The 230,686-nt window shown below is 45.0% G+C and carries 191 protein-coding genes and 1 tRNA gene (2 of these 192 running past the window's edge); 65 read left to right on the forward strand and 127 right to left on the reverse strand.

Annotated features, from left to right (window positions below; all coding sequences use genetic code 11):
* The 24 genes from HRU80_15440 to HRU80_15555 all read right to left on the reverse strand — a co-directional run.
* Positions 1-138 carry the beginning of a hypothetical protein gene (locus HRU80_15440; protein ID QOJ30191.1) on the reverse strand. The gene continues 972 nt to the left of window position 1, outside the view, so only the first 138 of its 1,110 coding nucleotides appear in the window; the start codon lies at positions 136-138; the stop codon falls past the left edge of the window.
* A gap of 59 nt (positions 139-197) precedes the next feature.
* Positions 198-1,436, reverse strand: coding sequence for a glycosyltransferase (locus HRU80_15445; protein QOJ30192.1), 1,239 nt, complete (start codon positions 1,434-1,436; stop codon positions 198-200).
* Entirely contained in the window at positions 1,433-2,701 is a 1,269-nt protein-coding gene (locus tag HRU80_15450) for a glycosyltransferase (GenBank protein QOJ30193.1), read from the reverse strand. The genes HRU80_15445 and HRU80_15450 overlap by 4 nt, the downstream gene beginning before the upstream one ends.
* A complete protein-coding gene (locus HRU80_15455; protein ID QOJ30194.1) occupies positions 2,698-3,978 on the reverse strand; it encodes a hypothetical protein in 1,281 nt (426 codons plus the stop codon). The genes HRU80_15450 and HRU80_15455 overlap by 4 nt, the downstream gene beginning before the upstream one ends.
* A 1,103-nt stretch (positions 3,979-5,081) precedes the next feature.
* Positions 5,082-6,386: a hypothetical protein gene (locus tag HRU80_15460; protein QOJ30195.1), complete on the reverse strand. Its 1,305-nt coding sequence runs from the start codon at positions 6,384-6,386 to the stop codon at positions 5,082-5,084.
* A 76-nt stretch (positions 6,387-6,462) separates the two neighbouring features.
* Complete coding sequence (locus HRU80_15465; GenBank protein ID QOJ30196.1) at positions 6,463-7,443, reverse strand: glycosyltransferase family 2 protein; 981 nt, start codon at positions 7,441-7,443, stop codon at positions 6,463-6,465.
* Complete coding sequence (locus HRU80_15470) at positions 7,413-8,444, reverse strand: GDP-mannose 4,6-dehydratase (protein ID QOJ30197.1); 1,032 nt, start codon at positions 8,442-8,444, stop codon at positions 7,413-7,415. The genes HRU80_15465 and HRU80_15470 overlap by 31 nt, the downstream gene beginning before the upstream one ends.
* Before the next feature lies 1 nt (position 8,445).
* On the reverse strand, positions 8,446-9,297 hold the full coding sequence (locus HRU80_15475; protein ID QOJ30198.1) for an NAD-dependent epimerase/dehydratase family protein: 852 nt from the start codon (positions 9,295-9,297) through the stop codon (positions 8,446-8,448).
* A gap of 24 nt (positions 9,298-9,321) precedes the next feature.
* Entirely contained in the window at positions 9,322-9,819 is a 498-nt protein-coding gene (locus HRU80_15480) for an FAD-dependent oxidoreductase (protein QOJ30199.1), read from the reverse strand.
* Positions 9,820-9,998: 179 nt separating this feature from the next.
* The gene (gene rfbH, locus HRU80_15485; GenBank protein QOJ30200.1) at positions 9,999-11,315 is read right to left on the reverse strand and encodes a lipopolysaccharide biosynthesis protein RfbH; all 1,317 of its coding nucleotides are present in this window, start codon (positions 11,313-11,315) and stop codon (positions 9,999-10,001) included.
* A 17-nt stretch (positions 11,316-11,332) separates the two neighbouring features.
* Positions 11,333-12,412, reverse strand: coding sequence for a CDP-glucose 4,6-dehydratase (gene rfbG / locus HRU80_15490; GenBank protein ID QOJ30576.1), 1,080 nt, complete (start codon positions 12,410-12,412; stop codon positions 11,333-11,335).
* A complete protein-coding gene (gene rfbF / locus HRU80_15495) occupies positions 12,409-13,185 on the reverse strand; it encodes a glucose-1-phosphate cytidylyltransferase (protein ID QOJ30201.1) in 777 nt (258 codons plus the stop codon). The genes rfbG and rfbF overlap by 4 nt, the downstream gene beginning before the upstream one ends.
* A gap of 42 nt (positions 13,186-13,227) precedes the next feature.
* Positions 13,228-14,139 carry a hypothetical protein gene (locus HRU80_15500; GenBank protein ID QOJ30202.1) on the reverse strand — a complete coding sequence of 304 codons (912 nt, stop codon included), beginning with the start codon at positions 14,137-14,139 and terminating at the stop codon, positions 13,228-13,230.
* Positions 14,140-14,141: 2 nt separating this feature from the next.
* A complete protein-coding gene (locus tag HRU80_15505) occupies positions 14,142-15,554 on the reverse strand; it encodes an MBOAT family protein (GenBank protein ID QOJ30203.1) in 1,413 nt (470 codons plus the stop codon).
* Between the two features lie 48 nt (positions 15,555-15,602).
* Entirely contained in the window at positions 15,603-16,742 is a 1,140-nt protein-coding gene (wecB, locus tag HRU80_15510) for a UDP-N-acetylglucosamine 2-epimerase (non-hydrolyzing) (GenBank protein ID QOJ30204.1), read from the reverse strand.
* A gap of 106 nt (positions 16,743-16,848) precedes the next feature.
* Positions 16,849-17,979 carry an SDR family oxidoreductase gene (locus tag HRU80_15515; protein QOJ30205.1) on the reverse strand — a complete coding sequence of 377 codons (1,131 nt, stop codon included), beginning with the start codon at positions 17,977-17,979 and terminating at the stop codon, positions 16,849-16,851.
* Positions 17,980-18,005: 26 nt separating this feature from the next.
* Positions 18,006-19,049 carry a polysaccharide biosynthesis protein gene (locus tag HRU80_15520; protein QOJ30206.1) on the reverse strand — a complete coding sequence of 348 codons (1,044 nt, stop codon included), beginning with the start codon at positions 19,047-19,049 and terminating at the stop codon, positions 18,006-18,008.
* 35 nt (positions 19,050-19,084) lie between these two features.
* On the reverse strand, positions 19,085-20,068 hold the full coding sequence (locus HRU80_15525; GenBank protein QOJ30207.1) for an O-antigen ligase family protein: 984 nt from the start codon (positions 20,066-20,068) through the stop codon (positions 19,085-19,087).
* 381 nt (positions 20,069-20,449) lie between these two features.
* Entirely contained in the window at positions 20,450-21,481 is a 1,032-nt protein-coding gene (locus HRU80_15530; GenBank protein ID QOJ30208.1) for an SDR family oxidoreductase, read from the reverse strand.
* 74 nt (positions 21,482-21,555) lie between these two features.
* Complete coding sequence (locus HRU80_15535; GenBank protein QOJ30577.1) at positions 21,556-22,824, reverse strand: nucleotide sugar dehydrogenase; 1,269 nt, start codon at positions 22,822-22,824, stop codon at positions 21,556-21,558.
* A 107-nt stretch (positions 22,825-22,931) separates the two neighbouring features.
* Positions 22,932-23,297, reverse strand: a complete 366-nt coding sequence (locus HRU80_15540; protein QOJ30578.1) for a four helix bundle protein — start codon at positions 23,295-23,297, stop codon at positions 22,932-22,934.
* 101 nt (positions 23,298-23,398) lie between these two features.
* Positions 23,399-23,839: a phosphatidylglycerophosphatase A gene (locus HRU80_15545; protein QOJ30579.1), complete on the reverse strand. Its 441-nt coding sequence runs from the start codon at positions 23,837-23,839 to the stop codon at positions 23,399-23,401.
* 7 nt (positions 23,840-23,846) lie between these two features.
* Positions 23,847-24,728, reverse strand: a complete 882-nt coding sequence (locus HRU80_15550; GenBank protein QOJ30580.1) for a decaprenyl-phosphate phosphoribosyltransferase — start codon at positions 24,726-24,728, stop codon at positions 23,847-23,849.
* A 109-nt stretch (positions 24,729-24,837) separates the two neighbouring features.
* Complete coding sequence (locus HRU80_15555) at positions 24,838-25,887, reverse strand: NAD-dependent epimerase/dehydratase family protein (GenBank protein QOJ30209.1); 1,050 nt, start codon at positions 25,885-25,887, stop codon at positions 24,838-24,840.
* Between the two features lie 521 nt (positions 25,888-26,408).
* Here HRU80_15555 and HRU80_15560 point away from each other — a divergent pair.
* A complete protein-coding gene (locus HRU80_15560) occupies positions 26,409-27,173 on the forward strand; it encodes a hypothetical protein (GenBank protein ID QOJ30210.1) in 765 nt (254 codons plus the stop codon).
* Positions 27,174-27,259: 86 nt separating this feature from the next.
* Here the strand turns inward: HRU80_15560 and efp are convergent, their stop codons facing one another.
* Positions 27,260-27,823 carry an elongation factor P gene (efp, locus tag HRU80_15565; GenBank protein ID QOJ30211.1) on the reverse strand — a complete coding sequence of 188 codons (564 nt, stop codon included), beginning with the start codon at positions 27,821-27,823 and terminating at the stop codon, positions 27,260-27,262.
* A gap of 182 nt (positions 27,824-28,005) precedes the next feature.
* Positions 28,006-30,681, reverse strand: coding sequence for a response regulator (locus HRU80_15570; protein ID QOJ30212.1), 2,676 nt, complete (start codon positions 30,679-30,681; stop codon positions 28,006-28,008).
* A gap of 124 nt (positions 30,682-30,805) precedes the next feature.
* Here HRU80_15570 and HRU80_15575 point away from each other — a divergent pair, with 124 nt between their 5' ends.
* Positions 30,806-31,354 (forward strand): phosphatase PAP2 family protein, encoded by a 549-nt coding sequence (locus tag HRU80_15575; GenBank protein ID QOJ30213.1) that lies wholly within the window; start codon positions 30,806-30,808, stop codon positions 31,352-31,354.
* 182 nt (positions 31,355-31,536) lie between these two features.
* On the opposite strand, the gene ccsA (HRU80_15580) is transcribed toward HRU80_15575, so the two are convergent.
* The 17 genes from ccsA (HRU80_15580) to HRU80_15660 form a co-directional block, all read right to left on the reverse strand.
* Positions 31,537-33,960 (reverse strand): cytochrome c biogenesis protein CcsA, encoded by a 2,424-nt coding sequence (gene ccsA / locus HRU80_15580; GenBank protein QOJ30214.1) that lies wholly within the window; start codon positions 33,958-33,960, stop codon positions 31,537-31,539.
* Complete coding sequence (locus tag HRU80_15585) at positions 33,957-34,370, reverse strand: cytochrome c maturation protein CcmE (GenBank protein QOJ30215.1); 414 nt, start codon at positions 34,368-34,370, stop codon at positions 33,957-33,959. Before HRU80_15585 ends, ccsA (HRU80_15580) begins: the two co-directional genes overlap by 4 nt.
* An 18-nt stretch (positions 34,371-34,388) precedes the next feature.
* Positions 34,389-34,520: a CcmD family protein gene (locus HRU80_15590; protein QOJ30216.1), complete on the reverse strand. Its 132-nt coding sequence runs from the start codon at positions 34,518-34,520 to the stop codon at positions 34,389-34,391.
* Positions 34,521-34,527: 7 nt separating this feature from the next.
* Positions 34,528-35,235 (reverse strand): cytochrome c biogenesis protein CcsA, encoded by a 708-nt coding sequence (ccsA, locus tag HRU80_15595; protein ID QOJ30217.1) that lies wholly within the window; start codon positions 35,233-35,235, stop codon positions 34,528-34,530.
* A gap of 28 nt (positions 35,236-35,263) precedes the next feature.
* Complete coding sequence (locus tag HRU80_15600) at positions 35,264-35,926, reverse strand: heme exporter protein CcmB (protein ID QOJ30218.1); 663 nt, start codon at positions 35,924-35,926, stop codon at positions 35,264-35,266.
* Positions 35,923-36,576, reverse strand: a complete 654-nt coding sequence (locus HRU80_15605) for an ABC transporter ATP-binding protein (GenBank protein QOJ30219.1) — start codon at positions 36,574-36,576, stop codon at positions 35,923-35,925. Before HRU80_15605 ends, HRU80_15600 begins: the two co-directional genes overlap by 4 nt.
* Complete coding sequence (locus tag HRU80_15610) at positions 36,569-38,209, reverse strand: hypothetical protein (protein ID QOJ30220.1); 1,641 nt, start codon at positions 38,207-38,209, stop codon at positions 36,569-36,571. The genes HRU80_15605 and HRU80_15610 overlap by 8 nt, the downstream gene beginning before the upstream one ends.
* Entirely contained in the window at positions 38,206-40,332 is a 2,127-nt protein-coding gene (locus tag HRU80_15615) for a VCBS repeat-containing protein (GenBank protein ID QOJ30221.1), read from the reverse strand. Before HRU80_15615 ends, HRU80_15610 begins: the two co-directional genes overlap by 4 nt.
* Positions 40,277-40,750 (reverse strand): acyl-CoA thioesterase, encoded by a 474-nt coding sequence (locus tag HRU80_15620; protein ID QOJ30222.1) that lies wholly within the window; start codon positions 40,748-40,750, stop codon positions 40,277-40,279. The genes HRU80_15615 and HRU80_15620 overlap by 56 nt, the downstream gene beginning before the upstream one ends.
* Entirely contained in the window at positions 40,751-41,515 is a 765-nt protein-coding gene (gene bamD / locus HRU80_15625; GenBank protein QOJ30223.1) for an outer membrane protein assembly factor BamD, read from the reverse strand.
* 173 nt (positions 41,516-41,688) lie between these two features.
* Entirely contained in the window at positions 41,689-42,141 is a 453-nt protein-coding gene (locus HRU80_15630; GenBank protein QOJ30224.1) for an RES domain-containing protein, read from the reverse strand.
* Positions 42,142-42,153: 12 nt separating this feature from the next.
* A complete protein-coding gene (locus HRU80_15635; protein ID QOJ30225.1) occupies positions 42,154-42,540 on the reverse strand; it encodes a DUF2384 domain-containing protein in 387 nt (128 codons plus the stop codon).
* A 263-nt stretch (positions 42,541-42,803) separates the two neighbouring features.
* Positions 42,804-43,928 (reverse strand): carotenoid 1,2-hydratase, encoded by a 1,125-nt coding sequence (locus HRU80_15640; GenBank protein ID QOJ30226.1) that lies wholly within the window; start codon positions 43,926-43,928, stop codon positions 42,804-42,806.
* The gene (locus HRU80_15645) at positions 43,928-46,462 is read right to left on the reverse strand and encodes an FtsX-like permease family protein (GenBank protein ID QOJ30227.1); all 2,535 of its coding nucleotides are present in this window, start codon (positions 46,460-46,462) and stop codon (positions 43,928-43,930) included. Before HRU80_15645 ends, HRU80_15640 begins: the two co-directional genes overlap by 1 nt.
* Complete coding sequence (locus HRU80_15650) at positions 46,446-47,135, reverse strand: ABC transporter ATP-binding protein (GenBank protein QOJ30228.1); 690 nt, start codon at positions 47,133-47,135, stop codon at positions 46,446-46,448. Before HRU80_15650 ends, HRU80_15645 begins: the two co-directional genes overlap by 17 nt.
* Positions 47,136-47,313: 178 nt before the next feature.
* A complete protein-coding gene (amrS, locus tag HRU80_15655) occupies positions 47,314-48,339 on the reverse strand; it encodes an AmmeMemoRadiSam system radical SAM enzyme (protein ID QOJ30229.1) in 1,026 nt (341 codons plus the stop codon).
* A gap of 5 nt (positions 48,340-48,344) precedes the next feature.
* Entirely contained in the window at positions 48,345-50,225 is a 1,881-nt protein-coding gene (locus HRU80_15660; protein ID QOJ30230.1) for a redoxin domain-containing protein, read from the reverse strand.
* A gap of 76 nt (positions 50,226-50,301) precedes the next feature.
* Between HRU80_15660 and HRU80_15665 the strand changes: the two genes are divergently transcribed.
* Together HRU80_15665 and tnpA are read left to right on the forward strand one after the other, a co-directional pair.
* Positions 50,302-51,096, forward strand: a complete 795-nt coding sequence (locus HRU80_15665) for an alpha/beta fold hydrolase (GenBank protein ID QOJ30231.1) — start codon at positions 50,302-50,304, stop codon at positions 51,094-51,096.
* A 296-nt stretch (positions 51,097-51,392) separates the two neighbouring features.
* Positions 51,393-51,869 carry an IS200/IS605 family transposase gene (gene tnpA / locus HRU80_15670; protein QOJ30232.1) on the forward strand — a complete coding sequence of 159 codons (477 nt, stop codon included), beginning with the start codon at positions 51,393-51,395 and terminating at the stop codon, positions 51,867-51,869.
* Between the two features lie 277 nt (positions 51,870-52,146).
* Here tnpA and HRU80_15675 read toward each other — a convergent pair whose 3' ends face one another.
* Together HRU80_15675 and HRU80_15680 are read right to left on the reverse strand one after the other, a co-directional pair.
* The gene (locus tag HRU80_15675) at positions 52,147-52,725 is read right to left on the reverse strand and encodes a hypothetical protein (GenBank protein QOJ30233.1); all 579 of its coding nucleotides are present in this window, start codon (positions 52,723-52,725) and stop codon (positions 52,147-52,149) included.
* A 156-nt stretch (positions 52,726-52,881) separates the two neighbouring features.
* Positions 52,882-53,526 (reverse strand): hypothetical protein, encoded by a 645-nt coding sequence (locus HRU80_15680; GenBank protein QOJ30234.1) that lies wholly within the window; start codon positions 53,524-53,526, stop codon positions 52,882-52,884.
* Positions 53,527-54,084: 558 nt separating this feature from the next.
* On the opposite strand from HRU80_15680, the gene HRU80_15685 reads away from it, so the two are divergent.
* Positions 54,085-55,950 carry a PAS domain S-box protein gene (locus HRU80_15685; protein QOJ30235.1) on the forward strand — a complete coding sequence of 622 codons (1,866 nt, stop codon included), beginning with the start codon at positions 54,085-54,087 and terminating at the stop codon, positions 55,948-55,950.
* Between the two features lie 54 nt (positions 55,951-56,004).
* Here HRU80_15685 and HRU80_15690 read toward each other — a convergent pair.
* Positions 56,005-56,080 (reverse strand) — tRNA-Lys (locus tag HRU80_15690).
* Between the two features lie 349 nt (positions 56,081-56,429).
* On the opposite strand from HRU80_15690, the gene HRU80_15695 reads away from it, so the two are divergent.
* Positions 56,430-57,974 carry a hypothetical protein gene (locus HRU80_15695; GenBank protein ID QOJ30236.1) on the forward strand — a complete coding sequence of 515 codons (1,545 nt, stop codon included), beginning with the start codon at positions 56,430-56,432 and terminating at the stop codon, positions 57,972-57,974.
* A 366-nt stretch (positions 57,975-58,340) separates the two neighbouring features.
* Here HRU80_15695 and HRU80_15700 read toward each other — a convergent pair whose 3' ends face one another.
* The 4 genes from HRU80_15700 to crtI form a co-directional block, all read right to left on the reverse strand.
* A complete protein-coding gene (locus HRU80_15700; protein QOJ30237.1) occupies positions 58,341-61,658 on the reverse strand; it encodes a trypsin-like peptidase domain-containing protein in 3,318 nt (1,105 codons plus the stop codon).
* A gap of 33 nt (positions 61,659-61,691) precedes the next feature.
* Positions 61,692-62,381 carry a M15 family metallopeptidase gene (locus tag HRU80_15705; GenBank protein ID QOJ30581.1) on the reverse strand — a complete coding sequence of 230 codons (690 nt, stop codon included), beginning with the start codon at positions 62,379-62,381 and terminating at the stop codon, positions 61,692-61,694.
* A gap of 321 nt (positions 62,382-62,702) precedes the next feature.
* On the reverse strand, positions 62,703-63,542 hold the full coding sequence (locus HRU80_15710; GenBank protein ID QOJ30238.1) for a phytoene/squalene synthase family protein: 840 nt from the start codon (positions 63,540-63,542) through the stop codon (positions 62,703-62,705).
* The gene (crtI, locus tag HRU80_15715; GenBank protein ID QOJ30239.1) at positions 63,526-65,004 is read right to left on the reverse strand and encodes a phytoene desaturase; all 1,479 of its coding nucleotides are present in this window, start codon (positions 65,002-65,004) and stop codon (positions 63,526-63,528) included. Before crtI ends, HRU80_15710 begins: the two co-directional genes overlap by 17 nt.
* 724 nt (positions 65,005-65,728) lie before the next feature.
* Here crtI and HRU80_15720 point away from each other — a divergent pair.
* Positions 65,729-67,081, forward strand: coding sequence for a hypothetical protein (locus HRU80_15720; GenBank protein QOJ30240.1), 1,353 nt, complete (start codon positions 65,729-65,731; stop codon positions 67,079-67,081).
* A gap of 39 nt (positions 67,082-67,120) precedes the next feature.
* Positions 67,121-68,116, forward strand: a complete 996-nt coding sequence (locus HRU80_15725) for a rhodanese-like domain-containing protein (GenBank protein QOJ30241.1) — start codon at positions 67,121-67,123, stop codon at positions 68,114-68,116.
* A gap of 232 nt (positions 68,117-68,348) precedes the next feature.
* On the opposite strand, the gene HRU80_15730 is transcribed toward HRU80_15725, so the two are convergent.
* Complete coding sequence (locus HRU80_15730) at positions 68,349-68,828, reverse strand: hypothetical protein (protein QOJ30242.1); 480 nt, start codon at positions 68,826-68,828, stop codon at positions 68,349-68,351.
* A gap of 78 nt (positions 68,829-68,906) precedes the next feature.
* Here HRU80_15730 and HRU80_15735 point away from each other — a divergent pair, with 78 nt between their 5' ends.
* Together HRU80_15735 and HRU80_15740 are read left to right on the forward strand one after the other, a co-directional pair.
* Positions 68,907-70,178 carry a GAF domain-containing sensor histidine kinase gene (locus HRU80_15735; protein ID QOJ30243.1) on the forward strand — a complete coding sequence of 424 codons (1,272 nt, stop codon included), beginning with the start codon at positions 68,907-68,909 and terminating at the stop codon, positions 70,176-70,178.
* 169 nt (positions 70,179-70,347) lie between these two features.
* Complete coding sequence (locus tag HRU80_15740) at positions 70,348-71,007, forward strand: hypothetical protein (GenBank protein QOJ30244.1); 660 nt, start codon at positions 70,348-70,350, stop codon at positions 71,005-71,007.
* A gap of 231 nt (positions 71,008-71,238) precedes the next feature.
* On the opposite strand, the gene HRU80_15745 is transcribed toward HRU80_15740, so the two are convergent.
* From HRU80_15745 to HRU80_15805, 13 genes are all read right to left on the reverse strand, one after another.
* Positions 71,239-71,415 (reverse strand): hypothetical protein, encoded by a 177-nt coding sequence (locus HRU80_15745; GenBank protein ID QOJ30245.1) that lies wholly within the window; start codon positions 71,413-71,415, stop codon positions 71,239-71,241.
* 41 nt (positions 71,416-71,456) lie between these two features.
* Positions 71,457-72,464, reverse strand: coding sequence for a class I SAM-dependent methyltransferase (locus tag HRU80_15750; protein QOJ30246.1), 1,008 nt, complete (start codon positions 72,462-72,464; stop codon positions 71,457-71,459).
* A gap of 240 nt (positions 72,465-72,704) precedes the next feature.
* Positions 72,705-74,147, reverse strand: a complete 1,443-nt coding sequence (locus HRU80_15755; protein ID QOJ30247.1) for a sodium/solute symporter — start codon at positions 74,145-74,147, stop codon at positions 72,705-72,707.
* Positions 74,144-74,494, reverse strand: coding sequence for an STAS domain-containing protein (locus HRU80_15760; GenBank protein ID QOJ30248.1), 351 nt, complete (start codon positions 74,492-74,494; stop codon positions 74,144-74,146). Before HRU80_15760 ends, HRU80_15755 begins: the two co-directional genes overlap by 4 nt.
* Before the next feature lies 1 nt (position 74,495).
* Entirely contained in the window at positions 74,496-75,023 is a 528-nt protein-coding gene (locus HRU80_15765; GenBank protein ID QOJ30249.1) for a hypothetical protein, read from the reverse strand.
* The gene (gene ligA, locus HRU80_15770; protein QOJ30250.1) at positions 75,020-77,041 is read right to left on the reverse strand and encodes an NAD-dependent DNA ligase LigA; all 2,022 of its coding nucleotides are present in this window, start codon (positions 77,039-77,041) and stop codon (positions 75,020-75,022) included. The genes HRU80_15765 and ligA overlap by 4 nt, the downstream gene beginning before the upstream one ends.
* Before the next feature lie 2 nt (positions 77,042-77,043).
* Positions 77,044-77,856, reverse strand: a complete 813-nt coding sequence (locus tag HRU80_15775) for a DUF4115 domain-containing protein (GenBank protein QOJ30251.1) — start codon at positions 77,854-77,856, stop codon at positions 77,044-77,046.
* A 15-nt stretch (positions 77,857-77,871) separates the two neighbouring features.
* Positions 77,872-79,269 (reverse strand): 16S rRNA (cytosine(967)-C(5))-methyltransferase RsmB, encoded by a 1,398-nt coding sequence (gene rsmB, locus HRU80_15780; GenBank protein ID QOJ30582.1) that lies wholly within the window; start codon positions 79,267-79,269, stop codon positions 77,872-77,874.
* A 31-nt stretch (positions 79,270-79,300) separates the two neighbouring features.
* On the reverse strand, positions 79,301-80,572 hold the full coding sequence (locus tag HRU80_15785; GenBank protein QOJ30252.1) for a GlmU family protein: 1,272 nt from the start codon (positions 80,570-80,572) through the stop codon (positions 79,301-79,303).
* Between the two features lie 87 nt (positions 80,573-80,659).
* Positions 80,660-80,911, reverse strand: a complete 252-nt coding sequence (locus HRU80_15790) for a type B 50S ribosomal protein L31 (GenBank protein ID QOJ30253.1) — start codon at positions 80,909-80,911, stop codon at positions 80,660-80,662.
* Positions 80,912-81,243: 332 nt separating this feature from the next.
* A complete protein-coding gene (locus tag HRU80_15795; GenBank protein ID QOJ30254.1) occupies positions 81,244-82,044 on the reverse strand; it encodes a T9SS type A sorting domain-containing protein in 801 nt (266 codons plus the stop codon).
* A 68-nt stretch (positions 82,045-82,112) separates the two neighbouring features.
* A complete protein-coding gene (locus tag HRU80_15800; protein QOJ30255.1) occupies positions 82,113-82,844 on the reverse strand; it encodes an esterase family protein in 732 nt (243 codons plus the stop codon).
* Positions 82,845-82,993: 149 nt separating this feature from the next.
* Positions 82,994-83,404 (reverse strand): hypothetical protein, encoded by a 411-nt coding sequence (locus tag HRU80_15805; protein QOJ30256.1) that lies wholly within the window; start codon positions 83,402-83,404, stop codon positions 82,994-82,996.
* Between the two features lie 63 nt (positions 83,405-83,467).
* Between HRU80_15805 and HRU80_15810 the strand changes: the two genes are divergently transcribed.
* Positions 83,468-84,349 carry a DMT family transporter gene (locus HRU80_15810; protein QOJ30257.1) on the forward strand — a complete coding sequence of 294 codons (882 nt, stop codon included), beginning with the start codon at positions 83,468-83,470 and terminating at the stop codon, positions 84,347-84,349.
* 445 nt (positions 84,350-84,794) lie between these two features.
* Here HRU80_15810 and HRU80_15815 read toward each other — a convergent pair whose 3' ends face one another.
* Positions 84,795-85,643: a hypothetical protein gene (locus HRU80_15815; GenBank protein QOJ30258.1), complete on the reverse strand. Its 849-nt coding sequence runs from the start codon at positions 85,641-85,643 to the stop codon at positions 84,795-84,797.
* Between the two features lie 920 nt (positions 85,644-86,563).
* Here HRU80_15815 and HRU80_15820 point away from each other — a divergent pair.
* Positions 86,564-89,173 (forward strand): valine--tRNA ligase, encoded by a 2,610-nt coding sequence (locus HRU80_15820; GenBank protein QOJ30259.1) that lies wholly within the window; start codon positions 86,564-86,566, stop codon positions 89,171-89,173.
* Between the two features lie 750 nt (positions 89,174-89,923).
* Here the strand turns inward: HRU80_15820 and holA are convergent.
* From holA to HRU80_15870, 10 genes are all read right to left on the reverse strand, one after another.
* Positions 89,924-90,955: a DNA polymerase III subunit delta gene (gene holA, locus HRU80_15825; protein ID QOJ30260.1), complete on the reverse strand. Its 1,032-nt coding sequence runs from the start codon at positions 90,953-90,955 to the stop codon at positions 89,924-89,926.
* Positions 90,956-91,070: 115 nt separating this feature from the next.
* Positions 91,071-92,537 (reverse strand): sodium-dependent transporter, encoded by a 1,467-nt coding sequence (locus tag HRU80_15830; GenBank protein QOJ30261.1) that lies wholly within the window; start codon positions 92,535-92,537, stop codon positions 91,071-91,073.
* Positions 92,538-92,638: 101 nt separating this feature from the next.
* Positions 92,639-93,271 (reverse strand): peptidylprolyl isomerase, encoded by a 633-nt coding sequence (locus HRU80_15835; protein ID QOJ30262.1) that lies wholly within the window; start codon positions 93,269-93,271, stop codon positions 92,639-92,641.
* Between the two features lie 23 nt (positions 93,272-93,294).
* Entirely contained in the window at positions 93,295-94,143 is an 849-nt protein-coding gene (gene uppP, locus HRU80_15840) for an undecaprenyl-diphosphatase UppP (protein QOJ30263.1), read from the reverse strand.
* Between the two features lie 40 nt (positions 94,144-94,183).
* Complete coding sequence (locus HRU80_15845) at positions 94,184-94,834, reverse strand: hypothetical protein (protein ID QOJ30264.1); 651 nt, start codon at positions 94,832-94,834, stop codon at positions 94,184-94,186.
* Complete coding sequence (locus tag HRU80_15850; GenBank protein QOJ30265.1) at positions 94,821-95,885, reverse strand: flippase-like domain-containing protein; 1,065 nt, start codon at positions 95,883-95,885, stop codon at positions 94,821-94,823. Before HRU80_15850 ends, HRU80_15845 begins: the two co-directional genes overlap by 14 nt.
* Entirely contained in the window at positions 95,863-96,447 is a 585-nt protein-coding gene (locus HRU80_15855; protein ID QOJ30266.1) for an outer membrane lipoprotein carrier protein LolA, read from the reverse strand. The genes HRU80_15850 and HRU80_15855 overlap by 23 nt, the downstream gene beginning before the upstream one ends.
* 19 nt (positions 96,448-96,466) lie before the next feature.
* Positions 96,467-99,082, reverse strand: coding sequence for a DNA translocase FtsK (locus tag HRU80_15860; protein ID QOJ30267.1), 2,616 nt, complete (start codon positions 99,080-99,082; stop codon positions 96,467-96,469).
* Between the two features lie 205 nt (positions 99,083-99,287).
* Entirely contained in the window at positions 99,288-99,782 is a 495-nt protein-coding gene (locus HRU80_15865; protein QOJ30268.1) for a TlpA family protein disulfide reductase, read from the reverse strand.
* A 51-nt stretch (positions 99,783-99,833) separates the two neighbouring features.
* Positions 99,834-100,067, reverse strand: a complete 234-nt coding sequence (locus tag HRU80_15870) for a hypothetical protein (GenBank protein ID QOJ30269.1) — start codon at positions 100,065-100,067, stop codon at positions 99,834-99,836.
* Positions 100,068-100,287: 220 nt separating this feature from the next.
* On the opposite strand from HRU80_15870, the gene HRU80_15875 reads away from it, so the two are divergent.
* The 4 genes from HRU80_15875 (at position 100,288) to HRU80_15890 (ending at position 102,513) form a co-directional block, all read left to right on the forward strand.
* The gene (locus HRU80_15875; GenBank protein ID QOJ30583.1) at positions 100,288-100,809 is read left to right on the forward strand and encodes a GNAT family N-acetyltransferase; all 522 of its coding nucleotides are present in this window, start codon (positions 100,288-100,290) and stop codon (positions 100,807-100,809) included.
* 155 nt (positions 100,810-100,964) lie between these two features.
* On the forward strand, positions 100,965-101,369 hold the full coding sequence (locus HRU80_15880) for a hypothetical protein (protein QOJ30270.1): 405 nt from the start codon (positions 100,965-100,967) through the stop codon (positions 101,367-101,369).
* Between the two features lie 263 nt (positions 101,370-101,632).
* Positions 101,633-101,995, forward strand: coding sequence for a four helix bundle protein (locus HRU80_15885; protein QOJ30271.1), 363 nt, complete (start codon positions 101,633-101,635; stop codon positions 101,993-101,995).
* Positions 101,996-102,045: 50 nt separating this feature from the next.
* On the forward strand, positions 102,046-102,513 hold the full coding sequence (locus HRU80_15890) for an 8-oxo-dGTP diphosphatase (protein ID QOJ30584.1): 468 nt from the start codon (positions 102,046-102,048) through the stop codon (positions 102,511-102,513).
* Between the two features lie 191 nt (positions 102,514-102,704).
* Here the strand turns inward: HRU80_15890 and HRU80_15895 are convergent, their stop codons facing one another.
* On the reverse strand, positions 102,705-102,917 hold the full coding sequence (locus HRU80_15895) for a hypothetical protein (GenBank protein ID QOJ30272.1): 213 nt from the start codon (positions 102,915-102,917) through the stop codon (positions 102,705-102,707).
* Positions 102,918-102,993: 76 nt separating this feature from the next.
* On the opposite strand from HRU80_15895, the gene HRU80_15900 reads away from it, so the two are divergent.
* The 6 genes from HRU80_15900 (at position 102,994) to HRU80_15925 (ending at position 111,848) form a co-directional block, all read left to right on the forward strand.
* Positions 102,994-104,100: a hypothetical protein gene (locus HRU80_15900; protein ID QOJ30273.1), complete on the forward strand. Its 1,107-nt coding sequence runs from the start codon at positions 102,994-102,996 to the stop codon at positions 104,098-104,100.
* A gap of 88 nt (positions 104,101-104,188) precedes the next feature.
* Positions 104,189-105,160, forward strand: a complete 972-nt coding sequence (locus HRU80_15905) for an alkane 1-monooxygenase (protein QOJ30274.1) — start codon at positions 104,189-104,191, stop codon at positions 105,158-105,160.
* Between the two features lie 355 nt (positions 105,161-105,515).
* Positions 105,516-105,932 (forward strand): hypothetical protein, encoded by a 417-nt coding sequence (locus HRU80_15910; protein ID QOJ30275.1) that lies wholly within the window; start codon positions 105,516-105,518, stop codon positions 105,930-105,932.
* Positions 105,933-105,976: 44 nt separating this feature from the next.
* On the forward strand, positions 105,977-107,203 hold the full coding sequence (locus tag HRU80_15915) for a TolC family protein (GenBank protein QOJ30276.1): 1,227 nt from the start codon (positions 105,977-105,979) through the stop codon (positions 107,201-107,203).
* A gap of 11 nt (positions 107,204-107,214) precedes the next feature.
* On the forward strand, positions 107,215-108,714 hold the full coding sequence (locus tag HRU80_15920; protein QOJ30277.1) for an efflux RND transporter periplasmic adaptor subunit: 1,500 nt from the start codon (positions 107,215-107,217) through the stop codon (positions 108,712-108,714).
* Between the two features lie 17 nt (positions 108,715-108,731).
* Entirely contained in the window at positions 108,732-111,848 is a 3,117-nt protein-coding gene (locus tag HRU80_15925) for an efflux RND transporter permease subunit (GenBank protein QOJ30278.1), read from the forward strand.
* A gap of 176 nt (positions 111,849-112,024) precedes the next feature.
* Here HRU80_15925 and clpB read toward each other — a convergent pair whose 3' ends face one another.
* From clpB to HRU80_15945, 4 genes are all read right to left on the reverse strand, one after another.
* Positions 112,025-114,640, reverse strand: coding sequence for an ATP-dependent chaperone ClpB (clpB, locus tag HRU80_15930; GenBank protein ID QOJ30279.1), 2,616 nt, complete (start codon positions 114,638-114,640; stop codon positions 112,025-112,027).
* Positions 114,641-114,884: 244 nt separating this feature from the next.
* Complete coding sequence (locus tag HRU80_15935) at positions 114,885-115,226, reverse strand: DHCW motif cupin fold protein (protein QOJ30280.1); 342 nt, start codon at positions 115,224-115,226, stop codon at positions 114,885-114,887.
* Between the two features lie 482 nt (positions 115,227-115,708).
* Positions 115,709-116,425 carry a response regulator gene (locus HRU80_15940; protein QOJ30281.1) on the reverse strand — a complete coding sequence of 239 codons (717 nt, stop codon included), beginning with the start codon at positions 116,423-116,425 and terminating at the stop codon, positions 115,709-115,711.
* The gene (locus tag HRU80_15945; protein QOJ30282.1) at positions 116,422-117,480 is read right to left on the reverse strand and encodes a histidine kinase; all 1,059 of its coding nucleotides are present in this window, start codon (positions 117,478-117,480) and stop codon (positions 116,422-116,424) included. The genes HRU80_15940 and HRU80_15945 overlap by 4 nt, the downstream gene beginning before the upstream one ends.
* A 443-nt stretch (positions 117,481-117,923) precedes the next feature.
* On the opposite strand from HRU80_15945, the gene HRU80_15950 reads away from it, so the two are divergent.
* From HRU80_15950 to HRU80_15995, 10 genes are all read left to right on the forward strand, one after another.
* Positions 117,924-118,133 (forward strand): helix-turn-helix transcriptional regulator, encoded by a 210-nt coding sequence (locus HRU80_15950; protein ID QOJ30283.1) that lies wholly within the window; start codon positions 117,924-117,926, stop codon positions 118,131-118,133.
* Positions 118,134-118,141: 8 nt separating this feature from the next.
* The gene (locus HRU80_15955; GenBank protein ID QOJ30284.1) at positions 118,142-118,474 is read left to right on the forward strand and encodes a HipA N-terminal domain-containing protein; all 333 of its coding nucleotides are present in this window, start codon (positions 118,142-118,144) and stop codon (positions 118,472-118,474) included.
* Complete coding sequence (locus tag HRU80_15960; GenBank protein QOJ30285.1) at positions 118,471-119,421, forward strand: HipA domain-containing protein; 951 nt, start codon at positions 118,471-118,473, stop codon at positions 119,419-119,421. The genes HRU80_15955 and HRU80_15960 overlap by 4 nt, the downstream gene beginning before the upstream one ends.
* A 940-nt stretch (positions 119,422-120,361) precedes the next feature.
* Entirely contained in the window at positions 120,362-121,297 is a 936-nt protein-coding gene (locus HRU80_15965; protein QOJ30585.1) for a glycosyltransferase family 2 protein, read from the forward strand.
* A 7-nt stretch (positions 121,298-121,304) separates the two neighbouring features.
* Positions 121,305-122,117, forward strand: a complete 813-nt coding sequence (locus HRU80_15970) for a class I SAM-dependent methyltransferase (protein QOJ30286.1) — start codon at positions 121,305-121,307, stop codon at positions 122,115-122,117.
* A gap of 99 nt (positions 122,118-122,216) precedes the next feature.
* A complete protein-coding gene (locus HRU80_15975; GenBank protein QOJ30287.1) occupies positions 122,217-124,742 on the forward strand; it encodes a YfhO family protein in 2,526 nt (841 codons plus the stop codon).
* Between the two features lie 6 nt (positions 124,743-124,748).
* A complete protein-coding gene (locus HRU80_15980; protein ID QOJ30288.1) occupies positions 124,749-126,230 on the forward strand; it encodes an oligosaccharide flippase family protein in 1,482 nt (493 codons plus the stop codon).
* A gap of 1 nt (position 126,231) precedes the next feature.
* Positions 126,232-127,107, forward strand: coding sequence for a glycosyltransferase (locus HRU80_15985; GenBank protein ID QOJ30289.1), 876 nt, complete (start codon positions 126,232-126,234; stop codon positions 127,105-127,107).
* A gap of 14 nt (positions 127,108-127,121) precedes the next feature.
* Positions 127,122-127,775, forward strand: a complete 654-nt coding sequence (locus tag HRU80_15990; GenBank protein QOJ30290.1) for an FkbM family methyltransferase — start codon at positions 127,122-127,124, stop codon at positions 127,773-127,775.
* Positions 127,772-128,401, forward strand: coding sequence for a hypothetical protein (locus HRU80_15995; GenBank protein ID QOJ30291.1), 630 nt, complete (start codon positions 127,772-127,774; stop codon positions 128,399-128,401). The genes HRU80_15990 and HRU80_15995 overlap by 4 nt, the downstream gene beginning before the upstream one ends.
* Before the next feature lie 19 nt (positions 128,402-128,420).
* Here HRU80_15995 and ispD read toward each other — a convergent pair whose 3' ends face one another.
* The 11 genes from ispD to HRU80_16050 all read right to left on the reverse strand — a co-directional run bounded on the left by ispD (position 128,421) and on the right by HRU80_16050 (position 145,451).
* Complete coding sequence (gene ispD / locus HRU80_16000) at positions 128,421-129,101, reverse strand: 2-C-methyl-D-erythritol 4-phosphate cytidylyltransferase (protein QOJ30292.1); 681 nt, start codon at positions 129,099-129,101, stop codon at positions 128,421-128,423.
* Positions 129,098-130,132, reverse strand: coding sequence for a tRNA preQ1(34) S-adenosylmethionine ribosyltransferase-isomerase QueA (gene queA, locus HRU80_16005; protein QOJ30293.1), 1,035 nt, complete (start codon positions 130,130-130,132; stop codon positions 129,098-129,100). The genes ispD and queA overlap by 4 nt, the downstream gene beginning before the upstream one ends.
* Before the next feature lie 194 nt (positions 130,133-130,326).
* Positions 130,327-133,113, reverse strand: a complete 2,787-nt coding sequence (locus HRU80_16010) for a pyruvate, phosphate dikinase (protein QOJ30294.1) — start codon at positions 133,111-133,113, stop codon at positions 130,327-130,329.
* Between the two features lie 51 nt (positions 133,114-133,164).
* On the reverse strand, positions 133,165-134,205 hold the full coding sequence (gene lpxK / locus HRU80_16015) for a tetraacyldisaccharide 4'-kinase (protein ID QOJ30586.1): 1,041 nt from the start codon (positions 134,203-134,205) through the stop codon (positions 133,165-133,167).
* A gap of 5 nt (positions 134,206-134,210) precedes the next feature.
* Positions 134,211-134,864 carry a lysophospholipid acyltransferase family protein gene (locus HRU80_16020; protein ID QOJ30295.1) on the reverse strand — a complete coding sequence of 218 codons (654 nt, stop codon included), beginning with the start codon at positions 134,862-134,864 and terminating at the stop codon, positions 134,211-134,213.
* On the reverse strand, positions 134,848-136,002 hold the full coding sequence (lpxB, locus tag HRU80_16025; GenBank protein QOJ30296.1) for a lipid-A-disaccharide synthase: 1,155 nt from the start codon (positions 136,000-136,002) through the stop codon (positions 134,848-134,850). The genes HRU80_16020 and lpxB overlap by 17 nt, the downstream gene beginning before the upstream one ends.
* Positions 135,995-136,585 carry an isoprenylcysteine carboxylmethyltransferase family protein gene (locus tag HRU80_16030; GenBank protein ID QOJ30297.1) on the reverse strand — a complete coding sequence of 197 codons (591 nt, stop codon included), beginning with the start codon at positions 136,583-136,585 and terminating at the stop codon, positions 135,995-135,997. The genes lpxB and HRU80_16030 overlap by 8 nt, the downstream gene beginning before the upstream one ends.
* A gap of 21 nt (positions 136,586-136,606) precedes the next feature.
* Positions 136,607-137,329 carry an MtnX-like HAD-IB family phosphatase gene (locus HRU80_16035; GenBank protein ID QOJ30298.1) on the reverse strand — a complete coding sequence of 241 codons (723 nt, stop codon included), beginning with the start codon at positions 137,327-137,329 and terminating at the stop codon, positions 136,607-136,609.
* Positions 137,326-139,140, reverse strand: coding sequence for a T9SS type A sorting domain-containing protein (locus HRU80_16040; GenBank protein ID QOJ30299.1), 1,815 nt, complete (start codon positions 139,138-139,140; stop codon positions 137,326-137,328). The genes HRU80_16035 and HRU80_16040 overlap by 4 nt, the downstream gene beginning before the upstream one ends.
* 131 nt (positions 139,141-139,271) lie before the next feature.
* Positions 139,272-142,865: a chromosome segregation protein SMC gene (gene smc / locus HRU80_16045; GenBank protein QOJ30300.1), complete on the reverse strand. Its 3,594-nt coding sequence runs from the start codon at positions 142,863-142,865 to the stop codon at positions 139,272-139,274.
* Positions 142,866-142,868: 3 nt separating this feature from the next.
* Positions 142,869-145,451, reverse strand: a complete 2,583-nt coding sequence (locus HRU80_16050; GenBank protein ID QOJ30301.1) for a hypothetical protein — start codon at positions 145,449-145,451, stop codon at positions 142,869-142,871.
* Between the two features lie 273 nt (positions 145,452-145,724).
* Here HRU80_16050 and rpsT point away from each other — a divergent pair, with 273 nt between their 5' ends.
* On the forward strand, positions 145,725-145,991 hold the full coding sequence (rpsT, locus tag HRU80_16055) for a 30S ribosomal protein S20 (GenBank protein ID QOJ30302.1): 267 nt from the start codon (positions 145,725-145,727) through the stop codon (positions 145,989-145,991).
* A 101-nt stretch (positions 145,992-146,092) separates the two neighbouring features.
* Here rpsT and HRU80_16060 read toward each other — a convergent pair whose 3' ends face one another.
* The gene (locus HRU80_16060; GenBank protein QOJ30303.1) at positions 146,093-147,592 is read right to left on the reverse strand and encodes an NTP transferase domain-containing protein; all 1,500 of its coding nucleotides are present in this window, start codon (positions 147,590-147,592) and stop codon (positions 146,093-146,095) included.
* 207 nt (positions 147,593-147,799) lie between these two features.
* On the opposite strand from HRU80_16060, the gene HRU80_16065 reads away from it, so the two are divergent.
* Positions 147,800-150,799: a xanthan lyase gene (locus HRU80_16065; protein QOJ30304.1), complete on the forward strand. Its 3,000-nt coding sequence runs from the start codon at positions 147,800-147,802 to the stop codon at positions 150,797-150,799.
* Position 150,800: 1 nt separating this feature from the next.
* Positions 150,801-152,459 (forward strand): phosphodiester glycosidase family protein, encoded by a 1,659-nt coding sequence (locus HRU80_16070; protein ID QOJ30305.1) that lies wholly within the window; start codon positions 150,801-150,803, stop codon positions 152,457-152,459.
* A 965-nt stretch (positions 152,460-153,424) separates the two neighbouring features.
* Here the strand turns inward: HRU80_16070 and HRU80_16075 are convergent.
* The 7 genes from HRU80_16075 to HRU80_16105 form a co-directional block, all read right to left on the reverse strand.
* The gene (locus tag HRU80_16075; protein QOJ30587.1) at positions 153,425-155,911 is read right to left on the reverse strand and encodes a glycoside hydrolase family 9 protein; all 2,487 of its coding nucleotides are present in this window, start codon (positions 155,909-155,911) and stop codon (positions 153,425-153,427) included.
* Between the two features lie 76 nt (positions 155,912-155,987).
* Positions 155,988-157,148 carry a sodium ion-translocating decarboxylase subunit beta gene (locus HRU80_16080; GenBank protein QOJ30306.1) on the reverse strand — a complete coding sequence of 387 codons (1,161 nt, stop codon included), beginning with the start codon at positions 157,146-157,148 and terminating at the stop codon, positions 155,988-155,990.
* Between the two features lie 7 nt (positions 157,149-157,155).
* A complete protein-coding gene (locus HRU80_16085; GenBank protein QOJ30307.1) occupies positions 157,156-157,599 on the reverse strand; it encodes a biotin/lipoyl-binding protein in 444 nt (147 codons plus the stop codon).
* A gap of 15 nt (positions 157,600-157,614) precedes the next feature.
* The gene (locus tag HRU80_16090) at positions 157,615-157,998 is read right to left on the reverse strand and encodes an OadG family protein (protein ID QOJ30308.1); all 384 of its coding nucleotides are present in this window, start codon (positions 157,996-157,998) and stop codon (positions 157,615-157,617) included.
* A gap of 7 nt (positions 157,999-158,005) precedes the next feature.
* Positions 158,006-159,568, reverse strand: coding sequence for an acyl-CoA carboxylase subunit beta (locus tag HRU80_16095; GenBank protein ID QOJ30309.1), 1,563 nt, complete (start codon positions 159,566-159,568; stop codon positions 158,006-158,008).
* Between the two features lie 33 nt (positions 159,569-159,601).
* Positions 159,602-160,009, reverse strand: coding sequence for a methylmalonyl-CoA epimerase (gene mce, locus HRU80_16100; GenBank protein ID QOJ30310.1), 408 nt, complete (start codon positions 160,007-160,009; stop codon positions 159,602-159,604).
* Between the two features lie 18 nt (positions 160,010-160,027).
* Positions 160,028-161,707 carry a methylmalonyl-CoA mutase family protein gene (locus HRU80_16105; protein QOJ30311.1) on the reverse strand — a complete coding sequence of 560 codons (1,680 nt, stop codon included), beginning with the start codon at positions 161,705-161,707 and terminating at the stop codon, positions 160,028-160,030.
* Positions 161,708-162,003: 296 nt separating this feature from the next.
* Here HRU80_16105 and HRU80_16110 point away from each other — a divergent pair, with 296 nt between their 5' ends.
* A complete protein-coding gene (locus HRU80_16110) occupies positions 162,004-162,582 on the forward strand; it encodes an isoprenylcysteine carboxylmethyltransferase family protein (GenBank protein ID QOJ30312.1) in 579 nt (192 codons plus the stop codon).
* Positions 162,583-162,599: 17 nt separating this feature from the next.
* A complete protein-coding gene (locus tag HRU80_16115; protein QOJ30313.1) occupies positions 162,600-164,132 on the forward strand; it encodes an N-acetylmuramoyl-L-alanine amidase in 1,533 nt (510 codons plus the stop codon).
* 530 nt (positions 164,133-164,662) lie between these two features.
* Here HRU80_16115 and HRU80_16120 read toward each other — a convergent pair.
* Positions 164,663-164,800 (reverse strand): hypothetical protein, encoded by a 138-nt coding sequence (locus HRU80_16120; protein ID QOJ30314.1) that lies wholly within the window; start codon positions 164,798-164,800, stop codon positions 164,663-164,665.
* Positions 164,801-164,889: 89 nt separating this feature from the next.
* Here HRU80_16120 and HRU80_16125 point away from each other — a divergent pair, with 89 nt between their 5' ends.
* Positions 164,890-165,318: a cytochrome c gene (locus tag HRU80_16125; protein QOJ30315.1), complete on the forward strand. Its 429-nt coding sequence runs from the start codon at positions 164,890-164,892 to the stop codon at positions 165,316-165,318.
* A gap of 153 nt (positions 165,319-165,471) precedes the next feature.
* Positions 165,472-167,442 carry a cation:proton antiporter gene (locus HRU80_16130; protein ID QOJ30316.1) on the forward strand — a complete coding sequence of 657 codons (1,971 nt, stop codon included), beginning with the start codon at positions 165,472-165,474 and terminating at the stop codon, positions 167,440-167,442.
* A gap of 409 nt (positions 167,443-167,851) precedes the next feature.
* Here the strand turns inward: HRU80_16130 and HRU80_16135 are convergent, their stop codons facing one another.
* Both HRU80_16135 and HRU80_16140 read right to left on the reverse strand, forming a co-directional pair.
* On the reverse strand, positions 167,852-169,015 hold the full coding sequence (locus HRU80_16135) for an ATP-binding protein (GenBank protein QOJ30317.1): 1,164 nt from the start codon (positions 169,013-169,015) through the stop codon (positions 167,852-167,854).
* A 127-nt stretch (positions 169,016-169,142) separates the two neighbouring features.
* On the reverse strand, positions 169,143-170,033 hold the full coding sequence (locus HRU80_16140; protein ID QOJ30318.1) for a WYL domain-containing transcriptional regulator: 891 nt from the start codon (positions 170,031-170,033) through the stop codon (positions 169,143-169,145).
* Between the two features lie 178 nt (positions 170,034-170,211).
* On the opposite strand from HRU80_16140, the gene HRU80_16145 reads away from it, so the two are divergent.
* From HRU80_16145 to HRU80_16185, 9 genes are all read left to right on the forward strand, one after another.
* Complete coding sequence (locus HRU80_16145) at positions 170,212-170,622, forward strand: hypothetical protein (protein QOJ30319.1); 411 nt, start codon at positions 170,212-170,214, stop codon at positions 170,620-170,622.
* Positions 170,623-170,721: 99 nt separating this feature from the next.
* Positions 170,722-171,315, forward strand: coding sequence for a hypothetical protein (locus HRU80_16150; GenBank protein ID QOJ30320.1), 594 nt, complete (start codon positions 170,722-170,724; stop codon positions 171,313-171,315).
* Entirely contained in the window at positions 171,315-171,476 is a 162-nt protein-coding gene (locus tag HRU80_16155; protein QOJ30321.1) for a DUF2256 domain-containing protein, read from the forward strand. Before HRU80_16150 ends, HRU80_16155 begins: the two co-directional genes overlap by 1 nt.
* Positions 171,477-171,497: 21 nt before the next feature.
* Positions 171,498-172,478, forward strand: a complete 981-nt coding sequence (locus tag HRU80_16160) for a redoxin domain-containing protein (protein QOJ30322.1) — start codon at positions 171,498-171,500, stop codon at positions 172,476-172,478.
* A gap of 11 nt (positions 172,479-172,489) precedes the next feature.
* Positions 172,490-173,791, forward strand: a complete 1,302-nt coding sequence (locus HRU80_16165; GenBank protein QOJ30323.1) for a DASH family cryptochrome — start codon at positions 172,490-172,492, stop codon at positions 173,789-173,791.
* 301 nt (positions 173,792-174,092) lie between these two features.
* Complete coding sequence (locus HRU80_16170; GenBank protein QOJ30324.1) at positions 174,093-175,448, forward strand: ABC transporter permease subunit; 1,356 nt, start codon at positions 174,093-174,095, stop codon at positions 175,446-175,448.
* Positions 175,441-176,187 carry an amino acid ABC transporter ATP-binding protein gene (locus tag HRU80_16175; GenBank protein ID QOJ30325.1) on the forward strand — a complete coding sequence of 249 codons (747 nt, stop codon included), beginning with the start codon at positions 175,441-175,443 and terminating at the stop codon, positions 176,185-176,187. Before HRU80_16170 ends, HRU80_16175 begins: the two co-directional genes overlap by 8 nt.
* Positions 176,188-176,195: 8 nt before the next feature.
* Entirely contained in the window at positions 176,196-177,836 is a 1,641-nt protein-coding gene (locus HRU80_16180) for a hypothetical protein (protein QOJ30326.1), read from the forward strand.
* Between the two features lie 87 nt (positions 177,837-177,923).
* Positions 177,924-179,108 (forward strand): class I SAM-dependent RNA methyltransferase, encoded by a 1,185-nt coding sequence (locus tag HRU80_16185; GenBank protein ID QOJ30327.1) that lies wholly within the window; start codon positions 177,924-177,926, stop codon positions 179,106-179,108.
* Positions 179,109-179,322: 214 nt separating this feature from the next.
* Here HRU80_16185 and HRU80_16190 read toward each other — a convergent pair whose 3' ends face one another.
* The 9 genes from HRU80_16190 to HRU80_16230 all read right to left on the reverse strand — a co-directional run bounded on the left by HRU80_16190 (position 179,323) and on the right by HRU80_16230 (position 187,535).
* On the reverse strand, positions 179,323-179,598 hold the full coding sequence (locus HRU80_16190) for a hypothetical protein (protein QOJ30328.1): 276 nt from the start codon (positions 179,596-179,598) through the stop codon (positions 179,323-179,325).
* A gap of 7 nt (positions 179,599-179,605) precedes the next feature.
* A complete protein-coding gene (locus tag HRU80_16195; GenBank protein QOJ30329.1) occupies positions 179,606-180,169 on the reverse strand; it encodes a hypothetical protein in 564 nt (187 codons plus the stop codon).
* A 19-nt stretch (positions 180,170-180,188) separates the two neighbouring features.
* Positions 180,189-180,614: a hypothetical protein gene (locus HRU80_16200; GenBank protein ID QOJ30330.1), complete on the reverse strand. Its 426-nt coding sequence runs from the start codon at positions 180,612-180,614 to the stop codon at positions 180,189-180,191.
* 333 nt (positions 180,615-180,947) lie between these two features.
* Positions 180,948-181,880, reverse strand: a complete 933-nt coding sequence (locus tag HRU80_16205; GenBank protein ID QOJ30331.1) for a T9SS type A sorting domain-containing protein — start codon at positions 181,878-181,880, stop codon at positions 180,948-180,950.
* An 806-nt stretch (positions 181,881-182,686) separates the two neighbouring features.
* Positions 182,687-182,950 carry a hypothetical protein gene (locus tag HRU80_16210; GenBank protein ID QOJ30332.1) on the reverse strand — a complete coding sequence of 88 codons (264 nt, stop codon included), beginning with the start codon at positions 182,948-182,950 and terminating at the stop codon, positions 182,687-182,689.
* Between the two features lie 556 nt (positions 182,951-183,506).
* Positions 183,507-183,728, reverse strand: coding sequence for a T9SS type A sorting domain-containing protein (locus HRU80_16215; GenBank protein QOJ30333.1), 222 nt, complete (start codon positions 183,726-183,728; stop codon positions 183,507-183,509).
* Between the two features lie 200 nt (positions 183,729-183,928).
* The gene (locus HRU80_16220; protein QOJ30334.1) at positions 183,929-185,089 is read right to left on the reverse strand and encodes a hypothetical protein; all 1,161 of its coding nucleotides are present in this window, start codon (positions 185,087-185,089) and stop codon (positions 183,929-183,931) included.
* Positions 185,089-186,066: a hypothetical protein gene (locus HRU80_16225; GenBank protein QOJ30335.1), complete on the reverse strand. Its 978-nt coding sequence runs from the start codon at positions 186,064-186,066 to the stop codon at positions 185,089-185,091. The genes HRU80_16220 and HRU80_16225 overlap by 1 nt, the downstream gene beginning before the upstream one ends.
* 212 nt (positions 186,067-186,278) lie before the next feature.
* Positions 186,279-187,535, reverse strand: coding sequence for a glucosyl transferase (locus tag HRU80_16230; protein ID QOJ30336.1), 1,257 nt, complete (start codon positions 187,533-187,535; stop codon positions 186,279-186,281).
* Positions 187,536-188,834: 1,299 nt separating this feature from the next.
* On the opposite strand from HRU80_16230, the gene HRU80_16235 reads away from it, so the two are divergent.
* Together HRU80_16235 and HRU80_16240 are read left to right on the forward strand one after the other, a co-directional pair.
* The gene (locus HRU80_16235) at positions 188,835-189,536 is read left to right on the forward strand and encodes an SDR family oxidoreductase (GenBank protein ID QOJ30337.1); all 702 of its coding nucleotides are present in this window, start codon (positions 188,835-188,837) and stop codon (positions 189,534-189,536) included.
* A 9-nt stretch (positions 189,537-189,545) separates the two neighbouring features.
* Positions 189,546-190,172: a flavin reductase gene (locus HRU80_16240; GenBank protein ID QOJ30338.1), complete on the forward strand. Its 627-nt coding sequence runs from the start codon at positions 189,546-189,548 to the stop codon at positions 190,170-190,172.
* Between the two features lie 247 nt (positions 190,173-190,419).
* On the opposite strand, the gene HRU80_16245 is transcribed toward HRU80_16240, so the two are convergent.
* The 3 genes from HRU80_16245 to HRU80_16255 form a co-directional block, all read right to left on the reverse strand.
* Positions 190,420-192,492, reverse strand: coding sequence for a T9SS type A sorting domain-containing protein (locus HRU80_16245; GenBank protein QOJ30339.1), 2,073 nt, complete (start codon positions 192,490-192,492; stop codon positions 190,420-190,422).
* Between the two features lie 1,252 nt (positions 192,493-193,744).
* Positions 193,745-194,263, reverse strand: a complete 519-nt coding sequence (locus tag HRU80_16250) for a lipocalin family protein (GenBank protein QOJ30340.1) — start codon at positions 194,261-194,263, stop codon at positions 193,745-193,747.
* An 81-nt stretch (positions 194,264-194,344) separates the two neighbouring features.
* Positions 194,345-194,524, reverse strand: coding sequence for a hypothetical protein (locus tag HRU80_16255; protein QOJ30341.1), 180 nt, complete (start codon positions 194,522-194,524; stop codon positions 194,345-194,347).
* A gap of 63 nt (positions 194,525-194,587) precedes the next feature.
* Here HRU80_16255 and HRU80_16260 point away from each other — a divergent pair, with 63 nt between their 5' ends.
* Positions 194,588-195,370 carry a nitrilase family protein gene (locus HRU80_16260; GenBank protein QOJ30342.1) on the forward strand — a complete coding sequence of 261 codons (783 nt, stop codon included), beginning with the start codon at positions 194,588-194,590 and terminating at the stop codon, positions 195,368-195,370.
* A gap of 124 nt (positions 195,371-195,494) precedes the next feature.
* On the opposite strand, the gene HRU80_16265 is transcribed toward HRU80_16260, so the two are convergent.
* Positions 195,495-196,526 (reverse strand): hypothetical protein, encoded by a 1,032-nt coding sequence (locus HRU80_16265; GenBank protein ID QOJ30343.1) that lies wholly within the window; start codon positions 196,524-196,526, stop codon positions 195,495-195,497.
* 633 nt (positions 196,527-197,159) lie between these two features.
* Between HRU80_16265 and HRU80_16270 the strand changes: the two genes are divergently transcribed.
* Genes HRU80_16270 through HRU80_16280 form a run of 3 tightly spaced genes read left to right on the forward strand, consistent with a single transcriptional unit; the run spans position 197,160 to position 200,314 of the window.
* Positions 197,160-197,792, forward strand: a complete 633-nt coding sequence (locus HRU80_16270) for a hypothetical protein (protein ID QOJ30344.1) — start codon at positions 197,160-197,162, stop codon at positions 197,790-197,792.
* A 10-nt stretch (positions 197,793-197,802) separates the two neighbouring features.
* Positions 197,803-198,639: a universal stress protein gene (locus tag HRU80_16275; protein ID QOJ30345.1), complete on the forward strand. Its 837-nt coding sequence runs from the start codon at positions 197,803-197,805 to the stop codon at positions 198,637-198,639.
* A gap of 1 nt (position 198,640) precedes the next feature.
* Positions 198,641-200,314 (forward strand): cation:proton antiporter, encoded by a 1,674-nt coding sequence (locus HRU80_16280; protein ID QOJ30346.1) that lies wholly within the window; start codon positions 198,641-198,643, stop codon positions 200,312-200,314.
* 30 nt (positions 200,315-200,344) lie between these two features.
* Here HRU80_16280 and HRU80_16285 read toward each other — a convergent pair whose 3' ends face one another.
* On the reverse strand, positions 200,345-201,508 hold the full coding sequence (locus tag HRU80_16285; GenBank protein QOJ30347.1) for a hypothetical protein: 1,164 nt from the start codon (positions 201,506-201,508) through the stop codon (positions 200,345-200,347).
* A gap of 167 nt (positions 201,509-201,675) precedes the next feature.
* Here HRU80_16285 and HRU80_16290 point away from each other — a divergent pair, with 167 nt between their 5' ends.
* From HRU80_16290 to HRU80_16300, 3 genes are all read left to right on the forward strand, one after another.
* Positions 201,676-202,164, forward strand: coding sequence for a glutathione peroxidase (locus HRU80_16290; GenBank protein QOJ30588.1), 489 nt, complete (start codon positions 201,676-201,678; stop codon positions 202,162-202,164).
* Between the two features lie 336 nt (positions 202,165-202,500).
* On the forward strand, positions 202,501-203,214 hold the full coding sequence (locus HRU80_16295) for a hypothetical protein (protein ID QOJ30348.1): 714 nt from the start codon (positions 202,501-202,503) through the stop codon (positions 203,212-203,214).
* A 447-nt stretch (positions 203,215-203,661) separates the two neighbouring features.
* Positions 203,662-204,348 (forward strand): hypothetical protein, encoded by a 687-nt coding sequence (locus HRU80_16300; GenBank protein QOJ30349.1) that lies wholly within the window; start codon positions 203,662-203,664, stop codon positions 204,346-204,348.
* Between the two features lie 391 nt (positions 204,349-204,739).
* Here the strand turns inward: HRU80_16300 and HRU80_16305 are convergent, their stop codons facing one another.
* Positions 204,740-208,120: a S8 family serine peptidase gene (locus HRU80_16305; GenBank protein QOJ30350.1), complete on the reverse strand. Its 3,381-nt coding sequence runs from the start codon at positions 208,118-208,120 to the stop codon at positions 204,740-204,742.
* Between the two features lie 182 nt (positions 208,121-208,302).
* Here HRU80_16305 and HRU80_16310 point away from each other — a divergent pair, with 182 nt between their 5' ends.
* From HRU80_16310 to HRU80_16325, 4 genes are all read left to right on the forward strand, one after another.
* Positions 208,303-208,752: a GNAT family N-acetyltransferase gene (locus tag HRU80_16310; protein ID QOJ30351.1), complete on the forward strand. Its 450-nt coding sequence runs from the start codon at positions 208,303-208,305 to the stop codon at positions 208,750-208,752.
* A gap of 100 nt (positions 208,753-208,852) precedes the next feature.
* Positions 208,853-210,871 carry a PKD domain-containing protein gene (locus HRU80_16315; protein ID QOJ30352.1) on the forward strand — a complete coding sequence of 673 codons (2,019 nt, stop codon included), beginning with the start codon at positions 208,853-208,855 and terminating at the stop codon, positions 210,869-210,871.
* A 199-nt stretch (positions 210,872-211,070) separates the two neighbouring features.
* The gene (locus HRU80_16320) at positions 211,071-214,856 is read left to right on the forward strand and encodes a PAS domain S-box protein (GenBank protein ID QOJ30353.1); all 3,786 of its coding nucleotides are present in this window, start codon (positions 211,071-211,073) and stop codon (positions 214,854-214,856) included.
* Positions 214,857-214,878: 22 nt separating this feature from the next.
* The gene (locus HRU80_16325) at positions 214,879-215,277 is read left to right on the forward strand and encodes a response regulator (protein ID QOJ30354.1); all 399 of its coding nucleotides are present in this window, start codon (positions 214,879-214,881) and stop codon (positions 215,275-215,277) included.
* 53 nt (positions 215,278-215,330) lie between these two features.
* Here HRU80_16325 and HRU80_16330 read toward each other — a convergent pair whose 3' ends face one another.
* Complete coding sequence (locus HRU80_16330) at positions 215,331-215,726, reverse strand: hypothetical protein (protein ID QOJ30355.1); 396 nt, start codon at positions 215,724-215,726, stop codon at positions 215,331-215,333.
* A 135-nt stretch (positions 215,727-215,861) separates the two neighbouring features.
* On the opposite strand from HRU80_16330, the gene HRU80_16335 reads away from it, so the two are divergent.
* Entirely contained in the window at positions 215,862-217,634 is a 1,773-nt protein-coding gene (locus HRU80_16335; protein ID QOJ30356.1) for a carboxypeptidase, read from the forward strand.
* A 211-nt stretch (positions 217,635-217,845) separates the two neighbouring features.
* Here the strand turns inward: HRU80_16335 and HRU80_16340 are convergent, their stop codons facing one another.
* The 6 genes from HRU80_16340 to HRU80_16365 form a co-directional block, all read right to left on the reverse strand.
* Positions 217,846-218,496: an HAD-IA family hydrolase gene (locus HRU80_16340; GenBank protein ID QOJ30357.1), complete on the reverse strand. Its 651-nt coding sequence runs from the start codon at positions 218,494-218,496 to the stop codon at positions 217,846-217,848.
* Positions 218,496-218,888, reverse strand: a complete 393-nt coding sequence (locus tag HRU80_16345; GenBank protein ID QOJ30358.1) for a DUF2203 domain-containing protein — start codon at positions 218,886-218,888, stop codon at positions 218,496-218,498. Before HRU80_16345 ends, HRU80_16340 begins: the two co-directional genes overlap by 1 nt.
* 172 nt (positions 218,889-219,060) lie before the next feature.
* Positions 219,061-221,166 (reverse strand): pullulanase, encoded by a 2,106-nt coding sequence (locus HRU80_16350; protein ID QOJ30359.1) that lies wholly within the window; start codon positions 221,164-221,166, stop codon positions 219,061-219,063.
* A 166-nt stretch (positions 221,167-221,332) separates the two neighbouring features.
* Entirely contained in the window at positions 221,333-222,706 is a 1,374-nt protein-coding gene (locus HRU80_16355; protein QOJ30360.1) for a putative DNA binding domain-containing protein, read from the reverse strand.
* A 403-nt stretch (positions 222,707-223,109) separates the two neighbouring features.
* On the reverse strand, positions 223,110-223,490 hold the full coding sequence (locus HRU80_16360; GenBank protein ID QOJ30589.1) for a nucleotidyltransferase domain-containing protein: 381 nt from the start codon (positions 223,488-223,490) through the stop codon (positions 223,110-223,112).
* A complete protein-coding gene (locus HRU80_16365; protein ID QOJ30361.1) occupies positions 223,490-223,909 on the reverse strand; it encodes a nucleotidyltransferase substrate binding protein in 420 nt (139 codons plus the stop codon). Before HRU80_16365 ends, HRU80_16360 begins: the two co-directional genes overlap by 1 nt.
* A gap of 214 nt (positions 223,910-224,123) precedes the next feature.
* Here HRU80_16365 and HRU80_16370 point away from each other — a divergent pair, with 214 nt between their 5' ends.
* The 3 genes from HRU80_16370 to HRU80_16380 all read left to right on the forward strand — a co-directional run bounded on the left by HRU80_16370 (position 224,124) and on the right by HRU80_16380 (position 227,979).
* Complete coding sequence (locus HRU80_16370) at positions 224,124-225,683, forward strand: aldehyde dehydrogenase family protein (GenBank protein QOJ30362.1); 1,560 nt, start codon at positions 224,124-224,126, stop codon at positions 225,681-225,683.
* A 57-nt stretch (positions 225,684-225,740) separates the two neighbouring features.
* On the forward strand, positions 225,741-227,045 hold the full coding sequence (locus tag HRU80_16375) for a thymidine phosphorylase (GenBank protein QOJ30363.1): 1,305 nt from the start codon (positions 225,741-225,743) through the stop codon (positions 227,043-227,045).
* A 61-nt stretch (positions 227,046-227,106) separates the two neighbouring features.
* On the forward strand, positions 227,107-227,979 hold the full coding sequence (locus tag HRU80_16380) for a prohibitin family protein (protein QOJ30590.1): 873 nt from the start codon (positions 227,107-227,109) through the stop codon (positions 227,977-227,979).
* 473 nt (positions 227,980-228,452) lie between these two features.
* Here the strand turns inward: HRU80_16380 and HRU80_16385 are convergent, their stop codons facing one another.
* The 3 genes in view from HRU80_16385 to fsa are tightly spaced (at most 51 nt apart) and all read right to left on the reverse strand, a layout consistent with a single transcriptional unit that may run on beyond the window.
* Positions 228,453-229,178, reverse strand: a complete 726-nt coding sequence (locus HRU80_16385) for a 2-phosphosulfolactate phosphatase (GenBank protein ID QOJ30364.1) — start codon at positions 229,176-229,178, stop codon at positions 228,453-228,455.
* 51 nt (positions 229,179-229,229) lie between these two features.
* Positions 229,230-230,300, reverse strand: a complete 1,071-nt coding sequence (gcvT, locus tag HRU80_16390; protein QOJ30591.1) for a glycine cleavage system aminomethyltransferase GcvT — start codon at positions 230,298-230,300, stop codon at positions 229,230-229,232.
* Between the two features lie 23 nt (positions 230,301-230,323).
* A protein-coding gene (gene fsa, locus HRU80_16395; GenBank protein QOJ30365.1) for a fructose-6-phosphate aldolase crosses the window boundary here: on the reverse strand, positions 230,324-230,686 show its 3' portion. The gene runs 285 nt beyond the window's last position; 363 of the gene's 648 nt are visible here — the last part of the coding sequence; its start codon lies beyond the right edge, outside the window; the stop codon is at positions 230,324-230,326.

Here is a 230,686-nt window from a genome sequence, read left to right on the forward strand (position 1 = left end):
AATTAATTGGCTCCGAACATCAATATTTGGAACCCGCTGACTTCCCCAATCATCTGATTGGATAACAACAATTTTTCTATCACTTTTATGCCCATACATAAAAGAACGTAATAAGCTTATTTTAGTCTTAAAGCTCAATGTTTATTAAAGACATCCAAAAAAATTAAAAAAGTTAACTATATGTAGTGGATTATGCCTTAACACGTAGTACTTACACCATCGTACATTTTCTCAAAAAATTCAAGTAATAATCCACTCTGATGTGTTTTGTTGAAGTATTGCCCAGCAATTTTCCGCCCCAGGACACCCACCTTTTTAGCTTCATCATAATTATTCAAGGCGCGACTCATTGCCTCAGCAAATGAGTCTATTGAACCAGGTTCAGCAAAATAAACTGACTCTCCATTTTTTAAATAATTGGGAATCTCTCCTACACTTGTGGCGCATACAGGTTTGCCGGTTGCCAGATATTCTCCCAATTTCGTTGGGAATCCACCCCGAGCTTGTTTTGAATCAGGTCTTGGTAAAACAAGTAAATCGGCATTATCTATGATTGCCGGTATTTGATCCCTGGAGTACTCACCTGTCCAAATCACACGATTCTCAAGAGACAGCCGTTTTATTAATTCTAAATGGCCAGGGGTATCATAATGTTTTGGACCTACGAGATATAAGGTGTGCTCGGGGATAGTATGTTGAATTTTCGAAAAGGCATTAATTAGGATATCAACTCCATCCTTTGCGTTATTCATTATCCCAACGAAGGCAATATAAGGTTTTTTAAAGTATTGAAGAGGCTCGGAATTTTTCTTAAATCTATCGAGATCAACAGTCATTGGCAAATGTAACAATCTTGGCTGTGGAGGAATAAATCTTAAATAATGGTTGAATAATGCAACCGTCATTAGTGCAATTCCATCGAAGCAATAAAAAGCTTTTTTCTCAAAAAATATCTTTGTTATTCGGGCTTTCCATCTTTGAAAGAAGTTGCTGATATTATACTCATGGATATCAAGGTATTCGCTCATTTCTAAGAATAATTTAAGATTTGATATGTTTCTTTTCTTTAGCTTTACTGCAACCCGAAAGCTTACTAAACTCGAGTCAAACCATAAAATGTTTTTTCCCACATTAAAGTAGTTTGTGATTCTCCTTACTAAACAATCAACAATAAAAACATCACCCAAATATCCGATAAATCGTTTTTTCCAAAATCCTTGTATTGTCATTAAATTCAAGTAAACATAATCGATTCCCTTTACTCTACCTGAAATACCCATGGTTCTCTTTTCTTCAGATGAACTATAGCCCCCATATATACATATTTGAACTTCAAGTCCACTATCCCCCAAGGGTTCGATCAATGAACGAAGTCTATTTGCAGAAGCCGTATTCTGTAAAAATATATTTTGCCAACAGAAAACAAGAATTTTCAAATGGATTTATCTTCCAGAATTTTAGAATAAATAGCAAGATACTGATTAGTTACGGTTTGCTTATCATGCCTTTTAAGGGAGCTTTCCCTTGCTTTTATTCCATATTCTTTTGCCATTTGTGTATTTTGTATCATTTCAATGACCGCTCCGGCCATTGCCCATGGATCACCATCTTGTATAAGAATTCCTTCTTCTTGGTCTTTCAAAATTGAACTTGTACCTCCAGCAAATGTACTTATACAGGGCATTCCCAGAATCATCGCTTCTGACAAGTTATTTGGACTATTTTCAATATGAGAAGTCATTATGAATATATGTGATTCGAGAAGATTTTCAATAAGTTCCTCCTGATTCAGTGTGCCAAGCAGTTTTAATCCTTTTTGCGGATATTCAGCACCCAAGAATTTTTTTGTTATTTTATTAATTAAACTTTCATCTGTAATTCCGGCAAACCTCCATTCTACATCAAAACCTTTAGCAATAAGTAATTTTAATGCGTGAGCCCCGGTTTCGAATCCCTTATAATAACTATTACCAGTAACTGACATAATTATCAGTTTCCCCCCCCTGTACATGTTATTCCAACATTTGTTATAGAAGCTGTCCCGCAATATTTCACCACCCCTGTAATAAACACTTTCTGGAGATAATATTCTTGACACCCTTCTATCCCAATCTGTTCTGCCTATTAGATGTTTTATGAACTTCATCCGGGATTGTTCTATATCCGCCATTTTTTTATATTGATTCATGTTCTTCTTAAAGTTGCTTCTGCCAAAAAGAATTCCTCTTAAACTCAATTGCAAATCGCCCTCAGACAAGTATTTTCCATGAAATCCCGAGAGATATTTATGATAGATAACATTAATATTTCCCTGAAATGATACCACCACTGGGATTTCGGTTTTTTCGATAATTCCCAAGAATGAATTTTCGGTTCCATGAATATGAATGATATCAGGCTTAAGAAAATTAATTATGTTCAAATATTTTAAAGTATATTCCAAATCATAAACAACATTAAAAAATCTCTTTCTTAATGCTTCAATAATTATATTTCCTGTATAAATTGGAAAATAACTAGTTTTCTCCACTGCAAATTCTCTTTTTTTGTATGGGTAATGAAAAGCCACAGACAAATCAATATGATTCTGCAATTCTTTATTTAGTGAATAAATCCAACCTCCAGTTCCTTTAATCTGAAAGCCCTCATTGAGGTATTCAGAACCAAGGGCTGGCGAGTTTGAAAACCATAGTACTTTCATTTATTATTTACATTAGTTTGAAAGTATTTTGAATATAAGATGCCTAAAAAGCCCATACTTATAAGTGAGAATTCGGGTAGCAATTGAAAAGTACCTGCTAATGTTAAAACAATAGTTGTAATAATAGACATCAGTGAAAATGCTAACAGTAAAGGAGCATGCCCAGGCAAAACAAAAAAGGAACGTGTCCTGAGAACAATGGATATTAATAAATAGACGAGAATACCTCCTGCAACTATACCATAGATTCGAATAAGTTCAATAATTGTTGAATGAGAACCAAAGTCAACATTTTGCCACTGATTGGTAGAAAGAAAGGCAGTGATCTTTGGAATAGCCGGATCCGGTAATATTGGCTTAAGAAATAAGATCTGTTCTATGCCGCCAGCCCAGTAAGGCGCACGATCCCAGAAAAGTTTAAAGGAGAACCTATCAATAAATTCATTTAGATTTTTAATGCTTTCAAAACTATCTGGTATATAAGCAAATGAAACACCACCATACTTTATTACCCCGATGGCGATGACTCCGACAATTAATAAAAAAGAGTTTAATCCAAGCGATTTGATCAATAGTTCTTTCTTATTTTTATAATATAAAACTGTAAATAGAGATACCAAAAAGATAATTAATATTACCGTAAACGTTAAATTCTTAGGATCAGAAAATAGAATAAATATTCCATAGATTGCGGGTAAGATTAGAGAACCGGGAATAGACTTTCTTAAACCAAGAGAAATTAGCAAACTCGCACTTACAACACTGAAGGCAAATTGAACCCTATGGTAATCAGTATCAAAAAGGTTACCAGACAGACTCAATACAAATAGCGAAAAATAGATTGAATAAAGTACTCTGTTGTCAACAGTTTTGCTGATCAAAACTCCATAAAAAAAAGCGAAAAATGACAAATAATATCCTATATAACTTACGGCAATTGGAATATATTCACCCATCACCAATACTTTATAGATTGCCAACCAAACAAATATTGGCGATAGATATATTAAGTAATTTAACGGTTTGTTTAGTTTTTTGTGTTTAAACGCATTATAATTTATTATTGACAAACCTATTATCGACAAAGAAATAACAAGCATTATTGTGGTAGCAGAAGCAGCATGCAAAATTAACGCTGGTAAATATTTTGCATCAGTACTAAAAACCATCCAAATAACATAAGGCATTATTAAAATGATAAAAAATTCTCCGGTACTGGGATACAAGAACAAGACGGACAACAATCCAATAATGGTATGTAAAACTATTTTCCCCAATTTATATCTCGCAAAAATGACCCGCTGAATAGTTAAATGAAATTATCATTACTTATTTATAAGTTAATACTAAAATAAATCTTTAATGCCAACTGCGCACAGAAAATTATGTGTTCATAGATAGATAGGATCTTTGTAATAATCCAGTCGAAGTTAAATTCTAAATAGTAAAAGAATAAAAAAAGTTATTCCTTAGCTGCATAAACTCAATTCCATTTAATAAAAGAATTAATCTTTCATAATTGTTAGCAGACTTCATATAAAACTTTGGATTTAAAAGACCATTCCCTTCGATGTCATAGTCTCAATTGAGAAAAATATTTTGAAAGATGTCATCACCACCTTCGTTGAAGGTATTTCAAAATTGACAGACCAATAGTTTTATGGAGCACTTGATCAAGGAAATATTATGCATACACTTGAAGAATTCAGTGGGCTTAACTTCAACTGACTTGATATAAAATTTTCTAAATTCTTGGCAAATGATCAAAAAAGATTGGCAGATTTATCGAACCTAACATAAACTTAAAGAATCTAATAGAGGTTTAATTCTGGCTTAGACGACAAAAGTAAATTACAAAAAATGAGCTAATTGGAATGATGAGTAGAAGGACCTCAAAGGTGCTTTTATTGTCCAAGATTCGTTTGCTTTTTCTTCTGTTTATTACCTTCAGGACAAAGCACCAATTTAACAAAATGAAGCTCAATAATTTTTTAAACTGAAGTAATGAGCATAAGTTGAACAAACCAAAGTTATTTAGAAAGAGGTTTATTCAATATCTAACAGAACCTATCACGATATTAAGCAAAAAAATCTAAAACTGCTTTAAGTATCCATATGGCAAATTGGCAATTTCCAAGATTATAAAGTGAATGGCTAAGTTAATGCTGAAAGATTTCTGAATTGGCTGACAGTATACTATTTTTAAAATCAACTCTGAATTAAATAAAAATAAATAGATTCAGAAATTAATTAGTGCCGAAGGCAGTTAAACAAAACAAAGAAAAACTTTAGAACAGATGCTAAAAAGCCAACATTTATTTCAGATTTTTGGAAAATTTTGCACAGGTCATTATTTTAATCGTTTTTATGATACAACAATTTATCGTAAAAATATTCCAAAGGCTTTCTTATTTATTATTCTAATTACCTGTGTGCCCTGTACAGTAAGTCCAATAAGACTTGTAAAAGATAATGCCAAAGCAATGGCTAAACTACTATTCAGAGATCCAGACAAAATAAATGTAATAGCAAAAAATGTCACAATTCCAAGTATGGAAAAACTCATTGTTAGCTTCAGTTTACCAAAACCATTTATAAAAGTAGAAAATGGTGCTGTAATTACCCAGATTATGGCATATAATGCGATTCCGGCAGATAAATGAAACGGGATATTAACTGTTGAGCCAATCCATACACTATAAAGAAAGTCAGAAAAGTAAAGAATTAATAAGATCCCACAAACAAAACCTAAAGAAATCATATTAAATCTTCTAAGAGTAACTTTTAACCAAATAAAATCATTCCTGGAGTATGCATCAGTGACAGCAGACCAAATAGGTGATAAAAGGATTCCATATATCATTATCACCACACTAAACAACTTAAAGGCAATATTGTATCTTACTACTTCCTCAGAACCAAATAGCTGCAAAATTAAAAAGTTTGTAGTTGAAAAAATGGCCATCGCTGTAATCTGAACAACAAAGAACTTCAAGCCCAAGGAAAGCAGATCTTTCTTAATCTTGAAATCAACGTAATCCCCGGAGGGGGATATTTCCTTAAACCGGGATTTAAAGGAAAGAACGGATGCAAGCAAATAAATTATTACTGGAATAACAGTCACTATAGTTCCAAGAACTACAAGATTAGCGTTTTCCGTAATTTTTGTGACTAAAAAAACAAGGAGCAGAGCTAAGACGTTTCCAGCTGTTTGTACAAAATTATTAAAGGATGATTTTTGATGGGCAATATATATTGTACTTATAGGCTGCAGAAGAAACCGCAAGCAAAAAGCACCAAATACTACAACAGCCAGCCAGTAGAGTTCATGTGATGATATCTTTGTGGTGTTTAATACTTTTTGCCAATCAAGAAATGGAAAAATCAAATTAAAGATAATAAAAACAATAGAAATTATTATCGCAAGCAATGCATAAGTAGTTGAAATGTATTTTCGACCCAGTTCTTTTTCATCCTTCGCTATTGCATCCGTCAGTTTGTTCCTTAATCCATTACTCAACCCAATATCAAGAATATTAAACCAGCCAACAATCGAAATAAGAGTCAACCAGACCCCATATCGCTCTGAATCGTAATAATTCAACAACAATGGAACAAATAGAAATGAGCTAATTACATTTAAGCCTTGTGAACCAATTGTATACAGAATCTGTTGTAAAGCCAAAGTCGATCGGGTTTCACCTTGCAGAATGGATTTGATGAAACGAGGATTAAAATATCTTATCAAATCTTTCGATTAATTAAACCGTCCCAACTATTCCAATTTTTCTAAAACTGCGGAACAAAAAAGTTCTTAGAAATAATGGCAACAACATAAACACACGCAATACAAACTCTGACGAAAGTTTTGACTTCAAAAATTCCGAATAAATATTATTTGTTGATAAGATCTCTATCGCTTTCTTTTTAGGAATTATTCCCAAAAAATACCATAATGTAGCTCTTCCGTTATTCTTAGCCATATCAGATAATTCAGAGCCGTTTTCAAAGTAACCTGCAAGAACTTTGTCATAGATATAAGCGATTGAAAGCATACAATGAATGTGAGTGTTTATGTTTTTTGAATCTTGTTCCAAATGAGTTCCATACCGGAGAAGTTTTTTTTGTTCTCCAAACACAGAAAGTTCTTTAATCTTTTCATAAACCCATAACCAGTCGTTCGAAGCATGAAATGCTGTGTAATATTCTGTAAACTTGCTTTTATTAACTATAAAAGCATACGGAATACCTAACTTATATCTTATTCCATATTCAATTATCTTCATTCCATTTTCACAATATCCAAAAGGATATATATGCTTATGAGATGATACATTATTATTTGCTAAATCAAATAAGGAAAAATCAGTGAAATAGAAATCTAAATTCGGATAATTGTTAAGGGTCTTAATAAACTCTTCCACAAATGTGGCTTCCAAAATGTTATCATCTTGAAAAATCATTGAATATTTTGTTCTGGTCAAGGACATACATTTGTTCCAATTGGGAAACAGTCCGATATTCGATTCATTCCTATGATATTCTACATTATATTTTTCACATGTTTCTTTAAAGAAATTATGAGAAGAACAGTTATCAACTACAATTATATGGCATTTTACTGTCTGATGGAGGATTGATAAGAGTGCCTTTTCAAAGAAATCCTTCCTTTCATAAACAGGCATTGTAATTGTTAAAGCATCGGAAATTTTCATACTGATTTTTCCAATTTCATCATCCAATTTTTTGTTTTAATAATACCCTCTCTATAACTTACAGTAGGCTCCCAACCAAAATGACTCTTAGCTTTTTTGATATTCGCAATAAAGATTTTTTGATCACTCTGTCTCCAATCTAACTCATGATAATGCATCTTAATAGAGAGAATCTCCTCAAGCACATTAAAGAGTTCAATAAGGGAAAGACTATTCTGAAACCCGCCGCCAATGTTGTAGGCATTACCTCGAGTAGTTTCAATATTTTTAATAGCCTTAAAGTAACACTCAATCAAATCGTCCGCATGTAAGACATCCCTAACCTGTTTCCCATTTCCCGATATACTAAAGGGCTCAGTTTGGGATTTATTTGATATTTCAAGTGCGTTTTTTACAAACCAACCAACCCAACCCTGGTCAATTGTGGAGTTCTGATTGGACCCATAGATTGAAGAATGCCTAAAGACCACAGTATTTAAATCAAACATTCTTGCGTAATCTAACATATACTGATCAACTGCTCCTTTTGAACATCCATAAGGCGACTCAAAACATAATGGCAAGTTTTCATTAAATCCATCAGGATACTGATTACATATATATCTTGTTTCAGTTTCAAGAAATTCTAAGTGATTTAGATCACCGTAAACTTTATTTGTTGATGAATATAGGACAATTGTACTTGGCGCAAACTTCCTAACACACTCAAGTAGATTATGTCCTCCAATAACATTAATTTCAAAATCTTGTCTTGGATTTTCTAAGGAGGTTGTCATTGCAACCTGACCCGCTAAATGAAAGATAACGTCTGGTTTTGAATTCTTAATTACACTTTCGACATCATTATAAGATCTGATATCGGCATGAAAATATTCAAAGCTACCTTCATTTCGCAATACTTTAAGATTGTTAGCTGAACCAACCCTAAACAAATTGTCCATTATGAATAACTCTTCACCACGCCTAAGTATTTCACTGGCTAAGTTAGTACCAACAAATCCACAGCCACCGGTTATTAGATAACGCAAATTATGTCTCCTTTATCGTTGCCAGTAATCCATCGTATATTTCTACCCTTGGAGTCCATCCTAATTTATATAGTCCTTTGTTGCATTTCTTTTCATTTTTTAATTCATTCTTTCGATATTCAATCGCCCCAAATCTTAATTCCGTATTACTATTTAGATTTACTTTAATGAAAGTTAATAGCTCTTTAATACTAATTAGATTCCCTGTGCAAACCTCAAACTGTGAAAATGATTTATTAAAATCTTTAATATTATTCATAACGCTCAGAAATGCGGTTACCACATCCGAATAATAAACAAAATCTCTTTTTTGTTCACCCGTTGTCAAATCGATATGTGAAACGTTCGACTTTAATAATTTTATCATTCTTGTAATAAAATTTGTTTCGGGGCAACCAGGGCCATAAAAATGCTCCAGTTGTAGGTTAACAACCTTTATTTGTTCCGAGTAAAATTGCAACCAATCTCTAAAATGAGACTTAGTGAGTGAGTATGCACTTGTAAATTTGTCAAGTACGGTATCTGTATTGATAAATAAAGGAACTTTGTTTTTAATACCAACTTCCAACAGTGTAAGTGGTGACAGTGAGTTTGCCTTTACAAGATCAGATGTGATTTCATTATCTCTACCATAGAGTGTGGCGGTATGAATAATGACATCAATTTTAAACGCTTTAAAAATCTTTGTAATTGAATCGTGATCAGCCTCAAAAACAGAATAATTTTTACCTGCAAGCCTGAATAAGTTGTCCAGTGAGTATTCTGTGCCAACTATAGCATATTCAGTTTCCAGAACTTTTGCGAGATTACTTCCCAAAAAACCATTTATTCCTGAAATTAATACTGTTTTCATAGCATTCTTACTAATTTTATAAGATTATTCCCAGTCATCTGTAACAATATTATTTTCGGGGAGACCATATTGAATTAATTCGGTCTTAAAGTTTTTAAGCATTAAAGGCGGACCTGAGAGGTAGTACACTGTTGAACCATTTTTTTTATAAATATTATTTATGTTGAGCATCCCATCGGAATCCTCATACAGTACCTTAATTTGGACTGTAGGGTTCTGCGTATTGTTTAATTCAACATTATATAAATTATAATCTCTAGTCCGGAAACCAAGATAAACTCGTGGATTAACGAACTCCTCAAATGAACTATGAGAGAAAAGAGAGAGGAATGGCGTAATACCGGTTCCCCCCGCAATAAAAACACAATTTTCTTTTTTATGATCCCTCTGAAACAAATCACCGTAAGGTAGTTTTAGCCATACTTCTTTACCGGGGTATAACGCCTTTTCCATTCTTTTTGTAAACTTCCCCTTTACCGCATAGGTAATTTTTATCAAATCTTCATCAGGGCTGCTTTGCATTGAAAAGCATCGTGAGTCAGGCCACTGACCCGCGCCATCATAATTGTCCAGAGCCAGATGCAGAAACTGTCCGGGAAGATATCTGAATTTCTGCCTGCTTTTAAAAGTAACCGTATAAAGCCCCGCAAAAGGGTTTGAAATGTTCACTACTTCAGACAGATACTTTTTTACAATTGCCATTATTTGACAAATTTTTGCATAAATTCAGAGACTGTCTTATCGATATAATCTAACCGCTCTTCGGTATTCCCGGGGAAAGTACCTATAAAAAATGTATTATTCATAATGTAGTCAGAATTCTTCAAATGATCTGCTATCCGGTACTCCTTACCAATAAATGCAGGCTGTCTGACCATATTACCGGCAAAAAGATTTCTTGTTTCGATAAGTTTTTCATTAAGGTAGCGTGTAAACTCATCTCTGGTAAAAGGCAGATTCTCCTTTAATGACACTATGTAACTGAACCATGCAGGGTCTGATCCGGGAGTTGCCACAGGCAGAATAAAGAACTCAGGGTATTTGCCGAAGATTTTATTATACCTGCTAAAGTTTTGCTTTCTTTTTTCGCAAAACTCCGGCAGTTTGTCTACCTGTGCCGCACCTATTGCGGCCTGCATGTCGGTCATCTTTAAGTTGTAACCTATTTCCGAGTACACATATTTGTGGTCATAACCATAAGGAAGAGTTCCAAAACTCTGAGAAAACCGTTTACCGCAGGTATTATTTTCCCCTCCAGCGCAATAACAATCCCTACCCCAATCTCTGAAAGATTTAATTATTTTTGCCAATTGTTCATCATTTGTACAGACAGCCCCTCCCTCACCTGTTGTAATATGGTGAGCCGGATAAAATGAAATGGTTGAAATATGCCCAAATGTACCGGTAAATTTTCCCTGATATTTGCTTCCGAATGAGTCGCAGTTATCTTCAATGACCCAGAGATCATGTTCCCGGGCTAATTTCATTACTGCATCAAGGTTAAACGGATTGCCTAATGTGTGGGCAAGAAAAATGCATCTGGCTTTCGACGAGATAGCTTTTTTCATCATTTCAACATCAATGTTGTAGGTTGGTATATCAACATCTACAAAAACCGGTATTAAACCATACTGTATAATAGGAGTTACAGTAGCAGGAAAACCGGCCGATACTGAGATTACTTCATCTCCTGGCTTCAGTCTTTTCTCACCTAACTTCTCAGATGTAAGTGCAGAGAAAGCCAGCAAATTTGCCGAGGAACCAGAGTTGGTTAAAATTACATCCGCTACTCCGAGAAAGTCTGCTATTTTCCCTGCAAACTCTTCCGAAAACCGCCCCTCCGTCAGCCAGAAGTCCAGTGAAGAATCAACAAGATTAACTAATTCTTTCTCATCAAATACACGACCTGCATAATTAACCCTGGAGATTCCTTCAAGAAAGGGAATATCATTAAATTTTACTTCATAATATTTTTTTGTTAGTTCCAGTATTTGATTGCGTAATTGTTTATGATCCATTTTACTTTCTTGTGAAATTATAAATACGATATATTTTGATTTCTGCCAAGTTCACAATATCGCTGAATCTGGCTCTTCCTGCACTCATAAGAAGAACCGGTCGGAGTATATCCTTCAACTGTGAATTTTACTGTCTGAGCAAAATCAAGGACAGGGCTCCATTGTAAATATGTCCGCGCTTTGGAAATATCAAGCTGCAGCAACGAAGCTTCATGAAGTTTTTGCCCTTCTTCTGCCTGATATGTCCCTTTACCTGTCAACTCAATCATTTTTTGTACTATATCTTCAACAGATTTGTTTGCTGCACTTACAGGCCCAAAATTCCAACCGCCTGAATATTTCTTACCTTCAACGAATAGTTTTGAGCCAAGAAGCAAATATCCGCTTAGCGGTTCAAGTACATGCTGCCAGGGACGTGTAGCTTTTGGATAGCGGAGCAATAATTGCTGACCTGAGTTTATTGCCCTGAAAAAATCAGGAACTATTCTGTTATCAGCCCAGTCACCGCCGCCAATTACATTACCTGCACGGGCAGATGCAACATTGCAAGCTACATCCCCTGAAAAGAATGATGATATATATGAAGCAGTTATTAATTCTGAACATCCCTTGGATGCACTGTAAGGGTCTTTTCCGCCCATCGGGTCATTTTCCCTGTAACCCCAAATCCACTCACTATTATGATAACATTTATCACTAGTCACATTAATTGCAGTTTTTACAGACTTTGTTGACCGAACTGCCTCCAAAAAATTGACCGTTCCCATCAGGTTGGTCTCAAAAGTATACTTTGGATCGTTATATGAATCCAAAACAAGCGGCTGAGCAGCTAAGTGAAAAGCAATATCCGGCTCAACAGCTTCAAAGCATGTGAGAAGAGATTCGAAATCCCGAACATCACCATCCTGATGACTAATATACTTTTCAAGCCCGGTTACAACAAAATTATCTTCAGGACGCTGAGGAGGCAACGCATACCCGATTACTTCTGCACCAAGCTCTTTCAGCCATAAAGCAAGCCAGCTGCCCTTAAAGCCCGTATCTCCGGTTATAAGTACCTTTTTTCCGTTATATACACCTGAAAAGGAATTCTTTATTTCCAAAGTTTCCAAGGGGCCTTTCCGGAGTTCCAAAGTTTTTCAAGATCAATTTTGTCAGATAATTTATCCATCGGCATCCAAAATCCATTGTGGTGAAACGCCCTTAGTTCACCATTTTTTGCAAGATTTTGTAATGGCTCTTTCTCAAATACAGTGGAATCCCCCGACAAATAATCAAACACACCTTGTCTCAAGATGAAGAACCCGGCATTTACCCAAGAACCATCCCCCGAAGGCTTTTCATGAAACGACGATACCATCTGATTATCTTCAATATGCAATGCCCCAAATCTGCCGGTGGGTTGAGCAGCCGTAACGGTGGCCAGTTGATTATGAGAACCATGGAATTTTATCAGATTAGTGATATCAATGTCAGCAAGACCATCGCCGTAAGTCAGCAAAAATTCTTCTTCATGGATATAGTCTTTTACCCGCAGCAGTCTGCCTCCGGTCATAGTTCCTTCTCCGGTATCAACAAGGGTCACTTTCCATGGCTCTGCAGAATTGTTATGGATCTCCATTGAATTATTTGAAAGATCAAAGGTCACATCTGACTGATGCAGAAAATAATTCGCAAAGTATTCTTTAATAACATAGCCCTTATAACCAAGACAGATAATAAATTCGTTAAATCCAAATGAGGAATATATCTTCATAATATGCCAAAGAATTGGCCTACCGCCAATTTCAACCATTGGTTTGGGTTTTATAGATGTCTCTTCACTAAGGCGAGTACCGTAACCGCCTGCTAAAATCACGACTTTCTTCATAAACCTAAGAATTATGGGAGATTCAAGTTATTAATAATTTTTTTATTTCGAATTCCGAATAACTTTTGCTACAAGTCTTGAGTAAATCTCTGCACCTCGTCTATTCAAATGAAAAGGATCAGCAAAATATTCCGGATGGTTTAAAAACAAACTATCACTCTGAAAATCAAATACCTTGATCCCCTTTTCACGGCGCAGTTTTTCTTTTATGCCTGAATATAAATTCTTTCCCGAATCAAGCGCATAGTGAGGGGAAATAAAAACAAAAAGCTCTATACCCGCGTTTTTGCAAATGTCAACAAATTCATATAGTGAACTAACTTTTTTAAAATCAAATTCCTCTTGGAATAATCCGGCAACCGACCGTTTTTTGTTCCACACGCGATCAATCGGGAGGTGTCCCTTAATGTCATTTTCGAAGGGAAAAAAGTTGTTTCTGAGAGCAGTATATTGCAACGAATTAAAAGGATAGATCCAGGAAAGGAGTTTAATACTTTCTGAATAACCTCTTAACATCACTGTGTTTTTGGCTGATTCTGATTTATCTGCAAAAGGCAAAAGAACTCCCAATTTTTCAGTATCCCATTGAGAGGGTGTTTTCTGAAAATCGATATACATCAGTTCAAGTATGGCTACTTTTGGGGTATATCTTTCCAAAACTGTTTGCAGAAGAGCTTTATGAAAATAAATATTTTGTCCACCCGACCCCACATTATAAGTAGTTTGGCTAAGTAAATCTTCAAATATTTTTGGGTTGTAATGGTGTAGTGCTCTTGAAGATCCAAAAATGAGGATCTCTTCATTAGTATGCAGAACTGATTTAATTAAACGATCATTTGCCCTGCTGCTTTCAGAAAAGAATGAATATTCGTATATTTTCCCAATAGTGATGTCTAATAGTATCGTAAAGACTGCAAGATAGATGAGGTATTTTTTCGATTTATTTTCTCTCATGATCAGAACTGGAAATAAATGAATTGACTGCCATCAAAAACTCCAAAGGACAAAATGATCACAACCAAAACTGCTGAGAAAAAGGCTGACAATACCGGTCTTTCACTTTCAAACAACTTAATGCGATCTGCATAGTATTCTTCCCTGATTTCTTTTACGATAAGAATCACCAGTCCAAAAACACCATATAGATACGTTGTAATACTTTCCTTAAATGGCATTCCCGGCTCAGTGAATATTTTAACAATCACATTCACAGCGTCTCCCACATTATTCGCCCGAAAGAATATCCATGCCAGAAGCACCAAAAAAAAGTTCGAGATTATGAGAAAGAATGTGGTAAATTTACCCCGGTTATTTTTAGGACTGCCTATACTCAGTGCCCTCTGCAGAGCATTATAAATACCATGAAGACTACCCCAAACAACAAAAGTCCAGTTCGCACCATGCCAAATACCGCTTACGATGAATGTTGTTAGAACATTAAAATAATTCCGTTTAACCGAAACTCTGTTCCCTCCAAGTGGGATATACAGATAATCTCTGAACCAGGTTGATAAGGAGATGTGCCACCTGTGCCAGAATTCTCCTATTGAGGTCGAAAAATATGGTCGCCTGAAGTTTGTCATCAAATCAAAGCCCATCATTCTTGCTGCACCTATTGCAATATTGGTATAGCCAGCAAAATCACAATAAATCTGAAATGCGAAGAATATGGTAGCGATCAGAAGAGAAGTTCCGTTATGGGAATCTATGTTATTATAGGTTGCATTTACAAAAAGAGCTAGACGGTCTGCAATGACCACTTTCATGAAATAACCCCAAATCATTTGTCTAATCCCTGATGCAAACCGATCAGCATTAGGTTTATGAACAACATAGAACTGAGAAAGAAGATTTTTTGCCCGCTCAATAGGTCCGGCAACCAGCTGTGGAAAAAAAGAAACAAATAGCGCATAAATTCCTAAATGCCGTTCGGCTTTAAGATCACCCCTGTAAACATCAATGGTATAACCAACTGCCTGGAATGTATAAAATGATATCCCCACAGGCAACAATAAGTCCAAATTAGGTACACTCCAACGAATTCCAAAATTCTCGAGTAAACCAAAAATACTTGAGTTAATAAAGTCGAAATACTTATAGAGGAACAATATTCCAAAGTTTATTATAAGACTTACTGTTAAAAAAATTCGTTTTTGATTCAGTGATTTGGCATTCTCTAATAAAACACCGCAACCCCAGGTAATTAATGTTGAGAAGAAAATCAGAACCGCATAAATTGGCTGCCAGTTCATATAAAAATAGTAACTGGCAGCTAGCAGAAATATCCACCTGAATCTATGGCCTAAAAGAAAATATACCAGAACAACGAGTGGAAAAAAAACAAGAAACTCAAACGAATTAAATAGCATATACCGGTTGGTTACTTAGTATTAAAGCGAATAAGATATCCGGGAAAGTTATTTTTCATTATGCCAAACCACTCTCTTTACATAATCAACGTACCCCACAATAATTCTCACCACCTTATCGCTAACATTCGGCATAGAATAATCATTAACCCTTCTAAAATTACGCTGATCACCAGTCTGCTGATATTGAAGTTGCTTTAACCCTTGCATAATTCGGTCGGGATTTAAGCCAACCATCAGCACTGAAGCTTCTTCCATGGCTTCCGGGCGCTCATGTGCTTCTCTTATATTAAGAGCCCGAAAATTAAGAATAGAAGATTCCTCACTTATAGTACCACTATCAGAAAGTACAGCAAAGGAATTTATTTGCAAAGCATTATAATCACTAAAACCCAAAGGTTTCATCCACTGAACAAGATCGTTTACCTTAGCTCCCTTCTCATCAACCATCTTTCTTGTACGGGGATGAGTACTAACTATTACCGGCATCTTATATTCTTCGGCAATCATATTTAGTGAACTGATCAGGCCATCAAAATTTCTATGGCTGTTAATATTTTCTTCACGGTGTGCTGAAACTACAAAAAATTTCTCTTTTTCAAGATTAAGACGACTCAAAATATCTGATTTGTCAATTTTCTCTTTATAAAAATTAAGCACCTCAAACATCGGACTTCCGGTTTTTATTATTCTGTCCGGCGGCAATCCTTCTCTTAAAAGATACTCACGCGCTATTTCGCTGTAAGTCAGGTTAATGTCCGAAATGTGATCAACGATTTTTCTGTTGGTTTCCTCCGGCACCCGCTGGTCAAAACAACGGTTCCCGGCTTCCATATGAAATATGGGGATATGCATTTTCTTTGCAGGAATGGCACATAAGCAACTGTTTGTATCTCCCAATACCAGAAATGCATCCGGCTTTGTTTCTAGGAGTATTGGTTCGATATTTATCAGAATCTGACCTATTGTTGCCGCCGGAGTCGAAGCCGCAGCATTCAGAAAATAGTCCGGCTTTCTGATACCGAGATCTTCATAAAATATCTGATTTAATTCATAGTCATAATTTTGACCGGTATGAACCGTCACATGTTCAATTGCTTCAGACTCATCAAGCCGTGCCATCACCCTGGAAAGACGGATGATTTCAGGACGGGTACCAACAACGGTCATGACTTTAAGTTTTTTCATGTAACTGGCAACATGTTATTTGTGATGTGCATCTGATTTGTTGGAAGTGAACTCAGTAGAAAAGTGTAAGAAAAGTAACCAGTCACTAACCACCATTTACCGGATTTCAAACTTCTTCCAACCAAGTATCAGGGTCAGCGGGATCATAGGGCTCGTTAATCCAGAAAAGAGTGACCAGTTCTTCATTACCTGTATTTGTGATATTGTGTGTGTGCCAGACCGGCATGTCAACGAACGACGGGTCTGAACCATCAAGCTGATACACAATTTTATCATTTGAACCTATTCTGCGAATAGCTATTTCTGCTTTTCCTTTAATTACTGCAAAGCGTTCAATTTTCCTGGTATGAAAATGATTGCCTCTTGTAATCCCTGGTTTTGTGGTTGAGAAAGAATACTGCCCGGGCATTCCTGACCGCAATATTTCAACAAACGTTCCGCGATTGTCTGTATACAGCTTAAAATTTACAGGATAGTGCTCAGATGGCACATAACATCTGAAAGTATTAAAAAGACTTACTTCAAAACTGTTTTGCAGCGACGGGATGATTCCATTTGACAAATACTGTTCTTGATAATTTCTGAGAAGAGCAAGAATTTCAGATACTTTTATCCTCTTAGAAAAGGGAACTTCATACATCTCAACATCCGGTACACTGTTTCCTTGCGATTTCTCTGTTATCTTCTTCCAAAATTCATAAACCAGTTCATTTATATAAATGAGTTTTAACTCCCCATCAATCTCAATTTTGGGGGATTCCCCTCTTGCAAGCTGATGGCAGAATGTTGCAATCACCGAATTATAATGGGGATTTCCAAAAGGACCAAATACATTGGGAATAATCATCCCTGTAAAATTCGAACTGTTTTTCTCAGACCATTTTTCCAGCAACCTTCTTCCATCACGCTTTGACTTTCCATAAAGATTATCGCGCTCCTCCTGTGTAGAGGAAGAGAATACTATATGAGCCTTGGATGATGTCCGCTCACAAGCTGTTATAAGTGAATTTACCAGTCTGATATTCGTATCATATATCACCTTAGGGTCACCATGTCTGTTCATCGCAGCTAAGTGCACAATTACATCACACTGAGCCACAAAGCTTTCAAGATCATTCTGATGGTTAAAGTATTCATCCGAGAAGGGGATACGCTCAACACCATTTTGCAACCCCAAAAAGTTATAAAGGTGAGTCCCCATAAACCCCGCCTGACCAGTAATTCCTATTCTTATCATTTCAGAATTTTTCAAATCTTAGAATTTTAGGGGGCGTAGATTTCTGATAGTTTCTCGCTAAGCACATCCTGACGAATAAACCGAAGTTTTAACAACAGTTCTTTCGTTTCATCAAGGGTAAGTAATTTTGTATTGTGGGAAGTGTAATCTTCGGTAGTGAAAATTTTTGATTCGCCTTCCGAGAAAAACTTATTATAGTTAAGATCCCTTGTATCAGCAGGAATCCGATAATAATTGCCATAATCTTCAGCTTTCACCATTTCTTCCCTGCTAACCAATGTTTCAAAAATTTTTTCACCATGGCGAATGCCAATAATTTGTATAGGGTTCTTTGCGTTATACATTTCGAGCAATGCATCAGCAACTATTTTTACAGTAGCTGCCGGAGATTTTTGTACAAAAAGATCCCCTGAATTTCCATGTTCAAAAGCAAAAAGAACCAGATCAACCGCATCCTCCAGAGTCATCATGTAGCGGGTCATTTGCGGTTCGGTGATTGTAAGCGGTTGTCCGGTTTTAATCTGATTTACAAATAAAGGTATAACTGATCCACGGGAAGCCATAACATTACCATACCGAGTGCCGCATAGTATTGTCTTATGGCTATTTTCTCTGGAACGGGCAACCATTACTTTTTCCGCCAATGCTTTTGATATTCCCATTGCATTAACCGGATAAACTGCTTTATCTGTGCTAAGAACTATTATCTTTTCTACATTACAATCAATCGCAGAATCGATAACATTTTGTGTACCAATGATATTTGTATTTACTGCTTCTATTGGAAAAAATTCACACGATGGCACCTGTTTGAGAGCTGCTGCATGAAACACAAAATCCACCCCTCTCATTGCGTAATCAACAGACTGTTTGTTTCTTACATCTCCAATAAAATACTTAATTTTATCATTCTGATAAAACAGGCGCATATCGTCCTGCTTTTTTTCATCACGGCTGAATATCCGGATTTCTTTTATATCTGTCGCTAGAAATTTTCTCAGTACCGCATTGCCAAAGGAGCCTGTTCCCCCTGTAATTAATAAAATCTTATTCTTAAATAATTCAGTCATTTTATATTCAAAGTTTTGGTAATTGATATATGCATTTATTCAAGCAAAAGATAACTCTGGGTTTGAAAAGATGCGGATAAACATATGTATACAAATAGCAAGGGTGAATGCACCCCTGTCATCCATGCCTCGAACTGGGCGTGCGTAAAGAGAATCAAAAGAAGAAAAATTGATAGTTTTGGGTACGAGAAAAGTTCTCCTGAATTATAAAAGAAAAACCGAAAAAAAAAGAAAACAGGCAATAAAAATAAACCTAACCCAACACCCCCCACTTCCTCTACCATAGCCAAAAAGCTATTTCCCTTTTCTCTAATATATCTGCCACTTTCATCAAATCTGCTGCCGGCAGCATTGTTCTTTATATTAGGGTGACTGATCCCATAGCCAATACCAAAAAGTCCGCCAATCTGAGCTGCCTTCCAGCTATCCGCAAAGATATGCTGCCGGGTTGAATAAGGAGTATCATCACCTTTGTACCAAAACGAATACCAAGTTTTACCCCATAGTTTCGGGGGAACCTGCTCCTCCTGAATATTTGTTGCAGCTTTTTCTGAATTGCCTAAAAGACTATTCTTAACCAAAACAGGATTTACAGCCGAAACTGAAAAGAACATTAAAATCAGTAAAGCAGAACCGATCGCAAGCCTTTTAACATTTTTCCTGTAAAGCAGAAACAAGTAAAGCGACAGCATCACAAAAAGAAAAAGAATACTTGCCCGCGAGTGGGTAAGTGTTAGCAGCAGAATATTCAACACAAAACCCGCTGCAAAAAAATACTTAAAACTTCTGGGATAGGTATACCGAAAAAGAAAGGAAAATTTTCCTGAATCTTCCGATGCTTTTTTGTCCTCAATTAACAAATGGAGGTATAACCACCCCGGAAACGTAAACAGAAGTATTGCACCCAACGAGTTCTGATGTGAGAACAGCCCCATGAATCCTTTTGCATTTCCCGCTGTCCAGCCATCTGAAGGGATTTCGCTCAACAATGAAAAGAGTGAAGCAAAAATTATCAGCACATTTACCGGTAGCAGCAGTTCAAAAACGGTTATACCGTGTTTCTTAAGATGATATACCAGTGCTGTAAGACCGGTTACCAGAAACAGGTAGTACAAACCTCTGGTAAGCGAAACAACGGAGTAAAATGACCAAAATGATGTCAGTGTTGCCCATATTCCGAAGGGGAGCATGAGATACATCACTCTACGGCAATCTCCAATAATAATGCCCCGCCCTGCTGCAAAAATTCCGACCATCAGCAAAACCGGCACTGCCGGATATAACCAGCTGAATCCCCTGATAATTACCGATACAGCCGCAAGTAAAACCAGAATCCCCCATATATAAACGAAGAAACTGTTAGTAAATAGTCTCTTCACTGTTTTAAGAGGTATAAAGTTTTACCCTGTTTTCAGATTGTCAAAATACCATTCAGCCGCAAGTTCAAATCCCTTTGCGGCATCAAACTCCGGTTTGTATCCCAGCATCTTTTCAGCTTTTGCAATACTTGCCTGTGAGTGAGGAATATCCCCTTCACGGAACGGTCCATAAACCGGTTCAATGGATTTGATTGTCTGATCAAACCGCGCAAGATTATCCCTAAGAGCAGCAAACAACTGATTCAGAGTTGTATTTCCTCCAAAAGCAATATTAAAAACTTCTGAGAAAGGTTCTGCCTTGTCTTCATTTTTCGCACCCCCGTCTGCAGAATGCTCTTCATTGTTCAGGAAGTTTTCAGATGGAGCGAACAAAGCTCTTTCGTTTGACTGGATTACATTATCGATATAGGTAAAATCACGGCTGTATAAACCGTCTCCATTAATGACCGGTCTTTCATGGTTGATCAGCAGCTTTACCCATAAAGGTATCACTGCTGCATACGCTCCGTTTGGGTCCTGCCGCCTTCCGAATACATTAAAATACCGAAGCCCGACGCACCGCATGTCGTATGTTCTGGCAAAGATATCAGCATAGAGTTCATTGACATATTTGGTGATTGCATAAGGTGACAGGGGTTTCCCTATTTCATGTTCAACCTTAGGAAGCTTTTTCGAGTCACCATAGGTGCTTGAACTAGCAGCATAAACAAACCGCTTTACTCCGGCATCCCGGGCTGCAACCAGCATATTAATAAAGCCATCAATATTTACTGCATTTGTAGTAATCGGGTCTTTTATTGAACGGGGTACAGACCCCAGAGCTGCCTGATGGGAAACATAATCACACCCCTCAACCGCTCTCTGACAGTCTGAGAGATTGCGTATATCACCATTAATAAACATGAATCTAGGATTGCCAAAATTATGAGCAATATTCTTTTCGTAACCGGTGCTCAGATTATCAAAGCAGACGACCTCATATCCTTGCGCAAGGAAGTAATCTACGAGATTGCTCCCAATAAATCCGGCACCGCCGGTAACTAATATCTTCAAGTGACTAGTGATTAGTGGTTAGTGATTAGTGGTCTTGGTTCTTGGTGCTTAGTTCGTAGTGCGTCGTTCCTGGTCTAGAGGCGGTCGCTGACGATGTCTTTGGAAATAATACCTTTGACATCATATATGATTTTGCCATCTTTTTTAAGTGAGGCAAAGTCAAGTGATTTGAATTCGTTGTGGGCGACGGCAAGGATGAAACCACTATAAGTGGTTAGTGACTGGTGATTAGTGACCAGTGATTTGTCGACTAAGTCTATGCCATATTCTTCTTTGACTTCGTGGGGATCTGCCCAAGGGTCAACTACATCAACATCGCAACCAAATTGTTTTAATTCGTTGATGATATCAATAACTCTTGAGTTACGAATGTCAGGGCAATTTTCCTTAAAGGTGATGCCCATTACCAGAACTTTGGCGCCTTTAATCGGATGACCTTCATGAATCATCAGTTTAATGAATTTTGATGCAACAAATGCCCCCATGCCATCATTAATTCTGCGACCTGCTAAAATTACTTCCGGATGATACCCGAAACTCTTTGCTTTGTGGGTAAGGTAATATGGATCGACACCTATGCAGTGTCCTCCAACAAGACCGGGGCGGAAGTTCAAAAAATTCCATTTTGTACCTGCTGCTTCAAGAACATCCAGTGTGTCAATTCCCATTGCATCAAAGAGCATTGCCAGTTCGTTGACAAATGCAATATTGATATCACGCTGTGAGTTTTCTATGACCTTTGCAGCTTCTGCAACCTTTATAGTCGGAGCTAAATGTGTACCCGCAGTTATCACTGATTGATACAGATTATTCAGAACTGCTCCTATTTCCGGAGTACTTCCGCTGACAACTTTTTTTATGGTACTTACCCGATGCTCTTTATCACCCGGATTGATACGTTCAGGACTGTATCCAGCAAAAAAGTCAGCATTATATTTTAACCCGCTGAATTTCTCAACCACGGGAATACAGTCATCCTCTGTGCAGCCAGGATATACTGTTGATTCATACACAACCACTGCGCCTTTTTTTATAACTTTACCAACGGTTTCACTTGCTTTTATTAACGGGGTAAGATCAGGAATCTTATAATCATCAACAGGTGTTGGTACTGTTACAATAAAGACATCAACATCCCGAAGTTCTTCAGGATTAGTTGTATAAGAAATATATTTTGATTCTTTGAGCTCTTCACTGCTTACCTCAAGCGTGAAGTCATGAAAATTCTTTAGGTCCTCAACACGTTTTTTGTTGATGTCAAAACCAATTGTCTTAAATTTCTTGCCAAATTCAACAGCAAGCGGAAGTCCGACATAGCCGAGGCCGATGATGCCAAGTATGATGGAGTGGTCGTTTATTTTTGAGTTTAATTCTGTTTTCAAAGTTCTTAGTTCGTAGTGCTTTGTTCTTGGTTCTTAGTCAAATTAGCTTGGTTCTATGTTCGTAGTGCTTAGTTTTTGGTTTTTAGGTATTTGATGAAACCACCAATTAATTTTTTGATTTTATCCGTTCGGTTCAGGAGTTCTTTTGATTTTTCTGTGCTGATGTAACCTACATCAACCCCAACAAAAATCAAAGATTCAACCTCTGATGCAGAACGGTATGCATAGTTAAGAAAATTTATAAAACTTTTGTTGCTGCCGCTGTCAAATCCTTCAGCTATATTCGACATGATTGAGACTCCAGCCCGCCGTATTTGGTCACGATAACCAAAATCAACCTTCATTCGTCCCTCATCTGTAATGAGATATATCTCTTTTACCAGTTCACGGGCTTCTTTCCAGGATTCGATTTCGGTAAAGGAAGTTAAGGGCATGTGAGTTTTGGTTCTTGGTTCAGAGTTCGTCGTTCTTAGTTCAGAGTTGTTTGTTTCAACTAAGCACCCAGCACTACGCAGCAATCACTCTTAACGCAGCACTAAGAACTCAGCACTAAGAACATATTCATCACCCCCATCGTATATACCCCCAGCACCACATCGTCCAGCATGATGCCCCAGCCGCCGGGGAGGGTTTCGAGTTTTTTTCCGCCAAAGGGTTTGATGATGTCAAATGCCCGCCAGAGGAGAAATGCTGCAACAGACCAGATCAGCGTTTTCGGAAGAAAAAGCAGGCTGATCCACATGCCCGCCACTTCATCAATAGTGCACTCAGCCGGATCTTTACCGTAAAGCTTTTCGAACCAGGTACCAACCGGTATCCCCAGCGCAATTACCACCAGTATTGCCGGAATTATTACTTCCGGTTTTTCAAATCCGGGTATCAGCCAGTAGATGCCAAGCGCCATAAGAGAACCCCAAGTACCGGAGGCAAAGGGAATATATCCGGTCCAGAGTCCCGAACCGAACGCTTTAAGGATGTAACCGTTAAGGCAGGTAATGGTAAATGATCACTATTGCTGATAAAAACCAGAGCGCTACCGAAGCAGCAATTCCCGCATCACCGAAGAGCACTTTTGACGGATCTCCCGTCCCCCTGTTTTTGTCAATCAGCCAGATATATCTGAAGACTCCGTAAAAGACAAACAGTGATGTAAAGATCAGTTTGTCCGTATTAAACTTTGCTATCGTCTCAGCGGAAATGGTATAGAGAAGATAAGAAATCACCGTGGTGGTTGTCAGAACGGTGATGATCTGATCAAGAAATTCTTTTGAGTATTCAGTCAGCACTTTCCGGTGTGAACCGCCGTCATCTCCCAGCAGCACCAATTCATGCCGACGCTTGGCAAATCCAAGGAAAAGTGACATTGTCAATGTACAAACCAGCAGCCATTGGGAAATAGGTACATCAATGATTACTGCTCCGCTCACTACCCTCAACAAAAATCCCGATGAGATACAGAAGACATCCAGCAGAATGACTTCTTTCAATTTTATTCCATACAGGAGGTTAATCAGCAGATAGATGCCGATCACCAGTAAAAACTCAGTACTCAACCATGATGCACCCATCAGTGAAATTGCCAGAAGAACCCCCGCGAATACTGATGCTGTGCTTTTTTTCAGCGCCCCGCTGGCAATAGGACGGTTCCGCTTCAGCGGATGGATTTTATCACGCTCATAGTCGAGGATATCGTTAAAGATATATACCGCACTTGAAGCGAGGGAGAACATCAGGAATCCGGCCGCCGACTTCATCAGATACGAACCGGAGAACAAATGCTCCGAGAAGATCAATGGAGTAAACAAAAAAATGTTTTTGATCCACTGATAGGGGCGAGCGCTAATTAATAATTGAGAATGGATAATGGATAATTCTAATTAGTAATTAGGAAGTAGTAATTAGCAAAATAGAGAAAATGTGCAATTAATAATTTACAATTAACAAAGATCGAAGAACACCGAACCAAGAACTGAATCAGAAAAACTTTTTCGCAAGAGAGAGTATGCCCTGCTTCCAGGGTAGGCGGTGGGAGATGCCACTTTCTCCTTTAAACTTGTCCAGATTTTCCAGATACCACTTATAGTTTCTGATCAGCGCGTCTTTGTTGGAATACTTTGGCGCGAAGCTGAGTTTCTTTTCCGCTTTTTCTATCGAAACAAATGAGTCTTTCGACGCGGTTTCATACACCCATTTATACAAAGGGCTCAGCTTTAATGCTTCAAGCAGACGCAGCGTATATATTACCGGCTTTTCAGGGAGTCCGGTAATCTTTTTTCCGAATCCGGCCTCATCAAGCACTGCCTGATAATCTTCCTTCATTGTGGTAAATTCTTTTGCCCCGATGTTAAAGGTATCATTCACCGTTTCTGTGTCAAGCGTCATGGTTTTATATACCGCTTCACAGAGATCCTCAACATCAAGCAGCTGGTAACGGTTGTTTCCTGAGCCGATCATCGGGAATCCGTGTCCGTCTTTTGCCCAGTCATAAAACAGGGCAAACACACCAAGGCGCTCAGGACCGATAAATGATTTCGGTCTTAGGATCGGAACACAGAAGCCCTTCTTCCGGTATATAAGGCATTCCTCTTCAGCCTGAATCTTTGCCTTTCCGTAAGGGCCGACTCCGTCAAGTTTGTCATCCTCATACAGCGGATGATGGTCCGGAATACCATAGACTGCCGTGGATGAAATATGAATAAAGCGTTCCACGGGTTTGTCTCTGTTAAAGGCATGTTCCAGCAGCAGCCGGGTGCCTTCAACATCGGTAGTATATATATCGTTTTCTGAATAAAGCGGGAGGGCAGCCGCGCAGTGAACTACCATATCAGCACCGTTCATTGCCTGCTGTATATCTTTCGGATTTCTGATATCCCCTTGGACCGAAAGGATGCTATCGCGGCAGTCGGGATAGTCAAAAGGGACAAAATCCAGCGACGCTACAGAGTAGCCTTTTGCGAGTAGGTATCGGATGAGGTTGATCCCCAGGAAGCCAGCTCCACCTGTTACAAGAACCTGTTTTTTCATCTGCGTATGTTACACTGACAGCAGCGCAGCCGGCTCTTCCGAACACAGCTCCGCTTCATCACTCCCATAAGGGGTAATGAACCCGCCTTCGGTTCCTGGATCCTCCAGCGGCGGCAGAAGTAATTTTTGTGCCCTATTATTCAAAATTGAAATATCAATATACCAATCTGAAAGAATTCCGGCAATTCCAGAAATTAAGAAAATATTATGATTTTACCGATTTTGACAGAAAACACATAAAACAATTATGAATTATGAAGTATGAAGTATGAAATATGAATTGACAATCAATTTACAATACACAGTTCTGCCACTAATCCCGCGAACTAGGCACTGACTGGTGACCAGGGATCAGGGATCAGTAACTAAGCACCAGGAACCAGGAACCAGGAACCAGGAACCAAGAACTAAGCCCCAGGACCAAGAACTAATCACTACTTTTGTTTTGGTAAACAGGGGGCAATGTGATAATTTTAGGCAGTTTATTTACCCTTTTTACGCATTCATTTTCAAGGAGCTTTATGACCAAGACGTTCGATGTGAAATCCGCCGGTATTTCGGTTATTGTCGGCACTGCTTTTGTCGTTCTTCTCACCTGGTGGAGCGGCACCGACTTCCGCTCTCCCGTCTTTCCCTTTATGGGGATGTTAGCGGGCTTCATCATTTCCGGCCTTCTGGTCGGCTTTGTCTCAAAGGAGGAAACCATTGCCGAGCCGGGAGTAGCATCCCTAGCCGTCGGCGCGCTCAGTTATGTAATCCTCTCTTCCATGGAACTGAAATGTTTCAGCATGCTTCAGGGGGATGTTTTTACGACTAATATCCTTCTGGTCATTTTTAACGGTATCATCCTCACCTTCGCGGGTGCATGGGCAGGAGAAAAATTCCAGGGTACGTTCGAAAAGAAAAACTCTGAGGAACCTGGCGAATATCTTGAATGGGGATGGATTATCTCCGGTACTATACTCGGTATTACGATCAGCCTGATTGTCGCCAATCTGATTCTGAAGGTCGCAGGTCTTGTTTACACTCCTTTCTTCCTGGCTCTGGTGCTCGGCCTGTTCATCACCGGTCTGGTTATCGGCTGGAAATCCCCCGGCATTACTGTTAAGGAAGCTACCCTTGCCGGATTCATCACCACAGTTCTTAATCTTGACATCTTCAAACTTTCCCTCGACCCTGAGACCCATTACCTGACAACCACCACGGTTATCGTTGCGCTGGCAGCAGGACTGGTTTCGTCATATATCGGAGGAATAGTCGGAGAGAAGATACAGGCAGCGAACTAAACTAAACTAATTAGGAATTAGAAATTAGTAGTTAGTAATGTATTAGAATAAAAAAAGCCCCGCTATGCGGGGCTTTTTTGTTGGGGTTAAGCTTTTACACGTTCGACGTAACTGCCGTCGCGGGTGTCAACTTTTATTAAGTCTCCTTCGTTAACAAAGAGGGGGACGTTAATCACCGCACCGGTTTCAAGGGTTGCAGGCTTCTGAACATTATTCACGGTATCCCCCTTCTCACCGCGGACGGTTTCGGTTACTTTAAGATTCATGAAGATTGGCAGTTCGATCGCAATAATTACCGAACCATCAAAAAGGATGTCAATATTGGTGCTTTCCTTCATATACTTTTCACCTTCACCAATCAGGTCAATCGAGACATTGAACTGATCGTAGGTTTCATTGTCCATCACCACAAAATCATTTCCGTCACGATAGAGGAACTGGCAGACTTTCCGCTCCACCCTCACGGTGTCAATGCTTTCACCTGCACGGAAACGGTTTTCAATCACCTTGCCCGATTTCATGTTCTTCAGCTTTGCCCGCACGAAGGCACGCCAGTTGCCGGGATTCACATGCTGAAATTCCACAATCGTCCAAAGTTCGTTATTCCACCTGATAACCAGTCCCGGTTTGAAATCTGTTGTTGAGCCCATACAATCTAATCAATTAGTAGTTAGTAATTAGGAATTAGTAATCTTCAATTATGAATTATGAATTATGAAGTCTCATCCGAGGAACCAGAAGGGCGCTATAATTCACAAAATCAGAAATTCAGAGTACAAATATACGGAGCATGGATGACGGATTAAAGGGATTTGCGGAGTTCGCGGATTTTTTAGTCTATGATGTCGCGGACTTCACGGGAAAGGTGGCTGAATCCCGTGCGGATCTTCTCTCCCAGGACGGTCAGTTTACCAAGATTATTATCTCCCCTGGCATGTTCCTCAATCTCTTTTGCCAGTTCGCCAAGCTGCATTGCCCCTATGGAGAAAGCTGAACCCTTAATGGTATGGCTTTCAGAAATGATCACCGGCTGATTATGGTCCTCAATCGCCTGATGAAGATTGTCCACTCTTCTGCCGCAGTCCTGGATGAAAGTCTGCATCAGGTCTTTCTGGAATTCAGGATTGTCAAGACTGATTGCTCCAAAATGAACCCGGTCAAATATCATGGTACCATTTTTCTCCTCTTCGGGAGCTGTTACCGGTTCCGGATCTGAGGCCAGCAGGTTCGAATAATCAATCCTCAGATGACGGTCAATTGCACTGATCAGTTCATCATTGCGGATTGGTTTGGTTATATAATCATCCATTCCCGCCGAGATGCATTTTTCCCTGTCACCGGAAAGAGCATGCGCAGTCAGTGCAATTACCGGGATGCGGCTGTAAGAGTTTTCCAGCTCACGTATCATTCCGGTTGCAGTCAGGCCATCCATCACCGGCATCTGCACATCCATCAGGATCAGATGATATTTGCCCGGGGTTCCTAGTGCATTAATCGCTTCGATACCGTTCGAGACTGAATCCGCATTAAATCCGGAATCGGTTAAAACCCTCATCACCACTTTCTTATTTACCGGATTATCTTCCGCGAGCAGGATGGTGTATTTGCCCCGCTGAACCCGTAATTCTTCCGAGCGGATTTCAACCGAAGTAAGAGCCCGCTGCTGCAAAGGTTTCTCCTCAGCGCCAGGCAGAATGTGCGTTATTACTTTTTCAGCCGGCTGATTCCTCCTGCCGATCATCGCCCAAAAGGTGAACGTACTTCCCTTCCCCTTTTCACTTTCCGCACGGATTCCGCCATTCATCAGATTAAGAATCTGGCGGCAGATGGCAAGTCCAAGTCCCGTCCCGCCGAACTTCCTTGCGTAAGAGCCGTCAAGCTGAGAGAAGGGCTGAAAAAGATGCGGCAGCTTTTCAGGATCAATGCCAATACCGCTATCGGCTACCGAACTGGTCAGGCGGACGTTATCCTCATCAATTTTTTCGATGTTTACGGTGATTTTAATACCCCCTGACTGCGTAAACTTCACCGCATTGGAGAGAAGATTTACATAGACCTGACGGAGCCGCACCGCATCGCCGACCAGCTGACCAGTCGTATTCTGTTTAATCTGTGTTGCTATCTTCAGCCCCTTTTCATTTGCACGGGGGGACACCATTGAAACCGCTTCGGCCAGCACCTTCTGAATGCGAAAGGGTTTCTGTTCCAGAAACATTTTCCCCGCTTCAATCTTTGAGAAATCGAGGATATCGTTAATCAGATCAAGAAGGGTTTCCGCTGAGCTTTTAGCACTGGAAACAAATTCTTTCAGTTCCTGTTCACTCCGGTAGGATTTATTCTCCACCAGACCTAGAAAACCAAGGATACCATTGATCGGAGTACGTATTTCATGGCTCATATTTGCCAAAAACTGGCTTTTGATTTCAGCTGATTTAAGAGCTTCACGGGCCAGTTCATCTGCCCGGTTTTTTTCACGGAGGAGATTTGCTTCCGCTTCAGAACGCTGCTGTTCAAGCATTTCCTGAGCAGTTATATCCCGCAGACTTCCCTCAAAATAGTACCTCTGTTCCACCTCATCCTGCACTACCCGGTCATTCAGGAGCACGGTTATAATTTCCCCGTCCCTCCGTTTAAGTTTCAGCCGGTAGTCACGCACCTCTTTCTGCTCAAGCACCTGGCTTATAAGCGCGGCGCGTTCAAATGGGTCGGCATAAATTTCTACAATATTTTCCATCTCCATCAGTTCCTGCTCAGAGCCGTAACCAAGAATGCGGGCCAGTGCAGGATTAACAGTCAAAAACTTTCCTTCTGGTGAAGTCTGGAATATTCCCTCGGCAGACTGTTCGATAATCGAGCGGAATTTGCGCTCGGAAAGAATCACCCTGACCGATTTTTCCGCCAGTTCACCTCTCAGCCGGAAGTTAACCGCGCTGCCGATAACAGAGATGAATGCCATGAAGCCTACAAAAAGAACTGATTCAAATGTATTGGGAAGGAAATAGATACTCCGGTCATTCAGAAGAATAGCACCGGCGAACACCAGATAATAATAGAGCGCGGTGATAATCTGATTACGCACATCCCAGCTCAGGAAAAGCGCGGAGGTAAAGATCATCAGCCCGACAATCTGACTGTTCAGCACCAGCGTTGAAGGGATGAGAAGTATCATATATCCGCTCGAAAGAACGATCGTGAGCAGCAGGACGTGAACCAGAAGAACAGGCCTGGCAAGAGCCAGGCGGGAATAGAGAACAGCAAGAACAACAAAGGAGAGGAGGGTCGCTGTCAGGCGGACAATATAAACCTGAACGGAATGTTCGGCAAAATAACGCACCTCAAAAACCATTGCAAAGATACCGGAAAGGAGAATGAGCAGGGACATCACTCTGAGGGGGAGGATGAGATTTTCCTCAGCCTGCTGCTTCAGATAGAGCTGCTTTTTTTTCTCAATCGGCTCTTCCTGGTCATAGATGAACTGGATTACCGTTGCATTCGTTTTATTTTTCATCCCTCAAGTATAAACAAATTATTTCTATATTTCCCGGCAAATATAATAATTTTAGACCGCAGGGGCAGTGCAGCAGGCATCATTCCGCGGTAAAAACTTCAATCATCCATAGTATAACAAGAGCATGACCGATTTTCTTTACTCAATAGACCTGGCGGTATTTTACTTTTTTAACCATACCATATCCAATGCGGCCTTCACCAGGTTTTTCTCCCTGATCACCAATGTAAACAACTGGTATATCACCTACGCAGTGCTTCTGGGAATTCTCTTTTTTAATGATGGGAAGAAGGGAAAGCTTGCTGTTCTTTTTGTGCTTCTGCTGGTGGTCGCATCCGATCAGCTCGGCTACCGGATTCTGAAGGAATATTTTCAGCGGCCCAGGCCCTGCATGGCGCTAAGCGATGCTATCACTCCTTTAGGCTGCAACGGCACCTGGTCTTTCCCCTCAAACCATGCACTGAACAATTTTGCGGTGGCAATGTTTTTTGTCCGGCTCTATCCAAACCTGAAGTATCTGCTTTTTATTACCGCGGGACTGATAGCCTTATCAAGGGTGTATCTCGGACTGCATTACCCGTCCGACATTATCGGCGGCGCGCTTATTGGTATCGGGCTGGGATATGTGTTTGCATTGATGCATAAGACGGTGCAGAAATACACGGGAAAGTAATTATGAATTATGAAGTATGAATTGTGAATTTTTGCCGGGAATGACATGAATATATACCAATGTGCGATGTACAATGAACAAGTAAAAATGAAAAATTGAAATCTGCCACAAATAACACGAATCACCACGAATATTTAAAACAAAAAAGCCCCGCATCTGCGGGGCTTTTTTTTCAGATAGTTTTAGTTTTCGCTGCTGCCTGAGGGGACGGTTTCGTCAAGACGGCGGAACATCGAGAAGAAGAATCCCGCGGTCATAACAATTACTCCGAGCCATACCAGATTTACATAGGGCTTAATGCTCGCGGTTACACTCAGCACTTCACCCGTTGCATGGTTGTGACCGTCATGGCTGCCGCCTGATACCACAAAGTCAGCATTCTTTGTGGCAGGGTCAACTTTTTTCAGCTGTATCTTCAGATCGGAACCGGGTATCTCCAGCACGTCAAAAGTTACATTGCCGCCGGTGCTCCTCATCAGAGCATCCATTGCAAAAACCTGTCCGTCCTTTTCAACGGAAAGTTTTGCGCCCATCACAAAGTCACCGCCTCCCATCATTGCGGTCATGTCAGGCTTTACAAAATCAACATACTTGATTTTAAGTCCCTGCACCCGGGTTTCTTCGTCCACGGTAAGGGTTATTTCATTACCTTCCGCATGGTCAGCCCCGGCCTCTTCAAATCCGAGCGGTGATATATAAAGGTCCTTTGTGAGACCCATCAGGATATCCGGCTCACGCATCAGTCCCTGATTAAAGTCGCTGATATACATCACCGGGGAAACGGTATATTTTTCATCTCCCTTGAGGACATCCACATTAAACGCAAATTTCTTATTGTTTTCAATGCCGTTATAGCCGGTAAAGGTAAGCTTATGGCCAAATACTTCAACCGTCTGTCCTTTCGGCAGATCAATATCCTTTTCAATACTGTGACCGGCCGAACCAACCACACCAAGTATAAAGAATGCAATACCCATGTGGGCTATATACGCGCCTGCCATTTTCGGTTTTCCGGTAAAGATCTTGTAAGCAATCTCTCCGTTAACGATAAGTGCAAATGCAGAACTCAGCGTCATGAGTATCATCATAATGTTTGTCACACCGCCGAAAATTATCACTGCGGCTGTGATCGCAAGTGAAAGTATCGCAGGCCAGCGCAGCTTCTTAAATAATTCTGCACCTTTAGTGGCTTTCCATTTCAGCAGCAGACTCATGCCGTTCAGGAACATGATAATTATCGCAAGAGGGATGTGCATATCATCATAAAAGACAATATCCACCGACTGCCCGAATATGGGAGCCGATGTTCCGGTAAAGACGATAATCGCTGAAGCAGTCATTGCCACGGCAGCAGTAAAAAGTGAAAGTTCCCGCGAAAGGAGTTCCTCTTCGCTTCTTGCCTCAGCGTTCGCGGCACTCAGGGTTTTCCAGCGGTAGATAACCATTCCCGCCCCGAGTGCTGCAAATGAGCCGATAAGGGTAATCAGGAAGAGATACACAATCATGCCCGGATCAACAAATGAATGAACCGAAGCATCACCAAGCACACCGCTGCGGGTGAGGAATGTGCTGTAAAGAACGAGGATGTATATACTCATCGAAAGAATGAGGTTGGTCACTGCGTAGCGTCCGATGCGGTTAGGGTCTTTCCCCTGATCTTTCCGCTGCACCACCATGGTGTGAATTGCGGCAACGCTTATCAGCCAGGGAACCAGACTTGAGTTTTCAACCGGGTCCCATGCCCAGTAACCGCCCCAGCCGAGAATTCCGTAAGCCCAGTAGCCGCCGAGCATAATGCCGAGTCCGAGAACTCCTGCTCCTCCCAGAATCCAGGGGAATGACTGGCGTACCCAGTCGCGGTAATCGTTTTTAATAAGAGCCGCCATCGCAAAAGCAAAAGGGACGGTTCCCATAGCGAAACCGACAAAAAGAATCGGGGGATGAATCTGCATCCAGAAATTCTGCAGCAGAGGGTTCAGCCCTTTTCCCTGAATAATCACATCATTTACGGACATGCCAAGAGATGAAAGCACCGGCAGTATATCCGAACTGATCTTCAGGAAATTTGTTCCGTTTGAGGGATCACTGAAAAAGAATCCCTGCAGTGCCTGTATACTAAAAATGGACTGGTTCACATTTTTGATATCAACAAAAACCGGATCGGTCCAGAGATACGCAAAGGGGCTCTTCAGCATGGGGGAAACCATGGTGAGCAGGAATGAAGTTGCCAGTGCATACACCATCATCAGACGGGGTTCAAGGTCACCCATCCTCGAAGCATAGGACTGAAGGAAGATACCGATGATTGCCGTAAGCAGCAGCCACAGCATGAAGCTTCCTTCCTGACCTGCCCAGAAAGTGGCTATCAGGTAGCCAAGGGGAAGATCGCTGCTCGAGTAGCTGTAAACATATTTATACTGATACTGATGTGTCAGGATAAAATAGAGAAGAATGGTGGATGCAATAATTACCAGCATCGCCATCGCATGATAGGAGAGGCGGGCAAGAGCGAGTGTGTTTTTTGCTCCGCGGTACGTGTAGAAATACATCACCATGGAAAAAACACTCATTGCAAGAGCAAGAGTTAATACAATACTGCCGATCATATTTTCACATTCTCCGGATGTTCACCGCCTTTTTCCTCATACTGCTCCTCATATTTTGAAGGGCATTTGGTAAGGATATCCTTTGCATGGAAGTAACCGTTTTCATATTTACCGGTTACCACCACACTGGTAGCCACTTCAAAATTATTCGGTATGGTGCCGTCAAAGACCACTTTCATCTCCTGACCAGCTTCATCTTTCATGAAGAAGGTAAAGGTTTTATTCTGTTTATCAATCTGATAGTTCTTTTCCTTAACCCAGCTGCCGGTTGCTTTCACGGTGCGTCCTTTTTCCATGACGGTAGTGAAATTGCTCACATACTGGATATTACTTTGTGTGAAGAGGTAGATCATCAGACCGAGAAACACGGTCACAATGATTCCGCCGAACATGAATTTATTCTTTTTCATCGTTGTCCTTCCTGATGTTTATTTTTTCATTTCCTTTTCAATACCCTGCAGGCGCTTATCCATGACCCAAAGATAGCCAAAGATTCCTGCCCATACGATCAGGGCGATAATGAGTACGATATATATAGCATTCTGTGATAAAAATTCCATTAAATCCTCAGTTATAATTTTTCTGTACTTTTTCTTTTAAAGCGAGCGAGCGGTGTCCCACGGACCACATCCACCAGTAGAGGATGGTAAATCCGAGCAGGGAGAGGTAAAAAATCAGAAGCATATTCTGATCCATTTTAAAATTCACAACCGGGCCGGAATGGCTGTCATCGGCTGAGCCGGGGTGGAGTCCGCGCATAATTCTCGGCATAATGAAGACGAAAAAAGGGACGGTAATAAACGCGATAATTGAATAGACCGACGAGAGCCGTGCGCGTTTCTCATCATCCTCAATGGCCGAGCGGAGCGCAAAGTAGGCACCATAGATCAGCATCAGGGCAAAAATGGAAGTCTGCCGCGGATCCCAGCTCCAGAAGGCACCCCAGGCGAATTTTGCCCAGATGGCTCCGGTTACGGTTGCCAGGATGGTAAAAATCATGCCGAGCTGAGCGGCTGTATACGCTTTATAATCATCCTCAATTCTTTTTTTCCGCAGGTACATGATACTGAACACTGTGGACATAAAGAATGCGATAACAGAAACCCAGCTTGTGGGGACGTGGAAAAAGATGATTTTTGCATTCTCTTCCAGTCCGGGAATGAGAGGAAACTCATACCAATGAGCCGGTTTCTCAACTATGGGAAATGCCAGTCCTGCCACGGTTACAAACGCCAGCAGCAGGAAAAGAGACACTTTTAGAATGTTGCTTTTCATTTTCTTTGTTTTTTTGTGATTAGCCCTTTTAATCCTTCCATATAATGTCGAACAAAAGATAGGAAGCTGCTATCATGACGACATTATAACTGCCCAATACGGCAAGTTCTACTAAAGACTCATCAAAAGGTGTGCCATCCATGGACATCTTTGTTGTTTCGATGAGAGTCAGCATCAGCGGCAGGAGAATCGGGAACGCCAGTACCGGGTACAGGGTTCCTTTTGAGCCCGCTTTTGAGATAATTGCCGCGATTACGGTTGATGCTGAAGCAATTCCTATGTTTCCAAGCAGATAGGCAGCCAGAAACAGGGAGAGGTTTTTCAGCACGAACGCCTCAAAAAGCAGGCTGTATAACACCAGGATGATGATATTCATGGAGAACATCAGCACCAGGTTGAACAAAAACTTTCCGGAAAGAACCGTATCAGGGGTGGCACTCAGCTGCAGAGCCATCACTGTTCCCCGTTCTTCTTCGGAGACGAAGGTACGGGAGAGACCGGACATTGCGGTAAAAAATACGATCACCCAGAGGAGTCCGCCGGTCAGGTAATCAGATATTTTTTCCTGACCGATCGCGTAGAGTATCACACTTATCGTAACGATGATAAACATCAGCAAAGAGTTGATCGCGTAACGGGTACGGATTTCCGATGACAGGTCCTTGCGGAATAATGCTATTGCCTGTTTCATCTTCCCTCCCCGTTCCCGTTGTTTTTATAGTCGCCAAGATATATCACCCGGGAGCAGAGCGCCAGGTCACCTTCCTCATTAGAGGCAACAACCACCACGTGATCTTTTGCGTATTCGCGCACCATGTCATATATCTGGTTTTTGCCGGCAATATCCAGATTGGATACCGGTTCATCAAGAATCAATAATTGCGGCTGATGCTGCAGGGCAAAGATGAATTTCACCCTCTGTTTCATGCCGGAGGAATAGGTTTTCAGCAGATCGTCTTTCCGCTCCGTCAGTCCGAAATACTCAAACAAATTCCTCATTCTTTCGCTGCTGAAATTACCTCCGCGCACCTTAGAAAAAAAGTCAATATTTTCCTCCGCGGTGAACTCATCATAGAGCATCAGGTAAGGGGAAGCAAGACCAATGATACCGGGGAGTTCCTCATCCTCCGCTTTTTTCCCGCCGAGTTTATGCTCAACCATCCCTTTTGAGGGGGTGAGAAGTCCGGCAATAATCTTGACAAAGGTGGATTTCCCTGAACCGTTGATTCCGGATATACCGTAAATACCTGGTCCGGCTATTTCCATGTCAATCCCCCTGAAAATTAATCGTCTGCCGAATATTTTTGTCAGTCCCGAAACTGAAAGTGAATAGCTACTCATGTATAACCGTGAATTTTCCTTTCTGCACAAAATCATCCCTGCGGAGGATGTAAAGATATACCCCCGACGGGAGTTTTTCATTCCTGCTGTTCCGAACCGGATTCCATTTCACCACATTCTGCCCCTCAAAGGTAGTCCGTACCAGTTCAGACCAGACCAGATCCATCGAAGCGGTATATACCGCAAAATCCAGTTCTCCGGAAATCCGGTTCTGCTCTAGGGGAATAGTAACCCCCTGGTGCCGGCTGTAGATAAATGGGGATGGATATGCATCCTTCATGGTATAACCGCCTATGCCTCCGGAGGGGATCAAAAAATTATTCAGCACAGCGCCAAAGGACCAGAGTAAGGGCTGCAGGGTTTCCGTTCTCAGGTAATAATAATCAGTAAGCTTTATTGAACCGGTTGCGTTATAATCTGAGAGAAGCATGGAAAGTGCTGTAAGGGAGTTCATGCTGTCAATACCGAGCCGGACATCGCCGTTCACATAGATAATAAACAGCGTATCGCTCAGTCCGCCGCGTGTATTTACCGTCTGTATATAATTCAGCGAAGCGGGCTTCAGAAGGAACTGCATGGAAAGAAGGGATGAGTTCATGTTTGCCGTAACCCGGGGTTTCATGGCGGGGTATGATATCCCCTCTTCAAAATATCCTGCTTTAAAGCGGTAGTTGGTAAAATAACACCAGACAGAGAATTCATGAAGTGATTCCTTAAATGAACTTCCCCGGTCAGTCAGACTGTACTCAATCGCCTGAAGGGCGCGGAAGTCCTTAAGCAGAGTCCACTGATCGGTGAACATGGTCAGGTCATTGTGCCTGTCACGGAGATATATATTCCAGTGGGCAAGGTTATATCCGGAGTTCTGAGCGAAGGAGCGGTCGGCACCGGTAAAGAATGAATTCAGATAGCCGTAGTAGTCGTTCACCGAATCAAAAACAAACTCCTCCATCGCGGTGGAGGTCATTTCATAAAACCAGGTATCAATGATACCGCCGTTCTGCTGGCGCACGATATAGCTGCCTATCTGAATACCATGATGAATTTCATGAGCCACGGTAACGCGGGCTGCCTCGATGCCGGTGGTATAAAATCCCAGGAAGTCATTATCCATCATAATATAGCTGGTATACCGCTGGGAACCGGGGACTATTTCATCTTCAATTTCCGTAAAGCCATACACTCCGCCGAGGTTCAGGATGTAAATATCGTAGAGCGAATCACCTCCCTGTCCGTTGTCAAACGGAGGAGGGGGAAATCCGAGGTAGGCTGTTTCATATATATACGAAGAGTCTGCCGCAAGCAGCAGTTCCTCAATGCTGTATGCCGGGGCATCATTTCCGCTTTTATTGTAATGCACACGAAAGAATCCGCGCGGAGTAATTACAGAGGTATCAGTCACCGGTCGGAATAGAAGCGGAGAAAGATTCTGCTGATTTCTTTCAGAGGCAGCGGTCCCGAGGATGACCTCATTCACCAGACCAAACGCACATTTAACCGGTTCACCGTCATAGCTGTGTGAGAGAATCCGGCTGAGGGAATCCTTTTTTGCGGCAAGGGATATACCGGCACCATCACCGGCAATAACCTGAAAGGAAAGCATATATATCAAAAGAAAAAGGAGTCTGATCACAAACCTCTGAACCTGATATTGCCGTCTTCGGAGGCGGTAACCAGATAACTTCTGTTGCGGGTCAGTTTCCTCACAAGAAAATCGCTGATATCATCCGCCCTCCTGATTTTCCGTGAAGTGGATCTCCCGTCAGAGGCAGAAAAGCTGAGGTTCAGCAATTCTCTCGGATCGGCAGTGAGAAACCAGACGGAGACCTCCCTGCCGCGCCTGCGGAGGGTGATTTCCGATTCCTGTCTCAGGGCATCAAGTGCCGCGTCAGCACCTCTTTTATTGTCTATATACGATGTTACGCGCAAATTCCTTACTAAAAAAACTTCTTCATTATCTTTCCGTACCAGACCAAAAACAGCCTCATTTCCCTTTTCATCAGCCGGAATCAGGAAGAAGGATTTTGGGTCAATCTTTCCTTTTTCCGTTCTGAAGAGGGTTACGCCGGTTTCAGCAGTACCTAATTTACGGAATTCCAATGTAGTGATAAGCCCCGTATTTTTAAAGAGGTAAACACCGCCTTCCCTGTCAATCAGGGTATGCACAAGGGCACTTCCCAGTTCAATTTCAATTAGCCGTTCCGCCTTGCCTCCGCGAAAGGCAAACCTGCGGTAGCGGAAGGTACCGGCACGGCTGGTGATAACCGCGAACTCGGTTTCCTGTTCCCCCGAGACGAAGCGGACATCCTCAATTTTCCCGTCAAGGTAAAGATCGTGCCTTGCTATTTTGAAAGATTCCAGATCCGCACTCACCAATTCCAGGTAGCGGGAGCCATGCTTCCAGAGGAGTAGTGATTTCACCCGGGGGTCATCATCGCTGACAAAAATTTTATCCGGGACAGACATAACCGGACGGGTATATATCACGGCAGGCCTGCCGCTTCCGTCACGCATCAAAAAGCGGAGTGAGGAGAGATTCCGGTCATACCAGACCAGATCAGTTATACCGTTATTCCCCATATCAAAGGTACTGAGCACAGCCGGGAGTCCGCCGCTCACCATAGTCAGTTCATCTCCCGGAGAACCGGTCCTGGTGACGGTGTGTATATAGCCTGCCGAGTCAAGCAGGGCAATACCGTCAATAAAGCGGCTGAAATAGTTGGTAATATCGGTAACACCCGATCCGTTATAGAGAGTAAAAGGTTCCGAAAACTTTTCATCTTCTTTCTGAAAGAACGCGGCAGCTTTACCGGCCGGAAGGTACAGAAGCGCCAGGTCAATTCGTCCGTCACGGTTATAGTCACCAATCACCATTTTAGCAGCCCCGTGTCCTGCGGCAACATCCGCAGTACGAACAAAGGCCCCGGTTGGTTCAGCATACAGCACCGTTACCCTGTCATCAAAAAGGAGAAGTATATCATTGTATCCGTCGAGGTTAATATCATAAGCGTAAAGACCCTTTACACCGGCAGCAGTGCTCATGCTGCGTTCAAAGCGGAACGCACCGCGGCGGTTGTTCGTCAGGATATATACCGACTGGCGGAAAGGGGACCACGCAAGGATATCGGGAAGTCCGTCATGATTTACATCGGCAAAAAGAGCATACTCAAAAGACTCTCCCTTATTCAGGCGGGTTTCCTCATAACTGTTCCCTTTTGCCGTAAAAATGCTCATTCCGCTGTAATTAATACCGGCAAGAAGAAGATCGGGCAGACCGTCACCGTTAATATCTTCAGATGAGACGGTGCGGGGATACTCCGTATGCCTGAAAGAACGGCGCAGAGAATAATTTCCTCTTTCTGTAATCAGTGCCGACTCGCTTCTGAGCATCGAGGGGGAAGTGAGAAAGATAGATTCACCGCGGACCCCTTTTTCGCGGAAGTTGAGTATATATTCGGCTTTAACCGAAGGGCGCACTTTCCGTTCCTGCTTCAGCTTATTGCCACGGAATCCGGCTACCAGATCCATATCCTTTCCGGCACCGCCGTAAAGAAGGAAATCGGTATAAGCATCATCATTGTAATTAAGCGTAACAAAGGAAGTATATCCGGCAGGAACCGCGTGCCGGTCATAACGGACGAATCCCCCGACCGGAATCTGTGAAAGCAGAAGTTCCGCCGGCAGGAGCAGAAGAAAGAATTTATGAAAGAGGTTTTCTGGCAGAAAGCCGGGCATCTCGTCTGACAAGCGCTTCATCGAACCGGCGCTTCTCCTCTGCTGTTTCGGGAATTACCGGAATGGCAGGCACCGGTTTCCCGGCACCGTCAACCCCGACGAAGGTAAGATATGCTGAATTGGAATGAGTCTTTGTTCCCTGTATATATGACTCGGTATATACCTTTACACCAACCTCCATGGAGGTGTTGAACACCCGGTTCACCGAGGCAATCAGGGTGACAATTTCACCAAGCCGTACCGGGTGGTGAAAGTCAATTTTATCCACCGACGCGGTCACGCAGGTGCGCGAGGAGTGCTTCTGCGCGGCCAGCGCGGCACAGATATCAATCCAGTGCATCAGCTGTCCGCCAAGCAGATTGCCGAGGGTATTCGTGTGATGAGGCAGAACCAGTTCCGTCATGGTCACAACGGAAAGGTTCATCAGTTTTCCCTTCATCTAATTGCTCGAGAGAACTGATGGGGCAATTTTTGCCTGAAGATCAAGCATCTCTTTCAGAGCCGCATCATCCGGATAACGCTTTATAAAATTTTCGATTTCCTTAAGCGCTTCCTTATTGCGGGAACGGTCTGCAAGAAGACGGATACGCGCGGCAGATGCAATAGGAGCGTATTTCGTATCATGATAGATTTCAGCCACGGCAGCATAATACTGCAGGGCTGCGGTGTAATACTCCATCTTTTCGTAGATATACGCGCTGTTGTATTCCTTTTCGGCAAGCTTTTCCGTCAGGGTTTTAATCCTGGTTTCAGCCTCAGGAACACGCTGGTCTGAGGGGAAAAAATCTATAAAAGCCTGCAGCTCTTCGATCGCTTTACGGCTGTAACGCTGATCCAGCGAAAAGGGGGGCGAAAGCTGATAGTAGCATTCGGCAAGCATAAACTGGGATTCCGGAACAAAACTGCTCGCGGGAATATTACGGATTAGTTTGCTGAACTCACTTGCACCGAGGAGATATTCTCTTCTTTCAAAGCGGGATTTCGCCAAATAAAACTGGGAATCATCATAGCGCTCGCTTCCGGGGAACTGCAGCATGATGGCTTCAAACTCATTGATCGCCAGATCGTAGCTTTCATCATTAAAGTATTCCATAGCTACCTCAAACCGCTCTTCGGCGGTCATATTGGCGGTTTCCTTCAGACCGGAACATCCGGTAAGGAAAAGCAGCGCAAGGGGGAGTAAAACAATTGCTCTCTTAAACATTCACTATCCTGAAAATCGAAAAATACAGCCCGGATTTACCTGCCCGGGGTTACCGGGGCAATTCGGGGATTACTTTTATTATAATCACGAAATTTACGGAAAAGAGACTAAAGTAGTTAGGGAATTATGAGGGACGAATTATGAGGTATGAAATATGAATTGTGAATTATGAATTATGAAGTATGAAAGCGGGGGTCGAGGAGGAAGGGTTCTATCAAACCGGTTTTAATTTCAGCAAATAAGGGATGGCGGGTGTTAATCACAAAATTATGCTCCCGCCTGATCAGAACCGAGGGGACTTTCAGGATGCAGCTGCGGGCGGAGGTGTACCAATGGTGTCCAAATTCACCAGTTTTCAGCAAAGACTCATGGGTATTAAAGATCGCATTCGCAAGGGGTACCGGCAGTACTTCAACTGAAACCTCATCAGGAATCAGGATTTCAGTAATAAAAAACTCCCCTGCAAAAGCATTTCCGCTCCGGTGAATCAGGTTTTCCAGACAGGCAAGGGAGCGGTGTTCTGAGGCATAAAGGACATAATCCCCTGCGTGATTCCACCTTGCTGCATATCCTGACGGACTGAGCCTGCCAGCCCATTGAGCAGTTGTAATTCTGTACACTACCATTTTTAATAAAAATCAGGCAAGATCGCCGGCTTCAAGGCGGCCGAGTTCTTCAGAGATCAGGTCTATGCCTGAGGCAGTGGTGAGCAGAGTTACCGGGACCAGCCCCTGAAGACCAAAAGCAGGTTTTGACATCCACTCTCTGAAATTTTCAAGTGAGCCGAAGAGTGAAGCACCCCGTGTATAGAGAGTGACCGTTTTAATAAGGAGCTCACTTGATGAAGGAGTAAGGGTAACCGGTGAGGCCAGATAACGGTCAAGGGTTTTAACTGAAATACTAAGAATGGCGGCAACAATTTCTTTACGAAGGCCGGTTATTTTAAGGAGTTTTGGGATCAGGGAGGATGATACCCCCTTTGCCGAAGCCCTGAAAAGCTCCATTCTGTCTCTTATCAGTAACATTTCTTCATCTCCGTTTTCTGTGGAATAGATTTCGGGTACCATGGTAATCTTTCAAAATCTTTTTCCAAACATACAGACATTTGTCCGGTTTGTCAAGACAAAAGTCTAAACAATTATGAATTATCAATTATGAAGTATGAATTTCAATGGAGAATTGAGAATTGAGAGTTGAGATTTTTTTCTGCGGAAATCTGCGGGAGAGTTTTGGGGACAATGGGGACACCATGGACATTGGGCGTTAATGCAGAATTCACAATTCACAATTATTTCGAGTATCCCGTCAGTTCGGCGTAGCCTTTGCCGGATTTGGTTCCTGTAATCCGGACGGCTCCTTCCCAATAGCGGACCGTCACTTTCAATTCCTGATCTTTGACCGCAGGTACAATTTCAAGAGAAAGCTTTTCCGAGGGAACTTCGAGTTTCCAGCCGGAGGGGTAACGGTCTCCCTCATCATTTTCCCAGAATTCAGTTACCGTGAGATTTACATCCTCCTTTTTCAGAAGCCGGGTTGTGCCGTCCGGGTAGATAAACAGCCCCTTGCTCCAGCGGTCTGCCGTACCGTCTTTTTTACGTAGCTGGTAATACATCATTTCGGAACCGTCATCAAACTGGAGGGAGAACCAGTCCCACCCCTGCTGATCTTCGCTGAGCGCTGAGGTACTCCACTCCCGGTCAAGCCAGGAAGACCCCTTTACGGTAAACGATTCATCCCTGATATATATTTTGCCTTCCGAGCGGAGGCGGGGCAGGGAGTAATAAAAGGATGCATTGCCGGGATCATCCCCTTTTCTGCTGTAGCCACGGTCCCCCTGCAGAACCAGGGGCTTTACCGGATCAAGAGACAAATTAATCGAAACATCACCGCCGGCAGCGGAAAGCTGTACCTGCGGGAAATTCATTGCGGGTATATATGACCGCTCCTCAATATTCCAGTCTTCAAGCCATACCTTCAAGGGGGATGCCTGCGCTCCGGCGAGATTGTTTCCGTCCCGGCTGAAGCGTTCAAAGTAATAAAACTTTTCACCGGATATATCCGTCAGGGCAAAGTGCCCCATGTATATATTATTGGTCAGCCAGCCTCCAGACCGGGTAACATGAGGAGACACCGCAGTCCTGAAGATGGTAAACTGATAACCGAACTCTCTCCCCTCATCAGAAACAAGATTACCGGTAAAGTACCACCACTCGGTTTTATATCCGGGATGCGGGCCATGGTCAGCGGGGAAGGTAAATTCACCTCCGGGAAACGCGCGCATATAGAGGGAATCTTCCTCACCTGACATGAGTGAACTGAGAGAAAGAGAAGATCCGTTTTTCTGCTGATCAGCTTGATCACCGCAGCCTGCTGCCAGAATCATCAGCATGGTAAATACGAGAACTTGTTTCATCACTCACTCCTCAAAGCGGCGGCGGGAGAGGCTGATGCCATTTTCAGTCCGGGATATATACCTGCAATCAGTGCGGCAAGAAGAGCAAGCACCACCCCTTCCAGCAGTATGGATGGTACCGGCGTAAACTGCATAGTCCAGCCAAATGAGCGCTTGTTGATAATAAAGACCAGCACCCAGGCGAGAATAGTGCCGAGGGGAATGGCGAGCAGTCCGGATATCAGCCCCATCAGTGAAGTCTGCATGGTCAGAATGCCAAAAATCTGCCGTGGGAGAAATCCGTTTGCACGCATGATGCCAAGTTCCCTTCCCCGTTCAAGCTGAACGGACATAAACGAACTCAGGATGCCGGCAAAGGCAACAATGATTGCAAGAAGCTGCAGGGCTTTTGCGATCAGAAACGTCCGGTCAAATATTTCTATGGAACTCTCTCGCAGGAATTTATTTGTCCTGATTAAAAACTGCTGTCCGTCACTGCTCAGGTTTCTAATATATGATGCTGTTTCATCAGTATCAGCGCCATTGTTCAGGAAAAGAGCAATTCCTGATATACCGTTAACCGACCAGTGCCGCTTAAAGTGATTGTAATCCATACTTATGAGCCCCTCATCCGAGGCATAATCATAGTATATACCCGCAACCCTGAAGTTTTTCTCTCCGGATGATGTTTTCAGCATAAGCTCATCCCCTGCCTCAAGGTCATGCCTGAAGGCGAAAGGTTCTGTTATGAGAATTTCTCCGTTGTGGAATTTCTCCCATATATCCTCAGGATCACCCCCCTTAAAGCGGTAACCGGTATAGCTTTCCTTCCCCATTGAAACTCCCAGCAGCCGGTACTGTTTTTCATCCTGGCGGATAGTTATCTCCCTGAAGAAATTCATATCCCGGGTAAACGATGCATCCTTGAGTTTCACCGGAAGCGACTCAGGAAGAGTGCCGTCAATTTTGCGGGAAACCAATGACGGGGCTGATATATATAAATCCGCACGGAGGCGGCTTGAGAGCCATTCAGTAACCGTTGTCCTGAAACTGCTGACCATGGTTCCTACCCCGATGCTCGCCGATACCGCAACCGAAAGAGCGGCAATAGCAATCCAGGTACGGCTGATATTCCGCACCATACTCCCTGAGGCGATGCTCCCCGTCAGCCCGAAGAGCCGCTTCATCACCGGGGCGACGAGGCGGTGGGTATATACAATGAGCGGAGGGGTAAGCGCCGCAAATCCCAGAATAACGGGAAGAATACCCGCATAACTCAGCCAGATGAAATTCACCGGCAGCAGCAGGATTATTACCCCTGACGCGAGAAGAAGAATTCCTGCAAGGGTGAATAATTTCAGTTTTCCGGTAACCCCTGTTTCCTGCGAAGAGCGGATAAGGGAGTGTGCCGGAGGGATGCGCGATGCTCGCCATGCAGGATGCAGCGCCGAAAGAAGTGTTGCGATCATTCCCGCAGCGGCTCCTTTTGCAATCAGCAGCGGATCAGTATGAATCTCCGTTACCGTCACCACAAAATAAAGATCATTAATTGACTGAGCGATCAGTTCAACCAGACGGGTTGAGAGGATATATCCAAGCAGGAGTCCAATCACGGTTCCCGCCGCACCGATAATCAGAGACTCCTTAATAATCAGACCGAAGATTTCCTGTGAAGTCACCCCGATGCAGCGGAGGATTCCCGTCTGCTGTTTCCTCTGCACTACGGAAAACGATATGCTGTTATATATCAGAAAGATGCCAACGATGAGCGCAAGGAGACTTAGTGCGGTCAGATTGATGGTAAATGCTTCAAGCATTTGTTCAGCCGTCCGTGACCGGGCGGAAGAGCGCTCAATGGAGTATCCTTCCGGAAGGAGTGATGTTATATACTTTTCTGATTCCTTATCCGGCAGAATGGTATTGACATAGTCAATATATCCGTTTCTCCCCGTGACTGCTGCGGCGGAAGCAATATCCATGATAATGACATTTTCAAGCGAGGTATCATCCTTTTTTGCGGCAATCAAACCGGCAACGGTGAATTCATGTTCCTTCCCATTGATGATAAAACGGACCGGCTCCCTGCTTTTATATAATCCGGCAAGTGAACTGTTGCCGCTGACAAGAATGGTATTCCTGCCAAGCAGGAAGATGCCAAGATTTCCGGTAAAAGAGCTGTCGGTAAAATTCAGGTAATCACGGAACTGCGCTTCAGCAAAGATATCCAGGCCAAGAAGCTGGTAAATCCGCTTCTCCTCAGCGTCATGCACAGCATATTCTTCAATCACCGGGGCCAGGTCTCCCGTTCCGGGGGTAAGGCGGATGTTCCGGTATATACTGTCAGGAATCTGTCCTGAGGCACTGATGATATGATGTGTTGCCTTTCCCGCAACAGTATTCATCGAAAGACGGAATGCTCGTTCAGCGCTGCCGTTTGCAATATCAATGGCGACAATGATCGCTACACCCAGCGCAATACCCGCCACCGAAAGCCAGAACTGCCAGGGATGTTTCAGCAGCCAGCGGAGCGAAGTCCGGTTAAGGAGCTTTGACAATCAACTTCTCCTTGTCCAGTTCATTAATCTTCCCTTCTTTTACCGTAAGCACTCTGTCAGCCAGCCCGATTACCTCGGGACTGTGAGTCGCCATTATCATGGTTTTTCCTGTCTGCCTTACCAGCAGGTCAAGCAGGTCAACAATTCTTCCGCTGGTTTCATAATCAAGATTTCCGGTCGGCTCATCGGCAAGAATATACTCCGGTTCGTGAATAAGCGCACGGGCAATAGCAATCCTCTGCTGTTCCCCGCCCGAGAGAGTGTCGGGATAGCTGTTCATTTTATGAAGCAGGCCGGTCTGTTCCAGGATAGTGCTGATTTTTCCGTTCACCGGAAGCCCGTTCAGTTCAAGCCCCAGCTGCAGATTTTCAGCAACCGTGAGTGTGGGCATCAGGTTAAAAAACTGAAAGACAAAACCGATATGCTTTCTGCGGAAGAGGGTGCGTTCTTTCTCACTCATCCCGGTAATTTCCTGTCCCCTGAGCCGTATGCTGCCGCTGTCGGGGAGGTCAATGCCGCTGATCAGGTTGAGCAGGGTGGATTTGCCTGAACCGCTTTTCCCAAGAAGGACGATTATTTCCCCCTGAGAGATCTCCAGGTCAAGGTTTTTTAATACCGTGTGGCGGGTGTCTGCCTCATGGTAGGATTTTACTATATTTTTTAACTGAATCATGTGCTTGAAAATTGATTAACTACAGATATAAAAAAGGGGGAGGGGTTTTAGTTCCCAAGTTACCTTTTTGCTGGGACAATGGGGACACTTGGGACAATGGAGAAAGCAATGTACAATTTACAATGGATAATGGATAATTGAGAAGGGAGAATGGAGAATTAAAAAAAGTAACTGCGGGTTACTGAAATCTTCCGGCGATGTGGGTACCGCAGGAGGGGCAGGCGCCATCTTTCAATAAATTCATCTGCACTTCATGCCAGCTTCTCCTGATGAGCTCTTTGCCGCAGCCCGGGCAGCAGGTTATCTGCCCTTCATCCCAGTGAATATTACCCGTATATACATATTTCAGCCCTGCTGAGCGCGCAAAATGATATGCTCTCTTTACCGTGGCAGGAGGTGTCGGTTTTTTGTCCATCATGCGGTAATCAGGATGAAACGCTGTGAAATGGAGCGGCACATCATCCCCCAGATGTTCAAGGATCCAGCCGCACATCTTTTTGATTTCATCATCAGAATCATTCTCCTCCGGTATCAGCAGTGTGGTAATTTCAAGATGTACATCCGTTTCATGCCGGAGCCAGACCAGGGTATCGAGGATGTCCTGAAGATGGCTAAAGGTGAGTTTATGGTAAAAGTGCTCGCTGAAGGCTTTCAGGTCAACATTGGCAGCTGATATATCACGGAAGACTTCCCTACGCGCTGCTTTGTCAATATATCCGGCGGTAACCATAACCGGATGAATTCCCTCTGCACGCGCAAGCTGCGCTATGTCAATCACATATTCTCCGAAAATAACCGGATCGTTATAGGTAAAAGCAATGGAGGGAGTTCGGTATTTCTTCGCCAGAGCAATTACCTGACCGGGAGTTACATAGAGTGCATCTTCCGCGTCAAGCTTTGCCTTGCTGATAGACCAGTTCTGGCAGAACTTGCATCCGAGATTGCATCCTGCAGTGCCGAAACTGAGAATTTTGGTGCCAGGAAAAAAATGGCTGAGGGGTTTCTTTTCCACCGGATCCACGGCAAAGCCTGTCGGCCTGCCGTAGCCCGATGTATATAATATGTTGTTGTGGTTCTGCCGTATATAACAGAAGCCGTGCTGCCCCTCGCCGATAGTGCAGTAGCGGGGGCACAGGGTGCAAAGGAGTTTGCCGGAGTTATGCTCCTCCCACCAGAGAGCTCTGTGAAGTCCGGCCTGTTCCATTGCTGTTATTTCACCATGGCGACCATTGCTTCAATTTCCTTCACCATGTGATCGGTGTTGCCTGAGAAACCAACCGATTTAAAGCGGATATTTCCGTTTTTATCCACGATAAACTTTGTCGGAATTCCCTGCACGCCGAAATCAGAGATTACCTTGTTTTCATAATCCATCAGCACATGGAACGTATATTTCTTCTTAGCGATAAAGTCTTCAGCGTTGGTTTTTTTATCAGCAACCCGTTCCCACGCGTTCACAAAAAGGAACTTCACATTTTCATCCTTTGCGAATTTGTCAACGGCGTTCTGCATACCGGGGAACGACTGGAGACAGGGTCCGCACCAGGTAGCCCAGAAATCAACAATTACCGTCTTTCCTTTATAGTCGCTGAGCGAAACTTCTTTCCCGCTCAGATCAACCAGAGTGAACTGCGGAGCCGGTTCATTCATCAGATCCTTTTCGAGTTTGCTGATCAGTTTATCGCGCTGCGGTTTTTCAAGGGCAGAGAGATATTCGGCAAATCCGCTTTCGCTGCCGTTTTTCTTTATATACGCTTCGCGGAGTGTTTCAGCAACCTGTGTATTATCGTACCCGCGCAGTACTGCGTCTTCACAGAGCTTTATCACTTCCGCGGTTTTTCCTTCTGCCAGAAGCAGCCTTGCATGAAGCGCGTTATATTTGTCATCCGTTCCTTTTGCGTAGGAATAATTTTCCTGCATTACGGCAAGCGCTTCACTCTTTTTACCAAGCTGTTCAAGCAAGAGGCCTTTCACATAAAGATTCATCGCGATCAGAGAGCCCCGGCCTTCTTTCCAGTCAGCTTCGCTTTCAGCCGCGCTCTTTTTATCAACAGGATTCTCATATTCCGCCTTTGCTTTCGCGATACCCATATCAGCCACTTTCAGTGCTGTCTGAGCATCGTATTCTTCCTCATACATTCTGAGCGCAAGCATAAAGTAGCGGTAGGGGCGGACTTTCTCTTTGTGCATATCTATATACCGGAGTGCGTCATCATATTTTTTGTTGTCGCGGTACCAGTTAATCAGAATATCATTTAAGTCATCAAGATACTCACTTGAGGGATAGTCCTTGCGGAATTTGTCCGCCAGTTCAAGCTTTTTTGTAATATCACCTTCACGGTTGAACTCATTAAACTGCACGCGCTGAAAATAAACAGCTTCAGGAAATTTCTCCTTATAAGCAGTCCTGATTTCGTTTACTTTTTCCGGATTCTTTCTGTTTGTATAGTAAGAAACCAGGAACGTATAGTCATCCTCTGATTTATCAGCCGCTGCTTCGATCAGTGATACAACTGATGAAAGATGCGCTTCGATATCTTTCCCTTTCACGGCATTCAGCAGATTAAGCCAGGGCTGAGCAAACTCACGCTGCAGTTCAGGATGCTTTTCCAGATCATTTTTCATCAGTATATATGCTTTTTCAGAATCCTTCTTCAGATCCAGCACGCCTTCAGCCCAGTTCACCATGGCATATGCCATTCCCGCGTCAGAACCCGGAACCGGATTTCCGTCCGCCCCGTGCACCTGCAGATACCAGCCGTAGCCGTCATTGTTTTCTGTCTCACCGCCGTTGTCAATAATGAGCAAACCGCCGCGGACTCCTTCAGAGAAGGTAAAGGTTGCAGTATATCCTTTCCCTTTTTTCTCCATCGGATAATCCTTGGTATCGGTCAGGTTTGATTTATACTCATACACTTTCAGAACAACTTCATTTTCTCCGGCATCAGCAGCCGGGAGAAAATAGACGGTCACTTTTTCCCCCGCCTGCGGCTTGGCATTTGAGAGGGCAAATTTTTGGGTGTATTCAGGAACCGAACCGCATCCGGCAAGGATCAGGAGAAGGGGCAAAAGCAGGGTTAATCTTTTCATGAGATTCATCGGGAAATTTTCACTCTTTAGTTTTTCTTAAATTGCAAAGGTAAAAGTAAGAAATGAAAGGCAGAATATGAATATGATAAGAGGTCTCTCAGTGAGGACTTACGGAAACCTGAAGCATCAGCCGCTGGTGTTTTTGCACGGTTTTCCCCTCAGCCAAAGCATGTGGAATAAACAGATTCAGGAATTTGAGCAGGATTACTACTGTGTTACCCCCGATTTCCGCGGTCTTGGAGAATCTGTACCCTCGACCGGGCTTCACACCATGGAAGGGTTCGCGGATGATATCCTCTTCCTCATTGAAACCCTGGACCTGCATAAGCCGGTTCTTTGCGGGCTTTCCATGGGGGGATATGCTGCACTCCGGATAGCAGAGCGGGCGCCGGAAGTTTTTTCCGGCCTGATCCTGTGCGATACAAAATCATCCTCCGACCCTGATGAAGTAAAACTGAAACGGGCCGCGGCAATAAAGCGGATACAACAGGAGGGGGCAGAGGGTTATATCAGGGAATTTGTCCATGGCATTTTTTACCCTTCATTCCTTGAGAATCATTTTGCCGAATTTGACAGTTATGTCGCACAGTGGGTGAAGAATCCACCGGAAGGGGTCATCGGTGCGCTGCTTGCCATGATGGGAAGGACCGATACCACAGAAGCGTTAAAGAACTTCACCTTTCCGGTGCTTTGTATCTGCGGAGCGTATGATGCCATGACCCCGCCTTCGGTCATGAAAGATCTGGCGCGCCTTGCCCCTCAGGGGGAATATTATGAAGTCCCCGAAGCCGGACACATGTCCCCTCTTGAAAACCCTGAAGCAGTGAACAGCAAGATACAGGAATTTATGAGGAGAATTAGTGGTAAGTGATTAGTATATACAATTAGTAATTAGGAGTTAGTAATTAGTAAAATTCCAATCCCGAAGGGATGATATTGTTATACAAACAAACAACAAAACAAATACCAATCCCGAAGGGATGATATTATTATAGAAACAAACAGCAAAACAAAACCAATCCCGAAGGGATGATATTATTATAGAAACAAACAGCAAAACAAAAACCAATCCCGAAGGGATGATATTATTATAGAAACAAACAGCAAAACAAAAACCAATCCCGAAGGGATGATATTATTATAGAAGACAAATCAAAGGAAACAGCCATGGCAGGTACCTATTCGCAAATATACATACAATATGTCTTTGCCGTAAAAGGAAGACAAAACCTTCTGCTCAAACCCTGGCGTGAAGAAGTTTTTAAATATATTTCGGGCATCATCACCGAGAAAGGCCAAAAATCCATCATCGTTAACGGATATAAGGATCATGTCCATGTTTTTGCGGGGCTTCGGCCATCGATGAGCGTTGCGGATTTAGTCCGTGATATAAAAAATAATTCATCCAAATTCATCAACGAAAAAGGATTTCTTCCGGGAAAGTTTTCGTGGCAGGAAGGGTACGGAGTTTTTTCCTATGGACACTCCCAGATAAGCGATGTATATAATTATATAGCAAATCAGGAAGAGCGGCACAGAGGCAAATCATTCAGAGAGGAATATATTGAGTTTTTGAGAAAGTTTGAAGTTGAGTTTAATGAAAAGTATTTATTTGAGTGGGTGGAGGATGAAGGCAACATATAATGCTATCCCTTCGGGATTTTAGGGCGGGGGTGCGATTCCGATTCTATAAAAATGTCATCCTTTCGAGATTTATGAGCACCGGGAGGGTTTCTAATTCTCCTATAAAAATGTCATCCCTTCGGGATTTATGAGCACGGGGTGGGTTTCTAATCCTCCTATAAAAATGCCATCACTTCGTGATTTTGGTGTGTTGGTGGGATTACAATTCTAAAAAAAATTTCATCCCGACTTCGCAGTGATTTCCTGCACTACTCTGGATAATCCCATTACTCATTACTCACCAGACTACTCCAAGCGCTTTGCTCTGCCAGAGGATGTTGGTGAACTGGCGGTCATCGGCAAGGTAAATGAGTGAGGTTCTGATCATCGGATATTTGCGGACTACTCCGTCTTCAGAGGTGAGTTCTTTCAGATCAATCAGAGTGCCGAAAACCCGGATCTGGCTTCCGTTGGAGATGATCTGCCTCTGTTCGGAGACGTGCGCCTCGGTCGGCAGGGGGGAGTCAACAAAAATCAGCACGCGGGTCATATAGCCGCTGTTGGTGCCGGAGACAAAAAACACGGTCTTGTTCATCCCCTGCAGGTCATAAATCGAATTGGTGCTGATGGTTCCGCTCACGGCAACAAGCTTTCCTTTCCACTCCTCCGGATTCTGCAGCATCTTCAGATTATAAAACTCATAGTCGGCGCTGTTAATCATACGCGCGATTTCCCGGTCAATCCGCTCTTCTTTTGTCAGATTATTCGTGTCTTCGGTCTTGAAGACTCCGGCGCATCCGTTCAGAAAGGAAACGAACAGAAGGATGATGATTAATCCATAACGGAAATGTCTGGCTGAGCAGCGAACTGAATTCATGAATATTAACCGAAGAGAATGTTTACCATAACAGCAAAACTAACCAGAAAACCCGATTTCTACAACAAAAAGAGGAAGCTGAACCCTCCCCCGGCGGGAGAAATAAAAAAGCCGCGGCATTCTTACGGTTACCGCGGCCGTCTGACAAAAACAGTTTCACCGGAAACGGATATCCGGGGCAGCAGCATTATTCACAATGACAAATCTCGGCTGGTTTTCATACGATACACCCGGCCCCTGAGGTGTTGAGGGTACATATCCATTATTGTATGCCGGTGTGCTCCGGGCAGGATATCCGGTTGAGCTTCCCGTCCGGTAACCCTGAGAACTGCCGGTCTGATATCCTGAGGAATTTCCTGTCTGATAAGCAGGTGTTTGTCCAGTCTGATATGCCTGTGAGTATCCTGTCTGATAAGTTGGTGTCTGTCCGGTATGATAAGCTGGAGTATTTCCTGTCTGATACGCCTGTGAGTAACCTGTCTGATAAGCCGGGGAACTTCCGGAGTAGTGCGCGGGAGAATTTCCTGTGTGATACGCCGGAGTGCTGCCTGTTTCATACGCAGGGGTACTGCCTGTCAGATAACCCTGCCCGTAACCGGTATTGTAAACTGGCTGCTCTGAAGTTACTGTAAACTCCTTAGTTCTCGTCTGGTCAGCAGCCTTTTGCAGTCCGCTCTGAACGGCTGCACGTTTATTTTGTTTTTTTTCCTTCCTCAGCATGTAACCAACAGTTACCACAAAAAAGAGGAAAAAAACCCCCGTTGAGATTAAAAGAATCCAGAAAAAACTCGCGAGCTGCATTATTAATAAACCTGTTAAATATGTAAGAACAATCCTGCAATTCAATTACGTTAATAAAGATGAGAGGCACCTCCCCGGAGACAGTTCTCAAGCCAGGGAGTAAACTCCGGGAAACGATTAACGTAAAAGAGCCAAACAAAATGCAAACGGTCTGACAAACCGCTTTACAACACACTATTATCAGGAGAAACAAATCTCATGCCAGAGAAATCACCTGATTTTTCAGATTTTTTGCATCAAATCCTTATAAAATCTGAAATTGCCTGTTTTATAATGGTAAATTGTCTCAAAATAGAGCAGAAATCTCATCATTTTTTTTAATGAAATTCACGGTGAACGCGTTGTTTTTCGGGCAAAAGGAGGGGAACTCCCGGGCTCAAAAAAAATTGTTATTTATCTTTTCTATTCTGCATTGATCCGGTCAGGAGAAATGTTTTTGTTCAGTAAAATTGTATCAAATATCGCTTTTTTTAATATTTTAGACCTGCACTGATTCAAAAACTGTCAGCCCGTCCGGAAGTGTCACTCAGGTTTCTGCAGAGGCCCCCCGGAAGATCAGTGAGACATTCACTTTTTTATGGAGCCCTTTCCTTGTACGCTAATGAATCACTTGCTGATAGTGATTATCAATTATTTTTTCAGTATTCATTCGATCATTTCTTTATATCGGATAATAAAGGCATTATCCTCCGGGTCAATAATCAGTGGCAGAAAACCCTCGGATATCAGCAAAACGATATGGAGGGGAAACCTTTCCTTAGTTTTGTCCATCCTGATGATATTAAAGCCACAACGGAAGTATTCCTTGAGATTTTAGGCTCAAAGTCGGAAGAAGGCTTTACCAACCGCTACCGCACCATTACCGGGGACTACCGTTACATGGAATGGAAAGCAAACCTGATTTCAGACAAAGTTTATGCCACCGCTCGTGATGTTACGAAGCGCAAAATGCTTGAAAATGAGAGGGAATTCAGCCAACAGCTGTTTGATGTGGCTACTGACCTCCTTGTAACGCTCTCCCCTGAAGGAGTCATACGGCGGGTAAACCCCGCAGTTCTCAATGTACTTGGATATACAGAAGAGGAATTCCTCAATAAACATTTTACCGCATACTTTCTGCCGGAAGATGCTGAAGAGAATATACAGATTTTTGAACGCGCTAAGCAGACAGGTGCAGTATATAATTATCAGACCCGGAACATTAAAAAAGACGGAACTTTAGCCAATTTACACTGGCATCTGCTTTATCTGGAGAAACTGGAGACGGTCTTTGCTGCAGGACGGGATATTGCCGAGCAGCTTCGCACTCAGAGGACACTTGCGGAAAGCGAAAAGCGCTTCAGATCCCTGTTTCAAAATATGGACTCAGGTTTCAGCCTTGTTGAAATTGTTTACGATGAACAAGGCACGGCCGTTGATTTCAGATTTCTTGAAGTAAACAGCGCTAATGCAAAACTGACCGGCTACAGCGCTGAAAATGTTATCGGCAGAACGATTCTTGAAATTGATCCTTCATATAACAGAGGTATTATTGACTGGTGCGCAACCGTAGCACAAACCGGAATTCCCCAGAGCACGGAAGTGTATTATCCCCCCACAGATAAACATTATTATGTACAGGCATATTCTCCGCAGACAGGGCAGACTGCAATGATCTTTTCGGATATATCCGAGCGGATACGAACAAAGAATCTTATCATAGAAAAAAATTCCCAGCTTGAAACGCTGATAGCCGAAAAGGATAAATTTTTTTCGATCATCGCGCATGACCTCCGCAGTCCGTTTCAGGGGATTCTTGGGGTTCTTGATATACTCAATGACGAAACCGAATCACTCGCGTTTGAAGAGATCAGGCGGCGGCTTTCAGGTCTGAGGACAACGGGTAAAAAGCTGTTAGGACTGATTGACAATCTTCTCTTGTGGGCAAGTTTTCATCGGGGAAGCATCCGCTGCAAACCGGAGGTAGTAAGCGCTGCCGAAAGTGTATCCCATGCAGCGGACTCGGTAACAACCGCTGCCCATCTGAAAAACCTTACCCTGCTGCAGGATGTGCCTGCATCACTTTATGTCTCTGCCGATTCCATGATGCTGAACACTATTCTGAGGAATCTGCTTTCCAATGCCATAAAATTTTCTTACCGGGGCGGAAAGATTTCTGTATCATGTTCTGCAAAAGAAAAAATGGCTGAGTTTGTGGTTAAGGATGAAGGAACCGGAATTCCGGATGAGGATATCCCCCGCCTCTTTATGATCAGCGAAAAGGTATCCACTACGGGTACGGAGAATGAGCCAAGTTCCGGGCTGGGCCTGATTCTTTGCCATGAATTCGCCCAGGCAAACGGGGGTTCGATTACGGTGGAGAGCACTTTTGGAAAGGGGTCGGCATTTATTCTGCGGATTCCCCTATCCGGAGAGAGCAGTTGACCGCCTCATCAGGGTTTAAAATGTAAAACCCCGCCTCAGTCGCGGGGTTTTTTGTGGTGCTCCCGAGGGGACTCGAACCCCTGACCAATTGATTAAGAGTCAACTGCTCTACCAACTGAGCTACGGAAGCACTGCAAAAATACGGCAAAAAGAGGGGTTTACAAAGAGGAATTATGAATTTTGAAGTATGAATTATGAATTGCTCAGGCCGATAATTAAAGAAGGAGGGTTCTGTTTAAAGATACATGGGAATTTGGCATTTTACGGAAACAATAATTTGCTTTATAAGCTCACGTGAAAGACCGGCTTAAAGAATTATGAATTTTGAAGTATGAATTATGAATTGCTCAGGCCGATAATTAAAGAGGGAGGGTTCTGTTTAAGGATACATGGGAATTTGGCATTTTGCGAAATCAATAATTTCTTTTTGAGCTCACGTGAAATACTGGTTTAAAGAATACTCTGTACTACTGATTCCAATGCTCCTGGCGGCAGGGTATGCCGGTGTATTCATCTGGTATGCTCCGGGTTATTATTCGGATGATTTTCTTGTGTTCTTTTATATTCAGGAAAGCCTGAGTACCCTCAGCTTCCCCGGTCTGACTACCCCGTTCTATCTTGGACTGCGCCCCGGTTTTGTTCTTTTTCTTTCCCTGCTTCACAGCGTTTCGGCTGATCCGTTATTCACGAAGATGTTTCTTCTCTTTTCGGTATTACTTCTTCTTTTCTTCAGTTACCGGATTATTATTCTCGCCGGCAAATTGTACGGATTCGTTCCGTCCGGGATGATACTGTTCGCAGGGCTACTGTTTATCACTTTTCATCCGGATACCCTCTACTCCGTTTTCTGGATCTCAAACGGCAATGAACTGCTGATGACGCTCTTTTACGCGGGAAGCATATATTCTCTTCTGCTCATGATGCAGAAAGGGAAACCGATCTATCTCCTGCTCTGTCTGCTTCTGTATGTTATTTCGGTCTCCATGAAACAGACGGGCCTTCATCTCCCCTTTCTGGCAGCGCTTTTTTTATCCGTTTATACCCCGGGGGACAGCAGGGAATCACAAAAGAGCACGGTATATATTCTTACGGCCGCCGGAATTCTGATAAGCGCGGCAAGCATCTGGCTTCATGCATCTTCACAGTATGCGGGCATACTTGATTCCATTGACTTATGGAAAAAGCCATTCGCGGTGGCCGGCACAATGCTCTATGTCCTTAATCCAGAGGCGGGCAGCCGGCTTTACGGCTATTTTCTGATGAACAAGCTTTATGCTGTACTTGCGGCAGTCCCGGTAACAGCCGCGGCAGTGTGGTATATATACCTGAAACGCCTCAGGGCAGGAAAAATTATTTTCTGGCTTGCTGTTTTTACACTTATCTTCTTTCCGAGAATGATGGCTCCCGGAGGAGACAGGGTCAATATGATTCAGGTCTTCTGGGCGGGTATCGCGGGCATACTACTGGTTTCTTTTTACCGTAAAGGAAAAGCCGCAGTACTGCTCCTGTATATCTTTGCCATCGTATCTTCTGTTCAGTATTCGGCAAAAGCTGCTGAAGGATTCCGGGAGCGGAAGGAAGTATTGCAGCAAATGAACCAGGAACTCGCGGATCTGAGCAGCGGGAAACCGGAGGAGTATCTGCTGGTTACACCACCTGATACATGGATGTATCCTTATCTGTACGGCTATTATGCGGCAGGGAAATTCAAAAGATATCCCTTCACCATACTTCCCGTTTCAGCGAATACCGCTGATCTCACCGGAATATATAATAAGCAGCAGTCTGTTATTGAAGCAATCAGGAGCGGTAACACACTGCGGCTGCGGTATACCGATGCTGCTTCTTACTTCACCCATAATCCTGCCGACAGCGCCGGCGGCCGGGTAAACTATCTCAGTGCAGTCCGTCATCCGGGTGAGCGTGGATATATTGAAATTTCCATACTGCTGAGAGGCATATACAGCACCATGCCTGTGATATTTTTTGACGGTGCAAAATGGAGGAGGGTTAGTAATCAGTAATCATTAATTAGCAATTAGTAATTAGTGATTAGTGGTTAGGATAATAGCATTCGTTTTTATCCGGGTCATTATTCCGTTATCCGGTTCACTGAAGAAAACAGGTTCACCCCGGCGAGCCGGGGCTGCTTAACATCGGCATACATCCTGCCAATCTGCAATTCCGTTGGAGTGGATAGATATATATTCCCAAAAACATCAAACCAAAACCGGAAGCTGTTTCGTCCCAACCGACATGCCGCGGCATGTCGTTACGATTATCTGTCAAAATAAAAAACCCCGGACGAAGCCGGGGTTTTGAAATTAAAATTTAAGAATTACAAATTACAATCAATTCATAATTCATAATTCATACTTCATAATTCATAATTATTTTATGAGTATCATCTTCTTTGAATCGGTAAAGGATTTGCTGCCTGCCGACGCGCGGAGCGTATATATATAAGTACCGCTGGTGAGCTGCGATGCATCAAACTCAGCTTTGTGATAGCCGGCTTCAAGGTCGCTGCTCAGAATGGTCATTACCTGTTCACCCAGCGTGCTGTAAACCGTCAGGGTAACCCGCGCGGCTTCAGGGAGGGTGAAGCTGATGCTGGTAGCCGGATTAAACGGGTTCGGATAGTTCTGCGAAAGTGAATACACTTCCGGGCGGTCAACTGTTACATCCGGCGCAGTATATATGGTTACGGTTCCGTCATAATCTTCCTGCACAAGACGGTAAGAGTAGGTTCCGGAGTTCATATTCCGCTCGGTGAACTGATAACTGCTTATCTCAGCCGTGTTTCCTCTTCCGGCTATATATCCCGCTGAGATCCATCCGCTGTTCTGCGATGAACGCTCAATGCGGAATCCTTTATTGTTGGTTTCCGTAGCGGTGCTCCAGTTCAGAGTGACCGTGTTTCCTTCAGCAGCAGCGCTGAATGAAGTCAGTTCAACCGGCACATCACCGATCAGGAGATTAACCGGAACGGTAATCAGCGGCTTTGAAGGATCGTTGCTCGCTATCTTTACTTCCATGCGGTACTGTCCGGCAGGATAGTCTTCAGAACGCATTTCAAGCCGGATTGCGGCCTGTGTTCCTGATGAAAGGGTTCCTCCTGTTGACGGTGTGGTAAGCCATTCAGGATCAGCAGAGAATTTAACCGCGTGATTATTCTTTACATAAACTGCATTATAGGCAACCTGTAATCCAACCGTACCGGCACCGTTTTCTATGCCGACGGTCGCTGAGTTCATGGTTGAAGAGGTCATGGTCTTATAATAGAACATGATGCGTCCGTTTGAGTGGAGCACAACCTGGAAGGTCAGAGCCGACCCGGTTGTTGAGTATCTCGGCCAGTTGTTATACTGAATTATCAGCCGGTTTCCGTCAACTTTGTAGTATACATTACCGCCATTTGTACCGTCAAGATCATCCCAGAAAGGAGCAATCAGATCATTCGGCGCTGATGATGAAGGTATCTGAGCGTTAGTAAACATATTCGCTGTAGGCGCCGCAAAAAGTATAGCACCATTCGAAGAAACAAACAGCTGAGATTTCACTACATCATAATATTTAAATGGGAAAGGAATGGTTACCGGTCCTGCATATCCTTCATCCTTTGCACCAAAAGTACCGGTCGGAAGCCAGGTGGTAAGTTCTGTTCCTGTTGTTGCGATGTCATTCCATTCATAAGCAGGACCATTCGGTTCATCACTGTCTATCCATTTATAACCTCCTGCATCGGGTCCCCCCTGTCCTTCAATGCTCTGTCCTGTTGGTTCAGCATCGTCCTTGCGGGGGAATCTGGCTTCAGGTGCTTCGGTATGCTGAGGCACCAGTGATACGCGTATATCACCGGGGAAGCTGTTGTTCTCCAGTGTTACGGTATAATCAAGCGTTGAAGGCAGTGCAGCGATATTGGAGAGCATGATGCTGTCAATCATTGTCTGGTTGCTCTGCAGCACCCGCATGAGGCTGTCTGGTGAGGCTGCAATAACCGGCGCGGCAAGCGTGGTGGCGGAAGGGACATTGGACATCACGGATACATTGTTCCATCTGTCAGCCGAACGGATTGCGAAGTAATATTGTGTCGCAAAGTTCAGTCCGGTTACGGTAAAGGATTCGGTCTGTCCGGCTGGTTTGGGCGAACCGGATATATTAAGGTTCATTGCATTATTAAATGCATTGGTATCGGTTATCGGTGTCGTTGAATATTTACCAATGTATTTCATTACTCCGCCGTAGGAGGTATCTGAGGGTGCCGTCCAGGTGAGGGTAACTTTATTTGATGTTACCGACTGTGCGGCAAGGTTGTTCACCGCAGTCGGCGCAACGGTATCAGGATTGCCCATGGTCGGATCCCATCCGTCCATAAAGAGCGCGCCTGTATTATCCGGATCAAGCCATTCCTTCAGGCGGCTTGATGCAGATGAGCCGTAGTTCCAGGAGAAGGAAAACTTGCCGTATATATCAGAGTTGTCAGACGAGGTGCATGAACCGGGGCCTCCGTGAAGCTGACCGAGCACCCGTTTATTCTGATCAAACAGAGGTGAACCGGATGAACCCGGCTCCGTGGTGCCCGCGCTCCAGATTGCTCTCCAGTGGGAGTTGGCCGGAGTGCCTGACCATGAAGTGCTCTGAAATGTTGAAGATACAAATACGATTTTCTTGATATCACCGTCAGGATGATGAATGCCCGCGCCTGATAAGCCGGCTACATCACGCGCGTCCCATCCGTTGAAGTGTACCTGATAACTGTCAGGAGGAGCTTCGTTCAGCAGCAGCAGCGCAAAATCTGAAGCAGAGTTTGATGCTTTAAGCTGTGAACCGGAGAGGGTATAGTAAGTAGGGCCGTCAATATTGGTACAATTGGGGCTTTCATAACGGAACATGAAGACCCAGCTATTCTGTCCGCCGTTCAGGCAGTGATTCGCTGTAAGAAAATAAGGAGTGAGATCCTGGCGGATATTATTTACCATGGAGCCGGTGCACCAGCGTGTTCCGCCTGAGGTGAGAATCATCGCAACGGAGCGCGCCTGGTTTTCCCACGGATCAGCCACTTCGCAGTTCACGTTTATATTGCATGATCCTGAAGTGCCAAAATCATCGGCAAGAGGATCAGTCTTAAAGAAATTTCTGTAGGCATGCACCACATTTTCAACCTGTATAATGCCCGGGCTGACCACTTCAGCCGGTTCATAATATTCAATGGTCACATCGGAACCGGGGACAAGTCCTGTCGCGAAGTAACCGTCTTCCTTGTTATTGCGCTGCGTAAAGGCGCCGATGATATATGACCGGTCCTGGTTGTATATATACATCTTTCCCCCCGGAGGAAGCCAGAAATCGTTAAAAGTAAAGTTGATGGAGTATGCTCCCGGGGACTGCACTCTGAGGCGCCAGAGTTTACCTCCGTCAGGGAGGGTCATCCAGGTGCCGGAGTTCTGCATATTCTGGTTTACCGTAAAAGCATAACCGAATCTGAAGGGAACCCCTTTCATGTTTTCAACTTCATCCTCAGCAAGAAGCCGCTCGCGGTCAACTGCCTCGGTGATAATGCCCGGCTGTGCCTCAGCCACTGCATAAGAAAAACTTTTCGGTACTCCTCCTTCGCTTAACTGCGCGAATGCAAGAGGGCTCACTGCCGTGAACAGCAGTATATACAGCATTCCTTTCAGGGAAAATGCGGTCAGGTGTTTAATCATGGTTTGTCCTGTGTGGTTACGATGATGTATTGATTATTTGTGAACAGTATCAAGTTCTTCAAAGGAAAGATCAAGCAGCGGATAGACGCCCCACCCCTTCAGGTCATAGTGCCACCATTCGGAGGTTATGGTTTCAAAACCGTGTTTTTTCATAAGAGTGATCAGTTTCCCGCGGTTTTCAATTACATGAGCCGGAAGTTTCATATAGTTCAGATGCGCCTTTTCGGAAAAATCATCATAAGGAGTTGGCATCTCAAGTTCTTTGCCGGTCTTAAGGTCTATAAGAGTTAGATCAACCGCACAGCCGCGGTTGTGGCGCGAACCCTTTTCAGGGGGAGCAGCGTAGCGGTCATCTTTGATGGCATCCCACAGCAGCAGGGTCACCGCATAGGGGCGGTATCCGTCAAAAATTTTTATCCCCAGCCCTTCTTTAGCAAGTTCTTCCCGCACCTTTTTCAATTGCACGGCAGCAGGTTTCAGAAGAAACGCTCTCGGCTGGCGGTAAAGGACTTTTTTGGTGATATTATCAGTGGTGGCATAGCGGACATCAAGAACAATCCCTGGAATAAATTTTTCGAGGTCAACCAGTGCGCGTGAGGAATCCTTTTTTACAAGGTCAAGATATTCCTTCACGGAATTGACTACCGGAAGATTATGGGGATTCCGGGGATTGGTCTGGGGAACAGAAACAAAAAGGAATGCGGTAAACCAGAAGAAAAGCAGGGTTAACGATGCCTTGGAAATAGCCGGCCTTAGAAATTAAATTGTTGAAAAATTTAAATTACAACAATTCTTAAATAATAACAAAAGAGGATATTTGACAATGGGAGGTAATGTACAATGGGTGATAATGTACAATGAACAATTTACAATGTACAAGGGGTGTGGTAATCTAAGAAAAAAGCGGATGCCGGAGGGTTCTTTACAGCCTGGCGCGGGCTAAGAACTCAATGACAACCTGAATAATTAGGAATGAGTAATTAGTAATTAGTAAATTTCAGAATTTCACCATTCATACTTCATACTTCATAATTCATAATTGAATTACGTTGTTTTGAGAACTTTTACTTCAATCATTGACTGCAGGAAAAGAGCGAACTTGTTTACATTGGAAACGCGGACACGCTTCTTTAAGAGGGTGCTTACGTGACTGCTGCGGATCTTTTCAAACAGTTTGATATAATAGAGATATGCCGAGTAAACTCCCATTCTCACGCCCGGGGTCAGCTTTTTGATTCCCTCAAGGGCAAGAGCGAACTCTTCTTCAACTTCCTTCTCAAGACGCGCTTTGTTGATTTCATCAATGCCTTCGGAACTGTCCACACCCGGAAGATATATACGTCCCCGCTCCTCGATATCACTCTTGATATCGCGCAGGAAGTTCACCTTCTGAAACGCGGAGCCAAGGGCGCGTGCAGGCTCAAGCAGCGCGTCAAACTGCTGCTGATCGCCGTCAACAAACACCTTCAGGCACATGAGTCCGACCACTTCGGCAGAACCGTATATATAATTATTGTAACCGTCCTGCTCGTAGTAACTGTTGGAAAGGTCCATTTCCATGCTGTCCAGAAACGCGATGATATATTTGTGGTCAATCTGGTACTCATTCACCACTTTCTGGAAAGCGTGCAGTACCGGATTCAGGGAGATGCCGTCTTCGATAGCCTGGAAGGTATCCTTCCTGAAGCGCTGCAGCAGTTCTTTTTTATTGAAGTCATGGAACGTATCCACAATTTCATCAGCAAAGCGGACGTAGGCGTAGATGCCGTAAATCGGGTCACGGTATTTGGGAGCAAACGCCATGATGCCCATCGAAAATGATGTGCTGTATTTATTGGTTATGATTTTGCTTATGCTGAAAGCAGTGTTATGATAAAGGTCCATGATCTTCCTCGATTCTTTCAGTTACTAATTTTGAGCTGATTATTACCATCGGGAGCCCGGTGCCCGGAGTTGTTGAGGCACCAACATAATAGAGATTATTAAATTCTTCATCTTTGTTGCGCGGACGGAACGCACCCACCTGCATCATGCCGTGAGCAAGTCCAAGTCCGGAGCCCTTATACAGGTTAAACATGTTTCCCCATTCCGCGGGATCGTAAATTGTTTTTGTCACGATATTGCTGCTGATATCATATCCGACACGTTTGCTTAAATCATCAATGATATTCTGCGCTAATTCCTCACGGTCACTCCAGTCGCTTTTAAAGCGGAGATCAGGAACCGGGCAGAGGATAAAGATATTTTCATGTCCCTCTGGCGCGCAGTCCGGGAAGGATTTTGATGATACATTGACATAGTAGTAGGGTTTCTGCGGACTGATCGAAGAAGTGAATATGGTATCCGCGTATCCCTTAAAATTATTTCCGAGGAAATAGTTGTGATGCTCAAGATTGTCAATCTTTCCTTTAACACCAAGATAAATGGTGAAAGGAGCAAGAGTCCAGTCCATATTGTCAAGCTTCTGTTCATTCCACTTTTCACGCCTGAGTACCTGACCGCGGAATGATGCCGCGTCGGAGTTGGATATATATACATCCGCGTCCCACACGTTTCCGTTCGTGTCTTTCACTCCGGTAACTTTACCGTCAGCGGAAATGACTTCTGCAACTTCTGTATTCAGCACCAGTTTTACATTGCGCTGCTCAAGCAGTTTCATCAGTTCGGTGACCATGCTGTACATTCCACCTTCCACTTTCCAGTAGCCGTTGTGCCGCATCTCCGTGTAGTTAAGCAGAGAGTAAATAGCTGGAGTCTGAAACGGTGTGGAGCCGAGGAAAAAAGCCACGAGAGAAAAAATTACCTTTACTTCTTCAGAGTCAAAAGTTTCATCCACTTCCTTCCACATTGAACGGAAGAGATACGGCAGATGCTTAAGCGGCACTCCGGTAAGAGAAAGAAGATAGCCGGGGATGCTGTTAAAATTTGATTTAACCACTTTCCCTTCGGTATCATGGAAAAATTCACCGGCACGTTTCAGATACTTATCTGCTTTTTCAGCAAGATTAGGCTCAAGCCCCTTAAACTCTTCTTCAAGTTTCTTCAGGTCTTTGAAGATGCGGAAGGGTTTTTCCCGGTGCTCAAAATAAACATTATAGATAGGATCAAGTTCGGTCAATGTCAGAGGATTATTCACTCCGCAGGAGTTAAACAGCTCATCCATTTCATAGGTCATGCTCATAAAGGAGGGTCCCACATCAAAGGTAAAGCCATCTTTCTGAAGACGGTTAAGCCGGCCCCCCGGAGATGAGTGTTTCTCCAGAATGGTAACCTGATGCCCCTTTGAAGAGAGCCGCAAAGCTAACGATAAACCGCCTAAACCTGAACCTATAATTACGAACTTCATTTTCTCACTTTTGAAAAACTATACTACAAAAACCCCCTTACCTTCTCATTAGTTCCGGTAAACTGCCAACGGATAGGTCCGGATTTTCTAAAAACTGACGTGAAAACCCCCCGGCCGTCTGATTCAGGATTATGTTCCCTAAGTTAGCACATAATTACCTTATACCCGTTCGCTTTTCGTTCAGATAATTTATGCCGGCGACTTTTTCCTGTCATGCCGCTTCTGCTCTTCGTCTGCCGTGTAAGTATTTTCATCAATTAAGTTCCCGGGTTGTAGAGAATTTCTACACGGGGCGGCTCTGCCTGCAGAGGAATTTTTCAGAACTCTTTTCTCATAAACGACGGGAGTAATTCGGCCCGGCTCCGTCATCCTGCATTCACAAAGCGTACGTATATATACGAATTCTTTTTTCAGCGCGGAGTGTATATATATTCATCACCCCTGAAAAAGGAAAGTTTATAATTATAACTATAGCTTTGACCTTTATTTACAGGGGTTTCCTGATTCCAAGAAAAAATGAGGATGCTTTCAATAATTGCAGGGCGAGGCGGGATAAAGAAACCCGTTTTTGGTAAAAAATCCGCTGTTTGTTTATTTTGTTTACGGAGATGCTTCAAAAAAGATGGTTTTTTCAACATCTTCCCTTCTGGCACGCTGTTTGTTTTACCGGGAAAAAGTTACAATTTTTTTACAGGCGGCATACCCGCCCGAACGAAAGAGACCGATGTTAAAAAAAGCTTTTCTCCCGCTCATTACCCTTTGCCTTATGGCACTGATTTCAGCAGGATGCGAATCAGAGAAAATTGGAAATTCAGCAAACCCTGAACCACCCTCATCAGTTGCAAGCTGCGAAGGATGCCACACCAATTACGATTACCTGAAACAGGTTCACTCCCCTGATACCGCTGCAGCCGGCGGCGGATGCGGCGGTGAAACACCTCATATTGAACCATATGACCGTGTTTATATGGGCGGCGCGGGTTACACTGCTTTTAAGGCATCAACACACGGCTCACTCCCCTGCATCGGCTGCCATGGCGGTAATGACAAAACAGCTGATAAAAAGCTTGCGCATTCAGGTAATTTCCTCAGCCATCCTTCAACTAAGGCTGATCAGAAATGCGCCGGATGCCATGCTGATATCGTAGCAAGAACAAAAAACTCCCTGCACGAACAGGGATGGGGCCAGAAGGCAATGGTTTTCGGACGTTCAGGGCTTAACAGTTTTGATGAACTGAGCGATATGATGAAGATGGGGTATGATAAAAACTGCTCAAAGTGTCACGCAACCTGCGGTGACTGCCACATCAACCGTCCTAAAGCCGGAGGCGGCGGACTGCTGAACGGACACAATTTTAAGAAAACCCCTGATATGATTGACAACTGCGTTACCTGCCATACCAGCAGAGGCGGACATGCCTATCTCGGTATCGGGCCAAACACAGTTCCGGATGTTCACCTTACCAAGCAGGGATTCACCTGCATGAGCTGCCACAATAAAAATGAGGTACATGGTGACGGCAATATCTATAATCAGCGCTACAAAATGGCTCTGATGCCTTCATGCGATGACTGCCACACCAGTATGGCAAACGCCAATATGTACCACAGCGTTCATATCAATACCTTCAACTGCAACACCTGCCACTCGCAGGATTATAACAACTGCGGCAGCTGCCATATCGGCGGTGAAGGCGCCCGGATTGCGTCACATCTGAAATTCAAGATTGGCATGAATCCGATACAAAGCGTCCGCCCCTATAAACTGGCAACCCTCAGGCAGTCACTCAGCGCTCCTGACAGCTGGAAAGAATACGGAACCGCAAATCTGGCAAACTTCAACAGTCAGCCGACCTATAAATATACCACACCGCATAACATCATCCGCTGGACCAGCCGTACCAAGGTTGATCCGGGCAAAGCATGTTATGACAACTGCCATATCATTAAAGAAGGCACCACTTTCAGAAACAAACAACTCTACCTGTTCCAGTCCGATCTGGAGTCATGGGAAGTTCCGGCTAATACCAATATTGTCGTTGACGGAAAATTACCGGCAAGCTGGGGACTGAACTAGTAGAAACATCGTTAATATATAAACAGAGAGAAAGAATCCATGAAAAAGCTCCATAAATACCTGTTCCTGTTCATCATCCCCATGCTGTTCATCACTGCATGCTCTGAAGACAGCACAACCAATCCGCCGGCACCAACAGTCAACGAAGCTGAACTGCTTGTTCAGTATATTGAAAATGACGGCGATTTTATCAACACACTTGCTCCGGCAATGATTACCGCTGATGAAGTACGTACCTATCAGCTCACCAAACCTGACAAGATTCATATCATTGATATCCGTCCTGCTACCAATTTTGCAAAAGGGCACATTGAGGGTTCAGTAAACAAACCTTTGACCGAAGTTCTGAATTATATGAAGAGCATCACTCCTGCCAATTATGAAAAGATTGCATTCGTATGCTTCTCAGGCCAGACCGCAGGTTACGCTGTATCACTGCTCCGCCTTGCAGGATATAACAATGTCTTTGATCTGAAATTCGGTATGTCAGCATGGAATGATTCTGTTGAAAACGTATGGAAACCAAACGTAGGCAATAACTACACCAACTTCGTAACCGATGTTACCGCCAAAGCAGCAGCAGGCGCACTCCCGACACTCAGCACCGGCAAAACCACTGGTAAAGAAATTCTTGAAGCACGCATTGCACAGCTTCTTTCAGCTGCAGATCCGTTCGGAGATATCAAGATTTCCTGGCAGACTGTTACCGCTAACCTGAGCAACTATTATATTATCAACTACTGGCCTCAGGCACATTATGATATGGGACATCTCCCCGGCGCTATCCAGTATACACCTAAAGTTGATCTGAAACTCTCAACCAACCTTAAAACACTTCCGACCAACAAAACGATCGCTCTCTACTGCTATACCGGCCAGACCAGCGCTCAGGTTGTTACCTATTTGAAACTCCTCGGATATGATGCAAAGTCACTTCTGTACGGTGTAAGCACCATGAATTATAATCTGCTTACTACCAATAATCTGACCACCTGGAAAGATTCGGAATGCAAATACTATCCGGTAGTTAAGTAAACGATCCAAGAACCTCAGTTAATGAAGCCGGCGCCCGATCAGCGCCGGCTTTTTTTATGAATGGGGTTAGAAGTAGAAAATGGACTGGAAAGACAACATGGATATAAAGAGCAGTATGGACATCATAGAACCAGAACAGAATGAATTTTTGAGATGCTAAAATTTCTCCCCGAACAGCAATAATTTTTCATTCTTCATTTTTCATTTTTCATTTTTCATTCTTCATTATCAACTATTTTTCTCTCATCATCGTGCCGAACTGTGAAGGGGTGAGGGTTTCCCCCGCAAAGCAGCCCGCGTCATCTATATAAAGCTGCAGTCTGATGAGCCGTTCAATATATATTATAACCGGGCAGTGATATCCTCCGGTGAATACCTCAGCATCAAACAACACCGGGGCGGTTTCGTTTTCCCTGACGGGATAGAGTTTTGCTTTCATGCTGCGGCTCTGCAATAAAACGCCGCTGCTGTCTTTGAGCTGAATCTGCACGTCCATGGTTTTTTCATTGCTGAAAACAATTTTTACCAGGTATTGCTTGCCTTCAATTGAAAATGACTTAAAAAAAAGCGTATCTGTGCTAAGTTGGAATCCATTGCCCGCCTGAGGGGAAGAAACCGGCAAAAACAGGAGGATTACCAGGAGAAAAACCGTTTTGCTGCTATTCATGAGTGTCGTCACATCCTTCAGGTGATAATAAAAACGTGATTTCAATTTTTTCCTGAAAATTGTAGATTTGTATTTCTTTAACGATGTTATTTATTAAAAATCAAAATACGCACCCGGCAGCAAATGATAAAACCGCAAATACCAGAAAATGAAGAATTCCGGCTACAGGAACTCTACTCACTGCACCTGCACGAATCGGGCTATGAAGAGGATTACCAGAACCTGGTGCATCTTGCATCGGCTATTTGCGGCACACCTATTTCTCTGATTTCTCTGATTGACAGGAATAAGCAGTGGTTTAAGGCAGAAATAGGGCTGGGGCAGACTGATACACCCCGCGATGTCTCTTTTTGTGCGCATGCAATTAATCAAAAAGACATTTTTGAAGTTTACGATGCTACGAAAGACGAACGATTTTTCGATAATCCTTCCGTAATAGGTTCACCGAATATCAGGTTTTATGCCGGTGTTCCTATTCAGTCGCCAAACGGTTACTGTCTCGGAACTATCTGCGTAATTGATTCTGTGCCCCGCAATCTGACTGATGAACAGAAATTTGCGCTGCGCACCTTAGCCCGGCAGGTTGAAAATATGTTTCAGCTGAGGAACTCGGTCAGCAAGCTGGATGCGCAAAATAAAGAACTTCTGCAAAAAGAGACCAAAATTAAAGAGTTGCTTACTGAACGCGAACAGCATATCAGTGAACTTTCTGAGCAAAGTCAGCTTAAAAGTAAATTCCTTTCAATTCTTGCCCATGATATCAAATCCCCCCTCGCATCTGTTCAAGGAGTGCTGGAATTGATCAGCGGCGGGGTTCTTTCACCTGCTGAAACAAAGGAATTGACAGGTATGATTCAGCAAAACATTAATGCTACCTCCGCCCTGCTCACCAACATCCTGCAATGGGCCTGGGCTGGCATCAGCGGAGAGTCTCATTCACTCGAACCGGTTGATATGTTTGCGGTTGCTTCTGAAGCTGCCGCAGAAGCTGAAAGTGCCGCTTATAAGAAGGGCAACCAAATCGTAACCGCGGTGCCTTCAGGGTTGATGGTATCAGGGAGAAAAGAATGGCTGCTGCTTATTCTCAGGAATTTGCTTACTAACGCGAATAAGTTCACCTCTAAAGGCAGAATTTTTATTTATGCAAGTTCAAGCGGCACCGAAGCTGAAATACGAGTTAAGGATACCGGCATTGGTATGTCAGGCGAAACTGCTGAAAAAATAATGTCGGGCGGGGCTATCCGGCCAGGATTGGGAACAGAAAGGGAATGCGGTTCCGGAATTGGGCTGATGCTCACCCGGGATTTCATTGACAAATTAGGGGGGCGGCTCGCTGTTTCCAGTAAAGAGGGGGAAGGTTCCGTTTTTAGTTTTACATTGAAAGTTGTGTCCTAAACTCACATTACACAGGTGAGCAAAGGCGGATTTCTGCCGGGGAGCCAAAGTGAAAAGAATTTACCTTCCCATTTCATTTTTTTACTTTCCGGCTTTTACCTATTTTTTCGTACACCTGCTGAGTAATTACTGCCGGTCAGGCGGCTTTCATCCATTTTTCATGTAACAGATGATTCAGACGGTTTTCCGAAAAGAAGTTTTAGAACAAAAGAACCTGCGGGCAATTATCGCTTCACTGCAGCAGTTTATTTATGCTGACTGGGCAGGGCGCGCGGAAACAGATCATGAGAAGGAGATAATCCGGGAGTATTTTGACTGTCTGGAAGGAAGTCCCCCTCCTGAAACATTTGCATCCCTGATTCTGGCCCACAGCAGCACCAGCCTGAATCATTACCCTTCAGCCGTCGCGCGGAGTTTTTCAAAACTGATGGATATACTCGGTGTCGGGGAGTATTATATGATAGCGCATCTTCCGCATCAGCTTCTTGCAAAATCAAAAATGTCCTATCCTCCTCTGGCAAAGGCATATAAACGCCTCGCGGCACTTTCTCCCGCAGACAGCAGAAAACATGCGTTTCTGATCAGCAATGAATTATCAGCTGAAGTCATTAAGTCCATCTTCTGGATACACCGTTGTGATCAGTCTGTTCCGGAGTATGTTTTCTTTTCACCAAAGGATGACAGTTTTGTAATGAGTCTCTGCAAATACGGCAATCTCCATTTTGAAGCATTTACCCCTGAGCGTGCTGATCAGATTAATACACTGCACAGCAAAGCAGGGCTGATTACCATTATACCGCCTGAGACTGAACGGTTTAAAAATCAATAAAGAATGATGAAAAGTGAAAAATGGAGAATTGATTATGAAAAAAAAAAGGAGAGTATGTAATATATAACCGGGAGCTTTGATAAACTGAGGGAAGAATGAATTGACCATTACTAAATAGCCATATATAAACCTGATGATTTAACTCGAATCGTCCGGGTTCATACTCCCAATGACCGCAGAGCGGTCACAAATCGGCAGAGAACATAAAAACAGCATATCATTAACGGGAAATTATTTTTTCTCCAGGACAATATTACACATCAGTCCGTGGCCGCAGCCGTATGATTCCTGACGGTTCAGCTCAAGATTCCGCAAAACTGCCGCAAGCTGGGGAGTGAATATACTCGCAAGAAAATCCACCACCGGAAACCGCCCGGAATTCCTTACCAGCCATGCTAGCATCTTCATCTCTTCGGAGAGAAACTCAGAACTGGTTTCAATATATTTCTTTATTTCCGCGTCATCACGGCTGAGCAGCGCCTTTGTATACAGGATGAAGGTGTTCCAATCCTCCGCATAAGCCCGGATACTCTTATATGCTTCAGGAGCAGCCTCAGCGAAAGGTTCAAGAAACGAGCAGCCAGCAGCAGATTCACATCGCCGCAGAAGTCCCGGTCAAGAAGCCGGTTCACCTGATACCGCAGCGGCATGGGATGGTGATTATAGTAACCGGTATCAATATGGCGCCCGACAAGCAGAGATCTGTCTCGCACCGTCACCTCAGACTTCCTTCCCGCCTGCCGTGCCACGTCACTGCAGAAAGATCGTATTTCATCACCGCCCCAGAATTTCACCATATATATTTCATCCTTCTCCGGTTCTTTCCGTTCGGGAAGATAGAGCCAGCTCATGGTGTACTGATTCATTCCGGATATACCACTTCCCCAGTAACAGGGCCATTCTGCTGAATACCGTGCAAAGAGATCAAGGATGACAATCACCTCCCCGGAGTGGGTTTCAGCTATCCTGCTCAAAAGCCGGCTGAGTTCTGCTTCCGAAAGATGGGAGGGGGAAGAGTAGGTTGAAAAAATAATATCAAAGGGACCTCGTTCAAGAAAGGAGAAGTCAGAGGAAAGGTCTGCCTGCATGAATTCAACCTGAGGTTTCCCCTCATAATTTTTTCTGCCGGCTTCAATCATTGCCGCGGATATATCAACACCGAGGTAGAGTTCAATATCCTCCGGACGGAGTACAAATTCACCAGCCTCAGCAGACATGGTTTCAAAGGGCAGATGAGTGATCAGTTCATATCCCTCACCGCTGCCGCATCCAAGGTCAGCAATCCGGAGTTTATCCTTTCTCTCGAGAACGCGGGATATGAATTCCCGAATATTTATCTTGATGGATATATCCTCCCAGTATTTGCGGACATTATCTTTTTTACCGAACAGACCTCCCGTTTCAAGTCCGTAAAACCCCTGCCTTGCCGCAATATCAAAAAATTCAGTTTTAGCCATAATGACACCTCTCAAATTGCTCTAAATCGAATAATACGGATTTTAGCGCTGCAAAGAAAGGGGAAAAAAATTATGAAGTATGAATTATGAATTGTGAATTGAAACACGTCCCCAGCTTCTAAATTGGCCGGATTCAGAAACAGAGAATCCTAATATATACCAGATATTGGTTACAGCAGTCAGCCTGAATTATTGCCGCAATATCGGGGTACATTTTCATTTTTCATTCTTCATTATTTATTATTTTTCCCGTTCTCCCAGTTTCTGCAGGAAAGATCCTATCAGCAAGGTTGCCGTAACTCCGATGAAGGTGAACCAGGTCCAGGCGGCGAGTTTAAGAGTGATAACGGTGATCATAATGAATATACCGGCGGTAAATCCGGCAAGCGCGTCTTCCTGTTTTGCTTTTTTGTTAAACACTCCCAGCAGAAAAGTACCGAGCAAACCCCCATAGGTGAATGATGCTATACTGAGCGCAAGTTCAACCACTGCTTTTGGGGACTCCATAAAAAAGAATGCCGACAAACTGAGCATTCCCGCCCAGAATATCGTAAGAAGGCGGGAGAGTTTGAGAGCGCTTTTTTCATCCCGCTGTTTTTTTGAATAGGGGATTATCAGATCAAACATGGTTGATGAGGCAAGCGAGCTCATTGAGCCAGCCAGAGTGGACATGGCAGCGGCAAAAAGCCCGGCTATAATGATGCCTGATATATATACCGGCAGTTCCTCAAGGATAAACTTCGGAAAAATTTCATCGGACTTCATCTCCATCGCTCCGTAGAATGCATACAGCATAACGCCGAGAATGAGGAAGATGGCAAACTGAAAGATCACAATCACGCCGCTGCCGATGATTGCCTTGCGCCCGCTCTTAAGTTCTTTAGTCGCAAGAAGACGCTGCACCACAAGCTGATCCGTTCCGTGAGAAGCCGCGGAGAGGAACGCTCCGCCAATCAGCCCCCCGATAAGCGTGTAGGGCTGGCTGAAAAATCCCGCCACACCGTTTTCAAAACCAAGATTTATAACAGAGAGTTTATTCCCTTCAGCCGCAACAGTAAAGAACGTTGCGAGTCCCTCAGGGAGATAACTTATAAGAAAAAAGATTGAAATAACCGCACCGCCAAGATAGACGAACATCTGGAATGCATCAACCCAGATCACTCCCTTGACTCCTCCGGTATAGGTATAGATGATCGTCACCCCCGCGATGATCAGAATAGCGGCAGGGTAGCTTATATCAAGCATCAGTTTGAGAGGAATAGCCGTTGCAAAGAGCCGGACACCATCAGCCGCTGTGCGGGTGAAAATAAAAATAATGGAAGCATAAGAACGGGTTTTTCTTCCAAAGCGGTTTTCCAGAAAGGAATACGCCGTGGTGAGCTCCCCTTCAAAATAGCGGGGGAGGAGTATATATGAAACCACAATCCTTCCGATAAGATAGCCAACGGTCACCTGCAGAAAATTAAGATTGGTCAGATAGGCAAGTCCCGGAATGGAGATAAAAGTAAGGGTACTGGTTTCCGCTGCAACAATAGCAAAAGTGACCGCCCACCAGGGCACCTTATCCGAACCGAGGAAATAATCACTGACACTGGTCTGTTTGCCCCCCGCGATGATACCCCACAGCGCGGTAAGCAAAAGGTACACGCCGACAATAAGAAGAATGATGGTCTCTTTACTCATAAGGATCTTTCTATCTCCTCCCTTGCCTGAGCCGTAGTACTGCACACCGAGAGAACCGCATCAAGCCGGGTAATGGTTATCAGATTAAGAATCTTTGATGACTCCGTAACAATCCTGAGTACGCCGTCTTTCTCCTGCACCAGCCGCTTTGCAACCAGCAGGGCGCTGAGGCCGGAGCTGTCGCAGCTTTCAATATCCGGCAGGTGGAGTATATATCCTTTCGCGGAGCTTTTTGCGAAAGCTGACGTCATTTCACCTTTCAGCAGACCGGAAATTGCCGTATCAAGTTTTTTTTCAAAAAGGGTGAACGTAAGAATTCCGTGATCTTCAGCAGTTGTATAGTTCATGCTAATCCCGTCCGAACATCGTTATACTGTTAAGAAATCCCGGATAAATCCCTTCAAAAGGGGCGTTTCCGGGGCGGTATATAAAATCAAAAAACTTTTCCGCTTCCTGTTTTTCTATTCCGGCATAAAACGAAGCAGGAATGGTTCTGGCTGCATACCGGAAGAAAGGGAAATCACTGCCGCTCAGGTCAATGACCAGGTCAGCACTCTGGCTTTCCAGCAGATGCTTCACCGTTTTGGGAGGCAGTTTATATTTTGAGAGTTTTTTCATCTGCAGCACAATAATTTCGTGATAGAGTCCGGCCGGAACCAGAGAGGCGGAATCGTTAACAGAAACAGCAATGATCCTTTTTCTTTTTTCCTTAAAATACTCAGCAATCACCGCTGATTCCCGTGCCTGTTCCGGGTCATCCGGCAGGATGAAGATGATCTCTTTTGCAAGATTAAAAACCTTACCGGCACGGGCAACCGCCTGTTTTTCAAATTTTCTTCCGCCAAAATAAAAATAAAACCGGAGTCTGCTAATCATTCACTCAGCCGCTGAATAAATTCTTCTTCGCTCAGTATTGCTACTCCCAGATCCTTTGCTTTCTGGAGTTTTGAACCGGCACTTTCACCAGCGACGACATAATCCGTTTTTTTGCTGACAGATGAACTTACCTTGCCCCCCGCTTTTTCAATCTGCGCAGCAGCATCATCGCGTGAAAATTTTTCGAGAGACCCGGTCAGTACAAACGTTTTGCCGGCAAAAAATTCTTTGACGGCCGTTTCCTTTTTCCCTTCAAAGCGCAGCCCCGCTGAGCGGAGCCGTTTAATAATTTCAAGATTATGTGCTTCGCGGAAATAATTCACCACGCTTGAACTGATGCTTTTTCCTATTTCATGAACGGCAGAAATCTCTTCTTCTTTTGCCTGCATTAGCGCTTCAACCGAGCCAAAATGATCGGCAAGTTTTTTAGCTGCCCCGGCGCCCACATAGCGGATACCGAGCGCGAACAACACTTTATGGAATGGGATTTCCTTGGATGCTTCAATTGCGTCAAGCAGATTATCAACGCTTTTTTTACCGAAACGCTCAAGTTGTATCAGTTCTTCCCTGCGGCCGTGCAGGGCATATATATCAGCGGGGGTGCGGATAAAGCCCCGGTCAACAAAGATATCAATGAGTGATTCGCCCAGTCCTTCGATATCCATTGCTCCCCTCGAAGCGAAGTGTTCAAGTTTTCCTTTGATCTGCGCGGGGCAGTCACTGTTTTCGCAGTACCAGGTTACTTCCTCTTCCGGTTTATATAACGAAGAGCCGCATTCAGGACATGCAACAGGCACTCCCATTTCGGCAGATCTTCCCTTACGGTCAGGATCAGCAACAGCAACCACTTTCGGAATAACATCCCCTCCTTTTTCGATGATCACGGTATCCCCTTCCCGTATATCCTTCCGCCTGATTTCATCCATATTGTGCAGCGTTGCGCGGCTGATGGTTGAGCCGGCAAGAAAAACCGGTTCAAGTTCAGCAACGGGAGTCAGCGCGCCTGTTCTTCCCACCTGCCAGGTGATTTTTTTCAGGAGCGTTTTTTCCTGCTTTGCCTTAAACTTAAATGCAACTGCCCAGCGGGGGGATTTTGCAATGCTGCCAAGTGTGCGCTGGGCCTGCAGTGAATTCACTTTAATCACCGCACCGTCAATCTCATAGGGAAGGGAGTCTCTGTTCTCTTCAAACCGGCGGCAGACCTCAATAACTTTATCAATGCCAGTGCAAACCTGATGTGCATCATTAACCCGCATGCCAAGCCGCTTCAGTATATCAAGCCCTTCTGAGTGTGTTTTGATGGTGCCCTCCTTAGCCAGGAGGTAATAAACAAAAATCTTTAACGGCCTGGAAGCAACTATTTTGGGGTCCTGCATCTTTATGGTGCCGGCTGCAAAGTTGCGGGGATTGGCAAAAAGTTTTTCTCCTTTAGCCGCCCGCTCATCATTCAGCTGACGGAAGTCCCCCGTCTCCATATATATCTCTCCCCGGATATGGATGTCGCTCAGGTCATATCCTTTCAGCGGATACTCCCTGAATTTAACCGGAACCGAGCGGAGGGTTTTCACATTTGCAGTTACTTCCTCGCCGGTTGTGCCGTCTCCCCGTGTGGCTGCGTAGGAAAGCAATCCGGCTTTATAACAAAGATTGATACTAACGCCGTCAATTTTATATTCCACCACATATTCAACAGGTTCTTCCTGACCAAGGCCTTCCCTCACTCTTCTGTCAAAATCGCGCAGTTCGCTCTCGTCATAGGTGTTTGCAAGACTGAGCATCGGATAAACGTGGGGAATCTCGTTGAATGTTTTTGTAAGATCTTTTCCGACACGTTGTGTCGGTGAATCAGAAGTGATCAGTTCGGGATGCTGCTGTTCAATCTGCTCAAGCTCCTTAAGCAGCATATCATACTCATAATCGCTGACGCGGGGACGGGCCAGAACATAGTATGCATGGTCATGCTCAGCTATCAGACGGCGGAGCTCTTCAGCGCGGCTGACGATGTTCTTTCCTGCCATGCCTACTCAACTCCCCGTGCAGTAAGGATGGCTTTATATACACGGGCACGCTGAGGCGGGAGCGCTACCGTGCGGCCGTTAAGCTCGATCATTACCGCGTAGGAGTTGCCAAGATGCAGGGCAAATTTCTCAGCGGCGGATATATCAATATATCTTCCCGGGAAGAGACGGTATTCCGATGCAGCTGCGTTATCGGGAGTAATACTGACCCATACCGTGTCATTAGCCCGTATTCTCATTCTCAGACTGTCTGAAACGGTGACTGCTAATGAATCTTTTTCCGGCAGAGAGGGCTCCTCAAACCGTTTTTTGTTTTGTTCCAGAACTTCACTGAAGGGGCGCTCCGTGATTACTTCATCGGACCTTTCTGAAACAAGAATATATAGCAGCGCGGCAATGACGATCAGCAAACCTGCGGCACCGGAGATCATCATTTTTTTTCTGTCTGCTCTTCTTGCTCGTTCCAGACTTTCATCAACAAAACTTCCGTCAGAAGCAGCAGATGCATCTGAAAGTGTTTCATCAGCGGAGTTCTCTGCCACTGACGTGACTTCAGCAGCATCCACGGGTGAAGGCACTGCCGGCTCTTTGAGCATCTGATATGTTTTCATGACCGCTTTTTCATCTAGATCAAGCAGTCTTGCATAATCCCGCAGAAATGCTTTCACATAGACTTCAGCAAGGAAAGTAAAATTTCCCTCCTCCATTGCTTCAAGGAATTTAAGATCAATCCGTATTTTAGCTGCAGCATCCTGCTTTGACAGACCGGCTTTTTCGCGGGCTTCACGCAGTTGGTTTGCAAGCGGCTCAAACATTACGCAGACTCCATATTACTGAGATGATTCCGTGGTAAGTTTCCTGAGCCGTGCAGCAAAAGCCCCGTCGGTTTTATGTATATGCGGAAGAGTCTGCACGCAGCCATTCTCATCCGTCACGCCTTCCGGAACATACGGTGAGGCATCTTCCAGGCGGAATTCGGGATGAGCGGCAAGAAACTTCCGAACGATTTCAAAATTTTCATCCGGTTCAATGGTGCAGGTGCTGTATACAATCACGCCCCCCTCTTTTACCAGAGAAGCGGCCTTATCAAGCAGCTGCGACTGCAGTTTGCTTACATTGTGTATATCAACCAGTTCCTTTTTCCATTTAATATCCGGTTTCTTCGAGAGTGTGCCGAATCCGGTGCAGGGGGCATCAAGCAGCACGCGGTCAAAGGGTTCCGATACATATTCAAGCGCGTCAGTGGCAACGGTTTTCACGATGGTAACACCGAGGCGTTCGTTATTCTGCTGCAGGAGACTGAGACGGCTTTCAAAATAGTCAAGCGCGGTAATTTCACCGCTGTTTCCCATCAGGTCGGCAAGATAAGCGGATTTACCACCGGGGGCGGCGCACATATCCAGAACGTGCATTCCCGGCTCAGCCCCAAGAAGGCGGCAGGCAATCCCGGCACTTTCATCCTGCACGGCAAAGTATCCCTGGCTAAAATACTCCCAGCTTGATATATTCGTCAGATTGTGCAGCCTGCAGTATTCCGGTATATATGAGCCGGTGCTGTATTTTAAATTCACCGAATCCATGAGGCGGAGAAATTCTTCCGGACTCACCTTAAGCTGATTGATGCGGAGCGTAAGATAGGGGCGTTCGTTATTGGCAATCATCAGCTTTTCCGCGCCTTCGCGTCCGTAGCGCGAGAGCCACCTCTTAACCAGCCACTGCGGATGAGAGTAATAAGCGGAGTAATAACCGATCAGATTTTCTTCAGGATCAGGATAACGGAGTGCGTTTTTATTGCGGGCAATATTGCGCAGGATTGCATTGGTAATATCAGCAGGTTTCTGTCCCTGGAATTTTTTTACAAACTCCACCGCTTCATTAACAGCAGCGTATTCTGGCACCTTGTCAAGAAACATAATCTGATACAGCGCGACGCGGAGCGCGTTTTTCATCAGAGGGAGCGCTTTGGAAAACTGTCCTTTGTAAAACCCGCTGAGAATCCAGTCAAGCCTGCCGGACCACCGCACCACACCGTGAACAATCTCATAAAGCAGCGCCTTATCAGGACCTGAGATTTCACTGTTCTTCAGTTCATAATCTAGCAGTTTATCAAGATAGGAATCGGTCCGCTCAATCCTGTTGAGGATTTTTACCGCGGTACCGCGCACGCCGGAGAAGAGTCCGGCTTTTTCAGGAACATCCTTTTCCTGCTGCTTCTGCTGTTCGCTCATTGATATATATTCCGGTGAATCAGTGGAAAGATCAGTACGGATATCCGCGCTTTCTTCTTTCCTTCTGCGTGAGGTCAAATACTTTTCTGATCAGCTTTTCTTCCGGCTCCGCCATGATCTTGTTTCTGCGGAGCATTACCCGCTTGGCTGTTTCCAGACTCCGTTCAAGGTCATAGGTGGTCATGGATTCACTTCCTCCCCAGGAAAATGAAGGTATATACTTGGGAGGGAATCCGGAACCGAAGAGATTGCAGGAAAACCCGACCACGGTACCGGTATTGATCATCGTGTTAATGGAGGTTTTTGAGTGGTCTCCCATGATCACGCCGAGGAACTGCTGGCCGGAATTCACCATCTCCCCGTTAACATAAATCTTTACGCTTCCGTAATTGTTCTTCAGATCGCTGCAGTTGGTGTCAGCACCAATATTCACCCAGCTTCCAAGGTATGCATGACCGAGGAATCCGCTGTGCTGCTTGTTGGTGAGGGAGTGAACGATGGAGTGTTCAAGCTCTCCTCCGATTTTACATACCCGCCCGATACTCACGTTTTCGTATATACGGGAGCAGCTTTTCACCTGGCTGAACTCACCGATATAAACTGGTCCTTCAATCACCGCGTTGGGAAAAATGACCGCGTTATGATCAATCACGATGGGGCCGTGTGTTGCATCAAGCACCACACCGGGCATCACCTTTGCCCCCTCGGCAACATAGATATTATCCTTCTCAATCATATATACGCCCGGATAAATTTCCCCCTGTATCAGGTCCTTTTTTTCGGCACGGGTTTTATCCATTACATACTTCTGGTCTTTCAGCAGTTCAGCCCCGTTATTGCTGATCAGATCCCAGCAGTAGTCTATAAAGCGGATATCAACTTTCTCCACCGGGAGGCTGTCAAAATTTGAACGGGAGAGGAGATCGGTAAGACTGTTCTTTATTTCCTTCAGTTTGGAGCCGGAAACACGGGCGGCGGCTATATTATCACCGCTGATATAGAGTTTATCGGCCTTGTCATTCAGGGGAATCATTTTCGCCAGATTTTCAGGCGCGAGCATCCGGCCGTTCACAAAGAGGCATTCGTCATCCTGAATGTGGTTAACGGTGATGTCGGGATATTTGTTTTTTAAGAACGAATCAAGATAGGGGCGGGTGTGCATAGAGACGCGTACGCCGGGATAGGCGCGCGCAATTTTTTCCCTCAGCATATTCATTCCGCAGACCAGATCATAGGCCGGACGGGAATAAATCAGCGGTTCAAGTCGGTCATAGTATATATCTTCGAAAATGCATATTTCCATGATGACAGTTTTTCCGGTTTATGTAAAAATAAAAAAAGCCGTCCCCGGTTTGGGACAGCTTTTTCAGTTAAAAAATACCTGTTCCTCTTATTTTGCGGCTTTGGCGTACTTCTTGTTGAATTTCTCAACCCGGCCGGCAGCATCAAGAAGTTTCTGCTTTCCGGTGAAGAAGGGATGCGAACCGCTTGAAATTTCGAGTCTGATAAGCGGATAGGTCTGTCCGTCTTTCCAGGCAATCGTTTCTGTGGTCTTTATGGTGGATTTTGTCAGAATTTCAAAATCGCATGAAAAATCCTTGAATACCACAGGACGGTAATTGGGGTGAATACCCTTTTTCATTCGTTTCTTTCTCTAATTATTTCTCTTTTGAACATTAAAGTTAAGAAAATCCAAACACACATCAAAGAATTATGAATTCTGAAGTATGAATTATGAATTCTCAGCCGGGAATGACGTGTTATAAGCAGGTATCAGGATTGAAAAATGATGAATTCTTGAGGAAAACAGCTTAAAAATGCCTGTTTATGAAGAAAAATGGCCGGTTTTTGTGAAAATCAGGGTTTTAGCGTAATCAAGTATCCCGCTCAGGCAGCTAAAAAATCCTCCCTTTTCAGCGTTCATCTGCGTAATCTGCGGGAAACGAATTTCCCGCAGATTTCACAGTCTAACTCTTATTTATTCAGAACCAGCTTTTTAACTGCTGACTGCCCCTCTGCCTGAAGTTTGTAGAAATACACACCGCTGTTCAGACTATAATCTCCGCTGTTGAGACGGATACTGTAATCCCCCGCTTCTCTGAAGCCATCTGCCAGAACAGCAATTTCACGGCCGGTCACATCATAGAGTGCGAGCCGGATATCCCCTGCCTGCTTTACCATAAATGGAATCACCGTTGACGGATTAAACGGATTCGGGTAGTTCTGACCGAGATCGAACATCACCGGTTTTACCTCATCTTCAACCGAGGTTATAACATCAATGGTTTTATCAGGCGCGAAATTCCACTGATCGCCGGAATTGTTGCCATTCAGATTAACACTGTTGCCATTAGCGAACATGGTCACCGGCCCCGGTACAGCAGGAGCAGTAAACTTAAAATTAAACGTTACCGAACCGCTCACAGGGGTTTTGGGGGAGGTATGGGTAATTTCACCGTTGCTGAGTCGTGTACCTTCTCCGGCAATTAATTCAAGCGTTCCGGCTGAAACTGCGATATTGGTACCGCCCCGGACAAGAGGACCGCCTGTAATTACAACGGAATAATCACCCGTCTGACCGGCAGCAAGTGAAGCCGGACCATTAATGCTGACCTGAACCGCACCGCTCTGGCCGCCGTGGCAGTTACATCCGTCTCCGTTTTTTCTGGTGACCCCGGTTACCCCGGCGGAACTCGCATAAAACATGAAGGAAACGGCGGATATGAGCAGCACTACCGTTATATATCTTTTTCCTGAAACAATACTTCTTAACATCGGACTCCTTAATTTATTTATATACACAGTAGTATCTGAACCTGAAACATCGGGACAAAAAGAAAATTTCAGAGCCGCTCTCTCATAAAGTAAGGAAACATCTTATACCACGTTGGCCAGTCATGAGGCATATCATGTCCCCAGATTTCCAGTTCGTGGGGAATCCCCTTGGAGGAGAGAATTCCGGAAAGGTTGCGGGAGGCATCGGGGTTTTCATAGTCCCCCTGGCCGGTCGCAATTATAATCTTCTTGCCAAAACGGAGTTTTCCCAGAACACTCTCATCATGCATATGATAGAGGTAGTCCACAGGTGAATTAAAGTAGACATCATCGTCATAATAGCCGTCGGTATAGTCCTTCAGATCGTAACTGCCGCTCATGGCCAGAGTTCCGGCAAAAAGATCGGGACGGCGGAAGAGGGAGTTGGCAGCGTGGAATGCTCCGAGGGAGGCGCCGGTGGAAAGCAGCGGAACTCGTCCCTGGCAGTTGTTAAAAATAAAGGGGACAACCTCCTCAGCGATGTAATGGTTATACTGCTGATGGCGTATTGATTTATGCCGGGGATTCATGTGACGGTTGAGCCAGCTCTCGTTATTGATGCTGTTGATCGAAAAGAGCTTGCATTTGCCTGAATCCACCAGATCGCTGATGGTATCAAGCAGCTTAAACCGCTCATATTCCAGATAATCCGCCCCGGCGGTTGGGAACATCAGCACGGCAAATCCATAATGACCGTATACTGCAATCTCCATATCTTTGTGGAGGGCGGGGCTCCACCAGCGGTGTATTTCACGCTTCATGTTAAGTATCTCCTGAACCTGAATAACTGACAAAATTGATTACAATATATCAAAACAATTATGAATTATGAATTGTGAAGTATGAATTTAAGCGCGTCACATAAAATTCTTGTCAGCCTTGCTCCCACAGGCTGGTTTTCCGTTATAACTCAGAAATTCATTCGGATAATCTCTTTAGGAGCCGGGGCCGGGTAATACATTTTTCTGTTTGCCCATCGCTCAATAAATGAGTGCTCATAGACCGCCTGAAGATTCCTGTGCCTGATAAAGAGCCAGAGATAGTGAAAGAGGAGAATAACCGCAAGCCCGAGCGGGGAAAATATCCTCTGCTGGGTGAGGTGGGTATACTCATGTTTGAGCACCATATTTACATACCCCTCCCCCCTTCCGATGCTGTCTTCCGTAATAAAAATCAGATTTAAAAAGCTGAGTCCGCGCGCATTTCTCATCCCCAAAATGGTCTTTACCTTCACGGCAACCGGCGGAAGAATCAGCAGCATACCCCAAAGAATAAAATTGGGAATGATAATCAGCATCAGTTCAGAAGAGAATATATTCATGCAAAAGGGTTCGTAATAATTGTATTTTTGAAGTCGAATTTATTATAAATAAACAGGAAAATCTTGCCCGTCGGCGAACTTTTTGCACTCCTTACCGCCCTGCTCTGGTCCGGAACCGCCCTCTGCTTCGCGGAAGCTTCACGAAGAATAGGAACCTATCAGCTAAATATCAACCGTCTGCTCATCGCGACGGTTTTTCTCAGTATTACCATCGTGATTGGCGGACTGAATTTTCAGCTCTCCACTGAACAGGTACTGTATCTTGCCGCGAGCGGAATTGTGGGTCTGGTCTTCGGGGATACCTTTCTCTTTAAAGCGTATCAGGAAATAGGCCCGAGAAACGCAATGCTGGTGATGTCACTTTCCCCCGGTATGGCAGCCATCATGAGTTACTTTCTGTTCGGAGAGACTATTTCGGCAATTGGGATCGCCGGCATCGTTGTCACACTGGGGGGTGTTGCCTTTGTCGTGTACGGAAGAAATCCGGCAACCAAGGAACATATTTCCGCAAGCGGGTTGTGGTTCTCACTTCTCAGTGCATTAGGTCAGGCAGGGGGGCTGGTGCTGGCGAAAATGGCATTTAATGTTTCTGATATTAACGGTTTTGTCGCCACGTTCTACCGGATTTTCTTTTCGGTGATTATCCTTTTTATCATGGGAGTCACCACGCGTATATATAAAAATCCGGTCACCCTTTTCAAAGAGCATGTAACCGCGTTCAAGTTTACCCTCGCGGGTGCAATCATGGGGCCGTTTCTGGGTATTACCGCAAGCTTAATTGCAATCAGTACTGCCAAGGTTGGTATTGCCTCTACGCTGATGTCCATCGTACCGGTAACTATGCTTCCCCTGGTATATATCTTTTACAAAGAAAAAATTCCTGCTAAAGGAATCATCGGGGCTGTTATCGCGGTAGCGGGAGTGGCGATACTGGTACTTAGATAATTGATAATGGAGAATGGAAACTGGAAAATTAAGAAAGTGATTTCCTCCAATTTTTAACGATTACCATTCATAGGGGAAATAATAATATTAGTTTTTGTAGCGCCACGCCGCGGCGTGGCGGTTGGGGGCAACATGGAATTGCAAATCATTAAATATTTGATTCTTCGATTAAGATGGTTTGAGGTGTCGCCAGATTATCATCTGGCGGTACGAAATGTTGGTGAGTCTTATTCAATTTTATACATCGACCAGATTCCTGCACACCAATCAAGCAGCAAAGATAATTCAGGTTTGTAGCGCCACGCCGAGGCTTGGCGGTTGGGGGCAATATGGAATTGCAAATCATTAAATATTTGATTCTCCGATTAAGATGGCTCGTGGTGGTGCAAGATTGTCATCTGGCGGTACGACTATCACTGATTTACGCAAAAGTTTATGCAACAGATTACTTGAAAACACGACTCCCATTAGTTTGCAAAAACGCCTCATAACTTAACCTGAATTTCGTATCTTTAAATTTTTCATCAATTGCGAACTCATAATTACTCACTAAAGCAAAACTTTTAATTCGCAGCTTGCCATAATACCCGGTAGAATTACGAAAATAAATTAGATCATTGGGCTTCACGGAAATAGTACTTTCATAACCAGTTTCAGGCGCAATATCAGCGTTGGAAAGCGTTACCCCATTAGCTGCACTTACTGAAAGGGATGCATCAATTGAATAGGTTGCTTTCAATGTAATAATAAACTGAAGTGCATAGCTGTATGAACCCTCAAAAGAAACTTGTTTCAATCGGTACTCATACAGTGGTGAGGGAGAGCTGTTATCCTCAAACATATAATTGTGCGCCTCATTTGAGGTTCCTGCTCCGGCTACAAAAGCAATAGTTTTAAAATTACTCGAACCGTCCTTCCTTTCAATGCTCCATCCTCTGTTTTGATGCTCATTTGTTGTTGACCAAAAAATCCTCGTATATGTGGGGTTCAAGCTAACTCCGGTATTTGCATACATAACAGTGTCTGAGGTTCCAACCTGAAGATGATAGGACTCGATCGAGATGGGACTAAGTTTGTACTTCGTAAAGAAGAATAAATCTTTTTCCCCTGCACTCAACATAATATTAGATGTATCAATATTTTGAGTGGAATCTAAATGTACCCTAAACTCCTTTTCAAGAGTTTTAGACTGATACAAAACAGAACTGTTTTCTGCATTACTAGGATGTTCTTTGCATCCATAATGCGCGATCAAAACGAAGAAAAGAATCAAGTGCGTATATTTCAAACCCATAAAAACTCCTGTCTTGGTTAATTCTCAAAAATTTCGTGGCTAAAATTTCTTTTGAGAATGCTGGTTTGCAAAAATAGAGAAAATGATGAAAAATCACCAATTACTTTCAGAACTTTACTCGCTTTGCGTTTAGTCTCCGAAACAATCGATGATTTTAAGCACCTTAATGATAATAGATTGTGTCGAAAGGTCTCTCTAACGTGATGGGTAATGAATTTCAAGATCTGTAAACGATGTCCTGCGATTTTTTGGTTGTTAGGATTTGGGGTGGCGACAGATTATCATCTGGCGGTACGAAAAAGTGTTAGCGATGTCCTGCTATTTTCTGACTGTTAGGGTTTGGAGTGCGACAGATTATCATCTGTCGGACGGAAAAGTATTAGCGATGTCCTGCTATTTTCTGACTGTTGGGTTTGGGGTACCAACAGATTTTTATCTGCCGGGACGGAATACGAAAATTTCAGGAGCATTCTTCATTCTTTCATTGTTCATTATTCATTTAGGCAGACAGATTATCATCTGCCGGTACAAAAAAGTGTTAGCGATGTCCTGCGATTTTTTGACTGTTAGGGTTTGAGGTGGCGCCAGATTATCATCTGGCGGTACGAAAAACTGTTAGCGATGTATTACGATTTTTTGGTTGTTAGGATTTGGGGTGGCGACAGATTATTATCTGCCGGTACAAAAAAGTGTTAGCGATGTCCTGCGATTTTTTGGCTGTTAGGATTTTGGGGCAACGCCCTATTATTATCAGCCCGCCTTAGTCAGGAAAAGTTAGGACGTATCCCTACTGAAGCGGATTGCGGTTACTTTCCGGCCCTGCAATTCTCCATTTTCCATTCTCCCTTTTCCATTACTCCCCCGTTTTCCCCTGAAAATTCCGTAAATTTGTGTTTTTGTTAAAATATTTCCCCTGACAGATGAGCAATCAGCCCGAATTAGCCAAAGCATACAATCCTTCTGAAGTTGAAGATAAGTGGTACAGGAAATGGGAGGAAGAGAAAATCTTCCGCTCGGTGCCTGAATCAGGTAAAAAGCCCTATACCATCGTTATTCCCCCGCCGAACATTACCGGCAGCCTGACCATGGGGCATATCCTGAATAACACCATCCAGGATATTTTCATCCGGCTTAAAAGGATGCAGGGATTCAACGCCTGCTGGGTGCCAGGGACCGATCATGCCTCCATTGCCACAGAGACCAAGGTTTATAACTTCCTGAAAGACCAGGGAATCAACAAATATGAAATCGGCCGTGAGGAATTCCTGAAGCACTGCTACGAATGGAAGGATAAATACGGCGGGCTGATCATTCAGCAGCTCAGGAAGCTCGGCGTCAGCTGTGACTGGGACCGTGAGCGCTTCACCATGGATGAGGATTATTATAAAAAAGTCGTCAGCTCATTTGTCGAACTCTACAATGAAGGAAAAATCTACCGAGGCTACCGTCTTGTGAACTGGTGCCCTGTTTCAAAAAGCGCTATCTCAGATGAAGAAGTTATACCGCGCCAGGTTCAGGGAAAACTCACCTATATCAAATATCCGGTCAAAGGTGAAAGCGGATATATAACGGTTGCAACCACACGTCCTGAAACGATGCTTGGTGATACCGGCGTTGCGGTAAATCCGGAGGATGAACGATATATAGCATATATAGGCAAAACAATTGTCCTGCCTCTGACCGGAAGAGAAATTCCTGTTTTCGCTGACCAGTATGTTGATAAAACCTTCGGCACAGGCGCAGTGAAAGTAACTCCGGCACACGACCCCAACGATTATGAAATGGGAGTTCGCCATGGCCTTGAGATGATCAATATCTTTAATGAAGATGCATCACTCAACCATAACGCACCGGAAGAGTATCAGGGGCTTGACCGCTATGCAGCCAGAGAGAAAGTTGTTCACCGCCTGCAGGAGCTTGGCCTGATTGAAAAGATTGAAGAACATCTGCACAACGTCGGTTACTCAGAACGGGGCGGAGTTCCGATTGAGCCATATCTGAGCGAACAGTGGTTCATGAAGATGGAAGAACTGAGCAAGCCTGCTCTTGATGCTGTTGTTAATAAGGAAGTGAATTTCCATCCTGCTCACTGGGTCAAGACATATGAGCACTGGATGTCAGGCATACGCGACTGGTGTATATCCCGCCAGCTTTGGTGGGGGCACCGCATTCCGGTATGGTACCACAAGGATACCAAAGAAATGTATGTTAACGCGGTTCCTCCGGCTGATATACAAAACTGGCATCAGGACGATGATGTTCTTGACACCTGGGCTTCATCATGGCTCTGGGCGCATGATGTGTTCCGCACTGATGAAGAACAGAAGTATTATCTGCCGACCGATCTGCTGGTCACCGCGCCTGATATTATCTTTTTCTGGGTTGCGCGTATGATTATGGCAACCATTCATTTCAAAAAAGAGATTCCGTTCAGGGATGTATACTTTACTTCAGTGATACGCGATCTGCAGGGACGCAAGATGAGCAAATCGCTCGGCAATTCCCCCGACCCGATTGAGGTGATTAATGAATACGGCGCTGATGCACTACGCTTCACCATCATCTATCTTGCTCCGCTCGGGCAGGATGTGCTTTTTTCAGCCGAGAAGAGTGAGTTCGGAAGAAACTTTGCCAACAAATTATGGAATGCAGGACGTTTCCTCCTGATGAACAAAGGGAGTGAAGATATATCATCAGCAGTGCTGCTCGAGGATGATCTGGTTGACAAGTGGATTAACTCCCGCCTGAACCGGACCCTGCGCGATCTGGAAGAGTCCATGAGCAGGTTCGATATTAACATTGCGTCAAAGACGATATACTCATTTGTCTGGAATGATTTCTGCGACTGGTATATCGAGCTGATCAAAAACAAGCTGTATTCACAGGATCCGGCAGTGAAAGGATCGGCACTCAAAAAAGCCGCGGGTATTTTTGAATCATTGCTTCAGATTGTGCATCCGTTCATGCCGTTTATCACCGAAGAACTGTGGCAGGCATTCGGCACGGAGGACTCAAGAAAGAGTATTTCTGTATCAGGATATCCTGTTTCAGATCTGACGAAAATTGATGACACCGTTGAAAAGGAAATGGGACTGCTGCAGGATGTGATCACCGGAGTCCGTAATATCCGCGGTGAGATGAATATACCGCCTTCAAAGGCGCTCGAAGTTTTTGTCCGCGGCGCTTCCCTTTCGCCGGTGTATGCCGAGTATATAAAGAAGCTTGCTAAAGCTTCTGAAGTAACCATCTCCGAAAATCTGACAAAGCCGCCCAAGTCAGCATCTTCAGTAGTACGCGACTGCGAAATTTTCGTTCCGCTTGAAGGGCTGATTGATCTTGAGGCAGAGCGTGCACGTCTTGAGAAGGAGATCACCCGTCTTAAGGGAGCGCTTACCGGTGTTGAAAAGAAACTGGCAAATCAGTCATTCGTCTCAAATGCTCCTGCTGATGTAGTAGCGAAGGAGAAAGCGAAGCAGAATGACTGGAAACTGCAGATTGAGAAGCTTGAGGAGAGCCTCAAAAATCTGTAATCTGAAGAATGAATGATGAAGTATGAATTCATCCATGATTTTTCTTAGAACATGCAATTTCAGGAAAGATTGTATATAGCGGCGCGATTTAAATTGTCAGACATTATTAATTGCTAAATACTCATTACTAATTCTAATGTCATCCCTCTGGGATTTTGTTTGATGGATTCCAATTGATTGCTACAAAAATTTCATCCCTTCGGGATTTTTTTAACTTCGAAGGCGTGTTATTATTGTAGAAAAAGAATACCAGAGAACACCCGTCCAAACGCCTAGGGCGTGACATTTTATTTGATATATTAACGCACACCGCCCGAAGATGCCTTTATAATGTCATCCCTTCGGGATTTTGGATTGCCTTCTCAAATTGAATCCTACAGTAATGTCATCCCTCCGGGATTTTGTTTTATAGATTCCAATTCATTGCTACAGAAATTTCATCCCTCCGGGATTTTTTAACGCCGAAGGGGTGACATTATTGTAGAATCGGATCATTGCAAGTGCCGTGAAAAACACCGAAGGCGTGACATTTTATGTGATATATTAACCCACACCACCCGCAGATGCATTTACAATGTCATCCCTCCGGGATTTTGGTTTGCTTTCTCAAATTGAATCCTACAGTAATGTCATCCCTCCGGGATTTTTTTAACGCCGAAGGCGTGATATTATTGTAGAAAACATTTACCAACCCCAAACCCCTAAAACGCCAGAGGCGTGATATTATAAATTCCCTGATTACATATATATCTATGAAAGGATTTCAGACATCAGCATGAGGAACAGGGTCTTCTCATCAGTCGCTGAAGTTTTGACGGCAAGTTCAGTTCTGTGAAGAGCATCAATAATCCGGTAAAGGTCTGCCATGGTATATTTGGCTGCAGCTGCTTTACTGTCCTTCAGAAAAAACGGATGCACTCCAATACTCCGCGCCATAACATCATCAGTTTTACTAGTCCGCATCATTTCATGCAGCCGCGCCAGTCCAAAGAAATAGCGAAAGAGCATAGTGAGTGACGGCAGTATGCTGTCTCCTTTACTGACCATACTGTTCGCAATCTTAAAAGCCAGTTCCTTATTGCGCCCGCCCAAAGCATTCTGCAGATCAAATATGGTATATTCTTTTGTATTATCAGAGAGGAGCCGCACTGCATCCGCGGTAATCAGTTCTTCCTCGCCAGCATTGGTAATCATCTTTTCAAGCTGATTCTCAAGCAGACGGGTATCACTTCCGGTGATATCAATAAGAAGCTGCGCATCCATCCAGGAAATTTTCTTTCCCTTTTCAGCCATATATCCGGTCACCCATGAGGCAAGTTCATTGCCTTTGAGTTCCGGCGCTTCATATACAATACCGTAACCCGCCGCCTTCAGCAGAACCCCTTTATCAAAATCCTTTTTAATGCCGTCATAGATGATTACCAGCACTGTGTCAGGTGAGGGAGACTCAAGATAACTGAGGAGACGCTCGCGGTCTTTTGCGTCCGTCTTCTCAAACTCCCTGTAGATAATCAGCTTTTTACCGCCGCCAAACGGATAGGAGAGAGCGGAAGAAAATACATCCGCGCAGGAGTGGGTTGAGCCAAAGTATGTTTCGTTATCAAAGTCTGATAATATATCCGGCTTCACCTTTTCCGTAATCTGTGTTACAAAAGTATTAAGCAGTGACTGATCAGCACCAAAGAGGAGATAGGTATTTTTTACCGCTCCCTTCTTCAGTTCATTCTGCGCGGTCTGAATGCGGTGGATTTGCGGTTTTTCCCTGACAGCAGTCTTGCTCATTCTCCGGATTCCTTTTTTCTCTTTTCATAGCGGGAAGCAAGGATGATCATATATATCAGACCTCCCCAGACCAGCCCGAGAACAAAAATCATATTCACCAGGGTCCTGATTTCCATCATGCACTCTCCTTTCCGCTCCGGGTAAGCAGTTTATTTATTGATATCAGCACCGTGAGCACCAAACCCCACTGAAAGAGCACAGTACCGGCATTCTCCACATGAAACGGATTCCACCACTCGGCATCCCAGGTCACTGATGAGATCAGCCACCAGAGAATCAGGGCAATTGCCTGTACCGGTACTATCCAGGTAATAAGTATATCATACCATCTGCCGATTTTTATATCGCTTCCTTCGTGATTAATCACCCTTTCCCTGAATCGTGACGCGCCATGTTTAATAACCGCGAATGCAATAAACGCACCGCTGAGCATGAGGGCAACTCCCCAGACCCAGTCCTGATTAATCAGGAAGGATGAACTGAACGCGGAGGGAATTCCCAGCACCGCTCCCAGCACGACAACTATGATGATGGCCCGCCGTCTGTTTATACCCGCATCAATAAAGGTACGGGTCGCAAGTTCAACCATGGAAATAAGAGAAGTAAGCGCGGCAAAAAAGAGCGCAAGAAAGAACAAAGATGCAAGGAGAATGTTTACCGATGAGCTTCCGGTGATTTTTTCAAACAGCTGCGGCAGATAGATAAAAGTGAGTCCTGTATTTGCCGGACCGGATTTAGCAATTTCAACCATTGCATCAGCAGAACTTAAGGAGAAGACGGTTGAAAAAATCATCATACCGGCAAGAAGAGAGATGGAATTGTTTCCAAAGCCGATGAGCGCCGCGTTAAGTGCAATATCCTCCTTTTTACGCATATATATAGCATAGACCATAATCAGTCCCCAACCGGCGCCGGTATCCCATGCGTTCTGCGTAAGCGCATTCAGCCAGATGCGGTAATCCGTCAGTTTTTCAAAGTCAGGCGTAAAGAAATACTTCAGGCCGTCAAGAGCACCGGGGAGTGTGACTGCACGGATAAAAAGAATAACAAGAATGATGAGAAGCGAAGGCACCAGATATCGCGATACCCTCTCGATGCCTTTTGATATACCATGGTAAACGATAGCTCCGCAGAGAAGAATTACCAGCAGATGAAACAGCGCCGGCTGATAACCATTTGAGAAGGTATTCCAGAATGCAAGATGATCATCAACGGCAAAAAGTTCACCTGTTACCGCCGTTGAAAAATAACGGAGGCACCAGCCGGTAACAACTGAGTAATAAAACATAATTGCCGTTGCCACAAACACGATGAACGCCCCCATCCATGCATAGTTTTTTCCGGCAGTTTCCGCTATGGCGTAAATAGGACCCTTACGCGTTGATTTACCGAGAGCAAACTCCGATATAATAAGCGGAAGTGACCAAAGGAAAAGAAATATCACCCAGGGAATAAGGAAAGTGCCTCCTTCGTTCTGGGCAACGACACGGGAAAAACGCCAGATATTGCCCGTTCCCACCGCTATGCCAAGCGTTGAAATAATGAGCATCCATCTGCTTGAAAAGAAATCTTCCTGCTTCATATTCCTCCTTCTGTCTGAAAGAAAAATCCCCGGCCGTAAAGACCGGGGAATGAAATATACACTGCGGCTGAGGTATCAGGCATATATATCCTGTCTTCCGGTTAATCCCGCTCTTCGATCTTTACTGATTTAATTACCACATCAGTCAGCGGTTTGTCATACGGCTTTGAAGTAGGAACTTTTCCGATTGCTTCAACCACACTCAGGCCGCCGATAACTTTTCCGAATACGGTATGTTTTCCGTCAAGCCATGGAGTTGCCACCAGGGTGATAAAGAACTGGCTTCCGTTGGTATTCGGGCCGGCATTTGCCATAGAAAGGATTCCGGCACCGGTATGTTTCAGAGCAGGTCTGATTTCATCTTCAAACTTGCCTCCCCATAAGCTTGCGCCGCCTCTTCCGGTTCCGGTCGGGTCGCCGCCCTGAATCATGAATTTATCTATTACTCTGTGGAAGATCACTCCGTCATAATAACCTTTTTTGGCAAGGCCGGTAAAGTTTTCAACGGTTTTCGGGGTTTCGCTTGCAAAGAGCTCGATTTCGATGGTGCCCATGCTGGTTTCCATCACAGCAATCACACGCTTTGCTGTTTTGTTTGTATCGCTCATATCTGGACTTTCATTGGATTGTATAGTTGTTTCCGGAGCCGGATTTCCGGTATCCGTATTTGTTTTTGAATCACTGCATCCTGTCAGGATAAAAAATACAAGAAGCAAAGCTGAGAGTTGTTTCATTCGTATCTCCTTTTTAGTTGTATTTATGGTGTAATAATTCCGCTGAACAGCAGCGCGAGGATAATCACGCCGACCGCTATCCGGTAGTATATAAACAAAAATGTGCTGTTCTTCCTCAGATATTTAAGCAGGAAGTCAATCGCGAACCATCCGCTCACTCCTGAGACCGCTGTCGCAACGGCAAGCTGCAGCATGTCGTAGGAGGGAGGAGACTCAAGTGTCTGCTTAAGTTCCAGCATCCCGCTTGCAAAGATAGCAGGAATGGAGAGAAGAAAAGAAAAACGGGCGGCAGTTTCGCGGTTAAATCCGCAAAAAAGCCCGCCGGTAAGTGTGGTGCCGGAACGGGAAGAACCGGGTATCAGTGCAACCGCCTGCGCAAGCCCCACAATGAGTGCATCGCGCAGCGTTACCTTTTCGATACCGCGGTTGTGTTTTGCAAGTTTTTCCGCGAGAGCAAGAATCAGCGCAAGAACGATGAGACTGGTCGCGATGACATACAGGTTCTTTGTGAGCGCGCCTTCAATGATATCCTTAAATCCGAGACCGATGACCACAATTGGGATGGTTCCTACAATTACCGCCCATCCAAGACGTGAGTTCAGCGATTGCTCTTTAAATGCTACTCTTTTCAGGAGGTTTTCATTTACAAAGTCTTTTACAATGTTAATTACATCGTTCCAGAAATAGATAAGAATGGAGCCGAGCGTTCCGAGCTGAATAACGGCAATAAACGCGGTCCACTCAGCCGGATTGGATTCGTTAATAAGCCCCATAAACTTGCCCGCCAGGGTTAAATGGCCGGTGCTGCTGATGGGAAGAAATTCAGATAATCCCTGTACTATGCCAAGGATAATTGCATCAAGTAAACTCAAAAAGACTCCTTATTAATTTGACAGCGGCACTGATCAGGCATCAGAAGATGTACGAGACGCCCAATTTAATGCCGAACGAAAATATATTCATGGAAAGATTTTCCGGCGTGAGCAGCGAGGTCATTCCCTTGCCATCCTTTTCCGGCTCACCATTCATATCATATCTGATATCACCCGCTATATACGCGTAAAGATTTTCTGATAGAGCAGTATTCCCCTCCGCTTTTACCAGAAACCCGACACCCGCCGAGGTGAATGATTTTTTTACATTTGAGCCGGGGATGGTTTCTTCAACCGTAGTGAAACGGGGTCCCGCTCCGGCGCCAAGACGGAGATTATATCCTTTACCTGACGTGACTGAAGAAACAATCACCGATGGAGCCAAAATTCCGTAACCGAACTCATACTGGCTCGCTATAAACGGGTAGGTATAGGAGTTCAGGAAATAGGCGAACTCAGCCGCATAGCTGTAGCCGCCTGATATATATCCTGCCTCACCGGCAAACTCAACCGAGGTTGAGAAGGTATTCACTTGCTGATCAGCGGGTGCGTAATTAAAATTGAGATAATCCTTCATTGCCGGGGCGGTAAAAAAACTGATACCCATGCTCCCCCGCACATAGAGCTGCCCGAATAACATTTCACCGGCAAGAAGAAGGAAAAGGAGGATATATCTGTTACTGTTCATCATTGCTGAATCCGCGGAATAATCTGCTGTTAAAGAATGAGTACTTGCGTCTGAGTATCATAAAGAAAAACACTGCCGTAGATATCTGCAAAAGAAATGCTGTTGCATGAGTCATGGTTGCATAGGCAAGGCTGATTTCAGCGTTAAAGCCGTACAACTCAACGAGCGCCGCCTTGGTGATTGCATGATATGAACCGAATCCCCCGGGAGTGGGAATCATTATGCCGATGGAACTGATACTCATGATAACCCAGCCGGTCAGGTAATCCACCGTAAGTATCAGATCCATATCAAGAACCAGCAGTCCGAGATAGGAAGTCAGCGCGTAAAAAAACATAATGCCCGCGGAGTAGATCAGCGTCAGAACATAATTCCTGATTCCCTTGAGACTTGAGAATCCCTCAATCAGTTTCAGAAGCACTTCAATGAAGCGGCGTCTGAATCCTCCTCCGGGTCCCAGTTCCACCTGATATTGTTTTATACTTCCGGTAAAGAATATCGCTGTAATAATTCCGCCGATGATGATGCCGATGGAAACTGATCCGATGATGATGGTCATGTGAAGCCAGGGAACACTCTGATATATATCACCGGTATATAGTGTGGCCGCGATGATAACCGAAAGACCAAAGAATATGATATCAAGAACCCGTTCAATCACGATCGTGCCGAGCACCGAGGTCCGGGATACGTTTTCCAGTTCACCGAGCGAAACTGCACGCGTGACTTCACCGAGGCGGGGCACCACATTATTCACTCCGTAGCCGATCATCAGCGAAGAGAAAAGATGGAAGGGTTTTGTTCCCTGCTTAATCGTATTAAGAATAACGCCCCATCTGAGCGCTCTGAGATAATGGGAAATCAGGGAAGAGGCAATAAATGCAGCAATCCACCCGGGATGGGACATTGCAATGCTTTCCCACATTCTGCCAAGATCTGCCCCTCTGAATGCAAGCCAGATAAAACCAATGGTCAGCAATACAGAGAATGCAACACCGGCTATTTTCCTGCCGGAATGATGCTGCTTCTTCTCAGCGGAGGTCAACCGTTTCAACTCCCTCCGGCCGCTCCATCGTGAAGAGGGCATCGGATATACTGCTGCTGTTCAGATTATAGGAACTGAAGCTCACTTTCATTACTGACTTATCCCTGTTGGTCACCGTCATTTCACTGATCAGTCCATCTTCATTCAGAATAATCAGCGCTTCAGAGAGAGAATCACTTTTCTTTTTTGCTTTCAGACGGATGCCTTTTTTTCCGTTAAGGGTAAGTTCTTCCGCATCCGCGTTCTTCGGAAATTCGTTAACGAATGATGAAAGATCAAACGTCTCAAGCGGAGTTCCTTCAAGATAGGTTACCGTAATTTTTTTCAGACTTTTGTTATAGCTCCATACGCTCTCACCGTCAGAGACCACAACCACATTGCGCATCTCAAGGCGGAGGTTTTTTTCCTTTTTATGATAGAAGGTACCGCTCAGCCCCTTCTTTCCGTCAACAATCTGGGTGAACTTAACGGAAAATTTGTTCAAAGCATTAAACCGCTTCTGCAGTTCTTCAAGCTGCTGTGCCCCGAGCCATGAGGAGAGCAGGAGTATATATATAAGGATTCTGTTCATTATTCTAAAAGGTTATTTCTCAGATAAGAGTACGGATGACCGCTTCAAGCTGATCCAGACTGTCCACAATCACCTGCCGGGGCTTTGCACCGTCTCCCGGACCCACGATGCCTGTATCTTCCAGCTGATCAACGATGCGCGCTGCGCGGGCATAGCCGAGTTTTAATCTTCTTTGCAGGAAAGAAACCGAACATTGCTGCGCCTGCACCACAATGCGCGCCGCATCCTCAAACAATGCATCCATATCGGCAAGGGTACCGGTTCCGCTTCCGGCTTTTTTCTCAGCCACAGAAGGAAGGTAATATGGTTTTGAGTAGCCCTTCTGCCCGTTTATAAAGTTCGTTACATTCTCAACTTCGTCGGTCGAGATAAAAGCATTCTGGACACGCATCGGTTTCGGGGTTCCGTTCGGCAGGAAAAGCATATCACCGCGGCCAATAAGCTGTTCAGCTCCGTTCATATCAAGAATGGTGCGGGAGTCAATCTTGGTTGCAACCTGGTATGCAATACGCGCCGGGAAGTTTGCTTTTATAAGACCGGTAATAACATTTACTGACGGGCGCTGCGTCGCAAGTATCAGATGGATACCAACCGCACGGGCCAGCTGCGCAAGCCGGGTAATAGGTTCTTCAACTTCTTTGCCGGAGGTAATCATCAGGTCAGCAAGTTCATCCACCACAACCACGATATACGGCATAAAGTGATGTTTGATATTATCATCACTCTTTGGAGCCCGAACCGGGTCAGCAATGCGTATATTATAATCCACAATATTTCTAACCCCTGCCTTGGCAAGCATATCAAAACGCTTTTCCATTTCCGCGACAACTGAGTTCAAAACCACAATGGCATTCTGAGGAGTGGTGATGATATCTTCATTCAGATCAGGCGACACCGCCAGATAATGATGGCGCAGCATATTATAAAATGACAACTCCACTTTTTTCGGATCAATGATGACCAGTTTCACCTCAGAGGGATGCTTTGCGTAAAGCAGACTGGTAATCATCATGTTAATGCCCACGCTCTTACCTGAACCGGTAGATCCGGCAACAAGAAGGTGCGGCATCTTTGCAAGGTCCGCGATTATAACATTGCCCACGATATCCTTGCCAAGCGCGAGCGGTATCTCCGCTTTTTTATTTCCCACAACAGCAATGATATCTTTTGCTACCACGATGCTCGGATCAGCATTCGGAATTTCAACACCGATAACGCTGCGTCCCGGTATCGGAGCTATGATACGGATACCCCGCGCGGCAAGAGCGAGCGCGATATCATTTTCAAGATTAACAATACGGCTGATTTTTACACCGGGTGCCGGTACGATTTCATACATCGTAACAACAGGTCCAGGTGTTACACTGATATTTTCAATTTCAATCTGAAAGAGCGCGAGCTTTTCCTTTAACTGCTCAGCATTTTTCTTCAGTTCTTCTTCCGCTATTTTGAAATCCTGCTTCGGAGGATCCATCAGCAGATCAAGAGACGGCTTTTTATAATTAATTTTTTCTTCCCACGGCTCAGGCAGGCGCACTTCTTTTTCGCGGTCAACCTCAACGGCAGGTTCATCAGCCGGAGAATATCCCTTCTCCCCTTCTGCAGTATATACCTGTGACTCCCCGGTGAGCTGTTTGATAAACTCGCTTACCTCTTCCTCTTCTTTTCCCGCGGTTTTTGGTTTTATTTCTTTCTTTGCGGGCTTATCATTCTTCACCGGCTTTTCTTCTTTTGCCGTATCCGCATCAGATTTTGCAGCCGCTTCATTCTGCTTTAGGTTGATATTAATCTTGGTTTCTTTTTTCTTATTTCCCTCATCCGGTATGATGGCAATCACCTCATCATCCTCAAATGAAAGCTGTTCTTCCTTCTGTGGTTTCTTTGCTTTCGGTTTTGCCTGCTTCTGAAGAATCTCATTCTGGCTTATATACTCTTCCTCCGGTTCCTCTTCATCATCAGCATTCTTATTCCTTTCACGGAGTTCGGCGGCTTTATCGCGCAGTTCAGAAAGTTTTTCCTTGACCGAGACTGCCGCAGTTTTTACGCTGACATTAAAGACATATATCGCAAGAATCAGGAGCCCTGTGAGTAAAGCAATAACGGCCCCGGCCCCGCCGATAGCACGGTCGAGGAGTGAGGCAAGCTGCAGTCCGATATATCCGGAAGATTCCACCGCCTCATAAAATCCTTCAAACTTAAGCCGGAAAACGCCAAAGAGTGATGCTCCCATCACCGCGGCAAGCATGGATGAAGCCGAGATCTTAAGAACAAAAAAAAGCTCCCGCTTGCTGAAAAACGTAAAGCCGATATATCCAATAAGCAGGGGCAGAAAGAGGGAGAAATAGCCCAGAGTGTTATGAACAAAAAAGTGAGCGGTATATGCACCGGCGATATTCATCCAGTTGTTAATCTGCCCTTTCGGCGCGGACTCCGCCCCCTCTTCAGGCAGTTCAATGGATATCGAACCGCTCCGGATGAAACCGATATCGCTTGGACTGTAAGAAACAATGCTCAGGAAAAGCAGCAGCGCGCTCACCATCAGGACAAGCCCGATAATGGAGTCAGTTTTTTCTTCCGAACTCTGAAATGCCCGCGCTTTTGTCTCCTTGGCGCTTTTCTTTTCGCTTTTAGCCATGTACTCTGGATTTATTCAAATTAAACTTTAAATGTAAGGAAATTGCCTGAAATCTCCTTAAAGCAGAATGTGAGGTGAGGTGGTTTAAGTTCTTGTTTTTAAGGATTTCACTGGAGAAAATTTTCCGTCCGGCCATCGCTTAAGGTTTGGAAATATCCCCCTAAAAACACCAAACCCCGCTCTGAGGCGGGGTCCGGGTGGTGAATTACATCAATTCTTTAATCTTCTTTTCGTATTCTGATTTTGGTATCAGGCCGACATGCTTGTCGACAATGTTGCCTTTTTTGTCAACAATGAATGAAGTAGGGATTGCGTCAATTCCGCCGTAATCTTTAATCACTTTTCTGTCTGCGTAGAGCACCGGATAATTGATGCCGTATTTCTGCGCGAACGGAGGAACTTCCGCCAGATCGTCATCCACAGTTATGCCAATGATTACCACATCCTTGCCGTAGGTTTTCTGGAGGGAAACCAGATCAGGGATTCCTTTGCGGCAGGGTCCGCACCATGTAGCCCAGAAGTCTATGATGATAATTTTATTCTTAAAATCCGAAAGCTTTACAACTTTACCGTTCAGGTCTTTAAGACTGAAATCAGGGGCTTTTTTCCCTTTTAGCTGTACTGCCTGAGTATCCGAAACAGAGAAATACATGGCTGCGCTGATGAACAGAACCAGTACGGTCATGAGTGATTTTTTCATTGAGATTCCTTTAGTTTATAAAAAATTAGATGTATTCCGCGCCTTTAGGTTTCACTTCACCAGGCGGCTTTCCACCGATTCCTTGTCATAGTCGGGCGGATAAGGTCCGCGCTCTGGTTCAGTCCGGGTATTGTTAATAATGAAAAAAATCAGCGCCAGGGCCAGAAAAATGACCAGATTCACAAAACTTTTGTATTTCGGGTCAATCAGGGGCTTCCGCTCCTTTTTCTGCGTCTGAACTTTTTTTGCGTTAACCCGTTCACGGGCTTTATTATTTGCTGCCATGTTTTTCCTTTTTTCAGAGAGCAAATATAAAATAAAGCTTTCAGAGTTCTTCTACCGATTCTACCCCCTGAAACACGGATTTGTTCCGGATCAGGCGGGCGGATACTCTCACAGATTCAATATGCATGCCAAAGATCTCCACAGAGCACCATTAATGAGTTCAGGCTGTTTTCCCTTGTCACGATTTTCTTACATTAGCGGATTCAATCAGTTAAAAAATATGAGCAGCACAACCATCAGAAAAGTCAGTCCCGGGGAGCTTGAAGAACTGCAGAAGATCAGCCGGGAAACATTTATTCAGACATTCGCGGCGGTGAATTCAGAAGAAAACATGAAGCAGTACCTTGAAGAAAATCTCTCTCAGAAACGGCTTGCATCAGAACTGAAAAACCCAAATTCCGAGTTTTACTTTGCCCTAGACACCGGTAAAATAACAGGTTATCTGAAAATCAATCTCGGGCCTGCCCAGACCGAACAGCATGACCCCGGTGCCGTGGAGATTGAGAGAATTTACGCTCTGAGTGAGTATTACGGTAAAGAGACAGGACGGATGCTTTTAGACAAAGCGCTTCAGCGGGCAAAGGAACTCCATGCTCCCTCGGTCTGGCTGGGGGTGTGGGAGAAAAATTACCGGGCACTCAGCTTTTACCGGAAAAACGGATTTACGGAGTTTGGCACCCACCCCTTCCGGCTGGGGAATGATGAGCAGACGGATTTGCTGATGAGGAAGAACCTGACATGAACAAACCCGGCAGTTCAGTAAACTGGACAGCCGGTTACAAAAAAGTAAACAGTTCCGCCCGCAGACCCAAGACAAACCAGTCAAAATTTACTAATTCGCTGCCTCCCCGCTGGCATATAAATTGCATTTCTCCGGTGCTAAAAAGGAGAAAAGAAATGAAATATATATTCAGTATCACACTGCTTTCCGCTGTATTTGTTAGCGGATGTTTTTACGGATATACCCCGCTCGTGGAGGTAACAAAAATTAATCCGGCGGTGCAATATCCCCCCAAAGATTCTGTTGCAGTTTTCTGGGAAGACGGTGCAACTTTTCAGAAGAACTATCAGCAGATTGCATTCATCGAAGTTCAGGGGGATGCTTATGCAGATAAATCGGCTCTGCTTCCGTTGCTGATAAAAGAGGCCGCAAAAGCCGGAGCGGATGCAGTCATCAATGTAAAGCACTCCTACGTTACCCGTTACAGCGGTGAAGCGCTCACCAGCATCGTAAGCGGACAGGACAATTCACACGAATATATTGCAACGGCATTGACGGGAGTAGCGGTAAAATTCAATTGATAATGGATAGTGGATAATGGATAAGGAATAAGGGATAAAGAATAAAGGATGATGGTCAGGGTGGAAATGTAATTCGGGTTTCAGCTAGGATTTTCCTTTTTAGTTATTTTGGAGTTGCAGTAATCCTCTGTATTTTTGCGACAGACGGATAAAACGGTGGGTAACATTATCATCATGTTGCCTGCGAATTTTAACCGTGAGAAGTAAATTCAGGAATTCTTTAAACAGCTTCATTAAAAACACAACTCAAAAAAACAACGCTGATGAAAGAAAATATCATAAAAAATAAAAGTTTTGCATTTGCGATTCGGGTAATCAAACTTTGTGAATATCTTAGAAATGAACATAAAGAATTTATTTTAGCAAAGCAGCTTTTACGGTCAGGTACAGCAATTGGTGCGCTTGTCCGGGAATCTGAACAGGCTGAATCAAAACCTGATTTTATCCATAAGATGTCCATAGCGCTTAAAGAAGCCAGCGAAACTGACTATTGGCTTGAACTATTATTCAAATCAGAATACCTTAAAGAGATCGAATACACATCAATGAAAGAGGATAATGATGAGATTCTCCGGCTTCTGGTTTCCATCATTAAAACTGCCAAATCCAATTCCGGTAAACTGTAATTACCCTTTGCCCATTATCAACTATCCATTATCACTTATCAATTAATTTTATTATGAAATTAGCGACCTTATGTTACGTTAAAGACATCCCCAACGGCAAAACTCTGATGCTGCACCGCATTAAAAAGGAAAATGATGTGCATCAGGGGAAGTGGAACGGACTTGGGGGAAAGTTTGATGCCGGGGAGACTCCGGAGGAATGTGTCATACGGGAGATCAGGGAGGAGTCGGGGCTTACTATCAAAAAGCCGGTTCTGAAAGGTTTTCTTACTTTTCCTGCATTTAAAGATGATGAGGACTGGTTCGTGTTCGTCTTCACAGCGCCCCAATTCTCCGGCCATCTGATTGAGTCCACCGAGGGACATCTGGAATGGATTAATGATAAAGACCTCCTTTCCCTGAACCTGTGGGAAGGAGATGCAATTTTCCTCCCCTGGCTTGAACAGGAGAAGTTCTTTTCCGGGAAGTTTGTTTACAAAGGGGGGAAGCTGATTGAATACTCAGTGGAGTTTTATTAAGCCGTTTATCTGCGGCTGAAACAAAACCCCTATTGAACGGGTAAAACCCTCAGCAGATGATTAATTTCGATACCTGAACTTCGCGACTTTGCTCTAGAATTGCAGCCCGGAGACAGATTTTCATCTGTCTCAACGAATTCAGATGGTTCTTCAACTAAACGTACATTGTTAATTGTACATTGTACATTTTCTTAGGATTTCTTTTGAACCGAGTCCATGATTTTCTGCCATTCCGCCTGAGGCAATTCTTCTGACTCGTCAATGAGCATGACGGGAAAATTGTCCTCAATGCGGTACCGGCGACGGGTTTCCGGGTCGGTAGAGACCAGAAATCCCTCATGGAAGACCAGAGGCGCTTTTGAAAGGGGGCAGCGAAGTATGTTCAGGAGTTCGTCGGAGATCATATGCGTTGTTTTTGCTATCAAAATTAAATCGAATAAACTATTTTAATCTATCAAAAAATTCTGACAGGATCAAAACATGAAGGCCGTTTTTTCCGTTATTTTCATCATTCTGCAGGCAGCCATGCTCTTCCCCCAGGCGGTAAGCGGGGCCGACAGTCTGGGAGACAAGAGGCTGTTTCAGATTAAGCGGTATAACTACATACTTGATTATATCGCCGAAAAGAAGTTTGAGGAGATAACGAAGGATATCATCAAGGCAGACGGAAAATCGGTCATCCCGGGTTACAATCCGGAAGAGGATGTATATATACTCTTCAGCGGTGTGATGGATATGAATGAGTTTCAGCTTATCCTGCGTGACGAAAACGGACTGACCGACAGAATAGTCGAAGCAAAAAATGTGTACCTGATCTGGATTGATGACGAGCTGATGGATGATTATGAAATCAGTTACGAAATCCATGAGCGGGAATCAGCCCTGCAGAAGGATTTTGCCAGTGTAAAAAGCTGGTTCACCGGCTTAAAAACCGACGCTAACAGCACCCGCGGCGATGATGCTGTATATAATTATTACTACAAAATTATCAAACTTCAGGGAGTAATCTGCCCGTCAGATATACGGATTTCTCTTAAAATACTGAATCAGGGGAAGGTTAAAGCAGAGAAGGAAGCAAGCTATATCAATCATGAAATCAGTTATTACAATGTTGCCATCGGTGTTAGTGCGTCTCCGGGTAAAGAGAAGAATTTTTTGATTAAGGACAAACAGCTTTTTCTTTCAAACAATGTGCGCAGCGAATGGAACGGACAGTTCATTCTCGGATTTAATTTTCACTTCGGGCGGGAGATGGATTCGTGGAACCCAACGTATGTTCCCTGGGAGGGAGAATTCTGGTCAGACTTCCATAAGCGGCTCAATCTTTTTGTCGGGCTGGACATAAGCAGCAAGCCGTTCGACAATCTATACGCAGGTCTCGGTCTTAACATCACCAAGGATATTCAGCTTGTCTCCGGACTGGTCTGGTACCGCTCAACCCAGGTGAGCAACGGCGAGGATGTAGGGGATATCAATTCACTGGATGATATCAAAAATTTCTTCCCAAAAAAATATGAACCCAAAATTTATGTTGGTCTTAACTTCAGTACCCTGGCTGTTTCCAAGATGCTGGGGCTGACCAAATAAGAATTATACCGTAAAGCGGCTGCTTCCCTACTCACTTTCGTTTGTTGTTCCGCTTCTTTCTCTTGTAGGGATTATCTACGGCGGCTGGATGAGCTGGCTGACCGTTATTACGGTGTTTCTGATTGTCCCCATAGCCGAATTGATTTTAAAAGATGACGGAAGCAATGTGCCTGAGTATCTGGAAGACGGACTCCGCTCAGGCGCCTCATTCACCAGTATGCTTTTGCTGCATCTGCCGCTGCAGTATATCATCGTATGGCGGTTTCTTGAAGCTGTGAGTAAAAATCACTATACTGCCCCTGAACTGACCGGACTGATACTCTCTACTGCAATTTCGCTCGGAGGGATCGGCATTACCGTTGCGCATGAGCTGATTCACCGTCCGCAGCGGTGGCTGAAACTTGCCGGGGAGCTTCTTCTGCTTCCGGTATTATATATACACTTTACCATAGAACATGTGCGGGGACATCACAAACATGTCGGTACGCACCGAGATCCGGCAACAGCATTATACGGAGAGCATATTTTCGGGTTCTGGTTTAAGTCGGTTATTGGTTCCTACCGCAGCGCCTGGGAACTGGAACTTGTGCGGCTGAAGAAATCAGGGAAAGGGTTCTTTTCCTTTTCCAATGCAATGCTGCATTACACACTTACTACGGTAATCTTTTTCGGGGGGATATATATTATCTATGGAGCTGCTGCAGTTTTTCTTTTTCTGCTGACCGCGGTGATATCTTTCACGCTGCTTGAAATTGTTAATTACATTGAGCACTACGGACTTGAGCGTCTTGAGAGAGAACCGGGGAGATTTGAAAAAGTTGACATACATCATTCATGGAATTCAAACACTTATATCAGCCGGTATTTTCTGTTTGAGCTGACGCGCCACTCTGACCATCACATGAATGCCACAAGGGAGTACCAGATACTTCGTGATATTGAAGAAAGTCCGCGCCATCCTACCGGCTACCCGGGAATGATATTGCTTGCGCTCATCCCCCCGCTCTGGCGCAAAGTGATGGATCCGCTGGTGGAAAAATTTTCGGTGCGGGGTAAGTGACAAATCGCGACCTGTCAGTACGAACCAAAACTTTACACGAATTCACACGAATTTTAGGAGACTAATTTCACGAATTACATCCGTGCAATCAGTTTAATCCACGATCGTGCCTTGTTTTCCTATTTTTGCTGTTTTCCCGCTTGAGAAAATACCATTTTTAAGAAAAATAAACTGAAAATATGAGCAGATGTTAACACTAATTGACACGAATTTGAGTACACTAATTTTCACGAATTAAATTCTCAATCCGCGCAATCTGTGCAATCAGCTTAATCTGCGATCGTAATCAGTTTAATCCGTGATCATTTTTCCCCTTTTTATTTCATCCCGATTTCTCCTATATTGCCCGCCACAAATGAAAAAGAATAGACAAAATACCGCCTTAATAACGCTGATTCTCTCGGCTCTCTTTTTTATTTTCCTTCTTGTTTCCCCTTTTTATCATCTGCATGAAACGGGGCACGGACATTCACTTTTTCATAGCCACGGATCAGCCCTTGAGGTATCTTCTTCTGCGTCTGAGGGCGGACATCTGCTCTCCGAGCCGGAAGAAAACCACATTCACTTCACTGAAGCCGAACTGCAAAAATTTGTATCCCCTAACAGAATAGCGGGTGGAAGCAATGTGTATGCAGTAGTTTCGGTTCTGCAGCCCTACTTCAGTCCGATCTGCCTGACATCCGCTAATTACACACCGCCGGAAACCGGATATTTTACGCTACAGGACAGCTATGTCCATTCCTCTTCCAATCTTTCTCCACCTGTTTCCTGACGCTTCCTAAAATAATCATTTTTTAATCATCATTCGGAGGAATCGTGAGATTCACTTTTCTGATGATTGCGCTTACGTTATTTTCTGTATCCGCAGTCATGGGTCAGAGTATCTTTACCTTGTCAGAAGCTGTTACTCTGGCTTTGAACAATAATATCAGTCTTAAAAAACAACAGGCGGCAATTAAAAAAGCCGAGAGCCAACTGCTGCAGTCCGGACAGTTTCCTAATCCCCTGATGTCCTATTCAGGTGAGATACTGCAGGGGCAGGGTCCTGGCTACGAAGAATGGAGCATTTCAGGATCATACCCCCTGAATTATTTCTGGGAACGCGGGACAGGCATCAAAGCTAGCGAAAAAACCATTGAAGCACAAAAACTGCTGCTCAATCATTTACTCTCTGAGCTCACCGCAAAGACCGTAACCGTTTACTCATCACACTATATATACCAGAAGCTGACTCAGCGGCTGGATACGATATATATAAAAGTAAAGGAACTCTCTGAAGCGGTGCGCAACCGCCTGAAAGAAGGGGATATTTCGGAATATGAAATGCAGCGGATCCTTATTGAGTTGCAAAAGATCATTGCAGCAAAATCAGATGCAGCATCCCGAAAACGTCAGGCCGGGAATGAACTAAAATTGCTGACCGGAAAAGCCAATCCTGATATTATTACAACCGAAAAACCTTTTATGCGGTTACCCGGGTATGAGGGCAGAGATGAAGCTATCCTGACAGGGATTGAAAAACGGAGTGATCTGGCTGCGGCAGTTATTGCAGCAGAGGGGGCAGAAGCAGACCTCAGCTATAATAAATTGCAATCCATCCCTGATATACTGCTTTCAGCCGGATATAAAAAACAAACGGGAGACCTGAGCGGGACGGTCTTTTCGCTCGATGTTGAAATTCCGCTATTCAACAGAAACCAGAGCGGCATACAGCAGTCAGAAACAGAGCTTTCCCTGTTGCAGAGCGAAATTCAGTATATGAAAGAAAAAATCCGGACTGAAATAGCCGATGCATTCGATGAGTATCTGGCTGCAAACTCCTTGTTTACTTTGCACAGTCAGCATGATTTCAGATCATTGCTCACCACCATCCTGTTTTCTTATGAATCAGGAGAGCTTTCACTGGTTGAACTGACAGACGGTCTGCGGACGTGTGTTGAAGGACTAACTGAGGAAGCCCGGCTTGAAGGCGCGCTCTACTCAAGTGTCTATAAACTTCAGCAGCTTTCGGCTGCTGCCATCATATTATCATCAGAAGAATAAGAGAAATTACAATGAAAACTGGTTATTATCTTTTTGCCCTTACAGTATTGCTTTTTTATGTACCCGGCTGTTCAGACCATAAACACGACACAGCCCCTGAACACGAACACCCGGCGGTTTCAGTAACCCTCTGGACGGATTCAACAGAACTTTTTATGGAATACCCCCGGCTTTCTGCAGGAGCAGATGCGGAGTTTCTTATTCATCTTTCTGTTATGAAAACTTTCAAAGCAGTTACTGAAGGAACGCTTACGGTTGAATTCACCGGCGATAACGGTAAAACACTTAAAATTACTGAATCAGCCCCAAAACGGGCTGGTATATATGTGCCTGTTGTGCGCTTAGATGCAGCCGGCACCTATCAGATGACAATACGGCTGAATGGTGCTCAGGTATCTGATGAAATCCGTGTTGAGAACATCATTGTGTATCCATCTGAGGGAGAGATTCCGCATGAAGAAGAAGATGGTTCATCTGAGATTGGTTTCCTGAAAGAACAGCAATGGAAAATTGATTTTGCAACCCAGCCCGCTGCAATACGGGAGATGCAGAGCTCATTCAAAACCTCAGGAGAAATTACCGTCAGACCGGATCACCAGGTAAAAGTAGTTTCACCGGTAGCAGGCACCATTACGCCAAAACATAACCGGACTTTTCCGCGGCAAGGTATCTACGTAAAATCAGGCGATGTTCTTATTACACTTTCCCCAACCGCTGATGCAAGTGCGGGGATAGAAAAAGTGAAAAACGATTTTCTGCTTTCAGAAAAAGAGTATGAACGGGTAAAAAAATTATATGCCGCAGGTGCCGTTTCCGGGAAACGTCTGGATGAAAGCAAATTTGATTTTGAAGCAAAACAAGCCGGCTACAATGCACTGCTTGATCAGGTGAGGTTTACTTCCAACGGTTACGCACTGATCGCCCCCGTGAGCGGATATATAGAGAATGTGATGACTTCACCCGGAAGCCAGACTGCAGCCGGACAGGAACTATTTACCATCATCAACCCGTCACGGCTTCTGTTAAAGGTTAACGTGCCTGCGAATAAGTTTTTGCTCGCGAACGAAACAACTGATGCCTCGTTTACCGTTGAAGGTTATAATACTGAACTGACCATAAGCAAGCTGAACGGAAAGAAAGTTTCAGTTTCATCAGTGCTTAATCCCGAAAACCGGACTCTTCCGGTATATTTTGAGTTCAGTAATCCTGACAACAAGCTCAAGGGGGGTATCTTCGCTGAAGTTAGCCTCAAAACCTCGGAGAAGGGAAATTATCTGTCAATTCCTGAAAGTGCAATTGTTGACGAAGACAGGACGAAGACTGTATATATTCAGGCAAGCGGAGAGTCGTTCCAGAAACGCACCATAAAAACCGGCGCATCCGGTGACGGATATATACAAATTGTTGAGGGAGTACATGAAGGAGAACGGGTTGTTACACGCGGAGCTTATCAGATCCGCCTTGCAGCGCTTTCTCCTGAATCAGCAATCGGCAGCGGCCACGTACATTAACCGGCAAGGAAATCATCATGTTAGATAAACTTATTAAACTGGCGCTGAACAAACGCCTTATTGTTCTTATCACAGCGGTCATTATGCTTGTGGCAGGCACATATATAACGGTCGGCCTGCCCGTTGATATTTTCCCCGATCTGACCGCGCCAACTGTTACGGTTATGACTGAAGCACACGGTATGGCTTCAGAAGAGGTTGAAGCTCTGGTAACCTTTCCGCTGGAAGCTGCGGTTAACGGTGCTACTGATGTAAGACGAGTCCGGTCTTCAAGTTCAGCCGGATTCTCAATCGTCTGGGTCGAGTTTGACTGGGGAACGGACATTTTTATTGCACGGCAGATTGTTAACGAAAAAATCCAAAATGCAAAACAATCACTCCCCGAAGGAGCTGACAATCCGGTTCTGGCACCTATTTCTTCCATTATGGGTGAAATAATGCTCATCAGTCTTCAGATTGATGAAAAAAACAATACGCAAAATCTGAATGAAATGGACTTGCGCAGCATTGCAGATTTTGATGTACGGCGGCGGCTGCTTTCCATCAGCGGTGTATCGCAGGTTATTCCGCTCGGCGGAGCAGTAAAACAATATCAGATTCTGGTTTCACCTGAAAAACTTGCTTCGTATGGAATCAGTCTTACGCAGGTTTTGCATGCAGCAGAAGAATCAAACAAGAATTCCTCCGGCGGGTCATATATGTCTGCCGGAAGTGAATATCTCATCAGAGGAATCGGACGCATTCAGACGATCGAAGATATATCACGCAGTGTTGTAGCCATGAAGGGCGGGGTTCCGGTATATATGAGCGATATCGCAGAAATACAAACAGGACCTGCACCTAAAATGGGCGATGGCTCCGCAAACGCTCTTCCGGCTGTGATACTGACTGTGCAAAAGCAGCCAGAAACAAATACCATAGAACTTACCGCTGAAATTGAAAAAACCCTCGGGCTTATTCAGCAATCACTTCCGCCGGGTATTACCATTAACTCTTCCATTTTCAGGCAGGCGGATTTCATCCAGACCTCCATTAATAATGTTATCTCAGCACTTCGGGACGGTGCTATCCTTGTGATTGTAGTGATAGCATTATTTCTCTGGAACTTCAGGACCACATTCATTTCAGTTCTGGCTATTCCTTTTTCCATAATCATCACTATTCTGGTTTTTCAGATTTTTGATATTATGATCAATACCATGACTCTGGGGGGCATCGCTATAGCAATAGGTGCTCTTGTAGATGATGCTATTATTGATGTGGAAAATGTTTTCAGACGGCTGAAAGAGAACAAACAAAAACCGGAAGCTGAACGGAAAAACCCCCTTACTATTATATACGAGGCATCAAGAGAAATACGCTCTCCTATGGTGAATGCTACCATAATTATTGTTATCGTCTTTCTTCCTCTTTTCTTTCTCAGCGGTGTTGAAGGGCGGTTACTGCGTCCCATGGGTATTGCTTATGTTACTTCAATACTTGCATCATTGTTCGTTGCGCTTACCTTAACACCGGTATTAGCTTATTATCTTTTGCCAAATGCCCGTTTTATGTCAAAAGAGGGGGACTCCTGGCTTGTCACAAAAATGAAGTATCTCTATGAAAAGATTTTGCATTTTACGTTACGCCGCCCCAAAGCACTCATTTCCATAATTGTCGCAGCTCTTGGTATTACTATTGCCGTAATACCATTTCTGGGCAGATCATTTCTCCCTGAGTTCAATGAGGGGGCACTGACTCTCAGTCTTGTTACGCTTCCGGGCTCATCTCTTGATGAATCAAATAAGATCGGCAATCAGGCAGAAGAAATCATTCTGAATTTCCCTGAGGTAAAATCTACTGCACGCAGAACCGGACGCGCTGAACTTGATGAACATGCACAAGGAGTAAATGGCGCAGAGTTGGATGTAAGTTTTGAGCTGAAAGATCGTGACAAAGAGGAATTCATTACTGAATTGCGCAAAGCTCTTTTAGTGCTTCCGGGGACTAATGTTACTATCGGTCAGCCGATCGGACACCGGATTGACCACATGCTCTCCGGCACCAGGGCTAATATTGCAGTCAAGATATTTGGTCCTGATCTTCAGCAGTTGCGCTCGCTTGCTAAACAGATACAAGATGAAATCTTTAAAATAGAAGGCGCTGTTGATGTTGCAACCGATCAGGAAGCCGAGGTGCCCCAGACCAAAATCAAATTCAACCGCGGTGCTATGGCTCTCTATGGCATAACCGTTGGTGAACTTGCTGAGGCAATTGATATTGCTTTTAACGGTGAAAAGGCAACCCTTATAAGAGAGGGACAAAACACCTATGATCTGATCGTCAGGTTTGATGACAATAACAGAGGCAGCATCGAAAAAATACAGTCTGTCTTGTTTGATACTCCGTCAGGTGTTAAAGTGCCTCTTTCTGCTCTTGCAGAAGTTGTTAACGAAACAGGTCCAAACAGAATAAGCCGCGAAAACATTCAGCGTAAAATTGTTGTGCAGTCAAATGTATCAGGCCGCGATCTGAAAAGTGTTATTGATGAAATGAAAACCCGGATTAACACTTCGATATCACTTCCGCACGGATACTATATTGAGTTCGGCGGACAGTTTGAAAGTGAACAAAAAGCAACACAGATAATCGCTTTGCTGAGCATTGTATCTGTCGGTGCAATTTTACTGATTCTGTTTTTGCAGTTTGGTAATTTCAGATCCGCGCTTTTTATTCTTGCAAATCTTCCATTTGCACTCATAGGCGGCGTGTGGTCTGTGTACTTTACCGGAGGAGTAATAACTGTTGCCTCGCTTGTTGGTTTTATCACTCTGTTCGGCATCGCAATTAGAAATGGCATTCTGCTGATTTCACATTTTAATCAGCTGTTAAGCGAAGGAAAAAGTTTACATCAGGCAATAGTTCAGGGCTCTCTTGAAAGGCTTAATCCGATTCTTATGACAGCAATTACCGCTGCTTTTGCCCTCATTCCGCTTGCGTTAGGCGGCGGTGAACCCGGCAAAGAAATTGAAGCCCCGATGGCTATTGTTATTTTGGGTGGTCTCTTAACATCAACAGCTCTCAATATGATAGTTTTGCCGGTATTATTTTTTAAGTTTGGTAATAATTTTATCAGCAGAGAGAATGTATCATAATAACCCCTTTCATCCGAATCGTGTTAACCAGAAAGGCGGAACTTAACACAAATTCACACGAATTTGAGGACACTAATTTCACGAATTAAATCCGTGCAATCTGTGTCATCCGTTTAATCCGCGATCAAAAAGGGCAGGTCGCGACCTGCCCTTGCGAATTACGATTATATATACTATTATTCCTTCCGGAAACTTAACCCTGAGTGCTCTCCGGTTTCAACCAGGATGGTATCTCCTTCATTAAAATTCCCTTCAAGCAGATATCTTGAAAGGGGGTTTGCCAGATATTTCTGAACCGAACGTTTTAACGGCCGCGCGCCAAATGAAACATCATACCCAACCTGCGCAAGCCAGTCCTTTGCTTCATCTGTGACTTTCAGATGCAGGTCTTTTAACGCAAGCATTACTACTACTTTTTCAATCTGTATATCCACAATGCTGCGCAGTTCTTTTCTGCTGAGAGGTTTAAACATCACCAATTCATCAATGCGGTTCAGAAACTCAGGCCTTATGGTTCTTCTCATCAAATCAATTATCTTTGAACGAAGACTTCCCATTGCATCTTCCAGATTTTCACCGGCACGTTCAAGTTCATCCTGTATAATCATCGAACCGATATTTGATGTCATAATAAGAATGGTATTCTTAAAGTTCACGGTTCTCCCCTGATTATCCGTCAGGCGGCCGTCATCAAGCACCTGCAGCAATATATTAAACACATCCGGGTGCGCTTTTTCGATTTCATCAAGCAGCACAACCGAGTAAGGTCTTCTTCTCACCGCTTCAGTTAACTGTCCCCCTTCTTCATAGCCAACATATCCCGGAGGTGCTCCAATCAGACGGGAGACAGAAAACTTCTCCATATATTCAGACATATCAATGCGTATCATTGCGTGCTCATCATCAAACAATGCTTCGGCAAGTGCGCGGGCAAGTTCTGTTTTACCCACGCCGGTTGTACCGAGAAAGATAAATGAGCCCACCGGACGGTTAACATCCTGCAGACCGGTACGTGAGCGGCGGATTGCATTTGATACCGCGATTACTGCATCTTCCTGACCTACAACTCGTTTATGCAGTTCTTCTTCAAGCCGCAGGAGTTTCTGCTTTTCACTTTCAAGCATTCGCTGAACCGGAATGCCGGTCCACTTTGCAACAATCTCGGCTATATCTTCTGCTTCAACCTCTTCTTTAAGAAGTTTTTTGTCTTTCTGAATTGAAGCAAGTTCAGTACGCTGGTTTATAAGTTTTTTTTCAAGATCAACTATTTTGCCGTAGCGGATCTCCGCAACTTTTTCATAATTGTTTTCGCGCTCAAGCCGTTCAGCATCTGCTTTGAGTGATTCAATCTGTTCTTTGATCGTGCGCATAACGCTGATCTTGTCTTTTTCACTCTGCCAGTGCAGCTTAAGATGTGTTTTTTCCTCATTAAGCGCGCTCAGTTCTTTTTCAAGTTCAGCAAGCCGCTTTACAGATGCTTCATCTTTTTCACGGCGGAGTGCTTCCCGCTCAATTTCAAGCTGACGGGTTTTCCGCTGCAATGAGTCAAGTTCCTCAGGCATTGAGTCTATTTCAATACGGAGTTTTGAGGCAGACTCATCAATCAGGTCAATGGCTTTGTCCGGCAGGAAGCGGTCTGATATATACCGCTGAGAAAGCTGCACTGCGGCAACAATCGCACCGTCCGTTATGCGCACGCCGTGATGCACTTCATATTTTTCTTTCAGTCCGCGCAGGATGGAGATTGCATCCTCCTCCGAGGGTTCGCTCACCAGCACCGGCTGAAATCTCCGCTCAAGTGCGGCATCTTTTTCTATATATTTTTTATATTCATTCAGTGTGGTAGCCCCAACGCAGTGGAGATCACCGCGGGCAAGAGCAGGTTTAAGGATATTCGCAGCATCCATTGCCCCTTCTGCCTGTCCGGCTCCGACCAGTGTATGAAGTTCATCTATAAAAAGAATCACTTCTCCCTCAGAGGCGGTAACTTCTTTCAGCACCGCTTTCATCCGCTCTTCAAACTGTCCGCGGAATTGTGTGCCGGCAATCATCGCTCCCATATCAAGCGCGACGATCCGTTTGCTTTTCAGATTTTCAGGAACATCTCCTGCGATGATGCGGTGCGCCAGCCCCTCGGCAATGGCGGTCTTACCCACACCGGGTTCACCGATCAGGACCGGATTATTTTTCGTCCGGCGTGAAAGCACCTGAAGTACCCGGCGGATCTCTTCATCACGCCCGACGACCGGATCAAGTTTACCTGCTTTAGCCAGTTCATTCAGATCGCGCCCATATTTATTGAGTGACTGATAGGTATCTTCTGCGTTTTGTGAAGTAACCCGCTGATTGCCGCGCACATCAACCAGCGCCTTCAGGATAATGTCATAAGAAACTCCGGAATCACGCAGGAGCTGGCCGACTTTCCCCTGATTTTTTGAAAGTGCAAGGAGCAGGTGTTCAGTCGAGATATACTCATCCTTCAGATTGCCGGCTTCCTTAAACGCGGTGTCAAAAAGTGAGGCGGTCTGATTGGACATCTGCTGCTCGGATATGGCCGCCCCGCTGATTTTGGGGAGACGGTCAATCACTTCACTTATCTGTATTTTAATTTTATTTGCATTTCCGCCGGTTTTGCGGATGATATTTTCGGTAAGCCCATTCCCCTCCTCAATCATTGCCGCAAGGATGTGTTCCGGTTCGAGAACCTGATTACTGTAGTTGCGGGCTATATCCAGTGAGTTTTGAACTACTTCCTGGGCTTTAACGGTTAACTTATTAAAATTGAATGCCATCTGTTTTCCTTTTCAATAAAACATAATTGCCAGATTTTATGGTATAAAAATACCTTTTTCTGCCGTATTAGATGCAGGAGGAAAGGGGAGAGTTTCAGGGGGGAGGTGGAGAAGAGTTTACACTAATTTACACGAATTTGAGAACACTAATTTACACGAATTAAGAACCGAGCTTTAGTGTAATTCGTGCGCTTACATTAGTGCAATTCGTGTTAACAAATGCACTGCAGCTTTACACTAATTTTCACGAACTTAAAAATTCACCGTCAATAATCAGAAGTTTTACTCCGTTCGCAGAAAAAGAACGATGTGAACTAAGCCCGTCGGATACAACATAGGTTTCCCCTTTGGTGAGTTTAATTTTTTCACCGGTACTCAGTTCACTGATAAATTCCCCCTCCAAACAATGGACAATGTGTCCTTTCTGGCACCAATGGTCTGCTAAATAACCATTTGAATATTCCACAAGCCGTATTCTCAGCCCTTCAAACTGAAGTGTCTGCCAATATGCAGTTCCGGTTTCTCCCTTGTATTCGACTCTTTCTATTGAAGTCCAGTCAATTGTCTGAAATGGTATAGTGCTCATAATGTGTCTGTTAATATGTATATATCTTTGGTTGATTGCGCTATCAGAAAATGGTTAGCTGCCAGGCATTGGGTGAGGCTGCTGAGGGTTGTCATTGTGCATTTAGTCTCTTATGAATTCTAGGCATGATCAGTTCTTTCATGGAAGTAATTAGTTGCCCCGTATTACCTTCAGGCGGGGGCAGTTGTAAAGTAATTCTTTGCAACTGAATTTTCTTCTAACTCCCTTTCTTTCAGTCTAATGACACTAATTCACACGAATTACGATCGCGGCTTTAGTGAAATTCGTGCTCTTATATTTGTGCAATTCGTGTTAATCATCGTCGCCGAAAATTTTACACTAATTTTCACGAATTTGAGGACACTAATTTACACGAATTACGATCGCGGCTTTAGTGAAATTCGTTCTCTTTAATTAGTGCCTTTCGTGTTAAAAAATCCGGCAGCGTATATTTTCACTGCCGGCCGGTTACAAACTATATATTACAGACTCAGCATTTCCTTAAAGCGAATGGACTGACGGCGCGAAACTTCAACCTTCTGACCGCCTTTCAGTTTGACCAGGAGTCCGCCGTTGAGCCAGGGTTCAATATTTTCAACCCATTTCAGATTGATGATATGCTTCCGGTTGGCACGGAAGAAGGTACGCTGATCAAGGCGCTCATCCAGATAGTTAAGAGTGCGCAGAATGAGGGGTTTATTCTCATGAAAGTATATACGGACATAGTTGCCCTCCGATTCAAAAAGGCGCACATCCTCCAGTTTCACGAACCAGCACTTTTCTCCGTCCTTCACAAAAACCTGGTCCTCGGCTTTCAGGGTACCTGCCGGCAGCGGGGTTTCCTCAGCAGCGCTTCTTCTAAGCACACGCTTTACCGCATCCTCAAGGCGCTTCGGGTCAATAGGTTTCAGCAGATAGTCAAGTGCATTATATTCAAATGCCTTGAGCGCGTATTCATCGTATGCTGTGGTAAAGATAACATGGGGAACGTTATCCATCTCTTCAAGCATTTCGAATCCGGTTTTGCCGGGCATCTGTATATCAAGGAATACGATTTCCGGCTGAAGCTGGTTTATTTTTTCAATCGCGTCATCGGCATTCACTGCCTCTCCCACGATTTCAATATCCTTGTGCTCTGCCAGAAGGCGGGCAAGTTCAGCGCGCGCGAGGCGTTCATCGTCAACGATCAGTGCTTTCATATCAGTTCTCCTGTTGGAATTTTAATTTCAGCTTTCACTTTATCCCCTTCCTGCGTCAGTTCAAATTCTGCCGTACCGGAATAGAGAAGATGCAGCCGCTGCTTGGTATTGGCAATACCAAATCCGCGCGAGGCCATCAGCTCCTCCGTACTCAGCGTTCCTGTGTTATATATATCAATGGCCAGAAACGACGGTATCTTCATCGTCCGGATCATAATCTCCCCCCCTTCAGGCCTGCGGGCAATACCGTGTTTAATGGCGTTTTCGACCAGAGTCTGCACCATCATCGGCGGTATTTCGATACTTCTGGTCAGGGGATCAATTTCAATCCTGTATTTCAGCCGTTCTTCGTAACGCACCAGTTCAAGCGCAAGATAATCCTCAACCGTTTTCATCTCATCCTCAAGGGGCACGGTCTCACTCCGCTCGATGCGCAGTGAGTAACGGAAGATATTGGAAAGCTGGGTGATCGCTTTCTTGGCCCGCTCAGGATTTTCCTCTATCAGGGAGCGGATGCTGTTCATTGCGTTAAACATAAAATGAGGATTCAGCTGCGACTTCAGCGTCTTCAGTTCAAAATCCTTAACTGCCGCTTCCCACACCAGCCGTTCAATTTCTGAATTTTTATAGCTGATAAAATAATGAAAAGCAAAGTACGCAACCGACCAGAGGAGAATAATAATGCTGATATTAAAAAAGTTGCCCATCACCACGGTAAGATTCACCCGTTCAAGATCATAGATGCCCCCGAATTCAATCACCAGAAAGATCAGTGCGGTAATGACAGCACCGGTCAGAAGAATTGACGGAAGCAGCCGGAGCAGCAGTGATTTCCAGGTGAGGTCTATCCAGCGGTATTTTTTTATATAAAATCTAAGGATGTGTGTTGCGGCAAGTCCGGTAATTGACATATAGAGGAGGAGAATGAAATTCCTTCCCTTAAAACCCTCGTAACTTGCCGTCAGAAGAAAATTGATCAGAAAATAAAGACCCCAGCCGCCCGCCTGGCAGGCCCAGTATGCTTTATCCCGGTTATTGAGAAGATCAAATTTCATTCGTATGCTGTTTCCGGTATGACTTTCGTCTGCTGTGAGTAGTGCTGTATTAATGCTTTTAACTTCTGAAATATACTAAAATAGAAAACCTGAACAAGTACCCCGAAAATTATGAGGAGCGGGGTTAAACCGGCTGCCGAAAGGTTTTTGTGGTTTTTTTCTATGATGGACGGTTATTTTTAGAGGAGGAGCATTTTTTAGGGAAGGGTTTGAGTTATGCATTCTTGAAGTCTGTGGGGACAATTATCTGAAGGAAAAGAAGTTCCAGGTTTTTGAAAATCCAATTTTAACTTCGTTATATTTTACACCCTTAAAGGTATAATTTACGACTAATTCATCTTTTTATACCTAATCAGGTATATTTTTATAAAACTTTGTTTTTTATACCCTATATGGTATATTTCACCATTAGTAATTTAGTTTTACACCCATTAAGGTATAAAATGGAACTTCGTGAATTTGTTAAAGCCAGACGAAAAGCTGTAAAATTAACCCAGCCCGAACTTGCCTGGAAGGCGGGGGTCGGACTGAGGTTTTTGAGGGAGCTTGAGCAGGGAAAAGAAACCCTGCGGATGGATAAGGTAAATAAGGTCTTAGCCCTGTTCGGACATAAACTCGGACCGGTTAAACATACCTTCACACTTAAGGACTGAGAATTATTATGCGCGGTGCAGTAGTTTATTACAATAACAGAAAAGCAGGAAGGATTTTTCAGGATGAAGAAGGATATCATTTTTATTACTTCCCGGAATATCTGACAGATAAAAATGCTGAACCAGTCAGTCTTACATTACATCTTCAGGAGGAAACTTTCCACAGCGACCGTCTCTTTCCGTTTTTTGACGGATTGATACCCGAGGGATGGCTTCTTGAAATCGCAGAAAAAAACTGGAAATTGAATCCAAGGGACAGAATGGGGCTGCTGCTCGCCTGCTGCAAAGACTGCATCGGGGCAGTAAGTATCATACCTGAAGAGGAGGGGGCTTTATCATGAACAGAATTTGTCTTGCCTGTTATCAGCCGGTACTTAACGGGGATAGCGAATTTCATGAGGAATGTTCAAAAAAACTCTTTCTGCAAAATGAAGCGCCCGTCCTTGCCTATACAGAAAAGGAACTTGCCGGACTGGGACTTCAGATAATTCGTTCCAGTATCTCAGTAACGGGAGTTCAGCCAAAGCTTTCGCTGGATATTGAAAAAGAAAGGGGAAATCAGGCATCAAAAAGATTCACCATTGCCGGGCTTTGGGGGCAGTATATACTTAAACCGCCCTCACTGCACTATCCGCAGCTCCCTGAGACAGAAGACCTGACAATGCATCTGGCTGAGATCGCGGGAATACCTGTTGTACCGCATAGTCTCATCCGTCTTGCCTCAGGTTCGTTTGCATATATAACACGAAGAATAGACCGGATTAAAGGGTCTAAGATTCACATGGAGGATATGTGCCAGATTACCGGAAAACTCACAGAAGAAAAATATCAGGGCAGTTATGAACAAGTGGCTAAAGCAATTCTGCAGTACTCATCATTCCCTGTTCTTGATGCTATCGGTCTCTGTGAGGTTTTGCTTTTTTCTTTTGTAACCGGGAATGCTGACATGCATTTAAAGAATTTTTCCATCATAAGAACCGGGCCGAAAGAGTACCGCCTTTCCCCTGCTTACGATCTGGTTTCAACAGCACTGGTAAATCCCGCAGACAAAGAAGAAATGGCGCTTACCCTAAACGGCAGGAAAAATAAAATAACGAGAGAAGATTTTATCCGGTTTTTTGAACGATTATCTATTGAACCTCAGCAGCAGGAACGGCTTTTCTCAAGAATTGAAAAATCAGCCGGTGATTGGTACCCCTTTATCCGGAAAAGTTTTCTCACCAGAGAATATCAGGAATCATTTATTACAATAATCAGAGAGCGGATGAGGCGGCTCAATGTATCATGATTTTCCTCAGCGGGATTGTGGCACTCTATTGATAATTACCCTTGCGTGAACCCTTCAACTGATCCGGTGACAGTGGGATCACCCGGGACTATGAATTGCAGTACAACCCCGCCTTTCATTTTCCATTATCCCTTGTCAATTCTCTATTCGCTGGATTAAACCCGGGTAAAACTGCCCGTACATTGTTAATTGTTCATTGTACATTGAATTCCCCTAACTCCTTAATTTACATTGATTTTCCCCCCCTTTTGCCGTAATTTGCTACACTATTTATATTATTTAGGAATATTGTAATTTGAGCGAAAACAACGACCCCGTCCAGGAAAAGAACCAGGGAAACACCCCGGAAGACGGGAATCAGCAGCGGACCGAAACGCCGTCCGCTCCCCCTGCCCCGGCTGAATCAGCACCGGCAGAAGTAAGAAGAACTCCCGCAGCACCTGCTCCGGAAGCACAGCGGGCAGCAGAACCCGCCAGAGATTCACGGTACAGCGAAGAGCCGACCACTCATGTGGAGTACATCCCGATTCCGGTTCAGAAAACCGAGGGAGAACAGAAAGAAATTGTCAATCCCTTTTCTGAAGATTCAGAAAAAGCTTCTACTGAAACCCCGAAAGATGATCCAAATCTCGGCAGAATTGACCGCCGGGTGCTTAATCAGCGCCGCAAGGGGAACCAGCAGAGAAATCAGCCTAGACCTGATAACAGGCAGCGTCAGCAGCAGCCACAGCAGAATCAGATTCAGAATCAGAACGCGGAGGTTAAAGAAAAAACTGAGCAGCCGCAGGTCCGGCAGGAACGGCCTGACCGCCAGCAGACCCCGCGTCCGGATCGTCAGCCCCGTGCAGAGCGGATCGAACGGGTTGACCGGAAAGACAGAAACGACAGAAATCAGAAATCTGATCCGGCAGGAAGGGTTGAACAACAGACCCAGCAGAGAATTCCGCAGAATGAAAAAATCTCAATTGTGGTACCTCTGTTTAACGAAGAGCAGTCACTGCGTCCCCTCTATACTGAAATCAGAAAAGTCTTTGAAAACACCCGCCGCACCTACGAAATCGTTTTTGTTGATGACGGCAGCACTGATAAATCGCTGATGCGCATCAAGGAGATTTCACGCGTTGACAAACGGGTGAAATATATATCATTCCAGAAAAACTACGGCAAATCCGCAGCCCTGCAGATGGGCTTCAAGATGGCAACCGGCAGCGTGATCATCACCATGGATGCAGATCTTCAGGATGACCCGAAAGAGATACCAAACCTGATAAAGAAACTTGAAGAAGGATGGGATCTGGTCTCCGGCTGGAAGAAGAAACGTTATGATCCTTTTATTAAAAGATTCTCTTCAAAGTTCTTCAACTTCACCACCCGCGTTTTCAGCGGAATTAAAATTCATGACTTCAACTGCGGACTGAAGGCATACCGCAAAGCGGCAGCACAGAGTCTTCAGGTCTATGGAGAACTGCACCGGTATATGCCCGTTCTGGCCCACTGGAACGGATTCAGCGTAACCGAGATTGATGTAAAGCATCATCCGCGCATGTACGGCAAAACCAAGTTCGGCATCTCCCGGTTCTTTAAGGGATTTGTTGATCTTCTCACGGTTGTCTTTCTGACGCGGTATATAAAGCGCCCGATGCATCTGTTCGGATTTCTTGGCGCCTTTACCATGCTGGCAGGTCTCGCAGTGAACGGTTATCTGACCTGGGAGTGGATCAACGGCCAGCCGCTGAGCAACCGCCCCATGCTTTTCCTTGGAATGCTGTTAATCATCGTCGGAACGCAGTTCTTTTCAACCGGACTGCTCGGCGAACTGATGGTTCACAACTTTCAGAATGATGCTGAATATAAAATTAAAGACCAGTCAAATTAACGGCTGAATGCATTACGATCCCGTTAAAGATGTATTCGCCGCGGTAATTAAGAAACTGCCCGTCCTGCGGGCAGTTTTTTATAAACTGCTTGACCTGATGTTCCTCCGCTCCTGGTTTGTCCGCAGGGAGCTCCGTCATCTCCGCTCCGCGTTTGGTTCAAAAAAAATCGATATATACGATGCCGGTTCCGGATACGGGCAGTACAGTTACTTCATGAGCAAAAAACTTTCTCCCTGCAGCATTTATGCTGTTGACGTGAAAGAGAACTGGATTAACGACTGCCGCGGGTTTTTTTCAGCCGCAAAGATCGGTGATGTCAGTTTCGCGGTTGAAGACCTGACCGCTGTTAATCATGAAAACCGTTTTGACCTGATCGTCTGTGTTGATGTGATGGAACACATTGCGGATGATGTTACCGTATTCAACAATTTCTCCCGCGCCCTTAAGCCGGGCGGATATGTACTCATCAACTCCCCATCGGTTTACGGCGGCAGTGATGTGCATGATGAAGAGGAGGAAAGTTTTATCGGAGAGCATGCACGGGTCGGCTACTCATGGGAAGAACTGCGGGACAAACTGAAACCCTTCGGCTTTGAAGTGTACCGTTACCGTTACACCTACGGCTTCTGGGGAGACAAAGCATGGCGCCTGGGAATTAAATATCCGATGCTCATGCTGAACGCGTCAAAAATTTTCTTTCTGGTACTGCCGTTTTATTTCCTGCTCACGCTCCCCTTTACCCTGCTGATGATGTATATTGACTACAGCACCGTGAGTGAAAAGGGTTCAGGCATCAATCTTATTGCAAAAAAAGTGTAACTGCATCCGGGCAAGGGCAGCAGTTTTTTCCTGCCGGAAGCAGCAACGGCATAAATTCTATTATTTCCGCTGAACAAGTTTTAAGAGGAACATAACCAAATGTCAAAACAGAAAAAAAGCAGCAATCTCACCAAGAATAAAACAACAAAGCAGTCTGGTTTTCTGGCTGAGTTTGATCTTGAGAAATATTTCCCCACAAAGTTTCATCTTCCGGTTGTCCTGGGCATTGTAACCATCCTGCTCATGATGTTCCTTAATCCCCTCTTTTTTGGCGGTATGTCATTTGAGTCGGGGGATATTATCGCGGCTGAAAGTTCACAGCCTTATCTTGCAAAAGAGCGGGAGACCTTCAGTCTGTGGAACCCTCATATATTCTGCGGCATGCCGGCATATTCACTCAGTATTGATTTTACCTGGTTTAATCTGATTTATGTTATCTTCACCGTAACAAGAGATTTTTATACCGGACTATTCAGCGTTGAATACGTAAGGTGGACATTCTATCTGATTCTGCTTGCGGTAACCATGTTTATGCTGGTGCGGCATCTGACCGGTAATTTTCTTATCGGGCTCTTCAGCAGCATTGCAACGGTATTCTCAACCGGCATCATTGTGTTCCTGTTTATCGGCCATGTTACCAAGCTCACTTCACTTGCGTGGTATCCGCTGGTCTTCCTCATACTGCTCAGGTTTAAAGAAAAGATAACCCTGCGCGATTTCTTTATACTCACGGTCGCGCTGCAACTGCTCATTCAGGGATTCCATCTGCAGATTATTTTTTATCTGCTGCTTTCCATTGGTATATACTTCCTCTATTATATTACTCTCGGTTCAAAGGGCAGTGAAGAGCGGGTGCGTCTGGTCAAGTCAGGAGGAGCGCTTGCCGGAGCCGTTGTTATTGCATTCCTGATTCAGGCGGATAACTTCACCCAGATATACGAATATACCCCCTACTCAACCAGAGGAGGGAAATCCGTTGTTGAGGAATCAACCGGAAAAGCCGCACAGTCTGAGTCGGAGTATTATGAATATCATACCAACTGGTCATTTTCACCGGGTGAGGTTGCAACATTTGTGGTTCCTTCATTTTACGGATTTGGCTATTCAACCTATCAGGGGCCGCTGAGCCAGAATCAGGAAGTTGCAGTTAATACCTATTTCGGTCAGATGCCCTTTGTTGATGTGGCGATGTATATGGGTGTGCTGGTATTCTTCCTCGCGCTTTTTGCGATTATAACCATGTGGAAGGATCCTCTGGTAAAATACCTTACGATTCTCAATATCTTTGCGCTGCTTCTTTCATTCGGCTCAACTTTTCCCGTGCTGTTTGATCTCTTCTTCTATTATTTCCCCTATTTTGATAAGTTCCGGGTGCCCTCGATGATCTTAGTAATCCTGCAGATGCATTTCCCGATACTTGCCGCACTGGGGCTGAAAAAAATCATTTCTCTGCGGAGTGAAAAAGATGCCTTCGCGGAAAACATTATTAAATATGCAGCTTACGGATTTGGCGCTCTGTTTCTGGTTTCGCTTCTGCTTAACTCGGTCATTGCATCATGGTTCATGGAGCGCTTCACCGCGACCAAGCAGGGGGCACAGATGCAGGTTCTTAAAGAATATGCCGCGGAGATGTTCACCGGAGATTTATATTTCTCCCTCTTCGCGCTTACGGCTCTCTTCTTCGGAGCATTTGCTTTTCTGCGAAACAATCTTTCCGGTTCGGTAGTACTGCTGATTGCCATCATCATTACGGCCGCTGATCTGCTGAGAGTTGATGCCAGAGGCGCAAGATATACCCCCGCACCTGATAAGAACAGCATGTTCGTGATGCCTGATTACGTCCGCTTTATCAAAGAGCAAAAGAATGAAACTCCGTTCCGCATAATCAATATCAAGCAGGACGGCTCACCCGGATCGCTGAATCAGAACTCAAACTACCACGCATATTTCCTGCTTGAGGATTTTTACGGTTATTCAGCAATCAAACCGCGCGCCTACCAGGATCTGATGGATGTTGTTGGCCCTATTAATCCGGTGCTCTGGATGACAGGCAATGTGAAATATGTTATTGCCGATCAGAATGTTCCCCTGCCCGGACTTACCCCGGTATATAACCAGAATAAAACGGTAATATACCAGAATGATTATTTCCTCGAGCGCGTATTCTTTGCTGATTCCGTCGCGGTAAAACCCGCGCTTGACGTACTGAACATGATGAAAGACGCACCCTTTGATCCGCGCACGATTTCTTTTACTGAGGTTCCCGTGGAGGGAATTGAGAAAGTTGATTCCACCGCCTCTGCCCGCATCACTTCTTATAAGGATGAGGAAATTGTGGTTGAAGTTACCGCCAGTGGAAAGAATTTCCTGGTGTTCTCCTCCACCTATATGCCCACGGGTTGGAATGCAACCATTGACGGCAATGAGCTTGAAATTCTGAGAGCCAACCATGCCTTCATGGGTGTGGTTGTGCCCGAAGGTAAACATACGCTGGTATTCACCTATCTGCCTGAATCATGGACCATCAGCATGTATATATCCCTGATTCTCAGTACATTGGTTGTACTCGGCCTGGTTATAACCATTGCGCTCCCCTTTGTAAAAAAGGAAAAGAAAGCAGCATAAGAAATTATGCTCGCCCAGCTTAAAGGATTTTTACGGCACTCCATCGTCTACAGCATCAGCAATGCTGCTGCCAAGGCGATGGGGGTTATCCTCCTGCCGCTCTATACAACATACCTTTCTCTGGGTGATTTTGGCCAGCTTGCCATTGTCGAAGTAACCCTGGTCATCGCAGTTGAACTCTTTGCTCTCGGGCAGGGGCCCTCAATTGTGATGTTTAATGATACCGCTGAGTATAAGGACGGTATCAAATCTATTTACTTCACTATATATAGCTTCTCTCTTGCGGTTGCGTTAGCAGCGGTACTCTTCGGATGGTCTGTTCTTGATATTATTGCCGGATTCGCCGTTCCGCTCGGCATGTTTGAAACCCACTACTGGGTGATCGCCGCGATTTTTGTCTCGCGCATCATACACGGACTCTGCCTGGATAAAATCAGAGCTGAGGAAAAATCGGTCCTCTATACGGGGCTCAATCTCGGCCGTCTTCTTATAACGCTCCTGGTCACCATTTACTTTGTTGCTTATGAGGGGTACGGAATTGCCGGAGTGCTTTATGGCTATCTTGCCGGCGACGGTTTCACAGCTATATATACCTCTCTGCATCAGTTCAGAAACATGACTCCGGTTTTCAGGAAGGATATCCTCCCCGCATCAGTCCGCTTTGGCATCCCCCTTATTTTTACGTCAGTTGCTTTCATGATTCTGAATGTGAGCGACCGCTATATCATTGGCTACTACCGCGGTTCTGAGGAGGTTGCACTCTACGACCTGGGGTACCGTGTGGCAGGGGTGCTTAATATGTTTATCATCATGCCATTTACTCTTACGCTTCTCCCGGCCGCGTATAAAATGTACGGCAAAGAGGGAGACAAACGGTATTACAGCAAACTGCTGACCTATTTTACTTTTATTCTGGTCTGGGGCGGGCTTGCCCTCTCCCTTTACGCGGAGGAACTGATTCAGCTTTTTGCTCTGAATAAAGATTACTGGCCGTCGTATAAAGTTGTTCCGCTTGTTATACTGGGATATATCTTCAGCGGAATGCGGCTGGTCGCGGTGCTGGGGCAATTTCTGACTCGCAACTTAAAGTCACTGATTCCTCTTTCCTTGTCCGCAGCTTTCATGAATGTGACTCTGAACTTTGTCTTTATTCCTCTTTACGGCATGATGGCAGCAGCATATACCACGCTGCTTTCTTTTCTTTTTCTTTATCTGCTTTCCCTGCAGATTTCAGACAGATATTACCACATACCTTTTGAACATAAAAAGACTTTTCTGCTGATACTGCTTGGCTCTCTGCTGTATCTTCCATTTGCTTTCTGGTCATCGGAATTTTTATTTTTTAATCTTGGCTTAAAGCTGCTCCTTGTTATAGGATTCCCGCTGCTTCTACTTCCGCTGAAGTTTTATGAAGAAGCTGAACTGCATGTTATTAAAAAAATTCTCCGTTCGCCCGCGGGAGGATTTAAAGAATTGGTAAAGAAGTAGCATGCAATACGCTCCGATAGCTCTCTTTGTGTATAACCGTCCGCGCCATACAAAGAATCTGATAGATTCCCTGCTGGCAAATAAAGAAGCTGAAAAAAGCGAACTTATCATCATCTCTGACGCACCAAAGCATGAGGGAGTAACGGGTGTGGATGAAGTACGCAAGTATATAAAAACCGTTAACGAATTTCAGTCGGTAAAGATTATAGAACGGCAGGAGAACTTCGGCCTCGCGAAAAACATCATAACAGGTGTATCAAAACTGCTGGAAGAATATGGCCGGCTGATTGTGCTCGAAGATGACCTTATTGTTTCTCCCTGGTTCCTTGCTTACATGAATGACGGACTGAATCTTTACGCCGAGGATGAGAAAGCCGGAAGCATACACGGCTATGTTTATCCTGTCAGGGAACAACTGCCTGAAACATTTTTCCTGCGCGGCGGTGACTGCTGGGGATGGGCTACCTGGAAACGGGCCTGGAGCTTTTTTGAACCTGATGGTAAAAAACTGCTCTCACAGATTAAACAGCGGGGCCTTGTCAGAGAATTTGATCTTAATAATTCGTACCCGTATTACCGAATGCTGCAAAAGCAGGTTGAAGGGAAAAACAGTTCCTGGGCTGTACGCTGGCACGCAAGCCTTTTCCTGAGGGATATGCTTACGCTGTATCCCGGCACTTCTTTTGTCAACAACCAGGGGGCGGATGATTCCGGAACGCATCTCAAAAGCACCAATGTGTTTGATGTACCTGTTGCACAAAACTATGCAGGCATCAGAAAAATTGAGCTGCAGGAATCGGAAGCCGGGAGAAAAAGTTTCAGTAATTTTTTCTTCTCCATTCACAAAAACCCGCTGAAGCGAATCTTCAGACTTTAACGAGATATATATCAATGGCCTATTCATTATCAGAAAAACTCAGAGCGCTTGTAAAACTTGCCGCAGAACCGCAGGTGCTCAGTGCTCTCCTCTCACAGAGAATCTTCGGATTGCTTCTGGAAGAAGGGTGGTTTGAGTCATACAAGACAAAAACACCGTTGGACAAAGAAGGAAAACCAATCCCCTGGACTACTTATTCTTTTATTGATTTCATCCGGACCCGCCTGAAAAGTTCACAGAATGTATTCGAATACGGATCCGGTTATTCCACACTCTTTTTTGCTCCAAGAGTCTCATCAGTTACATCTTGCGAGCATGATAAATACTGGTATCAGGATATGAAGCGGAGGATTCCAGCAAACTGTACCCTGATCTTTGCGGAAGATGAAGCGTATGAAAAGAGCATAGCAGGAACAGGCACTCAATACGATATCATCTTCGTTGACGGCATACGGAGAAATGAATGTATCAGCTCCGCGCTTCCGTTTCTTACGAAAGAAGGAGTGATTGTTCTTGATGATTCCGAACGGCCTGAGTATGCGGATGGAAGAAAAGTCCTTACTGATGCCGGATTTAAATATATCGATTTTTACGGCATCGCACCCGGAATCTTGTTCAAAAAATCAACCACGGTTTTTTACCGGCCGGATAATACACTGCAGATATGATTAAGAAGTTCAAACAACTGGTGTTCAGGGGTCTCATCCCCTTTCTCAAACTGTTTAAAATGGCTGAGTGGCATATATATAAAAACAGCCACGATACCATCAAAATTGTCGTCGGCGCGGGGGGAACCAGTTTTCCCGGCTGGCTGCAGACGGATATCTGGCATCTGAATCTGACAAAAGAAGAGGATTTCAGGAGAATTTTCGGCAGCCGTAAAATTGATAACATCCTTGCCGAACATGTGCTTGAGCATCTGACAGAACATGATATCCTTGCCATGCTTCGCAACATTAAGAAATATGCATCGGAGAATTTCAGAATGCGTGTTGCGGTTCCGGACGGATTTCACGGAGATGAGAATTATATCGAAGCAGTGCGCCCGGGAGGAAGCGGCGAAGGGTCAGACGATCATAAAAATCTGTTCACCTATCTGACTCTGCAGGAGTTATTCGCCAGAGAAGGATTTAAGGCGCATCCCGTAGAATACTGGGATGAACAACGGGTGTTTCACAAGGGATATAAGGAGGATGCGCACGGATATATCAGCAGGTCTTTCATTAACGATGAACGGAATGCTGACGGTAAGCCCCATTATACATCCCTGATTATGGATTTCACCCTGCGGTAAAATAACCGCAGGGCAACAATCATTTTACCTGCACCAGACGGGTGAAAAGTTCAAGATCATCAGCGGTGGTAATCTTGAAATTCAGCAGTGAGCCTTCCACAAGATGAACCGGATAACCGGCACGCTTTACCAGTGATGATTCATCCGTCCCCTTGTAATGATCCCGGTACGCAAGTTCCATGGCATAGAACAGATCGGTATAACGGAAGATCTGCGGCGTCTGGACATAATATACATCATCGCGGTGGACGTAACTCTCAATCATTTTATCCCCTTTTACCAGTGTATCCTTTGCTTTAATGGCAATCACACCGCTCCGTTTCTTTTTAGCGGTTTTAATGCCTTCAACAAGAATCTCCATCGGCAGCAGCGGGCGGGCGGCATCGTGCACGGCAACAAGATCGCTTTTCCCCAGATTAAGGGAGAGCAGCGCTTTATATACGGAATCCTGCCGCTCCTTGCCGCCTTCAACAATGTTGATCAGCTTTTTGATTTTATAGTCCTCAGCAATCTGCCTGATCTTTTTGAGATATGATTTTTCCGCAGCCACCACAATTTCATCAATCAGCGGGCACTTCTGAAATACCTCAAGAGTCCATGCAAGCACCGGCTTCCCTTTATATTTAATATATTGCTTCGGTACCTGCGATTTCAGCCGCTTTCCCTTCCCTGCGGCGGGGATTACTGCTACTGTCCTCATAAGAGAAGCATTGCATCACCGTAGCTGAGGAAACGGTAATCGTCCTTAACAGCTTTGCGGTATGCTTTCATAACGAATTCGGTACCGCCGAAGGCCGCAACCAGCATCAGCAGAGTTGATTCCGATACGTGGAAATTGGTGATGAGAGCTTTGGTTATCTTGAAATCATACGGCGGATGAATGAACTTGTCGGTCCAGCCTTTGTTCGGGCGGACAAGGTTTTCAGCAGTTACTGATGTTTCAAGTACGCGGACGGTTGAGGTACCGCAGACAAATACTTTTTTCTTTGCGTGAATCGCTTTATTGATAGTATCTGCTGACTCTTTGGTAATCTCAAAGTATTCTGAATCCATTTTATGCTTGGTCAGATCTTCAACTTCAACGGGACGGAAGGTGCCGAGTCCGATATGGAGAATGACCGGAGCAACCGCGACTCCTTTTTTCTTTACTTTTTCCAGGAGTTTATCAGTAAAGTGAAGTCCGGCAGTCGGAGCCGCAACGGAACCGTCAACACGTGCATATACAGTCTGATAATCGGTCTTGTCAGATTCTTCCGCCTCACGTTTCAGATAGGGAGGAAGGGGAGTAAGTCCGATATTTTCTACCGCACGGAAGATATTGCCGGTCTGATTAAAGCGGACCGTTCTGCCGCGTGATGTAGTGTTATCAATAACTTCGCACCAGAGTGTATCGGAAAAATAAATCTTATTGCCAATGCGCACTTTTCTTGCGGGATCAACAATCACATCCCAGATTGCATCCTGGGCATTCAGTTCCCTCAGCAGGAAAACCTCAATTTTTGCGTTGGTTTTTTCCTTCTTGCCGTAAAGACGTGCCTGAAACACGCGTGATTCATTAACCACCAGCACATCACCTTCTGACATATAATCAACAATGTCGGTGAATCCTTTATTTTCAACGGTCTGCTCTTCGCGGTGCAGCACCATCAGCTTTGCCTTATCGCGCGGAGATACCGGGTACTTGGCTATGCTGTTCTTCGGCAGATTATAACTGAAATCTGTTAACTTCATTTCTGTTCCTTATGTTTATATATAATTTCTTTTCACGATCATGAACCTCATCAGCAGAATCCGCATTCTTCTGATGAGCACCATGACCATAAACCCCCTTAACTAATTAGTAACTGGCAGTTAGTAATTAGTCATTATAAAGATCCAGCGGAGCTGCCTGGCAGCTCCGCCATGGATCAATTCACTTTACGTGATTATTTTTTCTTTGCCGCTTTTTTAACGGTTTTTTTCGCGCTCTTTACATTGCGCTGTTCTAAAACCGCAGCGCGGGCTGCAGCAAGACGTGCAATCGGCACTCTGAACGGTGAGCAGCTCACGTAGTCCAGACCGGTATCATGGCAGAACATGACTGATGAAGGTTCACCGCCGTGTTCACCGCAGATACCAACTTTCAGGTCACTGCGCACACCTCTTCCGAGTGTGGTAGCCATCTGAACCAGTTTGCCAACACCTTTTCTGTCAAGTGCTTCAAACGGATCTGTCGGGAGGAGTTCCTTTTCAACATAGAGAGGGAGGAACATTCCCGCGTCATCTCTGGATACGCCAAAGGTGGTCTGGGTCAAATCGTTTGTACCGAAACTGAAGAACTCTGCACCCTGTGCAATTTCATCAGCAAGGAGAGCAGCTCTCGGCAGTTCGATCATGGTTCCGACCAAATACTGGAATTTGATCTTCTTTTCAGCCATAACCTGGGCTGCAACAGTGCGGACGATATTTTCCTGCATTTTGAATTCTTTCAGGTCGCCAACCAGCGGAATCATTACTTCCGGCTTTACTTTGGTGCCTTCTTTAATTACTTCAGCAGCAGCTTCAAAGATCGCACGTGCCTGCATTTCGGTGATTTCCGGATAGCGGATACCAAGGCGGCATCCTCTGAATCCAAGCATCGGGTTAAATTCATGCAGACTGTTAATCTTTTCAACCAGTTTCTGAGCAGGAACATTCAGTTCAGCAGCAAGAGCATCAACTTTCTTTTTGTCTTCTGCATGCGGGAGGAATTCATGCAGCGGCGGATCCAGCGTTCTGATGGTAGCAGGATATCCTTTGAGCGCCTTAAAGATTCCTTTGAAGTCTTCCTTCTGGAACGGGAGAAGTTCAGCAAGAGCTGCCTTTCTTCCTTCAACGGTATCAGAAAGAATCATCTTGCGGACTGAGGTAATTCTGTCACCTTCAAAGAACATATGCTCGGTACGGGTAAGACCGATACCTTCAGCGCCGAATGCAATCGCGTTTTCGGTCTGATCGGGCTGATCGGCATTAGTTCTGATTCTGAGGCGGCGGAATTCATCTGCCCACTTCATTACCGCGCTGAAGGTCTTAAATACATCAGACTTTTCAGCCGGAAGGGTCTTTTCAATAAGAACCTGAATCACTTCTGATGGCTTGGTTGCAACTTTGCCCATGATCACTTCACCGGTTGAGCCGTCAATTGATATATAATCACCTTCTTTGATGAGAACATCATCACGGTTTTCAACGCGGATGGAGCGGCTTGCATAGTCAATCTTCAGGCTTCCGCAGCCGGCCACGCAGACTTTACCCATCTGACGAGCAACAAGTGCAGCATGAGAAGTCATACCGCCTCTTGCGGTGAGGATACCTTCTGATGCGTTCATACCCTGTATATCTTCAGGAGAGGTTTCAATACGGACAAGGATTACCTTATCGCCTTTGGCGGCCATTTCGGTTGCATCCTGAGCGGAGAGAGCTACTTTACCGGAAGCTGAACCAGGACCTGCATTGAGGCCTTTTGCTACAACTTTTCTTTCAGCAACCGCTTTTTTCTTTTCTTCAGCATCGAAGACCGGACGGAGCAGCTGATTAAGACTGTTCGGATCAATGCGCATCAGTGCATCTGATTTATCAATCAGTTTTTCCTTAACCATGTCATAAGCGATCTTCACTTCCGCAAAACCGGTTCTTTTACCTACGCGGCACTGCAGCATCCAGAGTTTGCCCTGCTGAATGGTGAACTCGATATCAAGCATATCTTTATAATGCTTTTCGAGAATTTTTCTGAACTTATCCAGCTGAGCATAGAGGCCGGGATTATCTTTTTTCAGCTCAGCGATCGGATGTGGCGTTCTGGTACCAGCCACAACATCTTCTCCCTGTGCGTTAAAGAGATATTCACCGTAGAATACATTCTCACCGGAAGCAGGATCGCGGGTGAATGCAACACCGGTGCCTGAATCTTCGCCCATGTTTCCGAAGACCATTGACTGAATATTAACAGCAGTTCCCCATGAAGCAGGAATGTTGTTCAGTTTTCTGTAAACAATAGCACGGTCATTCATCCATGAACCGAATACTGCGCCGACAGCGCCCCAGAGCTGATCCATCGGATTGTCGGGGAATTTGTGTCCGGTTTTCTTTTTGATTTCTGCTTTGAACTCTTCAACCAGTTCTTTCAGATCCTGAGCAGTCAGGTCGGTATCCTTTGTTACGCCGCGCTGCTTCTTCTTTTCATCCATGATCACTTCAAAGGGATCATGTTCATGTTTGTCAACCGGCTTCAGACCAAGAACCACGTCACCGTACATCTGCACAAAGCGGCGGTATGAGTCATACGCGAAACGGTCTTTACCGGTTCTTTCAATCAGTCCTTTAACGGTAACGTCATTAAGACCGAGGTTGAGGATAGTATCCATCATACCCGGCATTGATGCACGCGCGCCGCTTCTTACGGAAAGCAGGAGCGGATTTTTCGGATCGCCGAATTTTGCTCCCATTGCACTTTCAATTTTCTTCAGTGCAGCTTCAACCTGAGATTTTAATTCAACAGGATATTTTTTCTTATTGTCATAGTAATAGGTACATACTTCGGTTGTGATGGTAAAGCCCGCAGGAACCGGAAGACCGATATTAACCATCTCGGCAAGGTTTGCACCTTTTCCGCCGAGAAGGCCTTTCATATCTGCCTGGCCCTCTGCTTTTTTACCGCCGAAGAAGTAAACATACTTTTGCGTTTTTTTAGCCATAGATTGCTTCTCCTTATGTTTATTTACATTATTGTGATAATGTGTTGTTTGTTATATTTTCGATTTCACGAACACTTTAAATTCTTCCGCCTCTTCCATGACCAGTTCAATGTTCAGGGCGTATATATCAATATCATCCAGTTCACGCGCAAACTGCCGGAGTTTAACCGCGTCTTTTTGTGTGGTGATAACCGACTGCGCGTTTGTTGAGTAAAACTTTTTCCTGATGAGCTGCACTTCATCATTGGTATAAAACTTATGATCACGGAAGACCATCTGCTCCGCTGTGTTAATGCCCATTGAGGCCAGCGCCATAATAAAAGAATGGGGGTTCGCTATACCGCATACCACCAGGCTTTTCTGGCCGTTAAAATCATTCCGGTCATACTCGGTTCCTGATTTCACATCACGGAACGAAGCCGCGCTGTACCGCGCGTTAAACACTTTTTTCCCGGCAGTATATTTTTTTATCTCCTCAGGAAAAAACATTTTTTCAGAGAACTTATGATTCAGAACCACCGCGTCCGCACGTCTGATCGCCGAGGGAAGTTCCCTCAGGTTTCCAGCCGGAAGCAGCGTTCTCTGCGCCGGATGAGAGAGCCATGCGCTCACATCAAAAATCACCAGATCAATATCACGGCTTAGCCACCGGTGCTGAAATCCGTCATCAAGGACAATCACATCCGTTCCGGTATCAGCAGCCAGTTTTTTCGCTCCCTCAACACGGCTTTCTGAGACCGCAGCCGAAACTCCGCTTTCAAGAACCGTCTGATATATCTCATCACCGCATTTTTCCACGCTTGTTAAAAGCCTGCCTTCCTTTGCCGCAAGGAGGTATCCTTTGGTAGTTCTTCCGTATCCCCTGCTCAGAACTGAGGGCTTCTTCCCAAGTGACAGGAGCAGTTTACTCATATATATCACAAAAGGAGTTTTCCCCGAGCCGCCGGTATTAATATTACCGACTGAAATCACCGGTACGCTGCTTTTTACGGCACGATTAATCCCCGCCGAAAAAAACATATTCCTGAGAGCTGTTACCGCCAGATAAACCGGTACAAGCGGCCAGAGCAGGAAGCGGAACGCAGCTGCCAGGTTTTTCAAAATACACCGGCTGTTTCTTGCAGACGGGTCAGTTCGTCAGAGCATTTTTTAATTATCTGATCAACGTCCTCCTTGCTCATCTCTCTGGTTACAAAAACCGGATCAGAATAAACCAGATTCACTCTGCTGAAAAACGCGGGAACCGAGAATTTGTCCCAGCTCCGCAGATGTTTTTTCTTTTCGTAACCCACTCCCACAAGAAAAAGAGGCACGGAACTTCTGAGAGCCGCAACTACCGCTCCGGGCTTAAACTCCATCACCGGTCCGCGCGGACCGTCAGGTGTAATCAGCACTGAACCTTCATACTTTGCAAAATCAGTCATGATGCCGAGTGCAACTTTTCCTCCCTTTGAACTGCTGCCGCGCGTTACGGTATATCCCCACTTGCGAAGAATTCTCGCAAGGATTTCCCCGTCCTTGCTCTGACTGGTCAGGCCGAGAAATTTTCTTCCGCGGTGATAATACCAGGGATAAAGCATAGTACCGTGCCAGAAGGCAAGGATGAATCTTTTATTCTGACGCACATACTCATCAAAAATCTCATTGTTGGTTCTGTTTACCCGCAGCGACCGGCATAATGCTCCCGCTACACTGCCGAGTGCATGATACCCCAGAAACCTGAGTATGCTGTGTTTAGCTTCGCGTATCATAGACAAACTTTATAATCTCATCAGCGGCAGTTTCTGACGCGGTCTTTTCACCGAGTTTTGCTTTCAGCAGGGCAAATTTTTCCTTAATCGCCGCCCGTTTTTCAGGACTCCGGATGATTTCAGAAGACACCTGATATATCCTATCCGGATTGCAGTCATCCTGAATCAGTTCCGGTACAACTGTTTCGCCGGAGATGATATTTGCCATGGCAATATTTTTCACCTGAACAAGCATCCGCCCTATTGCGTAAGTCAGGGAACTTGTTTTATACACCACAACCATCGGCAGGAGCGAAAGTCCCGCTTCCATGGTTGATGTTCCCGATTTGATAATGCCGAATGAGGCATACCGCATCAGTTCAAGGGATTTCCCGCGGATCAGCGTTACACCGGTGCCCGCCAGATACTGCTGATATATATCATCACTGATGGTCGGGGAACCCGCTGCCACAATCTGAAAACCGGATTCTTCAGCAAGCCGTTTTGCCGCGGGGAGAATCACCGGCAGAATTTTGCTTATCTCATGGCTTCTGCTTCCCGGCAGCAGAAGCAGTATTTCCTTCTGAGCATCAAGTCCGTATTCCGCAAAAAACTCTTCACGGGGCTGATACGGATACGAATTAAACTTTTCTACCAGCGGGTGCCCCGTATATACAGACGGGATGCTCGCCTTCCTGTAAATGTCTCCCTCAAAGGGGAATACATACAGCATACGGTCAACCAGCCGTTTAATCTTCCTGATCCGCCAGGGGGCCCATGCCCAGATCTGCGGTGATATATAATAGATCACGCGGATACCCGCTTTTTTCAGACGGCGGGCAAAATTCAGATTAAAGCCGGGATAATCAACCAGCACGGCTGTATCAATACCTTCCCGTCTGACAACCTCCATCAGACGGTCCTGCACCTTTCTGATGAAAGGAATATGTTTTAATACCTCAAAGAATCCGAGAAACGCCATATTGTCAATATGTTCAATCAGCTGAGCGTTCTCATCCATCATTTTGTTTCCCCCGATGCCATAAAATTTTAAAGCGGGAGCCTTTTCCCGCAGTCTGTGCAGCACGGCAGAAGCATGATTATCACCGGAGACTTCACCGGCGACAATAAGAACACTGCGTTGGGGCTGCTCAGCCAAACTTCCTCACACTGTATATGATCACCAGGGTAAGAGTTACAAAGAAGATTGCCTGCAACGTGCGGCGCTCTGAGCGGAGACCTGCCTGCAGACTCTGCGGCGGCTGCACTACGGTTTCTTTTTTCCACGGAGTGAGTCTGGGAATAAAGCGGGGAACATTCTTGCAATAATCATCATAGTCAGCGCCGAAGGTTTTCCGGAGATATCCCTCTTCCCCTTCAACAATCAGGTGATACTGAACAGCGAAGAACACCAGAGCCGCTATCTGCAAATAGGGAAACAGGGCATTTGAAAAAACGCCGAACCCTATATATAACAGGATATTGCCCACATAGAGGGGATTCCGCACATAACCAAACGGCCCGCTGATAATCAGATAGGTGCCTCCTACAGTTCCGGTAGTGCGGGTCTCGCTTCCTGCCCAGGTAACACCCCAGAGCCGGATCAGTTCGCCTGCTATAACGATGAGTGCGCCGGCAATCATACTGTAGAGATTGCTCTCAGCGTAAAAAAACATTACCAGAAGGAATGGTATGGGAGTATAACTCCGGTATTTAAAGACCGTGCTTCTCAGATCGCTCATGATGCTACCGTTTTTCGATTGTTAACCAAGTTTATATAATTGCTTTCTCAGAGTCTCTGCTCTGTGGCGCTTTTTCATTTTTTTACCGTCGGCAAGTTCAGTGAACCGCTTTCTGATATCATTAAAATCCTTATACGGAAAGAACGTAATCCGTTCCTTCTCGCAGTATTTCAGAAGATAATCCTTCGCGAAGACGTAATCAGCATAACCGACCGGACAGGTGTCTGATGATCCGTTGCCGATATATACCGTCACATCATCATCCGCACTGTTGCTGATCAGGTGATTCCGTTTGCAGTTCGCGCAGACGGGGCACTCCTCATCAGTCCAGGGGAATACCGGTGAGAGCCCTCCGTTTCCGGCATCAGCAAGACGGTTAGCAAAAAGAGGAATACCCGTTATGCCATGCCTGCCGAGAATCGGTTCTATATATTCCTCGAACCCGTCGCTCAGGATATACACATCAAACTGCTGCTCTGAACAGTAGGTCAGGAATTCTTTCACGCCTTTTTCCAGGCTGATTGTCCCGGCAATTTCCGCGACTTTATTCCGGGTCAGCCCCTCAGCCGCCTGAAACAGCCGGTTCCATCCCTCCCGTGCGGTGATGGATTTTGTTTTGATATCTTCCAGAATCGGAAAAACTTTTCCCTCCGGTATCGTCTCGATAAAGAGTTTCTCCCCGACATCCTCAGTTGAAATCGTACCGTCAAAATCTACGAATATTTTTATCTGACGGTCTTTCATTCCCTGGACACTACCATTTTTTTCACTTCCTTATACTCCCCTGCCGTAAAGCGGTAGAAATATACTCCGGGGGAAAGATCATCCGCGGAGATTTCCAGCTTGTTCAGCCCTTCATCCGCGTCAGGTATTTCATAGAGCCGGACGCGTTCAATGCGTGAGTTATATATCTCAATTTTTACTTCCATCGCCTCAGCCAGGAAAAATGGTATCACCGTGACAGAGGAAAACGGATTCGGCGTATTCTGAAATAATTTTATATCGGATGTAAGTACCGGCGTCACTTTTGTAGTTACAGCGCCGGAGGTTATCACATCACCGCTCTTTGCCGTGAGCACAACCCGGTAATCCACATTTCCGTATACATAAGGCATGTGGGAATAGCTGTAATTCTGTTCCGGGCTGAAGGACTGCGGAGTAAATTCCGCGAGAACCACCCATCCTTCATCTCCTTCGGCTTCATACCTTTCAAGCTGCATCAGGCTGATCTGCGATTCATTTACCACGCTCCAGCGGAGAGTAACAGAGTCGCCGCTAGCCTGTACTGCTATATCAGTCACCGCCGGTGAAGCATCGGAGGCACCGCGCAGATATTTAGCCGTGATGGCATTTTCCTTTTCCGATTTTTCCTTATATACCGCGAGCACACCGCTCACCGCATCAGGAAAAAACCAGATATAACTGACACTTGCCGCGGAAGGGGCCGCAAGCGCGGGACCGCCTGCCAGCAGAGGCACCAGTGATTTTGAAAAACGCTGAACATAGAGTGCCGTTGCTGATGCTCCTTTTCTTCCTTCAAACCAGGAGAGGATCACCTCACCGCCGTTTCCAGGGTAGAGCACCTGTCCGTAGCGCCAGGTATTTTCCTTCACGCCAAAAACATTTATATATTCATTCTTAATCAGGTCACCGCTCAGGCGTATTTTGCTCAGCAGCAGACTGACATTCCCCTTGTTATCATTCAGCCAGGAGATAACCACTTCACCGGAGGAAGCGAACACCTGCGGATTGCTGTTGGTGCCAGGGGTCTTAACCGCTTCTTCAAGCGGTTTATTCATCAGTTTTTTTCCTGATCCGTTAAGAACTTCATGATAGATATTTCTTCCTTTTCCCATCGTCTGCCAGCAGAGATAAAAAAGATCATCAGCCGCGGCCATGGTATAACTGAGCACACGCTGTGTTGCGTGAGATATCGTCTGCGGTTTGGTGACCTGTTCTCCTGTTTCAGGATCAAACATCAGCGCCTTTAAAACTTCACCTTTGCCGGTGTTTTCAAGCCAGGAAACCAGAATGCTGCCTTTGCTGTTCGGCGAAATGCTCAACTGACGAATTGCCGAACCGGTGCGGTAGATCATCTCTCCGTTAACGGGAGTCTCCGCGTATCCGGAAGAGGTAATCCTGAAGAAACGGATTCCGCTGAGAATGCCTCCGCTCATGCCCGCAGATTCCGTAAAGAATATATATATCGTGCCGTTTTCCGCGGATGTGCCCCGGTATTCATCAACATTCAGTTCGCCGTTGCTCAGATGCACTCCCCCTTCTTCCCACATCGGTTTTCCCTTCAGTGAAAATCTCTGCGCGGCAAGTTCGGTTTTTCCCTCCGCGTCGGTATTTTCCCACAGCAGAACCGAGGAACCGGGGAGATGGGCAAACGCAACAGGGTTCACCTGCTCCTCTGCCGGGGGTGATATATATACGCCTCCCGCGCCAAGCAGGTAGCGGTTATTCCGGTCAAAAGTCTGGAAACTTACCCTGCTCTTTCCTGATACCGAATCCTGCCAGAAGATAAACCCTCCCTCACTCCGGTCCCTCACATAGACAATATTAAAGGGATCGGCAGTTTCAGGGACAAGTTTCTCCGCGCTGATGCCGGCATCAGCAGAGAAGTATCCCCACAGAACCAGCAGCAGTAGTACGAATCGGCTTATAGTGTTGCTCCGGGTAATCAGGCGCTTATGCCCAATTCCTCATTAAACTTAACGCTCACCAGTTTTGAAACCCCGATCTCCTGCATAGTGATTCCGTAGAGTGCGTCGGTGGCTTCCATGGTGCGCTTGTTATGGGTGATAATAATAAACTGTGTATCCTTGCTGAAGTCCCGGATGATGCGGGTAAAGCGGTCAATATTCGCGTCATCAAGCGGCGCGTCAATTTCATCCAGAATACAGAAGGGGCTCGGCTTAACCATATATATAGCAAAAAGCAGCGCGATAGCGGTCAGGGTTTTTTCCCCTCCCGAAAGCTGCTCAATGGTCAGAGGCCGTTTGCCTTTCGGCTTAGCGATAATTTCAATTTTTGCTTCAAGCGGATCTGCATCTTCCTCAAGACGGAGGTCAGCTTCATCCCCCTCATTAAACAGCTTTCTGAAGATGCTTATATAGTGGGCACGGATTTTATTGAATGTGTCCATAAAGAGGGTCTGTGCTGTTTCGTTGATTTCCTCAATCGTCTTCAGCAAATCAGTTTCCGCTACCGTCAGGTCATCCCGCTGCCCCTGCAGGAATTCCATTCTGGTTTTTTCCTCTTCATACTCGGTATATGCATCAAAGTTGATTGCGCCGAGATTTTTTCTTGACTGCTTCAGTTCGTTAATCTGATTCTGAATGCCGTCAAAGTCATAGGTACCAAGGTCGTCATATTCCTTAACCTCAGGTTCAACGCCGTAACTTTCTTTTGTGTGGTCAATCAGGTTACCGATATTCAGCGCGAGCTGATTCAGGGAAAGCTCAATCTGGAATATTTCATCTCCCAGGGCTTCTTTCTCTTTTCTTTTCTTATGGACATCAGATTCAATCTGAACCACGACCACTTTCTTTTCTTTGGAAAGATCGTCAATCTGTTTTTCCTCACCGCGCAGCAGCTCACGTCCGTTCTGCAGTTCGGTCAGTTCTATTCTGCGTTCTGTATTCAGTTCTTCAAGATAATCATACTCATCCTGAGCGGTTTCAATATCTTTGCGGCGTTTTTCGATGCGCTGCTGTATATTAATGATATTCTGTTCGCTGTTCTTTATGCTGCTTTCAAGATTCCGGATCTCCCCTCCTTTACGCTCTATGGAAACGATAGCGTCATTCAGAGTTGTGATTAGTTCTGCATTTTCCTGCTCGCTCTTTTTATATTCAAGCTGCAGGGTATTTGCCTGCTCTTCATCCGCCTTAACAGCATCCTTGAATGAGGTGTATTCCGACTCATTCTGCGCAATCTGACTGCGGTTTGTTTCGAGTGAAACTGAGATAGTTTTTATTTCACCGGCAAGACGTTCAGATTCTTCCTCAGCTTTTTTCTTTTCATACTCAAACTGATTGATCTGCCGCTCGATGGAGTTGATTTCATTATTCAGCACCTTTATCCGGTCACTGATGGTTTTCAGATCAATGAAAGAGAGTTCCTCCTCAGCCTTATGAATTTCCCCCTGCAGAAGCGCAAGGTTTTCCTCATGCCCGGGGACAGCGCCGTTAAGTTCCTCCAGCAGTTTTTTTCTGCCGAAGATGGTTTCATCAGGACCGGGGATGGAACCGGCTTCAATTACTCCGGAAGGATAAACAATATCCCCCTCAAGCGTGGTGAAGGTATATTCCCGGTATTTCGCTGAAAGTTTTAAAGCGGATTCAAGAGTGTCGGTAATAACAAAATCATGCACAATTTTGCTGAAGAACGGCTTCCACCGTGTTTCAGTTTCAATGGCATCATACACCCAGCTGATGAATCCTTCCGACTGTTCCAGCTTCTTCCGGTCTTTTTTGCGTATATATGATCTGAAAAATCCGGCTAGTCCTTTCGGTTTTTCCTCTTCAGCAGACGCAAAGTAAAATGATGCTTTCCCCGCGTTTCCGCTTTTCAGGAGGGATATACCTTTCAGAACGTCGTCAATACTGCTGACGATGATATTATTGATATTATTCCGCAGGGCGGATTCAACCGCGAGGCGGAATTTAACCGGAGTATTGCCAAGATTGCCGAGAAGATTTTTCTGGCCCGAAGTCCACTCATCTTTTTCCATGAGGAGCTTTGAACCTTTTGAAAATCCCTCAAGATTATCAATCAGGTTTTTAATAAAAGTGATCTTATCCTTTATGGAGAAGAGGAGATTCTTTTCATCAGCCTCCTGTTTGCGCAGGGAAGAAAGCAGCTGTTCAAGCTGTTCTTTCCGCTTCTGTGCCTCGGCAAGTTCCGTTTCAGCCGAAGCGATCTGGCTCTCGGTTTCAGCACGGTCTTTCTGCAGATTATCAAGGAACTGTGCAGACTTCACAGCTTTTTCATCCTGTCTGAGTTTCTGCTCTTCCCGCTGTCTGAGCTGTGCTGCCTCACCATCAATGGTTTTACGGAGCGCAGCTATCTGATTTTCGAGATAAGAAAGGTCGCGGTGTTTCTTCAGAAGCGCCTGAGAAAAATTATCAAGCCCGGCGCGCTTTTTTTCCAGCTCTTCAGCCCGTATATCTTTAGTAGATTCAATTTCTTCTTTGCGTACGCGGAGCGTAGCCAGTTCGGAGGAGAGTTCTTCAATCCGCTCTTTATATTCTTCAATCAGGGAGGAGGTATATTCCTCATCCTGCTTCAGGTCTTCGATTTCCTTTTCGTAGGTCAGAAGATTTTTCTGAAGGGATTTTCTTCTTTCATCGGTAACGGAAACCGCTTGGCTTGCATGGTGAATTTTTTCGGTCTCCGCGGTAATAGCGTTGCGTTTTTCCCGGAGCTGTTCCTCAATGGCATCAAGTTCATGCTTCAGGCCGTTCAGGTTTTCTTCAAGCGAATCAATCTCAGCATCAATCAGGGAACGCCTCTGAGCTGTTTCATCCTTCCGTATATACAGCGCCTGTTTTTCCAGTTCAAGCAGCGCGAGTTTGCGGGAAACGAACTCGAGTTCAATCTCCTTCAGCTGCGAGGAAAGTACATTAAACTTATCGGCACGTTTTGCCTGGCGCTCAAGCGTGGCAACGCGCTTTTCCACTTCGGAGATGATATCATTCACGCGGTTGAGGTCGAGGCGCACCTCATCAAGTTTCTTAAGAGAGAGGCGGCGGCGCAGTTTATATTTATTCACGCCTGCTGCTTCCTCAAACATCACCCGGCGTTCATCCGCTTTATTGCTCAGAATGGACTCAACCATTTTCAGCTCGATCACGGAATACGCATTCGCGCCCATGCCGGTATCCATAAAAAGACTGGTTATATCTTTCAGACGGCAGAGATTCCGGTTCAGGAGATATTCACTTTCGCCGGAACGGAAGATACGGCGGGTTATAACCACTTCATTATATTCGCTGGGGAGCAGTCCCTTATGATTTTCTATAACGAGAGAAACCTCAGCCATACCCATCGGCTTTTTAGTGGCTGTTCCGTTAAAGATAACGTTCTCCATTTTATCGGAACGGAGCGTACTGCTTTTCTGTTCGCCCAGAGCCCAGCGGATCGCGTCAACGATATTGGTCTTTCCGCAGCCGTTCGGGCCCACAATACCGGTGAGACCCGGATTAAATTTCACATCCGTCTTCTGCTGAAAAGACTTAAAACCTAATATTTCTAATCGGGATAAATACAATTTTTAAACAACCCTGCTTTCGGCAAATGCCCGCATGATGAAAAAGAATGCTGCATCATTAATCTGATAATAAAAAATCACTGCTGCCACGGCAGAAAGAAGAAGGAGGAATCCGTATCCGTAAACTTTGACCGGATTGGTATCGTAGATAACATACACCCCCTTCAGAATCCGCAAAAGAATCCAGAGGAAAAAGAGTCCGAGCGCGATGTATATATAAAGCGCGAACTCATTCTCATGGATAAACTGATACAGCACAATGGTCACCGGTATCAGGAGCAGAACAGGAATAAAAGACCAGATGGTTATATAATACGCGTGAGAGAGATACACCTTGTTCATCACAAAGGAAGAAAAGAGGCGGATACTGATGGTAATGACCAGAAATTTCACCAGCAGGAGCAGCGTCATAACAAGCATTCCCTGCAGCGGGTGGCGGGTAAGATAGCTCATCATATTGATAATATTCTCACTGCTGAAGGAGAGAAGGAATTTCTCAAACAGAATGCTGTCCTTCAGATTATAGAGGAGACTCATCAGCACGATTGAAAGAATACCGGCGGAAATCAGCGCGAGTATAAAGGTCTGCATGCCGGAGATCATCCGGTGATCTCGCACATCAGAGAAGAAATTATAGGGGCGCATCAGAGCACGAAGCGCTTCCTCTCTGAATTTTCTTCCTGAGTTCACCATGAGCCCGGTTAGCAGCGCCATCAGCAGTCCGGCGATAATGAATTCCATTGGGGAATCGGTGTGGCTGATGCCGATCGGTATGGTTACCCGCTCCAGATTGAGCATCTTTGCAAGTATCACCTTATAGGCAAGCCGTGTTTCCTTTTTCCGTGATTCTCCTAGAATTCCGTAATTGATCAGCTTTTCACTGTTATATCCGGAGACGATGGAACTGTAGGAAGCGCGGTAATCAAACATGGTATGAAGAAACCATCCGCTGTGGCTGCCGGTTTCAAAAAAGGTGAGCACATCCTGGAAATATTTTGCCTGGGCTTCAAATGAATTGGGATTGATATATCCGCTTGCGCCTCTGAGATTGGCGAGATAACCCGCTTCGCTGACAAACATCTTCCCTTTTCCCAGCTTTTCCTGAAGCATGGTGTAGGATTCCTTCATCTTCTCCAGAGGCATGCCGGTGAATTCAACACCGTAAAAATCAAGTCCTTCCGGATAAACAATATCAGCCGGGATGAAGGATGCATAGGTAAGCCAGTTTGTCCCCTTTTCCGTTACAGAAGAAAGCTCAGCGAAAAATTCCGATACACCCGCCTGGTCGCCGATATATCCGGTTCCGAATCCGACCGCAGCAATGGCGCCGTAGCCCGAATAGCCGCGTATATACTGATTGAGATAGTTGCGCGCCCGGTTACGGTAATTCTGTTCTCCGAGGAGGTCTGAAGGAACGGCATTCAGGGGAAGTTCCGCGAAGACCAGGAGACCGAGCCGTTCACAGGCATCCAGTATATAAGGATGGGGCAGCATCATGGGAATGCGCACCGCGTTGAATCCGGTTTCCTTAATAATGCGGAGATCGCTTTCGAAATCCGCGTAACCGGGAAGCCCTGAGGCTCCGGATGAAGATGGTATATAAGTTACTCCCTGCAGCACGAATGGCTGGCCGTTCAGCTGCATACCGTCATCGGTACCCGCAAGGTGAAAGAACGAATAAGGGCGGCTGTATTCATCTACCAGCACCGGACCATTGAACAACTGGTAACGGATCTGATAGCGGTCGGGCTGCGCGGGAGTCCAGAGACGCGGATTTACGATATCAGCCGGTATTGTGATATTTGCTTCCTTGCCGCGTCCGACGGTAACCGCGCCTGAGGTGACTTCGGTCATCTCACCGGTTACAAGATTCTGAAATCCGACTTTAACGGTGAACTGGTCACCGCTGATCAGCGAATCTTTCTGGAAGGTAAAGTTTGAAATTTTAACGCCGCTGACCGTTGAAACTTTTTTGCCGTCGGAGGATACCTTGTAACGGAAATAATTGCGGTTGATATATACCTGCGGGCTTTGCAGGAGGTAGACATCACGAAAAATCCCGAACGCAGGGAGCGGATTCAGAAAACGCTGCCTGAAAGGAAGGGTGTTTCTGGAATCCAGACGGGTAGAAACCTTAATACTGATGATATTTGGTTTTTCGTAATGAAGCAGATCACGGGCAAGGGAAAGGGAGAAAGGATATTCCCCGCCGCCATGTTTGTAGATGACAAATGAATTTACCGAAATTTCAGCGGAGTAATTAAGTCCGAGAAAATGGAGCTGAAAGGTGGATGAATTGATGTCGGATTTGGAAAGCTGAAATTCCTTCTCAAAAATATATTCTCCGGGGCGGTTAAACGCCGACGGAACCTGAACGGTGGTAAAATCATCACCGCTGCTGGAAAATTTCCAACCGCCGTTGAGAATGATTTTGGTCCGGAGTTCTGATTTTTCGAGATAATCCAGAGCAGAAGGCTGTGTTACTAAGGATTCCGGTTCCCGGAAAACTATCTGAGGCTGAATTTCCGTCAGACCCGGAAGAAGAAGTGCAACAACTAATAAAAAGAATCTTACTGTTCCGGTCATCCTCACCTAATATAAAAAAAGTTATCTTTAAATATACTATGTTCAGGGAGGGGAAATCAATGACTTTTTATACGGAGAGGAACGGAATCAGGTGATTAAACCCTTAATTTATAAGGAGTTGAGTGGCTTTATCCCATAAAGTTTCGAGCCGGAAGACTTTATCCCCTTGTTTTTCAATGAGATAGCATTTCATGAGATGATATTCCGGAAAATTTATTTGACAATTAACCGTCTTAGTCCTATTTTTGTAGGCTCTAATTTAATGGAATAATAATGGCTAATCACAAATCAGCTAAAAAGAGAATCAGAACCAACTCCAGGAGAAACGAAGTTAACAAAGCTTCCGTTTCCCAGATGAAGACTTTGATCAAAAAAGTCTATGCCCTTACCGAAAAGGAAGAAGGGGATAAGACCTATAAAGAAGCAGTTGCAGTTCTGGACAGAATGGCTACCAAAGGCAGAATTCCCAAGAATAATGCTTCACGGAAAAAGTCTGCCCTGACCAAGTACGTTAACGGCTTAGCAGCAAAGACCGCCTAATTTTCTAAAGTTTGCAGATGATGATGAGATTCCTCACGGAACCTCATCATCTTTTATTTTAAACCATTCCTCATATTCCCCTGTTTCCGCTGCCTCACTCGTCAGAGTGACTCAACCGCGTCAACCCCTGAAGGCATTGGCAGATAGAAACGTACTTTCTGCAGTTCCCCGTTCCGCTTGATCAGACGGTTCACTCTTTTCCTGATAATAACACTGTGCTCAATATGAACGTCATTTTCTATGACAGATCCGAAAATATAACTGGTTCCCTTAATGAGCACCCCTTTGCCGATGACTATCGGGAACTCATCACTTCCGGTCATGTTTACGCTTGACTCTATGCGGGAGCCATCCCCGATGGTAATCTGCCCCTTGATGATGTCCCCCCATAGGATTTCAACATTATTTCCGATCTGAAACTTCTGATGCGGGAAGGTTGAAAGGAGGGCATTCTCCCACACGGTTACATTCTTCCCGAAAATTACGTTGCCGTTAACGGTAACATTTTTCTTCAGATGGACATTGTAATTGAGTTTCACTCCTTTGCCGATGTGCACGCCGCGCCCGATCCGGATATCAAGGGGAATCCCCTCCTTATCCATTTCGAGGATATCATTCATTACGCTTTCTTCAATATAAAAATCATCCGGGTCATCTATCTCGATGATGTTCTTGATTTTTGCGTATATATTGCGGCGGTAGATTTCTTCCATCTCCTTCAGGACGGACTTGTCATTAAAGCCCATTACCACATACTCATGCTTCGGGCTGACCGCCCCGACCGAATAGCCCTTGCCGTTGAAGGCGGAAATCAGATCGGTTATATATATTTCGTTCTGGGCATTATCCGACGAGAGGGAAAACACCAGTTCACGCAGTTTTTCATAATCAAATGCATAGACGCCGGAGTTGTATTCCTGCGTGGCAAGCAGTTCTGCCTTTGAGTAGCAGTATGTTCTGCCGTTGTAGGATGCATAATAGGGTTCATCCTCTTTCAGGCTGAGAATATCCTTATACTCCTTAATTTCCAGCACCCTTCCCGCGGCGGATCCGGAGCTTTTCCCTTCACAGTCTTTTTCCTTAATGCGGACAATCCTGCCGTACTGGTTTTCTTCAGGATTCCCTTCATACAACCCGGTAAGTACCATCATGTCGTTGCCGGAATCAGAAAAACTTTTTCTGAACATGGACAGGGTTTCAGCATCTATAAGACCCATGTCTCCCGGGAGGACGTAGACGGTTCCCTTAAAGCCCTTCTGCGTAATCCGTTCAAGACCGATTTGCACGGCGTGACCGGTTCCCTTCTGCACTTCCTGATAGGCAAAAAGTGTTTTCTCCCGTTTTCCTATCACATCCATAACGTCGCTGGCTTTAATTCCCACGACGAGGATACTGTTTACATCGGGAAAGGCAGCGTGACTGGCATTGTATACCCGTTCAACCGTAGGGACTCCCCATATCTCATGGAGCATCTTTGAGCGATGGGATTTAATGCGTTTGCCGTGGCCGGCCGCCAGAATAATGGATACTTCACCTGAACTATAGTCAAAGGGTGATGAAAGTTTTTCTACTTTTTCGTAAATATGACTGTTATCCGCCATGAACCGGGACTCTTCTTTTCTTAAAAAATGTAAATTTAAAGTTAAAGAGATTCTGCTCCCGAAACAATTCCGCTTTGTGACAGAGAAAGCAAAACTGGTCTTTTCCTCCTGGCGATTCTGCAATGTTTTCTCTCAAAATGCACTGCCTGAACAGGCCGGATTACTTATATTTAAAAAAGAAACTAAATTTTTAACGCAATGAAGCGAATGCATCTACATACCGCAAAATTATTTCTCACCCTAATCCTGTTTATCCCCCTTCTCCTTATCTGGAGCGGCTGTTCCCCCGGAAAAACAGTCTCCCTGGATGAAACGGTAAAAGCACCGTCACCTGAGCAGGAGCTAAGGAATTTCCTGAGAACGCTTGGTATGCACAGCAGGGCAAAAGCTGATTCCGTGATCATTAAAGATGAGTCAAGAGAAATTGAAATCCGCTTCAGTTACGAAACAAGTTTTTTTCCTTTTCGTGAATCAACAATAGATACGCTCCGAGCTGAACTTGCACGCCTGTATCACCGGCAGTACCCCGGCTACAGCTTTCTTCTAATCTGCGGCAGATCCCGCCTGGAGGACCTGATTCCGAATTACTTCCGCTCTTCAAAAAGTGATTATAACCGGGACAGAATTCCTCCGCAGATACCCTCGCTTGAGCAGCCGCTGATTACCAATGTTTCCAAACCGGAGACCGCCGGCAAGGGTCTTTTTAACAGAAACATTCTTCTCTGGCAGAGCCACGGATGGTACTACAGCAATGATCAGCAGCGATGGGAGTGGCAGAGGCCGCGGCTGTTTGAATCGGTGGAGGACCTGGGGCCCGCTTCAATAGTGATACCGTATATCATCCCCATGCTGCAGAATGCCGGGGCAAATGTGTGGCTGCCAAGAGAGCGGAGCACGCAGCTTAATGAGGTTTTGGTTGATAATGATGCGGGACACCATTACGCGAAGGGTAATTCACTTTTTCTCATAGAAGGGAAAGAAAAAGGGCGTCTCTCAGCAGCGGCACCCGGATTTATGATGGCTGAGGCGGAACTTGACACGTTTGATAATCCTTTCCGCGCGGGGACTCATCTGCGGATGCCTGCTGACCCAAACGGCGGAATAACAATTTCTTACATACCCGATATTCCCGAAACCGGATTCTACCCCGTTTATATATCGTACGGCAACGACACTCTTGCTTCGTCTGACGCGGGATATACCGTGCACCACACCGGCGGTGAGACCAAATTCCTGATTAATCAGTCAGCGGGGGGAGGAACCTGGGTTTATCTTGGTGATTTTCATTTTGCCAAAGGGGTGAATCCTGTTAACGGAAATGTAACCCTGAACAATGCTTCAGCGCATAAGGGGAAATATATAACAGCAGATGCTGTGCGGTTTGGTGCAGGCATGGGTGTGGTTAAACGGAACGGCCAGACCAGCGGTATGCCCAAATATATTGAAGGTTCACGATACTGGCTTCAGTATGCCGGAATGCCTGATACGTTAGTCTGGAGTTTGAACCGCAACAGACGGGACTATAACGATGATTATCAGAGCCGCGCGGAATACGGCAATTATCTGTACGGTGCTCCGTTCGGTCCCAACCGTGACCGGAGCGCAAGAGGACTCTCCGTCCCGATGGATCTTTCGCTTGCGTTTCATACCGATGCAGGAGTAACCAAAGATGACAGCATCATCGGCACGCTGCTGATATATACCAGTCTGGGGCTTGATTCATCATATTATTTCCCGGATGGCGTTTCCCGGCTGGCAAACCGCGATTTTTCCGATATTCTTCAAACACAGATTGTGCAAGATATACGGGCGGGCTATGATACGCTCTGGACAAGAAGAGAACTGCGTGACGCCAATTACAGCGAGTCGGCCCGGCCAAATTTCCCCTCCGCGCTGCTTGAACTGCTTTCGCATCAGAATTTCGCCGATATGATTCTGTTTAAGGACCCGGGATTCCGTTTTACGGTTTCGCGTTCAATATATAAGGCGATGCTGCGGTTTCTGTCAGCACAGTATGATGTTCCCTATACGGTTCAGCCGCTGCCGGTCTCTCATTTTTCCGCACGGCTGAAAGGAACAACATCAGCAGTGCTCAACTGGAGGCCGGTTTTGGATCCGCTTGAGGAAACCGCTGCTCCTTCAGGATATATACTCTACACCGCAAAGGATGAAAGCGGCTATGACAACGGCCTGTTTGTAACCGCTGCTTCAGCCGAAGTTCCGGTGCAGCCGGGAGTGGTATACCGGTTCAGAGTCGCCGCTTTTAACGAAGGGGGAGAAAGTTTTCCATCCGAAGAACTGTGTGTATATGCAGCTCCCTCAGCAAAAGGAACAGCCGCGCTGGTTAACAGCTTTGACAGAGTTTCAGGTCCCGCGACCGTGCGCACCCCCTCTTTCGCGGGATTTCTTTCAACACTGGATGCCGGAATACCTGACCGCTATGATCTGGCTTTTACCGGCTATCAGTATGATTTTAATCCCGAATCCGCATTTATCACCAACGACCGGCCCGGACATGGTTCATCCGCAGCGGATTATGAAAAGCGTGTGAAACAGGGAAATACCTTTGATTACACCTATCGCCACGGACTGATATATAAAGCACTCGGATGGTCGTTTGTCTCAGCTTCAGATGAGGCTGTGGAAACCGGAGACTTTCCTCTGAGTGAATACCGGTATGCTGATTTCATCTTTGAGCGGGAAAAGACGACAACTCTGCCTGGCAGAAACCGTCTGGAACCAAAGTATCAGGTGATGACCTCATTGCTTAAAGACCGTCTTGCTGCTTATCTTGATGGCGGCGGCTCACTGTTCATGAGCGGCGCATATATCGGCACGGATATCCATGCAGCGGGGAAAAGCGATACCACTCTGCCGCAGTTCGCCTCAGCATATCTGAAGTGGCGGTGGAGCGCGGGCTTTTCACAAAGCAGGCTTCTGAAACCGGTACAGCGTGGTATATATCAGGAAAGTCCGCCGGTGCCTCTGGATTATAATGAACATGAACCTTACATGAGGCTGCACTCTGCTGATTCTTTCACCGCTCTTCAGGGAGGAAGAACTTTGCTCCGCTATGCGGATAATGATTTTGCCGCCGGAATCGGCTTTAAAGGGAATTATAAAGTCCTGACTCTCGGATTCCCCCTTCTTTCACTTGAGAGGGAATCAGACAGGATAATGATTATTCAGAAATTTATGGAATGGTAAGATGAGGAGACTCACGCTCTTTGCAGTGCTGCTGCTGCTTGCACCGCTTCAGGCACAACAGATTAACTTTTTTGAAATCACGAACCAGTACAGCCTGCCGGGCAATGTAAAGATATATAAAGGCGTCCGTTCCTCCCCCGCGCTGCAGTGCTGGTATATAGAGGTTGACCTGAAAAAACCGGGAGCCGTTGTAAAACCCTATTTTAATCCTGCGGGGAGAGAGGGCATTACTGCCTTTTCGAACCGGTTCAGCACCACGGCAGCCATCAACGGAGGATATTTTGACGTCACTACCGGAGCATCATACTCGGCGCTGGTAAATCCTGATATGCTTCTGGCCAGGAACATCGCCTCGGTTGTACGTGACAGCCGCACCTACTACCTTACCCGCGGATTCTGGAGCATTGAGGAAACCCGCGATATGGCGGTGGACTGGATTTACCATTTTGGAACCCGTGTTATAGATATATACCGCTTTGCGAATCCACTCAATAATGCCCAGGGCACTCCCGTTCCGGCCCCGTCGCCTTTAAATGGTTCAGCTATGTATGAGATCAAGGCTGGCATAGGAGGAGGTCCTGTACTAATAAAGAACGGACAGATTCGCGTTACTTATACTGAAGAAGTATTCTGGGGTTCAGGAGTCGGGCTCACCAACCGCGATCCGAGAAGCGCAATAGGATATACCGAGGATAAGAGGGTAATTCTTTTCGTAGCTGACGGAAGACAGACAATCTCCGAAGGTCTTTCTCTGAATGAACTTGCGGCAGTTATGCAGTCCCTCGGATGCAGAGAGGCACTTAATCTGGACGGCGGCGGCTCAAGCCAGATGGCTGTGGGCACTTCACTCGTTAACAGACCCGAGGGGGGCACAGCGCAGAGGGCAATACCGACAATGGTTGCAGTGGTTCTTCCCGATTCATTGCCTCTGCTCCCGGCTGCCTATTTAAACAACAAGTATGATACTGAAGATACCGCGGTGTGCACGATGACCGGAACCTGGACGCAGTCCGCCATAAGCGGCTGGTGGGGCGGTACTCCGGCGCGGGTTGCACAGGTTGGAACAGGAGATAGAACAGCTGAATTCAGACTGAACCTCCCCGCTCCGGGAATATATACACTCTCAGCGTGGTGGGTGGCTGCTTCTGACCGGGCAAAAAATACGCCGTATATTATTCATCACGCCAATGGGGTTGATACAATCAGGGTGAATCAGTCAGTCAGTGGTGTAAGATGGAATACCCTGGGTGAATTTACTTTTACCGGTACCGCTGCTGACCGGGTTGTTATCAGCAATAATGCTACCGGAGGAAATGTCGTCTGCGCTGACGGATTGCGCATCCTCTCATTTGATTCCCTGCTGACCGATATCCAGGAGCCGGGTGATGATTTACCACAGGACTTTTCTCTTTTAACAAATTACCCGAATCCATTTAATCCGGAAACAGTAATCAGTTATCAGGTCCATGAAGCAGGAATAGTCACCCTGAAAATCTATGACCTGCTCGGCAGAGAGGTAAGCACACTCATTAACGAAAGCAAAGCCGCGGGTTATTATCAGGAACAATTTAACGGTAGTGGGCTGCCATCAGGGATATATATAGCTGTACTGGTGACCGGATCGTTCAGCCGTTCGTTAAAAATGATGCTTATGAAATAATTAGGAGTGACTAGTTAGTAATTAGTAGCTCGACATTGTCAATTTCCCAAAACATAAAACCCTTTTTGTAAAGACGATGCAAATGCTAACCGGAACTTATACCCCTCAGGAATTAATGCATTTGCGTCGTCTCATGGCCTTACCTTAATACAATAATAATCCCATACAATACGGGCAGATTGCAGATTGGCAGAAATTGTATAATACTATGAACCTCATGATTTCTTGTCATTAGAACAGGTCGCGACCTGTCCCTTCGGTATATTATCAACCTGCAAATTATCCTGATTTATAATAATCCCGGAGGGACTCCATATTTGCAGAAATTATATAATAATATGAACCTCATGATCTCTTGTCATTAGGACAGGTCGCGACCTGTCCCTAGGGTATATTATCAACCTGCAGATCATCCTGATTCATTACAATCCCGGAAGGATTGCATATTGGCAGAAATTGTAATAATAATATAAACCTCATGATTTCTTGTCATTAGGACAGGTCGCGACCTGTCCCTACGGTGTTAAATCAACCTGCAGATCATCCTGATTCATTACATTCCTGGAAGGATTGCATATAGGTAGATAATGTTGAAAACGACACCCCGGCCCCGTCAGCGGAGACATACCTTTAAACCCCGAATTCAATCCCGGAGGGATTGCATATTGGCAGATAATGTTGAACACGACACCCCGGCCCCGTAGGGGTCGCATATATTATTCTGCTTTCTGGTCTTATTTCCCCAGCCCCGTCAGCAGAGACATACCTTTAAACTCCGAATTCAATCCCGGAGGGATTGCACATTGGTAGAAATTGTAATAAACAAACCTACCCGGCCCGGCGGGGTCGCATATATAATGCGGCTTTCTGCTTTTTTTCTCTTGCTCCCCGGAGACGCTGCAATCGCCGTGAAATTCTATAGTATATATGAACTTGTGGCGGCGATTGCAACGTCTCTACAAAAATCATTCTTCATTTTTCATTTTTATAAAACCGTATCCCCGTTTTTTAAGATCGCCGATCAGACTATCAAGCCGGAGATAAAATTTATCGGTGCGGCGCGGGTCCGTGCCAATGTGCAAAAGCAGATGAAACCCGTTCAGGTTTTTAGATTCTTCATATTCCATAATTGTGGTGTATATCGAATCACTGCTGAAATAATAGCTGCCGCCGCTTTCTACCGGAACTGTCCAGTCCTGATTTGATCTTGTGCCAGGTGTGTGATTCATCAGTTTTAAGCCAAGGTATTCTGTCCACACAGAAATTGAATCATTGTACCACTCATACGGGGGAAGATAAAAGGGTGCATCGTTTTTTGTGATTCCAAACCGTTCCATCTCACGGTAATTGTCAGCAACATCCTTATTGAACTGATCACGGGTTACCAGGAGAGAATCACGGTTTTCCCAGGAACAGTACAAAAGATGCTTATCACTGTGCGCCCCCAGATAATGACCATTCTCTTTCAGATTTTTAATCAGAGCGGCAAAATCCGGATTGCGATAAAAATCACCGGTAAAGAAGAACGATGCTTTCACCTGATGTTTTTGCAGAGCTTTCAGAATCGTTTCATATCCATCGGCAAATTCATGTCCGGTGAAAATTAGGGAAATTTCCTTTTTTGTTGTATCTCCCCTGATGAGGGCACCTTTGTGATATATAACATTCCTGTTCCGCTGCTGTTCAAGCTGACTGAAGTAATACGTGAGCCCTGCGGTACCGTCGTGGGTCGGCTCGTTGGTAACATAGTCGCCATAGTCATCATGATAGACAATCCATCCGGGCTGTGCGTCTGCAAACTCATCGCCGTTAACAACCTTCACCCACTGCTGTTTGTCATAAATTGTTTTATAAACAGGGCCGTCAACCAGTCCGCCGGTGAGTTTGTATTTGTATAGATGCGCAAGAGATGAGTGAGGGTCAAGCGGATATCGGGCACCCTCAGGAAAACCGATAATCATGCTCACACCCCATGGATTACATCCCAGCAGCCAGTCCCGCAAAGCTGTTTCAGTTTCCCGGTAGCGGTTATCACCTGTCAGATCACGGTAGAGCATCATCTGTGTCATAGCTGCTGAGACAAGATTGTTAGAGCACCAGATAAAGGGGATGCCGATGCGGAAAGGATTTTTAAGTCCTCTCTGATAAAGCCGTTTTATCCCTTCCTTTATTCTGCTGTTTGCTTTCTCTTTTTTCTCACCGCGTACCATGCCGGAGTGATAATAGTGCGCAAGATTAATAAACGGATACCACTGATAATGATTTGCGGTATCAGCCCCCATCCATGGGGTTACCGGCTCCATTTCCGCATAAACTTCAATATCGTTGAGATAACTCCCCGCTCCTAAATGATTGAGAGCTGAGGTTGCCTTAACCATTTCGACTGAAGCAAGCTGCATATCATCGGCCCAGCTGTCTTCCTCATAGAAATAGGGAGCACGGCCGGGCGCAGTCTGGCTCTGGCCCGGATTTGCTTTCGCAAATTCAAATGCTTCTTTAGCCCTCCGGTAAAGTTCTTCCGATAGCTCCGGATAGTATTCTTTAAGTATATATGATGCTTTTCCGAACGCGGAAGCAAATTTTGCAACGGTAGATGCTTTTCCCTTTGTGCGGTTTTTGTAAGCAAACAGCCCCTGTACTTCACCATTGATGAAATAAACCGGTCTCCCCTTCTCACGGTCATAAGTTACGGTATCAAGATTAGGAAGACGGAATCCCCGATGGTCACGGTCATCAGCAATCTGATTGTAATATTCACCCGGTGCTGGATTCATCTTCATCAGCCAGTCTATTCCCCACTTAGCCTGATCAATAATGTCAGGAATGCCGTTTTTACCAGGCCTTCCGGATGAATCATATATATCAGAAAAGCCGCTCCGGTTCTGCTCATAGGCGAACATCATCTGATAAACCACTGATGCGCTGGTGGTTACATAGCGGAGATAATCTGATGCATCATGCCAGCCGCCGACTACGTCAATTTCCTGAAACTGCTTTTCCGGATGGTAAATAATATAGCCATCATTGGTATGGCAGGAGTCATTCAAAAAAGGATTATAGCCGCACTGCTGCTGCCGCATGTAGGAGAGCAGAATATCCGTTGAGCCGTTATAAACATCCTCACCAATTCTGAAGACCTCAGAGCGGAATTCGCCGGCTCTGATATACCATGCGCCGCTTTTTGTGAAGGATGAAAAATCAAATCGCGCAGTGAAACGGTACTTATGAAACGGGGAATCATTGTTAACCGTGGTAAATCGCTTTTCTTCCCTGCCGGTCAGCGCATCATTCAGGGTAAAATATCCGGGCGTGGGAGTATCTTGGCTGATATATACAGCGTTTTTTACGTCACCGGGGAGATATCCGGCGAGATTAACCCGGATGAAGGTCTGTCCGGAAGAAGCATATGCTGTCAGAAGAATTAAGAAAATTATCCGCATAATCCTCTCGATTAGTATTTAATAAAAAAGCCGTCCGGAAATATAACTCCGGACGGCTGAATTAAAACAGTGAAGTGCTCTGTACCTGTTACATCATAAAGCTGAGGAGAATACCTGCGGCAACCGCGCTGCCGATTACTCCTGCAACATTCGGTGCCATGGCGTGCATCAGCAGGTGGTTTGAAGGATCATACTGCTGACCGATAACCTGCGAAACGCGCGCACTGTCAGGCACTGCTGAAACCCCCGCATTGCCAATCAGAGGATTGATTTTGTTTTCTTCCTTCAGGAAAAGGTTCATGATCTTTACGAAGACCACGCCTCCAAAGGTCGCGATAATGAAAGATATCGCTCCGAGACCAAAGATTCCAAGTGACTGAGGAGTCAGAAATACACTCGCCTGAGTTGATGCACCAACCGTCAGACCAATCAGAATGGTGACAATATCAATCAGCTGCTTCGATGCAGTATCAGCAAGCCGCTTTGTAACACCGCTTTCCTTCAGGATGTTTCCGAAGAATAACATTCCCAGAAGCGGAAGAGCGCTCGGAGTGATGAATGTGGTGAGTATCAGTCCGAATATCGGAAAGAGCAGTTTTTCAAATTTAGAAACTGCCCGCGCCGGTTTCATTCTTATGACCCGCTCTTTACTTGTTGTTAAGAGTTTCATTATCGGGGGCTGTATCACCGGAACCAGAGCCATATAGGAGTATGCTGAGATAGCAATAGGGCCGACCAGTTCGGGCGCCAGTTTGGATGAGAGGAAAATTGCCGTCGGGCCGTCAGCACCGCCGATGATTGCAATAGCGCCTGCCTGATTGATGGGGAAACCAATAAAAAGGGCAAGTATATACGCACCAAAAATGCCGAGCTGTGCCGCGGCTCCGATAAGAATAAGCCGGGGATTTGAAAGCAGTGTTGAAAAATCCGTCATCGCCCCGATGCCCATAAAGATGAGGGGGGGATAGATGCCTTTAAGTACACCGAAATAAAGATAATTCAGCACGCTCCCTTCTTCATAGATGCCTATCTGGAGCTTTGCGGTTTCAAGAAACGGTACATTACCGATCAGAATGCCGAAACCAATGGGAACCAGCAGCAGTGGTTCATATTCTTTTGTGATTGCAAGGTAGAGAAAGATCAGTCCCACACAGATCATTATGATGTGGCCGATGGTCACATTCGCGAATGAAGAGTAGGAGAAGAACTGTTCGAATCCGTGTTTCAGGAAATCTGCATATCCGGACATGGTATTACTACTCTCCAATCTGGATGAGCATATCGCCTTCCATCACCGCGTCCCCCGGGCGCACTTTAATGGAAATCACTTTCCCCTCTTTGTCGGAGTTGATATTGTTTTCCATTTTCATTGCCTCGAGCACAAGAAGCTTCGTTCCGATTTTAACCATATCTCCTTCCCGTACCAGCACTTCAAGAATAGTGCCCGGGAGCGGTGATTTGATATATCCGGTTCCCTTTGGAGCATCCGGTTTGGCGGTTTTAACAGTTGCGGCATGTGAGTCAGTCGAGGGAGAGACCACACTCCGGACCAGTTTAGGCGTTTTGGGCTGCTGTACGGTTTTTTCAATTTCAACGGTATATACGGTGCCGTTTACTTCAACCTCGGCAATGCCGTCATCAACATCTTTAACTTCAACTTCGTATTTATTGCCGTGTATGGTGAACTTATATTTTTTCACTATGGTAATTCCTTTTTATCTTGGCCATTGACGCAGTCCGTAGATTTTTGAGCTCCACGGAGAGTACATTTTAGACATTCTGTTAATTGTCAGTACGGTTTGTTCATTATCGTGCAGTTCATTCATATAAAGATGCAGCGCCATTGCAATGGCAGCATTCACTTCCGCATCAATCTGCTGTTTTGATTTTTTCACTTCCGCACCCACCGCATCCTTTTCTTTCCTCTGGCGGTAAATCACTTTTGCAACATTCACCAGAAAAAGATACAGGATAATGAGCGCGATAAACACAACGCTCATGCCGATAACCGTCATGCCGATACCGACCGGGTCATTCTGCTGCATAACCTCATAGATTTTTTTTGAGGAGGTTTGCTGGGCTATCAATAGATAATTCATTAGGTCCTCAGAGCGGTATATTGGAATGTTTCTTCGGAGGATTTACATCCTTCTTGGTCGCAAGCGACTGCAGCGCCCTGATGACACGGAACCGGGTATTTCTCGGCTCAATCACATCATCGATATATCCGTATTTCGCGGCAACATACGGTGTCGCGAATTTGTTCCGGTACTCTTCTTCCTTTTCATTCAGGAATTTTACCCGTTCCTTATCATCAGTAATTTCTTTCAGTTCTTTCTGATGCAGGACTTCGATGGCACCGCGCGGACCCATGACCGCAATCTCAGCATTCGGCCAGGCATAGTTTATATCACCGCGCAGATGTTTTGAACCCATCACATCATACGCACCGCCATAGGCCTTGCGGAGGATAATCGTCACTTTTGGCACTGTTGCTTCGCCATACGCAAAAAGCAGCTTGGCTCCGTGAATGATGATTCCGCCGTACTCCTGATTTGTACCCGGCAAAAAGCCCGGCACATCAACAAAGGTAACCACCGGTATATTAAACGAGTCACAGAAGCGCACAAAACGTGCTGCCTTGCGCGAGGAATTAATATCAAGCACACCGGCAAGATAGTTCGGCTGATTTGCCACAATACCTACAGACATTCCGTTAAAGCGGGCAAATCCGGTTATGATATTGGGTGCATAGTTGCGGCTGATTTCCATGAACTCATGATAATCAACCACTGCATGAATCACATCCCTCACATCATATGGCTTATTCGGATTCTCCGGAATAATTTCATTCAGTGCATCCTCAAGCCGGTTAATAGGATCGTCGCACATAGCCAGTGGGGGATCTTCAAGATTATTTTGCGGCAAATAGCTCAGCAGTTTCCTGATCAGAAGAATTCCTTCTTCCTCATCTTCGGTTACCAGGTGAGCAACACCTGATTTTGAGCCATGCACCATTGCACCGCCCAGTTCTTCATCAGTAACCGTTTCACCGGTGACCGTTTTAACTACTTTCGGTCCGGTCACAAACATATAGCTTGAACCTTTACTCATAATGGTAAAGTCAGTAAGAGCCGGTGAATAAACCGCACCTCCGGCGCATGGACCGAATATCGCGGAGATCTGCGGCACCAGTCCTGATGCTAATATATTCCTCTGAAAAATTTCAGCATAACCGCCCAGACTTTTAACACCTTCCTGTATACGCGCGCCGCCGCTGTCGTTAATGCCGATTACCGGGGCTCCGACTTTCATCGCCTTATCCATAATCTTGCAGATCTTCATGGCATACATTTCAGAGAGTGATCCGCCAAACACGGTGAAATCCTGAGAGAAGACGTACACAAGACGTCCGTCAATAGTGCCGTATCCTGTAACCACGCCGTCTGAAAGATAATCCTGCCCCTGCAGGCCGAAATCTATACAGCGGTGGGATACAAACATATCAAACTCTTCAAAGCTGCCCGGATCAAGCAGCATATCAATGCGCTCACGGGCTGTATATTTCCCCTTTTTATGCTGGGCTTCAATCCGTTTTTCTCCGCCTCCCTGCCTTGCCTGTTTGCGGAGATCCATCAATTCTTTGATTTTTTCCTGATTAACCGTCATGATATATATTCAGCTTTCCTGTAAATAATTCTGTTATTCCGCTTTTTCGCAGAGTTCCGTAAGAACGCCATGCGTTGAAGCCGGATGGATAAATGCGATATTCAGACCGTCTGCCCCTTTTCTCGGCTCACGGTCAATAAGCCTCATTCCCTGCTGTTCAATAGTATGCAGTGTTGAAGGAAGATCATTTACCGCGAAGGCAATATGATGTATCCCTTCCCCTTTTTTTTCAATGAATTTTGCCACAGGTCCGTCATCAGCGGTGGACTCAAGCAGTTCGATTTTTGTCTGCCCTACCTGGAAAAACGCCGTGCGCACCTTCTGGTCAGCCACTTCTTCAATTTTATAGCATTTCATGCCGAAGATATTTTCGTAATAAGCGATTGACTCCTGCAGGTTTTTTACTGCAATGCCGATATGTTCTATATGCGTTGGTACCATATTCTTTTCCGGTATATATTAGATAAAAACTGATTCCTTATACTCGCCAAAGACCCCGCGCATCGTGTTGCAGATTTCACCCACACTGGCATACACCCTGACAGCGTCAAGGATAAGCGGCATCAGGTTGGCATCCCCTTCCGCTCCGGCTTTAAGCGCGGCAAGCGCCTTCTGCACATCTTCGTTATTTCTCTGAGCGCGTATGGTCTGCAGGAATTTTGTCTGCTCATCCTGCACTTTCATGTCAATTTTCAGCAGATTCTTTGGCGGTTCTTCCTTTACTTTGAATTTATTCTGCCCGACGATTATCTGCCTGCCTGATTCAATTTCCATCTCAGTTTTATAAGCTGCTTTCTGAATTTCCCCCTGTATATATCCTGCTTCGATCGCGGGCACAACGCCTCCCATGGAATCAATCGTTTCAAGATAACGGACCGCCTCGGCTTCTATCTGGTCGGTCATTGCTTCCACATAGTAGGAACCGGCGAGAGGATCTGCCGTATTTGCGACACCGCTCTCATAAGCAACAATCTGCTGCGTGCGGAGCGCGATCTGCACAGACTGCTCTGTCGGCAGCGCGAGTGCTTCATCCTTTGAATTGGTATGCAGACTCTGGGTTCCCCCCATTACGGCTGCGAGTGTTTGAATTGTAACACGTACGATGTTATTGTCAACCTGCTGAGCGGTGAGCGTTGAGCCGGCAGTCTGCGAGTGAAAACGGAGCATCATGGATTTCTCATCCTTCGCGCCAAACCGTTCCTTCATAATACGCGCCCATAATCTTCTTGCCGCACGGTATTTGGCTACCTCTTCAAGCAGATCGTTATGCGCGTTAAAGAAGAAGGAAAGGCGCCCGGCAAACTCATCTATATCCATTCCGGCAGCAAGAGCAGCTTTAACGTATTCTATGCCGTTTGCAATGGTAAAGCCCACTTCCTGCGCTGCTGTGGAACCGGCTTCACGGATGTGGTAACCGGAGATTGAGATCGTGTTCCATTTAGGAACTTCTTTCGAGCAGTATTCAAAAATATTGGTGATCAGCCGCATGGAGGGCTTAGGGGGATATATATACGTTCCGCGCGCTATGTATTCCTTTAGAATATCATTCTGAATGGTTCCGCTTATTTTGGTCTTTGGCACTCCCTGCTTTTCGGCAACGGCAATATACATCGCAAGCAATACCGAAGCGGAAGCGTTAATGGTCATGGAGGTGGAGATTTTATCAAGCGGGATTTCATTAAAGAGGATTTCCATATCGGCAAGGGTGTCAATCGCAACTCCGACTTTGCCCACTTCTCCGTGACAGATGGGGTCATCACTGTCGTAGCCAATCTGGGTCGGGAGGTCAAAAGCTACGGAGAGCCCGGCCTGCCCCTGACCGAGGAGGAATTTATATCGCTCATTGGACTCTTTTGCCGTTCCAAATCCGGCATACTGGCGCATGGTCCAGAACCGGGAGCGGTACATGGAGGGATAGACGCCGCGGGTAAAAGGATAATGCCCCGGAAAGCCGAGTTTTTCTTCATAATCCGGATTTGCGTCAGCCGGAGTATAAAGGGGCTTTACGGGAGTGAAAGAAACGGTAGTAATGGGGGTCTGACGTTCAGGACTTTTTGCCGTTATCTTCTGATAGGAGTTCTGCTCCCACTCCTGATACGCTTTCTGAACTTTTAATACCGTTTCATCTGCCTGAGCCATATATATTCCTTTTGTTAGTCAAACATAATCAGCAAAAAGTATGCCCAAGATGGGGGCACTTAAACCCTCTTTTAGCGGGTTTTCATTTTTGAGAATTTCATAATCGGGAAAAAATGTTGAATTTTTCATCAATTGTAAAATACTATTATTTATTTAGAGAAAATCCGTCCGATGCCGGGCAGGGCAGGTATTTCGGAACTGATTCTCCCTTTTACCCTTCATTTTTCCTCATTTTAGGGATATATTTTAAAGTTTGAATCAAATTTCTCCGAAAACGATCAGCCGGAAAAAACGAGATGGACCCGATTAATATTATCATAGGAATTAACATACTTGCCCTGTTTGGCGCAAACTTAGACGGAGCAAGAAGAGGGCTGAAAAGCTCGGTAGCCGAGGTGAAAGAAAAACCGAAATCCTGGCTGCAAAAGAATCCCCCTGCCCTTGCCGCCCTGATTTTGTTTGCCCAGATTCTGGGTGTCTTCAGCATCGGTAACCTTGTGGCTCCCGAGGGCTCCGAAGCGCTCCGCTATTCCGGGCTGGCCGTCTATCTCATCTTTTCATGGTTTCAGATTTATGCCCTCCGCTCCCTGGGAAAGTTCTACTCTCAGGATATTGTCATCCTGAAAAAACATGAACTGGTTACCACAGGCGCCTACCGGTTTATCCGTCATCCCCACTATCTCGGTCAGCTAATTGCTGATATCGGATGCGGACTCGCGCTGTTTAATATTCCCGTTCTTCTGCTTGTTCTGCCGGAAACAGTTATGCTCATCATGCGGGCGCAGAAGGAGGAGTCGATGATAAAAAAACATTTTCCTGATCAGTTTGCCGCTTACCGCAAAAAATCCGGTTTCATGATTCCCTTTATCGGATAATGCACGCAACCAATCCCATGAAGCAGTTTCTGATTCTTTTCCTGTTTCTTCTTGCGGCGGATTATGCACTGCCGCAGAATTATCAGACCGTGGAAATAAAATTCGGGCTGGAGAAAAAAAGCGTCCGGGCAGCCGAACGGAGAGGAGCGCTGTATATATCGGTGCGCGATTTTGCCTCAAAGTTCAAAGTCGGGCATTATTACTCAACCACGAATAAGAAATCGGAACTGAAGTTTAAGGAAGCGGTTATCAAATTTACCGCCAAGAATCCGTTTGTGGTTATCACGCAGACCGGTACTAAGGTCCCCGCGGTTTATCAGATGCCATTGTCAGCGCTGTTTTATGATGAAGATATATTCGTGGAGTCGGAATCATTCCGCAAATATATCGGCAAGGCGCAGTTAAAGATGCTGAGCTATACCGGCAAACCAGTCCCCGTGCAGGAACCGGAAGTTAAAACTACTACGACAGGAACACCCCCCTCCGCCGGTTCACCCGTACGGTTTAATTACTCGCAGCGCGCTAACGGCTCTGTGCTGAGAATCGGGACGGAGAGTGAATTCGGTTCATTCCGCCACTCCCTTAAGGGAAAAGTCCTGACCATCACACTTGATAAAACCACTGGCATCAGCCAGGGTATAAGACAGAGTTACAATGACGGCATTCTGGACAGTATATCCGTTTCGAATATATCCGGCGGCATACAGATGCGGCTGCAGACGGGAAAATCATTTGATGCCTATGATATTATCAAAAACAGCAATAAATCACTCACAGTCTCCTTCCGCAAAAAAGAAGACGCAGTTTCGCCTTCAGACCTGAGCGGTAAAAAGGAAAAATGGAAATTTGATGTGGTGGTGATAGACCCAGGTCACGGAGGCAAGGATATAGGGGCAACCGGAGTGGGAAGAACCATCGAGAAGGAAATCAATCTCGCCATCGGGCTGAAGCTCGGCAGCATGATAAACAAATACCTGCCGGACGTTAAAGTAGTATATACCCGCAAGACAGATACCTTTGTTGAGCTTCACAAACGGGGGAAGATCGCCAACGATGCCGGAGGAAAACTGTTCATCTCCATCCATTGCAACTCCGTCGCGGGAAAGAAACGGGCTCCTAACGGAACCGAAGTATATCTGCTCCGCCCCGGCAAAACGCAGGATGCAATAGAAATAGCCGAGATTGAAAACAGTGTAATTTCCTATGAAGAAGACCCTAAAAAGTATAAAGAGCTTAACGATGAGAATTTCATTCTCGTAAGCATGGCGCATGCCTCATATATGAAATACTCGGAAAAATTTGCTGAATTAGTTGATATCAATTTCCGCAACAAACTGGAAATCAACAGCCGCGGAGTAAAGCAGGCGGGGTTTTATGTACTTGTCGGAGCTGCCATGCCGGGAGTGCTGGTTGAAACCGGTTTCGTAAGCAACGAACGGGACGCTGCCTACATCCGCAGCGAACGGGGCCAGAACGCCATCGCCTCCTCCATCCTCGATGCAGTAAAAGCCTTCAAAGTCTATTACGAAAAACAGATGAAAGAAGAGTAAAAAATAATTGATAATTGATAAGGGATAATGGAGAATTGTGAATTGAAATTTAATCATTAATTGAATTTATGCTCTGAACCCGCGGAGCGGGTGACCTGTTAATAACACGCAATATATCTTTTCCCAAAATCAACCCGCAGCGCGGGTGACCCGTTAATAAAAATCAAAGACGAACAACTCGTTTGAACCCGCAGCGCGGGTGAACCGTTAATAAAAATCAAAGACGAACCACTCGTTTGAACCCGCAGCGTGGGTGACCCGTTAATAACACGCAATGTATCTTTTCCCACTATCAACCCGCAGAGCGGGTGACCTGTTAATAAAAATCAAAGACAAACCACTCATCTGAACCCGCAGCGCGGGTGACCCGTTAATAAAAATCAAAGGCGAACCACTTATTTGAACCCGCAGCGTGGGTGACCCGTTAATAAAATCATGGATAAACCTCAGTCAGAGTCAGTTTTTTAGAACGCAGTCTGTGAAAAATTAATCGTGAATTTACTTTTCCGTAAGAACTTTTTGGTACCCTTTTAAGTACTCAGGTAAGTTACCTGTGATTCGTACATTTCCCAGGGGCCTCCGGAACTGGTTCGCAAATTCAGGATAATCAGGGCTATCACTCCCGGCAGGCGCTCAATGCCTCCGGTAAAAAATTCTCTATAATCCATTGTCCCCTGTTTTCTCCCTCCTTTTTCTGATGAAAACTTCATCATTTCGTGCTATTTTGCATAGATTATTAAAACAATTTTACGATTACATGACAAAAACACAGATCTGGTCAACCATATTTTTAGTTTTATTTATAGCACTTTTTTTCCTTCACAAGGCAACCAAGGAAGAACCGGAAGTAAAGCCTGCCATGGGTGAAAATTATGAAGAAACCCAGTCCGGTTCCGGTCCGGGTCCGGAGTTTTCCGCTCAGGAAGCAGTGGTTAACTGGGGCTGCAATACCTGCCACGGTCAGGACCTCCGCGGTACTCAGATGGCCCCGACTCTTTACGGTCTCAGTGAGTTTTATGACCGCGACCGCCTAACCAACTATCTTAGAAATCCCAATTCTTTCATGGACTCCGAGCGTTTTAAGGAGTTCAAGGCGAAGTATAAGAATATTGTTATGCCGGCTTATAATAATAAAGATATCAAAGAGCTCGGCAAGGTAGCCGACTACCTCCTCGGTCTGCAATAAATGTAAAATCACCCATGGCACACAAAGCACAAAAGCCCGGTACCATTAAAGTTTTCATACCGGATGCATTGTGTGCCGCGGGTAAGCTTTCCGGCTACATCCGCATACCCGCTCTGTTTCATTCCGAAGTATATCCCCAAGGAGCATGACCTGATGGAAAAGTTCAGTATTATCAGAGAACTGGTCATTATCCTGCTTTTTTCCATCCCCATCATCGCACTTTTCCGGCGGATAAATCTTTCTCCCATTATCGGATTTCTCTTTACCGGCATACTGATCGGCCCCCATCTTCTCGGATTCATTAAAACCACTTCTACTATCGAGGTTATCTCCGAAATCGGCATCATTTTGCTGATGTTCAGCATAGGAGTGGAGTTTTCCGTAAGGCAGCTGATGCAGATGTGGCGCACACTGATTATCACCGGAGGAGCGCAGGTAGTCCTTACCATTCTGGCCGGATGGGGAGTAAGTCTGCTGACCGGCCTGCCGTTCAGAGAGTCACTTTTCATCGGTGTTCTGATTTCCCTATCAAGCACCGCGGTAGTACTTAAACTGCTTTCCGATAAAAATGAACTAGGAACCCCTCACGGCAAAGCAGCAGTGGGCATTCTTATCTTTCAGGATCTGGCAATTGTTCCGCTGATGATTCTGGTGCAGCTTCTCAGTTCGGATGCTGCCCTGAGCGGCACTGCTATATCAGCAAAGATTCTTCTCTCCTTCGGAGGCATTGCGGGAATTCTCTATATATCAGGCAAAGTAATGCCCGCGGTTCTGAAATGGCTAGCATCAGTAAGAATACGGGAAGCTTTCACTGCCGGAACCATTCTTATGATACTCGGCACGGCGTATATATCGGAAGAAATCGGCCTTACGTTTTCCATCGGCGCGTTTCTGGCCGGCATTATCATCTCGGAGTCTGATTACAGCCATCAGATTGTCTCTGAAATTCTGCCGCTTAAAGACCTTTTTAATTCAATCTTTTTTGTTTCCATCGGTCTGCTGCTTAATGTTGCTTTCCTGATAGATAATATCATCCTTGTCACTTCTGCGTTTGCTGCTCTGGTAGTTATTAAAACCGGCATCATTTTTCTTATTCTTCTCACACAGCACTACCGTCCAACCACAGCAATTATAACCGGACTATCACTGGCGCAAATTGGTGAATTTTCCTTCATCATAGCGCAGACAGGTATTAAAGGAGGACTACTCTCAGCGGAGATGAACGATACGTTTCTGGCTGTTTCCATCTTTTCTCTCTTCTTCACTCCGATAATCATGAGCACTTCCACACGGGTTGCCGGCAGGTTTGAAACATTCAGCGGTGAGCTTTCAGAAACCGCTGAGCCTGGGATGAAGGATCACGTCATCATTGCGGGATTCGGACTTAACGGAAGAACGGTTGCACGTGTGCTCAAAGATACCGGAATCAGGTATCAGGTGGTGGAATATAATCCGGATATCGTGCAGTATCACCGCAATCTCGGTGAAAATATTATGTACGGAGATATTACAAGAAAGGAAATTCTGCTTCACGCGGGAGCCGCGCAGGCACGGGTGATGGTCTTTGCCATATCAGATGAAAAAGCCACTATCGCCGCGTTGCAGCTCGCAAGGGAGATCAATCATGATATATATACGATAGTTCGGACCCGGTATGTCAGGCAGGTTGAGATTTTCCGCAGTCTGGGAGCATCCGAAGTGATACCCGATGAACTGGAAACCTCGCTGATGATCTTCAGCCGGGTGCTCAGAAAATACCGGTTCCCGACCAATCTGATTATGCGTCAGCTCAGCATACTCCGCAGCCACTCATACCAGTATCTGCTCACCAAACCGGATGACATTGCCATTCTTGATCATGTGCAGCGCGTTCTGGCTGAGGGACTCACCGAAACGATATATATTGAGTCAGGCAATCCGAATATCGGCAAAACCCTTAAAGACCTGAATATCCGCGCTCTGACCGGAGCAACCGTAATTTCCGTTATCCGCACAGGCAAAATCATTTCTGCCCCGCAGGGAACTGAAGTGGTCACTGAAGATGACCAGTGGCTGATTACCGGAAACCACAATCAGGTGGATGAAGCGGTAAAACTGCTCACCGGAAACGGGGATAATGAATAATTTACAATGTACAATTAACAATGGAGTATTGAGGATTAGAATTAACGCAAATGTATATATATTCCCTCACAGTCCGGTTACATACAGCATATCAGCAATACATCCAACAAAAGCGCTCCAACCAGTCCCAGAGGGACGACATATTAATAACCCACACATCTCCCGAATCTACCCAAAGTCCCGTAGGGACGACATATTAATAATACACACACCACCCGATTCCACCCAAAGTCCCGTAGGGACGACATATTAATAACACACACAACCCGATTCCATACAAAGTCCCGTAGGGACGACATATTTCCGTAATGCCTGCGAGTTATATATACTATACTGCCAGCTTCCACGAAACGGAAGCAACCTAATTATCATACTTTAAAAAGGAACAATGAATAGCAGCGGAACAGTACTATACATATTCTTTTATCAAATCCCCCGCTTTAGCCAGTGGCACCACAAAAACATTTTCCTTAATTTGAACCGTATCTTTACCCGGATATATCACCATTCCGGTCTTACACCCAAGATCATCCATCCCCTGGAAAAATCCTTTTGATACCGCCGGAGAGGAGGAAAATTTTATTTCGATTCCGATAACCGGTTTTTCCGCCCTTGTAATTACCAGATCAATCTCAGCCCCGCCTGTTGTCCGGTAAAAATACCCGCTGCATCCTGCAGGCAGCGTGGAAAGAATCTGCTCGATCACATAACCCTCCCAGATATGCCCAAGCAGGGAGTTCCCCAGCAGCTGCTCAAGCGTTCCGGTCTGCAGAAGCGCAAGCAGCAGTCCGGAGTCCCGTATATATACCTTAGGTGATTTTACCAGCCGCTTGCCGATATTCTCATAATACGGCATCAGAATTCTTACCAGATACGCATCCTGCAGTATATCCGCATATTTTCTCACCGTAGGCGCAGATATACCAAGCGCGGAGGCGAATGATGCTGAATTCCACAGCCCCCCCTGTGATCGGGCAAGCATAGTCCAGAACCTCCTAACCAGTGATACCGGAAGTCCGATACCGAACTCCTGCAAATCTTTCTCAAGCAGTGTCAGAATAAATGCTGTCCTCCACTGCAGACTGCTCTCATCATCCTTTGCAAGAAAACTCTCCGGATATCCCCCTCTGAGAAAATGTCTCATGAGATTATCCCCTTTGTCTGAAACCTCATCATAAGTAAGCGGAGTCAGTTCATAATTTATAATCCGTCCTGCAAGAGACTCCGAGGACTGTTTAATCAGATGAGGAGAAGATGAACCCAGGATGAGAAACCTGCCGGGCCGCCGGTTCCTGTCAATTACAGCTCTCAGAAGGGGAAATAACTCAGGACGCCTCTGTATCTCATCAATAATAACAAGACGATCAGACACAGACTGCAGATAAAACTCCGCGTTATCAACTTTCAGATTATCGGAAGGAAGTTCAAGGTCAAGATGCACTGACTCAGGATACTCTTTCATCATATGAAGCGCAAGAGTCGTTTTCCCTGCCTGACGGGTGCCAAGAATTCCCACGGCCGGAAAAATCTCCAGTCCCTTTCTGATGTCTGATGCTAATTTTCTTGTAATCATAGCCCCAAAATATGATTCATCTTTTCGATTTACAAGGTTAATTTTCCATTTTTATCCTTGCAAATCAAAAAGCTGCTTTTCGATTTGCAAGGTTAGTTTAAGCTTTTTAACCATGTAAATCGAAATTCTATTTGTTTTTAGCCTGTTTTGGAGGTTTTTTATCCCTGTAGTTTTCCAGGGTTTCTTCGGCAAGGTGGATAACCAGTTCCCTCAGCTGAAGCGGGTTGAGTACTTCGCATCCCCTGCCCCAGCCCAAGATCCAGGTGGCAATTTCGTTCAGGTCGTTTACCGTGGCAGAGAAGATTACTGAGCCGTCCGGCTGTTCTTCAATCTTCTGGTTTTCGATAAACAACCTCGTTTTAATATACTGAGCACGCTCTTTGTCAAAACGGATTCTCACGGTGAACCTGAGACTGCTCACCCAGCTGCCCCATGCTTCTTTTAGCAGATTTTCAGGAGACTGCCTCTGAGAAATTGCCGGCAGCGTGGTGCACTCCACATTTCTGATTTTGTCCAGAAGAAACTGCTTGGTTCTTCCGTTTTCCTTTGCTGAAAGCCGCCACTGGCCATCATTAACATAAAGCGCGGTTGGTTCAACCGTTCGTTCGGTTTCATCCCCCGCTTTCTTTTCATAGAGAAACTTTACACAGTAACGCTCCTCAAGGCAGTGTGCCAGAAAAACAAAATGGCGCAGTCCCTCAACGCCGTGGCGCTTAACCAGAAGATTTGTTGCCTTTACCACCGAGGGAGCAGGAAGGTTAAATGAGGCATATTCGATGATAAGTTTTTTTGCTTTTTCTTCATCAAGTCCCGAATAGTATTTCACGCCAAGCTTTTTCCTGGCGCTTATTTGTATCCCCTCATCCCTAAGCTCTCTCAGGGACCGGTTAATGGTGACCGGTTCAACCCCGTAATAATCACAAAGCGCCGGAACTGATTTCAGGTTCTTCTTATCAGGGTCCATGGCAAAACTGAGTATTTCAGCACGACGGCTTATTTTCTTCGCAAGATCAGACAAGTTCTCCTCCTTTAAAAATTATCATTGCATGATAGTGTTGCGGGAAAAGTAACAGGTAATTTTCCCTAAACAATAATGAAATTTACTTTGCCCCGGCGAGATTTCCGAACGGGGAAAACTTCAGATAAAAAGAGGATACGATGCAACACGGGAAACGATCAGAAAACCGGACAGCACAATGCTGCAGAATGAAAAAGAAAATAAAAATTCACCCCCTTGCGGCTGTGAACGGGGGAATCACAGCCGGCATGAAAAACTAAGAGTCGGGCTGAAGATGAAAGTAAAACAGGGAAAACACCAGCAGGGAGCAAACGAGACAGCGGAAGTTAGTCCGTCAGATATCATGTTTATGGCTGACGGACGCTTCCTCTTTTTGCGGTTTATTGGAAGGAAAGTAGAACCGGTTCCGGTCACGCAGGAAGGAGTCAGATCAGTTATGGACTACTTTACTATTCCGGAAAAACTCTATAAGCGGCTCAGCACAGAAACCCGCTCTGAAATTCTGAATGATCTGCTCGAGTCTGAAACTGCTCCGTTTATAATTACCAGCCGTAAGGAAGGAATCATCCGGTTTTCCAACAGCGGGTAAATGCCGGCGGGGAACAGGCCAGCCCTGCTCTGCATCCGGAGTACTGCCGGAATTACATCGCCAAGGAACCACCGGGGGAGAATCTGTTGTTTCTATTATATGCGACAGTTATTACTACTCTTATTGATACTTTCAGCGGGAGTTCTTTACAGCCAGGATGCAGCTTCCGCAAAGGAACAAATCCTCCGCTTTGGTGAGGCACACCGCGACCTGAACCGTCAGGGGATGTATGTCCTCGGCAGCTGGGCTTTGCTTAACATTGCAGCAGGTTCAGCTCTAAGTTTCACAGCCAAAGGAGCGGCAAGAGAATTCCACATTTTTAATGCAGCATGGAATACGGTGAATCTTGGCATTGCCGGATTCAGTCTCTATGGGTCAGGAACGGTTCCCGGCAACCCGACTGAAATTCTTGCAGACTATTATAATCTGCAAAGTTTTTTTCTTCTTAATGCCGGACTTGATGCTGCGTACATCATGACCGGATACTATCTGAAGGAGCGGTCAAACAGAAGCACGGAACATAAAGACCGCCTGACCGGATACGGAAATTCGCTCCTGCTGCAGGGGGGATTTCTTCTCCTCTTTGACGCGGCGATGTATATACTCCACCGCAGCAACGCTGAGATCATGCTGGTACCGGTTCTGCAAAAAACTCTCGACGGAGCTTCCCTTACCCTCATCATCCCATTCTGATGAAAAAACAGCATCTTCCGAAGAAGCCGTGCGCACATTGCGGCCGTGAGTTTGCATGGAGAAAGAAATGGGCAAAAGTGTGGGAAGAGGTAAAATATTGCAGCGATGCCTGCCGCTCCGCCAGGAACAAATCCCCTCTGCAGGGTGTTAAAGGGCTATAAGACGATTTTATGAAAACGGAAATGATTAAACATAACGGAAAAATGCATCCCCTCTGGATGGAGCAGTGGCTTAAAGCTGCAGCTCTCTATAATCTTTTATGGGGCGCATGGGTGGTATTTTTTCCTTCCCATTTTTTTCTTCTGGCAGGTCTTCCCCTCCCGCAATATATACATATCTGGCAGGGAGTGGGGATGATTGTGGGTGTCTATGGCATCGGTTACGGCATTGCAGCGTATGACCCTTACCGCCACTGGCCCATTGTGCTGGTTGGTTTTCTCGGAAAACTTTTCGGACCCATCGGCATTATCTGGTTTGTCCTCCGCGGAGAAATGGATCCCGCATTCTTATATATAAACATCACCAATGATATCATCTGGCTTGTGCCGTTCGGCATCATGCTGTATCGTGCAGCCAGTTACCATCAGAACAGTGAACTGGAGCATGAAGTAAGTTTTAACGATTCAATCCGGAAAGTCCGTACCAATACCAGGCTTAGTCTCTATGAAGCATCAAAGCGCTTTCCCCTGCTGGTGGTTTTTCTGCGCCACTCCGGGTGCACCTTCTGCCGTGAAACAGCGGCTGAGTTAGCCGGACTTCAGACTCCCCTCCGTAAAAGCGGCAAACGGCTGGTGATTGTTTCCCTCATGCCTCATCAGAAAGCGGATGAGTTTTTAGGCAGTTACGGTATATACGACTACCATCATGTAAGCGATCCGGCCGGAGACCTTTACCGCGCGTTTAATCTGCGGCGCGGAAGCTTTCTGCAGTTATTCGGACCAAAAAACTGGCTGCGCGGTTTTGAAGCAGGCCTTCTTAAGAAACATGGCATTGGTATGCTTGACGGTGACGGCTTCAGAATGCCGGGCGCCTTCCTGCTTCACAACGGAAAAATCGTCAAGCAGTTCCGCCACTCCTACGCGGGTGAGAAGGTTGACTATGCCTCATTTGCGGAGTTCACTCCGGAAGCCGCACGGAAACGGCCCAGTTCGGCCAGAAGGTAGTATATATAACTGTGACTGACCGGGCTAAAAAACGGATTCTTCTCTGGTTCAGGAATGACCTCCGCGTTCATGATAACGCTCTGCTCGCCTCGTTGCCGGCCGGAGCAGAAGCAATACCTGTATATATATTTAATCCGGTGCAGTACCGGAAGACAACGTACGGCTTCCCTAAAACCGGCGCATTCAGAAAGCCGTTCATTGAACAGGGAGTAACGGCACTGAAGGAAAATCTGAAAAAGATGGGAAGCTCGCTGATCATTCAATCAGGGAATCCGGCGGAGATTCTCAGCAATATTGCCGGCCGCACCAATGCAGACACCCTGTTTTTTACCAAAGAACATACCGCTGAAGAACTGCTTGAAGAAGATCAGGTGCGTAAAGCGCTTCCCGGACTTCATATACAGTCTTTTGAACAGCGTTCGCTTATTCACCCATCAGATCTTCCTTTTATGCTTTCGCAGCTTCCGGATGTCTTTACACCCTTCCGCAAAGAAGCTGAAAAGAATCTGAAAATCCGTCAGCCGCTTCCGGTACCGTATATATTACCTCCGCTGCCCGCGGAGCTGCAGAACTATCCTGATGATTATTCCGCTCTTGGAGAGGTTGAATACAGCATGACAGATGACCGCGGCGTAATGACCTTTCACGGCTCAGAAGAAGCAGGGCTCAAACGGCTTAACCGCTATTTCTTTGAAACGAAAGCAATAGCTACATACAAGAAAACCAGAAACGGACTTCTCGGAGCAGATTACTCTTCCAAGTTTTCACCATGGCTTGCAACCGGCGCTCTTTCTCCGCGCCTGATCTATTCCGAACTGAAGCGGTTTGAGCAGGAGCATGGCGCAAATGAGTCAACCTACTGGCTTCTCTTCGAACTGCTCTGGCGGGACTACTTCCGCTTTGTTGCAATGAAATACGGCAGTCTCATATTTCAGAGGCAAGGCATCAGGGGCTCAGGCGCAAATCTGAACATTAACCGTAAAGCATTTGATCTTTGGGCAGGGGCAAAAACAGGCGAGCCATTTATTGACGCAAACATGACCGAACTGAATACCACCGGCTTTATGTCCAACCGGGGAAGGCAGAATGCGGCATCCTATCTGATCAACAATCTTAAAGGAGACTGGCTTGCCGGTGCCGCGTATTTTGAATCCATGCTGATTGACTATGATCCCTGCAGCAACTGGGGCAACTGGATGTACCTTGCCGGGGTGGGCAACGATCCCCGCGAAAACCGTGTGTTCAACACCGCGCGGCAGGTGAGCATGTATGATCCGCAGGGGAAGTATATATCGCACTGGCTCGGTGACTGAGCAACTCTGCTGAGTAATTCACCCGCTGAGTAAAATTCTCTCCTGCTTCCGGCGGGATCAGCCTCTTTCCCTTCTCCTGAACCGTCACAAGCCGGGTCATGATTTTTTATTGTGTGCAATTCATATTTCGGTTATTTTCCGTGAGTAAATTTATTCATTCCTTAAGGTTTTTCCCGGACACACTGAGCTGAAAAGATTTCTCTACATCCTTCTGGTTTTTACCGCACTCCTCAGCTTTGCTGAACTGAGAGGGCAGGAAAAACTTCTCTGGGGAGCCGACCCGAGCGGCGGCGCTCCCTATGTGTTTGCTGATCCCTCCAATCCCCAGGTTTATATCGGTTTTGATGTTGAGGTGGCTGATGCCATAGCAAAACAGCTCGGCATGGAAGCAGAACTGGTTCCCACCGACTGGACCTCCATCGTCGAATCACTCAAGAGGAAAGAATTCAGAGTGATCATCAACGGATTTGAACCGACCTCCGACCGCGCGAAACAGATCAACTTCAGCAAACCTTACTATATTTTTCAGCTTCAGCTCACGGTCAGAAAAGAACAGCAGGGCATAGACTCACTTGCTGACTGCATAGTTCAGAAAAAAACCGTCGGCACCCTTGCCAACTGCGCTGCTTCCCGCCTGCTTGCCAGCAGCGGAGCTGTATATATAGAATACCCCGATCCGGTCGCGGCCTATGTTGATCTTGAATACGGACGCATTGACGCGGTACTGATGGATGTCCCCATGGAAATGTTTTACGCCCGCAAAAATCCAGCTTTCAAAAATGTCGGGCCTCTTTTTCATCCGGGCACTTATGTTGTCGGACTCCGGAAAGATGACACAGAACTTCAGCAGCGTATAGACAACGCCATTGATACACTTGTTGCCAACGGTACCATTGAACGGATTATGAGAAAGTGGGAACTGTGGGATAATCAGCAGTATAACCTGCTCAGCGGAACCGGAGATTTTCAGATAACAGGCCGGACCTTTAACTGGAGTGAAGCACTCATCAAACTGCTGAAGGCAGCGCTGGTAACCATACTTATTGCATTCGGCTCAATGATTATCGCCATGGTGCTTGGCGTTCCTCTTGCATTCGGGCAGACCTACGGCTCTGCACCGGTCCGCTGGCTCTGCACTGCATATATAGAATTTTTCAGAGGCACACCGGTTCTGGTTCAGCTTCTGTTTCTTTATTTCGGTCTTCCCGTTATCGGCATTGTCTTTCCGGGATGGCTGACTGCACTCATCGGGCTTGGGCTGAACTATGCCGCGTATGAGTCACAGATATACAGAACCGCGTTTCAGGCAGTGCCGCAGCGGCAGTGGGATGTTTCCTACTCTCTTGGCATGAAGCCCTTCCTCACCTTCAGACGGATTATCTTTCCGCAGGCATTCCGCATTGCGCTGCCCCCCATGACCAATGATTTTGTTGCACTCTTTAAAGATACCTCAACCGCTTTTGCAATATCCGTATGGGAACTTGCAACTGCTTATCGTGAGATGGCAAACGCTACCGGACAGTTCCTGCTTCTGGGTGTTGTTGTGTCAGTCTTTTATCTGATGATGAGTCTGCCTCTTGCCCACTATGCAAGAAAGCTGGAAAAGAAATTCAGCCCCTCAAAAGGGAACGGAAAGGAGGCGCTGCGCCTTGATTAAGATCGAAGGTCTGCGCAAGCGCGCCAACGGCGAATATATATTAAAGGATATCAACTTCCGGCTTCCATCGGGTTCGGTGCTGGGCATTATCGGCGAGTCCGGCAGCGGAAAAACCTCTCTGCTGATGTGCCTGACTGCACTGCAGAATTTTGACGCGGGCTCCGTTACCGTGAAGGATATGACCGTTGCCAGCGGATCGGTCAGCAACAAGGATGAATATATATGGAACTACCGCCGGCAGATCGGGGTGGTGTTTCAGCACTTGTATTTATTCCCGCATCTGTCGGTTCTGCAGAATATCATCGAAGCGCCGGTGCATGTTCTTCACCAGCCGCGCGCTGATGCCGAAGCCAAAGCCATGGAACTGCTCGGCAAAGTAGGCCTTAGCCATAAGGCGGATGACTACCCGGAAGACCTTTCCGGCGGCGAGCAGCAGCGGGTTGCTATCTGCCGCGCGCTTGCCATGAATCCTGAAGTGCTGCTGCTTGACGAACCAACCAGCGCGCTTGACCCCCGCTACAGTTCTGATGTTCGCTCCCTGCTGCAGGAGTTCGTCAGCAAGGGGCATACGGTTATTATTGTCTCCCATTCGCTGAATTTCCTCCGCGGATTTGCAACGCATCTGATATATATGGAGAAGGGGGAGCTTATTGAGTTTGACACAGCAGAGAAATTCCTTGACTCGCCAGGCGATGAACGAACACGGAATTTTCTCAGCCATTTTCTGCAGGTAATCTGATTCCGGCCATGAAGTCTCTTGCCGGATTTCTCCTCCTCTTCACCCTTACCCTCTGCGCACAGCCGTTCAGGGTAACCTCATCAGGAAACATCACCTTCCGGGCAACTCAGACTGACAGTTCCTTCACCGTCAGGTATAATGCTCTCTCAGAGAATACGAACCTGCTTATTGCATTTCCTTTCCGGCAGATACTTCCTCAGGATTATGCTATTCACTGGAGTATCTCCGTCACAGGGCAGCTCACCGGTTACCGTATATACCTTTCAGATCAGGAGGGAGTCAGGTGGAAAGGTGTAAAAAAACTCACTGCACAGCGCAGGGGTAAAGAGTCCGTCAGCAAAGCGCACTTCAGCCGGCCGTCTGATTCAGGCATAGTGTCTCCGGTGAGCATAGATTCTCTTTATATATCACTCTTTATTAAGAAAAAGGGGAAGGGTACGGTTACCTTCGGCGGATTCAGAACTGAAGAACTGTATCTCACCGCAAAACGGGAGATGATGCCGGTTATGCTCACTCCCTCAGGCCAGGATATCGCATCTCTGCTGCTGGACGGTGACATAAACACCCATTATACATTTTTGCCGGGCAAACATCTGCTGCGGCTCGATTACCACAATCCCCGCTCACCGGGGGCACTGGCAGTCAAGAGAAAAGAGACATCCCCTCTTACCGTTACTATCTACCGCTCTGAAGGTAAAAAGAGAGTTTTACTGGCCTCAGCGGAAAAGAGCAGCAGAGAGAAGATATATATTCCATTGTCTGAACATGAATCCGCGGAGTACCAGATTGAATTCTCCTTGCCGGATACACTCCGGCTTGCTGAAATTTCTCTCCTTCCGGCAGAGACGAACGATCACCCTGTTCATCTTTACCGCTTCATGGCAGAAGAAACAACTACCGGATATTATCCGCGGGGATATAGCGGCAAAGCAGCAGAACGGACACTCCTCTGGAAGAACAGCGGCAAAGAGGTATATATAAGCAGTGACGGACAAATAGAGCTTCCCCATGCCGGATTCATGGTTGATCCTTTTATCAGAATCCTTGATGAAACCGGGACATACCGTACGGCGAAAAATTATCTCCGTTATGCTCCTGACTCCTCCAGAGTATATCATGTTAACAGAGCATATCAGTATGGGGAACTTTGGGTGCGCGCGTTTTGTGATTCCGTGAACGGAACTCCCTATCTTAATCTGATTTATGAAGCAGCAAATCTTCATCACTTTAAGATTAAAGGAAAAGTGTTCATCTCAGTCAGACCTCTTGGAAGTGCCCCTTACTCCGCGGAGAATATGACTGCATCTGATGATTTCCGGATATATTCAGCGGAACAGAAAGGTTCTTCTCTGCTCATCAATAAAACGCAGCAGGTGCATCTTTTGACCGGACCGCAGTCAGCGGGGGGATACGCTTTCCTGAAATGCGATTATATACCGGCCCTGCCGGGGAGCAGTCATTTCCCCTCTCTTCCCCTTGCCGATCCTTCCGGACTTGGCACTCTGCTTCTTTCGTATGATTTTACTCTTATCCCCGCTTCACGGCGTCTGATTTTTCTTTCGCTTCCCCTTGAAAAAGAGAAAACTCCGCTCCCGGAATCCTACAGGAATCCTGATCAGCGGATGAGGCCGTATCTTCCCGTTAAGTAAACCGTGCATCACAGAAGCCCCCTGCCCCTGAATAGGCGCTACCTGCTTATATTACCATTGTAAATTTTAACCGTTATAAGGATTACCATGTTTGATTTTCAGTCCGGCGCTCCCTTTTTTGCACAGGCACCCGGCATGATGGAAGAGATGTGCGAGCAGGAACTGAAAGAGCTTGGCGCGGAGGCAACCAGGGTAAGCTACCGCGGAGTCTATTTTAAGGCAGACCTCAAAACGCTTTACCGCATCAACTACTCAGCCCGGATGATCTCCCGCGTGCTTGCACCGCTGACCGGATTCTTCTGCCGCTCAACTGATGTGCTCATCGAAAAAGCGCGTAAAATTGCATGGGAAGAAATCTTTTCGCTGAACCAGACCTTCTCCATCACCGCATCAGTGGCAAAAAGCCAGATAACCAATTCCCTCTATGCTTCCCAGTGCCTGAAGGACGGCATTGTTGACCACTTCCGTGATATATACGGCAGGCGTCCTGATGTTGACACGGTGAACCCCGATGTGCGCTTTAATCTGCATATCGAAAAAGATAAAGCGGTCATCAGTCTTGATACCTCAGGCGACTCACTTCATAAACGGGGCTACCGCCTGCTTGCCGGAGAAGCGCCGATGCAGGAGACCCTTGCCGCGGCTATCATCCGGGTTACTGAATGGAACGGTGAGCAGCCGCTGTGGGATCCGATGTGCGGCTCCGGCACGCTGCTCTGCGAAGGACTGATGCACTATTGCCGCATTCCCGCTCAGTATCTCAGAAAAAAATTCGGTTTCTTTGCTCTCCCCGGTTTTACTAAAGATGCATGGGAGCAGCTAAAAGCAGAACTTGACTCACAAATACGCCCTCTGCCCGAGGGACTGATCAGCGGCAGTGATAAATATCAGCGCATCCTTAACACCGCGCAGGATAATCTTTCACGCCTTCCTTTTGGTGATAAGGTAAAACTTTCCTGCCATCCTTTCAGCCATGTTAATGAATATAAAAACGGGGTGCTGGTGGTTAATCCCCCTTACGGCATCCGGCTGGGTGAAATTGAAGAAGTGCGGGTATTATATAAAGAGCTCGGAGATTTCCTCAAACAGCGCTGCCCCGGCACCACTGCGTATATATACATGGGTGATCCTTCGCTGCGAAAAGAAATAGGACTGCGAACCTCCCGCCGCGTTCCTTTAGTTAACGGCAAACTCGAAGGAGTCCTGGTTAAAATCGAAAGCTACGAAGGAAGCAAAAAAGCCAAGTGGCGTGATGCAGAAAACACTCCGTGAGATACGCGGCAAGTTATGTTCCGGAATGTAACACTAATTGCCACGAATTTGAAAACACTAATTTTCACGAACTGACTGCCCGGCTTTAGTGAAATTCGTGCTCTTAATTTGTGCAATTCGTGTTAACCTCAGTGCAATCTGCGTAATTCGTTTAATCCATGATCATAGTTTTACACTAATTGCCACGAATTTGAAAACACTAATTTTCACGAACTTACTGCCCGGCTTTAGTGAAATTCGTGCTCTTAATTTGTGTAATTCGTGTTAACCTCCGTGCAATCCGTTTCATTCGTGAGATTCGTGGCAAAATACTCCGTGTAATCTGCGAAACCTGACGCTTGCGCTCTGACTCATCACGTTCAGCAGCCCGCTGCACTGCTGCCGGATAAACTGCATAGGCAATAACTATAAAAAATCCCCCAAAAACAATTATGACCAGAAGAACCGGATAGACAATAGGATTTAAAGTACTAAAAAACTCCGTCATCATTCCTCAATTATGTACGCGCAGGTATCTTTATCCGGTGGCCGTTCTGACCATAGATAAAAAAACAAAAGTAGATAGTAACCGCAACATTAAGCCATGCAGACATAGTAAAATACTGGTCAACCACGCCGGCACCCTGCACAATAGTAATTATTCTTACCACTGAATTAATTTCCGACAGGGCAAAAACCGGAAAAAACATCTTAAGTTCACCGGATTCTAACATATCCAAAAACGCATCCTTTAATATAATAATGGTAATAATGGTATGCAGCACGCCTATAATACTTAGCTGGGCCAGCAAATCTGCCGGAGTCAGCAGAAATACAACAGCCATGGTAAGCACTAACAGATAGAAATGCAAATCGTTTTTCTTTTTTACCGTCAGGAAATAAAGAACCGGCACACCCAGCATAATATACCAATGATTTCCTTTTAAGCCCGCCACGCCATTAAATAAGGCGGCTGAAATTTCACCCAGCGCATACAGGGCGAATATCATTCCGTATCTCGCCTTCCGTTGCCGGAAGGCAGCAATGATACTCACTGCAAGAATTGTAACCGGAAGAATCATCTTTTGCCTCTTCCTTTGATCATTCTATACAATAAGGAGGACAGGGCAGGCCGACCTCCAGAATATATTCACCGCACCTGAGGGTAAACGCCCTCTCTCTTTGCTCAGCCGAAAGCAGTGCTGCCCCGCCCCGGGCAATCAATTCGGCGATCCGGGAAGTACTGTATATAGTCATAACCTTGTCACTGCTCAGCATAAAATTTCCGGGGTAAACAGCGCTCCTGTTTCTGTCTGCCACCACTATTTTCCCTTCGTTAATTCCAAACATCAGGTAGTCATCGGCGGTTTTTAGTATGTTTTCAAGCGACGCAGTGCTCATCTCAGCCCGCTCGGTTATTTTACCAAATCTTTCTTCCCTTTCACTCCGGCTGAAAATCTCTCCAACCTGAGCCCTTGTTTCTGTGTTACAGAGAAACAAAAGGAACAAAATAACTGTAATTAACAAATATTTTCTTTCACTGACAAAAGGAACCAAATTATAACAGACCATTTTTCTGCCTTTCTTTAAAGTTATGTATTCTATCCGTTTTTAATTTTTTTTCTTACATTTTTTGACCCCCTCCAGGAGACTTAACTATCATGTATTCTCAATTTACTTCACCTGCCGTGAGTTTCATTTTCGGGATCGACAGGGAAGCAAATTGCTTTTGTCATTCACCCCCAGTGCACATTCGCTGTAAACTGCCCCTGCTGCACCTCATAAAGCACGGCAGGGACAAACTTAAGTTCATAATTCATGCTTAATTCCGCCTGATCATACTTCATAATTCATTTATTGTCATTTCATCAACAACATCTTGCCTGTCTCGCGGATGATTTTGCCGGTTTCCCTGCCTTTGGTCTCAAGCATATAAAAATAGACTCCGCTGGCAAGGTCGTCTATGGTGCCGGTTATCTCCGGGGAAAACAGATAGTTATACTCTCCTGCTGACTGCTCCTCATTCACTCTTATTTCTAATAGTTCACCACGCAGTGTGTAGATATATAACTTAACATAACTCCGCTCATTAATCGTATAGCGGATGGTTGTGCTTGGGTTAAATGGATTTGGGTAGTTACCAACAATCTGGGTTTTTTCCGGAGTGGTTACCTCATTTCCGTTTTCCTTCGTTGAGGTCAGAAGGAGCTTAATGGGCTGGCTCGGCTTGGATTCATTAACAATACTATCAATCGCTGTAACAAAATAGTAGTAATTCCTGCCAGAGTCAGGCATAGGAATGGTAAAGTTGGTATCCTGTCCCGAATAGATAAGTTTATCAGGAAATGGCACAAACTGCTCTACGGTATCCTGATACAGCCGGTAGCCGGTCAGGTCGGTTTCATAGTTTTTTTGCCAGCGAAGGGTTAAACTGTTGGCAGTTATAATGGGAAGAACAGTAACCGGAGCACGAGGTGCAAGGTCAAGGTACTCATAACTCCTGCCGTAAGGCCCGCCAAGAGGACCAATGTCACTCCTTGTTCCGTCAACATCAAGTATATCAGGGTCACCAGCATCAATCAGAGGTGAATACTTCTGAAGCCGGAAATCCCCTGCATCTTCATCAACAAACATGGGAAAAAGAATTTTGTTAGTCGAGTCACCTTGAACACCGTCAAATAATTTGTTTACTTTCCATGCGGCATTGTATTTTATAACGGAAGGCTGTTGGGGGTCCGGTTTTATCGCAGCATCAGCATAGAGGATAAGATTATTGTACAGGTGATTTTCCAAACTGAGCGCTATACCAGCTCTGGTAAATTTCCCAGATATAAAATTATTATAAAATGTAATTTTCCAACCCATTATTCCATAAAACATATTATGAATATTAATAGGATTATTAGGATTAATGATTATATTATTTGCGACCAGATGCGGACCACCCGATAGCGGTCCACCGCCACCAGCTTGTTCTTTTAAATTGAATACATTGTTTATCATTGTCATGCTCAAATAAAATGTCGCCCAACTTTCCCAAAGATTAAAGATATTACCAACCAACTTTAAGGATGCACAATCTAGTCCAAGGGTTGACAAGTTTGGTGAACTGCCAAACGACTTAGTCAATTGTACTCTGCCATTTGGCGTGGCAATGAAACTTCCAGCCGAAGAAAGATAACAATCACGTATATAGACAGTGTCACCACATGGGGCTTTTACATAAATAGCTTTCGCATACGATTGATTAAAATTATTGACAACTCTCATTGCTTCTATAACAACCCCCTCATTAAATATATTTATAATGCCCGGAGTTGTTTCATTAACTTCCGGATAGCGTACTATACAGCTATCCTGCCCGGAACCAATGAGGGCAATTCGTTTTTGTATGATAATTTGTTCTCTGTATTCTCCTTTATCAACAAAAATTGTATCACCTGCATTTGCAAAGTTTATACATTTCTGAATACTGTCACATGCTGTTGCCGGAGTGGTGTATGGTGGGGTTGAACTTCCATTCTTACTGACATACCGGATTTCCGCAGAATTACTAACGGTCAACAGAATTAATATTATTATCGTTTTCATAGTCTGCCTCATTTCAACAAAATGGATTTTTTTACTGACCTAAAGCTGCCCGAAATTAGTTCGTAAAAATAAATTCCGCTGGGGAGCTCGGCTGCAGGTTTGTACGAGCGAAGCATAGTATAATCTACCACTAAGTCCTTAATCTGTGAGAAATTATTGGTTTTGGCCCAACCAAAGGGCTGATTGGCCGTAACCACCCCGTAAGGGAACTTCTGCTGAGCGTGAAGATTAATTGCGGCTGCTATTGTTAAAAAAAGCACACTCAGAGCCATGGGAAACCGTGTGCATATGCAAGAAATTGTTATCTTACTCATAATGAGTTCTTTCATTGTGTTCATTCTGGCAGAATGAATTTTAATAAGAAATCGTCTAAAGATCGACATAGCAATCTTCCTTCACTTTCATTCTGACCTTGTCTGCCAGCAAGGTCATTTCTTAGTAAATTTTTGCTTTTAAGATTCTATGCTTTCTCCAGATTTCATTAAAAGTCCTTAACCAGTAGAAAAATTAGTCCTCTGTTCTCATTTCACTCAGATAATATAAACAGTTTTTTTTCAACGCAACTAAGTAGAAATACGTAGTCTCGTCACTTTTTTTTACTTTTTTCACCTTTTTATTGATATCGGGCGGGGCTTTCTTCCCGCCGGATGATCTTTGTAGCGTTAATGCTCTGTTAACTTCACCTGCCATGACTTTCATTTTCAGGATTGACAGAAAACAGTTTGCTTTTGTCATCCACACCCAGTGCACATTCGGTGTTAACTGCCCCTGCTGCACCTCATTAAGCACAGCAGGGCCAAATTCGAATTCACAATTTACCACTCACTATTATTTGAGCAAGGTCATCTTTTTAGAGATTGTCTGCCCCTTGCCATAGCTGAGTTTATAGATATATACTCCGCTTGCGTGGCTGCTACCGTCAAATGGAACGGTGTATCTGCCTGCTGAGTAGCTGCCAGTGGCAAGTGTTGCGATCTCTTTGCCGAGTATGTCATATATTTTTAGTGTAACATCACTCTGCTCAGGGAGGGCAAACTCTATCTCAGTCACCGGGTTGAAGGGGTTGGGGTAGTTGCGCCCAATTAAATATTCATTGACAATTCATTATTACCGACATTTACAGACAGATGAAATGATCTTTCGCCAAGGAATTCTCTTTTTTTTACTAAAATTATTAAGAATGAATTCCATTTCCAACTAAAACTTTACAACCACGAGATAAAGTATTTTTTTCATTTTTGATTTCCTTATTATTGTTTGTTACCCTGCACTACTGCATAAACCTGAGATGATCTGTCAACGGCAAGGAATATTTTTTTTGATTTCGTCTTTACCATTTTCCTGAATGTGCTGTAATAGCTGTACGGTACCAATTCAGTAATATTTACCAATTCAAAATTCTTGCCGTTATAATGTGCATACAGATAATATGATCCGAATATCCAATAATCATTCGGACTGAATAATTTTATTGATAGTCCCATTCTTTCCAAAGACCTCAGTGGATACCCCAATTCTTCAAGATTAGTTGCCTTATATTTTAATTCTGAACCCTTGGATTGGAACATATAACTTTCCCATCCGCTCAGATAAATTGTTAAAGAATCAGTGAAAGCACACCTGCTCACAGCAATATCTGAATATACTGAATATCCACTATTAACCGGAATATCCAGATGGTTCCCGATGGAATCCTGAGAATCAAACAGTTTGGTCCATATATTATCGTAATGCCTCCACAATTGATAATAATTTAATCCGCCAACAGCAACTGATTTATATGCATATACATATATTTCATTTTTAGAAATACCCCTTACCTTAGTAAAATTGAACTCAGTCGGAGCTTTGGAATATACCCAGGAAGCAGTATACCCATCTTTGGTATAGACCATACCGTTATCACCAACCGCAACAAAATACCCTTTCTCATCTGTCCAAACACTGCGCAGCTCACCTGCGGTTGAGAACTGATAGCCCTTCCATTTCTTTGTACGGTTATCGAATTCACCAATTCCCGGTTTTGAGGGATTAATGGCCCAGTTACCTACTGATACCATATAAAAATCATCACCGGTTACATCATTTGCAACGTGTCTAATTTCTTCAACCGTTCCGTTTATATCCTTACTCCAGTGATTGCCATCCCAATGCAATCCAATATATCCTTTTCTGATACCATTTGAATCTAATTGAAAGATATCACCCATAACATAAGCGTCACTGTCAGAAAATGCCCAAATACCCCCAAGCCAGGATGGGAAAATTGCAATAGTATCCATCCGCCAGGTGTAATTTCTATCACCTTCCTGATAGGTGCAAATCTGTGGCTCCTGCGGAGTCACGGGATTATCTTTGCTGCAAGAGTTGAAGAGAATGATAATTCCTACCAAAATTATTATCCGTTCCATTATTCACCTGAAATAGTAACTATTGTTGTCATACTTGAGATATAATTTTGCGTTGGATATTGAGAATTAAAATGCAGCGAATATATACTTTCAGCATTTTGTCTTTTGATTCGAACACGAGAAACCACTCCCAAGTAATTTGCCAAACCATCTTGTGCAGAAAAAATCACTTGGGCAGTGTACTTTCCCAATTCGCTATCAAAAGTTGCTGTTATTGGGAATGAGGGATTTATTTGCCAGGGAAACTCTTGAGAAGGTGTTGTCGAAAAACATTTCATAGACTCAATCGAAAACAGATTGTTAGAGATAATCTTTATATAAGTATCGCGATTAGAAGGCCTTTTCCATTGAAATGCATACTGTGGTGGTATTGATTCAATTGTTGGTGTTACAGTTAAATTCAACTCTCCATTTGTAACCTGATATGATAGCGAAGGCAGTCCCTTCCATTTCACATCAGCAGTTTCAGACAATCTTACTGTTGATTGGTTTAGTACATTTCCCTGATAAATCACCCAACTGACAGGTGCGAGTAAATTTTCAATTTCATCCCTCAGCCAGGGAGCAAGAATTGTCAGCTCATTAATTTTTTCCTGAAGATTTTGATACTCCGTGATAATATTTGCGGCACTCAACGTTGACGCCGGCACATTAAGTGTGGGATTCAGGTTGACTGAGCCGCTATAGACAGGCGAGGCAGAAATATTTAAAGTAAGTACTATTTTTATAGCATTATCTGTGAGTGAAACTTGTGGTTTGTTCAACGAAATCATCCAGTTCACTCCTTGAGTTGTACCAGACCAACTCGTATTCATCGAAGCCCATTGACCGGCGATAAACCTGTTAATACCAGTAGAAGAAATACTGAACGATACAGGAATTGATCGTTCTTGCTCCGATTGGGCGTTCATAAAAACTGTTGGTAATAATATAATCACAAAGAATAATCTGGTAATTTTAGCAACTATTGATCGCATATTTTTTCCTGTTTTTTATTTGATGAATAATCCGTATCGGATAATATATTTTTTCGTTAAGCAGTATTTGATAATTACTGCATTGCAAAATCTCAATGGTATATTTTATTTGCTTTTTCGTATTCGTTGTTAAATGTTTTTTGGTGAATAATAATTTCATCTTCTTCCCATGGTTAATACAGCTTTTGTGCCCTGACCCCCTGTTGCAATTACTATATTGTTTTTACAGCAACTCTGCCATAAGCACCATTATTTAGATAAGTTTCTGGCAAATAGCTATGCCAGGTAGAACCGTTATAATGTAATATCAGACCAAATGCACCCACCACAAATATGTCATTAAGACCATTTGCCCTTACTGCGGTTTTATAGTAAGGTGGCTGGCTGATATCTCTTTTCCAAACTTCACTTGTGCTGGCTGAAATATAAAGACCATCACCTCCAATGATGTATTTACGTCTTGTCTTAAACCAAATTGAATTGAGTGCCCATGAAAGACCACTGTCATTTATCGGGGTTGCCTTATTCTCTTCAATGCTTAATAATGTCCTCCCTTCATCTATAAACTGATTTGATCCAACACAATGAATTTCCCATTTTTTACTCATTGTATTATAGTCACCCCAAACATCATTGATGTGCAGAGTAGTCCCGCTTTCAATTTTCTTCCAACTTGTACCGTTGTAATGGGCTATATTACCACTGTTGCCAACAATATATATATTACCACTACTACTGCCCCAAATTTTATTTACATAGGAGGGAAAGCTTATATTCATTGGTACATGCTTAAATGTGACTCCGTCCCACCTAACACCACCACCAAACCAAATGTCATTAGCATTAAATGCAAAAATTGCTCTTATCACAACAAATATTGGGTGGCCATTGTAATAGAATGGTATCCTTCTCAATTCCCATCTGCTCCCATCCCAATGAACAGCATTGTATGCATTCGGGTCAGGATTCCCCAGCGAATCTTTCATGTAAATTTCACCAACTGCACAAATATTATTTTCATCTATTATAGCAACATCGTAAAGGGAACTGCTCCCGACTTCACCGAAAGTAAAGGTCTCCCACGTAAAATTATGGCTGGTAGTATCCATAGTTCTTACTTCTGCGGTGTTGCTTATTTTATCATCATTGCCGTCATAGCGGATGATTGCACGGAATGAGTTATTGGTGGAGGGTTCAAGGTCTTCAAAAACTAAGAGGGTGTCACGGTTGAGTGAGAGTATCCGGTGGTAATCTTTGCCATCTTTCTGGATTGCCACATTTGCCAGTTGAGTAAGATTGTTAAACTTAAGCTCAAGCCACACCTCGGTGCAGGAGGCATCTAATGCTTCAAGGGTGATTTCTGTCAGCCCATACTGGCTGGCGGGTTCAGAGCATGAGTAAGAACTTAGGGTAATAAGCCCCATAGCCGCCCAGAAGAGCAGTTTAATATGTATAACACGAACGGGCATTGTTGCCTCATTTCTGTTTGTGAATAGAAACTTTTTTGTGCCAAAACAGGTAGTTTCAGCTGCATAAATACATCAAAAACCGCTAAAAAATGCAGTTTTGCAGTATTCTTAAAAACTCTTGGCTTAGAAATAAAAAAAAGGGGTTAACCTGTTCCCATAATCCTCATCCATCACTTCCCAAAAGGTATTTCATTTACCCAGAAAAATGAAACTTGCAAAGATTTTTCTTACTGCCTGTTAAAACATACGAAGATATTCTTTGATTGTCAACAGATTTGCTCAAATGTATTTAATCATAGAAAAATTTTTATGAGAATTTGCAGATACCGGAAAACATTCGACCCCGCCGGGGTTGGGAAGGTAAGGTGTTCTATATATATCTACCAGCCTGCAATCCCTCCGGGATTGTAATTGTAATTTTCCAGGACGTTGCAATCTCCGCCATTCATACATATATCAAGGCGATAGCAGCGTCTCAAATCCGGATGTCGTAAAAATCTTCATGTTCCTCCCTGAGACGCCGCAAATGCGATTAAGAATTATGCGTTATGAAGTTTGGATTATGAATTGATTTATTATTTTGGCAGAGACGTTGCATTCGCTGTGACAGATTTTTATATACCTATTATTTTTACGATTGCGTCGTCTCATTGTGTGTCTGCGTCTCACCGGTGTTTACAATCTATCTCCCCTGAGACGCCGCAAATGCAAAACATTGCCGTTAGCAAAATGTCCGGTTAGCATTTGCGACGTCTCTACAAAATTGATATTCATTTTTTCGTAGAGACGTTGCAATCGCCGCCACAGATATGTATAATCACATGAACCATCACGGCGATTGCAGCGTCTCAGATCCATCAAAGGACGACAACGACAATGAGGCAGGTCAAGACCATGCAATTGCTGTGGCAAAACATGGTATAGGACAGGTCGCAACTTGTCCCTAACGATTTTTTCCGTGTAATCCGTTTAATCCGTGATCCTCATTCATGAGATTCGTGGCAAAATACTCCGTGAAATCTGCGGAATCCGTTTAATCGGTGATCGTAGTTTTACACTAATGACACGAATTTGAAAACACGAATTTTCACGAATTGTCTGCCCGGCTTTAGTGTAATTCGTGCTCTTAATTTGTGTAATTCGTGTTAACCTCCATACAATCCGCGCATTCCGCTTCATTCGTATTCATTCGTGAGATTCGTGGCAAAAAATAATCCGTGCAATCAGCGTAATCCGTTTAATCCGTGATCAGAACCTTTTTCCCCTGCCATCTGTTCTTCTGAATAAAAGCGAAGAATCATGAAAACATATTACATAGCCGGCGGATCATCCGGCATCGGACTCGAACTGGTAAAACTCCTCAGCGAAAAAGGAAATTCAGTAAAAGTCTTCAGCCGCCAGGCAGGAGGCACAACCGGACTCCCAGGGGTTACCCACATCCCGGCAGATTTCTCAGAAGGCACTCCACATCTCCCTGATGCTGATGAACCGGTTCACGGACTGGTCTATGCCCCCGGTTCCATTAATCTTAAACCGCTTAAACTCCTTAAGCATGAAGATTTTCTCGCGGATTTTAAGCTCAACCTGCTCGGAGCTGTTTCATTCATCAATACCTATCACCCGAACCTCAAGCTTGCGGGGAACTCCTCCATAGTGCTTTTCAGTACCGTGGCAGTGCAGACTGGTATGCCGTTTCATGCATCCGTTGCATCCGCCAAAGGAGCGGTTGAAGGACTCACCCGCTCTCTTGCCGCGGAGTTTGCTCCTTCGGTACGGGTCAACTGCATTGCCCCCTCAATAACCGATACGCCTCTGGCTGCAAAACTGCTTAATAATGAAGCAAAGCTGAAAGCATCGGAAGAGCGTCATCCGCTTAAACGGGTGGGGAGTGCAAAAGAGATGGCATCACTGGCGTATATACTCCTTTCCCCGGAATCATCATTCATGACCGGGCAGGTGATTAAGGCGGACGGCGGTATGTCATCCGTAAAGCTGTTATAGGAGCCGCAGATGATACTCACCCCTGAAGCTCTTGGCAGCATGGAAAAACACTACCGCGCAAATTTTGTGAACTCACTTTCCGGATTCAAAAGCGCAAACCTGATAGGAACTATCTCGGACAAGGGAGTTACCAACCTTGCTCTGTTCAGTTCGGTGATTCATGTGGGGGCTAATCCTCCGCTGATGGGAATGCTTTTCCGGCCGGTTTCTGTTGCAAGGCATACTTATGAAAATATCAAAGCAGCCGGACAGTTTACCATTAACCATGTTCACAGCAGTATATATAAGCGCGCGCATCAGACCTCGGCACGCTATCCGGACGGAGTTTCGGAATTCACTGAGTGCGGACTGACACCGGAATATACCCATGCGGTAAAAGCCCCTTATGTGAAGGAAGCACAGGTAAAAATCGGTCTTAGTTTTGAGGAAGAGAAACATATCCTGGCAAATGATACCATATTCCTGATCGGAAGGATTGAAGAGATACTGCTGCCTGACAATTCCATTCTTGAAGACGGAGTGCTTGATATTGAAAGCGCCGGAACGATAGCCATCAGTTCACTGAACAGTTATCATACAACCGGACTGCTCGGCCGCCTCCCCTACGCCAAGCCGGATAAACCGCTTAAAGATTAATATAAAAAAAAAGCCGCCGGTTCAGTCCGGCGGCATAATTCGTGTTCATTCGTGCAATTCTTGGCAAAATAGGGTATAGGACAAGTCGCGACTTATCCCTGCGAAATATTCATTCGTGTAATTCGTGGCAAAACAGGGTATACCTGGCTGCGTTCCCGGTAAACTGCCCCTGCTGCAACTCAATGAGCACAACAGAAGCAAACAAGAGTTCATAATTCATTCCGCCGCGGCGGATAATACTTCATAATTATTTAATGAGCATCATCTTTTTCACCTGTGTGATTTTGCCCGCTGATATCTTATAGTAATAGACCCCGCTGCTCAGCCCTGAACCGTCAAACACAATTTCTTTTTGACCTGCCGGCTCAATCTGATTAACCGGTGTGGCAATCAGTTCTCCTGATGCTGAGTAGATATCAACACGGACCTCCGTCATCTCAGGCAGATGATACCTGATAACGGTTGAAGGATTAAAAGGATTGGGATAATTCTGCTCAAGTACAAATCCTTCAGGAACTGCTGCTTCCTGATCAACACCCGTCAGCACGCCGTTAAGCGCTCTTCTATATACGCCGCCAAATGATGTGGAAGCGTAGAGCAGACTGTCATCCGCGGCGATGCCAAAGACATATCCGTCACTCAGCCCCTCGCTGATATTCACCCAGGTTGCCCCGAAATCAGTTGACCGGTAAACACCGCTTCCGAAGGTGCCTGCAAAAAGATTCTGCTCAACCACGGTAAGCTCTTCGATATATTCATTGTCAATTCCCGCATCAGCGCTCACCCAGGTTTGACCGTCATTGGTTGATTTATAAATACCGCTTCCGAATGGGGCGGCATACAGAGCACCATTCAGCACAGCCATGTTCATAATAAAGCTGCCCTGAATTCCGCTGTTGCGGAAAAGCCAGGTTTCCCCGTTATTGCTGCTCATATATACACCTGCTTCTGTACCGGCGAAAATCAGATCTCCCTTCACCGCGAATGAGCGCACATTAAACCAGGAGAGCCCGGCTGATGAGGATGACCAGTTAAGCCCGCGGTTTGTTGACTTATATATCCCTCCGCTGAAGGTACCCGCGAAAAGGATTCCGTCTTTTTCGGTTACGGTGCGCACATCCGGATCAGTAAGACCGCTGCCTCTCTCTGTCCAGTTCTGCCCGTTGTCTGATGAGTAATAGAGTCCGTAACCTGTTGCCAGATATAACCCGTCATGTGCAGCCAAAAGATCATTAAGCTCCTGCGAAACAAGCCCGCTGCTCATAAACTGCCATTCGTTTCCTTTATCAGATGAGCGGTAAAGGCCCGCCCCACCGTCAACCGCGGCATATACATACTCTCCTGCGGTTTTCACGAATCGGGTACTGTAATAATTGAGCCCTTTGCTGCTGAGACCCCATGCTATGCCTGCATTGACTGATTTATACAGACCCCCTCCTGCAGTTCCGGCAAAGAGCAGAGCACCGTCAGCGAATATACTTCTTATCTCTTTGTAATATATCTGCTGTGAAACAGCTGTCCAGTTCTGCCCGCCGTTCACTGACCTGTAGATACCGGCTGAAGTGGTTCCCGCGTAGAGGGTATCTCCGCTTCCGCTGAGGGTATTTACAAAAGTTGACGGGAGCCCGCTGCTTACCCGGGACCAGCTGCTTCCCTGATTGGTTGAGCGGTAAATGCCCGAAGCTGTTCCGGCAAAAATACCGGCCGGGCTGATATATACTGATCCGGTGAATATGCTGGCAAGACCGTTATTCGAGAGAACCCAGGTTTCACCCCGGTCGGAAGTAATATATACTCCGGCTGTCGTTCCGGCTATCATCAGTTCATCGCGGATTGCCAGGCTCAGCGGAGTTGCATTCTCAGGAATCTGGGTTACCTTGTTCCATGTCAGAGCCCCGTCCCGTGAGAGGTAGAGTGCATTACCCAGACCCGCGAGTATATACTGATCGCTGGCAGCCAGTGATACAACATAGTTTTGAGCAAGTTCGGGCGCGGTAAGATACCACGACTCCCCGCCGTCATGGGAAACATAGAGTCCGCTTCCGGCAGTACCGGCTATCAGCATAGTGCTGTTGCCGGCGAGAACATCCACAAACAGATTCGGCAGCCCGGCATCTGCCTTATACCAGTTTTCCCCTGCATCGTAAGAGCGGTAAATACCGCCACCGGTTGTGGAAGCATAAAAGGTTCCGTTCTGGCGGACAATAGAGGTAACGGTCGAAGATACAGGCCCGCTTGTAGGAGTCCACTCTGCTCTGAGCCCGGTTACGGTTACTATGGTCATAAGCATCACTGTCAAAAACATCGAATTTCTTGTCATGGTTATCCTGGAAAATTGTTATCTGGTTTTTTTGTGAATTTCTGTTTCTGCCTGTCTGGTCATCCTTCCGGCGCAGCGCAGAATAGTAAGAATACAAAGGGGTACATGCATGGTGACAAACAGATGTATTTGTCATGCGAAAATTACAGAGCGGAGATAGGTATTTTCAGCAGATTGGAAAAAACGGCATTATGCCTACATGAGCGGTTTTTATAGTGGATGAGGATTGGGGTGAAAATAGAGCATACAGCACCGGCGGAGTATTATAATTTTACCAATTGCTCTCAACTAACAGGTCACCCGCTCTGCGGGTTCAGGGGGATTATATTGTACAAATGATTCTATTAACCGGTCACCGCGCTGCGGTTCAGTTCGAGTTATTACAGAAATTTCATAAACCGCGTTAGCGGTGATCCATTCATAGCTATTCCTAACAGGTCACCCGCGCTGCGGGTTCACGGGGATTATATTGTACAATTGATTCTATTAACCGGTCACCGCGCTGCGGTTCAAGACCGGTTATTAACGAAATTGCATGAACCGCGTTAGCGGTGATGCATTCATAGCTATTCCTAACAGGTCACCCGCTCTGCGGGTTCAGAGGGATGATATTGCACAATTGATTCTATTAACAGGTCACCGCTCTGCGGTTCAAGACCAGTTATTAACGAAACTACATAAACCGCGTTAGCTGTGATGCATTCATAGCTATTCCTAACAGGTCACCCGCGCTGCGGGTTCAGGGGGATTATATTGTACAATTGGTTATATTAACCGGTCACCGCGCTGCGGTTCAACATCAGTTATTAATGAAATTACATATACCGCGGTTGCGGTGATGCATTTATAGCTATTCCTAACAGGTCACCCGCGCTGCGGGTTCAGGGGGGATTATAATGTATAATTGATTCTATTAACCGGTCACCGCTCTGCGGTTCAGTTCGAGTTATTACAGAAGTTGTATGAACTGCGTTAGCGGTGATGCATTCATAGCTATTCCTAACAGGTCACCCGCGCTGCGGGTTCAGGGGGATTTTATTGTACAACTGATTCTATTAACCGGTCACCGTGCTGCGGTTCAAGACCAGTTATTACAGAAATTGCATGTACCGCGTTAGCGGTGACCCATTAATAGCAATTTCGAAAAACGATTTGTCCGAGCTCCGTTGGAGCGGCATCACCCGGGATTATAATTCGTGTTCTTAATTTGTGCAATTCGTGGCAAAAAAAACCCCGCCATAGATATCACAATTTATTTATCATGCTTCACAAAAATCAGCTTTTCAGTCGCAAAACCCTTATCCTTTGCAAAACTGAGCAGCTCATTTTTAATATCCTCAGGAATAGTTTTGGTGCGGGCGAGAATCCAGAGATAGTCTTTCGTATCACCGCAGATCAGAACGTAGTGATAATTTTCTTTATCCAGTTTTATGATATTATATCCGCCGTAAAACGGACCAAAGAATGACACCTTCAGCCGGCCGAGAGTCGGCTCTGCTACAAAAAATGCTTTTCCCTCTGCCTCACTCCACTCACCTTTTGCATCTTTAAATCCCCGGTTCAGGACTTTTATACCTCCGTCATCACGGCGGGCGTACGTTGCCGTCACATTGCTCAGCCCCCGCTCGAATGAATGGTCAAGCCGTGCGATTTCGTACCAGGTGCCAAGATAGCGTTCTAACTCAATACCTTCAACTGCCTGAATTCCTTCAGGTATATCAACCGAACAGCCGGCAAAGAACAGACTAAAAAATAACAACGCTTTTTTCACGGCACACCTAAAAAATTATAATCATACAATAAAGTTACGACTGAATGGCATTATGGTATCCTCCCTGCTTCCATTTGGGAGTTAAAAGTTATAAGATAAAAGTGAAAAGTTTTTTTCCGATCCGTTAAAATCCGCGCTGCGCCAGCATCCGTTTAATCTGCGTCCCAATTGCGCGGCTTTACCTCTGCGATACTTTGCGGAACACTTTGCTCCCTTTGCGTTAAAAAACACTGTTGCATTCTTCATTCTTTCATTCTTCATTATTCATTCCTCTTGTTCATTGTTTTTCCGTAAGTTTACTAACAACATTGTCCGGAGTTTGTCATGGAAAAACCATTCTTACAAATATTACTTCTTCAGTATGATCCGGTGTGGGAAGACAAAGAAGCAAATCAGACCAAAATCCTCAACCTGATTCACCATGCCCAGGTTCCTACTGACCTGATCATCCTTCCTGAAATGACCCTGACCGGATTCAGCATGAACGTTGAAGCGCTAGCCGAAGATGAAAAAGGCCCGACCTGCCTCTTCTTCAGCAAACTGGCGTATAAGTATAACACGCATCTGATTATCGGACTAATCCGAAAGTTTGAAGGAAAGATTTATAACTCACTGCTCCACTTTGACCGGGAAGGGAAAATCGTTGCCGAATACCGCAAGATTCACCTCTTCGGGCTGGCGGATGAAAACAAAAATTACTCAGCCGGCAGCGATCCGGTTATGACTGATATCTGCGGCTGGAAGACAGGACTTTCCATCTGCTATGATCTCCGCTTCCCTGAACTCTACCGTTACTACGGCAAGCAGAAAGCCGATCTGATGGTTAACATTGCCAACTGGCCGGTACCGCGCGTTCATCATTGGAAGCATCTGGCCCCGGCCCGCTCAATTGAGAATCTCTGTTACACCGTCGCCTGCAACAGAATGGGAAATGACCCCTATGTTGCTTACGACGGCTCTTCCATGGTCTGCGCTCCGACCGGTGAAGTGATTGACTGCCAGACCATCACTGATGAAACACTTTACTATACTATTAATAAGCAGCAGATTGAGATGGCCAGGGAGAAGTTCCCCTTCCTGGAAGATATGGTATTGGTTAAAGAGTAAGCGAAGTCTGTAGAAGTCCGGCAAAAATGGTCCTGCCGGTTCTGTGAAAGAAAGAGCATAAAAAAACCGCCCCCGTGTCAGGCGAGGGCGGTTTACTGAGCGTCGTAATGAAATAAAACTTCGATCAAAAGATAAAGCTTATTCCAAATTTAAATGTGTCGTGGGCAACAGGCTCAACTCCGTTGAAGGGGAAGTTGCTCTCGTCACGACGAAGTTCATAAGCGCCGTAGATCAGCGCGCTGCGGAGGATAAAATTCATCACCGGAGCCACTGCCGGGGAGTTATGCAGTATTCTGTCAACAAATTCTTCTACTGCCCATCCTGCCACGCTTTCAGTAAGCAGAGATCCTGCGGTCTTCCAGAAAAGCACTCTCGGATATACAATTGCACGCTCATATCCGGCATTAAAGCTGAGGTTTGGAATCGGTGAAAGACTGATGCCTGCTTCTCCTCTGATGCCGAATCTGTAAGCATCGCGGTAGTCGCTCAGATAGTTATAATCAACCGGATTAGCAACGGAATCAACAAGCTCCAGTTTAGACCATCCAATGCCAAAAGTGTTGTATAAATTCAGTGATGCATTGCCGCCGAGATTATATCCGTAACCTTCATCCCAGCCCATACCGAAGCGGGTAAGTTTGCTTTCAACAAGGGCAGCATCTTTTTTCTCGCCGAACGTTGCAGACTGGATGCTGTATGTCAGATAGCTCGCATCGTAATTGGTAAGGAAATCTTTGCGCTTATATACCGTTGTACCGCCGTAACCGAGGCGAAGTTCCCCGAATGGCATATCGGAAAGATAACTCTGTTTAAAGCCTCCCTGGCCATACATAACACTGATGGTTGGATTATCATCGCTGTTCCATACGTTAAAATCAACATCCCAGTCTTCATCCCAGTCCCATTCAACCCACTCATCTTCAGTCTGGTTGTTGTCTTTTTTATTCTTCTTTTTTATGACAACCTTTTTATCTTTTTTCTTTTTGTCCATCTTCCACCAGTCATCATCATCGGATGAAATGGTAGTATCAATAACGGTTTCCTCTTCAACTGAATCCGTTAATGCGGGCAGGTTTTTCAGCAGCTCAGACGGTGCAGCAGATGTGAAGCCCGCGGTTAAAAAAAGGGCTAAAAAAAATGTAACAGCTTTTAGCATTGTGTTTCCTCTCAACAAATAAGAATTAATCAACTTATTATGCAATTAATATGCCTGAATTTCTGTGCGAAACTTACCCTGTTTTGAAGCACTGGGAAGTATTTTAGTGATGAGGGGTCTCCACGGTGTACAAAAGGCGGAAAGAAGTGTATGAAAGAATAGACAGAAAAATAGTTGATAATTGATAATGGAGAATGGATAATTGTGAATTGTTTTCCTCAGAACAGAAAAGATGGTTTTTCCGCCTTGTCTGACCTTTGACTCTGCGGAGCTTTGCGGATAACTCTGCTTACTTTGCGTTTCGTCCGGAACCATCCCTCGACTCCGCTCGGGAACCATCCCTCGACTCCGCTCGGGAACCATCCCTCGACTCCGCTCGGGAACCGTCCCCCGAACCCGCTCGGAAACCGTCCCCCGAACCCGCTCGGGAACCGACCTTCTTCTCGGTGTCCGAGCGGAGTCGAGGACACCACCTCCGGCATTTTCCTTTTAAATAGTATCTTTAAGTATGAAAATAAGAAGAAATTAGAGGAGCAAAGCATCAGAGCGAGGTTAGTTAACCCGAATCACTCTCTTATAAAAACTTTTGATCTGCTTTATATTGTGTTTTCGGTATTCTCACTGGCGGGTTCGATGGCTATAGGATTCCAGTGGTATATTTATATGCCGGGCATTTTTGGCTCCGGACTGTTTCTCGCCCGGTGGATTCTCTGGTTTTCCGGCAGACGGGTGATGGGAGATGCTGAAGCACTGATGAACGGCAGAGGGCTCATCGGCTCCTGGGTTCTGGATCAGGATGCGCTCAGGGAGTTTGCTGCCAATGAGTCAAAACGCCAGTCAGGTGAGGCACATGTTGCTTTCTGGGGATTTTTATTTGCCGGAACTCTGGCAGCTTTTATTGATCTGATCCCCCTCCCTACCTGGGCAGGAGCGTTGCTCGGGGCAGGACTCGGAGTATTTGGTCTTTTAATTTCCTATTTTCACCGGCGCATTTCCTCACGGCTGATAACCGAATCTGACGGCTCTATATATATCGGCACTGACGGAGTTGTTCTTGGCAGTGTATATCACGAGTGGCATACCATGGGGCGGAATCTGGATAAAGTTGAATACGATGAAAAAACCCGCTCTATCCTTTGCCGCATTATCGTAAGAAGCAGGAACGGAGCCCAGCAAAGAACCATCGCCATCCCCGTACCCCATGACCGGCAGCATGAGGTAGAGGGTATTTTACGGAAATTTGCCGAAGCATATCAAAACACATAAGAGCATATATATGAAACCTGAAATCAGGAAAATAGGACTCGCGATCAGCTTTTCGCCTAACTCTCTGGCGCATCTTGAACTCGCCCGCAAGTTATGCCGGCGGTGGAGTTCCGCGCTCACCCTCATCTATGCAGGCATTCCTGATGCAGCCATGAAGAAACGTCTCGAAGAAACAGAGGCTTCTCTCAGAAGCGAATCTATACCCGCCTCAGTCGTAACCGGATCAGGCAATCCGGCGCGTGTAATCCTGAATACAGCAAAAGAACAGAAATTTGATCTGCTGATAGCAGGCGCTCTTGAGAAAGAAAATCTGCAGGGCTATTATATAGGCTCAGTTGCCCGCAAACTCATGCGCAACACCCCCTGCTCGCTGCTCATTCTCACCCCCGATTTCAGCAAACGGGGCGTGCTCAGAAATATCTATATGATTACTGCGTTTACTGAAGAAAATGAACCGGCGCTCAGCTATGCAGCAGATCTTGCAAGAATGTCCGGCGGCTCTCTCGGGCTTATCAGGGAGTTTCAGGTACCGGGGCTTGCCATGACCGTGAACGCGACCGGCTCACTCACCGAGGCTGAAGATGCTCTTGAGCAGTGGAAAAAGGAAGAAGAAGCCAAGATGGATATCTATATCCGCGAACATGACTTCAGCGGCATACCTGTTACCCGCACCTGCATCTACGGCAAGGAGGGTTTTGAAAGCAGCGCGTATACAAAAGAACAGAACGGCGACCTGCTGGTGATGACCGCTCCCGCGAAAAAACTCAGTCTGCTTGACCGCATTTTCCAGCATGATGTTGAATATATACTAAAGGAGCTCCCCTGCTCCATACTGATGGTGCGCTGAAATGAACACCTCCGAAACTGCGCTCTTTCTGCTGATTCTCGGCATAATGCTCCTCCTGGCGCGCGGGCTTGGAGAGATGTTCCGCGCCATAAAACAGCCGATGATTATCGGTGAAATACTGGCCGGCATCATCCTCGGGCCGACAGTTCTTGGTATGCTGGCACCTGACATATATAATCAGTTTTTCACCGCCAGTGCCGCGATAACCTCAGCACTTAATGGCCTTGCAATGCTTGGCGTTGTACTTCTGCTGATCGTTTCAGGTCTTGAAGTTGACCTGGGCGTGCTCATCCGTCAGTCAAAGGTAGCCGGATTGACAAGCATAACAGGAATAGCGTTCACCTTTGCTGCCGGTTTCGGGCTTTCTTACCTTTTCCCTGCCTTTTTAGGAATGGCACCGGAGAAAAACCATCTGATTTTTTCTGTCTTTATCGGAACAGCGCTTTCAATCACCGCCCTGCCGGTTGTGGCTAAGATTCTGATGGATCTGAAACTCTTTAAATCTGAAATTGGATTCACGGTTATTGCGGCAGCAATGCTTAATGATATAACCGGGTGGATTATCTTTTCCATCCTGATTGCACAGATATCTGATTCAAGCCACGGTTTCTCACCGCAAACTACTGTTCTGCTGATGTTCACGTTTTTGCTGGTAACTCTGGTTTTTGGGAGGAAGTTATTCAACAGAATTCTTCCTGTTATTCAGAAAAAATTCTCCTTACCGGGCAGCGTTTTGAATTTCATCTTTATCGCTGGACTTGCCGGTGCCGCATTTACTGAATATATAGGAATTCATGCCATCTTCGGCGCATTCATCGTCGGTATTGCTATCGGTGATTCTGCTCATCTGAAAGAGGAGACCAGAGAAATCATTCAGCAGTTTGTAACAAATATCTTTGCGCCGCTGTTTTTTGTGTCAATCGGACTCCGTGTTAATTTTATTCTCAACTTTGATTTCTTCCTGACACTCACCCTGATAGTTGTTGCAACCGCGTCAAAGGTAACCGGTTCAGCGCTCGGGGCTAGGGCAGCAGGCATGGGACAAACAGAATCCATGGCAGTGGGGTTTGGAATGAATGCTCATGGCGCCATGGAAATTATCCTTGGTCTTCTTGCCCTAGAGTACGGCCTGATAGGTGAACGCACCTTTGTTGCACTTGTTATCATGGCCATCGTCACTTCGGTCATCAGCGGGCCTCTTATGTCTGTATATGCAGAGCGGCTCCGCAAACTGCGCACGCTCAAAGGTCTTCTCTCCCCCGCATCAGTATATATTACGGAAGCCCGTACAAAGGATGAAGTAATACGTGAACTGTGCAAAAAGGCGGCTGCCCGGTACCGCACGGATGAAACATCACTCCGCATAGCGGTGCTGGCACGGGAGGAATCTTCTTCAACGGGTCTGGTTAACGGACTGGCGCTTCCCCATGCGCGCATAACGGTTAAGGAACCTCTCATACTCTGCGCTCTTTCACAAAAAGGGATAGAATTTGATTCCATGGACAGAGAGCCCTCACACATAATATTTCTGCTCATTACTCCCCTTGCCATGCCGGAACTTCAGCTTCAGCTGTTGTCTGACATTGCCAAACCGTTTGATAGTGATGAGCTGGCACTTGCTGTCAGCAAAGACCCCGGTTCGTTTTATGCTCTTCTTTCAGAGAAAATTACCTGAATATATACTGCCGGAACATTAAACTGATTTTCACTGCAGTTCTAACTGTTCCGGTTCAGAGTAATATACCCTTCCCAGATAGCGGTCAACGGTATATTCCCTGATCGCCATGATAAAAAATGGCAGCGGCAGGATAAAATAAGAGACATCAAACCGGTCCCTGAAAATTGCCTGCTCAAAACCGGTAACCGCGGCGGTGCTGAAAAATGAAACAAGCACCAGTCCAAAAAGAATTATCCCGGCTGAAAAATAAACCTCCTGATGATTCCCCGCCAGCCATCCGGCGGCAAGTATCACCACCGGAGTGAGTAGATATACCCACTGAGGAAGATACATCATCTGAATGGCAAAGGGGCCTTTCTGCATAAACAGCTCCGGATTCCACAGCCAGAAAGGTATTACAAGTGCAGTGAAAACACCAATGGCAACCGCCCCCGAGGTCATCATCCTCTTTAGATCCTGACGGTAAAAGAAGAGCAGAAAAAGCGCCCAGGGGATGGCAACTGCCAGCCGCGTAGCCAGAATGGCTCCCCAGGCCGCCGCCATCACATAATGAAATGCCTCGCGCTGCTCCGATGCTCTCCGGTCAGCGGTGAGTGAAATAAGAATTACCGCCAGTGACATATTAAAAATCAGTTCGCTCCGGGTCAGATATTCATAAGACACCAGGGGACTCAGGAAAAGAATAGTAAGAGAGACCACAACATCGCGGTAGGTTTTTTTCTCATAAATCACAAAACCTGCTAAAAGGGCTATACCCAGCGGTACCATCATTCCGGTATTGCCCAGGTAGTAAAACGGCAGTGCCAGTAAAAAAAGTACCGGAAACCCGGAAGGATTGGTCACCCCCCCATAAGGGAACCTGCCGTCATTAAAACTTTCAAGCCATTCGTTAATTGCGTAATATCTGCCGACCCGGGAATCCAGATCAAGCAGGAGCATACCAAAGGTGAATATCACACCAAGGTAAACCAGCAGCGGATAAATTTTTCCCCTGGACCTGATAATCTTCATCGGCTGGAAACGGTTTCCCGCCCATCCGGCGATAAACCAGATGGATGCGGCAAAAAGCAGAGCCGGAATGATGCTCCATCCCCCCATCACCCGCCAGCCATACTTTATGAGAAAAAGAACTCCTGTCCCTGTAATCAGGGTAAAGGAGATGCTATTGATAAATTTGTTAAATTGGAACAATATACAGTACAGATTTTGTTTATTGGTAAAAATAAGGACAAACCATGAAAATGAATACTATAATATTAATCGTTACCGGACTTTTGCTCGCCGGCGGTGCAGGTATGTACGGCTATTACAGCTATATGGCCTCCCCAGTTATTGCAAAACCGGGAGAAGGAGAAGGAATGAACAATAATATTTCAGATGTTACCATGAAGGATATTGACGGGAACCCGGTCAATTTTGCCGATTACAAAGGAAAGGTTCTGCTGATCGTTAATGTTGCCAGCAAATGCGGCTACACCAAACAGTATTCCGACCTTGAAGCAATTTACCAGAAATATAAAGATCAGGGATTCCTCGTCCTTGGATTCCCCTGCAATGATTTCGGCAACCAGGAACCCGGAACCGCGGATGAAATTAAAGAATTCTGCTCAACAACTTTTAATGTAAGCTTCCCTCTGTTTGAGAAGGTTACCGTACTGGCAAATAAGTCACCGCTATTCGAAAAGCTGACGAACAATTCAGTAACCGGAGACTCCGCCATCAGATGGAACTTCGAGAAATTCCTGATTGACAAAGAAGGAAACATTGTCGCCCGTTACAGAAGCGGAGTTAAACCAACCGATACCGAAATTACCTCGGTCATTGAAAGAGAACTTTCCAAAAACTGACAACCAGCACTTACAGTTGTCCCAGAACACACACAAAAGCCGCTGCAAATAATACAGCGGCTTTTTTATTTCAGGCAGCAAACCCTTTCGCAATCAAACCATTGATGGATTTCCAGTTGATTTATTAGTCCGGCAGTTCCGTATACTATGCCTGCAAGGATTTTCTTTGTACTTCCGAATTTAAGATATTGTCACACCTTGTAACCTTCAAAAAGTGACTTGCATGATACAGTACTTTTTCTGAATTTTCGTTTACTGAGGAAATCTTTACGTCAAGCAGGTAAGGATTCTCCCTTACTCAGAGATTTTTGTATTTTACCTGAAAGGTGTTGTCCAATGTCTCTTAAACGCTTTCACCATTTCGTTTTTACCGTACTTATTATTTTATCCGCTTCCTCATGTTCTGACCCCGTTGTCAATCCTCCGGGTGATCCCCCTTATGTAAGTCTTCAGACAGGTGATGAACGTCAGTTTGTTTTAACCACTGATAGTTCAACACTTCTCTACAGGATAACCGGCACCACCAAAAGAAGTGACAGCACGCTTGTTTTCCGTTCAGAATGGGTTTATGGAACTGATACAGCAATAAACGTTTCATACTATTTTATCAGAGATGGCTATTTCATTGCAACTGATTTAGACACCACGGAACAGGGTCATTCAGCAGTCCCCGGAAATCCTTTCAGAGAACAGAAACTGGCAAAACTTTATCCTGCTAATGGTGACAGATGGAAAAGCATTGACGGCGATACATCTTCCATCTATTTTACCGCCTCTTTCACTGACAGCACGCAGACATTTGCGGGGAGATTTTCAAACTGCGTTTGTTATTCGGCTGGTGATATACTTAAAATCTTCTATGCAAAGGGAGTCGGACACATTGCCTCTCATTTCAATCAAGGTGAAGGTAAATATCTTGCGAGTTATATAAAAACAGGCGGCAAGGTATTTGGAAGTAAATTTCCGGCAAAATCACCTGCGGGATCTGAGCCTTTGTTTACACCTTCCAAGCGTAAGTTAGCCGAATCTTTGTTACTGGGGGCCATGTAATTCTTTCATAAAAAGAATCATTTATGCTAAATATTTTTCCGATATCAGCGTTAAAGGAGTGTGCGTCCAAATAACAATCCGGCGTTTACCGGGAAATAATTTTAGTTAAAAATTTAGCTGGTATCTATCTTATAAATATCTTCACAGCGCCGGATTATCATCCGGCGGTACAAATATATACTCCCCTTCTCGCTTTTTCAAAGCATGCCGGCAGGTAACATTGCAAATAATTGCACCGAAACCACTGAGTAAGATTGCAAGGTCACAAAAAGGTATCAGCCGGTATCGGTGATCTGCATCACTTTCTGACTGCACTAACCTCTCTGACAGAGAAGATATACATTTGTCACAAATCACACATCCCCTGAGGCAATGTCACGATCTTTGTTCAGTGAAAACTGTTGTTTTAAACTAAGTTATCACTAACATAAATACAGGAGTAAACCCATGAATAAACGGATTATTTTATTCACCCTACTGATTCCGGCAATGCTCTTTCTTACAGCATGCAAGGATGATCCGGTTGCACCCGCCGGGAATTCAGTTGCGGTAAGCTTTTATACCGATTACAGCGCTTTCAGCAAGTCGCTTGCTGATACGCTTATTATTGACTCGGTTAAAATTCTTATCAAATCAGTTAAACTGAAACCGGCGAACGGTAATGACAGCACGGATATAAAAGCTGGTCCTTTTGTAGTACGGCTTAATGCAAATAACACGCTGCATTCGCTTGGCTCAAACAGTATTCCGGCAGGCACCTATGACCGTGTCCGCTTCAGGGTACACAAACCCGAAGCCAACGAAGCATTTGTTGATACTGCTTTCTTTAACGGAACAGCGGAAGACCAGAGATTTTCTGTTATCGTGATGGGAAAATTTAACGGTATCCCGTTTGTATACCGTTCAAAGAAATCAGCCGACCAGTCAATAGTGTTTAACCCGGCGGTAACGATCGGTGCAACAGGCAGTGAAAATCTGACGCTGCTGGTGAATCCGTATGCCTGGTTCAAAACCTCCGCCGGATGGCTGAACCCTGACAATGCTGCAAATGAAAATGATATTGATAACAAGATCAAAACATCATTTTTCAGGGCATACAAAGACAGTAACCGCGACGGCAGACCGGATAATTAAGCTGCCGATGTGTCTGTGTTTTACCGATTTTTTGCCCTCGATCTTTCCTGAGACGCTGTAAACACGGTAAAGAATTATATTTTTCGTAGAGACGATGCAATCGCTGCGACCGACTTTTATATACCTCAGGTTATTGCGATTGCGTCGTCTCTGCGCGTATCCGTGCTTTGTACATTCTTGGCTTGCTCATTCCTCCCTGAGACGACGCAAATGCAGAAGATCGTAATGATTAAAACCTCCGGTTAGCATTTGCATCGCTCTATATCAAATCGAACAAAATAAAAAGCCCCGGATATTTCCAGGGCCTTTATTCACAAAATTGAAGATTTAACGTTATATAAGCATTTCAGACTTCATTTTTCATTCTTCATTTTTCATTCTTCATTTTTCATTACTTCAGGATAACCATTTTCCTGCTCAGAGTAATGCTCCTGCCGCTTTCTTCTTCAACTGCCGTCAGCCGGTAAAGATATATGCCTGAGGAAAGTCCGTGTGAACCGGCTGATACATCTAGCGAGTAATATCCTGCTGACTGTTCAGCATTAAGCAGTGTTGCGATTTTCTGCCCGGTCATTTCATAGATTTCTATTACTACCTTTGAATCAGACGGAATCTGATAATCAATCCTGGTTGCGGGATTAAACGGATTGGGGTAATTCTGCCCGAGCGATATAACGGAAGGCATGCCAACCAATACTTCTCCTTCGGCAGTGATTCTTACGGTACCGTCAAAATCACGCTGCTTCAGGCGGTAGTAATAGGTCCCTGCTGTTTCAGGATAATCGGTAAACCGGTATTCCGCGGGTTGTGTTGTTGTGCCGCGTCCCTGAACCGTTCCGGCAGCAGTCCACTCCCCTTCCTTTTTCTTTCTTTCTATGATAAAGGATTCATTGTTCGTTTCTGTCGCGGTTGACCAGTATATATGCACCGCTCCTTTTTCGGCTTCGGTTCGGAATGAAGAAAGCTCAACCGGTATAACCCCGCTTGCCCACATCACCACGGGAACCGTCTTCACCGGAACTGCCGGATCAGTGGAACTTATTTTCATATCCATGGAGTACAGTCCCTGCGGAAAGTCACTTGCGTTAAAGGTAAGCACCACTGAAGCAGAGTTTCCGTTATAAAGCATCCCTGAGAAGTTCTGGGCCTGCAGCCAGTCAGGTTCGGCCTGAATGGCAACTGCATGATTGTTTTTTACATATACTGCGTTAAAGGCAACCGGAAGTCCGACTGTGCCGGTCAGATTCTCAATGCCAACTGTTGCCGAGTTCAGTGTGGAAGAAGTCATGGTTTTATAATAAAACACGATCTTTCCGCTCTGATGCAGCACCACCTGAAAGGTTAAAGCCGAACCGGTTGTGCTGTAACGGGGCCAGTTGTTATACTGGATAACAAATGTATTACCCTCCTGCTTCGTATATACCTTTCCTCCGTTTGTGCCGTCAAGGTCATCCCAGAAAGGAGCAATAATGCCGTTTGGAGCAGTACTTGCGGGAAGATTTGCATTAGTAAAATTATTAGCCGTAGGAACTGCAAAGAGTATCATGCCGTTGCTTGAAACATACACCGCGTTCTGAGTTTCACCGTAGAACTTAAAATTAAACGGAAGTGCAACCGGACCCGAATACCCTTCATCCCTGGCGCCGAAAGTGCCGGTTGATATCCAGTTTGTCAGCTCAGCTCCTGTGGCGGATATATCATTCCAGACAAAAGCCGGACCGGAGGGCTCATCGCTGTCAATCCAGGTATAGCCGAATGCATCCGGACCACCGCTTCCTCTTCCTGCCGCGCCGAAGGTCTGCGGCGGATTCTGCTTCACCTGCAGGCGGCTATCCTCACTGCGCGCAACCGATGATATGACTGCTGCTTTTAAAGAACCTGCCGGAAAAGTGTTATTCTCAAAAGTTACTGACCACTCCATGGTGGACTGATGCAGTGATATATTGGAAATCACGACTGAATCGGTGCGGGTTCCGTTCAGATTAAGATAATGGAACATACTGTCTGGTGCTGCGCTGAACACAGGCACCTGCCATGTAGTTACTGAAACAACATTAGAAATGTCAGACCAGTTAGCCCAGATGTCGTATGCTCTGAGTGCAAAATAGTATGTAGTATTAGGGGTAAGTCCGCTGACCGGGGCACTTACCGGAGCTCCCGTGGTATCAGGCGTGTGAGAATAACTGACCGGAAGAGCAGCATTAAATGAAGCACTATCCGTGATCGGAGTAACTGCATAGCGGATATCATATCCCGCGACACCGTTTCTGGTGGTGTCCAATGGTGTTGTCCACTGCAGGCGCACTGATGATGATGTAACTTCCGAAGCAGCAAGATCCTGAACTCTTGTTGGTGCTATGGTATCAGGAGGCACCGCGATGGCAAGGAGAGCTTTATATATATTAAGACGACCGCCGGTTACCGTAATACCGTTTAAGGCGGGTATCGGGTCTGTTGACGAAAGAAGATACTCTTTAAATTGCAAGGCCCCAAGTGCCGGATTCAGTTTATAAAATGACATGAGCTGCGGATTAGCCGCGGCAAACATCAGTCCTATTGCGCCGGAGACCATGGGGGTAGCCATGGAAGTTCCGGTTAAACTTGAATAGCCATTATTTGGCACTGTGGAAAGTACTGCAGATCCCGGGGCTCCGAGATCAATAGTGGTAAGACCGTATGCCGCGCCTGAGTTTTTTGCATCGGTACGGGTTGTATTAGTAACGGAAACAAGAAAATCGCTTGCGCATGCGGTTGGTATATCTCCCTGAAGATCAACGTTCACGTTCGCATTCGCCGTAGCGCCGCAGCTTAACACACCCTGCACTCCAAGTGAGTCATATACCGCGCACCAGAGCGGATAGTTTGAAGGCTGGCCGTAGTCAACACCGAAAGAGGCGTTGGTTGCAACCACAAAAGCCCCCTGCTGGCCGTTTGTCTGGTTATAGAGCTTTCTCATTTTAAGTATATAATTATATGCACGGAGGACAATGGCTTCCTGCCCCGAAGAACCGGCAACAGCCATCACCTTTACATTCCAGTTGACGCCTGAGACCCCGAGTGCATTATTCCCTTTTGCTCCGACAATACCGGCCACATGAGTGCCATGCTGGTCTGAGGGAATATTGCCGTTCTGGTCATACGCGTTCCATCCGTTATAGTCATCTATATATCCGTTCTGGTCATCATCGAGTCCGTTGCCGGGAATATCACGCCAGTTTTTATAATAATTAAGGTCCTGGTGGTTTAAATCAAATCCGCCGTCAACCACGGCAACCACCACGGTATCACCAAACGCGGTGAGTCCGCCGGTGTGGAAATCCCACGCTTCAGGAGCATCTATATCCGCATCAGGAGTGCCGCCGCTTTGTCCGGTATTATTCAGGCCCCACTGCTCGGCAAAACGGGGATCGTTCGGGGTAGTTGTAAAGGGTGAATTCCACGGTGAAGCAGTTTCGTTGTCAGGCACACCCGGACGGTGTGATATATAATGATTAAACTGTGCCGCATGTACATCATCATAATTCTTTACGAGCGAAAGAGCGGCAGCATCGCTGATCACCGACTCGTCATATCCGATAAGCCAGATATTCATTTCATCGGCTATCAGTTCTTTAATAGTGAGTCCGGCTGACTGATTCTGCATTGTCATAAGTCCGGGGGTCTTGCCTGCTTTCATCTGCACTAAAAGTTCACCGGGAACGTAATTGCGCGGCTGTGCATGAAGCAGAATACCCATCATGAGAAAAAGGGAAAAAGTTACGAAGGAACGCATCCGGGAAATCCTGTTTTCATTAAAACCTGAAAGTTACGGTATTTTTTTATTCTGACCACACCCTTTTCCGGTTTTGACCCCCTCAGGAGGAAGCCCAATTCTCACTCAATTTATTCTCATTGACGGCCGTAAGCAGCAAGTAACTATCTTCGCATAATGAATTATGAAATTTACTTTTTAATATGAAGCCGTTCTCCTTCTCTCCGATTACCTCCGGTCACATCCCCCGTCTGCTGCAAATGATGGAAGATTTTTATAAAATTGACGGCTATCCTTTTGATTCCGCGCTCACCGGAAAAAACTGCCGTGATTTCCTCGAAAAGGAACACCTCGGCAGGGGCTGGCTTATTATGGAGGGGACAACGGTTATTGGTTATCTGCTCCTTTGCTTTGGGTTTTCCTTTGAGTTCGGAGGCCGGAATGCCTTTCTTGATGAACTCTATATTATTGAAGAGTTCAGAGGACGGGGTGCCGGTTCCCTGGCAGTGGATTTCATTTTGAAAGAAGCCCCGAATCACGGAGTAAAGGCACTGCATCTTGAGGTGGAATTAACCAACCACAGGGCGTTTTCGCTTTATAAAAGAAAAGGATTTACGGAGCACAAAAGGCGGCTGATGACGGTCCGGTTCTGATAGTTGATAATGCCGAAAATCTCAACAACTTTATTTTGCACAGTTTAATTTTTCCCCTTATACTTCACATCATTGATTTAATTTGTAGGGTTCTCTCAAAATGAACAAACTTTTACTTTCTTTCCTGCTGACAGGATTAGTGATTTCAGCTTCCGCCTTTCCGAAGCTCTCCCTTCTGGAAAGATTCACTAATTCCGGCTGCGCTCCGTGTGCCTCTATCAATAACTCCTGGTATAATAGTCTGACAGGTCAGATGGTGGCTAACGGCACCATATCCCATGTTATTTATAATGTTGACTGGCCGCAAAGCAATGATCCAATGTTTTTACTGAACTCTGCGGATAATAATACCCGCCGCGGTCTTTACGGAGTTAATTCCGTTCCCTGGATTCAGATCAACGGTGCTAATACCAGTACCTCACAGGCGGCTGTTGAAGCGGCCGTTAATTCCGGAAACGCTGCATTCTCGCCGTTCAAAATTGAAATTGTGGCTGAAAAGTTTTCCAATAATGTTATCAGCGTAAACATCAAAATAACCCGTGACAGTTCGGATGTTACCACCTTTACTGCCACACGGCTTTTTATTGCGCTTACTGAGCGGATTGTGCAATATGCATCACCTCCGGGCTCAAACGGAGAGAGAATTTTCTTTAACGTAACACGCAAAATGCTTCCCGATGCCAAAGGAACTTCCTTTGAGATCCCTGCTCCGGGTGAATCAGTTACTGCAGATCTGATGTATATACCTACGGAAAATTTTCTCTCAAAGGTCAGTATGGACAGTATCCGCGTTGTCGCATTCATTCAGAATACCTCAACCAAACTTGTCTATCAGTCCGCCTATGAAGATCTCAGACCGGCAAGCCGCCTGAATTCAGCATTTGCAGTGAATAAGAGTCTTGGCGCAGCGCCATTCGAAGTTTCTTTTACCGATTACTCAACCCAGGGAGCCTCAGCCATTACCTCATGGGAATGGGATTTTAACAATGACGGAACCGTTGATGCAACAGTTCCCGCTCCGTCTTATATATATACGGATGAAGGAAACTACACGGTTTCCCTTAAAGTATCAGACGGGACGGCATCACATACCAGAATTATCAACAGTGCCGTTACCGCAATCCAGACCCGTGCCGATATATTAGTGGTCAACGGCATTGAAAGAGCAACTTACCCGACGGAGTTTGCCAACTTTTACCTTAACTCAGGTCCGTTCGGAGAGTTCGAAGTGGACGTATGGGATTTATTCGGCAATCAGGATTTTGACTATAAACTTAATGAACAGGTTCAGGGGGCACATTACTTTAACCGCGCTATTCCGGATGATATACTCAAAAAATATCCGAGAGTAATCTGGCTGGGCAATAACTATGGCGGCGATATCGCCTTTTACAGTGCTGCTCAGGTGCTTGACTATGTGCAGTCAGGAGGAAACTTCCTGCTTGCAACCAGGCAGGGGCAGGATTTCTTCTCATCACAGCTTATGCAATATACCGGCGTGCAGTCAATTTCCGGACTTACTGATTTCACCTCAACAATTTTCTCTGTTGCCGAGGGGCTGCAGGATATGCCCGTGCTGCCAAACAACACGCGCAATCAGCTTGTTCTGGTTGATACAACCGCGGGTGCGGTACCCATCTTTAAGAATGATATGGCTTCAGCATGGTCCGCGGGTTTCAGAATCAAAAAGGACAGCGCGGGGGCGTTTATATATATCGCGGGAAGACCATACCGCTATAACAACGATATTTCAGCAATGAATTATGATTATATTATCCGCAACTGGATGACTTATACACCCGCAGGAACCGGAGATCAGACAACGGATGCGCTTCCTTCAGAATTCCGTCTGGAGCAGAACTATCCTAATCCGTTTAACCCCTCAACGGTTATCAGGTTCTCGCTGCCGTCAGCATCCTCAGTCCGCCTTGTCGTCTTCAATGCGCTTGGAGAGCAGGTAGCCGTACTGGTGAACAGTGAACTCAGCGCGGGAAATCATGAATCCGTGTTCGCCCCTCTGGGTGCATCGGGAATCTTTATTTATACCCTGGAAGCGGTTCCGGCTGATAAATCTTTCAGCCCGTTCCGCGGCTCTGGTAAAATGATACTCATGAAATAACGGCAAAAGTCGTAATTGTAAATAACGAAACTATTCACAGTGCCGGAGGCGGCACCCAAAAGGCCGCCTCCTTTATTTTTGAAGCCATAAATCCCTTCATTTCTCCCGGCCTGTATTGAATTTCCCCCAATTTTTTATAGTTTAACAGCAGTTAAATTAATTTAATTTCTGGCAGATTACATGCCACCGTACAGAAAGCATGACAGCAACAGGCAATACAGGCATATTTAAAAGATACCCGCTGATTATACCGGTGAGTATTTTCGCCGTATTCGCGCTGACCATAACCATTGCAGCATTTTACTACTATTTCTCTATACGGCGGGAAGTTGAGAACAGTTACGGAAATACCCTCTCTTCAATCACGAAACTGAAAATCAGGCAGATTCAGAACTATAATTCCGAGCGTCTTTCCGATGCGCGGTATTTGTTTAAAAATGCCGGATTTTCAGCAGCGATGCACCGCTTTCTGCAGAATCCCGGCGGCGAGGCTGAGATCAATGATATTCATGCCTGGCTTGACCAGCTGCAAAAGAATCATAACTACAAGATCATCCAGGTAATCAATAACCGGAAAGACGTAATATTTGCAACCGGGCTCCGGGGAGGACTTTCCACGGAAGCTCCCGTACCCCGCAATCACTCTTTTGACGGAATGTACACTCCCTCATTTATTGATCTGCACCTCAATAAAAGCAGGGAATATATACACATGCAGACCTATGTGCCTGTCTACTACGGGGGGGATAAGCCGTCAGATATAATCGGCGGGGTACTTTTCACGATTGACCCGTTTACCACATTCTATCCTCTGATTGCTGAGTCCCCGCTTCCCACGGAAACAGGAGAATCAATCCTCGTGCGGCTTGAACAGGATTCTGTGGTATATATAAGTCCGCTCCGCTTCTTTTCCGGAAATCCGTTTGAAGTAAGCGTCTCCCGGAGCGACACCTCCCGTGCGGTTGTTAAAGTTGCGAAAGGACTCGGAACCTACGGCAGCGGTTTGGATTACCGGGGCACTGAAATTTTGTTTTACGGGGAGATGGTTCCTGACCGCAACTGGATGATCATCACCAAAATGGATATTGATGAAGTATATAGCGGCATACGCGCAACATCCATTTTAATCTTTTTACTTCTCTCAGCACTGATCGCCATCAGCGGAGGTGCTCTTTATATTTTTACAAAACAGCAGAATCTGAGATCCCTGCAATACCAGGCCGAATCAGCCATTGCGGTAGCCCAGCTAAATCGGCTCTATGAACTTATCAGTCTGGTTAACACCGCCATTGCCCGCGACACAAGCAAAAAAGAATTGCTCAAAACCATCACCAGCATCTCGGTAGATAAAGGGGGATACAGTTATTCTGTGATTACCTTATCAGAATCAGAGGGAGGCCAGCCGGTTATCACCAGTTACTCAGGACGCAATCCTGTACTGCCGAGCAAAGAACAGATTATATATGATCTTATTGCAGCAGCCAATCTGCTTACCGGACAGGACCAGAAAACCGTAATAGTTAATAATGTAAGGCAGACTTCTCTTCCTGAATCATCCCTGCGGTTATTTGAAGCAAACAACATCTGCGCGCTGGCATTTTTTCCGCTTCATCCCGGCGGAAAAAACAGCGGAGGATTCTATCTCTTCTCGGAAAACTGCGATCAGTTCAGTATGCAGGAAACCGCTCTGCTTGAAGAACTTGCTTCTGATGTATCCTTCGGGCTGCACAGTATATCCGAGCATGAAAAAATTCAGCTCTCTGAGCAGATTATCAAAGATTCAGAGCTGCGTTATCGTAACCTGATAGAGAACTCGCCGGATGCAATTCTGATTAATCACCGGAATAAAATCATACTCGTAAACAAAGCGGCCGTTAAACTGTTCAAGGCTGCGCATGAAAATGATCTGGTTGGCAGGTCACCTTTAAGTCTTTTCGCCGGCAATTATAAAGAGAGCATTGCAGACAGAATACGATTCATGAGAGATACCGGGTTAACAGTACAGCCTGCGGAAGAACAAATCCGCTGTCTTGATGGTTCGTCAGCATACGTGGAAGTAGTTGCTGCACCTTACAAAATCGGTGAGGAACTTGCCATCCATGTTATTCTGCGAGATATTACCGGACGGAAAAAGCAGGAAGAAAAGCTCCGTGAAAGTGAAGAGCGGCTCCGGCTTTCTCTTGAAGCGGCAAATCAGGGTATATATGATCTGGATATGATTACGGGTGAAGCAATTGTAAATGACCAGTATGCAACTATGCTCGGTTATGATCCCAGCGAGTTCCGGGAAACCAATGATGCATGGATTGAACGCATGCATCCTGATGACAGGGAACATACGTCAAAAGCATATCTTGATTATATCGGTGGGAAAATACCTGAGTATCGAATGGAGTTCAGGCAAAAAACCGCAGATGGCAGTTATAAATGGATACTCTCTCTCGGCAAAGTGATTGAACGTGACGAAAACGGCAAACCGCTCAGAATGCTCGGTACCCATACCGATATACACAAACAAAAAGAGGCGGAATACCAGCTTCTCCTGCAGTCAAGGATGCTTAATCAGGCGGGACAGATAATCACTGCAGTATCTACACGCGGACGCATTGTCTTCTGGAACAATAAAGCGGAATCCGAACTTGGCTGGTCATCAGAGGAGGTAAAAGGCAAAAATCTGCTTGATATCCTCGTGCCGGAATACGAACAGCCGGATCTCAGGCAAATTATACGTAATGCAGCATCCGGCAAATCATGGGACGGACAGCTTCTCCTGATGAGGAAGGACGGGACTGTGTTTACTGCCGAAATCCTTATCTCCCCGTATTACAGTGGCACTGGTGAACTGCTAGGTCTTATTGCCCTTGGGCAGGATGTTACACAAAAGCTTGAAGACCAGCAGAAAATCAGGAACCTTTCCCGTGCTGTTGAGCAGAGCCCGGCCTCTATTGTAATCACTAAAACTAACGGAACTATTGTTTACGTCAACAATAAAGTTACTGAAGTAACCGGATATACCGGGGCAGAGCTGATCGGCAATAATCCCAGAATTCTCAGCTCGAATGAGATGAAACCTGAAGCATATAAACAGATGTATGATACCATTCTTGCCGGTAATGAGTGGCACGGTGAGTTTCATAACAGAAAAAAGAACGGCGAGCTCTACTGGGAGGCTGCTTCAATAAGCCCGCTCCGCAATGAAAAGGGAGAGATTGTTTATTTCCTCGCGGTAAAAGAAGATATCACTGAGCAGAAAAAACTGATTGAAGAGCTTATTGAGGCACGCGACCGCACGGAAGAATCAAACAGAACTAAAACCAACTTCCTGGCTAATATGAGCCATGAGCTTCGCACACCTCTTATTGCCATACTCGGTTTCTCCGACATACTTCTTGAGAATGAAAATGATGAAGAGAAAATTGAATTCCTGCGGAGCATTTATTCAGGCGGCGAACGTTTGCTGCAGACAGTAAATGCCTTGCTGCATTTTTCCAATCTTCATGAAGCCGGTCTGATGCTCACGCCGGTTGAATTTGATATTGAAGAAATCTGCAGCGAAATTGTTGAAAATTACCGCATAAAAGCAGTGAAAAAAGGCCTTCAGTTCATTCACCGGTGCGAAGGTTCAAAAAAGATTGTTACCGACAAGCTTCTCCTTGCTGACGCGCTCGGATATATCCTTGATAACGCGGTCAGATTTACACGGGAAGGCAGCATTGAACTAACGATGACAAGCACGCCGGAACTGTTTACTTTTGCGGTGCGTGATACCGGTATCGGCATACCGCAGGATAAAATAAGGCTCATATTTGAAGAATTCCGGCAGGTCAGCGAAGGGCTCAGCCGGCAGTATGAGGGCTCAGGTCTGGGTCTCACTCTGGCAAGTAAATATATACAAATTCTCGGAGGTCACATAGAAGTTGACAGCCGGGTGGGAGAGGGTTCTGAGTTCAGAATCATACTCCCGGTTAAACCAGAACAAAATTAACATCTCAAAAAGGTGAGGATCAATGGAAGAAAAACCGCTTAACCATACGGAGAGAATTCTCCTGGTGGAAAACGACAGTCTGAATATTGATGTTATATCAAAATATCTGCAGGGTGAATATGGATTTGATGTGGCGCGCAATGCAAAAGAAGCAGAGCAGCTTCTCATCAATAACAATTATCATCTTGTGCTTCTTGATATACATCTCGGAGACGGCATAGGAGGGCTCGGGCTTCTGAAATTTATCAGAGCATCAGAGAGTGTAAAACATGTTATCGTTATAGCCATTACCGCTTTCGCGGCAATGGAACAGCGCGATCATTTCATCCAGGCGGGATGCGATGATTATATGGCAAAACCGTTTTACAGAAAAGACCTGCTTACTGCGGTCCGGAGAAATCTGGACAGCCGTCTTTCCTGACAGGAATACTAAAAACTTCCCCGTACTGAATCAGCACGGGGAAGTTTTTAATCCTACGCGGAAATCTTTTTCCCCTGCCGTATCCGTTCTGCTTTAAACTCTTCGAGAAATGACTCGAAGAGATCTTTTTCTATTTTGTTAGCCTCAGCAGTTTTTCTCAGCCAGTCAAGTTCTTTGGTATCAAAATCATCATCTGCAAATGCCAGTTTAAGTCCGTCCTGAAGAAACATTCTGGCAATTGCCGAGTCAGAAAAAACCACCGGGTCATCCCCGATATATTTATTGGCCATCAGACCTCTCATGGTTTCCTCATAAAAGTCCCTGCTAAACCCAAAGCGTGAAGCAATATCCCTGATGATATTCTTTTCAGTTTCCACCAGTTTGTTGTCTTTTTTAGCGAGCACCAGAAGTCCCTTGAGGTATGTGCTCCGGTCAACAACTGAAAACATCAATCCTCCTTTTTTGCGAAAAGTTATTTTCTTTATTAAAAAATGGTATTTTGACCAGTCATCTGTTTTTGATTATTCAGGAGCAGACGACTGATTTTGAGTAATTATATTAATCAAACATAATAAAAAGACTTCATGAAAAAGAGGACATTCGGCACACTTTTTCTCAGCTTCATCATTTTTTTGATTTTCACCTTTTCAGCGATTCCGCAGGAAAAAGTACCCGAAAAATGGATTACCTATTTCGAAAAATCCGGGTTTGCCGGCACACCGTCATACCAGGAAAGCATTGAGTATTTCACCGAATTTACCCGTCATTCTGATTATGCAAAAATATCAGAATTCGGCACTTCTCCGCAGGGACGAACTTTATGGTATCTTACCATTTCCTCCTCAGGAGATTTCACTCCGGCGAAGCTCAAAAATTCATCAAAACCGCTCCTTTTTGTGGTAAATGGCATTCATTCCGGAGAAATTGAGGGGAAGGATGCCTCGATGCTGCTTCTCAGAGAAATTCTAATAACCGGAGAAAAAAAGTACTGGCTTGACGGCGTAAATATTATCCTCATCCCCATCTTTAGTGTTGACGGCCATGAGAGGAAATCAAAATATAACAGAATTAACCAGAACGGCCCGGAAGAGATGGGGTGGCGCACCACTGCTCAGAATCTTAATCTGAACCGTGACTGGATGAAAGCCGATGCCCCGGAAATGCAGGCAATGCTCCGGCTTATTTCCTCACATAACCCTGATTTTCTGATTGACAATCACACAACCAATGGCGCTGATTATCAGTACACCGTAACCTACGGACTTGAGAAATTCAAAAATCTGCACGATTCACTGGCATCCAGGGTTAACAAATCATTTATCCCCTATATGGAGAAGTATGTAGAGAATCAGGGATTCCTTATCGCTCCCTATGTCGGTTTCCGAGGAGATACTCCCGAGAGCGGTCTGGTTGACTGGGCTGCATCCCCCCGCTTCTCAACCGGTTATATGGCAATACAGAACAGAATCGGGCTCCTGGTTGAAACTCACATGATGAAGCCTTATAAAGACAGGGTTTACTCAACAAAATCTATTATGGAAGCAGCAATTACCTGGCTGCTAAAGGAGGGAAAAAATCTTAAAGAACTTAACAGACTCGCTGATGAAGGTTCCGTTAAAGATTTTGTCGTAAACAAAAAACCCTTTCCGGTTGCTTTCAGGAATACAAACGATTCGGTTCTGTTCAGTTACAAAGGAATTGTTGTGCAGGAAGAAGAAAGTATAATTTCCGGATCAGTGAAAAATGTTTACACCGGTGAACCTTACACCATAACCATTCCGTTTTTTAATACCTCACTGCCTGCCGATTCGGTATCCGCTCCTTCAGCCTATATCATCCCGAAAGAATGGGGTATAATCACCGAACGGCTCAAGCTGCATGGCGTTGAAGTTCAGTCAATGCTTAAAGATACCGTCATGCAAGTAACCCGTTACAAATTCCGGGATTTCCGGTTCAGTTCCGCTCCCTATGAAGGAAGGCAGACGGTTGCCACACAATATGATGTTTTTACGGAAAAAGCATTTATTCCCCGGGGAAGTTATATTGTATATACAAATCAGCGCGCCCTACGGGTCATTCTAACGGCACTTGAGCCAAAATCAGGCGATTCCTATCTCCGGTGGGGATTCATGAATTCCATATTTGAAAGAAAAGAATACTTTGAAGATTATGTAATGGAGCGTGTTGCACTTGAAATGTATTATCAGGATAGAAACTTAGCTGAAGCATTTAATAAACGGCTCAGAGAAGATGCAAAATTCCGAGAAGATAAAAATGCCCGTCTCAACTGGTTCTACGAACGCTCCCCTTACTTTGACAAGCAATACCTTGTATATCCGGTGATGAGACTGGAATAACCAATAAACAATTATGAATTATGAAGGATGAATTATAAATTGATTCTATTAGATTGGAATATTGACCTTCTCGTCCTGCGATATCTTACCATCGATCCTCTAAAAGATGGTCTATGAAACTATATCGAAAGTCAGCATTAAAAAATTATTTCATTAATGCAGACGAAAATACAATCAGTCCTTTCGCCCATTCATAATTCATAATTGATAATTATTTTATGATTTCTTTCAGTTCAGAAAGGCGGGTAACAAGAAAGTCCGGCTGTTCTTTCCGGAGAAGTTCTTCAGTACGATAACCATAGGTAACCGCGGCTGTGTGAGTCCCGGCATTTTTTCCGCAGCGTATATCCAGTTCAGAGTCCCCCACCATGAGGGTATCCTGCGGAGCAACCAGCAGTTCTCTCATGATATACTGAAGCGGTTCCGGGGAAGGTTTCACTGCCATACCCGGCCGTCTCCCCATAATAAGATCAAAATAGCCGTCCAGTTTAAACGAATGCAGAATCTTTTCCGCCTGATCCTGAGCTTTAGTGGTAAGCAGTGCGGTTTTACAATTGCGTTTTTTCAGATGATGTAAAATCTCTTCAGCACCCTCGTAAAGGGAAGTTTCCGGGAGGTAATCGAAGTAGAATCCTTTGTAAATATGTATGAAATCTTCAACATTCCCGACATCAATATGCAGATCATCAAAGATTTCCTGGAAGTGAGCACCGATTCTTGCGTCAAGCTGCGTTTTCTCAATAGTATGATTCATCCCCAGTTCACGAAAAGTTCTGTGGGTTGATTTATATATCGTTGTTGAAGAATCGGTAAGTGTTCCGTCTAGATCAAAGACCACGAGTTTTGGGGAAATCCGGAGCATCAGTTACTGCTGTAAAAAAACTCTTCCGGAATCATCCTGCGGTCTGCATAACCGGTATTTACGCCGTGATAATAGCGGATACTTTCTTCATCGCTTCGCCAGCAAAGATAGACTTCTTCTCCGTTTATCATGGCAGGGAAATCAACCAGACCGTACGTAAAATTCCAGTCCTTGTAATAGCAGCCAATTTCTTCAAGCTCTTTCAGATATTTATCAATCTGCTCAAGCCGTGCCAGCAGGCGCGGATCCTGATTGAGTTCCTCCTCAGCGAGTTCCTCAGCCAGCAGTTTAATTTCCTTCCCCTCGGTAAGAATATCGGCCACTATGCTGCGGACAAGCGGGAGAGTCCTGATTGCCTCAGCAGGGGTAAAATACTTTACATCTGTTGTCATGGTGATTTTGCCATTAAATTCTAATTCAATAGCAAGATGAGGGATAAAGGAATGAAAGTCAAGTTAAAAAATTAATGGCGGCATCTTTAAGAAAAACACCGCCATTTCGGCTCAAAAACCTGATCCCGGGGAGAAAACTGCACTCCTGCCAGTCCGCGGCAGGAGTGTCAGATTACTTTTTAAGTCTGAGAATAAGACCGGTCACCGGCTCCAGTTCTGCTTTACCGCTTACGGAGCGAAGCGGTGTAATTCCGGCTTTCAGGTGGTCAGCCAGAACCTCCCAGTTTCCTTTGGGTAATTTGAATTCCTGTTTCTTGTTATGATTTGCATTAAAAAGAACGGCGAACTGTTCTCCCTCATGACTAACGGTATATCCCAATGCGAAATGGTTTTCTGCAGGTACCGGCATAAATACCACATCTTCATATTCCGCTCTGCGGAAAGATGCATGGGTATTCCGGATTGCAATCAATCCCTTGTAATAATCCAGCAGGCTTTTATTCAGATCGGCATGATCATAATTAAGATAATTCGTTTCGTTATCCTTGTCATAGGTGTTATGATCAATCATCCCCTTATGTTTATCCTGTTCGGTTATAGTCATGGGAATAATTTTGGAGCGGGCATATTCCTGTCCCGAATGAATCATCACCATGCCTTGGGATGTCATCAGAAACATCGCCGCAAGTTTATTCAAACGGCTTTGAGGTAAAGAAAGCTTCCGTATATCATCGGGCTTTTCTATGGGTTTGTCATGAGGTGCTTCACCAGCTGCAATGCGGATAAAATCACTCAGTGTATATCCGTCATGTGATTCAAGATAATTGACCGAGTGTTCCTTCTTTATAAACAAACCATGTTTATCACGGGTGAGGGTGCCGTTAACATAGCTTTTAATTCTATCGGGATTGTTGTTTCCGTACCACTTCCCGAAAATCCAGCCGTGGCCGTTAAGCGGGTTTTCACCTTTAATACCGTTCCGAATCTGATCATTCCACGCACCCCATCCGCGCAGAGAGAAGCCCTGCGGATCATAACCGCCTCCCCATGGTTCGCAGACGATAATAACATTCGGATTAATCTTTTTTGCTTCGCGGATAACAAGCTCAATGGTTTCCCAGTCGAGCAATTTGCCCAGATCAAATCTGAAGCCGTCAACATGGTACTCCTTCATCCAGTAAAGAATACTTTCTACAATCAGCCGGCGTGCCATCGGACGTTCGGTTTTGAAATCGTTACCGCAATAGCTTTCCGCTATAAAGTTTCCCTTTTCATCCAGACGGAAATAGTATTCCTTATCAATTTCCTTGAAGTTGCCGAACTCATACTCGGAAATATGATTATATACAACATCCATGATGACCGCGATTCCCTCTTTGTGAAACGCCTTCACCATCTTTTTAAATTCATTAACCTGTCTTCCGGATTTGCCTTCCCACACATTCCAGGTAAGCTGTTTCCAGTCCTCGGCATAATATGCTTCTGGTGCGAAAAAAGCTGCTGTCATATATCCCCAGTGATTCCGTTCGTAGGGATTCCAGGTGTTTTTTCTTCCCATAAACTCTTCGTTATAGGGAATTTCAATATTCGCGAATTCCATTGCCGGCAGAATCTCAACGGTGTTGACTCCCAGAGATTTTATATAATCAATACCGCCCCTTTTTCCTTTTTCAACCAGTCCGGCATAGGTTCCTTTTTTCCCGGCTCCTGATGTTGGATGAGCCGTCATATCGCGGATATGCATTTCGTAGATGATCAGGTCTCGCCAGTCCCGCTGAATCCAGGTATCACCTTCCCAATCAAAATCCCCTTCTTTCATTACGATGCCCCTGCGGGTTCCTTTGTAGGTGTTAAAGGTAGTCACCGCTTTTGCGTAGGGATCAAGCACAATGGTTGTGTCCCCCTGCTCCCAAAGCCCCGGATTGTAAACCTTAAATCCGTAATAAAGCCCGTACTGCTCTCCTTCAACCGACACTTCCCAGACACCGTCATTGTCGCGGCTCATGGGGTACTCACGCGGATTTTTCTGTTCCGGTTTTTCATACGTGCAGAGCGTTACTTTATCCGCCTGCGGGGCAAACAACCGGAAAACCGTATTGCCGGATTCGGTAAAAGCGCCGAGTTTTTTATCGGAGTAGTACCGGTCTAATTCTTTATCTTTCTGGGATTTCTTGAAAGAATGCGAGGTGTGGCGTTGGGTATGGCTTTCAACAAAGGTCAAAGTTGCACCTGTGAATAATACAATAAAAATAGCTGCGAACAGAACGGCTTTTTTCATAATGGTCGTTTCTTTTTTCTGAGCTCATGAATTTCTTAAAAAAGCCTTAGAATTTACGTAAATCAGGGGGTTTTTTGAAGGGAAAAGTCTGACTCAACAGGATTTATAGTTTAGCCAATAATCTTGCAACTGAATGATGATCACCTCTACACTCAATTGCCGGGAACTACATACTTCCCGGTTTTGACTTTTTTTTGTCCTTATACACTTGACCCTTGGCTGTTAGACGGTATTTTTGCTTTCTGCTATTTGGCTTATCAGGGATTGTTAATTCAATTAACTTTTGTTCCAATGCAGGTTGGAGATATTTTTTCCTAAAGTTTTCCCTATGAGCTAAGCTTAGTTTTTCCTGCAATTCCAGTCGCGAATGTTCTCCGGTAAAAACACTCAGGAGCTCTTTTACTTGCGCGGTACTTGCGCGGTACTTGCGCGGTACTTGCGCGGTGACTTGAGAGATAGTCATAATAGATGATGGGAAAACCATTCTGGTAAAATTCTCGGTAAAATGAAAACACTCTTTATCGTAGTGTTCTAAAATTCTGGGAACTCCGGAACCAAGTTGTTCAACAAGTTCCAGATCCTTAAAGACCCTCATCAATTCCTTATTTCTAGGAATTGAAAAACCTTCGAAAAATTCGGTTTGGTTTAGCCCATCAGGCAAGGAACCTGCTGAGGTGATTTCGATTCTGTCAGAAAAAATCTCAAACTTTGGTGCTACTTCACGAGTATAGTCATTATGAACAATCGCATTGATAATTGCTTCACGAATCGCAATAGGATTCCAAAGTCTTTGTTCTTTTCGTTCTTTGGGAGTAATGGAGGCAAAAGTTTTATTTTCTATCGTAATCTTATCTAATATACTTTGCGTTGCTTTAATGAGGGAACAATATCCATATTCATTATTTTCAATAAGTTCGTTCCGGTTGAACGATTTATACTTTGCAAGTTTTATTGAAATATTATTTTCATCTGCCAGCAAATAAGCCGCATAGTTTAACGAACCATCTTCGGTTACTAATTCCAGGTTTTTCTTAAACTGCTTATTAAGTGGCTTTTTCTTTTCCTCATAATAGATACGAAGCTGCTGAAAACTTAAATCCTGCCGGTGCGATTTAATTAAGCCGATTGAATTGCGAGTACGGGTCGAGAATAATTTCTCAATCATTGTTTTTGGCATTGGTTCAGCAGCTGACCCAACCCTTATAAAACAGCCCTTTTCAGTCATTCCATATTTTCTTTTAAAATAGGGTTTTTCGCTGCCGCTGGCAACAATAATTTTAATCAGTTCTTTGCCACTTTTGTGTTCGGAAACCACATCAAATAGACCCATTGCTGAAGGAGAAATGTTGTTTTTAATTCGGTCTTTGATTTTGAGCATATCGCTGTCAATATCCGAAGCGCCAACCACATTGCCATGCTTATCAATACCAATATATATTAAACCTCCTTCAGAATAATTCAGGAAGGCAATTACTTCTTTCTCAATATCAAGATCATTATTAAGCTCGCGCTTATATTCTATACGATTAGTTTCTGCCATTTTTCTGATTTAAGTATAAGGATCACTACAAAAATATACAATTTCCCTATCCTTTCATAACGGGATTTTTCGTTTAATCATCTGTGTTATATCACTTTTGGTTAATCCTGACAATCTAAATCTTTAATTAGCGGCTGCTTTAGCGTTATTATAACTTTAGGATATTTTGCATCAGGAGTTAATTCGTTTCCTTCTTAAATTTAGCATGATAAACCCTTTATTCCATGACCATAACAATTAGTGCACAGATGACTTTTTCAGCAGCATACAAACTTTCAGGTACAAACTCAATTTTACAGCCCCCTCTACATACTAAACAAAGCTATTGCCTAATATAATCTTCCCCATTCAAAAACTTTACGGTGCGCTGCACTTCTGGGGTGACTTGCGCGGTGCTTGTACGTTACTTTTGGGGTGACTCCTTTAGTTCCTGTTTAGCTTGGCTGAGATATACGCTTGCCGGTTCGTTCAGTATAAACTCTTCCTCGCAGCTGTAAAAAACCTTCCCCACGCGCCTGATGTGATCAATCAAATCAGCATTTGTTATCATGGTAATTTGCGTCAGATCAATTTTATAGGGCAGCAGCAAATCGTCAAGCTGAGCATCAATACTCCCTAATACATTTCGGAGACTTCCATGATTTACAATGACCAAATCAATGTCAGAGGCAGGCCTGAAATTCCCGTTTGCCCTTGAACCATATATAATCACAAGTCTGACCTCACTGAATTTTGAGAATACTCCGTTTATAGCTGAAATATCTTTTTCGGAAAGTCCAAACATCATGTTCTGCTCCCTAATTCCGTCATCGTTTCTTTTAAGGTAGCAAATAAAGGGAAATACAGTTCAACAATCTGAGCCTGAAGTTCAGAAACTATTTCTTCATTATAGGTATGAGAGGATAAATTTCTGCTCCGGATCATTTCCATCCAGGTAACACCATCTGTAATAAGACCGCTTGAATATGCCTCTCTTACTGCATCTCGCGAGCCGGTTATCGAAGTAATACCCTGAAATTCCAGATAGTCTTTCATTAGATTCCAGGCAAGTTCATGGGTCAGTTCAAACCTTTTAATCAGACCCTCTTCTTCAAGATTACTTAGCTCTCTCTTACCGCTGAGAACCACCGCCTCCTCTAAAAGATTCAGCGCCTTTATATAATTATTTAATCGTTGTTTCCAACGAATATCGGGATTATCCAAAAACGTTTACCTTTCCATAAACAGTTCTTATTTCCTTGCATTGAAAAATACTTAATTAACTCCATCCGAAAAAACTTTGGCAGCCCAGAAATCATCGGTACTGTAAAACCTGACTTCCGGTCAGCCGTACTTCGGAGAGCGCTCCCTCCCTTCCCGAAAAACCGGAATTTATTCCCCTTTTCATGTTATTTTTGATAAATTAATCCTGATTTTTATGGAAAAACACACCATCTCGACTGACCCAGTTACCGGTGAAATTACCGGTTACACTAAAGAAAATACCATTGAAGAACTTAACGAAACTGTTGCCAGGGCAATAATAGCTGCCCGTGAGTGGGCCTCACTCAACATTGATGACAGAAAAGAATATCTCCTTAAAGCCCGGAATTTTATAGTTGCCAATGCAGACCGCATTTCGCTTACCGTTTCCAGAGAAACAGGTAAAACCCGCTTCGATGCCATGAGTACTGAAGTCTCTAACGCTGCATTTGCCATTGACTATTATGCAAAAAACGCGAAAAGAGTTCTGAAAAGAAAACGGGTTAAAGGGGGCAATATCCTTTTCATTAACAAATATGCCTACATTGACCGGGTCCCCTTTGGCGTGATAGGAATAATCAGCCCCTGGAATTATCCGTTCGCCATACCTTTTCATGAGGTGGCAATGGCACTCATGGCAGGAAACGCGGTAGTGCTCAAAACTGCGAGCCAGACACTGATGTCCGGTAAACTGATAAAGGAAGCGCTTGAAGCAGCCGGTTTACCTGAGAATGTTTTTAATCTGGTGAATATGAAAGGCAGTATTGCAGGTGAAGCTTTTATCAATTCCGGCATAGGCAAACTCTTTTTCACCGGCTCGGTTGCGGTTGGTCAGGAACTGATGAAAAAAGCCGCGGACCGGCTGCTCCCCATTTCTCTTGAACTCGGGGGCAACGACCCTATGATCGTCTGCCGCGATGCTGATATATATCAGGCAGTTTCAGGCGCGCTCTGGGCAGGTCTTTCAAACTGCGGTCAGTCCTGCGCCGGTATTGAGCGGATTTATGTTGCGGAAGATATATACGATGATTTTGTTTCCCTGCTTAAGGAAAAACTTTCTTCACTCCGCCAGGGTCCTGATACTGATTTTAATGTTGATATCGGTTCCCTTACAACCGCAGGCCAGCTTGAAACCGTAAAAAAACATGTTGAGGATGCAATTGAAAAAGGAGCCAGAATTACTCTTGGCAGCAAGCCCCTTTCAGACAATCCTCTATATTTCAGACCGGTGCTCATTGAGGATCCGACTGATGATATGCTGACCATACAGGATGAAACCTTTGGCCCGGTGCTGGCGATACAAAAAGTAAAAGATACGGAAGAGGCGGTCAGGAGAGCGAATGACAGTCAGCTTGGTCTGACTGCATCGGTCTGGACTCAGAACAGGCAGGAGGCTCACGCCATTGCGTCCCGCATCGAGGCAGGAGCGGTAACCATTAACGATCATCTAATGAGCCATTCCCTTGCCCATACACCCTGGGGAGGGTTTAAAACCTCAGGCCTCGGGCGCACTCATGCTGAATTTGGCCTTGAGGCGATGACTCAGCCAAGAGTGGTGATTGATGATCTGTTGCCAGGCAGAAAAAGAAATATGTGGTGGTATCCGCATGACCGCAGCGTATATGAAGGACTTAAAGGCGGACTAAATTTCCTATATACTCCTTCACTTGAACAAAAATTTGAAGGAGCCGCCGCTCTGATTAAAACATTCCTGAGAAGTTTCAGAGCTGATTAAAAATCCAGCGGAGCCCTTCTCTGCTGCTCCGCTAAACCGAACCATGAAAGAAAATGTATGAATACTATTGAACTTATCCGCAAAAAAAGAAACCGTGAGGAACTTACTTCAGGTGATATAGAACAGCTCATTAACGGTTACACCAGAGGAAACGTACCGGACTATCAGTTCTCCGCTTTCCTTATGGCTGGTTTCCTTAACGGATTCACTGAAGCTGAAACTGCCGCTCTTACCTCGGCCATGCTTCACAGCGGAAAGGTTCTTGATCTTTCAGCAATAAAAGGCATCAAGGTTGACAAACATTCAACCGGCGGAGTGGGAGATAAAACTTCCCTCATTATTGCTCCTGTTGCAGCAGCCGCAGGGGTTCCGGTACCAATGATTTCCGGCCGAGCGCTTGGGCATACCGGCGGTACTCTTGATAAACTGGAATCTATCCCCGGTTTCCGTACCGATCTGAATCTTGCTGAATATAAAAAGGTGTTAAAGAAATGCGGTGCTGTTCTAATTGGTCAGACAAAAGAGATTGCTCCGGCGGATAAGGGTATATATGCTCTCAGGGATGTTACCGCCACGGTTGAATCAATCCCCCTGATTACCGCCTCGATCATGAGCAAAAAACTCGCCGAAGGTATTGATGCATTAGTCCTTGATGTTAAAACAGGAAACGGGGCCTTCATGCGCTCATATTCTGATGCACAGAAGCTTGCGGAATCACTTGCTAAAACAGCTAAAAGATTCGGCAAAAAGGTGATCGCATATATAACAGACATGAATCAGCCCCTCGGCAGATTCACCGGCAACTGGCCAGAGGTTTATGAATCTCTGCTGGTGCTTCAGGGCTACCATTCCCCGAGGCTGACGGAACTCTCCATTGAGCTTGCCGGTGCAATGATCTGGCTTGGCGGAAAAGCAAAGAATCTTTCAGAAGGAAAATTCATCGCGGCGGAAATGATTACCTCCGGCAAGGCCTTTGAAAAATTCCTGCAGATTGCAAAATTGCAGGGTGCAAATATCCGGTATCTGGAGAACCCTGACTCCTTCCCGAAACCTCGTTACTCGGCAGAATATCTGGCCGCCCGCGAGGGATATGTTAATTATGACTGCTTCCACACAGGAATGGCAGCTGTTGAGGCGGGTGCCGGACGCCTTACCAAAGATGATAAACCGGATAAAAAAGCCGGCATTATTACCGGAAAGCTTAAAGGTGAAAAAGTTAAAAAGGGAGACCGCCTGGCAACTGTCTTTGGTGATAATAAGGAAAAAGTCCTGAAAGCAATGCAGAGAATGCCGCTGGCGGTAACAATTTCTTCAAAGCCGGTACCAAAAGATAAGCTGATCAGGAAGGTTATTACCGGATAACAACATGAAATTATTATATTCTTTGAATGATTGATAAGTAACTAAGAGAGAGTAAACTATGATTCTGTTTTTGATTTCGCTGCTCGCCGCAGTGGTTGCGTTTGTCGTTTACAAAAGTGCAAAGCAGAGATACAGTAAAAATGAAGCTTCCTTTGCCCTTACCGGATTTGTTGTTGCCATTATCATCAGTATAATGCAATGCTTTACCGTCATCCCTGCGGGTGCGGTTGGCGTTGTTGATTTTCTGGGTATGGTAAGTGAGAACACGCTCAAAAGCGGTGTTAATATGGTAAATCCGCTGGCCAACGTAATTAAGTTCAGTATTAAAACCCAGGAATTCAAGGAAGAGATGAACGTACCTTCAACCGAGGGACTGAGTGTGCAGCTTGAGATAAGCCTGCTCTACCACCTGAATCCTGAGAACGCAAATAATATATATCGTACCGTCGGTGAGGATTACGCGAACCGAATTCTTATTCCCCAGTTCCGTTCTGTGGTGCGCGGTGTTACGGCAAAATATGAGGCAAAGGCGCTTTATACATCAGGTAGAGAGGTTCTTTCAAAAGAAATTGAAAGTGAACTGAACAAACTGGTAAACGGACGCGGTATTGTGGTAGAAGCCGCGCCGCTGCGTCAGATTATACTTCCTCCAGGTTTAACCAGCTCAATTGAAGAAAAACTGAAAGCTGAACAGGAAAGCCAGAGAATGCAGTTTATCCTGCTTAAGGAAAAACAGGAAGCAGACCGCAAAAGAATTGAAGCTCAGGGTATATCCGACTTCCAGAATATTATCGCAAGAGGATTAAGCGAACAGCTTCTGAAGTGGAAGGGCATTGAAGCAACAGAGAAACTGGCAAATTCACAAAATGCTAAAATTGTAGTCATCGGTTCAGGAAAGGATGGCCTGCCGATAATCCTGAACACGGATAAATAAATCCCGTCATAATAATCTTTCCCAATTGTGCCTGCGTCAGCAGGCACTATTTTTATATACAACCTTATTGAGACACGAATCGGGGTGCCTGTGCGGGATTATTGCAAAAATTAGTTCATGTAAGGTGCATTATGGGGTTAGGACAAGTCACGACTTGTCCCTACGGAAAAATCAAATGAATCTAAGCTTTGTAGAGACACGCCGCGGCGTGTCTGTACGGGAGTACGGCAAACATCAAACATGTAAGGTTGCACAATGGGGTTAGGACAAGTCACAACTTGTCCCTACGGAAAAATCAAAGGAATCTAAGCTTTGTATAGACACGCCGTGGCGTGTCTGTACGGAATTCGCGCAAACATCAAATCATGTAAGGTTGCACAATGGGTTTAGGACAAGTCACGACTTGCCCCAAGGAGAGAATCAAATAAATCTAAACGTTGTACAGACACGCCGAGGCGTGTCTCTACAGAGAATCAGTGGACTTCTTTAATTGAATTATTCTTAAATGAAGGCACTACATCCGTAATGTCAATCTGCGAACAATAATCTATATCCCCTTCAAATCCGTTTTCGACAAGAATCTGTCCGTGCTCTGTGTTGCGCATCATTCCCGGTATATCTTTTTGCTTCATTTCAAATAAGCTTAGTGCAGCCGCAGCAGAATCCGTAAGATTATAATCCCCGTTTATCTTCAGAATTTCGCTTACCAGTTTTCCTGCACAAACCGTATCTTCCAGACTGAATTCATTATTCCTCCCCGAGCAGATTATTTCAAGTGATTCGCCGGTTTCCACCAGTCTTTTAGCTGATGCACTGATGTTCAAAAAAGAGGCGATTATCAGATTCGTTGAAAACTTGGCTCTTACTATTGCCTTGGTACCGTTTGTGGTATACAACACAACAGTTTTTCCTCCGATAACCTCCGAAGTGAATTCAGAAGGTGAATTTCCCAGATTAAAGCCATCTACCTTTTTTGTGTTTTTCTCACCACAAAGCAGCGTCTGCCCTCCGAACATTCCTCCGGAGACTTTTACTGCAAATTCAATACTTCCAACCGGTATAATTTCTTTTGCACCATTCATCACTGCCGTTACGATGGTTGATGAAGCGCGAAGCACATCAATTACCGCTGCAGTCTTTGAACTGAAATATAACTCATCAACACCAACTGGTGAAAACAACACATTGATCCTGGTCATTCATTCCCTCAAAAAATAATACAACTAAAAAAATTTACTAAGATCTGCCGGTTATTTTTGTATAAAAGGCAGTTTGACAACTGTAACAGGAACTTCTTTTCCTCTGACCAGGAAATTAAGTTCGTTACCTTCTTTTGCATATTCGCTGTCAATATATGCAAGCGCGATACCTTTTTCAAGCACAGGGCTGACCGTACCGCTGGTTATATATCCTATGTTTTTTCCATTCAGCACAACCTCGTAACCATGCCGGGGGAATGCTTTTTCCTCGCAAAGCAGTGGTGTAAGTTTTCTTCTGTTCGCAGAAGCCTTAATATCAAGAATGGCATCTCTTCCGATGAATGAGGGCTTTTTGAGCTTTGTAATCCATGCAAGCCCTGCATCAAGCGGATTGGTCGTGTTATCTATATCATTTCCATATAAACAATATCCCATCTCAAGACGCAGCGAATCACGCGCGCCAAGACCACACGGCATTATGCCAAACTCTTCACCGGCCCTGAAAATTGAATTCCAGAATTTTTCGGCCAGCGCCTGGTCTCCCCGGAAATAGAGTTCATAACCGAGTTCACCAGTGTATCCGGTGCGCGAAAGTATCACTTCAGTTCCTGAATAGGAGGTCATCTTAAAATGATAATATTCTAAATCAATATTCTCATTGAATACTTTCTCCAGCACCTTGCGTGAATGAGGTCCCTGCACTGCCAGAAGTGAATAAGAGTCACTCAAATCAGTAATGGTCACACCGTGACTGTTGTTTTGCCGCATCCATGCAACATCTTTTTCCAGATTAGATGCATTAACAACCAGCATATATTTGGTATCAGTAATCTTATAAACAAGAAGATCATCTACAATACCGCCGTCCTCATAACACATTGCGGAATACTGCACTCGGCCGGGATACAGCACCGCAGCATCATTCACGGTAATATACTGAATAAAATCAAGCGCCTTTTCGCCTTCAATGAATACCTCACCCATGTGGCTTACATCGAATACACCGACGGTGCTGCGCACGGCCTTATGTTCGGCTATTATGGAGCTGTACTGCACCGGCATCTTATATCCGGCAAAGTCAACGATCTTTCCGCCGATTTTCTGATGCAGGTCATAAAACATTGTTTTTTTCAAAGCCGGATTCCTTACTTTTTGTTTGCTTTGTTCCAGTCAGCAAGAAACTTCTCAAGACCGATATCGGTAAGAGGATGCGCGTAAAGTTTGTCAATTACGCTGAAGGGCATAGTGCAGACATCCGCGCCGATCAGGCAGGCCTCAACAAAGTGAAGCGGATGACGCACACTTGCAACCAGAACTTCTGTGTCATAATTATAATTACGGTATATACCAACGATCTGGTTGATAAGTTCCATGCCATTGGTGCTCACATCATCAAGACGGCCCACAAAGGGGGAAATGTAGGTTGCACCCACTTTTGCTGCCATTACCGCCTGAGACGGTGAAAAACACAGGGTAACATTTGTCCTGATTCCCTCTTCTGAAAATGT

The sequence above is a fragment of the Ignavibacteriales bacterium genome, assembly GCA_015709675.1.
Taxonomy (GTDB): Bacteria; Bacteroidota; Ignavibacteria; order Ignavibacteriales; family Ignavibacteriaceae; genus H2-BAC3.

Coding starts and splice junctions, on each gene's coding strand:
- HRU80_16360 (QOJ30589.1), bottom strand. CDS start 223,490: ATGTTTGGACTTTCCGAAAAAGATATTTCAGCTATAAACGGAGTATTC.
- HRU80_16035 (QOJ30298.1), bottom strand. CDS start 137,329: ATGAAAGACCGTCAGATAAAAATATTCGTAGATTTTGACGGTACGATT.
- HRU80_16115 (QOJ30313.1), top strand. CDS start 162,600: ATGAAGCAGTTTCTGATTCTTTTCCTGTTTCTTCTTGCGGCGGATTAT.
- HRU80_15640 (QOJ30226.1), bottom strand. CDS start 43,928: ATGAAACAAGTTCTCGTATTTACCATGCTGATGATTCTGGCAGCAGGC.
- ccsA (QOJ30214.1), bottom strand. CDS start 33,960: ATGATCGGCAGTATTGTATTAACTCTTGCTCTTGCAATGAGTGTTTTT.
- HRU80_15880 (QOJ30270.1), top strand. CDS start 100,965: ATGAAATATATATTCAGTATCACACTGCTTTCCGCTGTATTTGTTAGC.
- HRU80_16310 (QOJ30351.1), top strand. CDS start 208,303: ATGAAGCCGTTCTCCTTCTCTCCGATTACCTCCGGTCACATCCCCCGT.
- HRU80_15735 (QOJ30243.1), top strand. CDS start 68,907: ATGATAAAACCGCAAATACCAGAAAATGAAGAATTCCGGCTACAGGAA.
- HRU80_15590 (QOJ30216.1), bottom strand. CDS start 34,520: ATGGAATTTTTATCACAGAATGCTATATATATCGTACTCATTATCGCC.
- HRU80_15855 (QOJ30266.1), bottom strand. CDS start 96,447: ATGAACAGAATCCTTATATATATACTCCTGCTCTCCTCATGGCTCGGG.
- HRU80_16010 (QOJ30294.1), bottom strand. CDS start 133,113: ATGGCTAAAAAAACGCAAAAGTATGTTTACTTCTTCGGCGGTAAAAAA.
- rsmB (QOJ30582.1), bottom strand. CDS start 79,269: ATGAGCGAACAGCAGAAGCAGCAGGAAAAGGATGTTCCTGAAAAAGCC.
- tnpA (QOJ30232.1), top strand. CDS start 51,393: ATGGCAGGTACCTATTCGCAAATATACATACAATATGTCTTTGCCGTA.
- HRU80_15765 (QOJ30249.1), bottom strand. CDS start 75,023: ATGATTAGCAGACTCCGGTTTTATTTTTATTTTGGCGGAAGAAAATTT.
- HRU80_16090 (QOJ30308.1), bottom strand. CDS start 157,998: ATGAATTATCTATTGATAGCCCAGCAAACCTCCTCAAAAAAAATCTAT.
- HRU80_16230 (QOJ30336.1), bottom strand. CDS start 187,535: ATGCCCGTTCGTGTTATACATATTAAACTGCTCTTCTGGGCGGCTATG.
- gcvT (QOJ30591.1), bottom strand. CDS start 230,300: ATGTTTTATGACCTGCATCAGAAAATCGGCGGAAAGATCGTTGACTTT.
- mce (QOJ30310.1), bottom strand. CDS start 160,009: ATGGTACCAACGCATATAGAACATATCGGCATTGCAGTAAAAAACCTG.
- HRU80_16275 (QOJ30345.1), top strand. CDS start 197,803: ATGAAACCTGAAATCAGGAAAATAGGACTCGCGATCAGCTTTTCGCCT.
- HRU80_15760 (QOJ30248.1), bottom strand. CDS start 74,494: ATGAACTATACAACTGCTGAAGATCACGGAATTCTTACGTTCACCCTT.
- HRU80_15790 (QOJ30253.1), bottom strand. CDS start 80,911: ATGAAAAAGGGTATTCACCCCAATTACCGTCCTGTGGTATTCAAGGAT.
- HRU80_16305 (QOJ30350.1), bottom strand. CDS start 208,120: ATGCGTTCCTTCGTAACTTTTTCCCTTTTTCTCATGATGGGTATTCTG.
- efp (QOJ30211.1), bottom strand. CDS start 27,823: ATGGGCTCAACAACAGATTTCAAACCGGGACTGGTTATCAGGTGGAAT.
- HRU80_16350 (QOJ30359.1), bottom strand. CDS start 221,166: ATGAAAAAAGCCGTTCTGTTCGCAGCTATTTTTATTGTATTATTCACA.
- HRU80_16330 (QOJ30355.1), bottom strand. CDS start 215,726: ATGTTTTCAGTTGTTGACCGGAGCACATACCTCAAGGGACTTCTGGTG.
- HRU80_16190 (QOJ30328.1), bottom strand. CDS start 179,598: ATGATGACGGAGTTTTTTAGTACTTTAAATCCTATTGTCTATCCGGTT.
- HRU80_15905 (QOJ30274.1), top strand. CDS start 104,189: ATGAGCTGGCTGACCGTTATTACGGTGTTTCTGATTGTCCCCATAGCC.
- HRU80_16260 (QOJ30342.1), top strand. CDS start 194,588: ATGGAAAAACCATTCTTACAAATATTACTTCTTCAGTATGATCCGGTG.
- HRU80_16185 (QOJ30327.1), top strand. CDS start 177,924: ATGTTTGATTTTCAGTCCGGCGCTCCCTTTTTTGCACAGGCACCCGGC.
- HRU80_15680 (QOJ30234.1), bottom strand. CDS start 53,526: ATGCAGCTCGCGAGTTTTTTCTGGATTCTTTTAATCTCAACGGGGGTT.
- HRU80_15865 (QOJ30268.1), bottom strand. CDS start 99,782: ATGAAAAAATCACTCATGACCGTACTGGTTCTGTTCATCAGCGCAGCC.
- HRU80_15895 (QOJ30272.1), bottom strand. CDS start 102,917: ATGATCTCCGACGAACTCCTGAACATACTTCGCTGCCCCCTTTCAAAA.
- crtI (QOJ30239.1), bottom strand. CDS start 65,004: ATGAAGTTCGTAATTATAGGTTCAGGTTTAGGCGGTTTATCGTTAGCT.
- rfbF (QOJ30201.1), bottom strand. CDS start 13,185: ATGAAGAAAGTCGTGATTTTAGCAGGCGGTTACGGTACTCGCCTTAGT.
- HRU80_16150 (QOJ30320.1), top strand. CDS start 170,722: ATGCGACAGTTATTACTACTCTTATTGATACTTTCAGCGGGAGTTCTT.
- HRU80_15845 (QOJ30264.1), bottom strand. CDS start 94,834: ATGATGAACAGTAACAGATATATCCTCCTTTTCCTTCTTCTTGCCGGT.
- HRU80_15985 (QOJ30289.1), top strand. CDS start 126,232: ATGCAATACGCTCCGATAGCTCTCTTTGTGTATAACCGTCCGCGCCAT.
- HRU80_15560 (QOJ30210.1), top strand. CDS start 26,409: ATGACCAAGACGTTCGATGTGAAATCCGCCGGTATTTCGGTTATTGTC.
- HRU80_16370 (QOJ30362.1), top strand. CDS start 224,124: ATGGAAAAACACACCATCTCGACTGACCCAGTTACCGGTGAAATTACC.
- HRU80_16375 (QOJ30363.1), top strand. CDS start 225,741: ATGAATACTATTGAACTTATCCGCAAAAAAAGAAACCGTGAGGAACTT.
- HRU80_15540 (QOJ30578.1), bottom strand. CDS start 23,297: ATGCCCTTAACTTCCTTTACCGAAATCGAATCCTGGAAAGAAGCCCGT.
- HRU80_16290 (QOJ30588.1), top strand. CDS start 201,676: ATGAACAATAATATTTCAGATGTTACCATGAAGGATATTGACGGGAAC.
- rfbH (QOJ30200.1), bottom strand. CDS start 11,315: ATGGATCATAAACAATTACGCAATCAAATACTGGAACTAACAAAAAAA.
- HRU80_16335 (QOJ30356.1), top strand. CDS start 215,862: ATGAAAAAGAGGACATTCGGCACACTTTTTCTCAGCTTCATCATTTTT.
- HRU80_16130 (QOJ30316.1), top strand. CDS start 165,472: ATGGAAAAGTTCAGTATTATCAGAGAACTGGTCATTATCCTGCTTTTT.
- ispD (QOJ30292.1), bottom strand. CDS start 129,101: ATGAGGACAGTAGCAGTAATCCCCGCCGCAGGGAAGGGAAAGCGGCTG.
- HRU80_15450 (QOJ30193.1), bottom strand. CDS start 2,701: ATGAAAGTACTATGGTTTTCAAACTCGCCAGCCCTTGGTTCTGAATAC.
- HRU80_16295 (QOJ30348.1), top strand. CDS start 202,501: ATGTCTCTTAAACGCTTTCACCATTTCGTTTTTACCGTACTTATTATT.
- HRU80_15990 (QOJ30290.1), top strand. CDS start 127,122: ATGGCCTATTCATTATCAGAAAAACTCAGAGCGCTTGTAAAACTTGCC.
- HRU80_16355 (QOJ30360.1), bottom strand. CDS start 222,706: ATGGCAGAAACTAATCGTATAGAATATAAGCGCGAGCTTAATAATGAT.
- HRU80_15650 (QOJ30228.1), bottom strand. CDS start 47,135: ATGATTCAGTTAAAAAATATAGTAAAATCCTACCATGAGGCAGACACC.
- HRU80_15820 (QOJ30259.1), top strand. CDS start 86,564: ATGAGCAATCAGCCCGAATTAGCCAAAGCATACAATCCTTCTGAAGTT.
- HRU80_16065 (QOJ30304.1), top strand. CDS start 147,800: ATGCATCTACATACCGCAAAATTATTTCTCACCCTAATCCTGTTTATC.
- HRU80_15830 (QOJ30261.1), bottom strand. CDS start 92,537: ATGAAGCAGGAAGATTTCTTTTCAAGCAGATGGATGCTCATTATTTCA.
- HRU80_16030 (QOJ30297.1), bottom strand. CDS start 136,585: ATGAGCGATCTGAGAAGCACGGTCTTTAAATACCGGAGTTATACTCCC.
- HRU80_15975 (QOJ30287.1), top strand. CDS start 122,217: ATGTCAAAACAGAAAAAAAGCAGCAATCTCACCAAGAATAAAACAACA.
- HRU80_16155 (QOJ30321.1), top strand. CDS start 171,315: ATGAAAAAACAGCATCTTCCGAAGAAGCCGTGCGCACATTGCGGCCGT.
- HRU80_15620 (QOJ30222.1), bottom strand. CDS start 40,750: ATGAAGGGAAAACTGATGAACCTTTCCGTTGTGACCATGACGGAACTG.
- HRU80_15815 (QOJ30258.1), bottom strand. CDS start 85,643: ATGGGTTTGAAATATACGCACTTGATTCTTTTCTTCGTTTTGATCGCG.
- HRU80_15630 (QOJ30224.1), bottom strand. CDS start 42,141: ATGGTAGTGTACAGAATTACAACTGCTCAATGGGCTGGCAGGCTCAGT.
- HRU80_15570 (QOJ30212.1), bottom strand. CDS start 30,681: ATGAAAAATAAAACGAATGCAACGGTAATCCAGTTCATCTATGACCAG.
- amrS (QOJ30229.1), bottom strand. CDS start 48,339: ATGGAACAGGCCGGACTTCACAGAGCTCTCTGGTGGGAGGAGCATAAC.
- HRU80_15725 (QOJ30241.1), top strand. CDS start 67,121: ATGAAAAAGCTCCATAAATACCTGTTCCTGTTCATCATCCCCATGCTG.
- HRU80_15710 (QOJ30238.1), bottom strand. CDS start 63,542: ATGGACCTTTATCATAACACTGCTTTCAGCATAAGCAAAATCATAACC.
- HRU80_16240 (QOJ30338.1), top strand. CDS start 189,546: ATGATACTCACCCCTGAAGCTCTTGGCAGCATGGAAAAACACTACCGC.
- ccsA (QOJ30217.1), bottom strand. CDS start 35,235: ATGAAAAGCAACATTCTAAAAGTGTCTCTTTTCCTGCTGCTGGCGTTT.
- HRU80_15615 (QOJ30221.1), bottom strand. CDS start 40,332: ATGAAGCGCTTGTCAGACGAGATGCCCGGCTTTCTGCCAGAAAACCTC.
- HRU80_16210 (QOJ30332.1), bottom strand. CDS start 182,950: ATGGCTCTGAGTGTGCTTTTTTTAACAATAGCAGCCGCAATTAATCTT.
- HRU80_16385 (QOJ30364.1), bottom strand. CDS start 229,178: ATGACCAGGATCAATGTGTTGTTTTCACCAGTTGGTGTTGATGAGTTA.
- rpsT (QOJ30302.1), top strand. CDS start 145,725: ATGGCTAATCACAAATCAGCTAAAAAGAGAATCAGAACCAACTCCAGG.
- HRU80_16345 (QOJ30358.1), bottom strand. CDS start 218,888: ATGACAACAGATGTAAAGTATTTTACCCCTGCTGAGGCAATCAGGACT.
- HRU80_15870 (QOJ30269.1), bottom strand. CDS start 100,067: ATGGCAGCAAATAATAAAGCCCGTGAACGGGTTAACGCAAAAAAAGTT.
- HRU80_15555 (QOJ30209.1), bottom strand. CDS start 25,887: ATGAAAAAACAGGTTCTTGTAACAGGTGGAGCTGGCTTCCTGGGGATC.
- HRU80_16160 (QOJ30322.1), top strand. CDS start 171,498: ATGATTAAACATAACGGAAAAATGCATCCCCTCTGGATGGAGCAGTGG.
- HRU80_15955 (QOJ30284.1), top strand. CDS start 118,142: ATGCGCGGTGCAGTAGTTTATTACAATAACAGAAAAGCAGGAAGGATT.
- HRU80_16070 (QOJ30305.1), top strand. CDS start 150,801: ATGAGGAGACTCACGCTCTTTGCAGTGCTGCTGCTGCTTGCACCGCTT.
- HRU80_15700 (QOJ30237.1), bottom strand. CDS start 61,658: ATGATTAAACACCTGACCGCATTTTCCCTGAAAGGAATGCTGTATATA.
- HRU80_15695 (QOJ30236.1), top strand. CDS start 56,430: ATGCTCCTGGCGGCAGGGTATGCCGGTGTATTCATCTGGTATGCTCCG.
- HRU80_15885 (QOJ30271.1), top strand. CDS start 101,633: ATGAAAGAAAATATCATAAAAAATAAAAGTTTTGCATTTGCGATTCGG.
- HRU80_15785 (QOJ30252.1), bottom strand. CDS start 80,572: ATGGAAATATGCATTTTCGAAGATATATACTATGACCGACTTGAACCG.
- HRU80_15940 (QOJ30281.1), bottom strand. CDS start 116,425: ATGAAAGCACTGATCGTTGACGATGAACGCCTCGCGCGCGCTGAACTT.
- HRU80_16235 (QOJ30337.1), top strand. CDS start 188,835: ATGAAAACATATTACATAGCCGGCGGATCATCCGGCATCGGACTCGAA.
- HRU80_15740 (QOJ30244.1), top strand. CDS start 70,348: ATGATTCAGACGGTTTTCCGAAAAGAAGTTTTAGAACAAAAGAACCTG.
- HRU80_15600 (QOJ30218.1), bottom strand. CDS start 35,926: ATGAAACAGGCAATAGCATTATTCCGCAAGGACCTGTCATCGGAAATC.
- HRU80_16145 (QOJ30319.1), top strand. CDS start 170,212: ATGCTGCAGAATGAAAAAGAAAATAAAAATTCACCCCCTTGCGGCTGT.
- HRU80_16225 (QOJ30335.1), bottom strand. CDS start 186,066: ATGCGATCAATAGTTGCTAAAATTACCAGATTATTCTTTGTGATTATA.
- wecB (QOJ30204.1), bottom strand. CDS start 16,742: ATGAAAAAACTTAAAGTCATGACCGTTGTTGGTACCCGTCCTGAAATC.
- HRU80_15515 (QOJ30205.1), bottom strand. CDS start 17,979: ATGATAAGAATAGGAATTACTGGTCAGGCGGGGTTTATGGGGACTCAC.
- HRU80_16255 (QOJ30341.1), bottom strand. CDS start 194,524: ATGAAGAATGAAAGAATGAAGAATGCAACAGTGTTTTTTAACGCAAAG.
- holA (QOJ30260.1), bottom strand. CDS start 90,955: ATGAGCAAGACTGCTGTCAGGGAAAAACCGCAAATCCACCGCATTCAG.
- HRU80_15795 (QOJ30254.1), bottom strand. CDS start 82,044: ATGTTAAGAAGTATTGTTTCAGGAAAAAGATATATAACGGTAGTGCTG.
- HRU80_15665 (QOJ30231.1), top strand. CDS start 50,302: ATGAATATGATAAGAGGTCTCTCAGTGAGGACTTACGGAAACCTGAAG.
- HRU80_16195 (QOJ30329.1), bottom strand. CDS start 180,169: ATGATTCTTCCGGTTACAATTCTTGCAGTGAGTATCATTGCTGCCTTC.
- HRU80_15960 (QOJ30285.1), top strand. CDS start 118,471: ATGAACAGAATTTGTCTTGCCTGTTATCAGCCGGTACTTAACGGGGAT.
- HRU80_16180 (QOJ30326.1), top strand. CDS start 176,196: ATGAAGTCTCTTGCCGGATTTCTCCTCCTCTTCACCCTTACCCTCTGC.
- HRU80_15675 (QOJ30233.1), bottom strand. CDS start 52,725: ATGAATTCAGTTCGCTGCTCAGCCAGACATTTCCGTTATGGATTAATC.
- HRU80_15805 (QOJ30256.1), bottom strand. CDS start 83,404: ATGAATATATTCTCTTCTGAACTGATGCTGATTATCATTCCCAATTTT.
- HRU80_15925 (QOJ30278.1), top strand. CDS start 108,732: ATGTTAGATAAACTTATTAAACTGGCGCTGAACAAACGCCTTATTGTT.
- HRU80_16320 (QOJ30353.1), top strand. CDS start 211,071: ATGACAGCAACAGGCAATACAGGCATATTTAAAAGATACCCGCTGATT.
- HRU80_16135 (QOJ30317.1), bottom strand. CDS start 169,015: ATGATTACAAGAAAATTAGCATCAGACATCAGAAAGGGACTGGAGATT.
- HRU80_15500 (QOJ30202.1), bottom strand. CDS start 14,139: ATGAGAGAAAATAAATCGAAAAAATACCTCATCTATCTTGCAGTCTTT.
- HRU80_16120 (QOJ30314.1), bottom strand. CDS start 164,800: ATGGATTATAGAGAATTTTTTACCGGAGGCATTGAGCGCCTGCCGGGA.
- HRU80_16080 (QOJ30306.1), bottom strand. CDS start 157,148: ATGTCCGGATATGCAGATTTCCTGAAACACGGATTCGAACAGTTCTTC.
- HRU80_15720 (QOJ30240.1), top strand. CDS start 65,729: ATGTTAAAAAAAGCTTTTCTCCCGCTCATTACCCTTTGCCTTATGGCA.
- HRU80_15860 (QOJ30267.1), bottom strand. CDS start 99,082: ATGGCTAAAAGCGAAAAGAAAAGCGCCAAGGAGACAAAAGCGCGGGCA.
- HRU80_15745 (QOJ30245.1), bottom strand. CDS start 71,415: ATGAAGATGCTAGCATGGCTGGTAAGGAATTCCGGGCGGTTTCCGGTG.
- clpB (QOJ30279.1), bottom strand. CDS start 114,640: ATGGCATTCAATTTTAATAAGTTAACCGTTAAAGCCCAGGAAGTAGTT.
- HRU80_16105 (QOJ30311.1), bottom strand. CDS start 161,707: ATGGCTCAGGCAGATGAAACGGTATTAAAAGTTCAGAAAGCGTATCAG.
- HRU80_16020 (QOJ30295.1), bottom strand. CDS start 134,864: ATGATACGCGAAGCTAAACACAGCATACTCAGGTTTCTGGGGTATCAT.
- HRU80_15520 (QOJ30206.1), bottom strand. CDS start 19,049: ATGACTGAATTATTTAAGAATAAGATTTTATTAATTACAGGGGGAACA.
- HRU80_15995 (QOJ30291.1), top strand. CDS start 127,772: ATGATTAAGAAGTTCAAACAACTGGTGTTCAGGGGTCTCATCCCCTTT.
- HRU80_15505 (QOJ30203.1), bottom strand. CDS start 15,554: ATGCTATTTAATTCGTTTGAGTTTCTTGTTTTTTTTCCACTCGTTGTT.
- bamD (QOJ30223.1), bottom strand. CDS start 41,515: ATGTTTAAGAGAGCAATTGTTTTACTCCCCCTTGCGCTGCTTTTCCTT.
- HRU80_15635 (QOJ30225.1), bottom strand. CDS start 42,540: ATGTTACTGATAAGAGACAGAATGGAGCTTTTCAGGGCTTCGGCAAAG.
- HRU80_16095 (QOJ30309.1), bottom strand. CDS start 159,568: ATGACGGTTAATCAGGAAAAAATCAAAGAATTGATGGATCTCCGCAAA.
- HRU80_15480 (QOJ30199.1), bottom strand. CDS start 9,819: ATGCAAAGCAGCCCTGATGAAGATTTGATAAAAATTACCTATGCGGTA.
- ligA (QOJ30250.1), bottom strand. CDS start 77,041: ATGGCAGGAAAGAACATCGTCAGCCGCGCTGAAGAGCTCCGCCGTCTG.
- HRU80_15920 (QOJ30277.1), top strand. CDS start 107,215: ATGAAAACTGGTTATTATCTTTTTGCCCTTACAGTATTGCTTTTTTAT.
- HRU80_15980 (QOJ30288.1), top strand. CDS start 124,749: ATGCTCGCCCAGCTTAAAGGATTTTTACGGCACTCCATCGTCTACAGC.
- HRU80_16300 (QOJ30349.1), top strand. CDS start 203,662: ATGAATAAACGGATTATTTTATTCACCCTACTGATTCCGGCAATGCTC.
- HRU80_16325 (QOJ30354.1), top strand. CDS start 214,879: ATGGAAGAAAAACCGCTTAACCATACGGAGAGAATTCTCCTGGTGGAA.
- HRU80_16110 (QOJ30312.1), top strand. CDS start 162,004: ATGGACCCGATTAATATTATCATAGGAATTAACATACTTGCCCTGTTT.
- HRU80_15575 (QOJ30213.1), top strand. CDS start 30,806: ATGACCGATTTTCTTTACTCAATAGACCTGGCGGTATTTTACTTTTTT.
- HRU80_15750 (QOJ30246.1), bottom strand. CDS start 72,464: ATGGCTAAAACTGAATTTTTTGATATTGCGGCAAGGCAGGGGTTTTAC.
- HRU80_16315 (QOJ30352.1), top strand. CDS start 208,853: ATGAACAAACTTTTACTTTCTTTCCTGCTGACAGGATTAGTGATTTCA.
- HRU80_15950 (QOJ30283.1), top strand. CDS start 117,924: ATGGAACTTCGTGAATTTGTTAAAGCCAGACGAAAAGCTGTAAAATTA.
- HRU80_15660 (QOJ30230.1), bottom strand. CDS start 50,225: ATGAAAAGATTAACCCTGCTTTTGCCCCTTCTCCTGATCCTTGCCGGA.
- HRU80_15475 (QOJ30198.1), bottom strand. CDS start 9,297: ATGAAAACAGTATTAATTTCAGGAATAAATGGTTTTTTGGGAAGTAAT.
- HRU80_15935 (QOJ30280.1), bottom strand. CDS start 115,226: ATGAGCACTATACCATTTCAGACAATTGACTGGACTTCAATAGAAAGA.
- HRU80_15875 (QOJ30583.1), top strand. CDS start 100,288: ATGAGCAGCACAACCATCAGAAAAGTCAGTCCCGGGGAGCTTGAAGAA.
- HRU80_15585 (QOJ30215.1), bottom strand. CDS start 34,370: ATGAAAAAGAATAAATTCATGTTCGGCGGAATCATTGTGACCGTGTTT.
- HRU80_15835 (QOJ30262.1), bottom strand. CDS start 93,271: ATGAAACAACTCTCAGCTTTGCTTCTTGTATTTTTTATCCTGACAGGA.
- HRU80_16340 (QOJ30357.1), bottom strand. CDS start 218,496: ATGCTCCGGATTTCCCCAAAACTCGTGGTCTTTGATCTAGACGGAACA.
- HRU80_15945 (QOJ30282.1), bottom strand. CDS start 117,480: ATGAAATTTGATCTTCTCAATAACCGGGATAAAGCATACTGGGCCTGC.
- HRU80_15755 (QOJ30247.1), bottom strand. CDS start 74,147: ATGAGTAAAGAGACCATCATTCTTCTTATTGTCGGCGTGTACCTTTTG.
- HRU80_16270 (QOJ30344.1), top strand. CDS start 197,160: ATGGCTATAGGATTCCAGTGGTATATTTATATGCCGGGCATTTTTGGC.
- HRU80_16125 (QOJ30315.1), top strand. CDS start 164,890: ATGACAAAAACACAGATCTGGTCAACCATATTTTTAGTTTTATTTATA.
- HRU80_15910 (QOJ30275.1), top strand. CDS start 105,516: ATGAAAAAGAATAGACAAAATACCGCCTTAATAACGCTGATTCTCTCG.
- HRU80_15900 (QOJ30273.1), top strand. CDS start 102,994: ATGAAGGCCGTTTTTTCCGTTATTTTCATCATTCTGCAGGCAGCCATG.
- HRU80_16050 (QOJ30301.1), bottom strand. CDS start 145,451: ATGACCGGAACAGTAAGATTCTTTTTATTAGTTGTTGCACTTCTTCTT.
- HRU80_15800 (QOJ30255.1), bottom strand. CDS start 82,844: ATGAAGCGTGAAATACACCGCTGGTGGAGCCCCGCCCTCCACAAAGAT.
- HRU80_16265 (QOJ30343.1), bottom strand. CDS start 196,526: ATGCTAAAAGCTGTTACATTTTTTTTAGCCCTTTTTTTAACCGCGGGC.
- HRU80_16280 (QOJ30346.1), top strand. CDS start 198,641: ATGAACACCTCCGAAACTGCGCTCTTTCTGCTGATTCTCGGCATAATG.
- HRU80_16245 (QOJ30339.1), bottom strand. CDS start 192,492: ATGACAAGAAATTCGATGTTTTTGACAGTGATGCTTATGACCATAGTA.
- HRU80_16060 (QOJ30303.1), bottom strand. CDS start 147,592: ATGGCGGATAACAGTCATATTTACGAAAAAGTAGAAAAACTTTCATCA.
- queA (QOJ30293.1), bottom strand. CDS start 130,132: ATGAAGTTAACAGATTTCAGTTATAATCTGCCGAAGAACAGCATAGCC.
- HRU80_16220 (QOJ30334.1), bottom strand. CDS start 185,089: ATGGAACGGATAATAATTTTGGTAGGAATTATCATTCTCTTCAACTCT.
- HRU80_15605 (QOJ30219.1), bottom strand. CDS start 36,576: ATGAGTAGCTATTCACTTTCAGTTTCGGGACTGACAAAAATATTCGGC.
- HRU80_15775 (QOJ30251.1), bottom strand. CDS start 77,856: ATGTTTGAGCCGCTTGCAAACCAACTGCGTGAAGCCCGCGAAAAAGCC.
- HRU80_15970 (QOJ30286.1), top strand. CDS start 121,305: ATGCATTACGATCCCGTTAAAGATGTATTCGCCGCGGTAATTAAGAAA.